The following is a 187,847-nucleotide window of genomic DNA, read 5'->3' as shown; positions in this document are numbered from 1 at the left end:
CTTTGCCAGATCGACGCCAATGATGGTAACTTCTTTCACGGATGCCTCCTTCGATTTGCTTGGTTTCAGCGCCCAAAGCTTGGCACATTGCGATGCCGTAGGGGAGGGAGGCATCCACTCCATCACCGGGACCACGCAGCAGAGGTGCGGACTTCATGGCATCGCGTTGCCGAATCACACCCCGACACACGCGATGATCATTGCAAGTCCCTCGCGTCACAAGGATTTTCTGCCACCGAATCTCACGCCCGCCGACGCAACCAGAAAGTTGCATCGCGCCGGAAGCGCGGCCCCACCTTCACGCACGCGAGGTCTTCCGCCTGGCGGAGTGACGGGTTGTCGGGTGTAAATTTTACTCGCTAGTAAAAAAATCCCCGCTTATAGTCTGCCAAGGCCCGCGCAGATCTGCCTTGGCATTGACCATAGAGGGAGCTTTCCATGACCAGAAAACCACGTCATCTGACCCGCCGCGCTCTGATCGGCACAACCGCTGCCGGGGCGATGCTGACAACGGCAATGCTGCCGGGGGCGCTGTTTGCAGACGAGCCGCTGCGCGTCGCCGGGATTTACACTGTTCCGGTCGAGCAGCAATGGGTCAGCCGCATCCATCTGGCGGCAGAAACTGCGCAGGCAAGGGGCGACATCGCCTATACCTTCACAGAGAATGTCTCGAATACCGATTATCCGCGCGTGATGCGCGAGTATGCCGAGGCTGGTGTGAAGCTGATCATCGGAGAGGTGTTCGGGGTAGAGCAGGAAGCGCGCGAAGTGGCGGCGGAATACCCCAATGTCGCCTTCCTCATGGGGTCAAGCTTCTTGGATGATGCCGCGCTGCCCAATTTCGCGGTTTTCGACAATTACATTCACGATGCGGCCTATCTGAGCGGCCTGATCGCCGGGGCCATGACGGAAAGCGCCAATATCGGCATGGTCGGCGGTTTTCCGATTCCCGAAGTAAACCGGCTCATGCATGCCTTCATGGCAGGTGCGCGCGAGGTGAACCCGGAGATCCGATTCCAGGTTGCCTTTATCGGGTCGTGGTTCGATCCGCCCCGCGCGAAGGAAACCGCCTTCGGGATGATAGAAGCAGGCGCGGATGTCATGTATGCCGAACGCTTTGGTGTCTCTGATGCCGCGCAGGAACGAGGTGTGCTGGCCATCGGCAATGTCATCGACACGCAGGCAGATTATCCTGATACCGTCGTCGCCTCTGCCATATGGCATTTCGAGCCCACACTGGACACCGCTGTGGCGGCTGTCAAAGCCGGGGACTTCAAGGCCGATAATTACGGGATCTATTCCTACATGATCCACGGTGGCTCGTCGCTGGCGCCGCTGGGCACGTTCGAAGGCCGCGTGCCGAGCAAGATCATGGACCTCGTGGCACAGCGCAGGCAGGAAATCCTGGATGGAACCTTCGAGGTCGAAATCAACGACGACGAACCCCGGTCCTCTTAAATGCCGCCGAGAGAACAGGCGCAGGGGCCTGTCCTGCGCCTTGATGGCATTACCAAGCGATTTGGCCGGCTAGTGGCGAACGACGCCATCAGCTTGAGCCTGCATGGCGGAGAGGTCATAGCCCTTCTGGGCGAGAACGGCGCCGGCAAGACGACGCTGATGAATATCCTGTTCGGCCATTATACGGCCGATTCCGGCTCGGTCGAACTGTTTGGCCAGGCCCTGCCCCAGGGCAATCCGCGCGCGGCGCTGGCGGCTGGCGTGGGCATGGTGCACCAGCATTTCACGCTCGCGGACAATCTGTCGGTTCTGGATAACCTCGTGCTGGGCACGCAACCTCTGTGGGGCGCGCGGCTGGACATGGCGGGCGCACGCGCGAAACTGGCGCGGCTGGCACAGGATTTCGGGCTGGCGGTGGACCCCGATGCGCGGGTGGGCACGCTGAGCGTGGGCGAACGGCAACGGGTGGAAATCCTCAAGGCGCTCTATCGCGATGCGCGCATCCTGATCCTTGATGAACCGACCGCCGTGTTGACCCCACAACAGGCCGATGCGCTTTTTGCCGCGTTGCGCAAGATGGTGGCGCAGGGTTTGTCGATCATATTCATCAGCCACAAGCTACACGAGGTTATGGCGATTGCCAGCCGCGTGGTGGTTCTGCGGCATGGCAAACTGATGGGCGAGGTCGCGGTGACAGACACTGACCCGCGCGCGCTGGCCGAGATGATGGTGGGCGACAGCATCAGCCCGCCCGAGGTGCGCGCCATGACACCCGGCCCCGCACTTCTGGAGTTGCGCGCCGTCTCGACCCCAGACCGGGGCAACGTGCGGGGCTTGCACCGGGTGGATCTGAGCTTGCGGGCCGGCACGATCACCGGGCTTGCGGGCGTGTCGGGCAACGGTCAGGCCGGGCTGGCCGATCTGATCGCCGGAACGGAGCGCCCGAGCGGCGGCGAGATACGGTTGCACGGGACCGTGCATGCGCACTGGTCCGTGACCAAGGCGCTGCGGGCCGGGATCGCGCGCATCCCGGAAGACAGGCACAAGACAGGCACGATTGCCGATTTCACCCTGACCGAAAACGCTATTCTTGAGCGCTACAGAGACGCTCCTTTCGCGCGGCGCGGCTGGATGGACTGGCGCGCGGCGCGCGCTTTTGCAGAATCTGTGATCCGGTCCTATGACGTGCGCTGTCCGGGGCCGGAAACGCGGATCAGACTTCTGTCGGGGGGCAACATGCAGAAGCTGATCCTGGGTCGCGTGATGGAAACCGGCCCGCAGATCATTCTTGCGAACCAACCGGTCCGGGGGCTGGATATCGGTGCGATTACATTCGTGCAGGGCCAGCTTCTTGCCGCGCGCGACCGGGGCGCGGCCGTGCTGCTGATTTCCGAGGATCTGGACGAGATCCAGACACTGTCGGATGTGATCCATGTCATCTCGGAGGGCCGCCTCTCTCCCCCCTTTGCAAGAGGCAGCATGAGCGCAGGCGATCTGGGACGTTGGATGGTCGGCGAAGGATATGCACGCGAGAACATGGCCGGGGGGCAGGATGCGGCTTGAAGCAATTGACCGGCCATCAGCACTTCGGCTGATCGGCTTTCCGGTGGCTGCGCTGGCGCTGACCGTTGTTCTCGGGTCTTCTCTCGCGATGCTTGCCGGGGCCAATCCGTTCCAGACGCTTGGCCTGATACTCCGCGGAGCTGCCGGATCAAAGTTCGCTCTGCTGGAGACGCTCAATCGTGCGACCCCGCTCGTTTTTACCGGGCTTGCGGTCGCAGTCGCCTTTCGCGCCAGGCTGTGGAACATCGGTGCCGAAGCGCAGCTCTACGCCGGGGCGCTGATGGCGGTGCTCCTTGGTACGGGGTGGCTTGGCTGGCCGCCCGGGTTCTTGTTGCCCGCGATGGCCGGGGCCGCGATGCTGGCAGGCGCGCTGGTGCTTCTGGCGCCCGCCATCTTGAAGACGCGATTTGGCGTTGATGAAGTTGTCACCACATTGCTGTTCAATTTCATCATGCTGCTGTTCATTTCCATGCTGCTCGAGGGGCCGCTGAAAGACCCGATGGGCATGGGCTGGCCGCAATCCTCGCGCCTGATCCCTGATGCGCGTCTGCCACGGATCGTGGAGGGCTTGCGCCTGCATTGGGGCTTTGCATTCGCACTGATCGCGGCGGCGGTGGTCTGGGCGCTTCAGTCACGCACGACCTTGGGCTATGAGATGCGCGCGGTGGGGCAAAACCGGCAGGCGGCAGAGTTCGCCGGCATTCCCGTGGACCGCGTGATCCTGAAGACCGCGCTTCTGTCGGGCGGGCTTGCCGCCCTTGCAGGCTTTTCCGAAGTGGCGGGGCTGCGCGGCAACCTGACGCTCGATCTGTCGCCGGGCTTTGGCTATACGGGCATCATCGTTGCCATGCTGGCGCTTCTGAACCCCATTGGTGTGGTGGTTAGCGCGATTTTCGTCGCGGGCGTCTTTGTCGGCGCGGACAGCATGAGCCGCGCGGCGGGCGTGCCCACCTATATCGCCAATATCATGCTGGCCACGGCGCTGCTGACCATGGTGCTGGCGATTTCGCTGACGCGCTACAGGGTGCGGTGGGATTGACATGGGCGAGGTTCTTGAAATCTTCCTCTCGGCGAGTTTCTGGGCTGCGGTGATCCGCATTGCCTCGCCGCTTATCTTTGCCACGATGGGCGAATTGATCTGCGAACGTGCGGGCGTGCTGAACCTCGGGATCGAGGGGATCATGGTCGTGGGCGCCTTCGCAGGCTGGATGACCGTCTATTCCGGTGGGGGGCTGTGGACCGGCGTTGTGGTGGCCATGCTGGCGGGGATGCTGTTTGGCCTGCTGCATGGCACGCTCACCGTGCCCTTTGGGCTGAGCCAGCATGTCGTGGGGCTGGGGATCACGCTTCTGGCGACGGCCAGCGCCTATTTCGCCTATCGTCTGGCACTGCCGCGCGTCACCGCGCCGCCCCGGATCGAACCGTTCCAGCCGCTGCCCATCCCGATCCTGTCCGATATTCCGCTGATCGGACCTGCCCTGTTCTCCCAGACGCCGCTGACCTATCTGGCTTTTGGGCTGGTCGGCGTCGTTTCCTTCGTTCTGTTCCGTACGCCGCTGGGTCTGGCGCTGCGCGCGGCTGGCGAGAACCCGGCGGCTGTGGCCGCGCAGGGCCTGTCGGTCACGGGGCTGCGCATGGGGGCCGTCATCGTGGGTTCCGGTCTGATGGCGGTCGGTGGTGCCTTCCTGACCATGTCAGCCTTCAATTCCTTCTTTTTCGAGATGGTGAACGGGCGTGGTTGGATCTGCATCGCGCTGGTGGTCTTCGGCGCCTGGATGCCCGGCAAGGCGCTGTTGGGAGCGGTGCTGTTCGCCATGTTCGATGCGCTGCAGATCCGGCTGCAGCAGACCGCTATCGGGGCCGATATTCCATACCAGATATTCCTCATGATGCCATTTGTCCTGTCCATTCTGGCGCTGGTGATCATGTCGCGCCGCGCTTCGGTGCCTGCCGCGCTGATGGTGCCGTTCAACAAGGGAGAGCGTTGATGTTTGATCTGATCGTCAAAGGCGGCACCCTACCTGACGGGAGAGTTGCGGATATCGGTATCCGGGGCGACCGGATCGCGGCGGTTGACCGGCTTGACGGGGCCGAGGCGGGCCAGGTGATCCACGCAAACGGCGATCTGGTCAGCCCGCCCTTTGTCGATCCGCATTTCCATATGGACGCGACGCTGAGTTATGGCATCCCCCGCATCAACCAGTCGGGCACGCTCCTGGAAGGGATCACGTTGTGGGGCGAGTTGAAGCAGGTCACGACGATTGACGAGATGAAGGCCCGTGCACTCGCCTACTGCGACTGGGCCGTAAGCATGGGGCTGCTGGCGATCCGCAGCCATGTCGATACCTGCGACCCGGAGTTGAAGGGTGTGCAGGCCCTTCTGGACGTGCGCGAGACCGTGCGACCTTATCTCGATCTGCAACTGGTGGCCTTTCCGCAGGACGGGCTGTATCGCGACCCGCAGGCGCGCGATCAGACGCTGCGCGCGCTGGATATGGGGGTCGATGTTGTGGGCGGCATCCCGCATTTCGAGCGCACGATGGAGGAAGGCCGTGCCTCGGTCACCGATCTGTGCCGCATCGCTGCGGAACGCGGGCTGCCGATCGACCTGCATTGCGATGAAACCGATGATCCGATGTCGCGCCACATCGAGACGCTGGCGGCAGAGGTGATCCGCTACGGCTTGCAGGGCCGCGCGACCGGCTCGCACCTGACCTCCATGCATTCGATGGACAATTACTATGTCTCGAAACTTCTGCCGTTGATCGCCGAGGCAGAGATCGCGGCCCTGCCGAATCCGCTGATCAATATCGTCATTCAGGGCCGCCACGACACATTTCCCAAGCGGCGCGGGCTGACGCGTGTGAAGGAACTGCGCGCTTATGGCGTAACCGTGGGCTGGGGGCAGGATTGCGTCCTGGATCCGTGGTATCCTCTGGGCACGGCGGATATGCTCGATGTGGCATTCATGGGCCTGCATGTCGCGCAAATGACCCATCCCGATGAGATGCGCGCCTGTTTCGACATGGTAACAACCGAGAATGCACGAATCATGGGGCTGAACGGCTACGGGTTTGAACCGGGCGACATGGCCTCGCTGGTGGTGCTGGATGCAGCCCATCCGGTCGAGGCGCTTCGGCTGCGGGCGTCGCGTCTGTGGGTTATTTCAAAGGGAAACCTGGTCGCACAAAACCCGCGCGACACCGCTCGGCTGGTCTTGCCCGGACGCCCGGAACAGGTCGATCGTCGCCTGTAGCGTGCCGCATCTGTTCAGAGGCATGCCCGGGACGGGCAGTTCCAATGCAATGCGCCACGCACCCAGAACCTGATTGCAAAAGCGTTGAGTGAATTCAGCAGGCCATGACCCTGTTCGGTTTCGAAGCTGAACAGCAATCACGATGTCCTTGACTGAGCTCTGACCTTCGTCGCCTTGGCCTCGATCAGTCGGGGCAGTCCGTCCGGGTCGGAACTCGTGTTGTCGCCGGAAGGTGGCGCAACATCAAAGACGGGAATGGTGGGTGATAAGAGATTCGAACTCCTGACATCTTCGATGTGAACGAAGCGCTCTACCACTGAGCTAATCACCCGTTGACGCGGCTTTTAGCGTCACTCCGTAGGCTCTGCAACCACCTCTTTCACATCATCGCCATCTTCCCTGGCGGTGGTCTCCGCATCACCCGCGCCCTGACGGATACGGGCAATCAGGATGCGGCCGTTAGGCAGGTCGCGCATACGATTGATCCTGATCTTGCCCAGTGGCGCAAGGTTCAGATCGCGCCCCTCGGCCAGTGCCTCGCCGATGACGGCAAGCGCCGCCTCGAGCACGGGCCTAGCCGCTTTCTTCTTGATCTCCGCGCGTTTGACCACCTCTGCCAACAGTTCCTGCCGCTTCAATTCGGGTCGTGCCGGGGCGGCGGGGTTGGGCCTGTCCGCGACGAGCGATTCCGGTTTTGCGATGGTGGCGCGAGTAGCGGTTGGCTTGCGGGGCGTGCTGCGTGTGGAGGGTTTCGTCGCCATGGAATGCCTCATCTGGTGCGTGACTGTCTCACCTTTGGAAACACGCTAGCGGCATATCAATGCCAAGGCCAGCGCGTTTCGGGCAACGCGCAGACGCTTTGTCGATCACTTTGGAAGACACCGCACCAAGATGGCCCAAGGGGCAACGGTAGAAGCCCGCGCGCTGCACCAATCGGATAACGCAAAGCCAGAAAGCCCCCGGAGCGATACGCCGCGCCTTCGTCGCCATCCTCAGTCACAGCCCCCCCCGAGAGTTCCGGGCGCCGTGTCATGCCGCTCCATCCGGCTTGGCACATCCCCCCCTCGATATCCGCAAAGCGCACCTCCGACCCCACTGGCAGGAGCCGGATGCGGTCGGCGTCAATGCGGATTTCGCGGACATTGCAAACGGCCTTGAGGCAGAATGGCCCGGTCACCAGCCCAAAGAGGGAAACAAACAGGATCTTGCACTCTTAGGGCGGTCCTTCGCAAATCGACATCGCGATGCAGGGCGGCATCAGCACCAGCCAGAACCCTGCGAACCACGGCAGCAAGCGCCCCCTCACGGGAAAGATATGATCTTCACTCACGCCATGACCCGTTGAGAGAAAATGCCCCAGAGATGACCCGGGGCATCTTCAACACTCTCAATGCGCCACTGCGCCGCGCCCCTCGCCCTCGGGCTTTCGCGCCGCCTCGGCGGCGGCGGCCTCTTCGGCGGCCTCGTCCCACTCCACCGGCTCGGGCGCGCGCACCAGCGCCAGCTTGAGAACGTCCCGCACATGATCGACGGGGATGATTTTCAGCCCTTGCTTCACATTGTCCGGGATTTCGGCCAGATCCTTTTCGTTCTCGCGCGGGATGAGCACCGTCTTGATGCCGCCGCGCAGCGCCGCCAGCAGCTTTTCCTTGAGGCCACCGATGGGCAGCGCATTGCCGCGCAGCGTGACCTCGCCGGTCATGGCGATGTCCTTGCGGATGGGAATCCCCGTCAGAACCGAGACGATGGATGTCACCATCGCCAGACCCGCCGAAGGCCCGTCCTTGGGCGTCGCCCCTTCGGGGACGTGGACGTGAATGTCCCATTTCTCGAACTTCGGCGGCTTTACCCCGATTTCCGGCGCGATCGACCGGACATAGCTTGACGCCGCATCAATCGATTCCTTCATCACATCGCCCAGCTTGCCGGTGGTCTTCATCCGGCCCTTGCCGGGCAGGCGCAGCGCCTCGATATTGAGCAATTCGCCGCCCACAGAGGTATAGGCAAGCCCCGTGACCACGCCGACCTGATCGCTTTCCTCCGCCAGCCCGAACTTGAACTTGCGCACCCCGAGAAAGTCATCGAGGTTCGCGGGCGTCACGCTAACACTCTCGGCCTCCTTGCGGATGATCCGGGTCAGAGCCTTGCGTGCGATCTTGGCGATCTCGCGTTCAAGGTTCCGCACCCCCGCCTCGCGGGTGTAGTAGCGGATGATGTCGGTCAGCGCCGCGTCGGTCAGCTCGAATTCGCCCTTCTTCAGCCCGTTATTCGCCACCTGCTTCTGCAACAGATGCTGCTTGGCGATCTCGCGCTTTTCATCCTCGGTATAGCCCGCCAGCGGGATGATCTCCATCCGGTCCAAGAGCGGCCCCGGCATGTTGTAGCTGTTGGCCGTGGTCAGAAACATGACGTTCGAGAGGTCATATTCCACCTCGAGATAGTGGTCGATGAAGGTGGAGTTCTGTTCGGGATCAAGCACTTCCAGCATCGCGCTTGCCGGATCGCCCCGGAAATCCTGCCCCATCTTGTCGATCTCGTCGAGCAGGATCAGCGGATTGGTGGTCTTGGCCTTTTTCAACGCCTGAATGATCTTGCCGGGCATGGAGCCGATATAGGTCCGCCGGTGGCCGCGGATCTCGCTCTCGTCGCGCACGCCGCCAAGGGAAATGCGGATGAACTCGCGCCCCGTCGCCCGCGCGACAGACTTGCCAAGGCTGGTCTTGCCCACGCCCGGCGGGCCGACAAGGCACATGATCGGGCCTTTCAGCTTCTTGCTGCGCTGCTGCACCGCCAGATATTCGACGATCCGCTCCTTGACCTTTTCCAGCCCGTAATGATCGGCATCAAGCACCTCCTGCGCCTTGTGCAGATCCTTCTTGGTGCGGCTTGTCACACCCCAGGGGATCGACAACATCCAGTCGAGGTAATTGCGCACAACGGTGGCCTCGGCGCTCATCGGGCTCATGCTCTTGAGCTTTTTCAACTCGGCCTGCGCCTTCTCAGACGCCTCCTTGCTCAGCTTGGTCGCGGCGATGCGCTCTTCCAACTCGGCAATCTCGCCCGCGCCCTCCTCGCCATCGCCAAGCTCCTTCTGAATGGCCTTCATCTGCTCATTCAGGTAATATTCGCGCTGTGTGCGCTCCATCTGGCTCTTGACGCGGGTCTTGATCTTCTTCTCGACCTGCAAGACGCTCATCTCGCCCTGCATCAGGCCATACACCTTCTCCAGCCGCTCGCTCACGCTCAGCGTCTCCAGAAGATCCTGCTTGCGCTCCACATCAAGGCCCAGATGCCCCGACACCAGATCGGCCAGCCGCGCGGCGTCGTCAGCGTCGCTGACAGCCGAGAGCGCCTCGTCAGGGATGTTCTTGCGGATCTTGGCATAGCGCGCGAATTCCTCGCCCACAGTGCGCAAAAGCGCCTTGATCGTGGTCAGATCACCCGGCATCTCGTCAAGCGCCTCGGCGCGGGCCTCGAAAAACGCCTCGTTTTCCAGATATTCGACAATGCGCACCCGCCGCACACCCTCGACCAGCACCTTGACGGTGCCATCGGGCAGTTTCAGCAGTTGCAGCACATTGGCCAGCACGCCGACGCGATAGATTCCGTCGGTGTTCGGGTCATCGTCGGCGGGATCGATCTGGCTCGACAGCAGGATCTGCTTGTCGTCGGCCATCACCTCTTCCAGCGCGCGCACAGATTTCTCGCGCCCCACGAAGAGCGGCACGATCATGTGCGGGAACACCACGATATCGCGCAGCGGCAGCACCGGGTAAGAGGAATTAAGGGGGTCTTGCATGCTCGGTGTCCTGTTCTTGGCAAGAAGGCCCGGCCCCGGCTTCGGCAGCCCCGGCCCTCTCCGTTTCACTTGAGGCTTACTTGGGGCAACACGGGCCCCGTTTCAACTGATCCGGCGCAGAATGCCCCTCCCGCGCGGCGGGGGCAAGGGGGCAAGGGCGCACAGGCAAAGGCACCGCGCGGGTTACGACAGCCACGCGGCGCGCTTACTCGTCGTGTTCCTCCAGCCGATTGTGCATGTCGCGCAACGCATCGGTGAATGCCCCCGCCAGAATACCCGTCGGCAGCGCGATGAAACCGATCCCTATGACCGCAGTCAACGCCGCAAAGATACGCCCCAGCGGGGTAATCGGGACAGTATCGCCATATCCCACCGTGGTAAGGGTCGCCACCGACCACCACATCGCACGCGGAATCGAGCCGAAATTCTCCGGTTGCAAGCCGCGTTCAGCAAGATAGAGCGCCGTCGATGACAGCAGCATGAGCGCAAAGGCGGCGACCATGCTCACCGCCAATTCATAGCGTCGTCGCGCGACCGCCCCTGATATCGTCCGCAGCGCCAGCGAATAGCGGCCAAGCCGCGCCAGCCGCACCAGCCGTGCCACCCGGAAGAGCCGGACAAGCGACGCCTCCAGACCGATCACCGGCATCAGGTAGGACAGCACCACCACAAGATCGGTAAGTGATGCGAAGGTCAGCGCGTAGCGCCATGCCGAACCATAGCGCGGGTTCGCCCCCGCCGCGTAGAGCCGCGCGACGTATTCCGCAAGAAAAACAACGAAAAACACCAGATGCGCGGCGAGGTATACGTGCTCCAGCCCCTCGCTCAGGCGCACCTCGGTCTCGAATATGCCAAGAAGAATCGACAGGCAGATCAATCCGATGATGACCTGATTCCAGTGCGACAGCCCCGGCCCATCGTGCATTTCGGGATCAATCGCTCTGGAAACCTTCTCGCGTGTCATGGGCGGGCCTGCCGTGCTACTCATGGGCGGGCCTGCCGTGCTACAATTTGACCGGCGGGAGGGTAGCATGGCATTTCGTTTCAGAAGAACACTTAAAATCGCGCCCGGCATTCGCCTCAACCTGACGAAAAAAGGCGCAAGCATCAGGGTTGGGCCGCGCGGGGCTGGCGTGACCATGGGCACGAGCGGCACCACGGTCAGCGCTGGCATTCCGGGCACCGGGCTTCACACCAGCCAGAAACTATCCAAGGCCACGCACAAGGCCCCACCGGCCCCGCGCGCAAGTGCCGAAACACCTTCAGCCTCGACCGAAACGCCCCCAAGGGAAGCCGCGCGCCTCGGATTTTTCGGCTGGAGCGGGGTCGTCGCCTGGATCGGGATCGGCCTTTGGTTAATTGGCAGAGTTTTCGGTTGAGACAGGCCAGGAACGGGTCGAAATCAACCTCACTCGCGCCGCCGCCCGCTGTAGGCAGCCAGTTCCGCCTCCAGACGGTCGGCATAGGCGGCGCGGTCGGCCCCCGTCATGGCGGCGAAATGCGCGACAAGCACCGCCTGCCCCATCTCGAAGCGTTCGGCAAAGGCGGCGCGCTGTGCGGCAAGCCGCAAAGCGACCTTCCCGGCGTCGAATGGCTCGGCGCGCAGCTCGGCGACCAGCGCCTCCATGCTCGCGCGCATCGCGCCACGTTCTGGCCCTTGCACGCGCATATGCGCGCGCATCCCGCGCGCGATCTCACGCCGATCGGCCTCGCTCAGCGCGCGGCTCAGCGGTCCGCCCACCATGTCGAGCCGCGCCGGATGGTGACCGTGATACCCGTCGCCATGGCGCAGCCACCAGCCCGCCGCCGCGCCCGCGACCAGAAGGTTGAGTGCGACCGACACCACCAGAAACGTCCGCAGCCCGGTCGAGAGACCGCCCTTTTTCCCCTCTGCCATCAGAAATCTCCTGCCAGATCAAAGGCCAGCTCCGGCGCGACATCCACCAGATAGCCCGCCTCCGCCGCGCCAATCGTCCCTTCGGGCAGCGCAGTGCCGATCCAGACACCGGCCGCCGCCGCCGTGGCCAGCCCCGCCAGCGCGGGCCAGCCGCCAAAGGCGTCGCGCAACCGCGCCAGCAGCGGCTCTCGTCTCGGGGCCGGTTGCCCCGTCTCCGCCGCGCGCAAGACCGCCGCCATCAGCGCCGCCGACGGCTCGGGCGGGTGCGCGCGCGCCGCCTCGAAAAACAGTTCGAGCCGCGCGGCCTCATGCTTGTCATCGCTCATCGGCATAGCCCAACTCCTCTTTTCTTGTGCCGAGCGCCGCCGCCAGCGCACGCCGTCCGCGCGTGGTCAGGCTTTCGACCGCCTCGACGCTGGCCCCCATGATCATGGCGATCTCGGGATTGGCCAGCCCCTCGATATGGCGCAGCACCACCGCCTGCCGCTGCCGCTCTGGCAGTTCGTTCAGCGCCGCCTGCAACGCCTCGGCGCGGGCGTGCGTCTGCATCCGCTCGGCCGCGCCCGGCTGTGTGTCGGGCGGCTCGGGAACCGCGTCGAGCGGCACCGTGCCCCCCTTTGCGCGTCGCCGCCGGTCGATGCACAGATTGGCGGTAACGCGGTAGAGCCAGGTGCTGAGCCGCGCCTCGCCCGCGCGCCACTCGGACGCCTGCCGCCAGAGCCGCAGCATCGCCTCCTGCGCCACCTCCTCGGCTTCGGCGCGGTTGCCCAGAAGACGAAAGGCATGGGCAAGAACGCGCGGCGTCAGCCGGAATGTCAAGCGCCGCGCCGCCGCCGCATCTCCTGCGGCAAAGGCGGCAAGCAGTGTTTCGTCGGGCGTATCGTCGTGCTCGTCAAAAGGCATGGCCATCGCGCGAGACTATCCCCGGCCCCGGCCCGCCACAAGCGGGCAGGCGGGGCCGGGAGCGCATCAGCGGTTTAATAGTAGTAATGGTGGACCACCGCACCGGGCTGGCCATAATGGCCCATCCCGTGCTGGCCATGATGACCCTGATACCCTTCGTAATAACCGCTCATCCCCGCGCCGTGACGGCCCTTGCCGCCCATCCGCATCTCGCGCATCTTCGCGAATTCCTCAGGCGAGATCATGCCGTCGCCGTCGGCGTCGAGGCGGTCGAACATGCGCCCGCCCTGCGCGGTCTGCATCTCATCGAGGCTCACCATACCGTCGCCGTCGGCGTCGTGGCGCGCAATCATGCGATCGGCTTGGGCGGCAATGCGCTCGGCGGCGCGATCGGTCAGGCGCGCCACGATCTCGTCGCGGCTGAGCAGCCCGTCGCCATCGGTATCGGCCCCTTCGAAGCGCGTGGCCATGTCCTCCATGCCCTGGCCCATCATCCCCTGGCCCATCATACCTTGGCCCATCATACCCTGGCCCGTCATACCCTGGCCCGTCATACCCTGGCCCATCATGCCCTGGCCCGTCATCCCTTGGCCCGTCATCCCTTGGCCCATACCCTGCGCGCGCGCTTCGCTCGGCGCGCCAAGGCCGATGGCCAGCGCAAGTCCTGTCATGAGAACGATCTTTTTCATGGTGATCCCTCCTTCGGGGTCCGCTTTGATCCTCTGGCGACGCGGCTCTCTGGCCCCGTCTGCAAGGTAATACGCGCGCCCCCGCCCGTTCCGGCGCGAAACCCCGGCTCAGAGCGGCGCGATATCGCCCTCGGCGCGGGCGGCATGGAAATCTGCCTCCCACTTGGCAAACCGCCCCTCGGCGATGGCCGCGCGCATACCCGACATAAGCTCTTGATAATAATGAAGGTTATGCCAAGTCAGCAGCATTCCAGCGATCATCTCGCCGGCGCGATAGACATGGTGGAGATAGGCGCGGGAATACCCGCGACAGGCCGGACAGGTGCAATCCTCATCAAGCGGGCGCGGGTCTTCGGCATGGCGCGCGTTCTTTATGCTGATCGGCCCGCGCCGCGTCCATGCCTGCCCCGTCCGCCCCGAGCGCGAGGGCAGCACGCAATCCATCATGTCCACCCCACGCTTGACCGCGCCCACGATATCGTCGGGCTTGCCCACCCCCATGAGATAACGCGGGCGCTCCTCGGGCAAGAGATCGCAGGCATAATCGAGCACGCCGAACATCGCCTCTTGCCCCTCGCCCACTGCCAGCCCGCCGATGGCATAGCCGTCAAAGCCGATGGCGCGCAGCGCCGCCGCGCTCTCCTCGCGCAACTCGCGCGTGACGCCGCCCTGCATGATGCCGAACAGCGCATGGTCGGGCCGGTCGCCGAACGCCGCCTTCGAGCGTTCCGCCCAGCGCATCGAAAGCCGCATCGCGCGCGCCACCTCCGCATCCGAGGCGGGCAGCGCCGGGCACTCGTCGAAACACATCACGATATCCGACCCAAGCAGCCGCTGGATCTCCATCGAGCGTTCGGGGCTGAGCATGTGGCGCGAGCCGTCCACATGGCTCTGGAACCGCACGCCGTCCTCGCTCAGCTTGCGCAGCCCGGCAAGGCTCATCACCTGAAAACCGCCCGAATCCGTCAGGATCGGCCGCGCCCAGTTCATAAAGCGGTGCAGGCCCCCAAGCCGCGCCACCCGCTCCGCCCCCGGTCGCAGCATCAGATGATAGGTATTGCCCAGAAGGATATCCGCCCCCGTGGCCGCCACGCTCTCGGGCAGCATCCCCTTGACGGTCGCCGCCGTGCCCACGGGCATGAAGGCGGGCGTTCGGATCTGCCCTCGCGGCGTGCTGATCGCCCCCGTCCGTGCAGCCCCGTCGCGCGCCGCCACCTGAAATCCAAATCCCATCGCCCGACCCTCTTTTCGGCTTTTGCCCCCCCATAAAGCGGTTTACCCTAACGCGAAATACCCCTTTCCCATGCCGCTCAAGGGCCAGACCATGACCGAAGACCTGATTTTCGAGCTGATCTCCGCCAATATCCTGTGGATCCTCATTGCGATCTTCGGGCTGCTGATCATCACGCGCGGCCTCCAGATCGTGCCGCAATCCGAGCAATACGTGGTCGAACGCTTCGGCAAGCTGCACAAGGTGCTTGGCCCCGGCATCAACCTGATCGTGCCGTTCCTCGACAAGGTGGCGCATCGCATCTCGATCCTCGAACGCCAGTTGCCCAACGCCAGCCAGGACGCGATCACCCGCGACAACGTGCTGCTGGAGGTGGAAACTTCCGTGTTCTATCGCATCCTGCAACCGGAAAAGACCGTCTATCGCATCCGCGACGTGGACGGGGCGATTGCCACCACCGTGGCGGGCATCGTGCGCGCCGAGATCGGCAAGCTCGATCTCGACGACGTGCAATCGCACCGTTCGCAACTCATCTCGACGATCAAGGCGCTGGTGGAGGACGCGGTCGATGACTGGGGGATCGAGGTGACGCGCGCCGAGATCCTCGACGTCAATCTCGATGAGGCCACCCGGTCGGCCATGCTTCAGCAACTCAACGCCGAACGCGCCCGCCGTGCCCATGTGACCGAGGCCGAGGGCCAGAAACGCGCCGTAGAGCTGACCGCCGATGCCGAGCTTTACGCCGCCGAGCAACAGGCCAAGGCTCGCCGCATCCAAGCCGACGCAGAGGCCTATGCCACCTCGGTCGTGGCCCGCGCCATCGCCGAAAACGGGCTTGAGGCGGCGCAATACCAGGTGGCCTTGAAGCAGGTCGAGGCGCTTGACGCCATGGCCAGGGGCTCGGGCAACCAGACCATCGTGCTGCCCGCCAACGCGGTCGAAGCGTTCGGCAACGCCTTCCAGATGCTGAAAGGGCGCGGCTGATGTCCGCGCTCTGGCAGCTCTGGTGGGTCTGGGCGGCGGCGGCGCTGGTCTTTGCCATTCTCGAAACCGTGCTGCCGGGTTTCGTGCTTCTGGGCTTTGCCGCTGGCGCGGCGCTGGTGGCGCTCTTGGTGCTGCTGCCGCTCGATCTCGGCCTCTCGGCGCTTCTGGCGATTTTCGTGCTCTTCTCGCTCCTGTCGTGGATCGTGCTGCGCCGTGCGCTGCGCCGCCCTGACGACCAGACCCGCGTGATCCGCGAGGACATCAACAAATAGGACAGCCCTTGCAGCCCTGACCGCATCGCGGCTATGAGCCGCGCGCGCCCCCGGAAAGGACCAAGGCCATGACCGACGACACCGCACCCCAGCCCCTGCAATTCGGCTGGGAGGAATGGATTTCGCTGCCCGATCTGGGCGTGCCTGCGATCAAGGCCAAGGTCGATACCGGCGCGCGCACCTCCGCGCTCCATGCCTTCGACATCGAGACCTTCGGGCCGTCCACCCGCCCCAAGGTGCGCTTTACCGTCCACCCGATTCCGGGCCGCGACGATCTGGTGATCCCCTGTTCGGCCCCGATCATCGACCGCCGAGAAGTGGCGTCCTCCAATGGCGAGCGCGAATTGCGCTATGTGATCCAAAGCACGCTCTCGGTCAGCGGCAATCAATGGCCCATCGAGATCACGCTGACCAACCGATCCTCCATGACAAGCCGCATGTTGCTCGGGCGGCAGGCGCTCAAGGACCATATCTCGATCGTCGCCACCGACCGTTTCCTGCAACCCGAACTCAGCTATGACGTCTATCACACTTCGCGGATGCGCGCCGCCCAACCCAAGCGTGCGCTGCGCATCGCCGTGCTCTCGCGTGAAGACAATTATTCCACCCGCCGCCTTGTGGAAGAAGGCGAGACGCGCGGCCATTCGGTCGAGGTGATCGACACCACGCGCTGCTACATGGCGATCAACGCCCTGGCGCCGGAGGTGCATTACGACGGCAAGCGCCTGCCGCGCTATGACGCCGTGATCCCGCGCATCGGGGCCTCTGTCACCGCCTATGGCGCCGCCGTGATCCGCCAGTTCGAGACCATCGGCACCTTCTGCGTGAACCCCTCGGCAGGCATCACCGCCAGCCGCGACAAGCTTTATGCCCATCAGCTGATGGCGCGCGCGCGGGTGGGGATGCCCAACACCGCTTTCGCCGCCTCACCCAAGGATACCGGCAACCTCATCGGTCTCGTGGGCACCGCACCGCTCATCGTCAAGCTCCTCGAATCGACGCAGGGCAAGGGCGTGGTGCTCGCCGAAACGCGCAAGGCGGCCGAATCGGTGATCGACGCCTTTCGCGGGCTCAAGGCGAATTTCCTCGTTCAGGACTTCGTGAAGGAGGCAGCGGGCGAGGATATCCGCTGCCTTGTCATCGGCGGGCGCGTGGTGGCCTCGATGAAGCGCACCGGCGCCGAGGGCGATTTCCGCTCCAATCTGCATCGCGGCGGCTCTGCCAAATCCGTGCGCATCACCAAGGCCGAGCGCGAGACGGCCATCCGCGCGGCGCGCGTGTTCGATCTCAACCTCGCCGGGGTCGATCTTTTGCGCGCCGATACGGGGCCGAAGGTGCTCGAGGTGAACTCCTCTCCCGGCTTCGAGGGGATCGAGGGTGCGACCGCCAAGAACATCGCAGGCGCCCTTTACGAGATGATCGAGGCACAGGCCCGCCCCGCCCCGGTGCGGCGGCGCAAGACCCCCGGCTGAGCCTTTCACGTCGCGCACAACCCCGTAAACCGCGTGCCTCTGGACGCGGGGCCGTATAAATCTTATATCTTTGGTCGGAATAAGCGCAGGACAGACAGAATGACCGCAGCCGAACCGCTTCAGGGGACACCGCTCATCGCCCCCTCCACCACCGATCACCCGCTCTACGAGCAGGTCGTCGAGGCGTGCCGCACCGTCTATGACCCTGAAATCCCGGTGAATATCTACGATCTCGGGCTGATCTACACGATCGACATCAGCCCCGAGAACGCGGTCAACATCACCATGACGCTCACCGCGCCGGGATGTCCCGTGGCTGGCGACATGCCCGGTTGGGTCGCCGATGCCGTCGAGCCGCTTGCAGGCGTCAAGCAGGTCGATGTGCACCTGACATGGGAGCCGCAATGGGGCATGGACATGATGAGCGACGAGGCCCGGCTTGAGCTGGGTTTCATGTAGAAATCAAAGGACTGAAGGGCAAAGCTCATGTTCGGAATTCCCGGAAGACAAGCCGTCACCCTGACCCCGGCAGCGGTCGCGCAGATCTCGCGCCTTATGGACCGAGACGGGGCCAAAGGGCTGCGACTTGGCATCAAGAAGGGGGGCTGCGCGGGCATGGAATACACGATGGAGTATGTCTCCGAGGTCGATCCCCACGATGAGGTGGTCGAACAGGATGGCGCGCGCGTGCTGATAGCGCCCATGGCGCAGATGTTCCTGTTCGGCACAGAGATCGATTACCGGACCTCCCTGCTCGAATCCGGCTTTGTCTTCAACAATCCGAACGTAACCGAAGCCTGCGGCTGCGGCGAATCGATCAAATTCGCAGACATGTGAAAACCGTCTGGCAAGGCATTGAAAGGAAAAAGGAATGAAACGCAGGCTGGCCGCCGGAAATTGGAAGATGAACGGCACCATGGCAAGCCTGAGCGAGATCGCAGCGCTCGCTGTCGCCCATACCGCGCCGACCGTCGACATTCTGATCTGTCCCCCCGCCACGCTACTGGCGCGGGCAGCCTCGCTCGCCGCCGACACCCCTCTGATGATCGGCGCGCAGGATTGCCACACCGCCGCTTCGGGCGCCCATACGGGCGACATTTCCGCCCCGATGCTGGCCGATGCGGGGGCGCAGGCGATCATTGTCGGCCATTCGGAGCGGCGCGAGGATCACAAGGAAACCAGCGCCCTGATCGCGGACAAGGCCCGCGCCGCCCACGCCGTAAATCTCATCGCGGTCATCTGCCTCGGCGAGACACTGGCCGAGCGCGAAGGCGCGCAAACCCTCGCCATCATCGCCGATCAGTTCCACGCCTCGCTTCCCGACACCGCCACCGCTGCCAATACCGTCATCGCCTACGAGCCGGTCTGGGCCATAGGCACCGGCCTCACGCCCAGCACGGCGCAGATTGCCGAGGTGCATGACGTGCTCCGCGCGCTTCTCACCGACCGCCTGGGCAAGACAGAGGCCGACGGCCTGCGCCTTCTCTACGGTGGATCGGTCAAGCCCGCAAACGCCGCCGAGATCTTCGCGATTCCCAACGTGGACGGCGCGCTCGTCGGCGGCGCGAGCCTCAGGTCACAGGATTTTTCCCCGATCATAACCGCGCTCGAAGATGCCTGACCCTTCACTGTTCAAAAAATACTCCGGGGGAGTCGCGCGGATGCGCGACGGGGGCAGCGCCCCCTTTCCCCTCACAACGGTAGCATCACCGTCGATTTGATCTCTTCCATCGACAAGAGCGCGGTGACGTTGTGAATCTTCACTTCCGAAATCAGCGCCTGATAGAACACGTCATAGGCCCGCGCATTAGCGACACGCACCTTGAGAATATAGTCGATATCGCCTGCCAGCCGATGCGCCTCCTGCACTTCGGGGCGCTTCTTCAGCGATTCCAGAAACCGGGCCTGCCAGTCGGCATCATGTTCCGACGTGCGGATCAACACGAAGAAACACGCCTCGAACCCGAGCGCCTCCGGGTCGAGCAGACAGGTCTGTTGCCGGATCACACCGGCCTCGCGCATCTTGCGGATCCGGTTCCACACGGGCGTCTTGCTTGACCCCACATTGCGCGCAATATCGTCGAGCGATTGCCCTGCATCCTGCTGGAGCTGCACAAGAATTTTCCGATCGAGATCGTCTATGCGGACGGTCATTCCAACATTACTCCGATTGAGGAACGCGCGGCCCTCATTCTGACACGTACAGAACAAATGTTCTTATTCTGCGTGCTATATAGCCTTTATATGGGAATATTTCCTATATTAACAGGGAAGTCAAACAGCTCGGAATCGCTGCCGCCATGCCCGCCAGAACGCCCCTGTTCACGCCAGTCGCCTTTGTCGGCGCGGGCCCCGGAGACGCCGATCTGCTGACCTTGAAGGCACTGCGCCTCATCGCGGCGGCCGATGTGGTGATCCATGACCGACTGGTCAGCGCGGATATCCTCGCACTCGCCCGGCCGGGCGCGCAACTTGTGGCCGCCGGCAAGGAGGGGTTCGGCCCGTCCACCCCGCAAGCGGTGATCAATTCGCTCATCACCGGCCACGCGCTCGCCGGTGCGCGTGTCGTGCGCCTCAAGGGCGGCGATCCGGTCGTGTTCGGGCGGCTCGACGAGGAAATCGAGGCGATAGAGGCTGCTGGCCTCACCTTCGAGATCGTGCCCGGCATCACCGCCGCCTCCGCCGCCGCCGCCGCCATCGGCCAGAGCCTGACGAAACGCGGGCGCAACGCCGCTGTGCGCTTTCTGACCGGGCATGACATGGCCGGTTTTGCCGATCACGATTGGCGCATGCTGGCGCGCCCCGGCGAGGTGGCCGCGATCTACATGGGCAAGCGCGCCGCGCGCTTCGTGCAGGGGCGGCTGCTGATGCACGGCGCGGACCGCGCCACGTCCGTGACCGTCGTGGAAAACGCCGCCCGCCCCAACCAGCGTGTGATTGCCACCACACTCGACCGGCTGCCCGCCGATCTCGACGCCGCCGCGCTCAGCGGCCCCGCGCTCACCTTTCTCGGCCTCGCCCCCCGTGCGGCAGAGGCCAGGATTTCACAATCTCGACAGGAGTTTGCCTGACATGGCCAAAGAGTTCACCCCCAAGGTCGTGACCGCCAACGCCCTGATCGAGGGCGATGTGGTCTATCTCACCGCCGATGACCGCTGGACCCGGCATCTGTCAGAAGCCGAAGTGCTGATCGACGAGGCCGATGCCGATTATCGCCTTTTGCAGGCGCAGGCGCGCGCGGGCGAAATCGTCGGCGCCTATCTCGCCGATATGCGCCGCGGCCCGAACGGCCCCGAGCCCACCCATTTCCGCGAGGAATTTCGCCGGACGGGCCCCTCGAACCTCTTTCACGGCAAGCAATCCGAAGGACAGTCGCGCGCCTGACCCGCGACCTTCCCCCGGAAAGGACACCCAGATGTATACCTACAACGACTTCGACCGCGCCTTCCTCGCAGAGCGCAACCGCCAGTTCCGCGCACAGGTGGAGCGGCGCGTGGCGGGGGGCCTCACCGAGGATGAGTTCCGCCCGCTGCGTCTGATGAACGGGCTTTACCTGCAACTGCACGCCTACATGCTGCGTGTCGCCATTCCCTATGGCTCGCTTGACCCGGCCAAGCTGCGCCAACTGGCCTATCTGGCCGAGCGGTGGGACAAGGGTTATGGCCATTTCACCACCCGCACCAATATTCAGTATAACTGGCCGCAACTGCGCGATGTGCCCGACATGCTCGATGCGCTGGCCGAGGTGGGGATGCACGCCATCCAGACCTCCGGCAACACCATCCGCAACGTGACCTCGGATCATTTCGCCGGTGCCGCTGCGGATGAGATCGAAGACCCCCGCCCGGTGGCCGAACTGGTGCGGCAATGGTCCACCGACCACCCGGAATTCCAGTTCCTGCCGCGTAAATTCAAGATCGCCGTCATCGCCTCGGACAGCGACCGCGCCGTGATGAAGATCCATGACATCGGCCTCAAGATCATCGAGCGTGACGGGGTGCGCGGTTTCGAGGTCTGGGTTGGCGGCGGCATGGGCCGCACGCCGATGGTGGCCAAACTCTTGCGCGATTTCCTGCCCCGTGCAGACCTTTTGCCCTATCTCGAATCCGTGCTGGCGACCTATAATCGCATCGGACGGCGCGACAACAAATACAAGGCGCGAATCAAGATCACCGTGTTCGAGAACGGCCTTGATGAAATCCGCGCTCTGGTCGAAGAGGAATTTCCCCGCCGCCGCGCGGCCTTTACCGGCGTCGATCAGGACTGGCTCGCGCGGATCAACGCGGCCTTTGTCACGCCCACCCTGCCCGAGCGTGACGCCGCCCCCTATTACACCGCCCGCGATGCCGATCCGGTGTTCCGCGCCTGGGCCGATACCAATGTGACGCCGCACAAACACGCCGATCACGGCATCGTCACCATCAGCCTCAAGGCGCATGGCGAAACCCCCGGGGATGCCTCGGCGGATCAGATGCGCCTCGTCGCCGATCTGGCCGAACGCTATGGCCACAACGACATCCGCGCCAGCCACGCGCAGAACCTCGTGCTGCCGCATGTGGCCCTGGCCGACATTCCCGCCGTCCATGCCGCGCTGAAAACCATGGGCCTTGCCACCGGCAACATCGGCCTCGCCTCGGATATCATCGCCTGCCCCGGCATGGATTATTGCGCGCTGGCCACCGCCCGCTCGATCCCCGTGGCCCAAGGCATCGCCACCCGGCTTGACGCGCTCAAGATCGAGCATGAGGTCGGCCATCTCCAGATCAAGATCTCGGGCTGCATCAATGCCTGCGGGCATCACCATGTCGGCCATATCGGTATCCTTGGCCTCGACCGTGCCGGGGTGGAAAACTATCAGATCACCCTCGGCGGCGATCCGTCCGAGACCACGACCATCGGCACCCGCACCGGGCCGGGCTTTGCCTATGACGAGATCGTGCCCGCCATCGAGCGCCTGATCTTCGCCTATCTCGACCTGCGCGACGGGCCAGAAGAGACCTTTCTTGAGACCTACAACCGCCTCGGGATGGCCCCCTTCAAATCCGCGCTCTATGACCAAGAGGCCCGCGCCCATGCCGCAGAGTGACCTGAGATCACGGGTTCACGCGCTCAACGACCGATACCGCCATCATTCGGCGGTGTCAGTGCTTGAACATGCGTTGCGCGATCCACAGGCGGGCAAGCTGGCGCTTGTCTCCAGCTTTGGCGCGGAATCCGTCGTGCTTTTGCATATGGTCTCGGTCACGCGGACGGCAACGCCGGTCATTTTCATCGACACGGAGATGCTCTTTGCCGAAACGCTGGTCTATCAGCAGGAACTGGCCGAGCGGTTGGCCTTGCGCGATCTGCGCATCATCCGCGCCACCCCTGCCGACCTGCGCAGCCATGACCCCGGTGACACGCTCCACCTGCGCGATACCGACGCCTGCTGTGCGCTGCGCAAGACCGTTCCCTTGTTGCGCGCGCTGAGCGGTTTCGACGGCTGGATCACCGGGCGCAAACGCTATCAGGCCGGCACCCGCGCCGCGCTCGATTTCTTCGAGGTCGAGGAGGGCACCGGGCGCATCAAGGTCAACCCGCTGGCCCATTGGGCGCGTGAGGATATCCGCACCTATATGGAGGAAAACCGCCTGCCCCGGCATCCGCTGGTGGCGCGCGGCTATCCCTCCATCGGCTGTATGCCCTGCACCAGCCCGGTGCGCGCCGATGAAGACCCGCGCGCGGGCCGCTGGCGCAATCAGGACAAGACCGAATGTGGCATCCATTTTGTGAATGGCAAAATGGTGCGAAAAGGAGTTTCCGCATGAGCATCGTCGTCACCGATAGCGGCTTTGGCCGCGATGACTGGACCAACCCCATCACACCTCTGGCCGAGGCCGGCGCAAGCACCACCGCGCTCGATCTGCCCGAGGACACCAACCCCGCCGATCTGGCGGGGCGTCTGAAGGCTGTGCGCTTCATCCGCGTGGCCTTTCCCGGCCCCGCCGACGGGCGCGGCTTTTCCATCGCGCGGCAATTGCGGCTCATGGGCTATCGTGGGCGGCTGCGCGCCGCTGGCCATGTGATCGCCGATCAATACGCCATGGCGCGGCGCGCGGGCTTCGATGAGGTGGAAATCTCCGACGCGCTCGCCGCGCGCCAGCCCGAAGCCGACTGGCTCTTCCGCGCGAACTGGCAGTGCCACGATTATCAGGCGCGGTTGCGCGGCTGATAATCGCCTTCCCCTGACATAGGTCAAAGATTAAAAGAGGATGTCGGTTCAGATGCACCGGCAAGCGACACAATGAATGAGATAAGCCCCGTGACCCAAGCCACCGCGAAAGCGCCCAAGACCCTCACCCTGCCCGACGCGCAGGTGGTAACATCGGTCAAGCACTATACCGACCGGCTGTTCGCCTTCCGGGTGACGCGGCCCGCAAGCCTGCGGTTCCGCTCTGGCGAATTCGTGATGATCGGGCTGATGCAGACGGACGAGAAAACGGGGCTCGAAAAGCCGCTCCTGCGCGCCTATTCCATCGCCTCGCCGTCCTGGGATGACGAACTTGAATTCTACTCGATCAAGGTCCCCGACGGTCCGCTCACCTCGCGCCTCCAGAATATCCAGCCCGGCGACGAGATCATCCTGCGACCCAAGCCCGTGGGCACGCTGGTGCATGACGCGCTCTTGCCGGGCAAGCGGCTCTGGTTCTTTGCAACCGGCACGGGGATCGCACCCTTTGCCTCGCTGCTGCGCGACCCGCAGACCTACGAGGATTATGACGATATCATCCTTACCCATACCTGCCGGGAAGTGGGTGAGTTGACCTATGGGGCCGAATTGATCGAGAGCATCCGCAGCGACGAGATGCTGGAGGAGTTGATCGGCGAGGGTTTTGCCGACAAGCTGCGCTATTATCCCACGACGACGCGCGAGCAGAGTCCCAAGATGGGCCGCATCACCGATCTCCTGCGCTCTGGCGCGGTGTTCACGGATCTGGGCGTTGCCCCCCTCTCGCCCGAAACCGACCGCGCCATGGTCTGCGGCAACCTCGCCTTCAACCTTGAAATCAAGGCGTTGCTTGAAGGCTACGGGCTGCGCGAAGGCGCCAATTCCGACCCCAAGGAATATGTGGTGGAAAAGGCGTTCCTCGACTGACAGGGCCGGGCGCGGGCGCGGCGCGCTTCAGTTCAGAACGCGTGCCACCGCCCCGATCAGATCAAGCACCTCGCGCGTTTCGCGGTCCACCCGATAGACGTGATCCCCCACCCGGTAATAGGTATGTTTCGGGTCAAGCCCGTGCCGCCCCGGATGGCGAATCAGTTGACCGTCATCGATCCGCTCGCCAATGCCATAGATCTTCTTCGCCTGTCCCGGCGGCAGGCAGCCCGTGCCTTTCATGGCCAGACCAGGAGGGCACGCGCCCGGCGGATCGGCCAAAGCGGGAGCAGCCGTCAGGGCCGCTAGGGCGGCGGCAACAAGAAACGTCTGGCGCATCTTCGATCCTCCTGAAGCTGTCATTGCTGACAAGATGGGCCTTGCGACGCAAGGAGCCAACCCGCAAACCGCCCGATGCGCGAAAACCTGCCTTATCTCTTTTCAAGCGGACAGGTTCTCAGCCCAAAGATCGTGTAGAGCGGGCAGGAGGAGATCAGCCCCGTCACCAGCGGCACGACTCCGATCAGGTAAAGCCAGCTATAGGCCGCATCGCGGTTGAAGAAAAAACCTGCCAGCAACGCAACGCCAAGGATGATGCGCAGCGCGCGGTCGAGGGTGCCAACATTCTTCTTGAGCATGGGATCGCCTTTCATGGTTGATGCGGCGATCCTGTCACGCGGTGGCGCAGCGCTCTGTGACCTTGTCACCGGCTACTTGAAATTGCGGCTGTCCTTGAGCTGATCCCAGGCCCAGACGACCTGTTGCAACTGCTCTTCCTGACTGCGGTCACCACCATTGATGTCGGGGTGCAGCACCTTGATCAGCGATTTGTAGGCCTTGCGCAGGTCAGCCTTTGTCCAGTCATCGTCGGCTTCGAGGATGTCCAGCGCGCGCCGCTCGGTCGGCGGCAGCTTGCGCCCGCCGCCCTGCTTGCGGCCGGGATTACGGGTGGCGTTGTCACCCAGAACCTGATGCGGATCCTCGATGCCAAGCCGCGCCCAGGCTCGCGCCTCGGGATCGGTAAAACGGCGTGTTTCACGCTCCCAGACCTTGTCGCGCGAAAGCTGCGCGTTCAGTTCAGCCTCGGTCGTGCCCTCGAAAAAATTCCACTTCAGATTGTACTCGCGCACATGGTCCTGACAGAACCAGAGGTATTCGTCCAGCAGGTCAGGAGATTTCGGCGCGCGGTAGAGCCCCGCCTCGGTGCAACCCTCATGTTCACAAGTCCGTTTCGAGGTTTCCGACGCCCCGGACATGCCCCGTCGCCCACGCGGATTCTTGCGCTTGGCCGACGAAACGGACAGGTCAAAGCCGAAAGGATCAGTCTTGGACATCGGGACACCTCAACGAGTCAGGGCGCAGAGTGTATGCCAAAACGCGCCGAATAGAAGGGGGGCGGGACAAAAAAACCGTGACATTCTGGTGACACGGCGGTCCCTTGCCGAACCGTGACCGGCGGCAAGGGTTTCATCTCAAAGAAGAATTCAAAGGCCGTTCAGTCAGAGCGCGGCAATGGGGCCATGCCCGCCGCCACATCTTCGGGCGCAAGCGACTCGGTCACCAACGGCGGCGTGATCTCGCGCATGAAAACCAGCACCGAGCGATAGATCGTCGCCGTCGAGGTCAGACCCTGCCGCTCTTCGCTGGGCAGGATGTCGCTGCGCAGATAGGTCCAGCCCTCGCGCGCCATCTCGTTGAGCACGTCCTCCAGCCCAAGAGCAAAGCGGCCCTCCGGCGTCTTGACGCCGGGGGCCTTGCGGCCGCGCTTGGGCGCGGGAATGACGCGGTATTCGTGGCGGGGAAAAGTCACGGATGACGGTCGATCATTTCGGAGCGGGGCCGATGATCATGATCATCTGGCGGCCTTCCATCTTTGGCATGTTCTCGACCCGACCGAGTTCCTTGACATCCTCGGCGATGCGCTCGAGCAACTCTCGCCCGAGATGCTGATGCGCCATCTCGCGGCCGCGAAAGCGCAGGGTTATCTTCACCTTGTCGCCGCCTTCCAGAAAACGCAGAACGTTGCGCATCTTGACCTCGTAGTCATGCGTGTCGGTGCCGGGACGGAACTTGACCTCTTTGACCTCGATGATCTTCTGCTTCTTGCGGGCCTCGGCTTCGCGCTTTTGCTGTTCATACTTGAACTTGCCGAAATCCATGATCTTGCAGACCGGAGGTGTCGCATTGGGAGAGATTTCGACCAGGTCGAGCCCGGCTTCCTCAGCCATTTCGAGTGCGCGCTGCGGGGATACGACCCCGACATTCTCGCCATCGGCACCAATCAGTCGGATTTCATCGGCACGGATACGCTCGTTTATGCGGGGTCCGGTTTCGCGCGTGGGGGGCGCGTTGTGAGGTCTGCGGGCTATGGCTTTGGTCCTTCGATTGTTGCATTTGTCGGCTATATTTGGCGGTGCAAGGTAAACGCGGGAATAGCGGCTTTCAAGCCGCAAAATCGGCGGGAGAGAGCCTAAATCAAGCGTTCTTATCCTTGTTGCTTTTCCACGAGAGCGCCATGTGACACACGGCCTTGTGAAGGGGCCGCAACGATGTGGCAACCCGCAAGGATGTTGAGGAGCATGGTATGAGAAACCTGATCTGGATCGTTCTGGCCGTGATCGTGCTGGGGGGTGGCTACATGCTGTTTACCGGCAAATCGGTCAATGAGGTGGTCGAGACCGTGACCGGCACGACCGCCGAAGTCGAGGCCCCGACAGCGCTCGAGGAAGCGGCAACCGCAGCGGGAGAGGCGGTCGAGGCCGCGCAGGAGGCAGCGTCCGACGCCGCCACCGCCGTGACCGAGACCGCGCAAGAGGCCGTCGAGGCTGCGCAGGAGGCGGTCAGTGCTGCGCAGGAAACGATCGGTGCAACCGCAACCGAGGCGACAGAAGCGGCGAGCGAGACAGCCGCTCAAGCCACCGAAACCGGCACCGAGCCCACATCCCAAGCCATGGACCAAGGTCAGACCGCCGAGGGTCAGGCTCCCGAGGCACTGACCATCGAGGGCTTTGACATGGCGCGTGTGCGCAACCTGATCGAAGAGTCCGGGCTTGACGCAATGCAGAAGACCCTGCTTATCGAGGGGATCCGCGCCGCGCAGGACAATCCCGACCAACTGCAATCCGCGCTCGAGGCCGCGCGCACCGCGCTCGGATACTGACCCCGCCACCCGTGGGGAACCCGCGCGACGCACAGGCGTTGCGCGGGTATTTTCATGTCTGACCGACGCTGATCTCGGGTTCAGCGGCTATTCCGCCGCCACCCGACGCGCCGCGAAGATCTCCTTGAGATAGCGCCCGGTATGGCTGCGCGGCTCTTCGGCCACCTCCTCTGGCGTGCCCACGGCCACGATCTCGCCGCCGCCATCGCCGCCCTCGGGGCCGATGTCGATGATATGGTCGGCGGTCTTGATCACATCGAGGTTATGCTCGATCACCACCACCGAATTGCCCTGATCGACCAATTCATGCAGCACCTCCAAGAGCTTCTTCACATCCTCGAAATGCAGCCCCGTGGTCGGCTCGTCGAGGATGTAGAGCGTGCGCCCTGTCGCGCGCTTGCTGAGTTCCTTTGACAGCTTCACGCGCTGTGCCTCGCCGCCCGAAAGCGTGGTCGCCTGCTGACCCACCTTGATATAGCCCAGCCCCACGCGCATCAGCGCATCCATCTTCTCGCGGATGCTCGGGACCGCCTTGAAGAACGCCTGCGCGTCCTCGACTGTCATGTCGAGCACGTCGGCAATACTCTTGCCCTTGAACTTGATTTCCAGCGTCTCGCGGTTGTAGCGCGCGCCCTTGCAGGTCTCGCAGGTGACATAGACATCGGGCAGGAAATGCATCTCGATCTTGATCAGACCATCGCCCTGACAGGCCTCGCAGCGCCCGCCCTTGACGTTGAACGAAAAGCGCCCCGGCTTGTAGCCGCGCGCCTTGGCCTCGGGCAGACCGGCGAACCAGTCCCGGATCGGCGTGAACGCCCCGGTATAGGTGGCCGGGTTACTGCGCGGCGTGCGCCCGATGGGGCGTTGGTCGATGTCGATCACCTTGTCGAGATGCTCCAGCCCCTTGATGGTTTCACAGGGCGCGGGCGTCTGGCGCGCGCCGTTCAGACGCATGGAGGCGGTCTTGAACAGCGTCTCGATGGTCAGCGTCGATTTGCCGCCACCCGACACGCCCGAAACACAGACGAATTGCCCCAGCGGAAACGTGGCCGTCACCTCCTTGAGGTTGTTGCCGGTCGCCCTGACCACGGTCAGCTTCTTCTTGTTGCCCTTGCGCCGCACCTCCGGCACCGCAATCTCGCGCGCGCCCGACAGGTATTGCCCGGTCAGCGAGGCCGGATCGGCCGCCACCGCCTCGGGCGTGCCATGGCTCACCACCCGGCCGCCATGCACCCCGGCACCGGGGCCAATGTCAAAGACGTAATCGGCGGTGCGAATGGCCTCCTCGTCATGCTCGACCACGATCACCGTATTGCCCTGATCGCGCAGATTGCGCAGCGTCTGCAACAACCGCCCATTGTCGCGCTGATGCAGACCGATCGACGGCTCATCCAGCACATAAAGCACGCCGGTCAACCCGCTGCCGATCTGGCTTGCCAGCCGGATGCGCTGGCTCTCGCCGCCCGACAGCGTGCCGGCACTGCGCGAGAGCGTCAGGTAATCCAGACCCACATTGACCAGAAACCCCAGCCGCTCGCGGATTTCCTTGAGAATGGCGCGGGCGATCTCGTTTTTCTGCTTGCCCAGATGCTCCGGCACGGTCGCGCACCAGTCATGCGCCTCGCGGATCGACATCTGCACCACCTGCCCGACATGAAGCCCCGCAATCCGCACCGCCAATGCCTCGGGGCGCAGCCGGTAGCCGCCGCAGGCACCGCAGGGGCGATTGTTCTGATAGCGTTCGAATTCCTCGCGCACCCATGCCGAATCCGTCTCGCGATAGCGGCGTTCCATATTGGGAATCACACCCTCGAACACCCGACTCACCTGATAGACGCGGCCGCCCTCGTCATAGCGGAAATTGATCTCGTCCTCGCCAGAGCCATGCAAAAACACCTGTTTGACATGGGCGGGCAGGTCTTTCCATGGCGTGTTGCGGTCAAATTCGTAATGCCTGGCGATGGAATTGATCGTCTGCGTGAAATAGGGGGATTTTCCCTTGCGCCAGGGCGCAATCGCCCCATCCGCCAGCCTGAGCGCCTCGTCGGGCACCACAAGGCGCTCGTCAAAGAACAACTCCGCCCCCAGCCCGCCGCAATCGGGGCAGGCCCCGAACGGCGCGTTGAAGGAAAACAGCCGCGGCTCGATCTCGGAGATGGTGAAGCCACTGACCGGACAAGCGAATTTCTCCGAAAAGGTGATACGCTCCGGCTCGCCGTCCTTGGGCGCAGTCTCCAGCACCGCAATCCCGTCCGCCAGATCAAGCGCGGTGCGGAAACTGTCCGCAAGCCGCGTCTCCAGCCCCTCTTTGACCACCAGACGATCCACCACCACGTCGATGTCGTGGCGGAATTTCTTGTCCAGAACGGGCGGCTCGTCCAACTCGTGGAACTCACCATCCACCTTGACCCGCTGAAAGCCCTGCTTGCGCAACTCCAGAAATTCCTTGCGATACTCGCCCTTGCGGTCGCGCACGATGGGGGCCAGCAGATAGGCGCGCGTGCCTTCCTCCATCGCCATGACCCGGTCCACCATGTCCTGAACCTGTTGCGCCTCGATGGGCAGGCCGGTGGCGGGCGAATAGGGCGTGCCGACGCGGGCAAACAGCAGCCGCATGTAATCGTAGATCTCGGTGACGGTGCCCACGGTCGAGCGCGGGTTCTTCGATGTCGTCTTTTGCTCGATGGAAATGGCGGGGGACAGGCCGCTGATGTGATCCACATCCGGCTTTTCCATCATGTCGAGAAACTGCCGCGCATAGGCGCTGAGGGATTCGACATAGCGCCGCTGCCCCTCGGCATAGATCGTGTCAAAGGCAAGGCTCGACTTGCCAGACCCCGACAGGCCAGTGATCACCACCAGCTGATCGCGCGGAATATCCACGTCGATATTCTTGAGGTTATGCTCGCGCGCACCGCGCACGGAGATCGTCTTGAGTTCGGCCATGAGAGCCCCCTTGCCACCGGACATCACATAGAGGAGTGCTGCGAGTCGTCCAAGCCGAAATTGTGAACGGATAGGGAACAACAGGGCCTTCGGGGCAGGTTCATCGTTATCCCCCTTTCCCGTCATCCCCGCGAAAGCGGGGATCTCCGGGCGCCAAGAGATCCTCGGGTCAGGCCCGAGGATGACGGACCTTGGACATGCCCCCCTATTTCTGCGCGATCGCCCAGGCGCAGAGGGGAAATGCCGGGTCGTCGGTCAGATCGTCGGTTTCGGGGTCGTGGACCGGCGGCCAGATGTCTTCGAGGTTGCGCCGCGCGGCGGCGCGGTTGCCCCATTGCCGCGCGGTGATATTTGCCTCGGGAAATCCCGCCTCGACCAGCAGGTTCTTCAGCCCCCGGGCCGACCAGCGCGAGCAATCGACCGGATCGCCGTGATACGGAATGAAGAACGGCACCGCGAGCCAGAACCACCCCCCCTCGCGCAGCATCGCACGCACGTTCTGCGTCGCGGCATAGGGCCGATCGAGATGCTCCCAGACCTGATTGGCAAGGACGATGTCATATTGCACCACCGCGCCGCCCTCATCGGTGAACGCCCCCTTGCAGATGTCGTGGCGCGGATAGCGGTAGCGGGTATAGCTGCGAAACTCGAATCGCCGCCCGAACTTGCCCGAGATTTCGGCGGCATCCATCGTTGCAGGCTCCACCCCCTCAAGCCAGCGCCGCGTGGCCTTCTGCATGACGATGCGGTTGAGACTGGCCACGATGCTGCCTTTCTGTGCGGGGCGAAGGTTACAAGAACGTGCGCGGCTATTCGTCGTCCACCAGCGAAAAGAGGTGCGGCACCGCCGGACAGGGCGCAAGCGTGTTGCCTGCGACATCGCTCAGCCGGGTCTGGTGCAGGAAAACGTAGACATGCGCGCTCAGCCCCTCCCAGAGCCGGTTGGACAGCGATTGCGCGCGCGACCCGCTGGCCCCGCCAGAGGCCCCCGCCCCCTTGTGCAGCGCGTCCACCGTCTCGTCCACCGCTGCCAGCACATCGGCGACGCGGATTTCCGAGGCGGGCCGCGCCAGCCGATAGCCGCCCCCCGGCCCGCGCACCGACGCCACCAGATCGGCCCGGCGCAGCTTGACGAAAAGCTGTTCGAGATAGGGCAGCGATATATCCTGCCGCCGCGACACATCGCCCAATGTCACCACGTCGCCCTCGGGTTGAAGCGCGATATCGACTAGCGCCACCATCGCATAGCGCCCCTTGGTGCTGAGTTTCATGGCCCTCTCCCCCGCTCGTCACCGATTGACCTTGGCCGATACAGGGCTTATCTGCATTCGAGCCGGTCCGGCTCCGATCATATCCGAACCATGCCCAGGGATGCGAGAGCGAATGCGTCACACCGATCGCCCGCGCGCGCAAGAAGGACAGTAGCACATGCCCGAGGTTATCTTTCCCGGCCCGGAGGGCCGACTGGAAGGCCGTTACCATCCGCAGCGCGACCGCGACGCGCCCATTGCCATCGTCCTGCACCCGCACCCACAATTCGGCGGCACGATGAACAACAAGGTGGTGTATAACCTCCACTATGCCTTCTACAACATGGGCTTCACCGTGCTGCGCTTCAATTTCCGTGGCGTGGGCCGAAGTCAGGGCGAGTACGATCAGGGTGTGGGCGAATTGAGCGATGCGGCCTCTGCGCTCGATTACCTGCAATCCATGAACGCCAATTCCAAGCATTGCTGGGTGGCGGGTTTTTCCTTTGGCGCGTGGATCGGAATGCAGCTTCTGATGCGGCGACCCGAGGTGACGGGGTTCATCTCGGTCGCGCCCCCGGCCAACATGTATGATTTCTCGTTCCTCGCCCCCTGCCCGGCCTCCGGTCTGATCATCAACGGGACAGCAGATCGCGTTGCCCCTCCCGCCGACACGTCCTCGCTTGTTGGCAAGCTGCAGGAACAGCAAGGCATCACCATCACCCATGAACAGATCGAGGGCGCCGATCACTTCTTCCGCGAGCCGCATATGGACACGATGATCGACTCCGTGACCGGCTATGTGAAACGCCGCCTGACCGAAACCACGCGCTGAGGCCACCCGATGGGCATGATCGAGGACATGGCCGACGAACTCGCCCGCGACGTGCTCAAGGCGATCGAGGTCACCGGCGACGAAGAGTTGCTGAGCGTCATTACCAAGGTTCTCGCCGAAAGCTCTCAGACCGCCGAAGAGGCGTTTCTGACCGCCTTTCGCGTGCGTCGCGCCAACGCCAAGGCCCGCGCCCTGCTGATGGACAAACTCCAGAGGTTCAAGGCCGCGAAAGCGGGTGGGGCAACCGCCAAGCCTGACCGCGCGCCGCCCGGAACCAACGAGGCGTAGCGCCCCCAAGAAAAACGACCGGACCTGTCGCAAACCGACATGCGCGCGGCGCTCGGGCGGTCAGTCTGTCCGAAACGACCCTTGGGAGGCTGCCATGAAAACCACAACGCGCGTCTGCGTCATCGGCGGCGGCGTCGTCGGCTGTTCGGTGCTCTATCACCTGACCAAGCTGGGCTGGTCGGATGTCATGCTTCTGGAACGATCAGAATTAACGTCAGGTTCCACCTGGCACGCGGCGGGGGGGTTTCACACGCTCAACGGCGATACCAACATGGCCGCCCTTCAGGGCTATACGATCCGCCTCTACAAGGAACTCGAAGAGATCACCGGCATGTCCTGCGGGCTGCACCATGTCGGCGGCGTCACGCTGGCGGACAACCGCGACCGCTTTGACATGCTGCTGGCCGAGCGCGCCAAGCATCGCTACATGGGTCTCGACACCCATATCGTGACGCCCGAGGAAATCCGCGAGATCGCGCCGGTGACCAATATAGAGGGCATCATCGGCGGGCTATATGACCCGCTTGACGGCCATCTTGATCCCTCGGGCACCACCCACGCCTATGCACGCGCCGCCCGCATGGGCGGCGCCACCATCGAGACGCATTGCATGGTGCGCGAAACCAGGCAGCGCGCCGATGGCACATGGGACGTGGTGACCGACAAGGGCACCATTCATGCCGAACATGTGGTCAACGCGGGCGGCCTCTGGGCGCGCGAAGTGGGGGCGATGGCGGGCGTCTATCTGCCGCTGCACCCGATGGAACATCAGTATATCGTGACCGACGAGATCCCCGAGATTTACGGGCGCGACAGCGAACACCCGCATGTCATGGACCCGGCGGGCGAAAGCTATCTGAGGCAAGAGGGGCGCGGCCTCTGCATCGGCTTCTATGAGCAGCCCTGCAAACCTTGGGCGGTCGATGGCACGCCTTGGGATTTCGGCCATGAACTCTTGCCTGACAACCTTGATAAAATCGAGGCCAGCATTGAATTCGCCTACCGCCGGTTCCCCGTGCTGGAAACCGCGGGGGTCAAATCGGTCATTCACGGCCCCTTCACCTTTGCCCCCGATGGTAACCCGCTGGTCGGCCCCATTCCGGGCCTGCGCGGCTATTGGTCCGCCTGCGGCGTGATGGCGGGGTTCAGCCAGGGCGGCGGCGTCGGCCTCATGCTGGCGCAATGGATGATTCATGGGGAATGCGAGCGTGACGTCACAGCGATGGACGTGGCGCGCTTTGGCGGCTGGATCACGCCGGGCTATACCCGCCCGAAAGTCATTGAAAACTATCAGAAACGATTCTCCGTCTCCTACCCGAACGAAGAACTGCCCGCCGCGCGCCCGCTGCGGCAAACGCCGATGTATGACATCTTTGACAGCATGGGGGCGGTCTGGGGCGCGCAATTCGGGCTGGAGGTGGTCAATTACTTCGCGCAAGGCTATGGGGCCTCAAGCAGCGAAGCGGTAGGCCAACAAAAAGAGCCGCGTTTCGAGACCCCGTCCTTCCGCCGCTCCAACGCCTGGGAGGCGACCGCGCGCGAGGTCCGCGCCGTGCGCGAGGGTGTCGGCATCAACGAGGTGCAGAATTTCGGCAAGTATCTGATCACAGGCGAAAATGCGCGCGGCTGGCTCGACCGGATCATGGCGGGGCGTATCCCCGCGCCGGGGCGGCTCTCGCTCATGCCGATGCTCTCGCCCAAGGGGCGGCTCTGGGGCGATTTCACGGTGTCCTGCCTCGATGAGGCGACCTTTCAACTCACCGCCTCTTATGGCGCGCAGGCGGTCCATATGCGCTGGTTCCAGCAAAACGGGGCCGAGGGGGTCAGGGTCGAAAACATCTCCGACCGCCTCACCGGGTTTCAGATCGCCGGGCCGCGCGCGCGCGACGTGCTGGTGGCCTGCACCCGCGACGCGGTGGCCGACATGGCGTTCATGGATCTGCGCCGCGCGACCCTTGGCATGGTGGATTGCCGCGTGCAGCGCGTCAGCTACACCGGCGATCTGGGGTATGAGATCTATTGCGATCCGATGGCGCAAAGGGCGCTCTGGGAGGTGCTGTGGACCGAGGGGCAGCAACACGGGATGAAGCCTTTCGGCATGCGCGCGATGATGTCACTGCGGCTGGATCGGTTCTTCGGCTCCTGGCTCAATGAATTTTCGCCCGATTATACACCGGGCGAGACCGGGATGGACCGCTTTATCGCGTGGAAGAAGAACGCCGATTTCATCGGGCGCACCGCGGCCGAGGCCGAGCGCGCCAAGGGGGCCGCGCGGCGTCTGGTGGCCTTCGAGGTGGACGCCGCGGACGCCGATGTGAACGGATACGAGCCGGTCTGGATCGGCGGCGTGGTGCGCGGTTTTTGCACCTCGGGCGGCTATTCGCATCACACGGGCAAATCCATCGCGCTGGCGCTCATCCCGGCGGAGGTGGCGCAGGACGGGCTGGAGGTGGAAATCGAGATCCTCGGAGAGCGCCGCGCCGCACGCCTGATCACGGAACCGCTTTTTGATGCGGACGGCGCGCGGATGCGCGGCTGAGCCACCCGGCCTGACCGTCGGAAATGAGTATTTTCAGAACGGTGAGGGGGCAGGCGTGGCGCTGCCCCCGCCCGTCAGCCCATCTTGCGCAGCCGCGCCAGCAGGCTGGAGGTATCCCACCGCCCGCCGCCCATCTTCTGCACATCCTTGTAGAACTGGTCCACCAACGCCGTGACCGGCAGGCTTGCGCCCACCTCGTCGGCGGTATCGAGGCAAATGCCCAGGTCCTTGCGCATCCAGTCCACCGCAAAGCCGTGGTTCCACTTGTCATCAAGCATGGTCTGGTAACGGTTCGCCATCTGCCACGATCCGGCGGCACCCTGGCTGATCACCTCGATCACCGCGCGCCCGTCCAGCCCTGCCTTCTCGGCGAAATGCAGCGCTTCCGAGAGCGCCTGCACCAGCCCGGCAATGGCGATCTGGTTGGCCATCTTGGTCATCTGACCCGCGCCGCTCTCGCCCAGACGGCGGCAAAGCTTGGCATAGGTCGAGATCACCGGCTCGGCGGCCGTGTAATGCGCCTCGTCGCCACCGCACATGATCGAGAGCTGCCCGTTCTCGGCCCCCGCCTGCCCGCCCGAGACCGGCGCATCGACAAAACCGATGCCGGCCGATTTTGCCGCCGCGTAAAGCGCGTGCGTGACCCGGGCCGAAACCGTGGTGTGATCGACCAGGATCGTGCCCTCGTCCATGCCCGCAAAGGCACCGTCCGCACCGAGGCAGACGCTGCGCAGATCGTCGTCATTGCCGACGCAGACCATCACGAAATCAGCGCCCTCCGCCGCCTCGCGCGGGGTGGAGGCGTGGCACCCGCCATGCTGGGCCACCCATTTTTCGGCCTTCGCGGCGGTGCGGTTGTAGACACAGACCTCGTGCCCGGCTGCCTGAAGGTGTCCGGCCATCGGGTAGCCCATCACACCCAGACCCAGAAATGCCAATTTTGCCATGTCCCGTTCCTCCTGTCGCGTTACCGTTGTCTCGGGCGGGATTTCTGACTATCCGGAAAGGGGATGCAAGCAGAAACTCGGGAAGGCCCCCATGCCGGTGATCCTAAAATGGCTGTTGCGTATCGCGGGCGGGTTGGTCCTGCTGGCGGTAATCGCACTCGCGGTACTCTACATGCTGCTTGCCCGCTCGCTGCCCGACTACGGCAATCGCCTTTCCGTCACCGGGATCAACGCCCCGGTCGAGATCGTGCGCGACAATGCGAATGTGCCGCATATCTTCGGGCAAACCGACGCCGAGACCTTCTTTGGCCTCGGCTATGCCCATGCGCAGGATCGCCTCTGGCAGATGATGATGATGCGCCGCACCGTGCAGGGGCGCCTATCGGAGGTGTTCGGGCCGCGCACCGTCAGGATCGACACAACGCTGAGGCGGTTCGACCTCTATACGCTCGCGCGGGCCTCGGTGGCGGCTCAGGATGCCGAAACGCTTGCGGCGCTCAAGGCCTATTCCGACGGGGTGAACGCGCGCCTTACCGAGATCAACCGAGAGGCTCTGGGCCGCGGCGCGCCCGAGCAGTTCCTCTTCAACGCGCCGATCGCGCCCTGGCAACCCGCCGATTCCATCGCGTTGATCAAGCTGATGGCGGTGCAGTTGTCGGGCCATCTGGGGCGCGAGGTGCTGCACGCGCGCGCCGCGCTTGCGCTAGATGATCCGGAGCGGCTGAAGGATATCGTGCCGCTCGCCCCTGGTGGCGGTATCGCCGCGCTGCCCGAATATGCAAGCCTGTTTCCCGGTGTGGACTGGTCGGCGCGCCCCCGCATGGCCAAGGCCGAGGCGCATCCGCTGTCCCCCTTCCACCGGCCCGCCCTGGCCGGTGCCTCGAACGGCTGGGCCGCGGCCCCGTCGCGCTCGGCCACAGGCGGCACGTTGCTGGCCAATGATCCGCATCTGGGCTTTTCGGCGCCCGCGATCTGGTATCTGGCGCGGCTGGAACTGGAAACCGGCGGCGTCATCGGCGGCACGATCCCCGGCATCCCGGCGATCCTGACCGGGCGCAGCGCGCGGCTCGGCTGGGGGATCACCTCGTCCTATCTCGACGATCAGGACGTGTTCATCGAGGAGGTGAACCCCGACAATGCAGACGAGTACCGCACGCCCGAGGGGTGGAAGCCCTTTCGCACCACTCGCTCCATCGTCGAGGTAAAAGGGGCCGATCCGGTCACGCTGACCCTGCGCTGGACCGAGAATGGCCCGGTCCTGCCCGGTAGCCATTACGATCTGGCAGAGGTTACACCGCCGGGCCATGTGGCCGCCATTGGCTGGACAGCTCTTGCGGACCGTGACACGACGATGATGGCCGCGATGCGGCTGATGAGGGCAGGATCCGTCGCCGAGGCACTGGAAAACACCGACTTGTTCATCGCGCCCTCGCAGAATCTCATTCTGGCCGACGAGCGCGGCATCGCCCTCAAGCTGATCGGCGCCATGCCCCGACGCGACGCCCGCCACGAGAGCCAGGGCCGGATGCCCAGCCGAGGCTGGGTGGCGGAAAACCGCTGGCAGGGGTTTTTGCCCGACAGTGCCAATCCTGTCTTCATCGACCCGTCGGGCGGCATCCTCGGCAATACCAACAACAAGATCGTTGACCGTCCCTTCCCCATGCATGTCAGCCATTACTGGGGTGACACGCAACGGGTGCATCGCTGGCGTCGCCTCATGCAGGGGCGCGAGGTGCACACGCGCGACAGTTTCATCGAGGCGCAGCTCGACACGGTGAGTTTCACCGCGCGCTCTCTCCTGCCGCTCATCGGCGCGGACCTTTGGTTCACCGGCGAGGCCGCCCCGGAGGGAACGCCCGAACGGTTGCGCCAGCGCGCGCTCGGGCTTCTGGCCGACTGGAACGGCGAGATGAACGAGCACCTGCCCGAACCACTGATCTATGTCGCATGGATGCGGGCCCTGATGGACCGGCTGATCCGTGACGATCTCGGCCCTCTCGCACGAGAGTTCGACCACCCCGACCCGGTGTTCATCGAGCGCGTGTTCCGTGATGTGGACGGGGCGGCGGCCTGGTGCGACGTGAAACAGTCGGCGGCAATCGAAACCTGCACCGATATCGCGCGCATGGCACTCGACGACGCGCTGGTCTGGATCAGCGAACGTTATGGGCGTTCTCTCGAAAGCCTGAGATGGGGCGACGCGCATCAGGCGACGCATGATCATCAGACGCTCGGAACGGTGCCGCTCCTGCGCCATTTCGTGAACATCCGCCAATCCACCTCGGGGGGAGACAACACCCTTTTGCGCGGGCGAACGCGCGGCGGTGACGGGCCGGACCCGTTCCACAATGTCCACGGTGCGGGCTATCGCGGGGTCTATGATTTCGCGGATCCCGACAGCAGCGTATTCGTCATCTCCACCGGTCAATCGGGCCATTTCCTGAGTCGTCATTACGACGACATGGCGCAACTCTGGCGGCGTGGCGAATACATCCCGATGTCGCTCGACGAGGGGCTGGCACGGGCGGCAGCGGTCGGGATCACGGTGCTGGAACCGGAGCGGCCATGATGCGAAAGGGCCGCGCCCCCGGGGGGGAACAAGCGCGGCCCTCTGCCCTTGTATCCGGGCCTCAGCCCGCCGCCGCCACCGCGCGCCGTGTCATCACCGCCACAAGATGCGCACGATAATCGCCCGATCCGTGAAGGTCAGAGATCATGCCGTCACCAGAAAGGCTCAGCCCTTCCAGCGCTGCAGGCGCGAAATCCTTTGACAGCGCCGCCTCGGCCTCGGACCAGCGAAACACGCCCTCCTCGGATGCACCGGTCACGGCCACGCGCACGCCATCGGCGAACCTGGCAACGAACACTCCCACCAGCGCAAAGCGCGAGGCGGGTTGCTCGAACTTCTGATAGCTGGCCGCCTCGGGCACCGGAAAGCGCACTTCGGTGATGATCTCGCCATCCTCGAGCGTGGTGGTGAACATCCCCTCGAAGAAATCATCCGCCGCGATCTGCCGGTTGGTGGTCACCACCGTCGCACCCGATCCCAGCACCGCCGCCGGGTAACAGGCCGACGGGTCGTTATTGGCCAAGCTGCCGCCGATGGTGCCCCGATTGCGCACCGCCGGATCACCGATATTGGCAGCAAGTGCCGCAAGCGCCGGATAGGCCCCCGCGCCAGCCGCCACGTCGGCATGGGTCGTGCCGCCCCCGATGCACAGCGCGCCATCGTCGCCGGTGCAGATGCCCTTGATCTCGGCCACCCCCGACAGCGCCACCAGCCGCGCTGGCGACGCCAGCCGCTGCTTCAGCGCCGGGATCAGCGTCTGCCCGCCCCCCAGCGCCTGCGCCTCCTCTGCCCCCAGCGCCTTGACCGCATCGGCCAGGGTGTTGGGCCGGTCAATCTCGAATGCATACATCTCTCTCTCCTCCCATGGGCCAGAGCGCCTCAATGCCGCTTCTTCTGGCCGGAAATATCCCGGGGGGTCCGGGGGGCTGGCCCCCCGGTCCCGTCCTCTCGCCTCAGCCCTGCATCGCCGCCCAGACGCGGGCGGGCGTCAGCGGCATGTCGATATGGGTGATATCCCTGCCCGCCGATCGCAGCGCATCCACCACCGCGTTGACCACGGCGGGCGGGCTGCCGATGGCCCCTGCCTCGCCACAACCCTTCACACCCAGCGGATTATGGGTGCAGGGTGTCTGGCAAGAGTGATCGACGGCAAGGAACGGCAGATCATCGGCGCGCGGCATGGCGTAATCCATGAAACTGCCGGTCAGAAGCTGGCCGTTCTCGTCATAAGCGCAGCCCTCCAGCAGGGCCTGGCCAACGCCCTGCGCGATCCCGCCATGGACCTGTCCCGTGACGATCATCGGGTTGACGATGTTGCCGAAATCATCCGCCGCCGAGAACCGCTCGATGGTAACGCGGCCCGTCTCGGGATCGACCTCCACCTCGCAGGCATAGGCCCCGGAGGGATAGGTAAAGTTCGACGGGTCATAGAACGCCGTCTCCTCCAGCCCCGGCTCCAGATCCGCCAGCGGATAGTTGTGTGGCACATAGGCGGCCAGCGTGACATCGCCCCAGGCCACGGATTTATCCGTGCCCGCGACGCTGAACCGGCCATCCTTCAGCTCGATATCGCCTTCGGCGGCCTCCATCAGATGCGCCGCGATCTTGCGTGCCTTGTTGATGATCTTCTCGGTGGCGCGCACCATGGCGCTGCCGCCCACGGCCAGAGAGCGCGAGCCATAAGTGCCCATGCCCATCGGCGAATTGGCGGTGTCGCCATGCACGATCTCGACCTGATCCGCATCGATCCCGATCATCTCGGAAATCACCTGGGCAAAGCTGGTCTCATGCCCCTGCCCGTGGCTGTGGCTGCCGGTCATCACCGTGATGCCGCCGGTGGCATTGACGCGCACCGTGGCGCTCTCGTATAGCCCCGCGCGCGCGCCCAACTGCCCGACAAGGTTCGACGGCGCGATGCCGCAGGCCTCGATATAGCAGTTGACGCCAAGCCCGCGCAGCCGACCCTTGGCCTCGCTCTCCTTGCGCCGCGCGGCAAAGCCCTTGAGATCGGCGATCTCCTCCAGCTTGTCCATCGTGGCGTGATAATCGCCAGTGTCATATTCCACCGCGACCGGCGTGGCATAGGGAAACTCGGTGATGAAGTTCTGCCGCCGGAGCGCGATCGGATCGACCCCCAGCTCGCGCGCGGCCTTGTCGATCACCCGCTCGATCTGGAACGTGGCCTCGGGACGGCCCGCGCCGCGATAGGCATCGACCGGCACCGTGTTGGTGAACACCGCCTTGACGTTCACATAGATCAGCGGCGTCTTGTAGTTCCCGGCCATCAGCGTGCCATGCAGCCAGGTCGGGATCGAGGGCGCGAAGGTCGACAGATACGCGCCCATATTGGCATGGGTCTCGGTGCGGATCGCGGTGAAATTGTTCTCCGCGTCAAGCGCCAGTTCGATCTTCGTCACATGGTCGCGGCCATGGGCGTCGGACATGAACGCCTCCGACCGGCTCGATGTCCACTTGACGGGTCGGTTCAATGCCTTGGCGGCGAAGGTGCAGAACGCCTCCTCTGCATAGTGATAGATCTTCGAGCCGAACCCGCCGCCCACGTCGGGGGCCACCACGCGCAGCTTGTGCTCGGGGATGCCCAGCACGAAGGCCCCCATCAGAAGCCGGATCACATGCGGGTTCTGCGAGGTGGTATAGAGCGTGTGATCGCCTGTCGAGCGGTTGTAATCGCCCACCGCCACGCGCGGCTCCATCGGGTTGGCGATAAGGCGGTTGTTCACCAATTCCAGCGTGGTTACATGCGCGGCCTTCTGGAATGCCTCGTCCACGGCACCCTTGTTTTCCTCGACAAAGCCCCAGTCGTAGCAGAGGTTCGAGGTCAGATCGTCATGCACCTTGGTCGCGCCCTCGGCCAGCGCGGCCTTCATGTCCACGACCGCAGGCAATTCCTCGATATCGAGCACGATCGCCTCGGCGGCATCGCGCGCCTGTTCGCGTGTCTCGGCCACGATCGCCGCGATCGGATCGCCGACATGGCGCACCTTGCCATGTGCCAGCACCGGATGCTTGGGCTCCTGCATCGGCTGCCCGAACCGGTCCGTCACCAGCCAGCCGCAGGGCAGCCCGCCGATCTCGGCAAAGTCCGCGCCGGTAAAGACGCGCAGCACGCCGGGCATGGCCTCGGCGGCGCTGGTATCGACCTTGTTGAGCCGCCCGTGCGCCACGTCCGAGCGCAGGAAATGCACATAGGCCTGCCCACGCAGGTTGATGTCATCGGTATAATGGCCGTTGCCGGTCAGAAACCGCACGTCCTCGCGCCGCTTGGTGCTGGCGCCAATGCCTCCGTCTTTCGGCATGTCACGATCCTCCCTGATCTCTCGGGGTCGCCCCCAATCAAGCCCGCAGCGTCTTCACTGTTCCCCAAATACTCCGGGGGAGCGCCGCAGGCGCGGGGGCAGCGCCCCCTCTTGTCCGTCTAGTCTACTCCGCCGCGATCCGGCTCACATCCTGCCCCGAGGCGGCCAGAATCGCCTTGACGATGTTGTGGTACCCGGTGCAGCGGCAGATATTGCCTTCGAGATAGTCCCGCACCTCTGCCTCTGTCGGCGTCGGGTTCTCGGCCAGAAGGGCCGCGGCCGACATCACCATGCCCGGCGTGCAGAAGCCGCATTGCAGCCCGTGATGCTCGCGGAACGCAGCCTGAATCGGGTGCAGGGTGCCGTCGGGCTCGGCCATCCCCTCGATGGTCCTGATCTCCGCACCCTCGGCCTCGGCGGCGAACATGGTGCAGGCCTTGACGGCGCGGCCGTCCACATGCACCACGCAGGCCCCGCACTGGCTGGTATCGCAGCCCACATGCGTGCCCGTCAGGCCAAGGGTATCTCTGAGAAAATCGACAAGAAGCGTGCGGCCTTCGATCTGGCCCTTCGCTGGCTTGCCGTTCACGGTCATGCTGACCTCTGGCATTGGCTCCTCCCTGATTGTCGTGACTTGATCCGGAGAGTAGCGCCCACGCCCCGGCTGTCATCCGCGACTAAAGCATGAGAGCGGCGTTCTGAGAACCCCGTTCTTTGCCTCACTCACGCGGGGCGCGCCGGGGCTGGGGCCGGGTGGGGATCTCCTTCAAAAGCCCCCCCACCCCCATCGCCGCGATCTCCTCTGTGCCGCAGGGCAGCCCGCAGGCCACCCGCGCCAGCACCCAATCCGCGCCATGCAGCACCGGGCTGCGCGCAGACCCCGGCAGGCCGATCACAGGCTTCTCGCCGATCACGCCCAGAAACAACAGGTTGCCCGGATCGACCGGCATCCCGAATCGGATAAGCCGCCCGCCCGCCATGTCCAACGCTGCAGGCGCGGTGTCGCGCGCGTCCGATGTCGCCGAAGCGGTAAGGATAAGCACGATCTCGCCCCTGGCCGCGCCAAGGGCGCGCGCCAGGGGCGCCTCCTGATGCGGCACCGCCACCGTCTCGACGAGCGCCATGCCCAGCGCCTCGATGCGCGCTGCCACCGCCTCGGCCCCTTTTGCCCCCGGCCCGCCCGCCGTCTCGGTCAGGATGAGACTTGCCGTCGCATAGCGCGGCGGCACCAGCCGCAGCGCGCCGCGCGCCGCCGCCGCCGCGCGCGCAAGCGCCGCCTCGGCCACGCCATAGGCGATGATCTTGACCGTGGCGACCATGCCGCGCGCACGGGCCTGGTGGAAGGGCGCGACCGTGGCCAGCGTGATCATCGGATCGACCGCATTGGCCGCGTTGATCGCGTCCGTATCGAGCGTGACCACGCCCGCGCGCGCCGCAATCAGGTTCACCCGCCCGGTGAAGGGGGCCGAAAGCGTCACCCCCGCCGCGCCCTCGGCCAAGGCGCGCGCGAGGTGAAGCGCGGCGGCATCCTCGTGCACATCCCCCGCCTCAAGCCGCGCCACCGTGACAGTCTCATATCCCGCAGCCCGCAGCGCCGCGATGTCGCCCGCCCCCAGCACCGCCCCCTTGCGCAAGCGCCCGGAGGCCACGCGCTCGGAATGGGCGAGGATCGCACCCTCGGCCTCATCGAGAGGCACAGGTCCAAATCTCATGCGCCGCGCCTCAGGACCCGCGTCAACTCGGCCAGGATGCTGACCGCAATCTCCGCCGGCCCCGCCGCGCCGATGTCAAGGCCGATGGGGCCATGCACCCGCCCGATCTCCGCCTCGGAAAACCCCGCCTCGGCCAGCCGCACCACCCGCTTGCCATGGGTCCGGGTCGATCCCAGCGCACCGATATAGAACACCCCGGATCGCAGCCCCGCCATCAGCGCCGGATCGTCCAGTTTCGGATCGTGGGTCAGCAGCACCAACGCCGTCCGCGCATCGAGGCCCAAGGCCGCCACCGCCTCATCGGGCCAGTCCGAAATCAGCCGCGTGTCGGGAAAGCGAGCGGGTGTGGCAAAGCTTTCGCGCGGATCGATCACCACCGGGTCATAGCCCGCGATCCGCGCCATCGGCACAAGCGCCTGCGCGATATGCACCGCGCCCACGACGACAAGGCGCAAGGGCGGGTTATGAATGGCAACGAAGGTCTCGCCATCCTCCAAAAACCCCGAACGATCCATGCGGAACCGCTCATCATGCCCCACCCGCTCCAGCCGCCGCCGCCCCGGCCCGGTCACATAGGCCACCGCCTCGCGACGCGCCCGCGCCGCGACCAGATCGGCCAGCAGATCCTCGGGCATGACCGTGCCCACCGGCTCTACCAGCACCCGGATCGTGCCGCCACAGGCCAGCCCCACAGCAAAGGCGTCACCGTCCAAGACGCCATATTCCAGCATCACCGGCCCGCCCGCCGCCATGGCATCGAGCGCCTCGACCACCACCGCGCCCTCCACGCAGCCGCCCGAGACCGACCCCGCGATCTCGCCCTCGCCTGATATCGCCAACTGGCTCCCCACCCGGCGCGGCGCGCTGCCCCAGGTCTCGACCACCGTGGCCAGCGCGGCCCCCTTGCCCGCGCGATGCCAGCCAAGCGCGGTTTCGGGTATGTCATCGAATCGGTCCATCATCCCCCCATCGCCGCCATCAGACGCGCCTTCTCGCCGCCATCTTCCGCCCGCGACAGCGCCTCGGCAAGCGCTTCCAGCGTGGCGATCGAATGGCCCGCGCGGAACCCGTCCACATGCGGCAGCATGGCCCGGATCCCCGCCGCGCGCGGCACGAAGCCTTCCCACCGAAGCAGCGGGTTGAGCCAGATGAGCCGCCGCGCCGACAGATGCAGCCGCTCCATTTCGTGGCGCAGTTGCCCCACCTCCTCGCGGTCGAGCCCGTCGGTGATCAAGAGCACCACCGCGCCGCTACCCATCACCCGGCGCGACCAGTCGCGGTTGAACGCGTGCAGACAGGCCCCGATCCGCGTGCCGCCCTCCCAGTCCTGCGCCTGCCGCCCGGCGGCGGCCAGTGCCGCGTCCACGTCACGCGTCGCCAGATGCCGCGTGATATTGGTCAGCCGCGTGCCAAAGGTGAATGCGTGAACCCTGGACCAGCCCGCCCCCTTGGTATTGGCGACAGCATGGAGAAAGTGCAAAACCATCCGGCTGTACTGGCTCATCGAGCCGGAAATATCACAAAGCACGACGAGGTTGGGCCAACGCTCGCGTGGGGCCTTGCGGTGCAAGCGGCGCAACTCTCCGCCCCGCCGCAGCGCCGCGCGGATCGTGCCGCGCGCATCGAACCGCGCCCCGTGCGGATCGGCAATACCGCGCCGCGACGGCAGCGGGCGCACCGGTAACCTGAGCCGCGCCAGCATCCGCTTGGCCTCGGCAATCTCGGCGGTGGACATCTGCTCGAAATCGAGCCGCCGCAGCCGCTCCTCGCGCGACATGGTGGCGGTGGCATCGATCTCGATCACCGTCTCCTCGTCCGCCTGATCCCCGCCCGTCTGGGGCGGCGCGCGGTCCACTCCGTCAAGCAGCGCCTCGGCCGCGCGCTTTTCGCCCGCCTCGGCCGCGCGTTCCTCCTGCACGCCGCGAATGGCCGGCAGCATCATCGCCATCATGTGCTCCATATAGCGCGGATCGCGCCAGTAGAGACGAAATACCTGCGCAAAAACAATCAGGTGCTCTGGCCGTGTGACCAATGAGGCGCGCAGCGCATAGAAAAAATCGGCGCGACTGGTAAACCCCGCCGCCGCCACCGCGCGCACCGCGTCGATCACCCGACCGGGGCCGATGGGAAGCCCGGCGGCACGCAGAGCGCGCGCGAAATGGGTGATGTTGTGGGTGAGTTTCGGATTGTCCGGCAGATCGAGCGACGGGAATTCGGTCATGGCGCGCCACGGGGGGCTGTCTGCCCCCCGCACCCCCCGAGGATATTTGCCGCCAGAAGAAACATCAGACGGGATCGAGTGCGGCGCGCGCCTCGTCCAGTATCCGCTTGGCCTCTGACCCGTGCAAACGCGCGATGTCATCCTGATACTTGAGCACCGCGCCGAGCGTATCGGCGATCACCTCGGGCGAGAGCGAGATCACGTCGAGTGCCAGCAGGCACTTGGCCCAGTCGATGGTTTCGGCGACACCCGGTTTCTTGAACAGATCCTCGGTGCGCAGGCGCTGGACAAAGGCCACCACCTCGCGGCTGAGGGTTTCGGCAGCCTCGGGGGCCCGAGCCTGCAATATCTCGATTTCGCGGTCGAAGGTGGGATAATCCACCCAGTGATAGAGACAGCGGCGCTTGAGCGCGTCATGCACCTCACGGGTGCGGTTCGAGGTCAGGATCACGATGGGCGGTTCGGGAGCGCGGATCGTGCCAAGTTCGGGAATCGTGACCTGATAATCGCTGAGCGCCTCCAGCAGGAAGGCCTCGAACGGTTCATCGGTGCGGTCTATCTCGTCGATAAGCAGGACGGGCGCACCGCCCGGTTGCGGACGCATGGCCTGCAAAAGCGGGCGCTCGATCAGGAAATCCTCGGTGAACAGCTCGTCCTTGAGATGAGTGCGGTCCATCCCGCCCGCCGCCTCTGCCGTACGAATGGCGATCATCTGTCCGGCGAAATTCCATTCATAGACGGCAGTGGCGGCGTCGAGCCCCTCATAGCATTGCAGCCGGATCAACCGACGGCCCAAGGCCTGCGCCAGCGCCTTGGCAATCTCGGTCTTTCCGGTGCCGGCCTCTCCCTCCAGAAACAGAGGCCGGCCCAGCGTCAGCGCGAGATACGTCACCGTGCCCAACGCACGCCCGCAGACATAGCCCTGCGCGCCCAGCACCTGCTGCACGCCGTCGATGGATTCAGGTTTTTTCACCTCAGCGGCCTCCCGGTATTTCCCGGCCCAGAACTGCATGCCCGGTCCGGTCTGGTCAAGTCCGCGCATTGCGACCCTGGTCGCAAATCCCCCCGGTTTCTTCAAAGTTTCGCCCCAATCCGGCGACAGTGTCCCCAAAGCGGATGGGCACAGATCCGCACGAGGCACAAAGGGCAGCATACGCATGCAGGACAGCGGCGATATTTTCGAGACCGATCTTTCCGGGCTCGACTGGCAGGAATGGCTTGAGCGGGCAGGGGAACTGGCGGGCGAGGACGGCTATTGCCAGCCGCTCGGACCCAGGCACGCCGCGCTGCTGATCGAGCGCAAGCCAGTGCTGCTGGTGACTTTCGAGAATTTCGAACGGCTCGAGACAATCTCGGATCAGGGACAGCCCTTTGGCTGGTCGATGATCGAGGCCCTGGGCTGGTCGCATCTGTGCCTGCTGAGCGAAGGCGATACCTGGTTCCGCGATGGCCGCGTCTACGGTTATTTCGACCGGCTCATCGACGACGGATTCTTCGACGGGTTCGACGAGGTGATCTTTTACGGCGCGGGTGCCTGCGGCTATGCGGCGGCGGCCTTCTCGGTGGCCACTCCGGGTGCCAAGGTTCTTGCGCTGCGCCCGCAGGCAACGCTCGATCCGCGCGTGACGGAATGGGACGACCGTTACATCGCCATGCGCCGCACCTCGTTCACAGACCGCTACGGCTATGCGCCCGACATGCTGGATGCGGCCGAACGGGCGGTGGTGGTCTATGATCCAGAGGTCGAACTTGACGCGATGCACGCGGCGCTCTTCAACCGGGGCAACGTGCTGCGCTTCCGCACCCGTTACCTGGGCTATGAGATCGAGGAGCGGCTGGCCCGCATGGGCATCATCGCGCGCATCCTCGCGCAATTGAGCGCGGGCAAGCTGAGCACACTCAGCCTTGCCAGGCTCTGGCGCGCGCGGCGCGACGATACGCCCTATCTGTTCAACCTGCTGCGGCGGCTGATGGCCGATCAGCGCGACCTTCTGATCGTGCAGCATTGCCGCAACGTGCTGGAACGCAGGCAGGGCGGCCCGCGCTTCCGCAAGGCGCTGAGCCTTGCCGAAACCCGCCTCGAACGACACCGGGGATAGCCCTCTGGCGCAGCGCCCGGCGATTGTGTATGCGCTTTGGCCATGATCCAGAGCCTCAGCATCCGCCGCCCCGATGACTGGCACTTGCACCTGCGCGATGGTGCGATGCTGGCCGCCGTCCTGCCCCATAGCGCGCGCCACTTCGCCCGCGCCATCGTCATGCCCAACCTCGTGCCGCCGGTGGTGACGGGTGTCGATGCCCGCGCCTATCGCAACCGCATCCTGGCGGCGCTGCCCGAGGGCATGACGTTCACCCCCCTGATGACGCTCTACCTGACGGAGGAAACCGATCCCGAGGATGTGGCCGCCGCCCATGCCAATGGGCTCATCTCGGCGGTCAAGCTCTATCCCGCAGGCGCCACCACCAATTCCGCCTCCGGCGTGCGCGATTTCGACAAGGTGCGCCCTGTCCTCGAACGCATGGCCGTGATCGGCCTGCCACTCTGCGTTCATGGCGAGGTGACGGACCCCGCCGTTGACATCTTCGACCGCGAGGCGATGTTCATCGACCGCGTGCTCGATCCCCTGCGCCGCGCCACGCCGGGGCTGCGCGTGGTGATGGAACATGTCACCACCTCCGACGCGGTGGCCTATGTCTCGGCGCACGAGCGCGACCTCGCCGCCACGATCACCACGCATCATCTGGTGATCAACCGCAACCACATCCTCGCGGGCGGGATCAGGCCGCATTACTACTGCCTGCCCGTGGCCAAACGCGAGGAACACCGCCTTGCCCTGCGCCTCGCCGCCACCTCTGGCGACGCGCGGTTCTTCCTGGGCACCGACAGCGCGCCCCATACCGACCCTTTGAAGCAAGGCGCCTGTGGCTGCGCGGGCTGCTTCACCGCCCCCAACACGCTCTCGATCCTCGCCCATGTGTTCGAGGAGGAGGGTGCCCTGAACAACCTCGAAGGCTTCACCTCGCTCCATGGCCCCGCCTTCTATGGCCTGCCGCCGAACGAGACGCACATCACCCTCACCAAAGGCGCGCCCGTCGCCTACCCCGCGAAAATCAAGACCGGCGACGGCCCGGTGACGGTCTTCGATCCCGGCTTTGCGCTCCACTGGCGCGTGACCTGAGCTTCACCGTTCGCCAAATACTCCCGCCGGAGGCATCACATCTCTTCGGCGCACCGCCCCACACGAAGGACCGACCGATGATCCCCTCGACCTACCCCCCCAAGGACGAAATCGCCCGGCTGACCGCACGGATGCTGCTGGAAATCGGTGCGGTGCATTTCAATGCTGAAACGCCCTTCACACTGGCCTCCGGCCTGCCCTCCCCCACCTATATCGACTGCCGGCGCCTCATTTCCTTTCCGCGCATCCGCGCGACGCTGATGGATTTTCTCACCATCACCGTGCTGCGCGAGGCCGGGTTCGAGGCGTTCGACAATATCGCGGGCGGCGAGACGGCGGGCATCCCCTTTGCCGCGCTGGTGGCCGAACGCATGGCCTTGCCCATGACCTATGTGCGCAAGAAGCCCAAGGGCTATGGCCGCAACGCTCGCATAGAGGGCACGATGAGCGAGGGCCAGCGGGTGCTTCTGATCGAGGATCTGACCACCGATGGCGGATCGAAACTGAGCTTTGTAGACGCCATCCGCGAGACCGGGGCCACCTGCGGACATACGGCAGTGATCTTCTATTACGGCATCTTCCCCGAGACGGAAAAGACGCTGGGCGATCACGGCGTGCGGCTGCATCATCTGTGCACCTGGCGCGACGTGCTGGCCGAGGCACGCGCAGCAGGCAGCTTCGACGCCGCGACGCTGGCCGAGGTCGAATCGTTTCTCGACGATCCGCGCGGCTGGCAGGCAGCGCATCGGGGCTGAGACGCGCAGGCACACATGAAAAATGCTTGTCTGCGGCAGGGATGCAACGCGGCCGCCACCGAAACCCCAGATGTTGCGCCAAAGCCATTTCCCATGGCAAGATAAGGGATAATCGCGCGGCACGGCTTATCCACAGACATATACAATCTGCCCCCCGCGCGGGCGTGACGCTATGCCGTCGGGTCAGGGACAGAACAGGACAGAAGCCATGAACGAGATCCGCGCATTCAACCCCACCGGAGCCGAAATCGAGGCCGCCGAAACCGTGCCCCATTCGATCGAGGCCGAACAGCAGCTGCTTGGCGCGATCCTGACCAACAACGACATCTATGACCGCGTTGCCGCGATCATCGGCCCAAAGCATTTCTACGACCCGGTTCATGCCCGCATCTACGAGACCGCCGCCGCGCGCATCGCGCGCAATGCGCTGGCCTCGCCGGTCACGCTGCGCGCCTTTCTCGAGGATGACGCCGGGCTCAAGGAACTGGGCGGCCCGGCCTATCTGGTGAAACTCGCGGGCGCCGCGATCTCGACCTATGCCGCGCGCGATTACGCGCAGATGATCTATGATCTCGCGATCCGGCGAGAGTTGATCGCGCTTGGCCACGAGATTGCCGCCAAGGCCGCCCGCGTCGAGGTGGCAAGCGAGCCGAGGGATCAGATCGTCGAAGCCGAGCAGCAGCTTTACCAGCTGGCCGAACAGGGCAAGACCGACAGTGGTTTCCAGAGCTTTCTCAAGGCAGTCAAGGATGCGGTGGACGTGGCCAACGCCGCCTATCAGCGCGAGGGCGGGCTGGCGGGCGTCGCCACCGGCCTCACCGACATGGACCAGAAACTGGGAGGGTTGCACAAATCCGACCTGCTGATTCTCGCCGGTCGCCCCTCGATGGGCAAGACCTCGCTTGCCACCAACATCGCCTTCAACGTCGCCAGGGCTTACAAGCGCGGCACGCTGCCTGACGGCACCGAGGGCGCGGTGGATGGTGGCGTGGTGGGGTTCTTCTCGCTGGAAATGAGCGCCGAGCAGCTTGCCGGCCGGATCCTTGCCGAGGCCTCGGAAATCCCCTCGCACAAGATCCGCCGCGGCGACATGGACGAGGGCGAATTCCGCCGCTTTGTCGAGGCGGCGAAATCGCTCGAATCCTGCCCGCTTTTCATCGACGACACCGCCGCCATCCCGATCAGCCAGATCGCCGCGCGCGCGCGGCGGCTCAAGCGGACGCACGGGCTTGACCTGCTGATCGTGGACTATCTCCAGCTTGTGCGCGGCACCGCCGAGAACCGGGTGCAGGAAATCGGCGAGATTTCCATGGGTCTCAAGGCCATCGCCAAGGAGCTAAACATCCCCGTGATCGCCCTCTCGCAGCTTTCGCGGCAGGTGGAAAACCGCGAGGACAAGCGTCCGCAACTCTCGGACCTGCGCGAATCCGGCTCGATCGAGCAGGATGCCGACGTGGTGATGTTCGTCTTCCGCGAAGTCTATTACAAGGAACGCGAGAAGCCGGGCGAGCACGAGCTGGACAAGATGGCCGACTGGCAGGAGGCCATGGCGCGCCTGCATGGCAAGGCCGAGGTCATCATCGGCAAGCAGCGTCACGGCCCCATCGGCACGATCGAACTGAGCTTCGAGGAACAGTTCACCCGCTTCGGCAACCTCGTTAAGCCCTGGCAGCAGGATCAGGGGTTCTAGACGACCGCCACGCCCGGTTCGCCCGCCTCCATCTGCCCGATTATGGCCGCGCCATGCCCTGCGGCCTGCAAGGCGGCCAGTAACCGCGTGGCCGCTTCCGGGGCCACCGCCGCCAGCAGCCCCCCCGCCGTTTGCGGATCGTGAAGCAACACGGCGCGCGGGTCCGGGCCCGCGCCGATGACGGGCGCGGCACGACGATTGGCCTCCCAGATGGTCGAGCGGATACCCTGCGCGGCCAGTGACTCGGCCCCCGGCAAGACCGGCACCTCCGCCAGATCGAGCCGGGCCGCAAGCCCCGAGGCGCGGCAGATATTGCCAAGATGCCCGGCCAGGCCAAAGCCGGTCACGTCGGTCATGGCATGGGCCTGAGCGAGAATCGCCGCCGCGTCCCCCTGTGGCCGCGCCAGAAGCGCATAAAGCGCCGCCATGTCGTGTCCTGATGCCTGCCCCCTCATCTCGGCCGCCAGCAGCGTGCCCGACCCGATGCCGCGCGTCAGGATCAGCACATCGCCCGCCCGCGCGCCCCCGAGCGTGATCGCCGCGCGCTCCAGCAGGCCCGTGAGCGCAAAGCCGAGGCTCATCTCGGCGCCCATGCTCGAATGACCACCGACAATTGCCGCCCCCGCCCCGGCAAACACCTCGCGCGCCGCGCCCATGATCTCGGCCATGGTGCGGGCCTGCAACGTCTCGGTCATGCGCGGCAGCGTGATCGAGACAAGCGCCGCCTGCGGGCGCGCCCCCATAGCCCAGATATCGCCCAGCGCGTGCAACGCCGCGATGCGCGCCATCAGCGCCGGATCCTCGACAAAGGCGCGCAAGTGGTCGATGCTCAGCGCTTGCGCTGCGCCGCCCGTATCGATCACCGCGGCATCTTCGCCCGTCCCTGAAATCGCGTCGCGCAGCACCCCGGGCGCGACCTTGGCCCCGCAACCACCGCACATCGGATCGGGCACCTTCTCCTCCGTCAACGCCCGCTCACGCGGCAGATTTGACGCGGGCATGGCGGGCAGCGGGTCGAATTTCGCCATGAAACCGCGGTCGATCCGGTCCTTCCAACGCCACAGAAGAGGGCCGGAAAAGGCCAGCCCCAGCTTTTCCGCCAGCGCCACCTTGCCACCCAGCGAGATTAGCTTGAGATAGTCGCGCTGCGGATGAAACGGGCGCAAACGCCCCCCCGAAAGCACCGCGCGCAGGTTGTGGTACAGCACAGGTGCCGCGCGCACGGCGAACACCCCGGCCTTGGGGCGCGGCGCGTGTGAAAGATGCGCACAATCCCCGGCGGCGAAAAGCGACGCCTGCCCCTCCACCCGCAGATCGGCCCCCACGCGCAGGAACCCGCCCTCCGTCACCGGCAGGCCGGTTCGCGCAAGCCAGCCATGTGCCCGTGCCCCCGCCGCCCCGACGGTCAGGCGCGACGGCACCGCCGCGCCCCCGGCAAGGCGCAGCGCACCCTCGCACACCTCCTCGACTTCGGCACCGATCAGCATCCGCACACCATGCCCCGCCAGTGCGCGCATCAGGCGCGGACGCAGCACCGGGCCTTCAGGCGCGATCTCGGCCGCGCGCTCGATGAGGCTCACCTCCGCCCCAGCCCCCAACCGGTGCGCCATCGCCATGGCCAGTTCCACCCCGGCGATGCCGCCGCCGATCACCGCCACCTGCGGCGCTTCCTCGCCCGCCGCCACCCGCGCGACGAACCCTTCCCAACGCGCGGCAAAAGGGCCAAGGGGCTTGGCCGCCACGGCGTGTTCCGCAAATCCGGGCAGGTCGGGCATGGCCGAATGAATGCCGACATCGACCGAGGCCACATCGAATGCCACCGCGCGCGTGCCGACCATGATCCGCCCCGCGCGCGCATCGATCCCCGTGACCGCCCCCACGATCAGCCGCGCGCCGGCAAACCGCGCCAGCCGCACAAGGTCAATCTCCAGATCCGATTGCCGGTAATGGCCGGCCACCATCCCCGGCAGCATCCCCGAATAGGGCGCGACAGGGTTCGGGTCGATCACCGTCACCCGCACCCCCGCCAGCGGCCGCATCCCCCACATCCGGAGCACCAGCGCATGGGCATGCCCGCCCCCGATCAGCACCAGATCGCGGCTCAGCGGCACGGTGTGCGACAGCATGGCTGGCCCTCCCTTTTACCCACGGCATAGGCCGGATGGCGCCTGCGCGAAAGCGGTCAAAGACCGCGGCGCTTCAGAATGGAAAGAAAAGCGGGATGACCAGCACTGCCACCATCGCAAAGATCACGTTGAGCGGCAAACCCACGACGAGGAAATCGCGGAACTTGTAGCCGCCCGCGCTGTAGACGAAGGTGTTGGTCTGATAACCGATGGGGGTGGCAAAACTCGCCGAGGCCGCGAACATCACCGCCATGATGAAGGGGCGCGGATCATAGCCCAACTGCGTCGCCATCCCGATCACGATGGGGCCGAGGAGGATCGCCACGGCGTTGTTCGTGACCATCTCGGTCAGCACGCTGGTCAGAACATAGACCGCCGCCAGAATGGCAATCGGGCCGACATTCTTTACCGCGCCCACCACCGTCTCGATGATGAGCCGCGCCGTGCCCGTCTCCTGCATCCCGAGGCTCACCCCCAGCATCCCGAAGATCAGGAAAAGGATCCGCCAGTCGATCGCCTCGAACGCCTCTTCGGGGTCGACGCAGCGAGTCATCATCACCACCACCGCGCCGATCACGGCCAGCCCCGCAATCGGCATGACATTCACCGCCGCAAGACCCATGACCCCCATGATCGTCAGAATGGCAATCGGTGCCTTGGACCGGCGCATTGCCTGTTCCGAGGGCGCGGTCAGGTTGACGATACCGCCATCCTCCATCAACCGCTGGATACCCTCGGGTGGCCCCTCCAGAAGCAGTGTGTCCGCGAATTGCAGCCGCACCTCGGGCAGATCCTGACTGATATTCTGCTCCTGCCGGTGCACGGCCATCAGGTAGACGCCATATTTGCGACGCAGCTTGAGATCCTTGATGGCGCGCCCGCGCAGGTGCGAATTGGGCCCGACACTGGCCTCCATGGTGATCGTGCGATCCGCCGTCACCGGCTCGAATCCGCTGTCGTCCATGCCGCGAAACTCGATTTCGCCATTCTCCTTGAGGCCAAGGATTTCACCCGTATCGGTCTTGATCACCACCCGGTCGCCCGCCTCGAGCACGATATCCTTGAGGTGGCGGCGCATCGAGACTTCGCCACGCACCACGTCGAGGATGCGCGCGCCGGCGCGGTTGAAGGGCAGATCCTCCAGCTTCTTGCCGATATACTTCGACTCGTGCGGAATGAGCAGGCGGGCAAGGAACTTGCGCTTGCTCTCCTGCCCCAGCACGCTGGCGAGCGAGGCGCGGTCAGGCAAGAGATACCGCCCCGCAAAAATCATGTAGATCAGCCCCACGGCGGAAAAGATCAAGCCCGGCAGCGTCATCTCGAACATGGTGATCGGTGGCTGGCCCGCGTCACGCGCCACCCCGCTCATCAGGATGTTGGTCGAGGTGCCCACCAGCGTCAGCGTGCCGCCGAAAATAGCCGAGAAACTCAGCGGAATAAGCAGCTTGGATGACGACACACCCACCGAAGAGGCCACCGAGATCATCACCGGCGTGAGCAGGATCACCACCGGCGTGTTGTTCATGAACGCCGAGGCCCCCATCGCGCCCAGCATCATGAACAGGATCGTGCGCAGGAAAGAGCCCCGCGCCTGCCTGCGCAGAAAGCCCCCGATCATCTCCAGCACGCCGGTGCGCTCGAGCGCGGCGGATATGATGAACATCATGGCGATGGTGATGGGGGCGGAAGAGCCGAACACCTTGAGAAAATCGCGCGTCTCCACGATCCCCGTGGCCAGAAGAAGCGCCGACGCCCCAAGCGCCGTCACCTCCGGCGGGTAGATTTCCTTGAAGAAACCGACAAAGACCGCCACCAGCAGCAGCAGCATGAATATCTGTTCGAGCGTCATGACCTCGCCGATCCCGATTAGCACGCCTCACGTGCGCAGTAACGTCAGCCAAGTCACATTTTCAACCGCGAAATGGAATCATATTCTGGCGCGGCACAGTCGTCCGCTCGCAATGGTGCTCCGACAGGTCGGTTTCTTCTGGCCTGAAATATCCCGGGGGTGTGGGGGCTGGCCCCCACTTGACCCTGCGTGTGGGGGCTGGCCCCCACCCTATGCTCAATGCAGGGTGAATTCACCCGTCACGTTGCGCCATTCGCCCGGCGCGATCAGCTTGCGATGGGTAAAGCGCACCGAGTGCAGCGGCCCCTCGATCTCACGCTGCCAGAATTCGACGAACTCGAACAGCTTGGGGTGATCGGGCGCGATATCGTACTCCTGCCACAGATAGCTGTTGAGCACGTTGCGGTAGTCGGGCATCCGGTAGAAGAATTCCGCCGTGGTCAGCCCATAGCCCTTCAGCAAGAGTTCGGTCTCTGACATCTCCATTTTTCTGCTCCTGTCACTGCTTGACAGGACCAATGTGCCACCGAAAAATTACTTTTCAATGAAAACAGTGTGTTATCACTCGTGATCCGGGGCTGCCAGATGTGCCGCCCTAGCCCCATTGCACCCTATATCATGGAACTGTTATAGTCTGCCCAACAAGATATAGCGGCAGATCACAGGACCATAAAAACGTGAGCGATACGCCCCAACCACCTGAAATAACAGGGGAAACCCCGCCAGAGCCGCCCGCACATCACGGGCCTCACATCTCGATCACGCAGGAGATGAAGACCTCCTATCTCGATTACGCCATGAGCGTGATCGTAAGCCGCGCGATTCCCGATCTGCGCGACGGGCTCAAACCCGTGCATCGCCGCATCCTTTATGCCATGCACGAGGGCGGCAATACCCATGACAAGCCCTACCGCAAGTCGGCGCGCGCCGTGGGCGACGTCATGGGCAAATACCACCCCCATGGCGACTCTGCGATCTATGACGCGCTTGTGCGGATGGCGCAGGATTTCTCGATGTCGCTGCCCCTTCTCGACGGGCAGGGCAATTTCGGCTCGATGGATGGCGATAACGCGGCGGCCATGCGCTATACCGAGGTGCGCATGGACAAGCCGGCCGCCTATCTCTTGGCCGATATCGAGAAAGACACCGTCGATTTTCAGGACAATTACGACGGCAAGGACCGCGAACCCACGGTCCTGCCCTCCCGCTTTCCCAACATGCTGGTCAACGGCGCGGGCGGCATCGCCGTGGGCATGGCCACCAATATCCCGCCGCACAATCTGGGCGAGGTGGTGGACGCCACGCTGGCGCTGATCGACGATCCAGAGCTTGAGAGCGAAGACCTGATCCGCTACATCCCCGGCCCGGATTTTCCCACCGGTGGGCTGATGCTGGGCCGGTCCGGCGCACGCAAGGCGTATCTGGAGGGGCGCGGCAGCGTCATCATCCGTGCCAAGACCCATGTCGAGGAATTGCGCCGCGACCGCTTCGCCATCGTCATCGACGAAATCCCCTATCAGGTGAACAAGGCCACGATGATCGAGCGCATCGCCGAGGCCGCCCGCGACAAGCGCATCGAGGGCATCGCCCATGTGCAGGACGAGAGCGACCGCAACGGCGTGCGCGTCGTGGTCGAACTGAAGCGCGACGCCACCGCCGAAGTGGTGCTCAACCAGCTTTACCGCTTCACGCCGATGCAGACTTCGTTCGGCTGCAACATGCTGGCGCTGAACGGCGGCAAGCCCGAGCAACTGACGCTGCACCGCTTTCTCTCGCTTTTCATCCAGTTCCGCGAGGAAGTGGTGGCGCGGCGTACCGCCTTTGAGTTGCGCCGCGCCCGCGAGCGCGCCCATGTCCTCTGTGGTCTGGCCGTCGCGGTCTCGAACGTGGACGAGGTTGTAGCCACGATCCGTGCCTCAGCCGACGCCGCCGAGGCGCGCGTAAAGCTGATGACGCGGCGCTGGCCTGCGGGCGACATCCTGCCCTATATCGCGCTGATCGACGATCCCAGCCATCGCGCCAATGAGGATGGCACCTATAACCTGAGCGAAATTCAGGCCCGCGCCATTCTCGATCTGCGCCTGCAACGCCTCACGCAACTGGGTGTCAAGGAGGTGACGGACGAGCTTCAGGATCTCGCTGGCAAGATCAAGGAATACCTCGCCATCCTCGCCTCGCGCGAACGGATCATGGAAATCATCTCGGCCGAGTTGCGCGAGGTGCGCGAATTGTTCGCCGTCCCCCGCCGCACCGAGATCGTGGACTGGTCCGGCGACATGGAAGACGAGGACCTCATCGAGCGCGAGGAGATGGTCGTGACCGTCACCCAGGGCGGCTATATCAAGCGCACCGCGCTGGCCGATTTCCGCGCCCAGAAACGCGGCGGCAAAGGTCTCAGCAGCATGGCCACCAAGGACGAGGACGTGGTCACCTCGCTTTTCGTCGCCAATACCCACACGCCGCTTCTGGTCTTCACCACCGATGGCATGGTCTACAAGCTCAAGACATGGCGGCTGCCGCAGGGCGGACGCACGTCCAAGGGCAAGGCCATCGTCAACATCCTGCCGATACCGGCAGGCGTGTCGATCGCGGCGCTTCTGCCTGTGGACCGCGCCGAAGAGGACTGGGACGACCTGCACATCGTCTTTGCCACTTCGGCCGGCGACGTGCGGCGCAATGCGCTGTCGGATTTCGTCAACGTCAAACGCAACGGCAAGATTGCCATGGACCTCCCCGAGGGCGTGGAGATGGTCAATGCGCGCATCTGCTCGGACGAGGATGACGTGATGCTCGTGACCGATGCGGGCCGCGCGATCCGCTTTCCCGTCAGCGATGTGCGCGTGTTCAAGGGTCGCAAGTCCACCGGCGTGCGCGGCATCCGCCTGCTCAACGGCGACCGGCTGGTGTCGATGTCCGTGATCCGCCATTTCGAGGCAACGCCAGACGAGCGCGCGGCCTTCCTCAAGCGGTTCCGCAGCGAATTCGGCGCCGATCCCGAGGAAGAAACCGCCGATCCCGAGGCCATCGGCAATGCCGATGCCGCCCTGCCCGAGTCGCGCTATCAGGAGATGCTCGCCGCGCAGGATCTCATCCTCACCATCACCGCGCGCGGCACGGGCAAGCTGTCGTCCTCGCATGATTATCCGGTGCGCGGGCGCGGTGGCCAGGGCGTGACAGCAATCGAGAAGACCATGCGCGGTGGTGCGCTCGTGGCCTCGTTCCCGGTCAGCCGCGAAGATCAGATCATGCTCGCCACCTCTACCGGCCAATCAATTCGCGTTCCGGTCGAGGGCATCTCGTTCCGCTCGCGCAGTGCGGGGGGCGTACGCGTCTTCAACACCGGCGCGGGTGAAGAGGTGGTCTCGGTCGCCTGGATCGCCGAACAGGCGGACGAGACGGAAGACGCCGAAAGCTGAACACAGGGCGCGCAGACATGGGCAGAAGGTGGGCAGACACCGCCCGACCCGGCCCGCATTAACCACGAATTGGTCTGAAAACGGCCCGATTGTCAGATGATAGTCGGGCCCGTGCTTTCGCATAGGTTGTAGATGGTATCCTTGTTTTCCCCCAACAGAGAACAGGACCACCCAAGATGAAAACAGGAACCACCTCAGGCGTCGATCAGGTCGGCATCAATCTCTTGCGGATCGTGACCGGCACATTCTTCATGGCCATCGCGCTGGACCTTATTGACGGCTTCGATCCGGCCGCTCTTTTCCGACCGGTGCTTGGCACGCCCACCGGCGAGGTCATCGGCGCGGTCAGCCTGCTTGCACTCGCCATCTGGTTCATGCTCGGGGTGTCGCTGCGCCTTGGCGCGCTCAGCCTCGCGCTTTTTGTGCTTTCCTCAAGCTTCATTGCCAATTTCGTTGCCGTCCCGACCGAGAACCTGTCGGCCTTCTGGTATGACCTGACCCTGACCTGCGGCGTGCTGCTCAGCTATCTCACGCTTGATGCGCGGAACATGCGCAGGGCCTCGGTCTTTTCCCATCGTGCCAGAATGCGCCGGATCGCCGCACAACGCGCGATCAAGCCGCGACGCATCAGCCCCGATAACAAGGCGAGCCAATCCCAATCCCGGCGCCCGCGCCCGGCCCCCGCCCACGAGGACGAGAGCAACATCTTCGCCAATATCTGAGCAGCGCCCGTCCTGCCACAAACGGTCACACTATAGTGAGACCCATTGCCGCGCGCGCCGTGACACTCCTAGTGTAGCATGACAGTGCCGATGACCGGCGCGCGCGAGGACGGAGCCACCCATGCCCGGAAGCCTGCTGAACGCCCTGCGCCGCCTCGGCGGGCGCCTTGTGCCCTCCCCTGCCCAGCCCACCCCTGCCCAGTCCGCCCCTGCCCAGCCCGCCGCCATCCAGCCGGATGACACCCGCCTGCCCGTGCTCATCTACGGTGCCGGGCAGACCGGCCAGCAACTTGCCGCCGCTCTTCTGACCGATGACCAACTGCGCCCGGTGGCCTTTGTCGATGACGAACCGCGCCTGCGTGCGCTGTCCATCGTCGGGCTGCGCGTCCACGGCCCCGACGAGATCGATGCGCTGATCGCCCGCCACGGCATCGGCCGCGTCATCCTCTCCATGCCCAGCGCGACCGAGGCCACGCGCGCCCGCCTCAGCCGCCGCCTTGCCGACACCGGCTGCGAGGTGCACGCGCTGCCCTCTTTCGCTGACCTCATCACCGGCCGCGCCGTCACGCTCTATGAAAGCCGTCCCATCGATCCGGCCTCGCTTCTTGGACGCGACGCGCTGGAAAGTGAACTGCCCGGCGTCACAAGCGCCTATGCCGGGCGGCGTATCCTCGTCACCGGGGCGGGTGGCTCGATCGGGGCGGAATTGTGCCGCCAGCTTGTCACCTGCACGCCCGCCTCGCTGGTGTTGCTCGACCATGGCGAACATGCGCTGTTTCAGATCGAGCGCGAGTTGCGCGATCTCGCCCCCGAGGTCGCGATCATGCCGGTGCTCGGCTCGGTCTGCGAGGCGGCGCTTGTCAACGTGCTGATGAGCGCACGCAAGATCGACGTGGTCCTCCATGCCGCCGCGTACAAACATGTGCCGATGGTGGAACTGAACGCCATCGAGGGGATGCGCAACAACGTGATCGGCACCCGAACCGTAGCCCATGCCGCCCGCGAGGCGGGGGTGGAGCGGTTCATCCTCGTCTCGACCGACAAGGCGGTGCGGCCGACCTCGGTGATGGGGGCCTCCAAGCGCTTTGCAGAGATGATCGTGCAAGATCTTGCCACGCGCTCTCCCGGCACCCGGTTTTCCATGGTGCGCTTTGGCAATGTGCTCGGCTCGTCGGGTTCGGTCATCCCGACCTTCGCCGAACAGATCGCGCGCGGCGGACCAATCACCCTTACCCATCCCGAGGTCACGCGCTATTTCATGACCATCCCCGAAGCCGTGCGCCTCGTGCTGCTTGCCGGCACCCTGGCGCGCGGGGGGGATGTGTTCGTGCTCGACATGGGGGCACCGGTCAAGGTGCGCGACATCGCGCTGCGCATGATCGAGGCGTCAGGACTGACCTTGCGCGACGCCGAAAATCCCGACGGTGATATCGAGATCACCATCACCGGACTGCGCCCCGGCGAGAAGCTGCACGAGGAACTTCTGATCGGTTCCGACATGCTGACCACGCCGCATCCACGCATCCTGCGCGCACAGGAGGGGCACCTGTCCGAGATCGAACTGGTCAAGGCGCTGAAATCGCTCTCCGAGGCGATCGAGACGCGCGACGTGACGCTGCTGCGGCGCATCCTCGGGCAATGGATCGAGCAGACCGAACCCGAGGCCCTCCGCGAGGAAGGCTGAGACCCGCCGCCCCCTACCCCACCAGAGCGCCGAATTTCGTGTCGAGGTAATCGAGCAGCGGCGCGGCGCTGACCGGCGCGCCGCTGGCCTCGGCAATCAGATCGGCAGGCAGGTAAAGCCCACCATGGCGCTGCACCCGTTCGCGCAGCCATTCACCCGCCACGGCAGGCTCTCCGACCGCCAGACGCGCATCGAGATCGGGCAGGTCCGCCCGCAGCGCCGCGTGAAGGCAGCCCGCATAGACATTGCCGAGGCTGTAGGTCGGGAAATAGCCGAACAGGCCCACCGCCCAATGCACATCCTGCAACACGCCCTCCGAAGCGCGCCCGACGTCATGGCCGAAATCCGCAACGAAGCGGTCGCTCCACGCCACCTCCAGATCGCGCACGCCCAGATCGCCAGCAATCAACGCCCGTTCCAGATCATAGCGCAACATGATGTGAAGGTTATACTGCACCTCGTCGGCCTCGGTGCGGATATGGCCGGGATGCACGCGGTTGACGGCGCGATAGAACGCCGCCTCGTCCTTGATCCCGAAATCGCCAAAGGCATCGACCATACGCCCGTAAAGCCAGCCGCAGAACGCCCGGCTGCGCCCCAACTGGTTCTCGTAAATCCGGCTCTGGCTTTCATGCACGCCCATCGAGACCCCCTGCCCCAGCGGCGTCAGGCGATAATCCGGGTCGATCCCCTGCTCGTAACAGGCATGCCCGGTCTCGTGGATCGTGGAATAGAGGCAGTTGAACGGGTCGCTCTCACTCACCCGCGTGGTTATGCGCACATCGTCGCCCGAGCCCGACGAGAACGGATGCACCGCCAGATCGAGCCGCCCGCGCGTGAAATCATAGCCAAAGCGGCGTGCCACCTCGCGCGCAAGGCGCATCTGCGACTCATGCGGGAAATGGGCCGAGACCTGCGGCCAGTCCGCGGCCAGCGCCGCCTCGCGCAAGGCCACCAGACGCGGGCGCATCTCGGCGAAAAGCCTGTCCAGCGCCGCCGCCGTCATCCCCGGCTCGTATTCATCAAGAAGCGCGTCATAGGCGTCGCCACCGTCCGCGACCGCCGCCGCCTCCTCGCGCTTCAACTCCAGCACCTCGGCCAGCGTCGGCGCGAAGGCCGCGAAATCGTCGGCGGCGCGCGCCTCGGCCCAGACCCCCTGCGCGCGGCTTGTCAGCCGCGCCAGCGCCACGGCCAGACGCGCGGGCACGCGCGTCGCACGCTCGTAATCGCGGCGGATAAGGCGCAATTCGGCCTGCGTCTGCGCGTCCTCGGTCTCGGCCTCCTCCTCCGCCTCGGCCAGCAGATATCCGCGCGCGGGATCGGTGCGCCGCTCGTGCAGGACAGCCTGAATCGCGCCCATCTCATCTGACCGCTGATCGGCGGCGCCGCGCGGCATCATCGTCTCCTGATCCCAGCCGAGACGCCCCGCCACCTGCGCCAGCGCCGCGCTCTCGCGCTCGCGCGCCATCAGATCGTCATGGGCTGCCATGTCATCCCCCCCGGATGGACTGCGCGCGCGGATAAAGGCTCAGGAAGCGCGCGCGCAAGATGAGCACCCAGAGCACGACCGCTACAAACTGATGCGCGATCGCCAGTTGCCAGGGTGCGATATAAAGCACCGTCATGATTCCCAGCAGCATTTGCAACAGCAGAACCGCAAATATGGCGGTAAAGGCCCCGCGTGTCGCGCCATGCGCGCTGCGCCGCCCCCTCAGCCAGACAACGACGGCGAAGGCCAAGAGCAGATAACCACTCATGCGATGGATGAACTGCACCGTGCCGGGATTCTCGAATAAATTGCGCCACCAGGGCGAAAGCTCCATCATGTCGGGCGGAAGGAAGCCCGCGGCCATCAGCGGCCAGTCGGTATAGCTGCGCCCGGCGTCGATCCCCGCCACCAGCGCGCCCAGCAGGATTTGCAGGAAGGCGAAATGCATGAGACCCGTGGAGAGGCTGAAAAGCCTGGCCTCACGCCCGCGCCGCGCCTGTATCAACTCGCGTTCCTCGCGGCCAAGGGCAAAAACATACCAGGCGAGAAGGCCGAGAATGACGAAGGCAAGGCCCAGATGTGTGGCCAGCCGGTAAGAGGCCACAGCCACCATCCCCTCATTCAGGCCAGAGGCCACCATCCACCAGCCGATCGCCCCCTGCATGCCCCCAAGCGCGCCCAGAAGCAACAGCCGCCCGGCCCAGCCCTTGGGGATCTGCCGCGTGACGAGAAAGCCAAAGAAACCAAGCGCCCATACAAGGCCGATCACGCGGCCCAGCTGCCGATGGCCCCATTCCCACCAGTAAATGACCTTGAATTCGTCCAGCGACATGCCCTTGTTCATAAGTTCGTATTGCGGGATCGCGCGATACTTGTCGAATTCCACCTGCCAATGGGCCTCGGACATGGGCGGCAGCGCGCCGGTCACGGGGCGCCATTCGGTGATCGACAGGCCGCTGTCGGTAAGCCGCGTCAGCCCCCCCACTGCAATCATCACCACCACAAGCGCGAAAATCGCCATGAGCCACAGACGAATGCCCCGCCGTGCGCCGCGCCTGCCTGCGTCGATCAGCCCGGCCTGCGGCGCGGATTTCGGGGCGCGCGCGCCCACCTCCTCGAAAATGCTGCGTTTTCCGGCCATGTCCTGCCTCATTCCTGATCGCACCAGAGATTAGGCCGCGCCCCGCCCGCCTTCAACCGCGCCCCGACCAGCGGACCATCTGCCGCATCACCCCGTGCAGCATCCGCACATCGGCGCGCGTCAGCGGCATCCGGCTCCAGAGGTTGCGCAGGTTGGTCTTCATCCGCGCGACCTTGTCCTCGGGAAAGAAGAACCCAGCCGCCTCCAGCCGCTCCTCGTAGTGATCCGCCAGCCGCTCGATCTCGGCCAACTCGGCCCAGTCCGCACCGGCCATGTCCACGCGCTCGGCCACCACCTCCGCCGTCACCCGCCGCCAGTCATAGGCGCAGAGCAGCACGCATTGCGCAAGGTTGAGGCTTGGAAATTCGGGGTTCACCGGCACGGAGATGAGGGTATTGGCGCGCGCCACGTCCTCGTTTTCCAGCCCCGCGCGCTCAGGCCCGAACAGCACCGCCACGCGCTCGCCACGCGCTATGCGGGCGGCGGCCTCGGCCATGGCGTGCTGGGGGGAAAACACGGGCTTGGTCAGACCGCGCGTCCGCGCGGTCGTTGCCATCACATAGGTACAATCGGCAATCGCGCCGCCCAGATCGTCGAAAAGCCCCGCCTGATCCAGAAGCCGCCCTGCCCCGCTGGCCATCGCACCGGCCGCCGGGTTGGGCCAGCCGTCGCGTGGCGCGACAAGACGCATCCGGTCAAGACCGAAATTCCACATCGCCCGCGCCGCCGCGCCGATATTCTCGCCCATCTGCGGGCGCACGAGCACGAAGGCGGGCTGGCTTGGCGCAGGCTCGGTCATGGTGAAATCAGCTGCGTGATTTGCTCACTCGGCCGCTTCGGCGGGCCCGGCGGAAAGGTCGGGGCCGCCGCCCTCGCCATTGCCGCCGCCTTCGGGCTTGGGCCTGGGCTTGCGCGGCCTGCGGGCGGGTTTCTTCGGCGCGGGGGCGTCTGTCGGCGGAATCGTCTCGGCCTGCGGCTCTGCCCTGCTCTCGGGCGTCTCGACAAGGCCGCTGTCCTCGTCCGCGACCGGCGCCAAGACGTCGGGTTGGGGCGTCTGCGAGGGATCCAGCCGCTCGCCCTCTTCGGAACGTCCGCCTTGCGCGCGATCACGGTCACGATCACGGTCCGACTGGCGGTCACGGTTCTGGCGCTCGTGCTCCTCGCGCCGCATCTCCTGCTCGCGCTGCGCCTCGTTGAGCATGCGCTGATAATGCTCGGCATGCTGCTGGAAGTTCTCGGTCGCTACCCGGTCGCCCGAAAGCTGCGCGTCACGGGCAAGCTGATTGTACTTCTCGATGATCTGCTGCGGTGTGCCGCGCACCTTGCCCTCGGGGCCGGAACTGTCGAACACCCGATTGACGACATTGCCGACAGAGCGATTGCGGTTCGACTTGTTGCGCGAACGTGACTTCGATGGTCTCATGAGTTTGCAGTCCAGCCTTGTGGTCTGAGTGCCGCTTGATCCGGGCTGTGCGCTCTTGCGCCTTTGTCTACCGGATCGGACATGAATTGGCTTGATCCTCGCGCGGGATGCCGGTCAAGGCCTCCGCCTGCGCGATATCCTCACTAACCACGCCGCTCGCCCCCTGACAAGCGAAAAGCGCGCATATTCCGGTGCGGCGCGCGGTTTTTCGCCTCGCTCACACAATTCTGTCGGGCAAAAGCGCGCAAACCACCCGGTCGCGCCCGTCGAGATCGGGCAGAACGCTGATACCCGCCAGCCCTGCGGCGGCGAATATCTCGGCCACCGCCGCACCCTGCCTCCAGCCGATTTCGACAAGGACGCGCCCCCCCGGCACGAGATGCGTCACCGCCCCCCGCGCCAGCGCGCGATAGGCCGAAAGCCCGTCGCCTCCATCGCCAAGCGCCATGCGAGGATCGTGGCCGAGCACCTCGGGGGCAAGTCCCGCGATTTCGGCCTCGGCGATATAGGGCGGGTTCGACAGGATCAGGTCGAACCGGCCACGGGTCGCGGCGAACCAGTCGCTTTCCACCAGATCGAGCCGCCCCGCCACGCCGTGCCGCTCGGCATTGCTCCGCGCGACGCCAAGCGCGTCGGGTGACAGATCGCTCGCCACGCCGCGCGCGCCGGGCCATTCCGCCAGAAGCGTCACCGCGATACAGCCCGTGCCGGTGCCAAGGTCGATGAGGCGCGCGGGTTCCGCCCCCCTCAGCGCCGCCGCGATCAGGCATTCGGTTTCGGGGCGCGGGTCAAGCACATCGGGTGTCACGGTGAACTCCCGCCCCCAGAACAGCCGACGCCCGAGAATGCGCGCGACCGGCTCACGCGCCGCGCGCCGCGCGAGCATCGACGCCAGCCGCGCCTGTGTCCCGGCGTCCAATTCCTCATTCAGATGCAGCGTAAGCCGGTCGCGCGCCACCCCCATCGCCTCGGCCAGAAGCGCGCGCGCATCCCCGCCCGCGCCCTCGATGCCGGCAGCCACCAGCCTGCGCGCGGCTTCCCGAAGCGCATCGGCCCCGGTCATGTCATCTCGGCCAGAAGCCGCGCCTGCGCATCCGCAATCAGCGCGTCGGTCAGATCATCGAGATCGCCCTGCATCACCTGATCGAGCTTGTAGAGCGTGAGACCGATGCGGTGGTCGGTCACGCGACCTTGCGGGAAATTATAGGTGCGGATGCGCTCGGACCGATCGCCGGTGCCGACCTGCGCCGCCCGCTCCGCAGAGCGCACGCCATGCGCCTTTTGCCGCTCCATGTCGAAAAGCCGCGCGCGCAGCACCTCCATGGCGATCTCGCGGTTGCGGTGTTGGGATTTCTGGCTGCTCGTGACCACAAGGCCGGTGGGGATATGCGTGATCCGCACCGCCGAATCGGTGGTGTTCACATGCTGGCCCCCCGCGCCCGAGGACCGCATCGTGTCAATTCGCAAATCGGCGGGGTCGATCACGATATCCACCGCCTCCGCCTCGGGCAGAACCGCCACCGTTGCCGCCGAGGTGTGGATGCGTCCGCCGCTTTCGGTCTCGGGCACGCGCTGCACCCGGTGCACACCCGATTCGAACTTGAGGCGCGCGAAAACCCCCTCACCCTTGACCCGCGCCACAAGCTCGCGGATGCCGCCCAATTCGCTGGTCTGTTCCTCGATCACCTCGAAGGACCAGCCACGTGCCTCGGCGTGGCGCTGATACATGCGCATGAGGTCAGCAGCGAAAAGCGCCGCCTCCTCACCCCCCGTTCCGGGACGGATTTCGAGGATGGCGGGCCGGGCATCAGCGGCATCGCGTGGCAAGAGCACCAGTTGCAAAGCGCGCTCCATGTCGGGCAGGCGCGCTTCGATTTCGGCCACCTCGCCCTCGGCCAGTTCGCGCATTTCCGGATCGTCGAGCAACGCCCGCGCCGCATCGAGATCGTCCAGAGCCTGCCGATAGGCGCGGATTTCCTCGACCACGGGGCGCAACTCGGCATATTCGCGCCCGAGCCGCGCGATATCGCCACCGCCCGCCGCCATCTGCGCCTCGATGAACTCGAAGCGTTCGGCAATCTGCTGCAATCTGTCCAGGGGCACCATGGGTGCGATCCTGTGTCCCATACTCGGGGCTTGGTCAAGGGCGCATCCGTTGTTATATATGAGGGATGAAAGCGATCCTGCCCCTTCTTCTGATCGCGGCCACACCCGCGCTGTCTGACGCCACCATCGGCGGCAAGACGGTGGAATGCTATTGCACAGACAGCACCGGCGCGCGGGTCGAGATGGGCGAGACGATCTGCCTGCATGTCGATGGCAAGATGTTCATGGCCCAGTGTTCCATGTCGCTCAACGTGCCGATCTGGCGCAAGGTCAGCGACGGCTGCCTGTCATCGAGCCTCGGCGAGCCGCACGAGCCAGCCATCGACGCGGGCGGCGTTGACGCCCAGATCTGAGCGGCCAAAGCGCAGGCGCGCGAAAATCTCCAGCGTGTCGCCCGCCTGCCGAACGGTGGTGTAGTCGGGAAAACCCATGAGGCGCGAGCGCGTCACATAGGTGATCATCCCCTCGCTGACCGAACCTGCCAGAACCCGCGTGTGCGGCGTTGCGCGCGCGATGGCGTCGAGCGCGACCAGATCGCCCGTCACCCGGCGCATCGCGCCGCCCTCAAGATCGCGGTTGGTGATCGCGCCGGGCATCTGATGCCAGCGCAGCGGGTCCGAAGGCGCCAGCCGGATGAAGACCACAAGAGCGACGGCGCCGATCAGCAGCGCAAGCGCGACCACCCTCGCCATCGGCTCAGGAGGCCTCGGCCCGGTCGAACGTGTCGGCCAGTGCCTCGGCGCGGGCGGCGATCTCGGCCAGGGTGTCGATCACCGCATCGGGCACCACAGGCACCTCGACGCGCTGCGCCTCGGGCGCGGGCGTGCCGCGCAACTCGGCCAGGTCCGCCTCGGCCTGCGCCAGCCGGTCCTGAAGGTTGGCGGTCTTGTCCGCCAGCATCAGCCCCGCCATCAGAAGCATCCGCGCCTCCGGGATGCGCCCGATCTGCGCTGCCAGAACGGCCGCCTCCTCGTCGAGCATCTTCGCCGCGCTGTGCAGAAAGGGCTCCTCTCCCGCCTGGCAGGCCACCTCGAAAGCGCGGCCGCCGATCTCGATCTTTACCTCGGGCATTACGCGTCCTCCGTCTCGTTTGCGCTTCCGGCAACCACCCGGTCGATCTCGGCCAGCACCAGCGCCACCTCGCCCTGCTCGACCGCACGCGCGGCGCGCAAGGCTTCAAGTTCGGCCATCATCGCCTTGTTGATCAGATGCGGGTCGGCCACACCCGCCTCATGGGCCGCGCGCAGCGCCGCGTTGCTCTCGCGCAATTGCGCGTTGGCCTTGCGCAGCGATTGCAGATCGGAATCCAGACGAAGCAGCGTCCCGGCATGGTCGCCTTCGGTTGCCGCGCGCTCGGCCTCGAGGGCCTCGAGCCGCGCATGAAGCACCCTGACCCGCTCCTCGAGCTGGGCATTGGCGAGTTTTTCCTCGTCAAGCGCCTGCCGCAGCCCCTCGGCCTCGGCGCTATCCTCAGAGGTCTCGTCCGTGCCCCCCGAGCGCGCCGCCTCCGCCGCAGCAAGCCGCGCCTCGGCCTCGGCACGGGCTTCTTCCGCCGCACTCGCGCGGGCTTCGGCCTCCGATCTAGCCTCATGCATGGCGGCCAGACGCGCCTCGGCCTCGGTCCTTGCTGCCTCCGCCGCCTCAGTGCGGGCCTCGGCCTCGGCCAGCGCCGCCTCAAGCCCGCCCTCGTCGGTGCCACCCGTCGCCGCGTGCGTCTCGACGCTACGTCCGATCCGATCGAGCGCCTCCATGATCCGCGCCTGCAACTCGTCGATCTGGCTCATTTTCCCGATCCCTCGCTTTCCTGCCTTGCTTTTCTGAGGCCAAACCTGCGACGAATCAACAGGCAGTCCGGTTTTGCGCAAGTCTAGCCCGTTCATCGGCCAAATGCGCCCCCCAACGGCGGATCGGGGGGCGGCACGCTTGAACTTCCGCGCCGGGCTGGTATTGAACGGGGCAACCGCAGCCACACTCAAAGGACGCTCCCCTTGGATATCGCCGCCCTGCGCCAAGCGCACCCCGATCACTGGATGAAGGCCGCCGCCATCCGCGCGCTCACCCTAGACGCGGTCGCCGCCGCCAATTCCGGCCATTCCGGTATGCCGATGGGCATGGCCGATGCGGCCACAGTGCTGTTTGAAAAGCACCTGAAATTCGACGCGGCCAATCCCGACTGGCCGGATCGTGACCGCTTCATCCTGTCGGCGGGGCATGGCTCGATGCTGCTTTATTCGCTGCTGCACCTGACCGGCTATGCCGACATGACGATCGAGCAGATCCGCAACTTCCGCCAATGGGGCGCGAAGACGGCAGGCCACCCGGAATATGGCCATGCCAAGGGCATCGAGACCACCACCGGCCCACTCGGTCAGGGGATTTCCAACGCGGTCGGCTTTGCCATGGCCGAGGAATCCTTGCGCGCGCGTTTCGGGGCAAAGTTGATGGATCACCATACTTACGTGATCGCCGGCGACGGCTGTCTCATGGAGGGTGTGAGTCAGGAGGCGATCGGGCTGGCCGGGCGGCACAAGCTCTCACGCCTCATCGTGCTCTGGGACAACAACAACATCACAATCGACGGCACCGTTGATCTTGCGGACCGCACCGATCAGGTGGCGCGCTTCCGCGCCTCGGGCTGGGAGGTGATCGAGATCGACGGGCATGACCCCGAGGCCATCGACGACGCCCTCACGGTGGCGAAACAAAGCGATGCGCCCACGATGATCGCCTGCAAGACCCATATCGCCCTTGGCCATGCGGCGCAGGACACCTCCAAGGGGCACGGCGCGCTGACCGATGCCGCGCAGCTTCAGGCGGCCAAGGACGCCTATGGCTGGCCCTATGGTCCTTTCGAGATCCCGGCAGAGGTGAAAACCGCCTGGGAGGCCATCGGCCGCCGCGGCGCTGCGGCCCATGCAGAGTGGCAGACGCGGCTTGCCGCCTCACCCAAGAAGGCCGAGATCGCCCGCATCTTCGCCCGCGAGATTCCCACGAAGCTCTCGGCCCGAATCCGCGCGCTCAAGAAACAGATCAGCGAGGAGGCCCCCAAGGTTGCCACCCGCAAATCAAGCGAAATGGTGCTCGAAGTCGTCAACCCGATCCTGCCCGAGACCATCGGCGGCTCGGCAGACCTGTCGGGGTCGAACAACACCCGCTCGGGCGACATGACCGTCTTTGACGTCGATAACCGCAAGGGCCGCTATATCCACTGGGGCATCCGCGAACATGGCATGGCCGCCGCGATGAACGGCATGGCGCTGCATGGCGGCATCCGCCCCTATGGCGGCACCTTCATGTGCTTTACCGATTACGCCCGGCCCGCCATGCGTCTGGCAGCACTGATGAAAATCCCGACCGTGTTCGTCATGACCCATGACAGCATCGGTCTGGGCGAGGATGGCCCGACTCATCAGCCGGTTGAACATCTGGCGATTTCCCGCGCCACCCCCAACACCTGGGTGTTCCGCCCCTGCGACACGGTCGAGACCGCCGAGGCCTGGGAACTGGCGTTCAGCACCAAGGAAACCCCTTCGGTCCTGTCGCTCACGCGCCAGAACCTGCCGACGCTGCGCCGCGAGCACAAGACGAAGAACCTCACTGCGCAAGGCGCATACGTTCTTGCGGACGCGGAGGGCAAGCGGCAGGCGATTCTCATGGCCACCGGCTCGGAGGTCGAGATCGCCATGGCCGCGCGCGATCTGTTGCAGGCCGAGGGGATCGGCACGCGCGTCGTTTCCATGCCCTGCTGGGAGCTGTTCGAGGAGCAGGACGACAGCTATCGCCGCCGCGTTCTGCCCGCAGGTCCCGTGCGCGTGGCCGTCGAGGCGGGCATCCGCTTTGGCTGGGATCGCTGGCTCTATGGCGAGCGCGGCCGCCGCGAGAAGGGCGATTTCGTCGGCATGCACGATTTCGGCGCCTCCGCCCCAGCCGAGGTGCTTTACGAGAAATTCGGCATCACGGCGCAGGCCGTGGCGGCCAAGGTCAAGGCCATGCTCTGAACGACGAGGGGGCGCCGCCGCGCGCGCCCCGATAACCTTGGGCTCATTGCCCCACGCTGATCGCTTTCAACGCAAGGCGCTCGGGCCGCTCTGTATGAAATACACGACCACGCGGCCGCCATCGTCGGCATCGACGCGAACGATCTGCCGCGGAATGCGCACCACCGGGCGGCGCGCCTCGTCGCCTGCGCGCCATGGCCGTTCGGTGAGCACACAGCGCGCCTCGACACCCGCGTAATCTTGGCGGGGCGGCACCTCGGACATGAAATTCAGGCCCCGCACCAAGGCCCGACCATCGACAAAAACCGACCCGCTGCCAAGCAGACCCGGCACCACCCCGGCCGTCAGAATCGACTGGCGCGCGCTCTGCGACCAGGCACCGCACAGCAGGGTGCGGCCATCGCGCTCGCGCAGGTCAACCGCCACGTCGATGCCGCCGCCCGAGGTGTAATAGCCACCCGACACCACCGGGGACGGGCCAAGGCTGGCCAGGACGACCGGGCCAAAGGCCACGCCGCAGCCCGCAAGGGCGAGGACAGAGAAAACATGCCAGGGTTTCATCGCGAACCTCCTTCACGCCGGACCCTCGGATCATAGCATGCGCAGGCAGCCATGGCATCCCACCCGCGTTCACCGAGGCGTTACTTCGGGGCCGAATTCCACCATGTCCGCCCCCACATCCGTCGCATCCAGGTAGATCTGGACGCTTGGAAAACTTATCACCGGGCGGGCCGTGGCGTGGCGAGCCTGCCAGGGGCGCGACGTGATCTCGCAGCCCGCCAGCGCGCCCGCGTATCTCTCGGCCCCGGGCACCTTGCGCAGGAACAGCAGTCCCCGCGCCAGCACCTTTCCGTCAAGATAGATCGAGGACGCGCCCAGCACCTCCATCTTGGGGCCGCCATGGGTCAGGCCGGACTGATCGTCGCTTTCCGACCAGACGCCACAGACCATCACCCGCCCGTCATGCTCGCGCAGGTCAACCGCCACGGTGATGCCACCGCCGGTATTGTAGACGCCGCGCGCCATTACCGGATCAGGGCCAAGCAGGGCGGTCGGCGCGGGCGCGGTCAGGGCGCAGGCGCCGAGCAGCAGGGGCAGGAAAAATCGCAGGCGTTTCAAGGTGCTCTCCTCTGGTGACTGCCCCAGAGAAACCCGTATCGCCCGCGCGGCACCAGTGTTTACACACCGGAACACACAGCCGTGATCAGGCGTGAGCGGCCACTTCGGCGGTTTCCTTCAGCATTTCGGGATACCAGCGCTCCAGCGTCGGCAGGAACCCCTCGCGCAGCCGCGCCACCTGCGCGGGCGTCAGATCCTCGCGCCAGACGCCCGCCTGCCCCTTGGCAAAGAACGCTGTCATCCCGGCCGGTTTCTCGCCAAATCCAAGCGTCTCTTCCTGCTTCTTCAACGCCTCGAAACTGGTCGCCTTGATCGCGCGCGCCAGTTTCGGGCCGTCCACCTTGACGCGCAGGAACTTCTCCAGCAGCGCGCGCATTGTCTTGCCGGGATTGGCCAGCATGTCCTCGTAACGCAGCACATGATGCGGCAGGCCCGGCGCGCCGGTCCAGGCGCCGATATGATCGTCCCAGCGGCCCAGCAGATCGTAAATCCCCGAAGGCGTGCCCATGATCGTGTCGGGGTTCAGCATCCGGTCGATGGCGCTGTCGATATCGCAGGATTGATGCCGCGCGAAAGAGGGGGCCAGATCGAACGGGTTGCGCAGGATATAGACCGCCGCCGCCGTCACTTCGGCGGGGATCACGTCCTGATCGAAGACGCGAATCGGCTGGCAGTGGGTCTTGACGAAATGGTGGTCGGGCTTGGAGGCCGCGATCAGGCGCAGCGCGCGGCCGCGCACACGCATCCATTCCTCCAGATCGGCGCCGCGATAGGCCCCGCCCGCCGCCGCATCAAAGAAATCCTGCCGCGTATCGCCGGTGGTGAATTGGCGCAGGTTGTTGATATCCGGCGCCTTTCCCGGCGGCATGAAGTAATGCGCCAGCAAGCTGCGCAACCAGGTGTTGCCCGATTTCGGATAACTTGCCAGCCAGATGATGCGGCGCAGATCGCTCATTCCAGATACCCGTATCGTTTCATCGTGTCACCAAACTCCGCCACGATCCGCTCGGCCAGCGCCGGGTCGAGATCGGTTTTCCACTGATCCTTCTGGCCCTTGCCAAAGAATTTCGCGCTTTGCTCGGGTCGCTCGATGAACCCGTCGCGCGCTTCCTGCTGCGACACCTCGTCAAAGCTGGAAAACCGGATCGCGCGGGCCAGACGTTCGGGATCGACCGGCACGCCGAGATGCGCCAGCGCCTTGCCAAAGGTCTCTTCCGGCGTATCCAGCATGTCCTCATAGCGCAGCAGAAGCCGGGGCCAGGGCGCATAGGCCATCCAGCTTTTGACATGGTCCGACCAGCTGCCCAGATACTGCGCCGCAGACGTGGCGGTCGGCGCGTTGGCGTTGTCGGGATGGGTGACAAGCGTCACCGCCTCTTGCGGGTCGATACCGTAATGGCGCGCATAGGACAGCACCATGTCAAGCGGGTTGCGCAGGATATAGATGGCCGAGCGCGTGTATCGGTCGGGGATCAGCGGGACACGGTCGGGCGAGACGCGGGCGTGGTGGGTCTTGACCAGGTTGATATCGGCGTTGTTGGCCACGATGCCCTGCAACACCCGGTCGCGCAGCCGCAACACCAGCCCCAGATCGGTCAGGTCGATCTGCCGCCCTGCCACCATGTGATAGCTGCGCGCGACCGTGTCGCCCATGCCGACCTTGTGCACCTGATTGATCGACAGCGGCGCTTTCGCGTCAAGCAGGTAATTCGCCAGAAAGATCCGCAGCCAGGTATTGCCCGATTTCGGATAAGAGGCGAGCCAGACGATGCTTCGTTTCATGCGCGCTCCGGCGTCAGATCAGGATAAGGGCCGCCGCAAAAGGAAACGGCGGGGGATGGATACCCCCCGCCGCCGATAACTGCAACCGGTCGATCAGAACGACAGGTTGATCGAGGTCGCGATGACGGTGCCATCGACCTTGTCGCCGGCGACTTTGTCTTCACCTTCGGCATAGACAGCGTAAACTTGCCATGCGACGCCCTTGCCCAGCGTGCGACGCGCGCCAAGCTGATAGGCTGTGTATTCTTCCTTGCCGCCAGCGATTTTGCGCTCACCCTGGAAGGTGTCGAACGCCACGCGCCAGGGGCCGGGGATGTCATAGGCCACGCCAAGCGCCCAGCCTTCTTCATCGCCAAGGCCGCCGGCATTGCCTTCGTCGTTCTCGGCATAGTGGCCACCGATGGTCCAGCCGCTGACGCTGACGCTGGCGCCGATGCCCCAGGTGTCCGGATCGTCCTGATTAGCAATGTTGCTGTCGCCGGTGCCGTAGCGGGCCGAGAGCGAGAGATCAACGCCGTTGAACGACTGGTTATAGGCCAGACCGAAATCCCAGATGTCCTGAAGATCGATCGTGTTAAAATCGATCGGGGCGATGTTCACCGCACCGCTATTGCCAGTTCCGGTGCCACTCGTACCGTTTATGCTAACCGGAACGTTTCCGCCCGCACCGGGTGCGTAGGAGACACCGAGGGTCAGACCGTTGAAGGACGGGGTGTAGTAGGTGATGCGCTGCACGTCGTTGTTGCCGGCAACCTCGGTATAGGCCGAGATCATGGCGCGACGGAACCGCATCCCTACGGCATTCGATACCGGGATAAAGGCCGAGACGGACGGCGAGTTGATGCCAATACCGATACCGGGCGCGGTCACCATCATCTTGTAACCGGCCGAGTTCTCGGAACCGAGGTCGATACGGCCAAGCGTGTCGCTGTAGATCGACACAAACGATTCGTCGACGCGCGCGCCGCCGGTGTTCATGGCCTCAAGCTGCACTTCGGCGCCGAAGGTCAGGCCGTTGTCAAGCGTGACGGACGGACGGAAGATGATTTCGGCGTTGGTATAGATGTTCACGCCGTCGAAGTCAGCGGTCGAACCGGAGACATCATCGACATCGCTGTAGCCAACGTGGACGTTGTAGAACCCGCCCCACTTCATGTTCCATTCCTGGGCCGAAGCCGGTGCAGCCATGGCGACGCCGAGTGCGATCGCGCTGGTGCTCAGAAGATGCTTTTTCAAGGGTGTCCCTCCTCAGAAGCAAGATTTCGTAACCGCCGCACCAGTCATTGACACGGCTTGGACATGGAATGCGCCAACCCCGCCCCCTGAGTCAACGAAGCCCCCCCCGCGTCATGCCGTTCCCGTGGCGAATGTTGCGCAGATACCACACACAGGGCTCACAGGCCGCAGGCGGGCGATAAATCGCCGCTATCCAAAGGGATTATCCGGCGGCGCGCGCCGTGGTCTTGTCGAAAACCGCCTCAGCCCCACGCAGCCGCCGCCGCGCATCCCCGGCAGGACGCATCGTGTTCAACCCGCCTCGGCCAGCCGCGCCACATAGCGCGCCAGCGTGTCGATCTCCAGGTTGATCCGGTCACCCACCGCGACCGCGCCCCATGTCGTCACCGTCTGCGTATGCGGGATAAGATTGACGCCGAACGTGTCGCCCGAAACCTCGTTCACCGTCAGCGATGTGCCGTTGAGCGCGACCGACCCTTTCGGCGCGATGAACCTTGCCAGCGCCGCAGGCGCGCGAAAGGTGAGGCGCGTGCTCTCGCCCTCGTCGCGCCGCGCGATCACCTCGGCCAGCCCGTCCACATGCCCCGAGACGATATGCCCGCCCAGCTCGTCGCCAACGCGCAGCGCGCGCTCCAGATTCACCTGCCGCCCCTCGGCCCAATCCCCGAGATTGGTTTTCGACAGCGTCTCGGCCGAGATGTCCACGTCGAACCATCCCGCCCCGAGCGCCACCACCGTCAGGCACACGCCATCGCAGGCGATCGAGGCGCCGATCTCGATCCGCCCGGTATCATAGCCCGTCGCGATGCGCGCATGCATGTCGCCGCGCCGCGCAACCGAGGCGATGCGCCCGATATCGGTGATGATGCCCGTGAACATGGCCCGCCCTCCGCTGTGTCGGACATGGCCTAGCCCCGCGCAGGCACCAAGACAAGGCCCGGCCCGCAAAAGTGCTTAGTCTCGTCGGCTTTTCGGTCTAACAGGATCTGAGTTCAACAGATCGAAGCCGCTTTCCGATGATCCAGCCCCCCGCCTCCACCCGCACCTTCCTGTTCCTTCAGGGACCGCACGGGCCGTTCTTCTGGCGGCTCGGACAAATGCTGCGACGGGCGGGCGCGCGGGTGCACAGGGTGGGGTTCAACGCCGGCGACCGGGCGTTCTGGCCCGAGCGCGCAAGCTACATCCCCTTCCGCGACGCGCCCGATCTGTGGCCCGAGACGCTGCGCCGCCTCATCGCCGACCACGCCGTCACCGATCTGGTGCTTTATGGCGATACCCGCCCCGTCCACGCCGAAGCGGTGGCCATCGCCCGCGCGGCAGGGCTGAACGTGCATGTGTTCGAGGAAGGCTACATGCGCCCCTACTGGATCACCTACGAGCGCGGCGGCAGTAACGGTCATTCCCGCCTGATGGAGATGAGCGTGGCCGAGATGCGCGCCGCGCTCGCGCAGTCCGACATGGACACCGCCCTGCCACCCGCAAGCTGGGGCGACATGCGCCACCACATCTTCTATGGCGCGCTCTATCACAGCTTTGTCCTTTTCCTGAACCGGAATTACCGCCGCTTTCGCCCGCATCGCACCCTCAGCGTCGGGCAGGAATTCGCGCTCTATCTCGGGCGGCTGTGCTTCATGCCGTTTCAGTCGCTGGAACGGCGCATCGCCACCTGGCGCGTGCGCACCGGCGGCTTTCCCTATCACGTCGCGCTTTTGCAACTGGAACATGACGCCTCGTTCCGGGCCCATTCACCATTCGCGTCGATGACCGAATTTCTCGAAGTGGTGCTCGACGGCTTTGCCCGTGGCGCGCCTGCGCATCATCACCTTGTCATCAAGGACCATCCGCTCGAGGATGGGCGCGCACCCATTCGCGCGACGCTGCGCCGCCTGACCGCCGCCCATGGCCTGCGCGGCCGCGTCCACTACCTGCGCGGCGGCAAGCTGGCGCATCTGCTCAACGAGGCACGCAGCGCCGTCACCGTGAATTCCACCGCCGCGCAGCAGGTGCTGTGGCGCGGCATTCCGCTGCGGACCTTCGGCGCGGCTGTCTATGCCAAGCCCGAGTTCGTCTCGACCTTGCCCCTGCCCGCGTTCTTTGCCCGTGCCGAGCGCCCCGACCGCCGCGCCTATGCCGATTACCGTCGCTTTCTTCTCGAAACCAGCCAGCTTCCCGGCGGGTTCTATTCCACGCGCGGCCGCCGTCAGGTGCTGCGGCAGGTGGTGGACATGATGCTCGCCCCCGACGATCCCTATGACGCGCTACGATGCGGCACTGCGGCACCACGGCAACAGTTGCGCCTTGTTCCCTGATCCTCGAATCAGGAAACGCTGGATTTTTCTCTACCCCTGCGGTAGCTTGCCGGAAAAATACCCGAGGCAGAACAAGAACGGGTCGAGGAGACCGAGCAGTGACAATCCCCACAACCCGATGGGTCAGACCTGTCGCAGCATTGGTGATCCTGATGATCGTCGCGGGGTGTGGTTTGCCGCGCATGGGCCCCAACAAGCGCGAGATCTACGCCGGATCCGTGCAGAAGCAGGGCGATGCCTTCGTCGTCGCGGTCAATGACCGCGTCACCCGCGCCACCGCCGTTCAGCCCGCGCTTGGCTTTACCGACGATTTTCTCAATGCAGGGCTTCTCGGGTCGGACATCATCAGCCCTGGTGACACGCTTGGCCTGACGATCTGGGAAAACGTCGATGACGGGCTGCTGGCCGGGGCCACGTCGAACCAGACCATTCTGGAAGAAGTGCAGGTCGATGGCGCAGGCTTCATCTTCGTGCCCTATGCGGGCCGGATCAAGGCGGCGGGCAACACGCCCGAGGGCGTGCGACGGGTGATCACCGAACGCCTCGAACAGCAAACCCCCGATCCGCAGGTCGAGGTGCGCCGCGTGGCGGGCAACGGCTCCACCGTCTCGGTCAGCGGCGCGGTCGGCGGTCAGGGCGTCTATCCGATCGAGGCGCCCACGCGGCGGCTGTCGGCGATGATCTCGGCGGCGGGGGGCATCTCGATCACCCCCGAAGTGGCGCAGATCACCGTCATTCGCGGTGACAGGCAGGCCAAGGTCTGGTTCCAGGATCTGTTCAAGTATCCGCAATTCGACATCCCGCTGCGCGGCGGCGACCGCATTCTGGTGGAATCAGACACCCGCTCCTACACCGCGCTCGGCGCGACCGGCGCGCAGGCGCGCGTGACCTTTCAGACCCAGACGCTCTCTGCGCTCGAAGGTATCGCACAGGTGGGTGGCCTCAGTGTGGCGGCGGCCGATCCGACGGGCGTTTTCGTGCTGCGCAACGAACCGGCCGAGATTGCCAACATGGTGCTCGGGCGCGACGATCTCTCGGGCGCGCAGCGCATGGTCTATGTGCTTGATCTCACCCAACCCAACGGCATGTTCATGGCCCGTGATTTTTCCATTCGCGACGCCGACACGATCTATGTGACCGAGGCGCCGTTCGCACAATGGGCCAAGGTCATTGCGGCGCTGACCGGCACGCTTGGCGCGGTCGGCTCGGTCTCGACCGCCTCGGGCACCCTCTCCGGGGACTTTTGACGCCGATGCACGCAGAGGAACCCGCCGGAGACACTTCCCGGCGGGTTTTCCATTTCAACGGCGGGTTTCTTTGGCAACGCCGCTTGCGCCGCATCCTCGCGCTTGCGGGCCATGACCTGCGGCTTGGCTGGCCTGCGCCCGGGGACCTCGTCGCCGTCTGGGGCCGATCGCCCTACGCCGCGCGCGGCGAGGCGGTGGCGGCGCGCACCGGCGCGGGGCTCTTGCGGATCGAGGATGCCTTTCTGCGCTCGGTCCTGCCGGGGCGCAGCGGCGCACCGCCGCTTGGCCTGCTGATCGACCGGCAGGGCGTGCATTTCGACGCCTCTTCGCCTTCCGACCTTGAAGGGATCCTCGCCCGCCACCCGCTCGACGAAACCCCGCTTCTGGATCGCGCGCGCGGCGCCATGGCGCGGATGCGCGAGGCACATCTGTCCAAGTATTCGGGCACCGATCCCGGCCTGCCCTGCCCCGCGCCGGGCTATGTGCTGGTGATCGACCAGACGCACGGCGATGCCTCGGTGCGGTATGGCGGCGCGGATCCGGCCACCTTCCGCGACATGCTGGTGTCGGCTCAGGTCGAGCACCCGCACGCCCCCGTGCTCATCAAGACCCACCCCGAGACGGCGCAGGGCCACCGCGCGGGCCATTTCACCGCTTCAGACGCCACTGACCGTGTGCGCCTGATCACCGAGCCGGTCAGCCCATGGCACCTGCTCGAAGGGGCCATCGCGGTCTATACCGTCTCGTCGCAAATGGGCTTCGAGGCGATCCTTGCCGGGCACCGGCCCAATGTTTTCGGTCAGCCCTTCTATGTCGGCTGGGGCCTGACCGAGGATCGCCACCCCGCGCCCCTGCCCCGACGCGGGCGCGCGCTCACCCGCGCGCAGCTTTTCGCCGGTGCGATGATCCTCTACCCCAAATGGTATGACCCCTGCCGCGACCGGCTCTGCAATCTGGAAACCGCGCTCAACACCTTCGAGGCCGAGACCCGCGCCTGGCGCGAGGATCGCCACGGCTGGCGCGCGCAGGGAATGCGGCTTTGGAAACGCGCGCCGCTGCAAGACTTCTTCGGGCGCCACCGCCGCGTGATCTTCGGGCGCGACGCCCCCGACCGCCCGACGATGGTCTGGGCCTCCGCGCGCACGCCCCTCCCCGAGGGCGCGGTGCTGGCAGAGGACGGGTTCCTGCGTTCGCGGGGCCTCGGGGCCGATCTTGTGCCGCCCTTGTCGCTCGTGCTCGACGATATGGGCATCTATTATGATCCGACGCGCGAGAGCCGCCTTGAACACCTGATTGCCGCGCGCGCGCGGCTGCGCCCCGATCAGGCCGCTCGCGCCGAGGCGCTCATCGCCACGCTCACCCACCACGCCCTGAGCAAATACAACCTCGGCGCGACCGCCCCCGACCTGCCGCAGGGCTACCGCATCCTTGTGCCCGGTCAGGTCGAGGATGACGCCTCCATCCGATTGGGCGCGGGAGAGACCGCCACCAATCTGGCCCTGATCCGCAAGGTGCGCGCGGCCAATCCCGGCGCGGTAATCCTCTACAAACCCCACCCAGATGTGGAGGCGGGGCTGCGCCCCGGCGCGATCGCGCCCGAGACGCTCGCGGGGCTGGTGGATATGGCCCTGCCCGGCACCGATCCCGCACCCCTTTTGCCGCTGGTCGATGAGGTCTGGACGATGACATCGCTTCTGGGGTTCGAGGCGCTTTTGCGCGGGGTGCGCGTGACCACCACCGGCGCGCCCTTCTACGCGGGCTGGGGCCTCACCCGCGATCTGGGCGCGGTCCCCACCCGCCGCACCGCCCGCCCCACGCTCACGGGTCTTGTCCATGCCACGCTCATCGACTATCCGCGCTACCGCGATCCCGTCTCCGGCCTGCCCTGCCCGGTCGAGGTGGTGGCCGAGCGCCTCGCCCATGGGCCGCTGCCGCGCCCCGGCCGCACCAACCGGGCGCTGGCCAAACTGCAAGGCGCGCTCGCGACCCACACCCGGCTCTGGCGCTGAGCAGGTTTCATCGTTCCGCAAATACTCATTTTCCCGACCCGCCAGCCTGCGCGCCGCTCAGTTCCCGCCGCGCTCGGCCTCGATCTGCCGCCAGCGCGCGACGTTGCGGTTATGCTCGGCCAGTGTCTCGGCAAAAGCGTGCCCACCAGTGCCGTCAGCCACGAAGAACAGGTATCCCGTCTCATCGGGGTTGAGCGCCGCCTCGATGCTTGCGCGGCCCGGATTGGCGATCGGCGTGGGTGGTAGCCCGTCGATCACATAGGTGTTCCACGGTGTCTCGCGGCGCAATTCGCTCTGTCGTAGCCCGCGCCCGAGCACACCGCGCCCCTCGGTCACGCCATAGATCACCGTCGGGTCGGTCTGAAGACGCATCCCCTGCCGGAGGCGGTTGACGAACACGCTCGCCACCTGGCGCCGCTCCTCGGGCACGCCGGTTTCCTTCTCGATGATCGAGGCAAGGATCAGCGCCTCCTCGGGGCTGTTGATCGGCAGCCCGTCCATACGCTCCTCCCAGGCGGCAGTCAGGATCGCCTCCTGCGCTGCGGTCATCCGCGCCAGCACGTTTTGCCGCGTGTCGCCCGCGCGCACCTCATAACTGTCGGGCGCAAGGCTTCCCTCGGTCGGAATCTCGTCCACGTCACCGGTCAACACCTCGACGGCCTTCAGCCCCTCGACCGCCTGCCAGCTTGTCAGCCCCTCGGCAAAGCCCACGCGAAACCGCGTGTCGGCCCTTGCGCGCATGGTATCGTAGACTGCAGGGCGGGCCTCGTCCGACAGCGGGTCAAAGCGCGCGCGCTCCTCGAAACGCCCCGTTGCCGGGTCAAGCTCGCGCACGGTCACATCCGCCGCCGTCACCCCGATGCGCCAGACGATCTCGGTGCCGCAGGTGCTCGCGCCACCACGGGTAATGATGTCGGTGATCTGGGCCATGCTGGCGCGCTCGGGGATAAGCCAGCTTCCCGCCTTGAGATCATCGTTGCGGTCGGCATAATCGGCCCCGATGCGAAAGATCGCGCCGCTTGTTACCGCTCCGTCTTCCTCAAGCTGCCGCGAAACCCGCCGCATCGTGCTGCCGGGTGCTACGCGCAGGCAGATCGCCTCTTCCAGCGGGCCGGCGGCCTTGTATTGCGACTGCCCCCAGAGGATCGCCCCGCCCAGCAGGAATACCGCCACCACCAGCAGCGTCAGGACATTCGAAACGATATGGCGCCACATCAGCGCACCTTGCCAACCAGCAGCGCCGCGTTGGTGCCGCCAAAGCCGAAGCTGTTCGACAGCGCCACGTCGATCTTGCGTTCGCGCCTGACATTAGGTGCGAGGTCAAGCACCGTCTCCACCGCCGGATTGTCAAGGTTGATGGTGGGCGGGGCCACCTGATCGCGCACCGCCAGGATGGAAAAGATCGCCTCGACCGCGCCCGCCGCGCCCAGAAGATGCCCGGTCGAGGATTTGGTCGAGGACATGGTGACGCCCGCTGCCGCATCGCCCAGAAGCCGCTCGACCGCGCGCAATTCGATCACATCGGCCATGGTCGAGGTGCCATGCGCGTTGACATAGTCGATATCCGACGGCTCCAGCCCCGCGTTGCGCAGCGCCGCACGCATGGCACGCAACCCCCCGTCGCCATCCTCGGCGGGCGCGGTGATGTGATAGGCGTCGCCCGACAGGCCATAGCCGAGGATCTCGGCATAGATCTTCGCACCCCTTGCCTTGGCATGTTCATACTCTTCCAGAACAACCACGCCCGCGCCCTCGCCCATGACAAAGCCGTCGCGATCGGCGTCATAGGGACGGCTTGCCGCATGGGGGCTGTCGGCGCGCTTGCTCGAAAGCGCCTTGCAGGCGTTGAACCCGGCGATGCCCAACTCGCAGATCGACGCCTCGGCACCGCCCGCGACCATCACATCGGCATCGCCGAACATGATCAGCCGCGCGGCGTCTCCGATCGCGTGCGCGCCCGTGGCGCAGGCGGTCACGACCGAATGGTTCGGCCCCTTGAAGCCGTGCCGGATGCTGACCTGCCCCGAGATGAGATTGATCAGCGCGCCGGGAATGAAGAAGGGCGAGACCCGCCGCACGCCCTTGTCGCGCACCAGATTGGCCGTCTCCTCGATCGAGCGCAGCCCGCCGATACCGGAGCCAATGATGACGCCGGTGCGCTCGCGCGCCGCATCGTCCTCGGGCATCCAGCCCGAATCCTCGACCGCCTGCTGCGCGGCGGCGACGCCATAGAGGATGAAATCATCAACCTTGCGGCGCTCTTTCGGCTCCATGTAGCGGTCTGCCAGAAAAGTGCCGTCGCTGCCGTCGCCAAGCGGAATTTCGCAGGCATACTTCGTGACCACGTTCACGGGATCGAAACGGGTGATCGTCGCCCCGCAGGACTTGCCCGCCAGCAGACGGCTCCAGCTCAGTTCCACCCCATCGGCAAGCGGGGTCACCAGACCCAACCCCGTGACAACGACACGCCGCATGATGCTGCCCTTTCCCTGCTTCGCTTCCGCCGCTCTTACCCCTTCTTGGGGCAAAGGGGCAAGAGCGTCACGGGGCACGCATCAGAGGAACTCTGCCCGTGCCTCGGGCGCGGGCCGCGCCACCGCGAGCGCCTCGGCCAGATCGATGTCGCGCGCCATAAGCGCGCGCCCGATCATCGCGCCTGCGATGTTGGGAATATACCTCAGACGTGCCACGTCATCCACGCCGCGCACCGTGCCGCGCGCGATCACCGGATGGCGCGTCTTGGCGGCCAGACCGGAGATGAGGCCGAGGCTGCCGTCGCTCTCCTCGATATCAGCGTCGATATCGGTGATGATGATCCCCGCAAGCGGCACGCCCTCGAAGGCGGCGATGAAATCCCCGGCGGCAATCGCGCTCGGGTTCTGCCAGCCATGGGTCATGAGCTGACCGCGCCATACATCGACCGCCACCACGATCTGATCGGGGTGGTATTTCGCCAGTGCCCGCACCGTCTCGGGGTCTTGCACGGCAAGCGTGCCGACCACGATCCGCCCTGCCCCCTTGTCGATCCAGCGGGTGACGACCTCGCGCGAGCGGAACCCGCCGCCAAGCTGCACCGGGATGCCCACAGCGCGGATGATCTCCTCGATCAGCGCCGAGTTCCCATTGCCGCCACTGAGCCCGTCCATGTCGGTCAGATGCATCCACTCGGCACCGGCACGGACATGGGCACGCGCGGTCTCGACCGGGTCCACATGCCAGATCACCGGCTCGTCGAGCCGCCCGCGCGTGAGGCTCACGCATTTGCCGCCAAGAATTTCCAGGGTCGGATAGATGATCATGGACGCGCTCCCTTGAGGTTCCCGGCCTGCGAACCGGACACGCCATGCTTGCCCGCCCGCGCGCGCCGGGTCTGGTCCCAAATCGGCATGATAACAGCAAATCCCGTCGCCGTCGCGCGGGGGCGGCTTCATCCCGGCCTAAATCTTCCGGGGGAGGCGCGGCGGAGGCAGCGCCTCCAACCGCCCCAAATGCAAAAGACCCCGCCGGGTGGCGGGGCCTTCTCTCACCTCAAGGAGGCGAAACTCAGGAAGCTTCGGTGATGAATTTCACCGCGTCACCGACCGTCTGGATGGTGTCGGCGGCGTCATCGGGGATCTCGATGCCGAACTCTTCCTCGAACGCCATCACCAGTTCGACCGTATCAAGGCTGTCGGCGCCCAGATCGTCGATGAACGAGGCCTTTTCCACGACCTTGTCTTCCTCGACGCCCAGATGTTCCACCACGATCTTCTTCACGCGGTCAGCGATATCGCTCATGTCTCGTTCCTCATATTGTCGCGGGCGTCTTTGCCCAGTGGTCTGCCCCCGCCCTCGCCGGGAAGCGGCTGTGGTTGGTGCCCGTCGCGGGCGGCTTGCATCTGCCTGAACTTCTCAGGCCACCGAAGGAAACCGCGCCCCTCCGGCCAAAGCTGCCGTGGCCTATAGCACACAGAATGGCAATGGCAAATGCTTTCCCAAAGCGCGATTGCGGCGGAAATCCCCTGCCTCAGACCATCGCCATGCCGCCATTCACATGCAGCGTGGCGCCGGTGACATAAGCCGCCTCGGGACTGGAAAGATAAAGCGCGGCGGCGGCCACCTCTTCTGGCGTGCCCATGCGCCCGGCCGGGATCTTGGCGTAGAGCGTGGTTTTCTGATCCTCGGTCAGCTTGTCGGTCATCGGCGTGGCTATGAATCCGGGCGCCACCACATTGGCGGTGATGTTGCGCGAGGCGACCTCGCAGGCGATGGATTTGGTCATCCCCACCAGCCCCGCCTTGGCGGCGGCATAGTTCACCTGACCAGGATTGCCGCTTGCCCCCACAACCGAGCCGATATTGACGATGCGGCCCCAGCGGGCCTTCATCATCGGGCGCACGGCCGCGCGGCAGAGCCGCATCGCCGAGGTCAGGTTGACGTTGAGCACGTCCAGCCAGTCCTCGTCCGACATCCGCATGAACAACTGGTCGCGGGTGATCCCGGCATTGTTCACCAGAATATCAAGGCTGCCCATGGCGGCGATGGACTCCTTGGGCAGGGCCTCGACCGCCTGCGGATCGGACAGGTTGCAGGGCAGGACATGGGCGCGATCGCCCAGCTCGCCTGCCAGCGCCTCAAGCGGCGCGACCCGCGTGCCCGACAGCCCGACCGTGGCGCCAGCCCCATGCAGAGCGCGCGCGATAGCCGCGCCGATCCCCCCCGAAGCGCCGGTGATGAGCGCGGATTTTCCCGTCAGATCGAACATGTGACCCCCATTTCCTTTCTACATAGCCGCTCAGCCAAGCGAGGCGGCAGCCTCCTGAACCTCTGCCGCCGTGCCGATGGCCCGACAGGCAATTTCGCGGTCGATGCGCCGGACCATGCCCGAAAGCGCCTTTCCCGCGCCGATCTCCCAGATCTCGGTGACGCCTTGCGCGCCCATGAACTGCACCGACTCGCGCCAACGCACAGAGCCGGTGACCTGCTCGACCAGCAGCGCGCGAATGTCTGCCGGATCGCGCACCGCGCCGGCGCGAACATTGGCGACCAGCGGCACGGCGAGGGCGGTGATCTCGACCTCCGACAGCGCCTGCGCCATGACCTCTGCGGCGGGCTGCATCAGCGCGCAGTGAAAGGGTGCACTGACGGGCAGCATCACCGCCCGTTTCGCCCCGCGCGCCCTGGCGATCTCGACCGCGCGCTCCACCGCGCCCTTGTGACCAGAAACCACGACCTGACCGGGATCGTTGTCATTGGCGGCCTGGCAGACCTCGCCCTGTGCGGCCTCTTCGGCGACTTTGCGCGCGGTGTCGAAATCGAGGCCCAGAAGGGCGGCCATCGCGCCCAGGCCCACCGGCACGGCCTCCTGCATGGCACGGCCACGGATGCGCAGAAGCCGCGCGCAATCGGCCACGCTCAGGGCGCCCGCGGCGGCAAGCGCGGAATATTCTCCGAGCGAGTGACCGGCCACGAAGGCAGCCGCGTCGATGCCCACGCCCTCGGCCTGAAGCGCGCGCAACGCGGCAAGCGAGGTGGCCATGAGCGCGGGCTGTGCATTCTGCGTGAGCGTAAGCACCTCCTGCTCACCCTCCCAGACGAGCGTCGACAGGCTTTGCCCAAGCGCCTCGTCCACCTCGTCGAACACCGCCTTCGCCGCCGGATAGGCAGCGGCGAGATCCGCGCCCATGCCGATCACCTGCGCGCCCTGTCCCGGAAAAACGAATGCCCGGCTCATCTGCTCTCCTCCCGCGAAAATCGCCCCCCGATACATCGGAGCGCGTCCCAAGGCAACGTGGTTTCCGCGTGCATGCACGAGGGCTGTGCGCAAGGGGCGATTGTCGGGCGGGGCGTTACGGCTAGATTGGGCGAGACTCAAATCAGGAGCCTGCGCAATGCCGCTGACCAATGCCGCCACCACCTACGGCGCCGTCACCAAGACCTTTCACTGGCTCACCGCGCTACTGATCTTTGTCAACCTGCCGCTTGGCTTGACGGCGGCCGACCTGGCCGAACAGGCACAGCAGACGGGTTCCGATGCGGTCATCGCCCGCGCGGCGCTGATCTTCTCGATCCACAAGACGACCGGCGTCGCGGTGTTTTTCGTCGCGCTCGGGCGCATCCTGTGGGCCGTGTCGCAGCCCAAGCCCGGCCTTCTCAACGGTGATCGCGCGTTCGAGGCCTGGGCGGCGGAGACGGTGCACTGGCTACTTTACGGCTCGCTCGTTCTGGTGCCGCTCTCGGGATGGGTGCATCACGCGGCGACCACCGGCTTTGCGCCGATCTGGGGACCGTTCGGGCAGGACCTGCCCTTCGTGCCGAAATCCGAGGCGGTGTCGGAGATTGCCAGAACGCTGCACCTTCTCTTCGTTCTGGTCCTCGCGGGCGCGCTTGCCGCCCATATCGCGGGCGCACTCAAGCATCACATCATCGACGGCGATGCGACCTTGCGCCGGATGCTGCCTGGTGCCGCACCGGGCCAGCCGACCACACGACAGCCCGGCCACGTCCTGCCATTCGTGACGGCGCTCGCCCTCTGGGGCGCGGTGCTGAGCGGGGCGGCTGCGCTCGGCTGGTTCGGGACGCGCGCGGACACGGGCGGCGAGCGGCTAGCCACGGTGCAATCGGAATGGGGGGTTCGGGATGGCAGCCTGCAAATCCGCATCCGCCAACTGGGCTCGGAGGTCACCGGCAGCTTCGCCGACTGGACCGCCGATATTTCCTACGCCGAGGCACCAGATGCCGAGGGGAGGCACGGATCGGTCGAGGTGGTGGTGGCGATCCCGTCGCTATCGCTCGGGGCGGTCACGACCCAGGCCATGGGCAAGGACTTCTTCAACGCCGAAGAACACCCAACCGCAACCTTCACCGCCGATCTCATGGCTGCAGAGGATGGGCAGATCGCGCGCGGCACGCTGCACATCAAGGGAGCGAGCGTGCCGGTCGAAATGCCATTCACGCTGGCCATCGAGAACGGCACCGCGCGCGCCCAGGGCGGCCTGACCGTGGACCGGCGCGACTTCGCCATCGGCATGGGCACCCAGGACGTCGGATCGCTCGGCTTCGATGTGCGGATTTCCTTCGATCTGACGGCCACACGCGGGGGCGAGTAAGCGGTGCGGCCGGGCGTTGGCGCCCTGTGTCACTCCAACGCGCGCGCCTCATCGATCAGCATGACCGGAATCCCGTTGCGAATCGGAAAGGCAAGGCCCGCGCGGCGGCTTACCAGTTCCTGCCGCTCGGCGTCATAGTCTAGCGGGCCGTGGGTCTGCGGACAGATCAGCGCCTCGAGCATGCGGCGGTCAAAGATGGGGGCAGGTGCGTCATTCATTGCATGATGTCCTCGTTATCGCCGCCGCGCAGGGCGTATTCGATCAGCGTGACCAATGTCTCGCGCCGCGTCCGCAGAGAAGGCGCCTCGAGCAGCGCCTGCTTCTCCTCCGGGTCAAATCCCAGAAGCATCGAGAGCGAATTGATCAGCAACTCGTCCTCCGCTTCCTTGAGCGAGTCCCAGTCGGTTTGCAAGCCGCGGGTCTCGAAATACCGCGCCAGAAGCGCCATGAAGCGCAGGCGGTCAAAGCCGGGATCGGTCTCGACCGGCCCCAGATCGCGCTCGAACCCAGCCCAGCTCACGCGCGCCCGACGATAGGGGCTAAAGCCCTCCACCTCCTCGATCACGCGATAGCGCGAGAGACCCGCGAGCGTAATCATGTAGCGCCCGTCCTCGGTCTCGGAAAACTGCGTCACGCGCCCCACGCAGCCGATGGCGTAAAGCCCGTGCCCCTCGCGCCCCGGCACGCGGTTGGGCTGGATCATGCCGATCACCCGCTCGGGCGTCTTGAGCGCATCGTCGAGCATGGCAAGGTAGCGCGGCTCGAACAGGTGCAGCGGTAGCCGCGTGCGCGGCAAAAGCACCGCGCCGGGCAGCGGGAAAACCGGAATGATCTCGGGAAGATCGTGCTTGAGTGTCATGGAGCAGAGCTAGCCCGCCGCGCCACTCAGGCAAATATCATCGACGAGAGCTTGCGCCGCCCGTTCAGAAGCACCGGATCATTGGGCTTCATCGCGTCGAAAATGGTGAAAAGCTGTGCGCGTGCGGCGCCTTCGTTCCATTCCCGGTCGCGGCGGAACAGTTCCAGCAATTCGTCAACGGCCTCCTGCGCCTGTCCCTCTGCATAAAGCGCCTGTGCAAGATCGAACCGCGCCTGGTTGTTGGCCGGATCGGCCTCGACCGCGGCGCGCAATTCGGCCACGGGGCCCGCATTCTGCGCCTGCCGGGCAAGGGCGATCTGGGCGTGAACCGCCTCGATCTCGGCCTTGCCGGTGATGGTGGCGGGGGCGCCGTTAAGCACCGATTCGGCGCGATCAAGATCGCCAAGCGCGATCTGCACCCGCGCCATGCCGGCAAAGCCGCGCGCATTTTCAGGGTCTTCCTGCACCACCGCCGCATAGGTCTGCATGGCGTCCGACAGCGCACCCGCCTCCAGCATCTCGTCGGCGGCGTCAAGCGCCTCGTCAAGCCCGCCGCTTGCGTCGCCGCCTGCTGCCTGCACCACGCGCGCGACGAACGCCTCGATCTCCGAGGGGGGCAAGGCGCCCTGAAAGCCGTCGATCGGCTGGCCCTGCCAGAAGGCATAGACCGTCGGAATCGACTGCACCCTGAGTTGCCCCGCGATCATCTGGTTCTGGTCCACATCGACCTTGGCCATGCGCACCGCGCCTTTGGCCTTGATCACCGCCGCCTCAAGCGCGGGGCCAAGCGTCTTGCACGGCCCGCACCAGGGCGCCCAGAAATCGACGATCACCGGCACGCTCATCGAGGCATCGACCACCTCGGCCATGAAATCCGCCTCGGTCACGTCGCGCACCAGATCGGCGGCGGCGGGGCCGGTCGTCTTGCCCAGTTCCAGCATGTCGTCTCTCCCCTTCATCCGGTTGCCCGGTATATGTGAGCGCCGCGCGCCCTGTCAAAGATCAAAAGTTGCGAAAACCGGCGCGTGGTCGCTTGGCTGTTCCCAGCCGCGCGCAGCGCGCAGGATACGAGAATCGTGGCCCGAGGCGGCAATATCGGCGCTGGCCCAGATGTGATCGAGACGACGGCCCTTGTCGGCCTCGTCCCAGTCGCGGGCGCGGTAGCTCCACCAGCTGTAAAGCTGCCCCTCGGGGATGTCCTGACGGGTGATGTCGCACCATTTCCCCGCCTCCATCGCATCGCCGAGATGTTCGACCTCGACCGGCGTGTGACTGACGATCTTCAGAAGCTGCTTGTGCGACCACACGTCATCCTCGCGCGGGGCGATGTTGAGATCGCCTACGAGGATCGCGCGTTCGGGGCGGCTCTCGCGGAAGACATCGCGCATGTCGGTTAGGTAATCGAGCTTCTGGCCGAATTTCACATTCACATCGCGGTCCGGCACATCCCCTCCGGCTGGCACATAGAAATTGTGGATCACCACGCCGTTCTCCAGCCGCCCGGCGATATGACGCGCGTGACCCAGTTCGGCCAGATCAAGGCTGCCCGCCTCCTCGATGGGCAGGCGCGACAGGATCGCCACGCCGTTATAGCCCTTCTCGCCGCGCGCGATCATGTGCGGGTAGCCAAGGGCTGCGAAGATCTCGGTGGGGATCTTTTCGACCGGGCTCTTGCATTCCTGAAGGCACAGGATATCCGGCCCCTCTTCGCGCAGAAGCCGCGCGACAAGGCCCGCGCGCAGCCGCACAGAGTTGATGTTCCAGGTGGCAAGGGTAAAGGGCATGGGCACTCCGGGGTGTGGGGGGGCTCGGGCGCAAATGACCGCAGGGCACGGGCAAGGGCAAGCAGAAATCCGGTGAAAGCGCAGGTGTGGCCTGTCGCTGACGCTCAGCACTTGGCACCAATGCGCGGAATCAAGGCGCGGAACGCGCCGCCGCGCATCGCCGGGCCACCGCCCGGCACGGCGATGCGCGGCTCTCCTCCAACGTCGGCAACAGGCCAAATCCCGACTTGCCCTCGGCGCGCCCGAACAGAAATACCCCCTCCGGGCGGGCACCACGCCGCGCTTGAGGTTTACACCCGTCGAAGCCGGAGGCACTCTCCGGGCACACACATTTCCGAAAAGGACACCCATGACCGACACCACCAGCGTCAACCCGACCGCCACCGACCTTGCCTTTACCCGGCCCGAGACCCGCGGCACCCTTGCCGAACCCGCCTATGCCGGCGCCCTCAGCTTCATGCGTCGCCGCTATACCAAGGATCTGGGCGGGGCCGATGTGGCGGTGATGGGCGTGCCGTTCGACATGTCGGTGTCGGGGCGGTCGGGCACACGCCTTGGCCCGCGCGCGGTCCGCGCGGCGTCTGCGCATATCGCCTGGTCCGCGCCCTGGCCCTGGGCCTTTGATCCGTTCGAGCGGCTGTCCATCGTCGATTACGGCGATTGCTTTTTCGACCACGGCTATCCCGCGCAGATCCCAGAGACCATCGCGCAGGCCGCCCGCGACGTGCTGGCCACCGACACAGCACTTCTGACGCTGGGGGGCGATCACTTCATCACCTGGCCCCTGCTGAAGGCCCATGCCGAAAAACATGGCCCCCTCGCCCTTATCCAGATCGACGCGCATTCCGACACCTGGGAGGACGAGCCGGGCCGCATCGACCACGGCACGATGCTCTGGCACGCGGTGCGCGAGGGGCTGGTGATCCCGGAGGCCTCGGTGCAGGTGGGCATCCGCACCCACAACCCCGACCCCTTGGGCGTGCATGTGATCGACGCGCGCGAGGTCCACCTGAGCGGCCCCGAGGCGGTGGCGGCAAAGGTGCGCGCCATCGTGGGCGACCGGCCCTGTTACCTGACCTTCGACATCGACGCGCTTGACCCGTCGATGGCACCGGGCACCGGCACGCCGGTCATCGGCGGGCTAACCACCTTTCAGGCGCAGGAGATCCTGCGCGGGCTGGAGGGCGTAGCACTCAAGGGTATGGACGTGGTCGAGGTGGCCCCCGCCTATGACGTCTCGGAAATCACCGCGCTCGCGGCAGCGACCCTCGCCTGCGATCTGCTCGCGCTTTACGCTGCGGCAAGGTAAGCCCTTGAAAAGAAAAAGGCCCCGGGCGATGCCGGGGCCAGTCCAACAGGGAGGTTCACTATAACCGTAAGTGAACGATACCACATTAATCCTGAAACGCAGATACGACTTTGATCTTGGTCAAGCGAGCGTGACTATTAAACCACAAGGCGATAACCACCCGATTCGGTGACCAGAAGGCGAGCGTTGCCGGGATCGGGCTCGATCTTCTGGCGCAGGCGGTAGATATGGGTCTCGAGCGTGTGGGTCGTCACCCCCGCGTTATAGCCCCAGACCTCGTGCAACAGCACATCGCGCGGCACCACACCTTCTGGCGCACGATAGAGAAACTTGAGGATATTGGTTTCCTTCTCGGTCAGGCGCACCTTGCGCTCGTCCTCGGTCACCAGCATCTTCATCGCGGGCTTGAACGTGTAGGGGCCAAGCTGGAACACCGCGTCCTCGGATTGTTCGTGCTGGCGCAGTTGCGCGCGGATGCGCGCGAGCAGCACCGGAAACTTGAACGGCTTGGTGATATAGTCGTTCGCGCCCGCATCAAGCCCGAGAATCGTGTCGGCGTCGCCATCATGGCCGGTGAGCATCAGGATGGGTGACTTGACCCCCTGCTTGCGCATCAGCCGACACAACTCGCGCCCGTCGGTATCGGGCAGGCCCACATCAAGGATCACGAGATCGTAGATCATGTCCTTGATCTTGGCCATCGCGCCTGTGCCCGAGCCAGCCTCGAACACGTCGAAATCCTCGGTCATGACAAGCTGTTCGCCCAGCGCCTCGCGCAGGTCGTCGTCATCGTCTACCAGAAGTATCTTCTTGACTTGTGCCATGGTGCGTTCCTCTTCCTGCGCGTCAAGATGCGCAAGAGATATCGCGCGGGCAAGGGGCACGACATACCCTTCACGCCCACGTGTTGCCGCGCGAGCGTTTCTTTCAATTCATTACACGATACGCTAAGGGTTTGGCCATATCGCGGAGAAAACGCATGGGATTTTCCCCAGATACCACCGAAATCCTTGCCCGCGCGCGGGCCGATCTGCGCATGGGCGTGCCCGTTGTGCTCCGGGACGGGGACTGCGCGGCGCTGGTTCTGGCCGCCGAGACGCTTGACGCGCAGCGGCTCGCGGACCTTCAGGCGCTTGGCGGCGCGCCGGTCCTTGCCATCACCGCGCGGCGCGCGGCGACATTGAAGGCGCGCGCCTATGACGGCGATCTGGCGCGGGTGGCGCTTCCGCCCGACGCGCGACTCTCCTGGGTTCTCGCCGTGGCCGATCCGGCGGATGATCTGCGCGTGCCAATGAAGGGTCCGCTTACCTCGGTGCGCGAGGGGGCGGCGCATCTGCACCGGTTGGCGATCCTGTTGGCCAAAACCGCGCGCCTTCTGCCCGCGGCGCTCGTGCTTTATCTGGCCGATGGCGCGGGCTTTGCCGCCACGCATGGCCTGACGGTCATCGACGCCACCGCGGCCCTGCCCCGCCTCACCGGGACCAGCCCGCTCAACCCGGTGGTGAGCGCGCGCCTGCCGCTTGCGGTGTCCGAGGCCGGACGTCTCCATATCTTTCGCCCCGAAGATGGCGGCGAGGAACATTACGCCATCGAGATCGGCCAGCCCGATCGCACAGCCCCGGTGCTGGCGCGGCTGCATTCGGCCTGTTTCACCGGCGACCTCATGGGCTCGCTCAAATGCGATTGCGGCCCGCAACTGCGCGGCGCGCTGGCGCAGATGGGGGCAGAGGGCGCGGGCGTGCTGCTCTATCTCAATCAGGAGGGGCGCGGCATCGGCCTTGCCAACAAGATGCGCGCCTATTCGTTGCAGGATCAGGGGTTTGACACGGTCGAGGCCAATCATCGCCTTGGTTTCGAGGATGACGAGCGCGATTTCCGCATCGGTGCCGAGATCCTCAAACGGATGGGGTTTTCGGCGGTGCGCCTTCTGACCAACAATCCCGCCAAGATTGCAATGATGCAGCAGAACGGGATCACGGTGACGGAACGCGTGCCGCTGAAACTTGGCGAAACGGCACATAATCGGGCCTATCTGGCGACCAAGGCCACGAAATCCGGGCATCTTCTGTAGCGGCGCGGATCAGCGTCATGCGCGCTGGCAGCCGGCACGCCCCAGGGCGATCACCGTTCGCGGAAACAGCCCGCAAGGACACCCGTTGGCCAAGCGGCATTGAGACGAGACAATGGCGCGGGCAAGATTCCGAACGGGCAAGACACGCGACAACCCAGCACGGACACCCGGAACGCGTCCGACGGCCAACCCGCAAAATTCTGAAAACAAGGGGAAGTGGCAGCCCGTAGGGGAATCGAACCCCTCTTTCCAGGTTGAAAACCTGGCGTCCTAACCGATAGACGAACGGGCCTTGCTTGGCGTGGAGGGTGAGTATGAAAATCCGCGGCGGGGCGCAAGAGGGATTTTGCAGAATCTTCCTCGATTTTCGGCACCGGCCCGGCGGCCGTCCGATCCGCCAGCCGCAAGGGGCCGCATTCGCAGCGACAGGCGCGCGCCCTGGTGCCATCAGCGCGAACCACCGCTGTGGCCGCACCCGGCCTTGGGGCGGTGAACGGCGAATCATCGTCGCCGCCCGCACGCACAAGATCCCGTGCCCCTGCCCTGCAAAGAGAAGGGCCCGGCATGGCGGACAGGCCGGTTTGCCGCCCCGTGCCCTTCAGGGGTGCGACAAAATTCTTTGATCTGCATCAAATTCGCGCATTGCCGCCCCCCCCGGGACATTCTAAAACCCGAAAAGATCACGTGGGTGTGAGAGTCAGGTTTTCCCGCCCGTAGTCAACACCAGCAGGAGGCATCCAATGGCAGACGCAGCCATTCACGGCCACGAGCACGAAGATCAGCGCGGGTTCTTCACCCGGTGGTTCATGTCCACGAACCACAAGGATATCGGTATCCTCTACCTGATCACATCGGCGATCGTCGGTCTCATCTCGGTTCTCTTCACCGTCTACATGCGGATGGAGTTGATGGAGCCGGGCGTGCAATACATGTGCATGGAAGGCGCGCGTTTCATTGCCTCCGATGTCGCCGACTGCACCCCCAACGGGCATCTGTGGAACGTCATGATCACCTATCATGGCGTGCTGATGATGTTCTTCGTGGTGATTCCGGCGCTGTTCGGCGGATTCGGCAACTACTTCATGCCGCTCCAGATCGGCGCGCCGGACATGGCGTTTCCGCGCATGAACAACCTGTCCTACTGGCTGTTCGTGGCCGGCACCTCGCTTGGCGTGGCCTCGCTGTTGGCACCGGGTGGCAACGGGCAGCTTGGCTCGGGTGTGGGCTGGGTGCTCTATCCGCCGCTCTCCACCACCGAGGGTGGCATGTCGATGGATCTGGCGATCTTTGCCGTCCACGTCTCGGGGGCAAGCTCGATCCTGGGCGCGATCAACATGATCACGACCTTCCTCAACATGCGCGCGCCGGGCATGACGCTGTTCAAGGTGCCGCTGTTCTCGTGGTCGATTTTCGTTACCGCCTGGATGATCCTGCTGGCGCTGCCGGTTTTGGCGGGGGCGATCACCATGCTGCTCACCGACCGCAATTTCGGCACCACCTTCTTTGATCCGGCGGGTGGCGGTGATCCGATCCTCTATCAGCACATCCTGTGGTTCTTTGGCCACCCGGAAGTATATATCATCATCATCCCCGGCTTCGGCATCATCAGCCATGTGATCGCGACCTTCTCGCGCAAACCGATCTTCGGCTATCTGCCGATGGTCTGGGCGATGATCGCCATCGGGTTCCTGGGCTTCATCGTCTGGGCGCACCACATGTATACGGTCGGCATGAGCCTCACCCAGCAAAGCTATTTCATGCTGGCCACGATGGTCATCGCGGTCCCCACCGGGGTCAAGGTGTTCTCCTGGATCGCCACCATGTGGGGCGGCTCGATCGAGTTCCGCACGCCGATGCTCTGGGCCTTCGGGTTCCTGTTCCTGTTCACCGTGGGCGGCGTCACCGGCATTGTCCTCAGCCAGGCCGCCGTGGACCGCGCCTATCACGACACCTATTATGTCGTGGCGCATTTCCACTATGTGATGAGCCTGGGCGCGGTGTTCGCGATCTTTGCGGGGATCTATTTCTACTTCCCCAAGATGACCGGGCGCATGATCCCCGAATGGATGGGCAAGCTGCATTTCTGGGCGATGTTCATCGGTGCCAACCTGACCTTCTTCCCGCAGCACTTTCTGGGTCGTCAGGGCATGCCGCGCCGCTATATCGACTATCCCGAGGCCTTTGCTGTCTGGAATTACTGGTCGTCGATCGGGGCTTTCATCTCCTTCGCCAGCTTCGTGTTCTTCTTCGGCGTGGTGATCTATGCGCTGCTGCGCGGCGCGCGCGAGACGCGGCCCAACCCGTGGAACGAATATGCCGACACGCTGGAATGGACGTTGCCCTCACCGCCGCCCGAGCACACGTTCGAAACGCTCCCCAAGCGCGAGGACTGGGACAAGCAGCCCGCGCACTGAGCCACGGCTGACACGAACCACCAAAGGCCCCGGGAAAAGCCGGGGCCTTTGTGCTTCCGGCCCCTGCCGCTCGCCCGTGCCCATGGGTCGTTTTCCAGGTTTCCCGCGCCCCGCCCCCCGTGCTACCCAATGGCCCAAGACCCGCATCAGGACCGCCGCGATGAGCCACGAAATCCGTCTTGCCTTCGAGCATCCCGCCGCCCGCGCCCGCGCCACCGCGCCCGAGGGTCCGCTCGATCGCATTTCCGTGCGCGATCATGTGGTCGAGGTCGAGATCGGCGCCTTTCAGGCCGAGCGCGGGACCACGCAGCGGGTCTGCTTCAACATCGTTGTCGAGGTGCGCCCGCCCGAGGCCCCGCTTTCCGACGATGTGGACCGCATCCTGTCCTATGACCGCGTGACCGAGGCAATTGCCGCCGCGCTCGCCGAGGAACGGCTCAACCTGCTTGAGACACTCGCCGAGCGTATCGCCGAGCGCATCCTGTGGGAGCCGCAGGCCATGCGCTGTTTCGTGCGGATTGAAAAGCTCGACCGCGGCCCCGGCGCGCTTGGCGTCGAGATCGTGCGCTCGGTGGCCGATCTGGCGACCCGCGCCACGCCCCTGCCCGACACGACGCCGCGCCCGCATGTGGTGTTTCTGAGCAATGAAGCGGTTCGCTCGGCCAATCTCGGGCGCTGGCTCGATCAGCTTCAGGCGCGCGCCGAGCCGGTGATCCTCTGCGTGGGGCATCCCGATACGCCCGCGCCCCACACCGGTCACCGCATGACCCAGCGTCGGGTGGACCTGCTGGCGCTCGAACAGAACGCCTGGGTGCTGGCCGGACGCGATGACCGTTGCGTGGTCGTCGCCACAAGGACCGAGCTTGACTGGGCCATGAAGCACGGCCAGATCAGCGTCTGGGCCCCTTCCAAGATCGTGCTCGACGCGGTGGACGGACCACGCACCGGCCCCGAGAGCCCGGTCGATCTTGCCGCCTGGTTCGCGGGCTATATCGAGGCGTCTGACCTGCTTCTGATCGGTGAGGCGCCACCTGCCGCCAGCCGCGTGCCGGTATTGCTTCAGGATATCGCCCGCTCGGGTCTTTGATGCGCTACTATCGCCCCGTTCCCCGCACCGATGCCGCCCGCAGCCCCGATGCCCTGCCGCTTGCCGGCGGCTGGTGCTGGTTCGATAGTGTCGAGGTGCTGTCGCGCGACGCGCCGCCCTGCCTCCTGCCCGCGGCCGACATGCCCCCCGAGATGCTTGCCCGCCTGACCGCGCCGCGTGTGGCTCTGGCTGGTCTCGACATGGGCGCGCCGCAGATCATGGGCATTCTCAACGTGACCCCCGACAGCTTTTCCGATGGTGGCCGTCATTTCGACCCCGCGCAGGCGCTCATGCACGCCCGCGCCATGGCCGCCGCGGGGGCCGCCATTCTCGACGTGGGCGGTGAATCCACCCGCCCCGGTGCCGCCCCTGTTCCGATGAACGAGGAAATCGCGCGCACCGCGCCCGTGATAGCCGCCATTCGCGCCGAACTTGGCATTCCCATTTCCATCGACACCCGCAAGACACCCGTGGCGCGCGCAGCCACCCGCGCAGGCGCCACCCTCGTCAACGACGTGGCGGGGTTTACCTTTGATCCCGACCTCGCGCCATTCACCGCCGCGCACGCGCTGCCGGTCTGCGTCATGCACGCCCAAGGCACGCCCGAAACGATGCAGCAGGATCCGCGCTATGACGATGTGCTGCTCGATGTTTATGACTGGCTTTCAACGCGCGTCGAGGCGTTGACCGCGCTTGGAATCCCGCGCGCGCGCATCGCCGTCGATCCCGGCATCGGCTTTGGCAAGACGCAAGGCCATAACCTGCGGCTCTTGCAGAACCTTTCGCTTTTCCACGGGATCGGCTGTCCGGTGCTCCTTGGTGCCTCGCGCAAACGCTTCATCGGTGATCTGACCGGCACGCCCGTGGCCGCCGACCGCGTCCCTGGATCGCTGGCCGCCGCGGTGATGGCTATGGCGCAAGGAACGCAGATCCTGCGCGTGCATGACGTGGCCGAAACCCGTGCCGCGCGTGACATGTGGCAGGCCGTTACCTTCACCGCGCCCCGATAGTGATTGTCGTTTATCAATTTTAACGTGCATAATATCCACGGCTATGCCAGTAATGTTGTCTTTTTTCAACTTTTATGACCTTTTTCCCAAGACAACACACCCGATCATGCATCGGAATGCAAAAAGGGCACCCTGAAGGGTGCCCTTTTCTTATTGATATCAGATGGTTCAGTTCTTTTCCTGATCCACCAGCTTGCCCGCCGAGATCCAGGGCATCATGCCGCGCAGCTTCTTGCCCACTTCCTCGATCTGATGGGCGTCGTTCATCCGGCGCGTGCCCTTGAAGAAGGGCTGGCCCACGGAATTCTCCTGCATGAAATCACGTACGAAACGGCCGGTCTGGATGTCGGTGAGGATCCCCTTCATCCGCGCCTTGGTCTCGTCATAGGGCAGCACCCGCGGCCCCGAGACATATTCGCCATATTCGGCCGTGTTCGAGATCGAGTAGTTCATGTTGGCGATGCCACCCTCGTAGATCAGGTCCACGATCAGCTTCACCTCGTGCAGACACTCGAAATAGGCCATCTCGGGCGCATAGCCTGCCTCGACCAGCGTTTCGAATCCCATGCGGATCAGTTCGACGAGGCCGCCGCAAAGCACCGCCTGTTCGCCGAACAGGTCGGTTTCACATTCCTCGCGGAAATTGGTTTCGATGATGCCCGAGCGCCCGCCACCGATGGCCGAGCAATAGGAAAGGCCGATTTCCAGAGCCTTGCCCGAGGCATCGGTATCGACCGCCACGAGGCAGGGCACGCCGCCGCCCTTGACGAACTCGCCGCGCACGGTGTGGCCGGGGCCCTTGGGGGCCATCATGATCACGTCCACGCCCTCTTTCGGCTCGATCAGGCCGAAATGGATGTTGAGGCCATGGGCAAAGGCAATCGCCGCACCGGGGCGGATATTGTCATGGACGTATTTCTTGTATGTCTCGGCCTGCAATTCGTCGGGCATGGTGAACATGATCAGATCGCACCAGGCCGCCGCCTCGGCGATGCCCATGACCTTGAGGCCTTCAGCCTCGGCCTTCCTGGCCGATTTCGAGCCTTCGCGCAGCGCCACGACGACATTCTTCGCGCCCGAATCCCGCAGGTTGAGGGCATGGGCATGACCCTGGCTACCATAGCCGAGAATGGCAACCTTCTTGTCCTTGATCAGGTTGATGTCGCAGTCACGATCATAATAGACGCGCATGGCGGTCTCCTTCAGGTTGGATTGGATGGGCAGAGCCTAATCCGGTGTGCCCGGAATGGCCCGTGTTGTTTTGCATGGATTCCGGCGTATTATTGAGTATTTATTCGAACAGTGAAGCTATGGTGAGAATATCATGCTCGACGACATCGACCGGCGGCTCTTGCGCCAATACCAGCACGCGCCCGATCTTGGCCCGGCGGAGCTGGCGCTGCGTGCGGGGCTGGCCCCGGCCACCTGCGCACGGCGGCTGGAACGGCTGCGCAGCACGGGCATCATCCGCGCCAATCGCGCGGTGATCGACTGGCGCGCGCTTGGCTACGCGGTCGAGGTAAGCTTGCGCATCGCGCTCGACAAGACGCAGCCACGCGCCTTTGACGAATTCATCTCTGCCGCAAGAAACGTCCCGGAGGTCATTGAAATACAGACATTTCTTGGCCGAGTCGATCTTCGCCTCTCGATCATCGCGCGCGACATGGCGCATTATCAAGGCCTCTATCGCAGCGCCATTCTGACCCTGCCGCATATCGCCGATATCGAGGCGCTGATGCATGTGGCGCGGATCAAGTCCGACGAGGCGCTGCCGCTGTGATCGCACTCGATACCATCGACCGGCAGATCCTGCGCGCGCTCACAGAGGACGCGACCCAAAGCGCCACCGCTATCGGGCGCGCGCTTGGCCTGTCGCAGCCCGCCACCTGGCGGCGCATCCGGCGGCTGCACGAGGCGGGGGTGATCAAGGGGCAACGGCTTGATCTCAATCACGAAAAGCTGGGCTTTGGGGTGACGGTGTTCCTTGGCGTGAAACTTGCTACCAAGGGTCGCGTCAGCCTTGAGGATTTCGAGCGCGCGGTGACAGCCATTCCCGAGGTGCAGACGGTCGAGCATATCCTCGGGCTTTACGATTATCGGCTGCGCGTGGTGGCGCGCGACATCTCCGATTTCGAACGTGTGCTGCGCCGGCGGATCATGACCCTGCCCGGCGTGGGCAATGTCGAGGCCAATGTGCTTTTGTCCGAAGAACGACGCCCCGGCCCGATCGGTTGAGGCGGGCTTGCGTGGGCGCGGTTTCGGCTTATTTTCACTAGGATGGCCTTTCGACTGAAAAGATCCGACAAGTCTCTGGCTGCGGCCCTTCGCCGGATCGCGCGCGCGCAGATCGACGGTGCGCTGGTCGCTGTCGGTCGCCCCGGCGAGAACGTGCGCGGCATCCACGAGGCACGCGCCCGCTGCAAGCGGCTGCGCGGCCTCATTCGCCTCGTGCGCCCCGCCTTTGCCACCTTCGACACAGAGAACGCGGCGTTTCGCGATGCCGCCAAGGCACTTGAATCCCTGCGCGCTGGCGGGGCGGGGCTGGAGACACTGGACCGGCTGGCCGGGGCCGTGCCCGAAGGGCTGGATACGGACGCTCTGGCCGCGATCCGTGCGGTATTTACGGCCGAGGCCCTGCCCCACCTCGCCACCGACCGCGTCGCCGATATCGCCACGTTCCGCGCGACATTGACCGATGCACGCGCGCGGATCGCGGGCTGGCGGCTGACCGCCAAAGGCTTTACTCCCGCGCGCAAGGGGCTGGAAAAGACCTATGCACAGGGGCGGCGCGGGCTGGAGCGCGCACAGTCAAGCAGTGCGCCAGAGGCGTTCCACGACTGGCGCAAGCCGGTAAAGTATCACTGGTATCACGCGCAAATCCTGCGTCCGATCCGGCCCCGGCGGATCGATCCGCAACGCGATCTCGCCAAGGCCCTGGGAGAGGTGCTGGGCGATCATCACGATCTGCATGACATGCGCGCGCATCTGACAGAGGGGGATTTCCCGCCCTGGACGGTCGCGGCGATGCAGGCCCCCGTCGCGGCAGAGATGGCACGGATCGAGGCCGAGGCGCTCGCGCTCGGGGAGCGGCTCTTTGTCGAAGAGCCAAAGGCCCTTGCCCGCCGCTGGCAGAGCTGGTGGAAGGGCTGGTAAGACCAAGAGAGGCGTGGACATTGCCGCGGCCGTTGCGCAATCTGGCGGGCGACACAGCATCAGGAGTCCCCCATGCCCGCCCTTCTCGACTCGGTCGATCCCGACGGCCTTCTTGAATATTCGGTGGTCTTCACCGACCGTTCGCTCAATCACATGTCCGCGGCCTTTCAGGAGGTCATGCGCGACATTTCCGCCATGCTGAAGGAGGTCTACAAGGCCGACGCCGTGGCGGTGATCCCCGGGGGCGGATCCTACGCGATGGAATCCGTGGCGCGGCAGTTCGGGCGCGGATCGCATGCGTTGATCGTGCGCAACGGCTGGTTCTCGTTCCGCTGGAGCCAGATTTTCGATGCCGGTCAGTTCACCGCCGATACAACCGTCTGCATGGCCCGCCAGACCGGCAATGGCGCGACCACGCCCTTTGCGCCCGCCCCCATCGAGGAGGTCACGGCGAAGATCCGCGAGGCAAGACCGGATGTTGTCTTTGCCCCGCATGTCGAGACGTCCGCCGGGTTGATCCTGCCCGACGATTACGTGACCGCGCTGGCAGAGGCCGCGCATGAGGTGGGCGCGCTGATGGTGCTGGATTGCATCGCTTCCGGTTGTGCCTGGGTGGACATGCAGGCCACCGGCGTCGATGTGTTGATTTCCGCGCCGCAAAAGGGCTGGTCGGCCTCGCCCTGCGCGGGCCTCGTGATGCTCTCGGCGCGCGCCGTGGCGCGGCTGGAAGAGACCACATCGGACAGTTTCGCGCTCGATCTCAAGAAATGGCGCGCGATCATGGCAGCCTATGAGGGCGGCGGCCACGCCTATCACGCCACCATGCCCACCGATGCGCTGCGCGCCTTCCGCGACACGATGGTAGAGACGCGCGATTACGGGTTCGAGCGGCTGCGCGACGCGCAATGGGAACTGGGCAACGGCGTGCGCGCCATGCTGGCCGCGCGCGGCGTGACCTCGGTTGCCGCCGAGGGCTTTGGCGCGCCGGGCGTGGTGGTCAGCTATACGGATGACCCCGACATCCAGAACGGCAAGAAATTCGCCGCCGAAGGGATGCAGATCGCCGCCGGCGTGCCCTTGCAGGTGGGAGAGCCGGAGGGCTTTCGCACCTTCCGGCTGGGGTTGTTCGGGTTGGACAAGCTCTATGATGTAGAGAGCGCCCTCGGACGGCTGGAGACGGTGCTCGACCGGGTGTTGTGACGGCGGGGACAGGACGCGACTGGCCTGGCGCGGACGTTGGGAGCCTGGTGCCAATGCGCGGAATCAAGGCGCGGAACGCGCCGCCGCACAGTGCCCGACCGCCCCCGGTCGGGCACTGTGCGGCGGCTTCGAACGTCCGCTTCAGCCCAAAACCACCCACTCACCCCCACGCGCCAAGCCCCATCTGCATCAGCGTCTTGCGCACCGGCGCGAGCGAATAGAGCGCATTGAGCGCACTGGCACGCGCGTCGCGCAAGGGCGGTGCCGACAGCATCGAGGCGCGGTTAAGCAGGTCGATGCCGCGCACCCGCGCCGCCACCTCCCAGTGGCGCTTGCGGTGATAGGTCTCCAGCATGGCGCGCTCGCCCAGCCGCTCGGGCGCGGCCTCGGCCAGATCGGCCAGCACGCGCATGTCGGCAAGGCTCATGTTCAGCCCCTGCGCCCCGATGGGCGGCACCACATGCGCCGCCTCGGCCACGAGCGCCACGCGCTCGGCCCACATCCTGTCCGCGATCTGGCTGATGATCGGCCAGACCGTCCGCCGCGAGGCAAGCGTGAGTGGCCCGAAAAGGTGGCACGAGCGCGCGTTCATCGCCGCTTCGAACGCATCGACCGGCAATGCGGCAAGGCGCGCCACCTCCGGCCCTTCCTCCATCCAGACGATTGCCGAAGATGGCCGCCCCTCGTGATCCGGCAGCGGCACCAGCGTGAACGGGCCGCCCGAACGATGGATCTCGGTCGAGACATTTTCATGCGGGATCGGGTGGGTGACGGCGAAGGCGAGCGCCTTCTGCCCGTAGCGGATCGTTTTCACCCGGATGCCTGCGGCTTCCCGGATCGGCGAATTGCGCCCGTCGGCGGCGATCACCAACCGCGCGCGCACGCGGGAACCATCCGACAGCCCCACGCGCGCCTCCGCCTCGCGGGTAAAGAGCGTGGTAGTCGCCGTGCCGGGGCGGAAGGTGACGTTGGGCAGCCCCTCCAGATGTGCCACCATCTCGCGCCGCAAGAGCCAGTTGGGCAGGTTCCACCCGAATGGCCGCTCGGAGATGTCGGCGGCGTTGAAATCCTTGACAATGCGCGGCTCTGGCGTCTCGCCGCCAGCATCGACCACGCGCATGATCTGCAAGGGCGCGGCATGGGGGGCAAGACGCCCCCACAACCCCGCGCGCTCCAGCAGCGCCTGCGAGGGTTGCAGAAAGGCGGTGGTGCGCAGGTCCGAGCCCTCGGCATCGCGCGCAATCACAGGGGGGGTGGGATCTACGCAGAGCACGCAAAAGCCCGCGCGGCCAAAGATCGTCGCCGCTGTCAGCCCCGCCACACCGCCACCCGATATCAGGATATCGACGCTCTCGCCCGTCATGTCCCCGCCTTTCGTCACACGCTACCCGCGCGAAATGATCAGAAGCGCCGCCCAGATCACAGGGACCAAGGCCAGCGCAGGAATATAAAGCCCCGGAATCCCCCAGATCGCAACGCTTGTCGCCCAACCTGCGACAAAGACGGCCACGCTCAGCAGGATGCGCAGCACGGTCGCGGCTTCGCCCTTGGCGGAGGCGCGCGGGGCGGCGTGGGTGTTGGCAAGGCTCATCGGGGCGCTCCTTTTGCAATAGCTGAATCCGTGACTCAGGTAAGGCGCCGAACCGCGCGCTTCAAAGGGACGTTCCGCCGCAGGCTCTCAGATCAGTCGCGCGAGAAAGCGGCCCAGATCATCGGTATGGTGATGGATATGCGCGGCCGCGACCGGCGCGGGGGCGACATGGACGGTGCGCATCCCCATGGCGTGAGGTGCCGCAAGGTTGCGCGGATCGTCCTCGAACATCGCCGCACGCCCCGCCTCTGATCCGTCGCGCTCGAGCACGGCGGCAAAGGCCCCGGCCTCGGGCTTGGGGCGAAACCCCGCATGTTCCACGCCGTAGATCGCGTCAAACACGCCCGCAAGGCCGCGCGCCGCCACCACCCGCGCGGCATAGTCGCCCGAGCCGTTGGTATGGACGATCCGCCGACCCGGCAGGCGCGCAATGGACGCGCGCAAGCCCGGATCGGGCGTCAGGTGGCCAAGCGAGATATCGTGGACCTCTTGCAGATAGGGGCCCGGATCGAGGTCATGACAGCGCATCAGCCCCGCCAGCGTCGTGCCATGCTCGCGCCAGTAGTCATGGCGGATACGGTCAGCCTCGGCGGCACTCACCTTCAGAAAGCCCTGCACAAAGGCCGTCATTCGCGCCTCGATCTGATCGAAAAGACGCGCCTCGGGCGGATAAAGCGTGTTGTCGAGATCGAAAACCCATGTGGTCACATGGGCAAAATCCTGTTTCTTCATGGCCGGACCATAGGCCAGCGCGACATTGCGCGCAATCGGGTCGGGGTTGATCACCGGGCCAAAGCGCGTAAGGTCGCGCCATGACACGAAAACGGACGGACGCGCTGATGAAGCCCCCGACAACGGATGCCTACACGCTCATCCTCGAAGCGATCGACATGGGTGTGTTCAAACCCGGCGACCGCCTAGTGGAAAGCGACCTGGCCGAACGCTTCGGCGTCTCGCGCACACCCATTCGCGAGGCGCTTCAGCGGCTCGAGACCCAATCCATGCTGACGCGCGACGGCCGCAGCCTGATCGTGGCCTCGCTCGATTACAACCAGTTGGCCGAGCTTTACGTGGTGCGCGCCGAGCTTGAGGGGCTGGCGGCGCAACTTGCCGCGCGCCATGCCACACCAGAGGAAGTGCGCGTGCTGCGCGACATGGTCGAGGACGACCGCGCGCTGCTCGACCATCCGCAAGAGCTTTCGCGCGCCAACCGGCGCTTTCACAAGCAGATTCACCTCGCCTCGCACAACCGTTTTCTGGTACAGCAGCTTGACCTCGTGCATCGCTCCATGGCGCTTCTGGCCACCACGTCACTGGCTGCCGAGGGGCGCGGCGAGGATGCGTTGGCCGAACACGATGCCATTGTCAGTGCCATCGAAACGCGCGATGGCGATGCGGCAGCGCGCGCCCTGCGCGATCACATCTCAAAGGCCTTCGTGACCCGCCTCAAGCTCGACTCGGGTGAGCTCAGATCCACCGTCTGAGGCGGAGCGCCCGCGCGCCGTGTCCGAAAGGCCATGCGCCGTCTTGTCCCAGAAGAACGGCCTGAACACCAGTTCATGAACGGCCTTGTAGGCGGCGATGGCCGCGAGCGGGGCATAGAAATGCATGGTCGGCACCCAGGGCAGAAGGTGGCGATGGCTTGGAGTCGAGACGGTCACGGCATGAATGCAGATAGTCAGCGCCTCGACCGTCAGGAACAGGCCGCACACCACCGCAAGCAACGCGCCCGGCAAGAACGGCCCAAGCGGATGCGGCAGCCCCAACAGTACCAGCCAGAACGACCACAGCACCGGCGCAAGCAGAACCTGGCTGAGGGCCGAAATGAAATGCGCCTGAAACCCCCAGAACCGGCGCGGCCCGAGCTGCGCATATAGCAGCCGGGGCGCACGCATGTGCACCAGCCATGTGGTCATGTAGCCCTTGAGCCAGCGAGAGCGCTGCCTGACCCAGGCCCAGGGCCGGCAATTGGCCTCTTCTTCGGTCACGGTATCGATCATCTCGGTGCGCCAGCCGTGCCGGGCGAGGCGAAAGCCCAGATCGGCATCCTCGGTCACGTTATGCGCGTCCCAGCCGCCGAGGCTTTCGAGCACGTCGCGGCGCATGTAAAGCGTCGTGCCGCCAAGCGGCAGCGCAAGGTCCAGCCGCGCCATGCCGTGCATGATGGTGCGGAACCAGGTCGCGTATTCGATGGTAAAACACCGCGCCAGCCAGTTCTGGCGCGGGTTGTAGTAATCCAGCACCCCCTGAAGGCAACCCACATCGCGCGGCGCGGTCTGAAAACGGCGCGCCACCCGCGTGATCTGGTCGGGGTCGGGCGCGTCCTCGGCATCGAAAATGCCGATGATCTCGCCCTGGCAGAAATCGAGCGCGTAATTCATCGCGCGTGGCTTGGTGCGGGGCTGACCGTCGGGCACCACCACGGGGCGCACCCAGGGCGGCAGGTCGATGCTGGCAAGGGTGTCGCGGGTCAGATGATCCTCCTCCTCCAGCACGAGGATCACGTCGAGCAGGCATTTCGGATAGGTCAGCCGAGAAAGGCGGGCGACAAGGGCATGGGCGATCTCGGTCTCGCGAAACAGCGGAACAAGAATCGACACGCGCGGCAAGGGCGCGGTGACCGGCGCGGACGGCTCTGTGTCCCGGCCCGCCATCGCCGCGACGAAGGCCGCCACCTTCAGCCCCGCCGCCACGATCAGCGTGATCCCAGCCCAGACCGCCAGCACGCCGAACACGGCGACCGGGAACAGGACGCAGAACGTGCATACGACCAACAGCGCCGCGCAGGTCAGGCGCAGACGCCGACCAGGGCGCGCGGCCCAGGTGCGGCAGCTTTCGGCTTCGGGCGTGCGCGTCGCCGCCATGTCGCGTAGCGCGTCGCGGTGCAGCGAGGCCACCCGCGCCTGCACCGCCGCACGCGAGGCGATCACCTGCCGCGCCCGCGCCAGATCCGCAGGCAGCAGGCTGCGGAAAACGCGCAGGCTGTCGGCGCCATCGCTGGCAATGCAGGGCAGACCAGCCTCATCGCGCAGCACCAGCGCGCCGTGCTTGAGCAAAAGGCGGGGATCAAGCCCGGTCTCGATCTCCTCGGCGCTTGCAATCGCCGCGTCCTCAAGCCGCCGACTGGCAAGGCGGCGGGCATGGAGGGCAAGCAGGTCATCCTCCTGCGCCAGCCCTTCGGCCAGAAGGATACGGTCAAGCGAGGTGTCGCATTGCCGCTTCACCAGCCCCGCGCGCGCGGCATCGGCACGGCTGAGCATGCCGTGCCGGACCAGATCACGCCCGACCTTGTCGAGCCCCTCACCGCCAGCACCATGGCCGATCTGGCGCAATTCGGAAATACCCATTCCGTCGCTCCAACCTGTCCCTTCGGATAGGCTATCGGGCGGATGGTTAATGAAGTTTTAACAGGTGGTTAACGGATCGGAAGAATCCTGTGCTCAGCGCACCATCGAGGCCGCGAACCGCTCGAAAAGGTAAAAGCTGTCCTGTGGGCCTGGGCTGGCCTCGGGGTGGTGCTGCACCGAGAAAACCGGTCGATCGTTGAGGCGGATACCGCAATTCGAACCGTCGAAGAGCGACACATGCGTCTCGATCACCCCCGCGGGCAGGGTCTGGGCATCGACGGCAAAGCCGTGGTTCATCGAGGTAATCTCGACCTTGCCGGTCTCCAGATCCTTGACCGGGTGGTTCGCGCCGTGATGGCCATGGTTCATCTTGACCGTGCGGCCGCCAAGCGCCAGCGCCAGCATCTGATGACCAAGACAGATCCCGAAAAGCGGCAGGCCACGGTCGAGCACACCCCGGATCATCGGCACGGCATAGTCCCCCGTCGCCGCCGGATCGCCGGGACCGTTCGACAGGAATACCCCGTCGGGCTGATGTGCCAGCACCTCCTCGGCAGTGGCGGTGGCAGGCAGAACCGTGACCTCGCAGCCCGCGCTCGCAAGGCACCGCAGGATATTGCGCTTGGCCCCGAAATCGACCGCCACGACCTTGTGGCGCGCTTGCGTCTGGCGCGCATATCCCTCGGGCCAGGCCCATCTCATCTCGTCCCAGCGATAGGATTGCGCGCAGGTCACGCGTCGGGCAAGGTCCATCCCCTCCAGCCCCGCAAAACCACGCGCCTGCGCCACCAGTCCCGCCACGTCGAAATTACCCGAAGGATCATGCGCCAGCGCCACATGCGGCGCGCCCTGCTGGCGGATCGCCCGCGTCAGGCGCCGCGTGTCCACACCCCCGATGGCGATACGCCCGCGCCGCGCCAGCCACTGCGCCAGATGCTCCTCGGCGCGCCAGTTCGACGGCTCGGTCGGGTCCCACTTGACCACCATTCCCTCGGCCACCGGCTCGGCGGTCTCATCATCCTCGACGTTCACGCCGACATTTCCCACATGCGGGAATGTAAAGGTCACGATCTGCCCGGCATAGGACGGGTCGGTCATGATCTCCTGATAACCGGTCATCGCGGTGTTGAAGCACAGTTCCGCAACCGTTTCGCCGATCGCGCCGAACCCCTGTCCGTAAAAGAGCGAGCCATCGGCAAGGGCAAGGCAGGCGGTCGGGCGGGGTTTGGCAGCATGGGCCATCGGGCGGGTCTCCGGGCTTGGGCAAATCGGCGCATACCTAGGGCCAGCCCCCGACCGGGTCAAGCGCGATCCGCGCCGCTTGCGGACAGGTTGCCTTGGGCCTGCACATTGTCTAGTGTCGGTGCCTTGCTAACCGCCATGGGGATGGACAGATGGATTTGCGCGACCGGGTCAACCACGCCCTGAAACAGGCCATGAAGGACAAGGACCAGAACCGCCTCGCCACGCTGCGGCTGGTCAATGCGGCAATCAAGGATCAGGAGATCGCACAGCGCGGCACAGAGGATACCGCCCCCCTGGGCGATCCCGAAATCCTGGCGATTCTCGCCAAGATGACCAAGCAGCGCAACGAAAGCGTGCGCGCCTATGAAGAGGGCGGGCGACTCGATCTCGCCGAGCGCGAGCGCGACGAGATCGCGGTGATCGAGGAATTCCTGCCGCGTCAGCTCAACGAGGCACAGGTGCGCGTCGCCGTCGAAAAGGCAATTGCCGATGTGGGGGCCACGTCGATCCGCGACATGGGCAAGATCATGGGCAAGCTCAAGGAGCGCCATGCCGGGCAGATGGACTTCGGCGCCGTCGGCGGCCAGATCAAGGCGCGGCTTGGCCAGGGTCAGTAAAGCGCCGCCGCGCCAGGCGTTGTGACAGGCGGCGTCGGCAACAAGGGTGGGTCCGGTCCGGGCACGGATCACTCGGGGCCTCCTGATGTCAGGGAGCGGGCGGACAGGAGGCGACCCTCATATGCGTGCCCTGCCGGGCTGACCGTGGCGGCTTGTCTTGGCCTTGATCCTGCGATTGAAACGCCCAGACATGTCGATCCCGAGTCTTCCGGCCAGATGTGTCCCGCTTGATCTTCCCCTCCGCAGGCATCACTATGGCCTTTCGAAACAGGGCAGAAAAGCATGATACGGTTTTCGCTGAAATGCGATGCGGGCCATCGCTTTGACAGTTGGTTTCAATCCGCCGGGGCCTTTGACAAGCTCTGCGCGTCGGGGATGCTCGCCTGCGCGGTCTGCGGTTCGGGCGCGGTGGACAAGGCGCTTATGACCCCGCAGGTGCAGCACGGCCGCGCGGATACTGACGTGCAAACCACCCCCCACCCCGCCGAACAGGCGCTGGCCGAACTGCGCCGCCGGGTCGAGGAAAAGGCAGATTATGTCGGGCCCCGGTTCGCCCGCGAGGCGCGCGACATGCACGAAGGCCTTATTCCCGAACGCGCGATCTATGGCGAGGCGCGCCCTGACGAGGCGCGCCGCCTGATCGAGGATGGCGTGCCGGTGGCAAGGCTGCCCTTCACCCCCCGTCGCAGGTCGAACTGAGAGGTTCCATGCATATCGTCATCACCGGCGCGTCGCGCGGCATCGGCGCGGAACTTGCGGCGCGCTTCCGCGCAGAGGGCCACGAGGTCACCGGCACCGGGCGCAGGGGCGGCGGCGATCTTGTGGCGCTCGACGTGACGCGGCCCGAGGAATTCACGGCACTCGCCGCGCATGTCGGCGCGCGTCCGGTCGATCTGCTGATCTGCAATGCAGGCATCTATCCCGACAAGGGCCAGAGCCTCGATACCGGCTATCCGGCGGCGATGTGGGCCGAGAGCCTAGCCACCAACGTCACCGGCGTGTTCCTCACCGTGCAGACGCTCCTGCCCAACCTGCGCACGGCGGAAGCGGCGAAGATCGCCATCATTTCCAGCCAGATGGCCAGCCACACCCGGGCACCGGGCGGCAGCTACATCTACCGCGCCTCCAAGGCCGCCGCGCTCAATCTCGGGCGCAACCTTGCCGCCGATCTCGCGCCGGAGGGCATTTCAGTGGGCATCTATCACCCCGGCTGGGTGCGCACCGACATGGGCGGGGCGGCGGCCGAGATTTCGGTGACCGAGGCCGCCCACGGCCTGATCGCGCGTTTCGCCGCGCTCGGCCCCGCCTCGACAGGCTGTTTTGAGACATGGGACGGGCGCGCGCATCCCTATTGAGAGCGGGCGCACGGATGACTGCCCCCCTTGCACCCGCGCCTGCCCGAGCGTAAACCGCGCGCGAAATTCCCGCTCAGGATCGCGCCCATGCCCGTTCTCGTGATGAAATTCGGCGGCACCTCGGTTGCCAACACAGATCGCATCCGCCGCGCCGCCAAGCGCGTCGGCGTCGAGGTGGCCAAGGGCTATGATGTCATCGTCATCGTCTCGGCCATGGCGGGCAAGACCAACGAGCTTGTGGGCTGGGTGGGGGAAATCTCTCCCCTCCACGACGCGCGCGAATACGACGCGGTGGTAAGTTCGGGCGAAAACGTCACCGCCGGCCTCATGGCGCTGGTGTTGCAGGAAATGGATATCCCCGCGCGCAGCTGGCAGGGCTGGCAGGTGCCGCTGAGGACCAATTCAGCCCATTCCGCCGCCCGGATCGAGGAAATCCCCACGGACAACATCACCGCCAAGTTCGCGGAAGGCATGCGCGTGGCCGTGGTGGCAGGCTTTCAGGGCATCAGCCCCGAAGGCCGCATCACCACGCTCGGGCGTGGCGGGTCGGACACCACGGCCGTGGCCTTTGCCGCCGCCTTCGACGCCGAGCGCTGCGACATCTACACCGATGTGGACGGGGTCTATACCACCGACCCGCGCATCAGCGACAAGGCCCGCAAGCTTGACCGCATCGCCTTCGAGGAAATGCTGGAGCTGGCCTCGCTCGGGGCCAAAGTGCTCCAGACCCGATCGGTGGAACTGGCGATGCGCTATAACGTGAAACTGCGCGTGCTCAGCAGTTTCGAGGAACCATCTGATGAGGCCGGCACGCTCGTCTGCGCCGAGGAGGAAATCATGGAATCGAACGTGGTAAGCGGGATCGCCTATTCCCGCGAAGAGGCGAAGATGACGCTCGTCTCGGTCGCCGACCGCCCCGGCATCGCCGCGGCGATCTTTGGCCCGCTGGCCGAGGCAGGGGTGAATGTGGACATGATCATCCAGAACATCGCCGAAGAGGGCCGCACCGACATGACCTTTTCATGCCCCACCGATCAGGTGAAACGGGCAGAGAAGGCGCTGAGCGAGGCCAAGGCGGCGGGGCACATCAACTATCACGACCTCATCGCCGATACCGAGGTGGCCAAGGTCTCTGCCGTCGGCATCGGCATGCGCTCGCAATCGGGCGTTGCCGCGAAAATGTTCAAGACGCTCAGTGATGAAGGAATCAACATCAAGGTGATTGCAACCTCCGAGATCAAGATTTCCGTGCTGATCGACCGGAAATACATGGAACTTGCGGTGCAGGCGCTGCATGATGCCTTCGGGTTGGACAAGGCCGCCTGATCCCGGCATGGTGTCGGGTCCGGACATGTCCGCGACACGATGGATCTGGGGACAGCCGCAATGAGCGAGACGTTCAGGACCGACAGCCGCCAGATGCTCGGGCGTCTGCGCGCCATCATGGCCGAAGAGGGCGGCGGCCAGACCCGGCTTGACCGCATCACTCGGCTCATCGCCGAGGAAATGCACGCCGAGGTGTGCTCGATCTACCTTTTCCGCGACGAGAACACGCTTGAACTTTGCGCCTCCGAGGGTCTGCGCGCCGAATCCGTGCACCAGACCCGCCTGAAGCTGGGCGAGGGGCTTGTCGGTCGCGTTGCACGCTCCGGCACGGTGATCAACACCGATGATGCGCCCGCTGCGCCCGGCTTCCGCTACATGCCGGAAACCGGCGAAGAGGCATATTCCTCCTTCGTCGGCGTGCCGATCCAGCGCCTTGGCGAAAAGCTGGGCGTGCTGGTGACCCAGTCAAGGCAAAAGCGGCTCTTCTCCGACGAGGAGATATACGCGCTCGAGGTGGTTGCCATGGTTCTGGCCGAAATGGCAGAGCTTGGCGCCTTCACCGGCGAGGGCGCGGCGATGAAGGCACGCCATAGCCAGCCCGTGATGTTGCGGGGCGGCAGCGCGCAGGAAGGCGCGGCGCAAGGCCATGTCTGGCTGCACGAGCCGCGCGTCGTCATCACCAACCCGATCGCAGAGGATCCCACCCGCGAAATGGAGCGCCTGCACGAGGCGGTCGAGACGCTGCGCGTCGGCGTGGACCGGATGCTGAATTCGGCGCAGGACGGCGACAAGGAGCAGCTCGAGGTTCTCGAAGCCTACCGGATGTTCGCCAATTCCAAGGGCTGGATGCGTCGGATGCAGGCCAATATCGACAGCGGCCTGTCGGCCGAGGCCGCTGTGGAAAAGGAACAATCCGCCGCCCGCGCGCGCATGACACAGGTGACGGATGCCTATCTGCGCGAGCGGCTGCACGATCTCGACGACCTTTCCAACCGCCTGTTGCGCATTCTCACCGGTCAGGGCCAAGAGACCGGTGCCGAAATGCCCGCCGATCCCATCCTCGTGGCGCGCAACATCGGACCGGCGGAACTGCTCGATTACGGGCGGGGCTTGCGCGGGATCGTGCTCGAGGAAGGCGCGGTCGGCTCTCATGCGGCGATCGTTGCGCGCGCGCTGGCGATTCCGCTCGTCATCAATGCCGTGCGCATCACCACCGAGGCGCTCAACGGCGATTTCATCCTTGTCGATGGCGACCAGGGCATCGTGCATCTGCGCCCCGACGACGCCGTGACAGCCGCCTTCCGCGACAAGATGGCGATGCAGGCGAAGGCGCAGGAGCGATATGCCTCGATCCGCGACAAGCCGGCGCAGGCGCTTTGCGGAACACGGATCACGCTCAAGATGAACGCGGGTCTCATGGCCGACCTGCCCAGTCTCGAAAGCTCGGGGGCCGAAGGCGTGGGCCTGTTCCGCACGGAATTGCAGTTCCTCACCCGAAGCCACATGCCCAAGCGCGCCGAGTTGAGCGCGCTCTACGCCCGCGTGATGGACGCTGCAAGGGGCCGGCGCGTGATCTTTCGCACGCTCGACATCGGCTCGGACAAGGTGCTGCCCTACATGAAGCCGACGGACGAGCCCAACCCGGCCATGGGATGGCGCGCGGTGCGCGTGGCGCTGGAAAAGCCGGGCGTGATGCGGATGCAGCTTCAGGCGCTCATTCGCGCCGCCAAGGGCCGTCCGCTGAGCGTCATGTTCCCGTTCGTGGCGCAGTATGACGAGTATAGCGCAGCCCGTGCAGAGATGGACAAGGCACTCGATCGCGAACGCATCCTCGGCCACCCGCTCCCTTCGGAGATCGAGGTGGGCGCGATGCTCGAAACGCCGTCGATCGCCTTCGCGCCCGATGCCTTTTTCCAGGAGGTGGATTTCCTTTCGGTCGGCGGCAACGATCTCAAGCAGTTCTTCTTTGCCGCCGACCGCGAGAACGAGCGCGTGCGCCGCCGCTACGATACGCTCGACATGAGTTATCTCAATTTCCTGGAAGGCATCGTCTACCGCTGCGCCACCCTCGGCACCCGGCTCAGCTTTTGCGGCGAGGATGCCGGGCGCCCGATCGAGGCGGCCTGCCTTGCCGCGCTCGGGTTTCGCACGCTGTCGATGCGGCCTGCCTCCATCGGCCCGGTCAAGAGCCTTCTGCGCCACACGGATCTGGGCGAGTTGCGCACGATCCTGCACGAAGAACGCGCCCGCGGCACGCAGAACCTGCGCAAGGCCGCGACGGATTACCTGCGCTCGAAATTGTGAGTCCGCCGCGCTCGGTGCCTGTCATCATCGGGCCTGCCCCTGACGTCTGCCTGCCACGCAAGATTATCCGTTCGGGCCACACGATGCCGCCCTCCTGTGCACGCCCGCACGTCTGCTGCGCGGCACCAGGGCTACAGCACCGCCCGCCCCTGCCCTACCTTGACAGGAAAGGAGGACCATCAGCATGGGACAACTCGTCAACGGCATCTGGGAAGACACTTGGTATGACACCGGATCAACGGGCGGAAAGTTCGTCCGCTCCACGGCCAAGTTCCGCAACTGGATCACCGCCGATGGCGGCCCCGGCCCCTCGGGAGAGGGCGGTTTCAGGGCAGAGAGCGGGCGCTATCACCTCTATGTCGCACTCGCCTGTCCCTGGGCGCATCGCGCACTGATCTTTCGCGCGCTCAAGGGCCTTACGGATCACATCGGCGTCTCGGTGGTGCATCCCGACATGCTGTCCGAAGGCTGGGAGTTCCGAACCGATTACCCCGGTGCGACCGGGGACAAACTCTATGGTCTGGCTTACGCCCGCGACATCTATCTCAAGGCCGACCCGAAGATTTCAGGCCGCGTCACCGTGCCGATCCTGTGGGATACCAAGCGCGAGACCATCGTCTCCAACGAAAGCTCCGACATCATCCGCATGTTCAATTCCGCCTTTGACGGCCTCACCGGCAATACCGATGACTACTGGCCCGAGGCATTGCGCGCGGAGATCGAGCCGGTCAATGAACGCATCTACGACACGGTGAATAACGGCGTCTACAAGGCCGGCTTTGCCACAAGCCAGGCCGCCTATGACGCCGCCGTGCACCCGCTTTTCGACAGCCTAGACTGGCTGGAAGAGCGTCTCGGGCAGAACCGCTATCTGATGGGCGACCGGCTGACCGAAGCCGACTGGCGGCTGTTCACCACGCTCATCCGCTTCGATCCGGTCTATCACCTGCACTTCAAGTGCAACCGCAAGCGCATCGTCGATTACCCGAACCTCTGGGGCTATCTGCGCGAGCTTTACCAATGGCCCGGCGTGAAGGAGACGGTGAATTTCGACCAGATCGTGCGCCACTACCATTACAGCCACGAGACGGTGAACCCGCACCGGATCATCCCGATCAACCCGGTGCTGGATTACGACGCGCCACATGGGCGGGGATAAGGGGGGATCGCGTTCTGGCTACCCCCGACCATGCGGGCGACAGCAAGGTAGGTGCTCCCGGCGCATTTTGGCGATTTGACCGGATCGGGCGCTTCACCCCGCGGGGCGGGCGCGCTAAACACCTCCCATGGTTGTTCCGCTCCTGATCCTCCTTGTGTCTCTGGCAGGCATTGCCGTGGCGCTTTTGATGCCCGGTTATGGCGATCTCATTCTGCTGGCCGTGCCCTGTGCAATCGCGGCGCTCATCCTTTGGCTGCGCGCGGCCTTGTCCGGCAAGACACCGGCACCCGACTGGATTCTCATCGACGGATCGAACGTCATGCACTGGAAGGACAACACCCCACAGATCGAGACCCTGCGCGAGGTGATCGCCCTTCTCAGGGACCGCCGTCAGACGCCCGCCGTCATCTTCGACGCCAACGCAGGCTACCTTCTGGCGGGCCGATATCAAGACGATCACATTATGGCCAAGCGTCTCGGTCTGCCCGACGACCGTGTTCTGGTCGTGCCCAAGGGCACGATTGCCGATACGTATCTCCTGACCGTCGCACGCGATTTCAACGCGCCGATCGTCACCAATGACCGCTACCGGGACTGGGCTGACGACTATCCCGAGATCGCCGAGCCTGGGCGGCTGATCCGGGGCGGCTATCGCAGCGGGGCGCTCTGGCTTGAGGATGTGGAGACGCCGCGCCCGGCATTAGGATCAGGAGAAGCGTAGGGTGCGCAGTCCTGCCCACCATCCCCGTCACACCCACAAGGGCAGAAATCTTTCGCCGATATCGCGCTCACCCGACGAGATGGCCGCGTTCGTTGACAGGGATCTCCCAGCACTCATGAGGCCCTCGGGACAAGCCCGAGGGTGGCGAGGCGCAGCAGGACAGCCCCCTTACCCCCGCCGCGCGCCGACCATGCCCATGATCGCGTAGGTCTGGTCGAGGATCGGGGCGGCGATGGCGCGGGCGCGCATCGCGCCGTCGGCGAGAATGCGGTCGATCTCGGCCTGATCCTGCATCAGCCGCGCCATTTCCGCCGAGATCGGCGCAAGACGCGCCACCGCCAGATCGGCCAGCCGCGGCTTGAACTCGGAAAACGCCATGTCGCCCGCCTCGGCCATGACCTGATCCACGCTCATATCTGCAAGCGCCGCGTAGATATTGACAAGGTTGCGCGCCTCGGGTCGGTTCTCCAGTCCCCCGACTTCGGAGGGCAGCGGTTCGGGGTCGGTCTTGGCCTTGCGGATCTTTTTCGAGATCGTGTCAGCATCGTCGGTCAGGTTGATCCGGCTCATGTCCGAGGAATCGGATTTCGACATCTTCTTGGTCCCGTCGCGCAAGGACATCACCCGCGTGCCCGCGCCCTCGATCACCGGCTCGGGGACCGGAAAGAATTCCACCCCGTAATCGTGGTTGAATTTCATGGCGATGTCGCGCGTGAGCTCGATATGCTGTTTCTGGTCTTCGCCCACCGGCACATGGGTGGCGTGATAGGCTAGGATATCGGCGGCCATCAGCGCCGGATAGGCGAAGAGGCCAAGCGAGGCGTTCTGCGCGTTCTTGCCCGCCTTGTCCTTGAACTGGGTCATCCGCTGCATCCATCCCATGCGCGCGACGCAATTGAACACCCAGGCCAACTGGCTGTGCTCGGCCACCTGGCTCTGGTTGAACAGGATCGAGCGCGCGGGATCGAGCCCAGAGGCGATGAAGCCCGCAGCCAGCTCGCGCGTGGCGCGCGCAAGGTCCGCGGGCTCCTGCCAGACGGTGACGGCGTGCAGGTCCACCATGCAATAAAGCGTCTCGATGCCCTGCTCCTGCGCCTCGGCGAAACGCTTGAGCGCACCCAGGTAATTGCCCAGATGCAGGTTGCCCGAGGGCTGGATTCCCGAAAAGACGCGCGGGGTAAAGGCCGCCTCGGTCATAGGCTCACTCCGTGGTGGATTTCTCTGCCCGCCTCGCTTACCCATGCCGCCATGTCCCGTCAAGGAGAGCGGCCATGCGCGACGATCCCAGCCCCCTCAACCCCCTGCCGCCCTTTGCACTGGTGCTGTTTTTGGTCATCATCGGGGTCGAGGCGACATTTTCACTGGGAGCGCGGGGCCTTGTCGGCGGGCCGGGGGCCGTGGGCTGGCGCGCAGGCGCTATCGAGGATTACGGCTTTCACACCGAGATCCTGCGCTGGATGATCGAGACCGGGCAATATCCCGTGGAGCATGTCCGCCGCCTTGTCACCTATGCCTTCGTCCATGGCAGCTTTACCCATGCGCTGTTCGCCGGCGTGCTTCTGCTGGCACTCGGCAAGTTCCTGTCCGGGACGTTCCGGCACTGGGCGGTGCTGGTGCTTTTCGCCATTTCCACCGTGGCGGGCGCGGTCGCCTACGCCGCCCTGCCCGGCCAGCAGCCATGGCTTATCGGGGCGTTTCCCGGCGTCTACGGCCTTATTGGCGGTTTCACCTATGTGATGTGGTTGCGCCTTGGCCAGCTTGGCGCCAATCAGGCGCGGGCCTTCACCCTCATCGGCGTGCTGATGGGGCTGCAACTGGTGTTTGCGCTGCTCTTCGGCGCCGCGCCCACATGGGTCGCCGATGTGACGGGGTTTGCCGCCGGGTTTGTGGCCTCGGTGCCGCTCATCCCCGGTGGCTGGGCGCGGCTCGTCGCGCGGCTGCGGCACGAGTAATCCCGGCATTTTTCGCCTCTGATCCGGTGCCGGGGGCGAGGCGATGCGCGCCCTTCCATTCCGCCGGCCGGCGGTCGATGGTTGAGCGTCTACAATATCGGCTATTGGCTCGCCTCCTTTCCGGTGCTTCTGGGCGTCAGATTCACCGGTCGCCCATTCATCCACATCAAGCGCGAACGGCCCGTAGCCGGAGTGCGGCACATTTCGCCCGGCTGCGGCGAATTCGCCATGCGATGACTGGGGGCATCTGGCGCGGACGATTATTTTCGCGATTGCGGGCCGATGGCTGGTGGCGATCCTCAATGATGACCGCCACGCCATGGCGGGCGCAGCCCGATCGGCGACATCTCGCCCCACAGCACGGTCCACAGTGGCGGCGCGTCCCGTGGGGTTTGACCAGTCAGGCGCGCACGAGCGCCTCGTAGGCCTGCGAGACCTCGCGCGTCAGGGCGCCCACCTCAAAGGTGTAATCGCCGATCTGGCCCACGGGTGTCACCTCCGCCGCCGATCCGGTCAGCCAGCATTGTTCGAACCCTTCGAGTTCCTCGGGCATGATGTGGCGCTCGTGCACCTTGATCTGGCGATCCTTGAGCATGCCGATGACCGTCTGGCGCGTGAGACCGTTCAGGATTGCATCCGCCAGCGGCGTGTGCACCTCACCGTCCTTGACGAAAAAGATGTTGGCGCCGGTCGCCTCGGCCACATAGCCGCGATAATCGAGGAACATGGCATCCGAACAGCCCTTGGCCTCGGCGGCGTGTTTGGACATGGTGCAGATCATATAGAGACCGGCGGCCTTGGCGGCGACGGGGATCGTCTCGGGGCTGGGGCGCTTCCATTTGGCGATGTCGAGTTTCGCGCCCTTCATCTTGGCGTCGCCATAGTAATTGCCCCATTCCCAGGCGGTCACGGCCATGCGGATCGGATTGCGCGCGGCGGCGACGCCCATATCCTCGCCTGCGCCACGGAAGGCGACGACGCGCAGATAGGCATTGGTGAGGCCATTGGCCTCGAGCACCGCACGCTTGGCGGCCTCGATCTCGTCCACCGTGTAGGGGATCGGCATATCCATCAACTCACCCGATTTCAGCAGGCGTTCGGAATGGGCGCGGCTCTTGAACACCTTGCCGTCATAGCACCGCTCGCCTTCGAAGACCGAGCTTGCATAATGCAGCGCATGGGTGAGGATATGTACATTGGCATCGCGCCATTCGATGAGCTTGCCATCCATCCAGATCTTGCCGTCGCGATCGTCGTAGCTTGCCATGGTTCACCTTCTTGATCATATTTTCATTTATTGCGTATTTTATGGCCACATCGGACATAAAATTACGCAGTTTCTGAAAATTGCTACCGATTCGAACTTGGAATGTCAATAAAGCTGACGTAATATCCCCACGAGGCGCGTGAATTGTGAATGGAGTATTGGCATGGCCGAGATTCAGGGCGGCGAAAACCTTCTGTTTCTCACCGATGAGCAGTTGCGCCAAGGCATCGAGGCAATGTTCTTTGCCTATCGCGGCTTTACCGCCGATCCCGACCGCATTCTTGCCACCATGGCCTATGGCCGCGCCCATCATCGGGCGATCCATTTCATCGCCCGCAGCCCCGGCACCACCGTCAACAACCTGCTGGCCATTCTAGGCGTGACCAAGCAATCTCTCAACCGCGTTCTGCGCACGCTGATCGAGGACGGGCTGGTGGAAAGCCGGGTGGGCACGACCGACCGTCGAGAGCGTCACCTGACGCTGACCGAGGCAGGACATGCGCTGGAACGCAAGCTGTCGGATGCACAGCGCGCGCGGATGCGCGCCGCCTATCGCGCGGCGGGGCCGCAAGCGGTGGCGGGATTTCGGCAGGTGCTCGAAGCGATGATGGACCCCGAGATGCGCCGCCGTTACCATGGCATCAGGGAGTCCGACACATGAGCGAGCCGTCGCCACACCTTCTGATCGTCGATGATGACGAGCGTATTCGGGATTTGCTCCGCAAGTTCCTCATGCGGCACGGATTTTTTGTCTCGGTGGCGCGCGATGCGGCCCACGCCCGGCGTGTGCTCGCGGGGCTCGATTTCGACCTGATCGTGCTCGATGTGATGATGCCCGGTGAAAGCGGCGTCGATTTGACGCGGACCCTGCGCGAGACCCGCAACACGCCGATCTTGCTGCTGACCGCGCGCGGCGAGGCCGCCGACCGGATCGAGGGGCTTGAGGCGGGGGCCGATGACTATCTCCCCAAACCCTTCGAGCCACGCGAACTGCTGCTGCGGATCAATGCCATCCTGCGCCGGATGCCCGAGCCGGAGCCAGAAGAGGTGCAGCCGCGCGCGCTCAGGATGGGGTCGGTGCGCTATGACATTGAGCGTGCGGAACTCACGCGCGGGGGCGCCCCGATCAAGCTGACGGCGACCGAGGTGCAACTCATGCGCATCTTCGCCGAAAACCTCCGGCAAGCGATCAGCCGTGCACGTTTGGTCGAGGAACTTGGCCGCGACAACGGGCAGGCGCAGGAACGCGCCGTCGATGTGCAGATCACCCGCCTGCGCCGCAAGATCGAGGCCGATCCGAAACAACCCCGCTATCTTCAGACCGTGCGGGGCGAGGGCTATATGCTTGCACCGGACTGAAGCGACATATTCACACACGCAAATGTGAATATTGCGGGACGTTTTCCCTGTTGAGATTCGCTGCGTAGAATTGCCTTCTGCCTGAGTCCGATCCGGGCAGAAATAATTCTCAGGGAGTGACCCAACATGCCGTTCACAAAATTCCTCGGCGCCGCCGGCCTCATGCTCGTGACCGGTGCCGCACTCGCCGCACCCGTCAGCGTCACCACCGTTCTCGACCCGCAGGAACAGATCCGCTTCGAGATGGGCGACGGCACGCCGCATTTCGTCCTCGCCGTGCGCCGCGAGGGCGTGTCCGAAGGCGAGGGCGCGCTTGCCGGGGCCAAGGTCACCGAATTCGGCTGGCACGACATCAAGCCGCCCATGGGAGGCGACCCGCGCGGCTATCTTCGGTTCGAGGCCGAAAACGGCGATGTGGCCATCGTGAAGTTCACCGTGCGCGCGGTGTTCATGAAGGGCGCGGAAAAGCCCGAACTGCACGATGACGGCTTCTGGGAGTTGGTCAACGGCACCGGCCAGTTCGAGGGCAAGCGCGGCGTCGGCGTGATCAAGATCGAACCGGCAGGCGGGCCCAAGCGCCTCTTTACCCTCTCGGGCGAAATCGGCGACCGGCCCTGAAGCAGAGCCTCGGCATCGCTGCCGACGGTCTCTGGCCGAGGGCGATGTCGGGATATGCCTGGCCGTCATGACGAAATGGCCGTTTCGCGGCGATCCGCGCTCTCGGCGCTTGCTGGCGCGTGCCCTTGCCCCTACCGTCCGCGTATCGATCACCCGGACCGACGCGCCCATGCCCAGCCGCCTCATTTTCACCTTTGCCGTGCTGACGCTGGCCGCCTGTCAACCACAGACGTTCACGGCCACGGCCCCCGCCGATCTGGCCGAAACGCCGCCCGGCGCCGCCCCTGGCACCTGCTGGGGCAAGCAGGTGACGCCCGCCGTGATCGAAACCGTGACCGAACAGGTCGAGGAGACCCCCGCCGTCACCGATGCCGCTGGCCACGTGCTTTTGCCTGCCCGCTATGCTACCGAGACACGCCAGGCCATCGTCTCGGAGCGTCGCGTGACCTGGATCGAAACCCCCTGCCCCGACATCATGACCCCCACGTTCATCGCCTCGGTTCAGCGGGCCCTTGCCGCGCGCGGCATCTATCGCGGCCCCGTGACCGGCGCGCTCGATCCGCGCACCCGCGCCGCCATACGGCGCCATCAGGCCGCACACGGTCTTGACAGCGACATTCTCGCGCTCGAAACCGCGCGCGCCCTCGGTCTTGTCGCGGTGCCGCGCCCGAGGTGACACCTATTCGTTGTCGCGCAGCCATGCCGGGCGCAGAACGACAATGGTCGGCCTTTCCGGCAAGGTCCGCAGCGATACCTCGATCTCGCTAACGCCGGGGCGCAGGATCGCGAATTCTCCCTCCATGCCGCGCAGGAACCGCTCCAGCGTTGCATCGCTGAACCAGTGCATCGGCAGGATGACGCTCGCCTTCACCCGGCGCATCACGTCGATCATGCTATCCACCGCCATGGTGAACCCGCCATCGACCGGCACCATCACCACATCCATCCGGCCGATTGCGGCATATTGTTCATCGGTCGGTTCGTGATGCAGATGGCCCAGATGGGCGATGCACAGCCCCTCGGTCTCGAAAACGAAGATCGAGTTTCCGTTCGGTTCGCGCCCGGTCTCGCCCAGCCGGATGTCTGTCGGCACATTGCGCACCAGCATCGCACCCAGATCGAGATGATGTTCGACCCCCTCGCCGAACCGCCCCCAGCCGCGCAGCACATGGGGGATCGCCGGGTCGGGGTTGGGGGTGAAATGGGTGGAATGGGCGTGGTTCATGGTGACGATGTCGGGCACGAAATCCACCGTGCCGATGAACCCGGCGTAATCGGTGATCGCCGAATACCCCCCCGCCTGAATAAGAAAGCTGGAATGCGAGATATACCGCATACGGGCGGTGAAATCGGGCAGCGGATCGCGGAACCCGGCCTTGTGCAGATATTCCACCCCCGGCGTATTCTCCGCCACGGCGATGCAATGGCTCGGGCGACGCTCCTGCGCCGGCACGGGCGCGGCCAACAGGATAAGGGCAAGGGCAAGTCGGATCATGGCGCGCCTCCTCTGGTCAGAAAAGAGGATAGCACGAATTGCCATGCCGTCAGCCCGCCTCGGTCCGCCCCCGCCGGTCGGCACGCAAGGCGGCGTAAAGGACATGCGTGCGCCAGCGCCCGTTGATCTGAAGATAGCTCTGCGCCACCCCCTCATACTTGAAGCCGCAACTTTCCAGAAGCCCCCGCGAGGCATGGTTCTCCGGCAGGCAGGCCGCCTCCAACCGGCTCAGATCAAGCCGCTCATAGGCGTGATGGACCACGCCCGCGATGGCCTCGCGCATATAGCCCTGCCGGGCGTGGCGCTGCCCGATCCAGTAACCAAGCGTGCCCGCCTGCGATGGTCCGCGCCGGATATTGTCGAGCGTGATCGCCCCCAGAAGTGTGCGGTCTCCGCGTCGGATGAGGAAAAGCGGCAGCGCACTGCCGCCCGCAATCGACCTCTGCGCCCACCAGACCCGGTTGGAAAACCCCTTGCGCGAGAGGTGATCGGTGGCCCAGGCGGGCTCCCAGGGCGTCAGGAAATCCGCGCTCTCGCCACGCAGCCCGCTCCAGTCGCGGAAATCAGCCATCACCGGAGGGCGCAGGGTGAGACGCTCGGTCTCGATCCTGAGCTTGCGGCGTGGCAAAAGCAGCATCAGGCAACGCGCCTCGCGTCAAGCTGCGCCAGATCGGGCGCACTCGCGACCGGCCCGTAAAGAGCCAGCGCCGAGGGCGCGCGCGCCACCGTGGTCTCGGCAACCCGGCACACATCGGCAAGCGTCACCGCGTCGATCCGCTCCACCACCTCGCTCAGTTCCGGCACCCGGCCCCAGATCTGCAACATCCGCGCCAGCCGCTCGGCACGGCTCGACGGGCTTTCCAGCCCCATCAGCAGCCCCGCCTTCATCTGCGCGCGCGCGCGCTCGACCTCCGCCGCGCTCATGTCATCGGCGGCGCGCTTCATCTCGTCGATGGTGACATGAGCAAGCTCTGCCATCTGCTCGGCCGAGGTGCCCGCATAGATCGTCATCATCCCCGTATCCGCATAGGCACCCGCCTGCGCGAAGATCGTGTAGCAAAGGCCGCGCCGCTCACGCACCTCCTGGAAAAGCCGCGAGGACATCGAGCCACCCAGCGCCGAGGCATAGATCTGCGCCGCGTGGATATCGTCATGGGCATAATCGGGCGATTCGAACGCCAGCGCGAAATGCGCCTGCTCCAGCGCCTTCTCGCGCCGTATCTCACCGCCTTCGAACCGTGCGCGCGGCGGCACGGCGGATGGTGCCGGCACCATGTCGCCGAACATCTCCTCGGCGAGCCGCACCAGAGCGCCGTGATCCACCGCGCCTGCGGCAGACAGCACCATCTGGCCGGGCCGGTAATGGCGGTCCACGAACCCCTCCAGATCGGGCCGTGCGAAGGCGCGCACCCGCTCTTCGGGGCCAAGGATCGTGCGGCCGAGCGGGTGATCGGGATAGGCGCGCTCCTGCAACCAGTCGAAGATGATATCGTCCGGCGTATCAAGCGCCTGCCCGATCTCCTGCAGGATCACACCCCGCTCCACCTCGATCTCGCGCGCGTCAAAGGCCGGGTTGCGCAGGATATCGGCCAGCACATCAACGGCAAGCGGCACATCGTCCTTGAGAATACGCGCGTAATAGGCCGTCACCTCGCGGCTGGTATAGGCGTTGATATAACCGCCCACATCCTCGATCGCCTCGGCAATCTGCAAGGCCGAGCGCCGCGCCGTGCCCTTGAACGCCATGTGTTCGAGAAAATGCGCGATGCCGTTTTGCTGCGCCTCTTCATGGCGCGCGCCCGCCAGAACCCAGATGCCGACAGCCGCCGATTGCAGCCCCGGCATGGTCTCCGATACGATGCGGAATCCGTTGGACAGGGTAGTGAGATTGACGGTCAATGGGCGATCCGTTCCTTGATCAGGGTTTCGATGGCGGCAAGGTCATTGGCGATGCGCGTCACGCGCTCCTGCCGCTCATACAGGTCCGCCATACGCTCGGGCAAGGGGGGGTGAATACCGCTCGCCTCTTCCACCGCCGCCGGGAACTTGGCCGGATGGGCGGTGGCCAGCGTGATCATCGGCACGCCCGCGCGGCGCTCGGCCTCTGCCACATGCACCCCCACGGCACTATGCGGACAGAGCAATTCACCGCTCGCGGCCCATGTCTCCCGGATCGCGGCGCGGGTCTGATCCTCGTCACAGCGCCCGCTATCGAATGTCTCGCGCAACGCCTCCAGCGCGCCCTGGCTGACGGTAAAGCCACCGGCCTTCAACGCCTCCATCTCCTGCGCCACGGCACCGCCATCCTGCCCATAGGCATAATAGAGCGCCCGCTCGAAATTCGAGGACACCTGAATATCCATCGACGGGCTGATCGACGGGGCCACGCCATCGGGGCGATACGCGCCCGTGCTTAGACAGCGGTGCAGAATATCGTTCTGATTGGTCGCCACCACCAGCCGCTCAATCGGCAGGCCCATCCGCTTGGCGATATAGCCCGCGAACACATCGCCGAAATTGCCCGTGGGCACGGTGAAACTCACCTTGCGATCCGGCGCGCCAAGGCTCACCGCAGAGGTGAAATAATACACCACCTGCGCCAGAACCCGCGCCCAGTTGATGCTGTTGACCCCGGCCAGCCGCACCCCGTCACGGAACTCGAAATCGTTGAACATATCCTTGACGCGCGCTTGGGCATCATCGAAATGCCCGTCAATCGCCAGCGCATGCACATTGCCCTCGACCGGCGTCGTCATCTGCCGCCGCTGCACCTCTGACACGCGGCCATGCGGATAGAGGATGAACACATCCACCGCATCCAAACCCCGAAACGCCTCAATCGCTGCTGATCCGGTATCGCCGCTTGTCGCGCCCACAATGCTCACCCGTTTGCCAGAGCGTTTGAGCGAAAACTCGAACATCTGCCCGATCAACTGCATGGCGAAATCCTTGAACGCCAGCGTCGGCCCGTGGAACAGCTCCAGCAGGAAATGCCCCGGTGCCAACTGCTTGAGCGGTGCCCGCGCCGCATGGCCAAACCCCGCATAGGCCCGTTCGATGATCCCGCGAAATTCAGCGTCGGTAAAGGCATCGCCAATGAACGGCCGCATCACCCGGAACGCAGCCTCCTCATAGCTCACGCCCTCCAGCGCGCGAATATCCGCATGGCTCATCTGCGGAATGCTCTCGGGCAGGTAAAGCCCGCCATCGCGCGCCAACCCCGTCAGCATCGCCTCTTCAAAACTCAAGCTGGGCGCGCGGCCCCGTGTCGAGATGTATTTCACGTCTTGCCCCTCTCTGCCTGCCGCATGCGCCAGATGAAAACCCCCGTCATCGCGGCCCAAATCGCGGCCAGCGAAAACCATGTGATCGCGTAACTCAGGTGGTCGTTGGGAATACCGCCCGTGTTGACCGGCAGGGGCGACACCCCCACTTCCGGCACCGACAGCGCCCGCGCCACCACCAGCACCGGCTCGGTCCCCAGCACGTCAGCCATTTGCGCGATGTCGCGGGCAAACCACATATTGCCCCCCACATCGTTCTCGGGCGTCGAACTCAGCCGCTCATCAGGCCAGTGCAGATTGCCGGTCACGGTGATCTCACCCGCAGGCGGGGCCGGAATATCGGCGCTCACCTTGACGAAGCCCCGATCCAACAGCACCCGCCGACCGTCCGTTTCCAGCGCGGAAATCACCCGGTATCCCGCGCCCACCTGTTTCTGGCTGACCAGCACCCGCAGGCCCGCGTCGCCAATCCGCCCCGTCACCGCGACCGGCAGATAGCGATCCCTCTCCGGCTCTACCGCCTCGGGCAGGTCCACTGGCTCCGCGCTGATATGCGCGGCAATATCGGCCAGCACACCCTCTTTCCACGCCAGCCGCTCTACTTGCCATTTGCCCAAGCCAACCAGCACCGCCACGCCGGCGATGCCAAAAATCAAGGGGATCAGAACGCCCTGTCGCATGTCCCGCCTTCAAAAGGAAAATGCGGGGAAGGAAAACCCCCCGCATCTTCATCTTGCCAAAAATACTCGCGCCGCTGGCATCGGGCCGCTGGCGCGCCCCGGTCAGCTTCCCCAGACGTAGATCGCCGCGAAGAGGAACAGCCAGACGACATCGACGAAATGCCAGTACCACGCCGCCGCCTCGAAGCCCACATGTTGCTCGGGCGTGAAATGCCCCTTGAGTGTACGCATCAGGCAGACAAACAGGAATATCGTGCCGATGATCACATGCGCGCCGTGAAAGCCCGTCGCCATGAAGAAGTTGGCCCCGTAGATATTGCCCGAGAAGCCGAAGGCCGCGTGGCTGTATTCATAGGCCTGAAATCCGGTGAAGATCACGCCAAGCGCGATGGCAAGGATCAGACCCCACTTCATGTCCTGACGGTTGTTCTCATGCACCAGCGCATGGTGCGCCCAGGTGGCGGCACAGCCTGAACACAACAGGATCAGCGTGTTGATCAGCGGCAGGTGCCAGGGATCGAAGGTCTCGATGCCTGCGGGCGGCCAGATGCCATCGACCATGGGCGAAAGATCCCCCATCGGATACATGGCGTGCTTGAAAAAGCTCCAGAACCAGGCGGCAAAGAACATCACCTCGGACATGATGAACATGATGAAGCCATAGCGCAGCCCGATCCGCACGACGGGCGTGTGATCGCCGGTCTGCCCTTCATGGACCACATCGGCCCACCAGCCGAACATCACATAAAGCACCCCCACCAGGCCGGCGAGGAACATCCACGGGCCCTTGTCATGGAACCAGAGCACCGCCCCGAAAAGCATGACGAAGCCACCCAGCGCGCCCAGCAGCGGCCAGATGGAGGGCGGCAGGATATGGTAGTCGTGGTTCTTGGTGTGTGCCATCTTTTCAGGTTCCCTCGTCGAAGGCTCAGTTCAGCTTTGTGTTGGTTTTTGCGTCCTGCGCAAGGGCCGCATGGCTCTCGGGCAGGGCGATCTCGTGGAACGTATAGGAAAGCGTGATCGTGTGGACATATTGCCCCTCGCGGTCCGTGACGATCGCGGGGTCCACATAGAACGTAACGGGCATCTGCACCCGTTCACCCGGTTGCAGCACCTGTTCGGTGAAGCAGAAGCAGTCGATCTTGGTAAAGAAACCGCCTGCCTCATAGGGCGTCACGTTGTAGCTCGCCGATCCGGCCACGGGCCGATCGGTGGGGTTGTAGGCCTCGTAGAAGGCCAGCCCCGTTTCGCCGATGCGGATTTCCATCTGGCGCGCCATGGGCTTGAACTCCCACGGCATGCCGCGCGCGCGGCTCGCGTCAAAGCGCACCTTGATGGTCTGATCGAGCACCTCATTGCTGCCCGCCTCAGCGACGCCCGTCACTCCGCCAAAGCCGGTGACCCGGCAGAACCAGTCGTAAAAGGGCACCGAGGCCCAGGCCAGCCCCCCCATGAGCACCACAACGCCCACAAGCTGGCTCAGGGTTTTCAGGTTGCGATTCATGCCCTCAGTTCCCTCCCTGCTGCGTGGTTTGTGGCAGGGTGAAATTCTCGTTAGAGACCTTGGCGATGGTCAAGCCGAAGACCAGCGCCACGAACCCCGCCAGCACGATCCCGAGGCCCAGGTTGCGCCCGAAGCGCCGCTTGTGAAGCTCATGTTCCTCGCGAAAGCTCATGCCCATGCCACCATGCCAATGCCACGCAGCGCCGCTTCGGCGAGAATCGCGGTGAAATGCGCAAAGAGATACCACAGCGACAAGCGGAACGCCCGCTTCTCCACGCGGTAGTTGTCGGCCTCTGCCATTCTCTCGTTTCGCCGCCAGATCGCCACCGCGTCGCGCAGGAACAGCGCGTTGAACACCAGCGCCACCGCCAGATAGACCGGCCCGCCGATCTGCGTGAAACCGGCACCCACCGCCATCACCGCAAGGATCACCGTATAGGCCAGGATATGCACACGCGTGGCGCGACGGCCATGGGTGACGGTCAGCATCGGCACACCCGCCTTGTCGTAATCGCCCCGCATGAACAGCGCCAGCGCCCAGAAATGCGGCGGTGTCCAAAGGAAGATGAGAGCGAACATCAGCACCGATTCGATGCTGATCGTGCCCGTGGCAGCAGCCCAGCCGATCATCGGAGGGAACGCCCCGGCAGCACCGCCGATGACGATGTTCTGCGGCGTCCAGCGTTTCAGGCCTATGGTATAGATCACCACATAGAAGAAGATCGTGAAGGCCAGCAGCCCCGCCGCCAGGGCGTTCGTGGCCAGCCACAACATGACCACCGACATGACCGCCAGCGTGATTCCAAAGGCAAACGCCTCGTCGCGCGTGACTTTTCCGGCCGGGATGGGGCGGCGTGCGGTGCGCTTCATCACGGCGTCGATGTCGGATTCCCACCACATGTTAAGTGCACCCGATGCGCCACCGCCCACGGCGATGAACAGGATCGCGGCAAGGCCCACCACCGGATGCACGGCCACGGGCGCGGCCAGAAGCCCCACCAGCGCCGTGAACACCACAAGCGTCATTACCCGCGGTTTCAGCAGGGCAAAGAAATCACCGAACCCCGCTTCGCCGGGTTGGCTGGTGCTGGCGCTGTGAAGGCTTGCGTCGCTCATGGTCTGGGTCTTTGATCCGTTTTCTCGGGGCGGGGAAAGAGCCGGGGCGCACCCGGCCCGCCTTGTCAGTCTGCCAAAGCCACCTGACGCGCGCGCGGCGTGCCGGCATACTCCTCGATGGCCCCGTCAAGCCACTCCTGATACTCGGCCTCGCTCACCACCTTGACGGTGATGGGCATATAGGCATGGGCCTGCCCGCACAGTTCCGAGCACTGGCCGAAATAGATGCCCTCTTTCTCGGCCTTGAACCAGAGTTGCGCCAGACGCCCCGGCACCCCGTCCTGCTTAACGCCGAAGGCGGGGATGGTCCAGCTGTGGATCACATCTGCGGCGGTCACGGTCATCACCACGACCTTGTTCACTGGCACGACCACGGCGGTATCGGTGGCGAGCAGGAATTCGTCGCGGCTATAGCCTGCGTCGATCAACTGCTGCTCCACCTCTGGCGTCAGACGGTTGTCGCCGCCGGTTGCCGGCGCACCGATCATGTAGCTGTCGAACTCGAAATCGTGGTCGGTATATTCATAGCCCCAATACCACTGATAGCCCGTCACCTTGATGTTGATTTCGCCCTCGGGGATCTCCTGCTGCTTGAAAAGGATCGGCAGAGAGTTGGCGCCGATGAAGACAAGGATCAGGATCGGCACGATCGTCCAGGCGATCTCGATCGGGGTATTGTGGGTGAATTTCGCCGGGTTCGGGTTGGCGCGGCGGACATATTTGACCGCCGCATAGGCCATCAGCGCCGTCACGAAGATCACGATGGCGATGATGATCACGTTGATCACCCCATCCAGCCATTGCAGATCGCGCGCAAGCTCGGTCGCCGCGGGCTGAAATCCGATGCCGCCCTGAATCGGCGCGCCGATGATTTCCTGCGCGGCGGCGGGAAGGGCTACGAGGGCGGCCAGAGCGGCCAGAAGGCTGGGAATAAGTCGCATTGTGCACCCTGATCGTTTGAACGGTTCGTGTCTTCGCGTCGGGACCGTACGGTTGCCGTGGAATCCCGTTGTCTCGGTCCCGTTTAAAACCATACTATCACACTCATCACAAGAACGCGTGTTGCGGCAAAGGGACGCTTTTTTGATCTGGATCAAATGGCGCCCAACCCAGCCCGCCCATGACCCCAAGGAGCCGTCCCATGACCGACAGCCCGTTTCGCCCTTTCGAGACGCTGATCGACCGCGCTGCGGCGCTGGCACAACTGCGCACGGCGACGCTGGGCGCGGATGATGGCGAACTCTTCTTTGAACGCCGCCGCGCCGAGGGTCTGATGTTCGATGACGGACGCCTGAAAACCGCCTCCTACGACGCCTCCGAGGGCTTTGGCCTGCGCGCCGTGCGCGGCGAGGTGACGGGATATGCCCATTCCTCCGAGGTGACAGAGGCGGCACTCAAACGCGCCGTCGAAACCGCGCGTCTTGCCGTGGGCGCCGGCGGCGGCAGCCTGGCAGCGGGGCCCGTCCCCACCAATCGTCGCCTTTATACAGATGCCGACCCGATCGCCGGGGCGGCCTTTCCCGTCAAGATCGAGACCCTGCGCGAGATCGACGCCTTCGCCCGTGCGCTCGACCCCCGCGTAGTGCAGGTCACAGCCTCGCTCGCGGCCTCGCTACAGGAGGTGGTGATCCTGCGTCCCGATGGTCAGGAACTCAGCGACACCCGCCCCATGACGCGCGTGAATGTCTCGGTCATCGTCGAGGAGAACGGCCGCCGTGAACAGGGCAGCGCCGGGGGTGGCGGGCGCATCGGGCTTGACGGGCTGATCGCCCCCGCCGACTGGCAGGCCAGGTTGCGCGAGGCGCTGCGGGTGGCCCTCGTCAATCTCACCGCCGAGGACGCGCCCGCGGGCGTGATGGACGTGGTGCTTGGCCCCGGTTGGCCCGGCATCCTGCTGCACGAGGCCATCGGCCACGGGCTCGAGGGCGATTTCAACCGCAAGGGAAGTTCGGCCTTTGCCGGGCTCATGGGGAGCCGAATCGCCGCCCCCGGCGTCACCGTCCTCGACGACGGCACGATCCCCGACCGGCGCGGCAGCCTCACCATCGACGACGAGGGCACGCCCTCGGCCCGCAATATCCTCATTGAGGACGGCATCCTTGTGGGCTTCATGCAGGACCGCCAGAACGCCCGCCTGATGGGGGTCGCACCCACCGGCAACGGGCGGCGCGAAAGCTATGCCCACGCCCCCATGCCGCGCATGACCAATACCTACATGCTGGGCGGCGATGCCACCCCCGGCGATCTGGTGGCCGAAGTGAAGGACGGCCTCTATGCCGTAGGCTTTGGCGGCGGGCAGGTGGACATCACCAACGGCAAGTTCGTGTTCTCCTGCACCGAGGCGTATCGGGTTAAGGACGGCAAGGTGGGGCGCGCGGTCAAGGGCGCCACGTTGATCGGCGACGGGGCCACCGCGCTCCAGAAGATTCGCGGCCTCGGCAATGACATGGCGCTTGATCCCGGCATGGGAAATTGCGGCAAGCAGGGGCAATGGGTGCCGGTTGGGGTGGGCCAGCCCACGGTGCTGATCGGCGGCCTCACCGTGGGCGGCTCGGCGACATAAAAGATTCGACTTTTATCAGTGGCTTGAGATTTTTCGCCGAAAAATCTCGCCTCGGCACATTGTGGTTTACCGCTCGTTAACCAGACGCGCGCTATTCCTGTGCTTGCAAGCAGGCGAGGTCACGGATGCCCAAGGTTACACATCCTTCCACTCACCCCCCACTCCCACCCACCACGGAAGATGAGCGGGTTTCGTGGCTTCGTCTCTTGCGCTCGCGCCGGGTCGGCCCGGCGACGTTTCACCGGCTTGTGTCCGAGCATGGCTCCGTGGCGGCGGCGCTCGACGCCCTGCCCGAGGTCGCCCGCGCCGCAGGCGTGACCGATTACACACCCTGCCCCGAAGGCGTGGCCATCGCCGAGTTGCGCGCCGCGCACAAGGCCGGGGCCCGGATGCTTACCTGCGCCGATGCGGCCTATCCGGCGGCGCTACACGACCTGCCAGACGCCCCCCCTCTGCTCTGGGTCATGGGAGAAATGGCCGCGCTCACCCGCCCCATGATCGCCCTCGTCGGCGCGCGCAACGCCTCTTCTCTGGGGCTGCGCATGGCCAGATCGCTGGCGGCGGAGCTGTCAGAGACGGGCTTTGCCATCGTCTCGGGCCTTGCGCGGGGGATCGACACGGCCGCACATATGGCCAGTCTTGATGCGGGCACGCTCGCCGTCATGGCAGGCGGGATCGATGTGATCTATCCGGCTGAAAATGCGCGGCTGGCGCAGGACATGCTCGCCGCCGGCCTGCGCGTCTCGGAACAGCCCGTGGGTCTTGTCCCGCAGGCGCGCCACTTTCCGACCCGCAACCGTCTCATCAGCGGACTGGCGCGCGCGGTGATCGTTGTCGAGGCGGCGGCCAGATCCGGCTCGCTCATCACCGCGCGCACCGCGCTCGATCAGGGGCGCGAGGTGCTCGCCGTGCCGGGCCACCCGCTCGACGCGCGCGCCTCGGGCTGCAACATGCTCATTCGCGACGGGGCCGCGCTGGTGCGCAACGCAGCCGACGTGATCGAGGCGCTGCCCCGGGAAGAGGCCGCCGGTCAGGCCGGGATTCCCCTGCCCGACCTCAGGACGCCATCTCGCACCCTGCGTGAGACCACCCCGCTTCACGGCGAGATCCTTGCCCGCCTCGGCCCCTCGCCGCTGGCCGAGGATCAGCTCATCCGCGATCTCGCCACACCGGCGCAAGCGGTGGCGCCGATTCTTGTCGCGCTCGAACTGGATGGACGCATAACCCGCCATCCCGGCGGGCTGGTCTCGCTCTCGGTCTGATCCGCCGGCCGTCCCACGTCACATTGACAATTCCCCTTGCCAGCCCACATGCTGCGCCGCCATAAGCGGCCCGCAAAGCCGGAAGGAGTGTCCATGCCCGTCGTCGTTGTCGAATCGCCCGCCAAAGCCAAGACGATCAACAAGTACCTGGGCGACGGTTACACGGTTCTGGCAAGCTACGGCCATGTCCGCGACCTGCCGCCCAAGGATGGCTCGGTTGATCCCGAGAACGGTTTCGACATGACCTGGGAGGTGGGCGCCGAGAGCCGCAAGCATGTCAACGCCATCGCCGCCGCGCTCAAGGACGACAACGCGCTTATCCTCGCCACCGACCCCGACCGCGAGGGCGAGGCGATCAGCTGGCATCTTGAAGAGACGCTGCGCAAACGCAAGGCGATCCGCAAGGACACCACCGTGCGCCGCGTGGTGTTCAACGCCATCACCAAATCCGCCGTCACCGAAGCGATGAAGACCCCGCGCGACATCGACGCCCCGCTCGTCGAGGCCTATCTCGCGCGCCGTGCACTCGATTATCTGGTGGGCTTCAACCTCAGCCCCGTGCTCTGGCGCAAGCTGCCCGGCGCGCGCTCGGCGGGGCGTGTGCAATCGGTCTGCCTGCGCCTCATCGTCGAGCGCGAGATGGAGATCGAGGCGTTCAGAGCCCGCGAGTACTGGTCGGTCAAGGCGCTGCTCACCACGCCGCGCGGGCAGGACTTCGAGGCGCGGCTGGTCATGCTTGCCGGAAAGAAGCTCGACAAATACGACCTCGAGAACGCGACCCAGGCAGAACTGGCCGTGCAGGCCGTGGCCTCCCGCGCGCTTGCCGTCACGGGCGTCGAGGCCAAGCCGGCCACGCGCAATCCCTCCGCGCCCTTCATGACCTCGACCCTGCAACAGGAGGCGAGCCGCAAGTTCGGCATGGGCGCCAAGCAGTGCATGTCCGCCGCGCAACGGCTCTACGAGGCCGGGCACATCACCTATATGCGCACCGACGGCATCGACATGGCCCCGGAAGCGGTGATGGCCGCGCGCGACGAAATCCGCGACCGTTTTGGCGAGGCGTATCTTCCGAAGTCGCCGCGCATGTACAAGAACAAGGCGAAAAATGCACAAGAGGCGCATGAGTGCATCCGCCCCACCGACATGACACGCGACGCAGCAAAGCTGAAGCTCACCGATACCGACCAGCGTCGCCTCTATGACCTGATCTGGAAGCGCACACTGGCCTGCCAGATGGAGGCGGCGCGGCTGGAACGCACCACCGTCGATATCGGCAGCGCCGACGGGCAGGTGGGCTTGCGCGCCACGGGGCAGGTGATGCTGTTTGACGGTTTCCTCAAGGTCTATGAGGAGGGTCGCGACGATGTGGCCGACGAGGAGGACCGCCGCCTGCCGCAGATCATGCAGGGCGACAAGGCGGATTTCGCCAGATCCTCGCTGCGTGCCGAATTTGCCAAGGCACAGGACGGCAAGGACAGCCCCGCCGCGATGCTCTCGCAAAATGAGTCAGTGCTGGGTCTCCAACATTTCACCCAGCCGCCGCCGCGCTATACCGAGGCGACACTGGTCAAGAAAATGGAGGAGCTGGGGATCGGCCGCCCCTCCACCTATGCCAGCGTTCTGGGCACGATCCAGGACCGCGAATATGTCCGCAAGGAACAGAACCGCCTTTTCCCCGAGGACAAGGGCCGCATCGTCACGGTCTTTCTGATCAATTTCTTCCGCAAATATGTGGGTTACGAGTTCACCGCCAATCTGGAAGAGGATCTCGACCGCGTGAGCGCGGGCGAAGCCGATTACAAGGAAATTCTGGCACGGTTCTGGCGCGATTTCTCCGCCGCGATTGCCGAAACCTCGGAATTGCGCATCACCGAAGTGCTCGACGTGCTAGACGCGGCCCTTGCCCCCACGCTCTACCCCCCCCGCGAGGATGGCAGCGACCCGCGCCAATGCCCGCTCTGCGGCACCGGGCAATTGCACCTGAAAACCTCGCGCTCGGGGGGGTTCGTGGGCTGTGGCAACTACCCCGAATGCCGCTATACCCGCCCCATCGGCGGCGATGCGGGTGAGAACGGCGACCGAATCCTGGGCGAGGACGACGCGGGCAACGAGATCTCGCTGCGTTCGGGGCGCTTCGGCCCTTACGTTCAGCGCGGCGACGCCACCGAGGACAATCCCAAGCCCGACCGCGCCAGCCTGCCCAAGGGCTGGACGGCCGAGACGATGACGCTCGAGAAGGCGCTGACACTCCTGAGCCTGCCGCGCGAGGTGGGCATCCATCCCGAGGGCGGCGCGATCAAGGCCAATTTCGGCCGCTTCGGCCCTTACCTCATGCACCAGTTGCCCGACGAGGCCAAACCCGTCTATGCCAATCTCAAGGATCCGGCGGACGTGTTCGAGATCGGCATGAACCGCGCGGTGGAGATCCTTGCCGAGAAGCGCGCCAATCCCGGCGGGCGCGGGCGCGCGGCGGCCAAGGCGCTGCGCGATCTGGGCGAGCATCCCGAGGGCGGCCCGGTGCAGGTCCTGGACGGGCGCTACGGACCTTATGTGAAGTGGGGCAAGGTCAACGCGACCCTGCCAAAGGAGACCACGCCCGAGGCGCTTACCATGGAGGCGGCGCTGGAGCTCATCGCGACCAAGGCGGCCAAGGGCGGCAGAAAATCGGCCGCCCCCAAGAAGGCCGCGCCGAAAAAAACGGCCGCGAAGAAGAGCGCGGCCAAGCCCGCCGCCCGCAAGAAGGCCGGCTGAGCCGCGTGGGCCGCGCGCCTTACGTAGTAATCCGTAAACCGCGTCGATGCGGGCGCGCCTCGCGTTGACTCGCGCCCTTGCCGCGCCCATACCGGGGCCGACAGGCTTCAAAGGGAGTTTTGCAATGTCCAAGGTTTACGGCTCGGCGGCAGAGGCGCTCGACGGGCTCTTGCGCGATGATATGCTGATCGCCGCAGGCGGTTTCGGCCTCTGCGGCATCCCCGAGTTGCTGCTTGCGGCGATCCGCGATGCGGGTGTGAAGAACCTTACATTCGCCAGCAACAACGCGGGCGTCGATGACTTCGGCATCGGCATCCTGCTTCAGACCCGGCAGGTCAGAAAGATGATCTCGTCCTATGTCGGCGAGAACGCGGAATTCATGCGCCAGTATCTGAGCGGCGAGCTTGAGCTTGAGTTCAACCCGCAAGGCACATTGGCCGAGCGGATGCGTGCGGGCGGCGCGGGCATCCCGGGCTTCTACACGAAGACCGGCGTGGGCACCGTCATCGCCGAGGGCAAGGAGCACAAGGAGTTCCCCACCGGCGCGGGCGGGCAGCCCGAGACCTATATCATGGAGCGCGGCATCTTTGCCGATCTCTCCATCGTCAAGGCGTGGAAGGCCGACACCACCGGCAACGCGATCTTCCGCAAGACCGCGCGCAACTTCAACCCGCCCGCCGCCATGTGCGGCAAGCTCTGCGTGATGGAGGTGGAAGAGATCGTGGAGCCGGGCACGCTCGATCCCGATCACATCCACCTTCCGGGCATCTATGTGCACCGCCTCGTTCAGGGCGCGCACGAGAAACGGATCGAACAGCGCACGGTGAGGGCAGCATAATGGCTTGGGATCGCAATCAGATGGCGGCACGCGCCGCGCAGGAGCTTGAGGACGGCACCTATGTCAACCTTGGCATCGGCATTCCGACACTGGTGTCGAACTACATCCCCGAGGGGGTGACGGTGACGCTGCAATCGGAAAACGGGATGCTCGGCATGGGGCCCTTTCCGGTCGCGGGCGAGGAAGATGCCGACCTGATCAACGCCGGCAAGCAGACCATCACCGAACTGCCCCACACCGCCTATTTCGACAGCGCCACGTCCTTCGGCATGATCCGGGGCGGCAAGATCGCCATGGCGATCCTCGGCGCGATGGAAGTGGCCGAAAACGGCGATCTGGCCAACTGGATGATCCCCGGCAAGCTGGTCAAGGGCATGGGCGGCGCGATGGATCTGGTGGCAGGCGTGGGCCGCGTGGTGGTGGTGATGGACCACACCAACAAGCATGGTGAATCGAAGGTGCTTCGCAACTGCACCCTGCCGCTGACCGGCAAGGGGGTGGTGGATCGCATCATCACCAATCTCGGCGTGCTCGATGTGGTCGAAGGGGGTCTGCGAATCGTCGAGACCGCCGAGGGCGTGACCGAGGACGAGTTGCGCGCCGCGACCGAGGCAACGATCGTCAACTGAGCCATCGTCAACTGGCGCAGGGGGCCGGGCGCGCGTCCGGCCCTATTTCATCGCCAGATCGAAAGCACAGGCATCGGTAAGCAGTTCAGGCCGTGTCTTGCACAGGTTGCGCGCCACCTCGAAGGCCGCAAGCACCTTGGGGATATAGTCGCGCGTCTCGGCATAGGGCGGCACGCCCTCGTGTTTGTGCACGGCATTTTCGCCCGCGTTGTAGCCCGCGAGCGCGAGAATCACGTCGCCGCCAAATTCCCCGATCAGCCAGTCGAGATAGGCCACGCCGCCACGGATATTCTCGGCGGGGGCAAAGATGTCGCGCACGCCGAAGCGGTCGGCGGTGGCGGGCATAAGCTGCATGATACCTTGAGCGCCCGCATGGCTTACCGCTTCGGAGCGGCCCGAGGATTCCACCGCGATGACGGAAAGCACCAGCGCAGGCGAGACCCGCGTGCCAATGGTTGCGCGCAGGATGTCCGCACCTTGTGCACGCAAAACCGCCTGCATCGCCTCAAGTCTCGGGGCCGCCACACCCGCGCCGGCGGGGGCCTTGGACAGGCGGGCCATGGCGGTGCGCATCCGTTCGGGCCCGGCCACGGCAAGCCCCGGCGAAACTTCCTCCCAGAACCAGGCGTGGCGCGACACGATTGTGCCGGGGCCTGGCTCCGGCACGGACGCAGGTCTTGTGGACGCGCGCGGCGGCGGCCAGGTCGCCTGCGGGTCGATCTGCACCAGCGGGCCGCGCCGTTCTCCGGGTTTCGGGGCCTTTTCGTGCTTGAAGGTGAACTCGGGAAAAGGCGGGGGATCGCCGGCCCGCACGGGCGTGGCGTGGGCCTGAGTCGCAGCAAGACCCAAAACCATGAAGATTCTCTTGACGGGCACCGCTCGGCCTCTGGTTCACTTACGACAGTATGCCGACAATGGCCCGTTTTGGCCAGAACTGTGTCCATACACCGCGAAAAACCGGCACGATTTTTCCACGATTATTCCCGCAAAAGCTGTTATCCGAATGAACTTTGAATTTTCTTTTGTTATTTTTCAATGGCTTGATAACTTAATGCCGGCAAATGTCGGCGCGCCGCAAATCGCTCCAAAGCCGCCCAAATCCCGCCCGAATTCGGGGGCCATATAGGGCCACACCGAGACGGCAGCGGGCCATTAAAAATGTTGGGCCTCAAACCGAAACGGATGTGACAACTGAACCACTGATCCTTTGGAGGGACCAACCATGATCAAATTCTTCAAGAACTTCTCGAAAGACGAAGACGGCGCAGTAACGGTTGACTGGGTCGTGCTGACCGCAGCTGTCGTGGGCCTCGGCATCGCAGGCGTGGCCGCCGTGAACAACGGCGTCGTGGGTCTGGCTGGGAACATCGAAACCGCCGTTGGCGGCGCGACCGTCACCGGCCCGACCTCGCTCGGCTTCGGCAACTAATTGGCCTGATCATCACCGGTCGAGGGCACGGCGCCGCCATGATCCTCGACCGGCAAGGCACGGAAAGGCCGCGGATACCTTGCGTATCTGCGGCCTTTCTCCTGGCACGACAGGCCACGCGAAAACCCCCCGGTGTCCCTCATTTGGACACAATGGCGCGGTATCGAACGCAAGACCAGATGCCGCCCGCGCGGCCGCTTTTTGCAAAGGAATGCCCCCATGCGCTTGATCTTCGGACTCGTTCTGATCGTCGGCCTCGGCCTCGCAGGCTTTGCCACCTACATGGCCAAGAACTATATCGATCAGTATCAACAGCAACTGGCCCAGGAGCGGGCGCAGCGAGGGCCTGCGCTCGAGACGGTGAACGTGATCATCGCCAAGCGCGCCCTGAAATTCGGGGAAAAGCTGACCAAGGACGATGTCGCCATGGTCCCCTATCCCAAGGCCGCGCTGCCCGAAGGTATCTTTACCACGCCCGAATCGCTTTTTCCCGAGAACGCACGCGGGCTGCGTGAGGTTCTGCGCGCAATGGATCCGATGGAGGCTATCCTGGCCAGCAAGGTCACGGCACCGGGCGAGGCGGCGGGCATTTCCTCGCGGCTCGAGGTCGGCACGCGCGCCTTCGCCATCCAGGTTGACGCAAGCAGCGGCGTCTCGGGCTTTCTGCGGCCCGGCGACATGGTGGACGTCTACTGGACCGGCAGGATCAGCAACGCGAACCTGCGCACCGAGGGCGATTCGAGCGGCGATGTCACCAAGTTGATCGAAAGCCAGCTGCCACTGATTGCCGTGGACCAGAGCGCCGATCTGGACCGGATCGAGACGCGCGTCGCCCGCACCGTCACCGTCGCTGCGACGCCGCAACAGGTGGCCGCGCTGGCACAAGCCCAGTCCACGGGGCGACTGTCGCTGTCGCTGGTCGGGGTGACGGACACCACCGTCGCCGAAGTGATCGAGGTCGACCAGACCCGCCTTCTGGGCATTCAGGTGCGCAACGCGATCGCCCCCGAACAAGAGGCAGAGCGGTGCGTGATCCGCTCGAGGCGCGGCGCCGAGGTCGTTATCACCGAAATCCCCTGCACCAACTGAGCCGCACGACCATGTCGAAAACGACCCCGCAGACGGGTCAGGAGGTCGCCCCCCAGGGCGGCCTCTGTGGCCTTTTGGCCCCGCCCGAACCGGATTCCACATGAAAAAGACGCCGAAACGTATTGATTCCTTGCAAGATTCAGTAAAATCGCGCATGGTTCACACAATTCGGACGAAAGATCCGACCAATGAGGCGTGATCGGAGAGGCAGGTCACATGAGCATGAAGAATGTATTCCACGCGGCTGTCGTCGCTTGTCTGGCATCCGCGGCGACCGTGCCCGCTGCCGCACAAGACCAGACCGTGCGCGTTCTGCGCAACGGTGCCGCAAGCAATCTGAGCGTGTCGATGAACCGCGCCATCGTGGTCGAAAGCGACGTTCCCTTCGCCGAACTGAGCATCGCGAACCCGGCCATCGCCGATTTCTCGACGCTCTCGGACCGCACGATCTATGTGCTGGGCAAGACACCGGGGCGCACCACGCTGACGCTCTTTGATGGCGCGGGCAAGCTCATCACCAATATCGATGTTCATGTGAACACCGATGTGGCCGAGTTCAAGGAACGGCTGCGCCAGATCCTGCCCGGCGAGAACATCGAAGTGCGCACCGCCAATGACGGAATCGTGCTCTCGGGCACCGTGTCGAGCCCGGCGCGGTTGCAGCGCGCGCTCGATCTGGCGGAACGTTACGCGCCAGAGCGCGTGTCGAACCTCATGTCGGTCTCGGGCAAGCAACAGGTCATGCTCAAGGTCCGCTTTGCCGAGATGCAGCGCAGCGTGTCCAAGGCGCTTTCCACATCGCTGTCGCTCGGGGCGCTATCGAACAGAAATGGCAGCAATGTCAACCAGTTCGGCCTGGCCGGCGCAGGACTTGGACCGGGCCAGATCGGCACGGGGCGCGGCCCCGTCACGCTTGGCCCCGGGTCTATCGGCGGCGAAACGGCCGCCGGAACCGCCTTTATCGGGTTCGATATCGGTGCGACCGAAATCGGCATCCTGCTCGAAGCCCTTGAAACCAAAGGCGTCGTGCGCACCCTGGCCGAGCCGAACCTGACCGCGCTTTCGGGGCAGGAGGCATCGTTCCTCGCGGGCGGCGAATTCCCGATCCCGGTGGCGCAGGACCGCGACACGCTCACCGTCGATTTCAAGAAGTTCGGCGTCGAACTGAAATTCATCCCGAGAGTCGTCGATGACGGCATCATCAATCTCGAGCTTGCCGCCGCCGTATCCTCGGTTGATCCGTCCAACTCGATAACGAGCAGCGGCCTGACTCTGCCCGGCTTCCGGCGGCGCGACACATCGACCACGGTGGCAATGCGCGACGGCGAAAGTTTTGCGATTGCCGGTCTCTTGCAGGACGATTTCACCGACAACAACGCGCAGGTGCCCTGGCTTGGCGATCTTCCGGTGCTCGGCGCGCTCTTTCGCAGCGCCGATTTCCAGCGCAACCAGAGCGAACTGGTTATCATCGTCTCGGCGCATCTCGTCTCGCCCACGCGCGGCGATGCACTGGCGCTGCCCACCGATCGCGTGCGCCTGCCCACCGAAGCGGATCTGTTCCTCAGGGGCCGCGTGATCAAGGACGCCCCCAGGCGCGGCGCGGCGGGCGAGGTCGCACGACAGGATTTCACCGGCCCTTACGGCTATGTGATGGAATGAGCGGGGTAAGCCAATGAAACACTATCTCGCAATCACCGGCCTTGTCACCGCGATGGCCTGCACCGCCCCGGACGATGATGTCTACCGCTCTTATTTCGGCGAGGCGGGCAGCCTGGTGGACGGTGGCAGCTTCGGTCACGCCTCGATGCAGAATCATCTCGCGATGACCGGCCAGGCGGACCATGTGATCGATCTTGCCAACCGCTTTGCAAGCGAGGTTCCCAGCACGGTCAACTTTGCCTTCGATTCGGCGGCGCTCGACGAGGAAGCACGCAACGCGCTGCGCGAACAGGCGCGCTGGATCAAGCAGTTCCCCGAGGTGCGTTTCCGCGTCTACGGCCATACCGATGCAGTCGGTCCGGACGCCTACAACAAGGCCCTCGGCATGCGCCGGGCACAGGCCGTGGTGGGGTTCCTCGTGAGCCAGGGCATCAGCCGCTCACGGCTTGAGGCGGTGGCCTCGTTCGGCGCGACCCAGCCGCTTGTCGTCACGCAAGGCCGCGAACGCCGCAACCGGCGCACCGTGACCGAGGTCACGGGGTTCGTTCAGTCGCATCCCGACATCATGGACGGCAAGTATGCCGCTGTGGTCTATCGCGAATTCGTCAACAGCGCCCGCCCGGCCACCACTGTGCGACTGACAGGCGCTGTCACCGAGCTTGACAACTGACAAGGCCCGCCAGTGAGCGAACCGAAAACCCGCCGGCAACGGCGGGTTTTGTTTTTGCCATTCAAATAATGACGATCTTTTGGCCCAAATGTCGCCAAGTTTGTCGGACAGTTTGCAAAGATAACAAGGGTTCGCCCACTCATCGCGGCTGATCCTGCAGAGAAGAATGGCATGACGAGTAGCACTATGACACACCCCGCCCCAAGCCCGATCCGTGCCTGCACAATCAGTCGGGACGTTCAGAATTTCGACCTGCTCATCGAGGACATGGAAGCCGCGATGAACGACACGTGGGGCGATCTCGGCTTTGTTGAGGCGCTGGCATTTCTGGGGCAACCCGAGGCGGACGCCCTTGAATTCGTGGCTCTTGCGATGGACGCGGATGACGAGACGGATCTGCCGCTCCTGAGCGAGATCATCGCCTTTGCAAAACAGAAGGGTATCAAGTGCATTCTCATCGCCGAGGATGTCAGCCCCGCCTCGCTGCATCACCTCTTGCGCAGCGGGGCCGACGAATTTGTCCCCTATCCGCTGCCCGAGGGCGAACTGGAAGCGGCAATCGCACGGCTCAAGACCCCACCGCCCGAGCCGCTGCGCGTCGTCGAGCCGGTCGCGAAACCGGCCGAAGCCCTGCCAAAAACCGGGGCGGGGGTGGTTCTGGCGGTGCAGGGCATCGCCGGCGGAAGCGGGGCGACAACCCTTGCCACGAACCTTGCCTGGGAATTGGCCACCCTTGAAAAGACCAATCCGCCTCAGGTCTGCCTGCTGGATCTCAGCCTGCAATTCGGCTCGGTCGCGACATTTCTGGACCTGCCGCGCCGCGACGTCGTGTTCGAACTGTGGTCCGATTCCGAGCGGCTTGACGACGATGCGTTGCGCCAGGCCTTCGTCACCTTCGGGGATCGCCTGCGCGTCCTGACCGCGCCCACGGACATTCTGCCGCTCGACTTCATCGGCTCCGAGGATGTCAAGCGCGTGATCGAACTTGCGCGCAAGCATTTTGATTATGTGGTCATCGACATGCCCACGACCCTTGTGCAATGGACCGAAGCGGTTCTCAACGCCTGTCAGATCTATTTCGCCACGCTGGAACTGGACATGCGCTCGGCGCAGAACTGCCTGCGGCTCAAGCGAGCGCTGCAATCCGAGGAACTGCCTGTCGAAAAGCTCCGCTTCTGCCTCAATCGTGCCCCGAAATTCACCGACCTCACCGGCAAGGGTCGGGTGCGGCGCATGTGCGAGGGGCTAGATATCTCTCTGGACATCCAGCTTCCCGATGGCGGGCGCGCGGTGGCCCAGAGCGCGGATCACGGCCTGCCGCTTGCCATGAGTGCGGCCAAGAACCCGCTGCGCCGCGAAATCGCCAAGCTGGCGAAATCGCTCCACGATCTGGGCCGCGACGAAGTCGAAGCCGCCTGAGGAAGGACTGACCGCGATGTTTTCCCGCTACAAGAAACCCGGAGCAGCCAAGAGCCCCGCAGCCGCGCCAGCCGCGTCCCAGGCGGCGCAGGAACCTGCGCCTGCGGCGACCGTGACCAGCCTGCGCAAGCCGGCCCCCAATGCCCCGGCCAGCGCCCAACCGGTTGACAAGGAACGTCGGCGCAAGGAGCGGCTTGGTGAGATCAAGATCGAACTGCATCGCGCGCTTCTGGACAATCTCAACCTTGCCGCGCTCGATACCGCCGCCGAGGCCGACCTGCGCGCCGAGATCAACACCATTGCGGGCGAACAGCTTCAGGAAAAGGGCATCGTCCTCAATCGTGAGGACCGCGCGCAACTCACGCAGGAACTTTATGACGAGGTCAAGGGCCTGGGTCCGTTGGAGACCCTGCTCAAGGATGACACGATCAGCGATATTCTCGTCAACGGCCCCCACCAGATATTCATCGAGCGCAACGGCAAGCTTGTGGTCAGCGATGTGACGTTCAAGGACGAAAAGCACCTGCTACGCATCATCGACAAGATCGTGAGCGCCGTGGGCCGCCGCGTGGACGAATCGAACCCCTATGTGGACGCACGCCTTGCCGATGGGTCGCGCTTCAACGCTATGGTGCCGCCGATCGCGGTGGATGGCAGCCTCGTGTCGATCCGCAAATTCAAGAAGGACAAGCTGGGCATCGACGATCTGGTGCGATTTGGCGCCTTTTCCGAGGAAATGGCCGCCTATCTTCAGGCGGCGGTGGCCACGCGCCTCAACATCGTCGTGTCGGGCGGGACGGGCTCCGGCAAGACGACGACACTCAACGCATTGTCAAGCTTCATCGACAATGCGGAGCGCATTCTCACCATCGAGGACACGGCCGAATTGCAGCTTCAGCAGATCCATGTGGGCCGCATGGAAACCCGCCCGCCCAACGTCGAGGGCAAGGGCGAGGTGACGGCGCGGGACTGCATCAAGAACGCGCTGCGCATGCGCCCTGACCGCATCATCGTCGGCGAGACGCGCGGCGAAGAGGTGATCGACATGCTTCAGGCCATGAATACGGGCCATGACGGCTCGATGACCACGATCCATGCCAACAACGCCCGCGACGCTATCAGCCGTCTCGAGAACATGGTCGCCATGGCCGGGATCGAGATGCCGCTCAAGGCCGTGCGCAACCAGATCGCCAGCGCCGTCAACCTGATCGTGCAGGCCAGCCGCCTTCAGGACGGCTCGCGCCGGATGACCTCGATCACCGAGATCACCGGCATGGAGGGCGAGGTGATCTCGATGCAGGAAGTATTCCGCTTCCAGCGCGCGGGCCTGACCTCGGACAACAAGATCATCGGCCATTTCACCGCCACCGGCGTGCGCTCGAACTTCTCCGAACGCTTCCGGCTCTGGGGCTTCGATTTGCCGCCATCGATCTACGAACCCGTTGCCGCGGAGTGATGTCATGAGTCTCAGCGCCGAACCGATCATCTACGGCCTCATCTTCATCGGGGTTCTGGTGCTGGTGGAGGGGCTTTACCTTACCGTCTTCGGCCGCTCGATCCGCCTCGACAGCCGCGTCAACCGACGGCTCGAAATGCTGGACAAGACCGGCAACCGCGAAGAGGTGATGGATAAGCTGCGCAAGGAGATGGAGCAGCACCTGAAGGCGCGCCGCGTGCCGCTTTATGCGATCCTGTCGCAGAAAGCGCAGAAGGCCGCTATCGCGTTCACCCCAAAGCAGATTGTGCTGATCATGATTGCCACCGGCATTCTTGCCTTTCTCGGGCTCAGCATCGGCACCGAGACGCAGCTGCCCGTGCGGATCCTGGTCTCGGCTGCGATGGGGGTCGGCGGCGTTTACGTCTGGATCAGCATGAAGGCCTCCAAACGCATGGCGCTGATGGAAGAGCAGTTGCCCGACGCGATCGAGTTGATGGTGCGCTCACTCCGGGTGGGCCATCCGTTCTCGTCGGCCATCGGCATCGTCGCCACAGAGGTCGCCGATCCGCTTGCCACCGAGTTCGGCGTCATATCCGACGAGGCGACCTATGGCCGTGACATCGGCGAGGCGCTCAAGGACATGGCCGAGCGGCTGGACATGCAGGATTTGCGCTTTCTCGCGGTCGCCGTCGCAATCCAGCAACAGGCGGGCGGCAATCTCGCAGAGATCCTCGACGGCCTGGCCAAGGTGATCCGGGCGCGCTTTCGCCTGTTCCGCCGTGTCAAGGCGATCACCGCCGAAGCGAAATGGTCGGGCAACTTCCTGTCGGGCTTTCCGCTTTTCGCGCTCATGGGGATCCAGCTGCTGAAACCGGACTACTACGACGAGGCGATGGAAACCCCGTATTTCATCCCTGCGGCCATCATTGTCGGGGTGTTTCTCGTGCTCAACCTGGTGGTGATGCGCGCTCTTGTGAACATCAAGGTTTAAGGACCCGCCATGCCCCTCGCCGCGACGATCCAGACCTTTCTGACCAACACGCTCGGCCCGTTCGGCCCTCTGCTTGCCATCGGCGGGCTTGGGCTTGTGATGGTGCTCGGGACAGTCACGCTGATGTTCGTGCACAAGCCGGACCCGCTCGACCGTCTCAAGCAGGGCGCGAGCGGCGGCCGCGGTGCCGCCGCCGGAACAGTCGGCAAGAAGACCAGCTCTCTGCGCGCCGGAAGCAAGAACAAGAGGCTCGACAAATACGCGAGCTTTCTTGAACCGCAGGACAAGAAACAGCTCAGCGAGATCCGCCTGAAGCTGATGCAGGCGGGCTATCGCCATCGTGATGCGGTTCGCTACTTTCACGCCGCGCAGATGGGGCTTGCGCTTGGCATGCTTGCGCTTGGGCTTCTATATTTCCTGCTTTTCAAGGCCGGACAGGAGACCTCGATCAACGAAACCCTGCTCTATATCCTCGCGCCCGGCATCGTCGGCTACATGACGCCGAAATACTGGGTCACCAAGCGTCAGCAGACCCGGCAGCAGGAAATTCAGGACGGCTTTCCGGACAGTCTCGACATGATGCTGGTCTGCATCGAGGCGGGTCAGTCGCTTGATCAGGCGATCATCCGTGTCGCAAAGGAAATCCACGCCTCCTATCCCGCGCTGGCCGAGGAGTATGAAATCGTTGCGTTGCAGGTCAAGGCCGGCCGCGACAAGGCCTCGGTTCTCAACGAGATGGGCGAGCGTTGCGGCGTGCAGGACATTTCCAGCTTTGTGACCGTTCTCATCCAGTCACAGACCTTCGGCACGTCCATCGGCGAGGCGCTGCGGGTCTATGCCGGCGAGATGCGTGACAAACGTGTCATGCGCGCAGAGGAAAAGGCCAACAAGCTGCCGACCAAGATGACACTGGCCACGATGATGCTTACAGTGCCGCCGTTGTTGATCATTCTGGTCGGACCCTCGGTTCTGGGAATCATGGAGCTGATGGCCATGTCAAAATAGGTGACGGAGCGCCATGGCAGCACGATGGGCGGGGCTTTTATCGGGCATTCTGTTGCTTGCGGGCTGTTTCGGAGCACCGCCGCCTCAGGGCCCATACGCGCCCGGCCCGGTGCCTGGCGCCGAGGCGGTCGACCCGCTTATGGTCGGGCATCGCCTGATGGATGCGGGCGAATATGAACTCGCACAACGTGCCTATTCCCGCGCTGCGGCGCAACAGGGCTTGACCGGCGATGTGCTTGCCGGTTTGGGCAGCGCCAATCTCGCCCTAGGCCGTCTTGGCACCGCCGAGAAACTCCTGCGCCGCGCAATCGAGACCGAGGATGCCACGCCTGAGTTCTGGAATAATCTCGGCGTGGTGCTGATGGAAAAGGGCGAATACCTCGAAGCCGAACAGATGCTGCGCCGCGCCTATGCGCTCGACAATGGCGAAAGCGACGCGATTCGCGACAATCTTCGTTTGGCACTCGCAAAATCGGAAATTTCCGTCTATGATGACGCTGTCGAAGACGTGAACCAACAATACAAAGTGGTGCGGCGCGGCGGGGGCGAGTACCTGCTTCGCACGATACCCTGAAGAGGCAGAGACAGTAAAAGGACGCAGGCATGCGCCACCCCATCCTTGTGACCCTGTGCGTGACGGGCGCACTTGCGCTTGGCGCCTGTGCGCAATCATCCGGTGAAAAGGTCGATCGTGCGTTGCGCGATATCAACGTGGTTGACGAAACCGGCCTGAACGACGTCATGCTCAGCGCCGCCGATCCCGCCGAGGCCGTGGCCTATTTCCAGCGCGCCACCGCCGCCGCCCCTGACCGGATCGATCTGATGCGCGGGCTGGGCCAATCGCTCGTCCGCGCCAAGCGCCCGACCGAGGCCGCCGCCGCCTGGACGCACGTGACCGAACACTCCGACGCCACCAACGAGGACCGCGTGTCGCTGGCCGATGCCTTGATCCGCAACAATGACTGGACTCGCGCCAGCGAAGTTCTCAACACCATCCCCCCCACCCACGAGACCTATCGCCGCTACCGGCTCGAGGCGATGGTCGCGGACAGCAAGCAGGACTGGAAGCGCGCCGACAGCTTTTACGAGATCGCCGCGGGCCTGACCACCAAACCCGGGAGTGTGCTCAACAACTGGGGCTTTTCCAAGCTGACGCGCGGCGACCATGCCGGGGCCGAGCGCCTCTTTGCCGAGGCCGTGCGCCACGATCCCGCGCTTTTCACCGCCAAGAACAACCTCGTTCTGGCGCGCGGCGCACAGCGCAACTATGCCCTGCCCGTCCTGCCCGTCAGTCAGGAAGAGCGCGCGCAACTACTTTACACCATGGCGCTTTCGGCGGTGAAACAGGGCGACGTGGCCATCGGCAAGGGCCTGCTGCAAGAGGCGGTCGAGACCCATCCTCAGCATTTCGAGGAAGCCGCCCGCAACCTGCGCGCGCTTGAAGCGAATTCCGGCTGAGCCGAGATGAATTTCGAGTTGTCCGCGCAGGCCGCGCTTTGGTTTCTGCCTTTCGTGCTGCCCGTCTGCCTCTGGGTGGCGTGGAGCGATCTGCGCGCGATGAAGATTCCCAACAAGGCCGTTCTTGCCCTTGTCGGCATCTATCTGGTGATTGGCCCCATCGTCCTGCCCCTGCCCGATTACGGCTGGCGGCTCACCCATCTGGCGGTGCTGCTGGCGGCGGGGATCGTGGCCAATGCCGCCGGCATGATGGGCGCGGGCGACGCCAAGTTCATCGCCGCCGCCGGGCCGTTTGTCGCATTCGGCGACGCGACTGCGCTGGCGCTCATTTTCGCGGTGGTGCTGCTCGCGAGTTTCGCCACCCACCGGATTGCGCGCGCCACGCCCCTGCGCAATCTTGCCCCCGGCTGGACAAGCTGGGAGGCGGGGCGCAAGTTTCCGATGGGGCTCGCTCTTGGCCCGACGCTGGCGCTCTATCTTGCGCTGGCAAGCCTGCATGGCGCCTGATCTGCCGCGAAGCTGCCCGTCACGCACCACAATTTCTGCACCATTGACGGGCATGATCCGGTGACGGAACGTGAGGGCAAAGCCGTAACCATGAACATGCAGACACATCCCGGCGTGCAGCCGCCGCCGCCGCCAAACCGCATCGAGGAGATGCGTCTTCCCGTCGTGATGATGCGCGATATCCTACTCAAGACGATGTTCCGCAAGAATCTCGATCTGGTGGGCGATATTGCCGCGGCCATCTGCCTGCCGCGGGCGGTCACGCAGGAACTGGTCGATCTCGGCCGCAGCCAGAAGCTGATCGAGGCGACCGGCACGCTGCACGCCAATTCGGGCGGCGAGATGGGCTTTCAGTTGACCGATGCCGGCAAGAGCCGCGCGCTCGACGCGCTCAGCCAGTCGGAGTATTTCGGCGCCATGCCGGTGCCGCTCGACGTCTACCGCGAGCAGGTCAAACGCCAGTCGATCCGCAATATCCAGATCACGCGCGAGCAACTGACCTCTGCCATGGGCCATCTTGTGCTGCCACCGTCATTGCTCGATCACCTTGGCCCCGCCGTCAGCGCGGGCCGCTCGATCCTGATGTATGGCCCGCCCGGCAACGGCAAATCCTCGATCTCGAACGGCATCCGCGACGCCATGGGCGACAAGATCTTTGTGCCCCGCGCCATCGAATATGCGGGTCAGGTGATCACGGTCTATGACCCGATCGTGCATTCCGCCGCCGAGGTGGAAGAGGACGACCCCACTTCGCTGCGCCGCAGGCGCACCTTTGACGCCCGCTATGTCCGCTGCGAGCGGCCCACGGTGATCACCGGGGGTGAACTTTCGCTCGAAATGCTCGATCTGGTCTACAATCCCACCGCGCGCACCTATCAGGCGCCGCTGCAACTCAAATCCACCGGCGGTATCTTCATCGTTGACGACCTTGGTCGCCAGAAGGAACCGCCGCAATCGCTGGTCAACCGCTGGATCGTGCCACTGGAAGAATCCAAGGACATCCTCGCCCTGCAATCGGGCGAGAAATTCGAAGTGCCGTTCGATACGCTGGTGATCTTCTCCACCAACTTCCATCCCAACGAGATCTTCGACAAGGCCGCGCTGCGCCGGATCTTCTTCAAGATCAAGATCGACGGGCCAAGCCAGGCCGATTTCCTCAAGATCTTTGCCATGGTTGCCCGCAAGAAAGGCATGCCGCTCGACGAGGCGGCGCTGGTTCATCTCATCAAGACGAAGTATCCCACGATCGACAATGTCTACGCGAACTATCAGCCGGTATTCCTCATCGACCAGATGATCGCTATCTGCGAATTCGAGGGCATCCCCTATCAGATGACCCCTGACCTGATCGACCGCGCCTGGGCCAACATGTTCGTCAAGGACGAGGTGATAGTGAAGTGACGGCTGGCCAGGGTCAAGGCCCTGACCCTGCGCGCACGACATGCAAAAAAGGCGCGGCCCCCTCGGGCCGCGCCTTTTGCGTCTTGACGGCCCGTCAGGGCCGAGCGCCGCTCAGCCCTGACGGGCCTTGAACTTGCGCTGGGTCTTGTTGATCACGTAAACGCGGCCCTTGCGGCGCACGACACGGCAATCGCGGTGCCGGTTCTTCAGCGAACGCAGCGAATTGCGAACCTTCATGGTCGTCTCCTGTCTGTCGCGGCGCGCGCCGGCGCCTTTCTGGTTACGGGTGCTGCATGGCTGGCACGCAACGGGAATTCATGGTGGGCGATACAAGGTTCGAACTTGTGACCCCTTCGATGTCAACGAAGTGCTCTACCACTGAGCTAATCGCCCTGGCCTGGCCCCTGCCCCCCTTTAACAAAGAGGGGCGCGGAAATCCGCGCCGGTCTGGCGGTCTATAAAAGGAGTCGGAAAGGGGATCAAGGGCTTTTAGCACGGCGTTTTCGCTCTATGATGATGACGAGGAGTGCTGAGATGCCCAAGGCCGCCTATACCCTGAGCCATCCAGAAAGACGAACCACGTCGGTGGTCTTTGCCTCGCCCCACAGCGGGCGGGATTACCCCTGGTCCTTCCTGCGGCGCACCGCGCTCGACGAACTTGCCGTGCGCTCCTCGGAGGATGCCTTTGTAGATCAACTGTTCGACAGCGCCCCGAATGCGGGTGCGCCGTTTCTCAAGGCGGGTGCGCCACGCGCCTTCGTCGATCTGAACCGCAGCGCCGACGAGCTTGATCCGGCGCTGATCGACGGGGTCAACCGTCAGGGCCATAATCCGCGCGTGGCGTCAGGTCTGGGGGTGATCCCGCGCGTGGTGGCCAACGGCAAGGCGATCTACGCGGGCAAGATCACTCTGGCAGAGGCGCGCGAGCGCATCGACACCTATTGGCGGCCTTATCACGAGGCGTTGCAGGGTCAGCTTGACCAGGCGCACCTGATGTTCGGCCAGACCATCCTGATCGACTGCCATTCGATGCCGCATGAGGCGATGGACTCGGTCGCCCGGCGTGGCATGCGCCGCCCCGAGATCGTTCTGGGCGACCGCTTTGGCGCCGCTGCCGACTCCGCGATTGTTGACCGGATCGAGGGGGCCTTTGTCGCGGCGGGGCTTGTGGTGGCGCGCAACACCCCCTTTGCCGGTGCTTATGTCACACAGGCCTACGGTCGGCCCGGTCGTGGCCGACACGCAGTCCAGATCGAGATCGACCGCGCGCTCTACATGAACGAGCGCCTGATCCGCCCCAACGGGAATTTCGAGGCGTTCCGGCGCCTCATGCACGACGTGATCGTGGAGATTGCCGCGATCGGCCGCGCCGAGCCGATGCCCCTCGCCGCGGAGTAGCCCTATCGCAGCGCCCGCCCCTTGAGGATCGCGTCGGGGCCAAAGCGCGCGCGGATACGGTCTGCCGCGCGCTCGGCCTCGGCGCGGCGGGGGGCTTGCGGGTCAAGCAGGTCGCCAGCCCGGTCTGCCCCTGCCTCTGGCATCAGGTCCGACAACCCCACGCCGAGAAGCCGCCAGGCGGTGCCCTGCGGGGCCTGACCCATGAGCGCCCGCGCCGCGCGATAGAGCGTGTCTGCGAGCTGCGTGGGCTCGCGCAGCGCGTGTCGGCGGGTGAGCTGCCCGTGATCGGCGCGCTTGAGCTTGAGCGTGACCACGCGACCGGCAAGCGCGCGCGCCTTGGCGCGGTCGGCCACCTTTTCCGAGAGCCGCCAGAGATGCCCGTCGAGCAGGTCGGGATCGGCGATATCCTCGGCGAAGGTTGTCTCGTTCGAGATCGACTTGACCGGGGCATTGGCGCAGATGCGGCGGCGGTCCTGCCCGCGCGCGAGGTGCCAGAGCCGCTCGCCCATGGCGCCGAAGCGCGCCACGAGATCCGTGCGCTCCCACCGTAGCAGGTCGGCAAAGCTGCGGATGCCCGCGCCGTGCAGGGCCGCCAGCGTCGATTGGCCCACGCCCCAGATCAGGCTGACCGGGCGGTCGCGCAGGAAATCGGCGGTCTCGGCGCGACCGATCACCGAAAACCCGTGCGGCTTGTCGAGGTCAGAGGCGATCTTGGCCAGGAACTTGTTGTGGCTGAGGCCGATGGAGCCGGTGAGACCAAGCTCGTGCCGCATCCGCCGCACCAGCCCCGCGAGCACCACCGCAGGCGGCGCACCATGGAGCCGCGCCGTGCCCGAGAGATCGAGAAACGCCTCATCAAGCGAGAGCGGCTCGACCGCCGGAGTGAGATCGAGCATCATCGCGCGGATGGCCCGCGAGGCTTCTGCGTAAACGGCCATGCGGGGGCGGATCACCTCGGCCTCGGGACAGAGCCGCAGCGCCTGAAACATCGGCATGGCCGAGCGCACGCCCCGGATGCGCGCGATATAGCACGCGGTCGAAACCACACCGCGCCGCCCGCCGCCGATGATCACCGGGCGCGTGGCAAGCGCGGGATTGTCGCGCTTCTCGACGCTGGCATAGAAGGCGTCGCAATCCATATGCGCGATGGAAAGATCCCACAGTTCGGGATGGGCCACGATTCGCGGGCTGCCGCAGGCGGGGCAGCGCGGGGCGCGCTCGAACATGTGCAGGCAATCGCGGCAGAGGCTGGGCATGGTGGGCACAGTCTATCGCATCGCGGGCGGGCGGGGAATGGCGCGCGGTCAAATCCGCTTGCGCGAGGCGGGACGCGCGCCGATGATGCGCGCCATGGAGCACGAGGAAACAGGCGCCCGGTTGCGCATCCGCATCGTCTTTGACGGGGGCGGAATGATCGGACCGGGCAAGGCGGATCTGCTGGACCGGATTGCGCGCTGCGGCTCTATCGCCGCGGCGGGGCGCGAGATGGGCATGAGCTACAAGCGCGCCTGGGAATTGATCGGGACACTCAACGCGATGTTCCGCGCGCCGCTCGTCGAGCGCACGCGCGGCGGGCCGGGGGGCGGGGGCGCGGTGCTGACCGATATGGGGCGCAAGGTTCTGGGGCTTTATCGCGCGATCGAGGCCGAAGCCGCCGGTGCCGGGGCATCCGGCGTTACGGCGTTGCGGGCCTTGCTGAGGGATATTCCCGAGGGAAAATAACGCTTGCCCTGAGGCGTGGCGCTCTGCGATATGTTTGACGAAAAATAACCGGAGCCTCTCATGCCCATGCGCCCCGTGCTTTTCTCGGTCCTGCTCGCTCTCGCGCCTCCGAACGCGCGCGCCGAGACCGCGCTGGCCGCCGTTGCGGCCAATTTCGCCGAAGCCGCCGAGACGCTTGCCCCGCTCTTCCGCGCGGCGACGGGTCATGACGTGACGCTCACCACCGGCTCGACCGGCAAGCTCTATGCGCAGATCGGTGCGGGTGCGCCGTTCGATGTCTTTCTCTCGGCGGATGAAAAGACGCCCGCGCGGCTGCTGGAGGAGGGTAAGGCGGTGGCGGGCACCGGTTTTACCTATGCCTTTGGTCATCTGACGCTCTGGAGTGCCGATCCGGGCCGCATCGGCACGCAGGGGCCTGCGGCGCTGGAAGAACCCTCCTTGCGCTTTGTCGCCATCGCCAATCCCGACCTGGCCCCTTACGGCGTGGCCGCGCGCGAGGCGCTGGCTTCGATGGGACTGTGGGAGGCGCTGCAACCCAAGATCGTCATGGGCCAGAATATCGGGCAGACGCATTCGATGGTGGCCAGCGGGGCGGCCGAGATCGGCTTTGTCGCGCTTTCTGCCGTGCTCAGCCCGCGCAACGCGATCGAGGGCAGCCGCTGGGATGTGCCGCAGGAAATGTTGACCCCGATCCGGCAGGATGCGGTGCTGCTGACTCACGGGGCCGACAACGCGGCGGCGCGCGCCTTCCTCGATTTCCTGCGCAGCCCGGAAGTCGCCGCCATGATCGCCGGCTTCGGTTACGGCACCGATGGGTGATCCGGGCCTGCCCGATCTGGGGCCGCTCTGGCTGACGGTGCGGCTGGCGGCGGTGACGACCCTCATCCTGCTGGTGGCCGGCACACCGCTTGCGTGGTGGCTGGCGCAGACGCGCGTGAGGATCAAGCCCGTGGTCGAGGCGGTGACCGCGCTGCCGCTTGTGCTGCCGCCGACGGTACTGGGTTTCTACCTGCTGATCTTTCTCAGCCCCAATTCCACGCTCGGCGGGCTGTGGCTGTCGGCCACGGGCAGCACACTGACCTTTTCCTTTGCCGGGCTGGTCATCGCCTCCTGCCTCTACTCTCTGCCCTTCATGGTGCAACCGCTGCAAGCGGCCTTCGAGGCGATCGGGCGGGCACCGATGGAGGCGGCAGCCAGCCTGAACGCCGCGCCGTTTGACGCTTTCTTCTCCGTCGCCGCGCCCATGGCGGCGCGCGGCTTTCTGACGGCCACGGTGCTCAGCTTTGCCCATACGATCGGGGAATTCGGCGTGGTGCTCATGGTGGGGGGAAATATTCCGGGACGCACCAAGGTGGTCTCGATCCAGATCTACGAGCGGGTAGAGACGATCAACTATGCCGATGCGCATGTGCTGGCGGCAATTCTGCTGGCATTTTCCTTTGTGGTGCTGCTGGCGGTCTACACGGTCAACCGCCGCTTTCCGGTGCATGTGGGCTGATGACCCTGTCGGTCGATATCCGCGTGGCGTTCCCCGAGTTCGCGCTGTCCGTCGCGCAGGATTTCGCGGGGGCGGGGATCACGGCGGTGTTCGGCCCATCGGGCTGTGGCAAGTCCACGCTTCTGCGCGTCATCGCCGGGTTCGAGAGGGGAGCCACGGGGCGTATCAGTTTTGGCCCGGAAGTCTGGATGGAGGGGCGGCGGCAGGTTGCACCGCATCGGCGCGGGGTGGGCTATGTATTTCAGGACGCACGGCTTTTCCCGCATCTGACGGCGCGAGGCAATCTCGATTATGCTGAGCGGCGCGCGCCCGGGGGGCCGTCCGCCTACAGTTTCGACGATGTGGTGGAGGTGCTTGATCTTGCGCCGCTCTTTGGTCGGCGCGCAACGCAACTGTCGGGGGGCGAGCGGCAGCGGGTGGCCATAGGGCGCACGTTGCTGGCGCGGCCACGCCTTTTGCTGATGGACGAACCGCTCGCCGCGCTCGATACCAGACGCAAGGGCGAGATCCTGCCCTATATAGCCCGGCTCCAGAGTGCCTTTGGCCTGCCGATCCTTTATGTCACCCATGCGCTGGAGGAGGTGACGCAGCTTTGCGACCGGATCGTGGCGCTGGCGGCCGGCCGGGTGGTGGCGGCGGGGGGCGTCTCGGAGGTTCTGGAACGGCTCGATCTGGCGGATGTGCAAGGCCGGTTCGAGGCGGGGGCAATCGTTGCGGGCCGCATCGTCGCGCACGATCCCGAGTTGCATCTGAGCCGCATCGATCTGGGCAGGGCCATGCTTGAGGTGCCCGCGATCTCGTTGCCCGAGGGCAGCGAGGTGCGGCTTCGGATCCGGGCGCGCGACGTGTCGCTGGCGCTTGGGCGGCTTGAAGGTCTGAGCATCCGCAACCAGTTGTCCGCGCGGGTATTGCGCATCACCGAAGAGGCGGGCACCGCCTTTGCCGAGGTGGTGCTTAACGTGGCGGGTCAGCACCTGCGCGCGCGCCTGACCCGCGCCGCGCTGCGCGATCTGGCGCTTGCCGAAGGGCAGCCGGTGACTGCGCTGGTCAAGGCCGTGGCCTTTGACCGGCAGGCCCTGCCGCGCCCGGCGCGCGCCGGGGTTGCGGGTGACGATGCCGAGCCATAGGCTCGTGGACGCACCGAGCAAGAGGCCCGCCATGACCCATCGTTTCCCCGTCCGTGTCTATTACGAGGATACCGATATGGGCGGGATCGTCTATCACGCCAATTTCCTCAAGTTCATCGAGCGCGCCCGCAGCGCCTGGGTCCGTGACCTGGGGCTTGACCAGAACGAGATGCGCGCGCACGGCACCATCTTTGTTGTGCGCCGGGTCGAAGCGGATTTCCTTGCCCCCGCGCGGTTCGACGACATGCTCGAGGTGGTGACGGAAACCACCTCTGTCACCGCCGCACGGCTGATGATGGACCAGACCGTTCTGCGCGCGGGCGCGCCGCTCTTTCATGCCGTTGTGACCGTGGTTTGCGTCGGACAAAACGGCCAGCCGGTGCGGCTTCCGGCGAATATCCGCCAGCTTCTGCCCTGATTCCCCACAGGTTGCCGCGCAATTACGGATCATGTTGGCTTTCCCTCTGGAAATCGGCTAATTTGCGCCTTGATAAGGCCGGGAAACGGCCAGAGAGGCATAGGCAGGAAAATGGAAGCAGAAACCCTGGCATTGGCACAGGAGATGGATTTCTCCATGTGGGCGCTGTTCGCGCGCGCCACTTTAATCGTGAAACTGGTGATGCTGGTGCTGGTGCTGGCCTCTTTCTGGTCGTGGTCGATCATTATCCAGAAGCTCATCACCTATCGCCGCGCTCACACGGAAGCGGAAATCTTCGATCGCCGATTCTGGTCGGGAGAGCCTCTGGACGGGCTCTTTGACGAGATCGGCCCGGAACCGGCGGGCCAGTCCGAGCGGATTTTCGCCGCCGGGATGATGGAATGGCGGCGCAGTCATCGCAATGACGGAGAATTGATCGCAGGCGCCACGGCGCGGATCGACCGTTCGATGGATGTGGCCATCGCCAAGGAATCCGAGGGGCTGCAAAGTGGATTGCAGGTTCTGGCGACGGTCGGCTCCACCGCTCCGTTCATCGGCCTTTTCGGCACGGTCTGGGGGATCATGCACGCCTTTGTCGAGATCGCGGCGCAACAGAACACCAGCCTTGTGGTGGTGGCCCCCGGCATCGCCGAGGCACTTCTGGCCACGGCACTCGGGCTTCTGGCGGCGATCCCTGCGGTGATCTTCTACAACAAGCTGAGCGCGGACAGCGATCGGATCATGGCGGGCTATGAGGCCTTTGCCGACGAATTCGCCACCATCCTCAGCCGCCAGCTGGACAGCTAGGCCATGGGCGGGGGTGTCATCCAGAAAACCGGCGGAGGCGGGCGGCGCAGGCGAGGGCGCGGACGCTCGCGCCCCATGTCCGAGATCAACGTCACGCCGTTTGTCGATGTGATGCTGGTGCTGCTCATCATCTTCATGGTGGCGGCCCCCCTGCTGGTGGTGGGTGTGCCGGTGGAATTGCCTAAAACCGCCGCCAACGCCCTGCCGGGCGAGCAGGAAGAACCGCTGACCGTGACGGTAAGCGCCGACGGACGCGTGGCGATCCAGACTTCCGACGTGCCGCGCGAAGAGCTGATTGCGCGGTTGACGGCGATTGCGGCCGAGCGCTCTGGCTCGCGGGTGTTCCTGCGCGCCGACGGAGCGGTGCCCTATGCCGAGGTGATGCAGGTCATGGGCGCGCTCAATCGCGGCGGGTTTGCCAATATCGGCCTGGTCACGGAAACCGGCGGGCCGACGCTCGACGGGCGGGGCGGCTAGGGGCGCGCGGCGTGAACACCGGGCAGATCATATCGGGGGCGGGCCATCTGGCGTTGATTGGGTGGGCCCTTCTCGGGGGCGCGTTCCGCTCCGACCCGCCGCCCTTCGAGGTGGTGGAGGCAATGGCGATTTCGGCCGAGGATTATGCCGCTCTCGTCGCCGGGCAGAGCGCACCCGAGGCCGTCGCCAACGTCAACACGCCCGAACCGCCCGCGCCGGGAGAGAATGCGCCCGCGCTTGTCTCCGGGGCCGACAGCGCGCCCGCGCAGAACCAGCCCGAGGTCAACTCGGCCCCGCCCCCCGATCCGGCGCCAAGCCCGCCCGCGCCGGTGCCCGCCCCTGCCGAGGTGACCGACACCCCGCCCGTGATCGAAACCCCGCCCGAGGAAACGGCGGCCCTTATGCCCGAAATCTCGCCCCGCCCGCAGCCGCGCCCTGCGCCCCGCGTCGCACCCGAGCCGGTTGCCCCGGCCGAACCCGATGTGCGGGTCGATGACGTGGCCCGTCCCGAGGTTGCGCCCGATGCAGGTGCCGTGGTCGAAGAAGCCCCGCAAGAGGCAACCGCGCCCGAGGAGGCCGCGACCGAGATCGTGACCGAGGCCGAGCGACCGAGCGAGCCGGCACCGACCGCATCTCTGCGCCCGCGCGCGCGTCCCGCCGCCGCGCGCCCCGAACCTGCGCCGCCCCCTGCGCCTGCGCCCCCGACCGAGACCGCCACCCGTCCCGCGCCGATCCCGACCCCGGCCCCAACGCCGCCCGCCACCGACCGCGGCGCGGTCAGTGACGCACTGGCCGCCGCTCTGGGCCAGGGTACGCCGACACCAGAGCGGCCCGCAGGGCCGCCGCTGACTGCGGGCGAGAAGGACGCGCTGCGCGTGGCGGTGCAACGCTGCTGGAACGTGGGCAGCCTCAGCTCCGAGGCGCTCGCCACGACCGTGGTTGTCACGGTGCGCATGTTCGAGACCTCGAAACCAGACAATTCCAGCATCCGCATGCTGAGCCATTCCGGCGGGTCCGCCGCCGCCGCGCAACAGGCCTATGAGGCCGCGCGCCGCGCCATCATCCGCTGCGGCAATGACGGATTCAACCTGCCGCCCGAGAAATTCGAGCAATGGCGTGATATCGAAATGACATTCAACCCGGAGAGAATGAGGATCAAATGATGCGCTCCCTCCTGACCCTGCTTGCCGCCCTGACACTCTGGGCATTCCCCGCCACGGCCCAGCAAGGTGGCCCGCTCCGGCTGGAACTGACCGAGGGCGTGATCGAGCCGATGCCCTTTGCGGTGCCAGATTTCGTCGCGGATACCCCTGCGGCGCAGGAATTTGCGCGCAACATCGCCCGGGTCATCGCCGCCGATCTGACCGGCACAGGGCTGTTCCGGGAAATCCCCGCCGAGGCGCATATCAGTCGGATCACCAGCTTTGAAAGCCCGGTGCAATTCGCCGACTGGCGCGCGATCAACGCACAGGCCCTCGTGACCGGGGCGGTGAATGTGGATGGCTCGGGGCGCGTGGTGGTGCGCTTCCGCATCCATGACGTCTTCGCCGGGCAAGAGCTTGGCCGTGGTCAGCAGCTTGTCGGGGATCGTGACGGCTGGCGGCGTATCGCGCACAAGGTGGGCGATCAGGTCTATGCGCGCATCACCGGCGAGGGCGGTTATTTCGACAGCCGGGTGGTTTTCGTGTCGGAAAGCGGCCCCAAGGATCAGCGCGCCAAACGGCTGGCGATCATGGATTATGACGGGGCCAATGTGCAGTTCCTGACCGATGCGGCGTCCATCGTGCTTGCGCCGCGCTTTTCGCCCACGGGCGACCGCGTGCTCTATACCAGCTACGAGACCGGGTTCCCGCGCATCTATGTGCTCGACGTGGCCAATGTCGGGCGCCGCGTGCTGCCGACGCTGGACGGCACGATGGCCTTTGCTCCGCGCTTTTCGCCGGACGGGCGCACCGTGCTCTATTCGCTGACGCAGGGCGGCAATACCGACCTTTACACCATGGATATCACCAGCGGCGCGAGCACACGACTGACCACCGCGCCCTCGATCGAGACCGCCCCCAGCTACAGCCCCGATGGCAGACAGATCGTGTTCGAGAGCGACCGCTCGGGCACGCCGCAGCTTTACATCATGCCCGTCAGCGGAGGCGAGGCGCGGCGGATCAGCTTTGGCCAGGGCCGATATGGCACACCGGTTTGGTCGCCGCGTGGCGATCTGATCGCCTTTACCAAGCAATCCAAGGGCCGGTTCCATATCGGTGTCATGCGCACCGACGGCAGCGAAGAGCGGCTTCTGACCGCGTCATTCCTTGACGAGGGCCCGACATGGGCCCCCAACGGCCGCGTCGTCATGTTCACCCGCGAGACCCAAGGGGCGCAGGGTGAGGCGCGGCTTTATTCGGTCGATATCACCGGGCGCAACCTGCGTCAGGTGGTCACGCCAAGCGGCGCGAGCGATCCCTCCTGGGGGCCGCTCCAGAACTGAGCAGGACTGACAGGGCGCACGCCCTGTGCTAGAACACACCCAATCAACGGAAAACGGGGCTGACATGACCTATCTGAGCAAGACGATGATTTTCGTGGCGGGGCTGGCCTTGGCCGCCTGCACCAATCCCGACCGGTTCGAAGACCAGGCCGGTCTCGGCGGTGGCGGCTTTGGGACTGGGGCCGGGTCGGTATCCGATCCCACCTCGCCCGCCTATTTCCAGCAGGCCATAGGCGACCGGGTGCTGTTCGCGGTGGATCAGTCCACCCTCTCTCCGGCGGCGCAGGCGACGCTCGACGGACAGGCGCAATGGCTGATGACCAACCGCGACTTTACCGCCGTGATCGAAGGCCATGCCGATGAGCGCGGCACACGCGAATACAACGTCGCCCTCGGGGCGCGGCGGGCGAACGCGGTGCAGGAATATCTGGTGAGCCGGGGCGTCGCCGGCAGCCGCCTGCGGGTGGTCAGCTTTGGCAAGGAGCGCCCCATCGAGATTTGCAGTGACGAAGCCTGCTATTCCAAGAACCGCCGCGCGGTCACCGTTCTGGCCGCCGGACTGGGCAGCTAAGGGGCGATGATGCGCAGGCTTCTGGGACCGCTCGCCGCGCTGCTGCTCGTCGCCCCTCTTGGGGCCACCGGGCAGCAGGCCGAGACACTGGCAGATATCCGGCAGGAACTCGCCGTGCTCTTTGTCGAGATGCAAAAGCTCAAGCGCGAGTTGAGCACGACCAGCAGCGTCGGGCAGCTTGCGGGAGGCGGGTCGCTTCTTGACCGGGTGAACGCGATCGAGGCCGAGGTGCAGCGCCTCACCTCGAAGACCGAGGAACTGGAGTTTCGCATCGACCGGGTGGTGACCGACGGCACCAACCGCGTGGGCGATCTGGAGTTTCGGCTCTGCGAACTGGAACCGGCCTGCGACATCGCCAACCTTGAGCCGGGCAGCACGCTTGGCGGCGTGATCCCGCAGACGGGCGGCGGCGGGGCCATGCCCGCGCCCGTGCCCGACAACCCGCAACTGGCCGTGGGCGAGCGCGACGACTTCGAGCGCGCGCGCGCGACTTACGAGGCAGGCGATCACGCGGCGGCGGCAGAACAGCTTGCGGCGTTCCTCGCTGCCTATCCCGGAAGCCCGCTCAGCGGCCAGGCGGGGCTGTTGCGCGGTCGCGCGCTGGAGGCGGCGGGTCAGCAAAGCGCCGCCGCTCGCGCCTATCTCGAAGCGTTCAGTGCCGCCCCCGAAGGGCCAGAGGCGGCCGAGGCGCTCTTTAACCTCGGTCGCGCGCTGGGCGCGCTGGGCCAGAAGGACGAGGCCTGCGTCACGCTCGGGCAGGTCGCGCCGCGCTATCCCGGCGCTGCGGTGGCAACCGAGGCTGCGGCGGAAATGGCCCGGCTCGGCTGTTCGTGAGTGACGGAAACCTTGCAGGCAGGGCGGTGGCGGATCACTTCGCCCCCGCCCCGCCGTCGCATCTGGGGGTGGCCGTCTCGGGTGGCAGCGATTCACTCGCGCTTTTGCACCTGCTGAACGACTGGCGTGGCGCGGGCGGGCCGGCGTTGCGGGTGGCGACGGTCGATCATGGGCTGCGGGCGGAGGCAGAGGCAGAGGCAGAGGCGGTCGCGCAAGTCTGTGCGGCTTTGGGGCTGGCGCATGACACCTTGCGTTGGAAAACCCGCGATGCGGGCGGCAACCTGCCCGACCAGGCACGGCGCGCGCGCTACCGCCTGCTGGCGGACTGGGCGCAATCGCACGGCTTCGCCGATGTGGCCATCGGCCACACGATGGACGATCTGACCGAGACCTTTCTGATGCGGCTGGCGCGCGGCGCGGGCATCGATGGGCTTTCGGCGATGCGGGCGCGCTGGCAGGCGGAGGGTGTCACCTTTCACCGGCCCATGCTCGGGCTCGGGCGGGCGCATCTGCGTGAACTGCTGCGCATGCGCGGCGTGTCCTGGATCGACGACCCGACCAACGCGGACCCGGATTATGACCGCACGCAGGCGCGCGCGGTGCTGGCGGCGCTCGCTCCGCTCGGGCTGGACTGCGCCACGCTGGCGGGAAGCGCGCGGCGTCTGGCCGAAGCGCGCCAGGCACTCGCCCATCACGCGCGGCAGGCCGCCGAACTGCTGGCATCGGTCGAGGCGGGCGACCTGCTGCTGGAGCGGCGAGGTTTTGACTCGTTGCCCGATGAGACGGCGCGGCGGCTTTTGGTCGCGGGGCTGCGCTGGATGACCGGCCATGCCTATCCCCCCCGCGGAACCGCCATGACCGATTTTCTGAGCGCGGCGCGCGACGGGCGGCGGATGACCTTGCGCGGCTGTGTGCTGAGTGTCGAGGCGGCGCATATCCGCCTGAGCCGGGAATACAACGCCGTTACCGGCATGCGCACGGACGCAAGCACCCTTTGGGACGGGCGTTGGCATGCGACCGGCCCCGGCGCGGCGGAAATTGCCGCGCTCGGCCCCGAGGGGCTGCGTGCCTGCCCCGACTGGCACGCGGGTGGGATGCCGCATGCAAGCGCACTTGCCGCGCCCGGTCTGTGGCAAGGCGGAATTCTCATCGCCGCGCCGTTGCACGGCTGGGCGAATGGCTGGGACATGCAGCTTGCCCGCCCCCTCTCCGCCTACCTCAACACCGTAATCTGTCATTGAACCTGCTGAGGCGATGGCTATTTAAGAACAGAGCGCCCCGTGATATGGGCAACAAGACCGCATTTTGGGAGATTTCTCTTGGGCAACGCGCGCAACATCGCTTTCTGGCTGATCCTGTTCCTGCTGATCCTGGCGCTTTTCAACCTGTTCAGCGGATCGGGCAACACGCTTCAGAGCCGTTCGGTGCCCTATTCCGAATTCGTCGCCGCCGTGGATTCCGGCGCGGTCAGTCAGGTCACGCTCGATGGCGAAACCATCCGCTATCGCGGCAATGACGGGAACGATTACACCACCATCCGTCCCGAGGATGCCGAGATCACGCAACGCCTGATCGACCGAGGCATTCCGGTCAAGGCCGAAAGCCAGCAGCAATCGGGCTTTCAGTCCTTCCTCGTGTCGCTTCTGCCGTTCCTGCTGCTGATCGGCGTCTGGATCTATTTCATGAACCGGATGCAGGGCGGAGGGCGCGGCGGGGCCATGGGCTTTGGCAAGAGCCGCGCCAAGCTGCTGACCGAAAAACATGGTCGTGTCACCTTTGACGATGTGGCAGGCATCGACGAAGCCAAGGAAGAGCTTGAGGAAATCGTCGAATTCCTGCGCAATCCGCAGAAGTTTTCGCGTCTTGGCGGCAAGATCCCCAAGGGCGCGCTGCTTGTCGGCCCTCCGGGCACGGGTAAAACCCTGCTGGCGCGCGCCATCGCGGGCGAGGCGGGCGTGCCGTTCTTCACCATCTCCGGCTCTGATTTCGTGGAAATGTTCGTGGGTGTCGGGGCGTCCCGCGTGCGCGACATGTTCGAGCAGGCCAAGAAGAACGCGCCCTGCATCGTCTTCATCGACGAGATTGACGCCGTCGGTCGCCACCGTGGCGCGGGCTATGGCGGCGGCAATGACGAACGGGAACAGACACTGAACCAACTCCTTGTCGAGATGGACGGGTTCGAGGCGAATGAGGGCGTCATCATCATCGCCGCCACCAACCGCAAGGACGTGCTTGACCCCGCGCTGCTGCGCCCCGGCCGGTTCGACCGTCAGGTGACGGTGCCCAACCCCGACATCAAGGGCCGCGAGAAGATCCTTGACGTGCACGCGCGCAAGACGCCGCTTGGCCCCGATGTTGACCTGCGCCTGATCGCCCGCGGCACCCCCGGCTTTTCCGGTGCGGACCTTGCCAACCTCGTCAACGAGGCGGCGCTGATGGCCGCGCGGGTTGGGCGGCGCTTTGTCACCATGCTCGATTTCGAGAACGCCAAGGACAAGGTGATGATGGGGGCGGAACGCCGCTCGATGGTGCTGACCGACGATCAGAAGGAAAAGACCGCCTATCACGAGGCCGGACACGCGGTGGTTGGCCTTGCCCTGCCGAAGTGCGATCCGGTCTACAAGGCGACGATCATCCCGCGCGGTGGCGCGCTTGGCATGGTGGTCAGCCTGCCAGAGATCGACCGGCTGAACTGGCACAAGGCGGAATGCGAGGAAAAGCTGACCATGACCATGGCCGGCAAGGCCGCCGAGGTGTTGAAATACGGCGAGGAGAACGTCTCGAACGGGCCGGCAGGCGACATCCAGCAGGCCAGCGGGCTGGCGCGCGCCATGGTGATGCGCTGGGGCATGTCCGACAAGGTCGGCAATGTCGATTACCAGATGGCCCATGAGGGCTATATGGGCAATGGGGCGGGCGGCTTCTCTATCTCGGCCCACACCAAGGAACTGATCGAGGACGAGGTGCGCCGCCTCATCGACGAGGCCTATCAGAAAGCCCGTGCGATTCTTGATGAGCGTCATGAGGAATGGGAGCGGCTGGCACAGGGCCTCTTGGAATACGAGACGCTGACCGGCGACGAGATCAAGCGCGTGATGCGCGGCGAACCGCCCACGGCGGACGACGACAACGACGGCACACCCGAGGCGGCCAAGCCATCGCTCATCGCCATTCCCAAGACCAAGCCGAAGGCCACGCGCAATCCCGGCGATGGCGGGCTGGAGCCTGAGCCCTCGACGTGAGTCCGTCCAACGTGAAAACCGACTGGAACCCGAAAGCCTATGCGCGCTTTCACGACCAGCGGCTGCGGCCTGCGCTCGACCTCTTGAATGCGGTCGGGCAGATGGCCGCGGGCGATGTGGTCGATCTCGGCTGCGGCAATGGCGCGATGGCTGCGGCGCTGCGCGCGCGCGCGGGCGGGCGCAGCGTCATCGGGGTCGATGCCAGTCCGGCCATGCTGGAAAAGGCGCGCGCGGCGGGCTATGACGCGCTGCAACAGGCCGACATCGCCGACTGGCACCCACGCCGCGCGCCGGGGCTGATCTATTCCAATGCCGCGCTGCACTGGGTTGGCGGGCACGAGGTGCTGATGCGGCGGCTCGCGGGGATGCTGGGCAAGGGCGGCACGCTGGCGGTGCAGATGCCGCATCAGAACAAGGCGCCCTCGCACCGCGTCTGGCTGTCGCTCGCGGAAGAGCTGTTTCCGGGCCGCGCCGAAAAGATGGGCACGCCCGGTGTCATGGCGCCGGTCAGATACGAGGAATTGCTGTCCCCGCTCGGTCAATTCCGCCTCTGGGAGACGGATTATTACCAGCGTCTTACCGCCGAGCCGGGCAGCCACCCGGTGCGCCGCTTCACCGAAAGCACCTATGCGCGGCCCATCCTCGCCGCGCTTGACGAGGCAGAGCGCGCCGATCTCATCCGCCGCTACGAGGAGGTGATGCACACCGCCTATCCAGTGCGCGGCGACGGCACCGTGCTGTTTCCGTTCCGGCGGGTGTTCTTTACCCTCACCGTCTGAACGGGCGGCAGCGCAAGGCATGAGTATTTGTGGAACGATGAAACGGGGGCCGGAATGCAGGCGCTGAAACCCACGGAGTTTACCGCGCGCGTTGTCTGGCTGGGCCGGGTAGCCGATCGCGCGGCGCGGCTTGAGGCCGAGGCGCTGGCAGAGGCGGACATGACATTCGCCGGGATCGCGGGCGAGGCGCATGGCGGGGTGACGCGCCCCTCGTGCAGCCGGGTGATGGATCAGCATCCGAGGGGCACCGAAATTCGCAACGTGCGGCAATTGTCGGTTCTGTCGGCGGAAGAACTGGTGGCCGTCGCCGGGGAGATGGAGGTGGATGCGCTCTATCCCGCGTGGCTGGGCGCGTCGCTGGTGATCGAGGGGATCCCGGATTTCAGCCATGTGCCGCCGTCCTCGCGCCTGCAGGCGCCGTCGGGGGCGACGCTGGTCATCGACATGGAGAACAGGCCCTGTCAATTACCCGCCCGTGTGATCGAGGGCCACAGGCCGGGGTGCGGCAAGCTGTTCAAGCGCGCGGCCGAGGGGCGGCGCGGCGTCACCGCCTGGGTGGAGCGCGAGGGGCGCATCGCGCTTGGCGATGTGCTGCGGCTGCATGTTCCCGATCAGCCGGTCTGGTCGCAACTGGCGCGCGCGCGCGCTTGACAGGCGGCGACAGCCCGCCGCAAGTGGCGCGGGATATGTCGGAAACGCGGCGCAGCGCGCGGGGCAAAACCGCTATAGGCGAGGGGAAGACAACCCCGCAGCCGCGGCCAGAACAGGGACCGGTCATGAGCTACAAATCCGACATCGAGATCGCGCGTGAAGCGAAGAAAAAGCCCATTCAGGAGATCGGCGCCAGGCTTGGCATCCCGTCCGGGCACCTGCTGCCCTATGGTCATGACAAGGCGAAGGTGAGCCAGGCGTTCATCACCTCGGTGCAGGGCAACCGGACCGGCAAGCTGATCCTCGTGACCGCGATCAACCCCACGCCCGCGGGCGAAGGCAAGACCACGACGACGGTGGGGTTGGGCGACGGGCTGAACCGCATTGGCAAGCGGGCCACCGTCTGCATCCGCGAGGCGAGCCTCGGCCCGAATTTCGGGATGAAGGGCGGGGCTGCGGGCGGCGGCTATGCGCAGGTGGTGCCGATGGAGGACATGAACCTTCATTTCACCGGCGATTTTCATGCGATCACCAGCGCGCACAGCCTGCTGGCGGCGATGATCGACAACCACATCTACTGGGGCAACGAACTTGATATCGATACCCGCCGTGTCGTCTGGCGGCGTGTCGTGGACATGAACGACCGTGCGCTCAGGCAGATCAACGTGAGCCTGGGCGGCGTTGCCAACGGGTTCCCACGCGAGGGCGGCTTTGACATCACCGTGGCCTCTGAGGTCATGGCGATCCTGTGCCTGGCCCGCGATCTCAAAGATCTCGAAGAGCGGCTCGGCGCGATGATCGTGGCCTATCGCCGCGACCGCAGCCCGGTTTACTGCCGCGATCTCAAGGCCGAGGGCGCGATGACCGTGCTGCTCAAGGACGCGATGCAGCCCAACCTCGTGCAGACGCTGGAGAACAATCCGGCCTTTGTCCACGGCGGACCTTTTGCCAATATCGCCCATGGCTGCAACTCGGTCATCGCCACCACCACGGCGCTGCGGATCAGCGAGTATGTTGTGACCGAAGCGGGTTTTGGCGCGGACCTGGGCGCTGAAAAGTTCATGAACATCAAGTGCCGCAAGGCGGGTCTTGCCCCCGATTGCGTGGTGATCGTGGCGACGGTGCGGGCGATGAAGATGAACGGCGGCGTGGCCAAGGCCGATCTGGGGGCCGAGAATGTCGAGGCGGTGAAGAAAGGCTGTCCGAACCTTGGGCGGCATATCGAGAACGTCAAGAGCTTCGGCGTGCCGGTGGTGGTGGCGATCAACCATTTCGTCACCGATACCGAAGCCGAGATTGCCGCCGTCAAGGACTATGTGGCCGGTCACGGCGTCGAGGCGGTGCTGTCACGGCATTGGGAACTGGGCTCGGAAGGGTCCGAGCCACTGGCGCGCAAGGTGGTCGAGATAGCCGAGGCCGGGACCGGGAATTTCGCCCCGCTCTATCCCGACGAGATGCCGCTTTTCGAGAAGATCGAGACCATCGCCAAGCGTATCTACCGCGCCGACGAGGTGCTGGCCGATGCGAAGATCCGCAACCAGTTGAAAGACTGGGAGGCGCAGGGATATGGCAACCTGCCTGTGTGCATGGCCAAGACGCAATACAGTTTCTCCACCGACCCGAGCCTGCGCGGCGCGCCCACGGGCCATTCGGTGCCGGTGCGCGAGGTGCGCCTTAGCGCGGGGGCGGGGTTTGTCGTGGTGGTCTGTGGCGAGATCATGACCATGCCGGGCCTGCCGTCACGCCCGGCAGCGGAGAATATCCGCCTCAATGACGCAGGGCAGATCGAAGGCTTGTTCTGAAGGCATGGGCCGGGGCAATCCCCGGCCTTTCGCGACTATGGAAGGGAAAGACATGAGCGCAGACATCATCGACGGCAAGGCCTTTGCCGTCACGATCCGGGCCAAGGTGGCCGACCACGTTGCGCGGCTCAAGAAGGGGCACGGGATCACGCCGGGCCTTGCCGTGGTGCTGGTGGGCGAGGATCCGGCGAGCCAGGTCTATGTGCGCTCCAAGGGCAAGCAGACGGTCGAGGCGGGAATGAATTCCTATGAGCATCGCCTTGACGCAGGCACGTCCGAGGCGGACCTGCTGGCACTGATCGCGCAGTTGAACAGCGATCCGGCGGTGCATGGCATCCTCGTGCAACTGCCATTGCCCGGCCATCTCGATTCCGATCTGGTCATCAACGCCATCGACCCGGCCAAGGATGTGGACGGGTTTCATATCTCCAACGTCGGGCTACTGGGCACCGGGCAGAAGAGCATGGTGCCCTGCACGCCGCTGGGGTGCCTGATGATGCTGCGCGCGCATCTGGGGTCGCTCAGCGGGCTGGATGCGGTGGTGCTTGGGCGCTCGAACATCGTCGGCAAGCCGATGGCGCAGCTTTTGCTTGGGGATAGCTGCACGGTGACGATTGCACATTCGCGCACACGCAATCTGGCCGATGTGGTGCGGCGCGCCGATATCGTGGTGGCCGCTGTGGGCCGCCCCGAGATGGTGCCGGGGGACTGGATCAAGCCGGGGGCCACGGTGATCGACGTGGGCATCAACCGGATCGAGCGGGACGGGAAGAACCTGCTTGTGGGCGATGTGGATTTTGCCTCGGCGCGGCAAGTGGCGGGGGCGATCACCCCGGTGCCCGGCGGCGTGGGGCCAATGACGATTGCCTGCCTGCTGGCCAATACCGTCACCGCCTGCTGCCGAGCCAATGGCCTGCCCGAGCCAGAGGGGCTGACCGCGTAAGCCCCCTTGCACAAGCGCGCGGGGTGCGATTGGGTGGCGGCACTCACCGCCAACCGGAGGCCCGCGCGCATGAGCACTTCCCGCACTGTCATTGTCATCGGCGCCGGCATCTGCGGTCTTTCGACCGCGATCTGGCTCAGTCGTGCGGGCCACCGCGCAACCCTGGTGGACCGCGATCATCCCGGTGCGGGCGCCTCCTTTGGCAATGCCGGGCTGCTCGCCCAATGGGCGGTCCTGCCGGTGAACACGCCCGGTCTTCTCGGCACCGCACTCAGGTATCTGAGCGACCCCGACGCCCCGCTCTGGCTGCGCTGGCGAGACCTGCCGCGCCTTGCGCCCTGGCTCTGGCAATTCGTGCGCAACGCCAATCCCCGCGACACCGAACGCATGATCGCAGGGCTTATCCCCCTCGTCAGCGACAGCGTGGATCAGCACCGGGCACTCACCCGCGGCACGCAGGCCGAAAAATGGCTCGCCACCAGCGATCTCGCCTATGCCTATGACGACCGCGCCGCCTTTGACGCCGACGCCTACAGCTGGCAGGCCAAGCGTGCGGCGGGCTTTGTTCCCGAGGTGATCGAGGGCGACGCGGTTCGGGAGGTCGAGCCGATGCTCGGCCCCGCCATCCGCTGTCTGGCAATCCTGCGCGCGCAGGGTCATGTGCTCAACCCCGGTGCCTATATGGCCGATCTCGCGGCGGTGTTGCAGGCCGAGGGTGGGCGCTACATCCGCGCCGACGTGCGTGATATCCGGCTGAGCGGGGGCCGCGTGACAGAGGTCGACACGGATCAAGGCCCCCTGCCCTGCGATGCGGCTGTTCTGACCGCAGGGATCTGGTCGAAACCGCTGATGCGCAAACTGGGCCTCAAGGTGCCGCTCGAAGCCGAGCGCGGCTATCACCTCCACCTTGCCCAGCCGTCACAAATGCCGCGCCAGCCGCTGATGATGGCGCGCGGCAAGTTCGGGGTGACGCCGATGGCCCACGGGCTGCGCTGCGCCGGCACGGTCGAGCTTGGCGGGATCGAGGCCCCGCCCTCGCGCGCGCCCTTCGCGATGATCCGCCGCGAGATCGCCCGCGTCTTTCCCGACCTGCGTTACGAGGGGGTCGAGGAATGGATGGGTTTCCGCCCGTCCACCCCGGACAGCCTGCCGCTGATTGGCGAGATCGGCGGAACGGGGGTGTTCGCGGGTTTCGGGCACCAGCATGTCGGGCTGACAGCGGGGCCAAAGACGGGCCGACTCATCGCCGACCTGATGAGCGGACGACGACCCAATCTCGATCTCGCGCCCTACGATGCGATGCGCTTTCAGTCGTAGCTGCGCAAATCCTCGATGACCTTGCCGTCATTGGGCAGGCTGCCCGGCGGCACGATCTCGACCCGGCCCTTGAGCTTCAGTGTCTCGGCCACGCTGCCCGCGTAACAGGCGGCATCGCCGCCGGTGGCCTCGATGCGGACGGTCATCACGTCGGCTTCGCCCTCGCGGGTCGCGATGACACGGGCGCGGGCGATTTCCTGATGGCGCGCCACGAGCGCAGCCACCTGTTCGGGGCGCACGAACATGCCCTTGATCTTGGTGGTCTGGTCGGCGCGACCCATCCAGCCCTTGATGCGCATGTTGGTGCGTCCACAGGGGCTTGTGCCAGGCAGGACCGCGCTCAGATCGCCGGTCGCGAAGCGCAGCAGCGGATAATCGGGGTTGAGCGAGGTTACCACCAACTCGCCCACCTCTCCTGCTGCGACCGGCGTGCCGGTGCCGGGGGTGACGATCTCGACGATCACGCCCTCATCGACGATCATGCCGTCCTGCGCGGGGCTCTCATAGGCGATATTGCCCAGATCGGCGGTGGCATAGCATTGCAGGCAGGCGATGCCGCGCTCGGCGTATTCGGCGCGCAGGGACGGGAAAAGCGCGCCGCCGCCGACCGCCGCCTTGGTGATCCTGAGGGCAAGCCCCATCTCGTCGGCCTTGTCTAGAATGACCTTGAGGTAATCGGGCGTGCCGGCATAGGCGGTCACGCCCACGTCATGGGCTGCGCGCGCCTGCAATTCGGTCTGGCCGGTGCCGGCGGGCAGCACCCGCGCACCGACCGCCCGCGCGCCGTTCTCGAAGATCATCCCCGCAGGCACAAGGTGATAGGAAAAGCAGTTCTGCACGATATCGCCCCGCCCGATGCCGCAGGCATGCAGAAACCGCCCCATCCGCCACCAATCCGCCGTCACGCCGCCCGGCTCGTAGATCGGCCCCGGCGACTGGAACACATGGGCCACATCGCCCACGGGCAGGTTACCGAAGGGCGGCGCGTCCTTTTGGCGCGCGACCAGATCGGATTTGCGCAGCACTGGCAGGCGGGCGAGATCGGCAAGGCTGTCGAGGGGCGCATCGGCCTGCCCATACCGCGCAAGCAGCCCGTTCAGTACCGCAAGTTGCGCGGCCTCACGGGCGTCCCGGCTGCGGGTTTCCAGATCGTCGAAATGGCGGGTCATGGTCAATCCTCGGGCTGAAATGGGGGGGCGGCGGCGGCTCAGCTCAGCCAACGCTTGCGGCGGCGATAGCTGCGCACCTCGCGGAAGGATTTGCGCCCCTCGTCAGACATGCCGAGGTAGAATTCCTTGACGTCGGGATTCTCGCGCAACGCAGCGGCGGCCCCGTCCATCACCACCCGGCCCGATTCTAGGATATAGCCGTAATGGGCAAAGCGCAGCGCCACATTGGTGTTCTGCTCGGCCAGAAGGAAGGTATAGCCTTCCTGCTCGTTGAGCGACTTCACGATCTCGAAAATCTGTTCCACAAGCTGTGGCGCAAGGCCCATTGACGGCTCATCCAGAAGGATCGTCTCGGGTCGGCTCATCAGTGCGCGGCCGATGGCGCACATCTGCTGCTCGCCACCCGAAGTATAGCCCGCCTGCGATTTTCGGCGCTCCTTGAGGCGGGGGAAATATTCATAGACCTTGTCGAGGTCGGCCTCGATCTCGCCCCGGCTGGCGCGGCGGGTATAGGCCCCGGTCAGCAGGTTTTCCTCGACGGTGAGGTGTTCGAAACAGTGCCGCCCCTCCATCACCTGCACCACGCCCTTCTGCACAAGGTCCGAAGGCGCAAGATCCTGCACCCGCTCGCCGCGATAGGTGATCGTGCCTTTCGTCACCTCGCCGCGCTCGGACTTGAGCAGGTTCGACACTGCCTTGAGCGTCGTCGTCTTGCCCGCGCCGTTGCCGCCCAGAAGGGCCGTGATCCCGCCCTTGGGCACCTTGAGGCTCACGCCCTTCAGCACGAGGATGACGTGGTTGTAGATCACCTCGATATTGTTGACCTCGAGCAGGGTCTCGTCACTCGGTGCGGCGTCCAGCATCGACACTCTCCTTGGGGGCAGGCGCGCGACCGCGCCCTTCATCGTTCCAAAAATACTCAGATATCCCCGGCCGCAGCTCTGTGCCACGGCCGGGGAAAGGGTGGCATCAGCAGCGCGGGGTGATCCCGTTCTCCGCCGCGAAGGCCGCCGAATCCTCGGCCACCAGCTTGGCGATGATCTCCTGATCGGACTGGAAGTAGTCGGTGATGAGCGTGAACTCACCCGCCGCCGCGTCCCATTGCGCAACCGCGCCATAGCCGTTGCCACCGTGGTTCTCGCACGACACCTTGAACTCGGGGCCAAAGCCCGGAAGCCCGAGCGCCGCCATCTTGGCCTCGGTCATCTCGAGGTTCTCCATGCCGTCGCGCAGTTGCGCAGCGTCGATCACCGACACCCCGTGCATCTCCTGCGCAGTCTTGATGGCTTCGGCGGCCAGCATCGCGGCATACATGCCCCGGTTATAGAGCACCGAGCCCAGCTGATCGCCCGCACCGGCGGCCTTGCCTGCGTCCAGAACGTGCTTCTGGATGTCGTCATAGACCGGATAATTGCGGCCAAGGTTGTGGAAGGTCAGCGCCTTGTAGCCATTGGCGGCAGGACCGGCGGCCTTCACGTCGTTCTCGGAACCCGACCACCAGATGCCGATGAAATTCTCCATCGGAAAGCGGATGTTCACGGCCTCCTGCACGGCGACCTGGTTCATCACGCCCCAGCCCCACATCAGGACATAATCAGGCCGGTCGCGCCGGATCTGGAGCCATTGCGACTTCTGCTCCTGACCGGGGTGATCCACCGGCAGCAGGACCAGGTCAAAGCCGTGTTTCTTGCCCAGTTCTTCGAGCGTGCGGATCGGCTCCTTGCCATAGGCCGAGTTGTGATAGATCAGCGAGATCTTCTTGCCGCTGATATCGCCGCCATTCTGGTCAAGGATATGGGTGATGGCGTGGCTCGCGCCGTCCCAGTAGTTGGCCGGGTAGTTGAACACCCATTCGAACACGCCGCCATTCTTGGCCGAGGTCCGGCCATAGCCCATGGTGTGAAGCGGGATGCCGTCGGCGCTGGCCTTGGGAATGAGCTGATAGGTGATGCCGGTCGAGAGCGGCTGATAGATCAGCGCGCCATTGCCCGCCCCCTTGGTGGCCTCGTAGCACTCGACGCCTTTCTCGGTGTTGTAGCCGGTCTCACATTCGACGAGGTTGATCTTCTCGCCGCCGATGCCGCCGTCACGCTGATTAAGCAGCGTGAAGTAATCCTGATAGCCGTCCGAGAACGGGATGCCGTTGGCGGCATAAGGCCCGGTGCGATAGCTGGTGTCTATGATGGTCAGGTCGGCCAGCGCCGGTCCTGCCGCCATCAGTGCCGCGAAAGCGGCTGTCATCAGTTTCTGTTTCATCGGTTTATAATCCTCCCTTGGTTTTTCCGATGCCTCATCATGAGCGCACGATCCCGCGCTCAATTCCGCAAGGTGGGTGCCAACCCACCAATGCCCGCCCCTAATGCGGGAAGGGCCAAAGCCTCAGTTTCTCCTTGGCCACGCGCCAAAGCTGCGCCAACCCGTGCGGCTCGGCGATCAGGAAAATCACGATCAGCGCGCCGACGATGATGAATTCCAGATGCGCCGCCAGGTCCGTGGGCCAGCCAAGCCCCCCCACCAGCACATTCTTGAGCAGCACCGGCAGGAGCACAAGAAAGGCCGCCCCGGCAAAGCTGCCGAAGATGGAGCCAAGCCCGCCGATGATCACCATGAAGAGCACGAGGAAGGATTTGTTGATCCCGAACACCTCGCCCACCTCGACAGCCCCCAGATAGACCGAAAAGAACAGTGCCCCCGAGATGCCCACGAAAAACCCAGAGACAGCAAAGGCGGTCAGCTTGGCCTTCAAGGGGTTCACCCCGATGATCTCGGCGGCGATGTCCATGTCGCGGATCGCCATCCATTTGCGGCCCGCCATGCCGCGCGTCAGGTTGCGCGCAAGGATCGCGCAAATCACCGTGAAGATCAGGCAGAACAGATAGGCCGCCCATGGCGCGGTCTGCGCGCCGGTCACGGCCACGCCAAACACCGTGCGCTCGGGGGCGTTGATCTGGCCCGAGGCCGAGTAGTTGTAGAACCACCCCACCCGGTTGAAGAGCCAGACAAGGAAGAACTGCGCCGCAAGCGTCGCCACCGCAAGGTAAAAGCCCTTGATCCGCAGGGACGGCAGGCCGAAGAGCACGCAGACCGCCGCCGTGATCCCACCCGAAACGATGACATGGAAGAAGATGTTGATTTCGGGGAACGCGACCATCAGCTTGTAGCAGGCATAGGCCCCCACCGCCATGAACCCGCCGGTGCCAAGGCTCACCTGTCCGCAATAGCCCACCAGGATGTTGAGCCCGATAGCCGCGATGGTATAGATCAGGAAAGGCAGAAAGACGGCGTTTACCCAGTAATCGTTGATCAGGAACGGGATGACCGCGAAGGCCGCCACCAGCACCGCGTAATAGCGGTAACGGTCGAACCTGATCGGAAAGGTCTGGTTGTCGTCCACATAGGAGGTCTTGAAATCCCCCGCCTCACGGTAAAACATCAGATCACCTCCCCATGAATTTCGCTGTCCTCGGTGCGCTTGTCGGCCCGGTTGGGCCGCCGCGCATAGCCTTTTGCCTCGGCGTGGCGCACCAGCCAGAGAAAGGCGAGCATCCCCACAGCACCGCCGATCGCGGCAAGAAGCGCCGCCGTGACCATCTGCCCGGATTGCTCGGGCCTCGCCGAGAGGGCGAGATAACCGAAGGCCCAGAACCCGCCCCAGGCGACGACATTGGCAATGGCAATGAGTTTCTGCATCGCTGTCACACCCGCTCGATGATCTTTTCGCCGAACAGGCCCTGCGGCCGGAACACGAGGAAGATGAGTGCCAGCATGTAGGCGAACCAGTTTTCGGTCGCGCCGCCCACCAGGGGGCCGATGGCGAATTCGAACATCTTTTCGCCCACCCCGATGATCAGCCCGCCGACAATGGCACCGGGGATCGAGGTGAAGCCGCCCAGCATCAGCACCGGCAGCGCCTTCAAGGCGATGAGCGAGAGCGAGAACTGCACGCCCATCTTGGTGCCCCACATGATCCCCGCCACCAGCGCCACGAAGCCCGCGAGCGACCAGACCATGACCCAGATGAAGTTGAGCGAGATGCCGACCGAGAGCGCGGCCTGATGGTCATCGGCCACCGCGCGCATGGCGCGGCCATGCTTGGAGTATTGCGCGAACATCACCAGTCCCGTCACCAGCAGCGCCGCCACCACCGTGGCCACGAGATCGAGATTGTCGATGAAGAAACCGTAACCGAAGATGCCGAAAGTCACATCGTCGATCGCGCTGTTCATGCCCTGCGGTAGACCCACGTCGAGCTTCTTGATATCGGCCCCCCACATCACGTCGCCGAACCCTTCGAGGAAATAGGCAAGGCCAATGGTGGCCATGAACAGGATGATCGGTTCCTGCCCGACAAGGTGACGGAAGATCAGCTTGTTCACGATCCACGCCAGCGCGATCATCACCACCACGGTAAGCGCGATGGCCAGAAGCGCGGGCACCTCCCAGCCGAAATGGTGCACCTTGGTGCCGAACACCGCATTGATGAGATGCGAGAAGGGCACCTGCCCCTCCATGATCCCCACCAGCGTCAGCGCGGCAAAAAGCGCCATCACCCCCTGAGCATAGTTGAAGATGCCCGACGCCTTGTAGATCAGCACGAAGCCGAGCGCCACAAGCGCATAGAGCACCCCCGCCATGAGGCCGTTGAGAAAGACCTCCATTCCGAAAATCACGCTGTCAGGCATGGGCTGCCTCCCCCTTGATGGCGTTCTTGTGCGGTGTCTCAGGCTTCAAGGCGTGTCTCCACGATCCGAAGCGTGAGACCGTCCGCGCCGCTGTCTTTCTGCACTTCCAGTTTCGGCTCGATCCACAGATGGCTGTGCCAGCGCCCCTCGGCCACCGGCACATAGCGCCCCTCGCTCACCGCGCCCCCGATCCAGTCGTCGAACCCCGGCACCGGCGCGTTTGCGGGGTCGCGCACCGCGCAGGCGGATATACCGTCCTCGGGCGCGCGATCCACGATCAGGACGCGCCCCCCGCTGAGCGCATAGCGCGTCACGGCCCCGTCGCGCGTGCCTTGGTCCAGCCCCGCCACCACCGGCGGCACAAGATTCTCAAGCGCGCTGACACAGCGCGTCTGGAAATCGGCCCAGGCATCGGCCTGTGCCATGGCAGGAAGGAAGGACAGCAAAAGCGCCGCACACGCGACCAAGGGCCCCGGATCGCGTCCGGGGTGCTTTCGCTTTGCGAAATCAATCATGCGCCACCCCGAGATAGGCGTCGATCACGGCCTGATTGCTGCGCACCTCTTCGGGCGTGCCGTCGCCGATCTTCTTGCCGTAATCCATCACCACGACACGGTCGGAAAGGTCCATCACCACGCCCATATCGTGCTCGATAAGGGCGATCGTCGTGCCGAATTCATCGTTCACGTCGAGGATGAAGCGGCTCATGTCCTCCTTTTCCTCGACATTCATGCCGGCCATCGGCTCGTCCAGAAGCAGGATCGACGGCTCTGCGGCCAGCGCGCGCGCCAGTTCCACCCGCTTCTTGAGGCCATAGGGCAGGCGCGACACGGGCGTCTTGCGGATGTGCTGGATTTCGAGGAAATCGATGATCTTCTCCACCGCTTCGCGGTTTGCGACCTCCTCGCGCTCGGCCGTGCCCTTCCAGAGCGCCTGCGCGAAAAGTCCCGCCTTCATCTGCCGGATGCGGCCCGTCATCACGTTGTCGAGCACGCTCATCCCCTCAAAGAGCGCGATGTTCTGGAAGGTGCGCGCGATGCCCTGCTGCGCCACCTGATAGGGTTTCATCGGCGGGCGCCGCTCGCCTTTATACCAGACCTCGCCCTCCTGCGGATGGTAGAACCCGCTGATCACGTTGAGCATCGAGGACTTGCCCGCACCGTTGGGGCCGATGATCGCGCGAATCTCGCCCTCGCGGATATCGAAAGAGATATCCCTGATCGCCACCACCCCACCAAAGCGCAGGGTGATGTTCTTCATCTCCATCACCACGCCGCCGATCTTGCGGCCATCGGCGGTCACGGTGGTCTCTTGGCTCATGTCGTTCATTCCGCAGCCACCTTCGTTACGGTTTCCATGGTGACCCGTGCCTCCACGATCTTGAGCGTCGCGCTGATCGCGCCCTTGCGCCCGTCCTCATAGGTCACTTCGGTGGTGGTAAAGACCTCCTCCGACCCGTCGTAGAGCGCCGTCAGCAGGTCGTCGAATTTCTCCGAGATCACGTTGCGCCGCACCTTGCGGGTGCGGGTCATCTCGCCATCGTCGGCGTCAAGTTCCTTGTGCAGCACGAGGAAGCGATGGACCTGGCAATGCGACAGCATCGGATCATCCGCAAGGCTGCGGTTGACCTCTTCCACATGGGTGCGGATCGTTTCCAATACCTGCGGGTGTCCGGCCAGTTCCTGATAGGAGGCGTAGCCGATATTGTTGCGCTCGGCCCAGTTGCCGACAGCCGTCAGGTCAATGTTGATGAAGGCGGTGCATTTGTCGCGGCCATTGCCGAACACCACGGCCTCGAGGATGTTGGGATAGAACTTGAGCTTGTTCTCGACGTATTTGGGCGCGAACAGGCGGCCATCGGCCATCTTGCCAACATCCTTGGCGCGGTCGATGATCCGCAAATGCCCAGAACCTTCCTCGAAGAAACCCGCATCGCCGGTGGCGACCCAACCCTCGGCATCCTTGGTTGATGCGGTGCTGTCGGGGTTCTTGTAATAATACTCGAACGTGCCGGGGCTGCGATAGAACACCTCTCCGGTCTCGCTGATGCGGATCTCAACGCCCGGTGCGGGCACGCCCACGGTATCGGAGCGCACTTCGCCATCGGGTTGCAGGGTGATGAACACCGACGCCTCGGTCTGGCCGTAAAGCTGTTTGAGGTTGATGCCAAGCGAACGATAGAAATCGAAGATCTCCGGCCCGATCGCTTCGCCCGCCGTATACCCCACCCGCACCCGGCCAAGACCGAGCGTATCCTTCAACGGACCATAGACGAAAATATTGCCGAGCGCATATCTCAGCCGGTCCATCCCGCTGACCTGCTTGCCATCAAGGATCGCAGGGCCAACACGGCGTGCGTGCGCCATGAAATGATGAAACAACCATTTCTTGAAGCGGCTTGCGTCCTCCATGCGGATCATCACGCTGGTCAGTTGCGTCTCGAACACGCGCGGCGGGGCAAAGAAATAGGTCGGCCCGATCTCGCGCAGGTCGGTCTGCATCGTCTCGGGGCTTTCGGGGCAGTTGACGCAGAATCCGCACCAATAGGCCTGCCCGATGGAAAAGATGAAATCGCCCACCCATGCCATCGGCAGATAGGCCAGCACCTCTTCGTCCTTGGTCAGTTTGTCGAACTCGGACGAGGATTTCGACGCCTCGATGATGTTGCGATTGCTCAGCACCACGCCCTTGGGCTTGCCCGTGGTGCCAGAGGTATAGAGCATGACGCAGATACTGTCGTAATTCAGCTTTTCACGCCGCGCCTTGAGATCCTCGATCCATTCGTAATAGGCGGCGCGGCCCTGCTCCTGAATGTCGATGAAGCGGTGCAGCTTGTGGTGGTCGTATTTGCGCAAGCCGCGCGGATCGACATAGATGATGTGCTCAAGCTGGTGCAATTCTTCCTGCACCTCGATCAGCTTGTCCACCTGCTCCTGATCCTGAACGATGGCAAAGCGCGCGCCGCAATGCTCCATCACATAGGCCATTTCAGGCGCGGCGGCATCCTGATAGAGCGGCACGGGGATCGCCCCCACCGATTGCGCGGCGACCATCGACCAGTAGAAATAGGGCCGGTTGCGCCCGATCACGGCGACGAAATCGCCCTCGTTCACGCCCAGATTGATGAGGCCAAGCGCCAGTGCCTCGATTTCCTTTTCCGCCTCGGCCCAGGTCCAGCTTTGCCAGATACCGTATTCCTTTTCCCGATAGGCGGGACTGTTCGCAAAGCGCGTAGCGTTGCGTTGCAAAAGCGCGGGAATGGAGTCCATCCCCTCCGTCGGTTGTGACGGCTGTGCCAAATCCGTATCCTCCCTTTCGCCCGCTTCCTCCGACGGGCTGCGCCCGAGGCGCGATTCTTCTTGCCTCAAGGGTGCGCGTTAATTGCTGCCGGTCAACTTTTTCCTGAACATTTCGCAAAACTTACGAATTGTAACAGGGGCGGGAACGGTCTTTGCGCGTTACACGCACGGTGCTAGGGGAAGAGATCGGGACAACACGGGGATGGTGGATTGGCGGTGGCGTTTTGTGTTGGGCGACACACTCGGATTTTTCCCCGCGCGGAATCGAGGCGTGCTTGCACGCCGCCGCGCGAGCGCCCGACCGCCCCGCCACCCGGAGGCTATCGCAGATGAGCACCGACCGCGACGCCATGACCATGGCCGGGCTGAACCTGATTCAGCAGGCGCTGACCATCTATGACCGCGATCTGCGGCTGGCCGTGTGCAACCGCCGCTTTCAGGAAATGTTCGCACTGCCCGATGCGCTGGTGACGCCGGGGGCCGATTTCGCGGACACGATCCGCTATCTGGCCACGCGCGGCGATTATGGCGATGTCGGCGAGGTAGGGGATTTTGTCGCCGAACGGGTCGAGATCGCCCGCGCATTCGAGCCGCATTACATGGAGCGCACCCGCGCCAACGGCACCACCATCAGCGTCGAAGGCACGCCGCTGCCGCAGGGCGGCTGGGTCACGGTCTATACCGACATCACCCGCACCAAGCGGCAAGAGGCGCTGTTGCGCGCGCGCTCGGAGGAACTGTCGGATCAGCTTCTGAGCTATTCCGAGGAACTGGCCAGCGCCAACCGCGAATTGCAGGCGACAATCACCGCCCTTGAAGAGGCCAAGCGCCAGATCACCGAGGCCGAAGCGCGCACGCGGTTGACCGCCGAAATGATGCCCGCCCATATCGCCCATGTCGGGCCGGACCGCCGCTATACCTATTCCAACCGGCGGCTGACCTCGGTCATGCCCGGCTCGCGCGTTGACCTCATCGGGGTTCACGCGGCGCAGGTGCTCGGCCCCGAGACATGGGCGGTAATCGGACCGGAACTGGACAAGGCCTATGCCGGCACGCCCTCGATATTCGAGTTCACCCACGAACCAAGCTCGCGCCGGGTGCGCGTGGCGCTCACGCCCGATCCCACCAGCGGCGGGGTCTATATCCTGTCCATGGACATCACCGAAGAAAGCCAGACCCGCGCCGCGCTGCAACAGACCCGGCGGCGGGAAATGGCGGCGCAACTGACCTCCGGCCTTGCGCATGATTTCTCGAATCTGCTCACGATCATTCTGGGGATGCAGTCGCGCCTTGCCCGGATGGGCCTGACGACAGACGCGCGCGAACTGATCGACGCCACCATTGCGGCGGCGCGGCGCGGCGGGGGGCTGCTCAATCGCATCGCCGACATGACCGGCCCCCGCGAGCACGAGCCGGTGCCCACGGATATTGCCGCCTTTCTTGGCGATCTGGACACGCTGGCGCGCTCTGCCCTGCCTTCGGGCGTGGCGCTGCGGATCGAGGCCGAGGCCGACGGGCGCTATCTGCTCGATGCGGGGATGTTGCAGGATTCGCTTCTGAACCTGGTCCTCAACGCGCGCGATGCCTGTGCGCCCACGGGGGTGATCACGCTCTCGGTGCGACACTTGCAGGAGACATGGCTGGAATTCACCGTGCGCGACACCGGCCCCGGCTTCACAGAGGAGGCGCTGGTGCACGCGCTCGATCCGTTCTTCACCACCAAGGGCGGCGAGGGGTCGGGCCTTGGTCTGTCGATGGTCTATGACATGACCAAGCTGGCGGGCGGGCGAATCGCCTTGGGCAATACCGGGGCGGGCGGGCAGGTGGTGCTGCGCCTGCCGCTGCGGCCTGCGGGGGATGCGCGCCCGCCCGGCCTTGTCCTTCTGGTCGAGGACAGCCCCGATCTGCGCTCCACCCTGCGTGACATGCTGCGCAGCGCGGGCCACAGCGTGATCGAGGCGGCAAGCGTCGAGGAGGCGAGCGCCCTGCTCGCTGACCTGCCCGAGATCTCCGCCGTGCTCTCGGATGTGGTGCTTGAAGGCGCGCGCACCGGCATCGACCTTGCCACATTGCCCCGCCCCGAGGGCTGCGCGCTGGTGCTGATGACCTCGCTGCCGCCCGAGGACGCGCTCCACCGGGCCGCGGCCGCCACAGCACCGGTGCTGCGCAAACCCTTTACCGCCGCGCAGCTTGACGCGGCCCTCAATGCCGGAGGCCGCCCATGACCGCACCGCTTGTCACCATCCTCGACGACGAACCGGCGATCCGAGCCATGCTCTCGGACGCGCTGAACGAAGCCGGATTTCGCACCATGGCCTTTGGCCGCGCGACCGAGTTCGAGGCCGCGCTGCGGACCACCATGCCCGATGTCTGTCTTGTCGATCTGTCGTTGCCCGACCGCGACGGGCTGAGCCTTGTGCATCGGCTGGCGCTGGAACAGGGCGCGACAGTGATCATCATTTCGGGGCGTGCGCAGGTGCAGGACCGGGTCACGGGGCTGGAACTGGGGGCGGATGACTACATCATCAAGCCGTTCGACCCGGCGGAGGTGGTGGCGCGCATCCGCGCCCGCCTGCGGCGCGGCACACCCAGCACCCAGACCGGCGAGGTGGCGCGGTTCAACGGCTGGGTGGCGCATTTCGACCGTTATGTGCTGGAGGACGAAAGCGGCACCGAGACGCCCTTTTCCCATGCCGAGGGCGAGGTGCTGCGGCTGTTTCTGGAGCGGCCCAAGCGGCTGATTTCCCGGCAGGCGATGCAGGAGGCCCTGGGCGGCGCTGCGGGCGAGAGTTTCGACCGCGCGATGGACGTGCGGATCTCGCGGCTGCGCACCAAGTTGCGCGAGGATCCCAAGAACCCGCGCCTGATCAAGACGATCTACGGTGCGGGCTATATCTTTCTGGGGGATGTGGGCTGGGGGTGAGGGCCTCGCAAGGGGCCTGGGGCCGGGATAACCGGCCTTGAGCGGACAATTGAGTTGAGCACCCATGCCATGCGCGGAATCAAGGCGCGGAACGCGCCGCCGCGCACCGGAAACCTGCCTTGACGCCTCAGGGCGCGCGCCCCTCCATGATCTGATTGGCAAAGCCATGGTTGGTGTCGCGGTGATGCGCCTCGTCGGCGCGCACGCGGATCACCACGTCGCGCAGCCGCGCCCCCTCGGGCAGATCCCAATAATCAATCGCGATCCGCGGGGCGGGCACATTCTCCTGACGGCCGGCGTCGATCTCGGCAAGGTATTGCGTGTAGCTCGCCACCGCCTCCTCCTCGAGATAACCGACGATGCGGTGGGCGGTGCGCGGCGCGAAAAGATATGTGAAGAAGAACACGTTATAAAAGACCGCCTGCGCCCCCATGATAAGCCAGCGCTCGCCCCGCGAGGGTTGGGCGATATGGATGAAGGTCATCAGGTGCATCCGCTCGTTCTCCGCCTCATCGAGCAATTCGCGGATCCAGCCCTGATCCTCGCGGATATGGCGCAAGGATTTGAGGTGCTGCAAGAGCCCGCCCACCATGCCCGGCACGGCGGCCACGGTTTCCAGCACCACGGCGCGATGGCCATAGCGCTTGGAAAAGAACGCATCGGCAAAGACGCGCATGAATTTCACGATTCGCAGCGCGATCCGGTCATGGATATCTCGCGGGGCGTGGTGGGCGGTCAGGCCGGTCGTGTGGTCAGGATGAAAGTCGTGGCTCTGTGTCATCTCTTGCTCCCTTTCTCTCCTCCTAGATGGGAACCAAAGATGATTTTTGAATGCGGCATTTGGTGCGCCGATTGCTTCACGCGGCGCGCGCCACCGCCTCGGCCAGAACCTTCAGCCCCGCCACAAGGTCCGTCTCGGCGGTGTCCTCGGCGAAGGCGTGGCTGATCCCGTCGATGGACGGCACGAAAAGCATCGCCGTGGGCAAGAGCCGCGCCACGTTGGTCGCGTCATGCAGCGCGCCCGACGGCATCCGCCGCCAGCGGCCCGGTGCGTGGGCCTCGGCGCTCTGACAAAGCGCGTCACGCAGCCGGGCATCCATCGCCACCGGCTCCAGCCCCAGAAGATCGCCGAATGTCACGCGCAACCCCATCTCCTGCGCCACGTCCTGCGCGGTGGTGCGGATGATCGCCTCCATCCGGCCCAGCCGGTCGGCGTCCCCATCGCGCCACTGCATCGAGAAGGTGGCGCGCCCCGGCACGATGGAATGCGCATCCGGATGCAGGCGCACATGACCGATGGTCCAGACAGTCTGCGGCGTCACCACGTTGCGCAGCCGCTCGTTGAGCAGGGTATTGAACCGCGCCAGCCCCTGAAACGCGTCACGCCGCCGGTGCATGGGCGTGGTGCCCGCATGGTTCTGTTCGCCCTCCAGCGTGATGCGCATGTCGCGGATGCCGACGATATCGGTCACGACCCCCACCGCCTCGCCCGCCTCGTAAAGCCACGGGCCTTGCTCGATATGCATCTCGAAAAACCCGGTAAAGCGGGCGGAATCAACGAAATCCCCCACAAGATGCGCCATGGCCGCGCGCGCTCCGGCAAAGGTCACCCCGTCGCGGTCGGTCAGGCGGTCGGCTTCTTCAAGCGAGAGATTGCCCGCCCAGATCGCACTTCCGGTGGTGACGCCAAAGCGGCCCTCCTCATCCTGAAAGGACACGACCGAGACCGGCGGCCCGCCTGCCTCATGGCTTGCGCGGGCAATCTCCAGCCCCGCGATGACGCCAAGCGCCCCGTCAAGCCAGCCACCCTCGGGTTGGCTGTCGGAATGGCTGCCGACCAGAACCGAGCGCCCCTCCGCCAGCCCGAAAAGGCTTCCCACCGGATCGAACTGCGGGGTCAGACCGGCGGCGCGCATCTCACCCGCCAGCCAGTCGCGCGCGGCGATGTCCGCCGCGCTGAAGGCCGGGCGCACCACGCCGCGACCCACCCCCGCCGCGCCAAAGGCACGCAGCCGGTGCAGATTTTCAAGGAACCTCTCCGGGTTGACGGCAATCATCGTGCATCTCCCTTGGTCGCACACAGAGCCTAGCGGCGCGGCGCGCGGGCGCAACCGCTTTCGCTCAACCGCCCGACACGCCCGCCTCGGCGAAACTCGCCATGCCGGAATGGCACGCAAGCGCCGCCTGCACCACGCCCATGGCCAGCACCGCGCCCGACCCCTCGCCCAGACGCAGCCCGAGCGACAGGAGCGGCGCCTTGCCCAGCCGGTCCAAAAGGCGCGCGTGGCCCGGCTCGGCGCTGACATGGCCCGCAAGCGCGTGGTCGAGCGCGCCAGGGGCCTCGGCCTCCAGACAGGCGGCGGCGGCGGTGCAGATGAATCCGTCGAGCAGCACCGGGATACGGCAGGCGCGCGCCCGCGCAATGGCCCCCGCCATGGCCGCAAGCTCGCGCCCGCCAAGCGCGCAGAGCACCGCGAGCCCGCCACGCCCCGGATTGGCCGCGACCGCCTGCGCCACCACCCGCGCCTTGTGCGCAAGGGCCGCATCGTCAATCCCCGTGCCGCGCCCGGTCCAGTCCTCGGCGCGCCCGCCGAAAAGCGCAAGCGCGATGGCGGCGGCAGGCGTGGTGTTACCGATGCCCATCTCGCCCGCCACGAACAAATCGGCCTCCGGGTCCACCGCCCCCCAGCCGGTTGCCAGCGCCACCACGCAATCGGCCCCGGACATGGCAGGGCCTGTGGTGATGTCGCCCGTGGGCCGGTTGAGGGAAAGCGCGTGCACGTCGAGCCGTGCGCCCACCACGCCCGCCACCTGATTGACCGCCGCGCCGCCCGCCTTGAAATTCGCCACCATCTGCGCGGTGACCTCGGGCGGAAAGGCCGACACGCCCCGCGCCACCACCCCGTGATTGCCCGCGAAAACCGCCACTTGCGGGCGGGTGACTCGCGCGCGCGCCTCGCCGCGCCAGCCACAATACCACGCCGCCACCTCCTCGAGCCTGCCAAGCGCGCCGGGCGGCTTGGTCAGCGTCGCGTCGCGGGCGCGCGCGGCGCTGATCGTGGCGTCATCGGGTCCGGGCAGGTCGCGCAAGAGTGCGGCGAAATCGGCGAGCGTGGTGAAGGGGGCGGACATGGCGACCTCGTTGCAAGTGAGCGCGCCCTTCTGTATCGCGGGAGGCGCGCCAACCCCAGAGCAAACCGCCGCGATGACAGACAAAACCCTAATCCGACCCGTGGACCTCGCGCTTGCGCTGGGGCTACTCACGCGCCTGCCGGTGCCCGTGAGAGACACAGCGCGCGGTGCGCGCGCGGCCTGGGCCTGGCCACTGGCTGGGGCGGTGCTGGGCGGTCTGGCGGGGCTTGTCGGCTGGGCCGCTTTGGCACTTGGCCTGCCCGCGCCGGTGGCGGGGCTTTTGGCACTCGGGGCACTGGTGATGACAAGCGGCGCGCTGCACGAGGACGGTCTGGCCGATACGGCGGACGGGATCTGGGGCGGCTGGACGCGCGAGCGGCGGCTTGAGATCATGCGCGACAGCCGCATTGGCAGCTATGGGGTGATCGCGCTGACGCTGTCTCTGGCGCTGCGCGGCGTGGCGCTGACATATCTGTTCGAGGCCGGTCCCGGCGCGGCGGCGGCGGCGATTGTCACCTCGGCGATGCTGTCGCGCGCGGCGATGGCGGGGGCGATGGCCGCCCTGCCCCATGCCCGCAAGAGCGGACTGGCTCAGGCACAGGGCCGCCCGCCGGCAGCAACGGTCGGGCTGGCGGCGGGACTGGCGATGGGGGGGGCGGTCCTTTTGTGCGGCGCGTCCGGCCTTGTTGCGGCGGGGGCGGCGGCGCTGGTCGCGGCCGTCATCGCGCGGCTGGCACGCGTGAAAATCGGCGGGCAGACCGGCGATGTTCTGGGGGCGGTGCAACAGGGGGCGGAAATCGCCGTGCTGCTCTGTCTGCTGACGTGAC

General features: G+C 65.1%; 185 protein-coding genes and 3 tRNA genes. 98 read left to right on the top strand and 90 right to left on the bottom strand.

Going from position 1 to position 187,847, the window contains the following annotated elements; translation table 11 throughout:
- The first annotated feature begins 438 nt into the window (after window positions 1-438).
- From KAK09_RS04520 to KAK09_RS04500, 5 genes are read left to right on the top strand one after another with little or no spacing between them, the layout of a single operon-like run.
- Window positions 439-1,458 carry a BMP family protein gene (locus KAK09_RS04520; RefSeq protein WP_210877650.1) on the top strand — a complete coding sequence of 340 codons (1,020 nt, stop codon included), beginning with the start codon at window positions 439-441 and terminating at the stop codon, window positions 1,456-1,458.
- Complete coding sequence (locus KAK09_RS04515) at window positions 1,459-3,021, top strand: ABC transporter ATP-binding protein (protein WP_210877649.1); 1,563 nt, start codon at window positions 1,459-1,461, stop codon at window positions 3,019-3,021.
- Window positions 3,011-4,060 carry an ABC transporter permease gene (locus tag KAK09_RS04510; RefSeq protein ID WP_210877648.1) on the top strand — a complete coding sequence of 350 codons (1,050 nt, stop codon included), beginning with the start codon at window positions 3,011-3,013 and terminating at the stop codon, window positions 4,058-4,060. Before KAK09_RS04515 ends, KAK09_RS04510 begins: the two co-directional genes overlap by 11 nt.
- A 1-nt stretch (window position 4,061) precedes the next feature.
- Window positions 4,062-5,009, top strand: a complete 948-nt coding sequence (locus KAK09_RS04505; RefSeq protein WP_210877647.1) for an ABC transporter permease — start codon at window positions 4,062-4,064, stop codon at window positions 5,007-5,009.
- Window positions 5,009-6,277: an amidohydrolase family protein gene (locus tag KAK09_RS04500; RefSeq protein ID WP_210877646.1), complete on the top strand. Its 1,269-nt coding sequence runs from the start codon at window positions 5,009-5,011 to the stop codon at window positions 6,275-6,277. The genes KAK09_RS04505 and KAK09_RS04500 overlap by 1 nt, the downstream gene beginning before the upstream one ends.
- A gap of 256 nt (window positions 6,278-6,533) precedes the next feature.
- On the opposite strand, the gene KAK09_RS04495 is transcribed toward KAK09_RS04500, so the two are convergent.
- From KAK09_RS04495 to KAK09_RS04480, 4 genes are all read right to left on the bottom strand, one after another.
- Window positions 6,534-6,608, bottom strand: a tRNA-Val gene (locus tag KAK09_RS04495).
- Window positions 6,609-6,627: 19 nt separating this feature from the next.
- Window positions 6,628-7,038: an HU family DNA-binding protein gene (locus KAK09_RS04490; RefSeq protein WP_210877645.1), complete on the bottom strand. Its 411-nt coding sequence runs from the start codon at window positions 7,036-7,038 to the stop codon at window positions 6,628-6,630.
- A 626-nt stretch (window positions 7,039-7,664) separates the two neighbouring features.
- Window positions 7,665-10,076 carry an endopeptidase La gene (gene lon, locus KAK09_RS04485; protein ID WP_210877644.1) on the bottom strand — a complete coding sequence of 804 codons (2,412 nt, stop codon included), beginning with the start codon at window positions 10,074-10,076 and terminating at the stop codon, window positions 7,665-7,667.
- Between the two features lie 205 nt (window positions 10,077-10,281).
- Entirely contained in the window at window positions 10,282-11,040 is a 759-nt protein-coding gene (locus KAK09_RS04480) for an ion transporter (RefSeq protein WP_210877643.1), read from the bottom strand.
- 67 nt (window positions 11,041-11,107) lie between these two features.
- Between KAK09_RS04480 and KAK09_RS04475 the strand changes: the two genes are divergently transcribed.
- Window positions 11,108-11,455, top strand: a complete 348-nt coding sequence (locus KAK09_RS04475; protein WP_210877642.1) for a DUF4236 domain-containing protein — start codon at window positions 11,108-11,110, stop codon at window positions 11,453-11,455.
- A 29-nt stretch (window positions 11,456-11,484) separates the two neighbouring features.
- Here the strand turns inward: KAK09_RS04475 and KAK09_RS04470 are convergent, their stop codons facing one another.
- The 5 genes from KAK09_RS04470 to tgt all read right to left on the bottom strand — a co-directional run bounded on the left by KAK09_RS04470 (window position 11,485) and on the right by tgt (window position 14,798).
- Window positions 11,485-11,973 (bottom strand): periplasmic heavy metal sensor, encoded by a 489-nt coding sequence (locus tag KAK09_RS04470; RefSeq protein ID WP_210877641.1) that lies wholly within the window; start codon window positions 11,971-11,973, stop codon window positions 11,485-11,487.
- Window positions 11,973-12,305: a hypothetical protein gene (locus KAK09_RS04465; RefSeq protein WP_247651054.1), complete on the bottom strand. Its 333-nt coding sequence runs from the start codon at window positions 12,303-12,305 to the stop codon at window positions 11,973-11,975. Before KAK09_RS04465 ends, KAK09_RS04470 begins: the two co-directional genes overlap by 1 nt.
- Window positions 12,289-12,882 (bottom strand): RNA polymerase sigma factor, encoded by a 594-nt coding sequence (locus KAK09_RS04460; protein ID WP_210877640.1) that lies wholly within the window; start codon window positions 12,880-12,882, stop codon window positions 12,289-12,291. Before KAK09_RS04460 ends, KAK09_RS04465 begins: the two co-directional genes overlap by 17 nt.
- A gap of 68 nt (window positions 12,883-12,950) precedes the next feature.
- Entirely contained in the window at window positions 12,951-13,565 is a 615-nt protein-coding gene (locus tag KAK09_RS04455) for an EF-hand domain-containing protein (protein ID WP_210877639.1), read from the bottom strand.
- A 108-nt stretch (window positions 13,566-13,673) separates the two neighbouring features.
- Window positions 13,674-14,798 carry a tRNA guanosine(34) transglycosylase Tgt gene (tgt, locus tag KAK09_RS04450; protein ID WP_210877638.1) on the bottom strand — a complete coding sequence of 375 codons (1,125 nt, stop codon included), beginning with the start codon at window positions 14,796-14,798 and terminating at the stop codon, window positions 13,674-13,676.
- Window positions 14,799-14,889: 91 nt separating this feature from the next.
- Between tgt and KAK09_RS04445 the strand changes: the two genes are divergently transcribed.
- From KAK09_RS04445 to tpiA, 6 genes are all read left to right on the top strand, one after another.
- Window positions 14,890-15,780 (top strand): SPFH domain-containing protein, encoded by an 891-nt coding sequence (locus tag KAK09_RS04445; RefSeq protein ID WP_210877637.1) that lies wholly within the window; start codon window positions 14,890-14,892, stop codon window positions 15,778-15,780.
- On the top strand, window positions 15,780-16,052 hold the full coding sequence (locus KAK09_RS04440; RefSeq protein WP_210877636.1) for an NfeD family protein: 273 nt from the start codon (window positions 15,780-15,782) through the stop codon (window positions 16,050-16,052). Before KAK09_RS04445 ends, KAK09_RS04440 begins: the two co-directional genes overlap by 1 nt.
- A gap of 68 nt (window positions 16,053-16,120) precedes the next feature.
- Window positions 16,121-17,524: a 30S ribosomal protein S6--L-glutamate ligase gene (gene rimK / locus KAK09_RS04435; RefSeq protein ID WP_210877635.1), complete on the top strand. Its 1,404-nt coding sequence runs from the start codon at window positions 16,121-16,123 to the stop codon at window positions 17,522-17,524.
- Window positions 17,525-17,623: 99 nt separating this feature from the next.
- Complete coding sequence (locus tag KAK09_RS04430; protein WP_210877634.1) at window positions 17,624-17,983, top strand: SUF system Fe-S cluster assembly protein; 360 nt, start codon at window positions 17,624-17,626, stop codon at window positions 17,981-17,983.
- A gap of 27 nt (window positions 17,984-18,010) precedes the next feature.
- On the top strand, window positions 18,011-18,361 hold the full coding sequence (locus KAK09_RS04425; protein WP_210877633.1) for a HesB/IscA family protein: 351 nt from the start codon (window positions 18,011-18,013) through the stop codon (window positions 18,359-18,361).
- Window positions 18,362-18,395: 34 nt separating this feature from the next.
- The gene (gene tpiA / locus KAK09_RS04420) at window positions 18,396-19,145 is read left to right on the top strand and encodes a triose-phosphate isomerase (RefSeq protein ID WP_210877632.1); all 750 of its coding nucleotides are present in this window, start codon (window positions 18,396-18,398) and stop codon (window positions 19,143-19,145) included.
- Between the two features lie 71 nt (window positions 19,146-19,216).
- On the opposite strand, the gene KAK09_RS04415 is transcribed toward tpiA, so the two are convergent.
- On the bottom strand, window positions 19,217-19,678 hold the full coding sequence (locus KAK09_RS04415) for an Lrp/AsnC family transcriptional regulator (protein ID WP_210877631.1): 462 nt from the start codon (window positions 19,676-19,678) through the stop codon (window positions 19,217-19,219).
- A gap of 146 nt (window positions 19,679-19,824) precedes the next feature.
- Between KAK09_RS04415 and cobA the strand changes: the two genes are divergently transcribed.
- The 6 genes from cobA to KAK09_RS04385 all read left to right on the top strand — a co-directional run bounded on the left by cobA (window position 19,825) and on the right by KAK09_RS04385 (window position 24,659).
- Complete coding sequence (cobA, locus tag KAK09_RS04410) at window positions 19,825-20,595, top strand: uroporphyrinogen-III C-methyltransferase (protein ID WP_210877630.1); 771 nt, start codon at window positions 19,825-19,827, stop codon at window positions 20,593-20,595.
- A gap of 1 nt (window position 20,596) precedes the next feature.
- A complete protein-coding gene (locus tag KAK09_RS04405) occupies window positions 20,597-20,908 on the top strand; it encodes a DUF2849 domain-containing protein (RefSeq protein ID WP_210877629.1) in 312 nt (103 codons plus the stop codon).
- 31 nt (window positions 20,909-20,939) lie between these two features.
- Window positions 20,940-22,610 carry a nitrite/sulfite reductase gene (locus KAK09_RS04400; protein WP_210877628.1) on the top strand — a complete coding sequence of 557 codons (1,671 nt, stop codon included), beginning with the start codon at window positions 20,940-20,942 and terminating at the stop codon, window positions 22,608-22,610.
- Complete coding sequence (locus KAK09_RS04395) at window positions 22,597-23,331, top strand: phosphoadenylyl-sulfate reductase (RefSeq protein WP_210877627.1); 735 nt, start codon at window positions 22,597-22,599, stop codon at window positions 23,329-23,331. Before KAK09_RS04400 ends, KAK09_RS04395 begins: the two co-directional genes overlap by 14 nt.
- Window positions 23,328-23,735, top strand: coding sequence for a DUF934 domain-containing protein (locus KAK09_RS04390; protein WP_210877626.1), 408 nt, complete (start codon window positions 23,328-23,330; stop codon window positions 23,733-23,735). The genes KAK09_RS04395 and KAK09_RS04390 overlap by 4 nt, the downstream gene beginning before the upstream one ends.
- Before the next feature lie 72 nt (window positions 23,736-23,807).
- Window positions 23,808-24,659, top strand: a complete 852-nt coding sequence (locus tag KAK09_RS04385; protein ID WP_210877625.1) for a ferredoxin--NADP reductase — start codon at window positions 23,808-23,810, stop codon at window positions 24,657-24,659.
- Window positions 24,660-24,686: 27 nt separating this feature from the next.
- On the opposite strand, the gene KAK09_RS04380 is transcribed toward KAK09_RS04385, so the two are convergent.
- The 5 genes from KAK09_RS04380 to infC all read right to left on the bottom strand — a co-directional run bounded on the left by KAK09_RS04380 (window position 24,687) and on the right by infC (window position 27,112).
- Window positions 24,687-24,998, bottom strand: a complete 312-nt coding sequence (locus KAK09_RS04380) for an excinuclease ABC subunit A (RefSeq protein WP_210877624.1) — start codon at window positions 24,996-24,998, stop codon at window positions 24,687-24,689.
- 92 nt (window positions 24,999-25,090) lie between these two features.
- Window positions 25,091-25,312 (bottom strand): YgaP family membrane protein, encoded by a 222-nt coding sequence (locus tag KAK09_RS04375; RefSeq protein ID WP_418895512.1) that lies wholly within the window; start codon window positions 25,310-25,312, stop codon window positions 25,091-25,093.
- A 57-nt stretch (window positions 25,313-25,369) separates the two neighbouring features.
- A complete protein-coding gene (locus KAK09_RS04370) occupies window positions 25,370-25,993 on the bottom strand; it encodes a J domain-containing protein (protein WP_210877623.1) in 624 nt (207 codons plus the stop codon).
- 161 nt (window positions 25,994-26,154) lie between these two features.
- Window positions 26,155-26,469 (bottom strand): DUF4177 domain-containing protein, encoded by a 315-nt coding sequence (locus KAK09_RS04365; RefSeq protein WP_247651053.1) that lies wholly within the window; start codon window positions 26,467-26,469, stop codon window positions 26,155-26,157.
- 13 nt (window positions 26,470-26,482) lie between these two features.
- Window positions 26,483-27,112, bottom strand: a complete 630-nt coding sequence (gene infC, locus KAK09_RS04360; RefSeq protein ID WP_336244420.1) for a translation initiation factor IF-3 — start codon at window positions 27,110-27,112, stop codon at window positions 26,483-26,485.
- Window positions 27,113-27,243: 131 nt separating this feature from the next.
- Here infC and KAK09_RS04355 point away from each other — a divergent pair, with 131 nt between their 5' ends.
- Complete coding sequence (locus KAK09_RS04355) at window positions 27,244-27,819, top strand: translation initiation factor 3 (RefSeq protein ID WP_210877622.1); 576 nt, start codon at window positions 27,244-27,246, stop codon at window positions 27,817-27,819.
- An 87-nt stretch (window positions 27,820-27,906) separates the two neighbouring features.
- Here the strand turns inward: KAK09_RS04355 and uvrA are convergent, their stop codons facing one another.
- From uvrA to iscR, 3 genes are all read right to left on the bottom strand, one after another.
- Window positions 27,907-30,765 carry an excinuclease ABC subunit UvrA gene (uvrA, locus tag KAK09_RS04350; RefSeq protein WP_210877621.1) on the bottom strand — a complete coding sequence of 953 codons (2,859 nt, stop codon included), beginning with the start codon at window positions 30,763-30,765 and terminating at the stop codon, window positions 27,907-27,909.
- Between the two features lie 205 nt (window positions 30,766-30,970).
- Window positions 30,971-31,528, bottom strand: a complete 558-nt coding sequence (locus KAK09_RS04345; protein WP_210877620.1) for a methyltransferase — start codon at window positions 31,526-31,528, stop codon at window positions 30,971-30,973.
- A gap of 46 nt (window positions 31,529-31,574) precedes the next feature.
- Window positions 31,575-32,036, bottom strand: a complete 462-nt coding sequence (gene iscR / locus KAK09_RS04340; protein ID WP_210877619.1) for a Fe-S cluster assembly transcriptional regulator IscR — start codon at window positions 32,034-32,036, stop codon at window positions 31,575-31,577.
- 157 nt (window positions 32,037-32,193) lie between these two features.
- Between iscR and KAK09_RS04335 the strand changes: the two genes are divergently transcribed.
- From KAK09_RS04335 to KAK09_RS04325, 3 genes are all read left to right on the top strand, one after another.
- Window positions 32,194-32,847 (top strand): alpha/beta hydrolase, encoded by a 654-nt coding sequence (locus KAK09_RS04335; protein WP_210877618.1) that lies wholly within the window; start codon window positions 32,194-32,196, stop codon window positions 32,845-32,847.
- Window positions 32,848-32,856: 9 nt separating this feature from the next.
- A complete protein-coding gene (locus KAK09_RS04330; protein WP_210877617.1) occupies window positions 32,857-33,135 on the top strand; it encodes a hypothetical protein in 279 nt (92 codons plus the stop codon).
- A 94-nt stretch (window positions 33,136-33,229) separates the two neighbouring features.
- Window positions 33,230-35,674 (top strand): GcvT family protein, encoded by a 2,445-nt coding sequence (locus KAK09_RS04325; protein WP_210877616.1) that lies wholly within the window; start codon window positions 33,230-33,232, stop codon window positions 35,672-35,674.
- Window positions 35,675-35,748: 74 nt separating this feature from the next.
- Here the strand turns inward: KAK09_RS04325 and KAK09_RS04320 are convergent, their stop codons facing one another.
- Window positions 35,749-36,621 carry an NAD(P)-dependent oxidoreductase gene (locus KAK09_RS04320; protein ID WP_210877615.1) on the bottom strand — a complete coding sequence of 291 codons (873 nt, stop codon included), beginning with the start codon at window positions 36,619-36,621 and terminating at the stop codon, window positions 35,749-35,751.
- A gap of 91 nt (window positions 36,622-36,712) precedes the next feature.
- On the opposite strand from KAK09_RS04320, the gene KAK09_RS04315 reads away from it, so the two are divergent.
- Entirely contained in the window at window positions 36,713-39,190 is a 2,478-nt protein-coding gene (locus KAK09_RS04315) for a penicillin acylase family protein (protein ID WP_210877614.1), read from the top strand.
- A gap of 61 nt (window positions 39,191-39,251) precedes the next feature.
- On the opposite strand, the gene KAK09_RS04310 is transcribed toward KAK09_RS04315, so the two are convergent.
- The 7 genes from KAK09_RS04310 to KAK09_RS04280 form a co-directional block, all read right to left on the bottom strand.
- Complete coding sequence (locus tag KAK09_RS04310) at window positions 39,252-40,040, bottom strand: FAD binding domain-containing protein (RefSeq protein WP_210877613.1); 789 nt, start codon at window positions 40,038-40,040, stop codon at window positions 39,252-39,254.
- Window positions 40,041-40,143: 103 nt separating this feature from the next.
- Entirely contained in the window at window positions 40,144-42,507 is a 2,364-nt protein-coding gene (locus KAK09_RS04305; RefSeq protein ID WP_210877612.1) for a xanthine dehydrogenase family protein molybdopterin-binding subunit, read from the bottom strand.
- A 124-nt stretch (window positions 42,508-42,631) separates the two neighbouring features.
- On the bottom strand, window positions 42,632-43,117 hold the full coding sequence (locus KAK09_RS04300) for a (2Fe-2S)-binding protein (RefSeq protein ID WP_210877611.1): 486 nt from the start codon (window positions 43,115-43,117) through the stop codon (window positions 42,632-42,634).
- A gap of 109 nt (window positions 43,118-43,226) precedes the next feature.
- Window positions 43,227-44,219, bottom strand: coding sequence for a molybdopterin-binding protein (locus tag KAK09_RS04295; protein WP_210877610.1), 993 nt, complete (start codon window positions 44,217-44,219; stop codon window positions 43,227-43,229).
- A complete protein-coding gene (locus KAK09_RS04290; protein WP_210877609.1) occupies window positions 44,216-45,178 on the bottom strand; it encodes an XdhC family protein in 963 nt (320 codons plus the stop codon). The genes KAK09_RS04295 and KAK09_RS04290 overlap by 4 nt, the downstream gene beginning before the upstream one ends.
- Window positions 45,178-46,440 (bottom strand): vWA domain-containing protein, encoded by a 1,263-nt coding sequence (locus KAK09_RS04285; RefSeq protein ID WP_210877608.1) that lies wholly within the window; start codon window positions 46,438-46,440, stop codon window positions 45,178-45,180. The genes KAK09_RS04290 and KAK09_RS04285 overlap by 1 nt, the downstream gene beginning before the upstream one ends.
- A gap of 64 nt (window positions 46,441-46,504) precedes the next feature.
- A complete protein-coding gene (locus tag KAK09_RS04280) occupies window positions 46,505-47,452 on the bottom strand; it encodes an AAA family ATPase (protein WP_247651052.1) in 948 nt (315 codons plus the stop codon).
- A gap of 145 nt (window positions 47,453-47,597) precedes the next feature.
- On the opposite strand from KAK09_RS04280, the gene KAK09_RS04275 reads away from it, so the two are divergent.
- The 4 genes from KAK09_RS04275 (at window position 47,598) to KAK09_RS04260 (ending at window position 52,064) form a co-directional block, all read left to right on the top strand.
- Entirely contained in the window at window positions 47,598-48,539 is a 942-nt protein-coding gene (locus KAK09_RS04275) for a P-loop NTPase family protein (RefSeq protein ID WP_210877607.1), read from the top strand.
- 42 nt (window positions 48,540-48,581) lie between these two features.
- On the top strand, window positions 48,582-49,619 hold the full coding sequence (pyrC, locus tag KAK09_RS04270) for a dihydroorotase (RefSeq protein WP_210877606.1): 1,038 nt from the start codon (window positions 48,582-48,584) through the stop codon (window positions 49,617-49,619).
- 77 nt (window positions 49,620-49,696) lie between these two features.
- Complete coding sequence (locus KAK09_RS04265) at window positions 49,697-50,374, top strand: orotate phosphoribosyltransferase (RefSeq protein ID WP_210877605.1); 678 nt, start codon at window positions 49,697-49,699, stop codon at window positions 50,372-50,374.
- A 208-nt stretch (window positions 50,375-50,582) separates the two neighbouring features.
- On the top strand, window positions 50,583-52,064 hold the full coding sequence (locus KAK09_RS04260; RefSeq protein ID WP_210877604.1) for a replicative DNA helicase: 1,482 nt from the start codon (window positions 50,583-50,585) through the stop codon (window positions 52,062-52,064).
- Here KAK09_RS04260 and selD read toward each other — a convergent pair.
- The 3 genes from selD to KAK09_RS04245 all read right to left on the bottom strand — a co-directional run bounded on the left by selD (window position 52,061) and on the right by KAK09_RS04245 (window position 56,525).
- A complete protein-coding gene (selD, locus tag KAK09_RS04255) occupies window positions 52,061-54,190 on the bottom strand; it encodes a selenide, water dikinase SelD (protein ID WP_210877603.1) in 2,130 nt (709 codons plus the stop codon). The two genes, KAK09_RS04260 and selD, sit on opposite strands and share 4 nt — an antisense overlap.
- Before the next feature lie 73 nt (window positions 54,191-54,263).
- On the bottom strand, window positions 54,264-56,039 hold the full coding sequence (locus tag KAK09_RS04250) for an SLC13 family permease (RefSeq protein WP_210877602.1): 1,776 nt from the start codon (window positions 56,037-56,039) through the stop codon (window positions 54,264-54,266).
- A gap of 216 nt (window positions 56,040-56,255) precedes the next feature.
- The gene (locus KAK09_RS04245) at window positions 56,256-56,525 is read right to left on the bottom strand and encodes an usg protein (protein ID WP_210877601.1); all 270 of its coding nucleotides are present in this window, start codon (window positions 56,523-56,525) and stop codon (window positions 56,256-56,258) included.
- A 191-nt stretch (window positions 56,526-56,716) separates the two neighbouring features.
- On the opposite strand from KAK09_RS04245, the gene gyrA reads away from it, so the two are divergent.
- The 3 genes from gyrA to KAK09_RS04230 all read left to right on the top strand — a co-directional run bounded on the left by gyrA (window position 56,717) and on the right by KAK09_RS04230 (window position 61,861).
- Window positions 56,717-59,455 carry a DNA gyrase subunit A gene (gyrA, locus tag KAK09_RS04240; RefSeq protein WP_210877600.1) on the top strand — a complete coding sequence of 913 codons (2,739 nt, stop codon included), beginning with the start codon at window positions 56,717-56,719 and terminating at the stop codon, window positions 59,453-59,455.
- 176 nt (window positions 59,456-59,631) lie between these two features.
- The gene (locus tag KAK09_RS04235) at window positions 59,632-60,177 is read left to right on the top strand and encodes a hypothetical protein (RefSeq protein ID WP_210877599.1); all 546 of its coding nucleotides are present in this window, start codon (window positions 59,632-59,634) and stop codon (window positions 60,175-60,177) included.
- Between the two features lie 121 nt (window positions 60,178-60,298).
- The gene (locus KAK09_RS04230) at window positions 60,299-61,861 is read left to right on the top strand and encodes a polysaccharide biosynthesis protein (RefSeq protein ID WP_210877598.1); all 1,563 of its coding nucleotides are present in this window, start codon (window positions 60,299-60,301) and stop codon (window positions 61,859-61,861) included.
- A 13-nt stretch (window positions 61,862-61,874) separates the two neighbouring features.
- Here KAK09_RS04230 and KAK09_RS04225 read toward each other — a convergent pair whose 3' ends face one another.
- The 6 genes from KAK09_RS04225 to prfA form a co-directional block, all read right to left on the bottom strand.
- Window positions 61,875-63,350 (bottom strand): carboxypeptidase M32, encoded by a 1,476-nt coding sequence (locus KAK09_RS04225; protein WP_210877597.1) that lies wholly within the window; start codon window positions 63,348-63,350, stop codon window positions 61,875-61,877.
- Window position 63,351: 1 nt separating this feature from the next.
- Window positions 63,352-64,491, bottom strand: a complete 1,140-nt coding sequence (gene ctaA / locus KAK09_RS04220; protein ID WP_210877596.1) for a heme A synthase — start codon at window positions 64,489-64,491, stop codon at window positions 63,352-63,354.
- 52 nt (window positions 64,492-64,543) lie between these two features.
- Window positions 64,544-65,290: an RNA methyltransferase gene (locus KAK09_RS04215; protein ID WP_210877595.1), complete on the bottom strand. Its 747-nt coding sequence runs from the start codon at window positions 65,288-65,290 to the stop codon at window positions 64,544-64,546.
- A gap of 24 nt (window positions 65,291-65,314) precedes the next feature.
- On the bottom strand, window positions 65,315-65,914 hold the full coding sequence (locus KAK09_RS04210) for a DUF4167 domain-containing protein (RefSeq protein ID WP_210877594.1): 600 nt from the start codon (window positions 65,912-65,914) through the stop codon (window positions 65,315-65,317).
- Between the two features lie 217 nt (window positions 65,915-66,131).
- Window positions 66,132-66,977, bottom strand: coding sequence for a peptide chain release factor N(5)-glutamine methyltransferase (gene prmC, locus KAK09_RS04205; RefSeq protein WP_210877593.1), 846 nt, complete (start codon window positions 66,975-66,977; stop codon window positions 66,132-66,134).
- Complete coding sequence (gene prfA, locus KAK09_RS04200; RefSeq protein WP_210877592.1) at window positions 66,974-68,020, bottom strand: peptide chain release factor 1; 1,047 nt, start codon at window positions 68,018-68,020, stop codon at window positions 66,974-66,976. Before prfA ends, prmC begins: the two co-directional genes overlap by 4 nt.
- Window positions 68,021-68,085: 65 nt before the next feature.
- Here prfA and KAK09_RS04195 point away from each other — a divergent pair, with 65 nt between their 5' ends.
- The gene (locus KAK09_RS04195) at window positions 68,086-68,373 is read left to right on the top strand and encodes a hypothetical protein (RefSeq protein ID WP_210877591.1); all 288 of its coding nucleotides are present in this window, start codon (window positions 68,086-68,088) and stop codon (window positions 68,371-68,373) included.
- Here KAK09_RS04195 and KAK09_RS04190 read toward each other — a convergent pair.
- From KAK09_RS04190 to KAK09_RS04180, 3 genes are read right to left on the bottom strand one after another with little or no spacing between them, the layout of a single operon-like run.
- Entirely contained in the window at window positions 68,308-68,712 is a 405-nt protein-coding gene (locus tag KAK09_RS04190; protein WP_210877590.1) for a DUF1499 domain-containing protein, read from the bottom strand. The genes KAK09_RS04195 and KAK09_RS04190 overlap by 66 nt on opposite strands.
- Window positions 68,713-68,716: 4 nt before the next feature.
- Window positions 68,717-69,091: a cell division protein ZapA gene (locus tag KAK09_RS04185; RefSeq protein WP_210877589.1), complete on the bottom strand. Its 375-nt coding sequence runs from the start codon at window positions 69,089-69,091 to the stop codon at window positions 68,717-68,719.
- Window positions 69,091-69,804 carry a hypothetical protein gene (locus KAK09_RS04180; RefSeq protein ID WP_247651050.1) on the bottom strand — a complete coding sequence of 238 codons (714 nt, stop codon included), beginning with the start codon at window positions 69,802-69,804 and terminating at the stop codon, window positions 69,091-69,093. The genes KAK09_RS04185 and KAK09_RS04180 overlap by 1 nt, the downstream gene beginning before the upstream one ends.
- Window positions 69,805-70,008: 204 nt before the next feature.
- Between KAK09_RS04180 and tkt the strand changes: the two genes are divergently transcribed.
- Window positions 70,009-72,018 carry a transketolase gene (gene tkt, locus KAK09_RS04175; protein ID WP_210877588.1) on the top strand — a complete coding sequence of 670 codons (2,010 nt, stop codon included), beginning with the start codon at window positions 70,009-70,011 and terminating at the stop codon, window positions 72,016-72,018.
- Between the two features lie 66 nt (window positions 72,019-72,084).
- Here the strand turns inward: tkt and KAK09_RS04170 are convergent, their stop codons facing one another.
- The 6 genes from KAK09_RS04170 to KAK09_RS04145 all read right to left on the bottom strand — a co-directional run bounded on the left by KAK09_RS04170 (window position 72,085) and on the right by KAK09_RS04145 (window position 77,034).
- Window positions 72,085-72,579 (bottom strand): hypothetical protein, encoded by a 495-nt coding sequence (locus tag KAK09_RS04170; protein WP_210877587.1) that lies wholly within the window; start codon window positions 72,577-72,579, stop codon window positions 72,085-72,087.
- A gap of 69 nt (window positions 72,580-72,648) precedes the next feature.
- On the bottom strand, window positions 72,649-73,137 hold the full coding sequence (locus KAK09_RS04165) for a hypothetical protein (RefSeq protein WP_210877586.1): 489 nt from the start codon (window positions 73,135-73,137) through the stop codon (window positions 72,649-72,651).
- 85 nt (window positions 73,138-73,222) lie between these two features.
- On the bottom strand, window positions 73,223-74,092 hold the full coding sequence (locus tag KAK09_RS04160; RefSeq protein ID WP_210877585.1) for a sulfotransferase domain-containing protein: 870 nt from the start codon (window positions 74,090-74,092) through the stop codon (window positions 73,223-73,225).
- Window positions 74,089-74,919 (bottom strand): sulfotransferase domain-containing protein, encoded by an 831-nt coding sequence (locus KAK09_RS04155; protein ID WP_210877584.1) that lies wholly within the window; start codon window positions 74,917-74,919, stop codon window positions 74,089-74,091. Before KAK09_RS04155 ends, KAK09_RS04160 begins: the two co-directional genes overlap by 4 nt.
- 93 nt (window positions 74,920-75,012) lie before the next feature.
- A complete protein-coding gene (locus tag KAK09_RS04150) occupies window positions 75,013-76,155 on the bottom strand; it encodes a porin (protein ID WP_247651049.1) in 1,143 nt (380 codons plus the stop codon).
- A gap of 291 nt (window positions 76,156-76,446) precedes the next feature.
- The gene (locus KAK09_RS04145; RefSeq protein ID WP_210877583.1) at window positions 76,447-77,034 is read right to left on the bottom strand and encodes a riboflavin synthase; all 588 of its coding nucleotides are present in this window, start codon (window positions 77,032-77,034) and stop codon (window positions 76,447-76,449) included.
- Between the two features lie 137 nt (window positions 77,035-77,171).
- Here KAK09_RS04145 and KAK09_RS04140 point away from each other — a divergent pair, with 137 nt between their 5' ends.
- The 3 genes from KAK09_RS04140 to KAK09_RS04130 all read left to right on the top strand — a co-directional run bounded on the left by KAK09_RS04140 (window position 77,172) and on the right by KAK09_RS04130 (window position 81,720).
- Window positions 77,172-78,464: a capsule biosynthesis protein gene (locus KAK09_RS04140; protein ID WP_210877582.1), complete on the top strand. Its 1,293-nt coding sequence runs from the start codon at window positions 77,172-77,174 to the stop codon at window positions 78,462-78,464.
- A gap of 152 nt (window positions 78,465-78,616) precedes the next feature.
- Window positions 78,617-79,711, top strand: coding sequence for a polysaccharide biosynthesis/export family protein (locus KAK09_RS04135; protein ID WP_210877666.1), 1,095 nt, complete (start codon window positions 78,617-78,619; stop codon window positions 79,709-79,711).
- 5 nt (window positions 79,712-79,716) lie between these two features.
- A complete protein-coding gene (locus tag KAK09_RS04130) occupies window positions 79,717-81,720 on the top strand; it encodes a capsular polysaccharide biosynthesis protein (protein WP_210877581.1) in 2,004 nt (667 codons plus the stop codon).
- A 57-nt stretch (window positions 81,721-81,777) separates the two neighbouring features.
- Here KAK09_RS04130 and mltG read toward each other — a convergent pair whose 3' ends face one another.
- From mltG to fabD, 6 genes are all read right to left on the bottom strand, one after another.
- Window positions 81,778-82,935 carry an endolytic transglycosylase MltG gene (mltG, locus tag KAK09_RS04125; RefSeq protein WP_210877580.1) on the bottom strand — a complete coding sequence of 386 codons (1,158 nt, stop codon included), beginning with the start codon at window positions 82,933-82,935 and terminating at the stop codon, window positions 81,778-81,780.
- On the bottom strand, window positions 82,935-84,194 hold the full coding sequence (gene fabF, locus KAK09_RS04120) for a beta-ketoacyl-ACP synthase II (protein WP_210877579.1): 1,260 nt from the start codon (window positions 84,192-84,194) through the stop codon (window positions 82,935-82,937). The genes mltG and fabF overlap by 1 nt, the downstream gene beginning before the upstream one ends.
- An 81-nt stretch (window positions 84,195-84,275) precedes the next feature.
- Window positions 84,276-85,019: a 1-(5-phosphoribosyl)-5-[(5-phosphoribosylamino)methylideneamino] imidazole-4-carboxamide isomerase gene (locus tag KAK09_RS04115; RefSeq protein ID WP_210877578.1), complete on the bottom strand. Its 744-nt coding sequence runs from the start codon at window positions 85,017-85,019 to the stop codon at window positions 84,276-84,278.
- Window positions 85,020-85,263: 244 nt separating this feature from the next.
- Window positions 85,264-85,497: an acyl carrier protein gene (locus tag KAK09_RS04110; protein ID WP_210877577.1), complete on the bottom strand. Its 234-nt coding sequence runs from the start codon at window positions 85,495-85,497 to the stop codon at window positions 85,264-85,266.
- A 229-nt stretch (window positions 85,498-85,726) separates the two neighbouring features.
- Complete coding sequence (gene fabG / locus KAK09_RS04105; RefSeq protein WP_210877576.1) at window positions 85,727-86,464, bottom strand: 3-oxoacyl-[acyl-carrier-protein] reductase; 738 nt, start codon at window positions 86,462-86,464, stop codon at window positions 85,727-85,729.
- Window positions 86,465-86,494: 30 nt separating this feature from the next.
- The gene (gene fabD / locus KAK09_RS04100; protein ID WP_210877575.1) at window positions 86,495-87,433 is read right to left on the bottom strand and encodes an ACP S-malonyltransferase; all 939 of its coding nucleotides are present in this window, start codon (window positions 87,431-87,433) and stop codon (window positions 86,495-86,497) included.
- A gap of 157 nt (window positions 87,434-87,590) precedes the next feature.
- On the opposite strand from fabD, the gene KAK09_RS04095 reads away from it, so the two are divergent.
- Complete coding sequence (locus KAK09_RS04095) at window positions 87,591-88,808, top strand: cytochrome b/b6 domain-containing protein (protein WP_210877574.1); 1,218 nt, start codon at window positions 87,591-87,593, stop codon at window positions 88,806-88,808.
- A 29-nt stretch (window positions 88,809-88,837) separates the two neighbouring features.
- On the opposite strand, the gene KAK09_RS04090 is transcribed toward KAK09_RS04095, so the two are convergent.
- The 4 genes from KAK09_RS04090 to KAK09_RS04075 are packed head-to-tail and all read right to left on the bottom strand — an operon-like array spanning window position 88,838 to window position 91,451.
- On the bottom strand, window positions 88,838-89,026 hold the full coding sequence (locus tag KAK09_RS04090; RefSeq protein WP_210877573.1) for a Trm112 family protein: 189 nt from the start codon (window positions 89,024-89,026) through the stop codon (window positions 88,838-88,840).
- Window positions 89,023-89,667 carry an LON peptidase substrate-binding domain-containing protein gene (locus KAK09_RS04085; RefSeq protein WP_210877572.1) on the bottom strand — a complete coding sequence of 215 codons (645 nt, stop codon included), beginning with the start codon at window positions 89,665-89,667 and terminating at the stop codon, window positions 89,023-89,025. Before KAK09_RS04085 ends, KAK09_RS04090 begins: the two co-directional genes overlap by 4 nt.
- Window positions 89,668-89,693: 26 nt before the next feature.
- Window positions 89,694-90,608, bottom strand: a complete 915-nt coding sequence (locus KAK09_RS04080) for a thioredoxin family protein (RefSeq protein WP_210877665.1) — start codon at window positions 90,606-90,608, stop codon at window positions 89,694-89,696.
- A 54-nt stretch (window positions 90,609-90,662) separates the two neighbouring features.
- On the bottom strand, window positions 90,663-91,451 hold the full coding sequence (locus KAK09_RS04075; protein WP_210877571.1) for an exodeoxyribonuclease III: 789 nt from the start codon (window positions 91,449-91,451) through the stop codon (window positions 90,663-90,665).
- 349 nt (window positions 91,452-91,800) lie between these two features.
- On the opposite strand from KAK09_RS04075, the gene speB reads away from it, so the two are divergent.
- Window positions 91,801-92,760 carry an agmatinase gene (speB, locus tag KAK09_RS04070; RefSeq protein WP_210877570.1) on the top strand — a complete coding sequence of 320 codons (960 nt, stop codon included), beginning with the start codon at window positions 91,801-91,803 and terminating at the stop codon, window positions 92,758-92,760.
- A 137-nt stretch (window positions 92,761-92,897) separates the two neighbouring features.
- Here speB and KAK09_RS04065 read toward each other — a convergent pair whose 3' ends face one another.
- Window positions 92,898-93,584, bottom strand: a complete 687-nt coding sequence (locus KAK09_RS04065) for a response regulator transcription factor (protein WP_210877664.1) — start codon at window positions 93,582-93,584, stop codon at window positions 92,898-92,900.
- Between the two features lie 155 nt (window positions 93,585-93,739).
- Between KAK09_RS04065 and ribA the strand changes: the two genes are divergently transcribed.
- Entirely contained in the window at window positions 93,740-94,831 is a 1,092-nt protein-coding gene (gene ribA, locus KAK09_RS04060) for a GTP cyclohydrolase II (RefSeq protein WP_210877569.1), read from the top strand.
- Between the two features lie 217 nt (window positions 94,832-95,048).
- Here the strand turns inward: ribA and KAK09_RS04055 are convergent.
- Window positions 95,049-95,123 (bottom strand) — tRNA-Glu (locus tag KAK09_RS04055).
- Between the two features lie 448 nt (window positions 95,124-95,571).
- Here KAK09_RS04055 and ctaD point away from each other — a divergent pair.
- From ctaD to folP, 3 genes are all read left to right on the top strand, one after another.
- Window positions 95,572-97,245, top strand: a complete 1,674-nt coding sequence (gene ctaD, locus KAK09_RS04050) for a cytochrome c oxidase subunit I (protein WP_210877568.1) — start codon at window positions 95,572-95,574, stop codon at window positions 97,243-97,245.
- Window positions 97,246-97,405: 160 nt separating this feature from the next.
- Complete coding sequence (locus tag KAK09_RS04045; RefSeq protein WP_210877567.1) at window positions 97,406-98,332, top strand: dihydroneopterin aldolase; 927 nt, start codon at window positions 97,406-97,408, stop codon at window positions 98,330-98,332.
- Window positions 98,332-99,342, top strand: coding sequence for a dihydropteroate synthase (gene folP, locus KAK09_RS04040; protein ID WP_210877566.1), 1,011 nt, complete (start codon window positions 98,332-98,334; stop codon window positions 99,340-99,342). The genes KAK09_RS04045 and folP overlap by 1 nt, the downstream gene beginning before the upstream one ends.
- 168 nt (window positions 99,343-99,510) lie before the next feature.
- Here the strand turns inward: folP and ilvC are convergent, their stop codons facing one another.
- Entirely contained in the window at window positions 99,511-100,533 is a 1,023-nt protein-coding gene (gene ilvC, locus KAK09_RS04035) for a ketol-acid reductoisomerase (protein WP_210877565.1), read from the bottom strand.
- A gap of 133 nt (window positions 100,534-100,666) precedes the next feature.
- Between ilvC and KAK09_RS04030 the strand changes: the two genes are divergently transcribed.
- The 4 genes from KAK09_RS04030 (at window position 100,667) to KAK09_RS04015 (ending at window position 103,695) form a co-directional block, all read left to right on the top strand.
- Window positions 100,667-101,122 carry an Lrp/AsnC family transcriptional regulator gene (locus KAK09_RS04030; protein WP_210877564.1) on the top strand — a complete coding sequence of 152 codons (456 nt, stop codon included), beginning with the start codon at window positions 100,667-100,669 and terminating at the stop codon, window positions 101,120-101,122.
- On the top strand, window positions 101,119-101,577 hold the full coding sequence (locus KAK09_RS04025; RefSeq protein ID WP_210877563.1) for an Lrp/AsnC family transcriptional regulator: 459 nt from the start codon (window positions 101,119-101,121) through the stop codon (window positions 101,575-101,577). Before KAK09_RS04030 ends, KAK09_RS04025 begins: the two co-directional genes overlap by 4 nt.
- A 42-nt stretch (window positions 101,578-101,619) precedes the next feature.
- Complete coding sequence (locus KAK09_RS04020; RefSeq protein ID WP_210877562.1) at window positions 101,620-102,495, top strand: CHAD domain-containing protein; 876 nt, start codon at window positions 101,620-101,622, stop codon at window positions 102,493-102,495.
- A gap of 72 nt (window positions 102,496-102,567) precedes the next feature.
- A complete protein-coding gene (locus KAK09_RS04015) occupies window positions 102,568-103,695 on the top strand; it encodes an aminotransferase class V-fold PLP-dependent enzyme (protein WP_210877561.1) in 1,128 nt (375 codons plus the stop codon).
- 160 nt (window positions 103,696-103,855) lie between these two features.
- On the opposite strand, the gene KAK09_RS04010 is transcribed toward KAK09_RS04015, so the two are convergent.
- From KAK09_RS04010 to KAK09_RS04000, 3 genes are all read right to left on the bottom strand, one after another.
- Entirely contained in the window at window positions 103,856-105,058 is a 1,203-nt protein-coding gene (locus KAK09_RS04010) for a UbiH/UbiF family hydroxylase (RefSeq protein ID WP_210877560.1), read from the bottom strand.
- 21 nt (window positions 105,059-105,079) lie between these two features.
- Window positions 105,080-105,286 (bottom strand): hypothetical protein, encoded by a 207-nt coding sequence (locus KAK09_RS04005; protein WP_210877559.1) that lies wholly within the window; start codon window positions 105,284-105,286, stop codon window positions 105,080-105,082.
- A gap of 87 nt (window positions 105,287-105,373) precedes the next feature.
- Window positions 105,374-106,018 carry a pyrimidine 5'-nucleotidase gene (locus KAK09_RS04000; protein WP_210877663.1) on the bottom strand — a complete coding sequence of 215 codons (645 nt, stop codon included), beginning with the start codon at window positions 106,016-106,018 and terminating at the stop codon, window positions 105,374-105,376.
- A 107-nt stretch (window positions 106,019-106,125) separates the two neighbouring features.
- Between KAK09_RS04000 and KAK09_RS03995 the strand changes: the two genes are divergently transcribed.
- Window positions 106,126-106,770: a GntR family transcriptional regulator gene (locus KAK09_RS03995; protein WP_210877662.1), complete on the top strand. Its 645-nt coding sequence runs from the start codon at window positions 106,126-106,128 to the stop codon at window positions 106,768-106,770.
- On the opposite strand, the gene KAK09_RS03990 is transcribed toward KAK09_RS03995, so the two are convergent.
- Both KAK09_RS03990 and carA read right to left on the bottom strand, forming a co-directional pair.
- A complete protein-coding gene (locus KAK09_RS03990; protein ID WP_210877558.1) occupies window positions 106,711-108,633 on the bottom strand; it encodes a glycosyltransferase in 1,923 nt (640 codons plus the stop codon). The genes KAK09_RS03995 and KAK09_RS03990 overlap by 60 nt on opposite strands.
- A gap of 93 nt (window positions 108,634-108,726) precedes the next feature.
- Complete coding sequence (gene carA, locus KAK09_RS03985) at window positions 108,727-109,875, bottom strand: glutamine-hydrolyzing carbamoyl-phosphate synthase small subunit (protein WP_210877557.1); 1,149 nt, start codon at window positions 109,873-109,875, stop codon at window positions 108,727-108,729.
- A 152-nt stretch (window positions 109,876-110,027) separates the two neighbouring features.
- On the opposite strand from carA, the gene KAK09_RS03980 reads away from it, so the two are divergent.
- The 7 genes from KAK09_RS03980 to KAK09_RS03950 all read left to right on the top strand — a co-directional run bounded on the left by KAK09_RS03980 (window position 110,028) and on the right by KAK09_RS03950 (window position 117,360).
- On the top strand, window positions 110,028-110,495 hold the full coding sequence (locus tag KAK09_RS03980; RefSeq protein ID WP_210877556.1) for a GatB/YqeY domain-containing protein: 468 nt from the start codon (window positions 110,028-110,030) through the stop codon (window positions 110,493-110,495).
- Between the two features lie 282 nt (window positions 110,496-110,777).
- Complete coding sequence (locus tag KAK09_RS03975; protein ID WP_210877555.1) at window positions 110,778-111,194, top strand: DUF1178 family protein; 417 nt, start codon at window positions 110,778-110,780, stop codon at window positions 111,192-111,194.
- 8 nt (window positions 111,195-111,202) lie between these two features.
- Window positions 111,203-111,850, top strand: a complete 648-nt coding sequence (locus KAK09_RS03970; protein ID WP_210877554.1) for an SDR family NAD(P)-dependent oxidoreductase — start codon at window positions 111,203-111,205, stop codon at window positions 111,848-111,850.
- 87 nt (window positions 111,851-111,937) lie between these two features.
- Complete coding sequence (locus tag KAK09_RS03965) at window positions 111,938-113,176, top strand: aspartate kinase (RefSeq protein WP_210877553.1); 1,239 nt, start codon at window positions 111,938-111,940, stop codon at window positions 113,174-113,176.
- A 60-nt stretch (window positions 113,177-113,236) separates the two neighbouring features.
- Window positions 113,237-115,480 carry a phosphoenolpyruvate--protein phosphotransferase gene (gene ptsP, locus KAK09_RS03960; protein ID WP_210877552.1) on the top strand — a complete coding sequence of 748 codons (2,244 nt, stop codon included), beginning with the start codon at window positions 113,237-113,239 and terminating at the stop codon, window positions 115,478-115,480.
- Window positions 115,481-115,664: 184 nt separating this feature from the next.
- The gene (locus KAK09_RS03955) at window positions 115,665-116,639 is read left to right on the top strand and encodes a glutathione S-transferase family protein (protein ID WP_210877551.1); all 975 of its coding nucleotides are present in this window, start codon (window positions 115,665-115,667) and stop codon (window positions 116,637-116,639) included.
- Window positions 116,640-116,766: 127 nt separating this feature from the next.
- On the top strand, window positions 116,767-117,360 hold the full coding sequence (locus tag KAK09_RS03950) for an NYN domain-containing protein (protein ID WP_210877550.1): 594 nt from the start codon (window positions 116,767-116,769) through the stop codon (window positions 117,358-117,360).
- A gap of 168 nt (window positions 117,361-117,528) precedes the next feature.
- Here KAK09_RS03950 and trpS read toward each other — a convergent pair whose 3' ends face one another.
- Entirely contained in the window at window positions 117,529-118,557 is a 1,029-nt protein-coding gene (trpS, locus tag KAK09_RS03945) for a tryptophan--tRNA ligase (RefSeq protein ID WP_210877549.1), read from the bottom strand.
- Between the two features lie 74 nt (window positions 118,558-118,631).
- Here trpS and KAK09_RS03940 point away from each other — a divergent pair, with 74 nt between their 5' ends.
- Entirely contained in the window at window positions 118,632-119,312 is a 681-nt protein-coding gene (locus tag KAK09_RS03940) for a rhomboid family intramembrane serine protease (protein ID WP_210877548.1), read from the top strand.
- 400 nt (window positions 119,313-119,712) lie between these two features.
- Here the strand turns inward: KAK09_RS03940 and KAK09_RS03935 are convergent, their stop codons facing one another.
- Window positions 119,713-120,579: a branched-chain amino acid aminotransferase gene (locus tag KAK09_RS03935; RefSeq protein ID WP_210877547.1), complete on the bottom strand. Its 867-nt coding sequence runs from the start codon at window positions 120,577-120,579 to the stop codon at window positions 119,713-119,715.
- A 163-nt stretch (window positions 120,580-120,742) separates the two neighbouring features.
- Between KAK09_RS03935 and KAK09_RS03930 the strand changes: the two genes are divergently transcribed.
- The 4 genes from KAK09_RS03930 (at window position 120,743) to KAK09_RS03915 (ending at window position 123,232) form a co-directional block, all read left to right on the top strand.
- Entirely contained in the window at window positions 120,743-121,240 is a 498-nt protein-coding gene (locus KAK09_RS03930; RefSeq protein WP_210877546.1) for a MarR family winged helix-turn-helix transcriptional regulator, read from the top strand.
- Window positions 121,237-121,938, top strand: coding sequence for a response regulator (locus KAK09_RS03925; protein WP_210877545.1), 702 nt, complete (start codon window positions 121,237-121,239; stop codon window positions 121,936-121,938). Before KAK09_RS03930 ends, KAK09_RS03925 begins: the two co-directional genes overlap by 4 nt.
- A gap of 126 nt (window positions 121,939-122,064) precedes the next feature.
- Window positions 122,065-122,556 carry a hypothetical protein gene (locus KAK09_RS03920; RefSeq protein ID WP_210877544.1) on the top strand — a complete coding sequence of 164 codons (492 nt, stop codon included), beginning with the start codon at window positions 122,065-122,067 and terminating at the stop codon, window positions 122,554-122,556.
- A 67-nt stretch (window positions 122,557-122,623) separates the two neighbouring features.
- Window positions 122,624-123,232 (top strand): peptidoglycan-binding domain-containing protein, encoded by a 609-nt coding sequence (locus KAK09_RS03915; protein ID WP_336244418.1) that lies wholly within the window; start codon window positions 122,624-122,626, stop codon window positions 123,230-123,232.
- Between the two features lie 3 nt (window positions 123,233-123,235).
- On the opposite strand, the gene KAK09_RS03910 is transcribed toward KAK09_RS03915, so the two are convergent.
- From KAK09_RS03910 to coxB, 10 genes are all read right to left on the bottom strand, one after another.
- On the bottom strand, window positions 123,236-124,051 hold the full coding sequence (locus tag KAK09_RS03910; RefSeq protein WP_210877543.1) for an MBL fold metallo-hydrolase: 816 nt from the start codon (window positions 124,049-124,051) through the stop codon (window positions 123,236-123,238).
- A 49-nt stretch (window positions 124,052-124,100) separates the two neighbouring features.
- Window positions 124,101-124,688: a GNAT family N-acetyltransferase gene (locus tag KAK09_RS03905; protein WP_210877542.1), complete on the bottom strand. Its 588-nt coding sequence runs from the start codon at window positions 124,686-124,688 to the stop codon at window positions 124,101-124,103.
- Complete coding sequence (locus tag KAK09_RS03900) at window positions 124,688-125,950, bottom strand: M16 family metallopeptidase (RefSeq protein ID WP_210877541.1); 1,263 nt, start codon at window positions 125,948-125,950, stop codon at window positions 124,688-124,690. Before KAK09_RS03900 ends, KAK09_RS03905 begins: the two co-directional genes overlap by 1 nt.
- Window positions 125,947-127,335, bottom strand: a complete 1,389-nt coding sequence (gene thrC, locus KAK09_RS03895) for a threonine synthase (RefSeq protein WP_210877540.1) — start codon at window positions 127,333-127,335, stop codon at window positions 125,947-125,949. Before thrC ends, KAK09_RS03900 begins: the two co-directional genes overlap by 4 nt.
- Complete coding sequence (locus tag KAK09_RS03890; protein ID WP_210877539.1) at window positions 127,332-128,015, bottom strand: SURF1 family protein; 684 nt, start codon at window positions 128,013-128,015, stop codon at window positions 127,332-127,334. The genes thrC and KAK09_RS03890 overlap by 4 nt, the downstream gene beginning before the upstream one ends.
- 102 nt (window positions 128,016-128,117) lie before the next feature.
- Window positions 128,118-128,918, bottom strand: a complete 801-nt coding sequence (locus KAK09_RS03885; RefSeq protein ID WP_210877538.1) for a cytochrome c oxidase subunit 3 — start codon at window positions 128,916-128,918, stop codon at window positions 128,118-128,120.
- 25 nt (window positions 128,919-128,943) lie between these two features.
- A complete protein-coding gene (locus KAK09_RS03880) occupies window positions 128,944-129,519 on the bottom strand; it encodes a cytochrome c oxidase assembly protein (RefSeq protein ID WP_210877537.1) in 576 nt (191 codons plus the stop codon).
- A gap of 4 nt (window positions 129,520-129,523) precedes the next feature.
- The gene (locus KAK09_RS03875) at window positions 129,524-129,691 is read right to left on the bottom strand and encodes a hypothetical protein (RefSeq protein ID WP_210877536.1); all 168 of its coding nucleotides are present in this window, start codon (window positions 129,689-129,691) and stop codon (window positions 129,524-129,526) included.
- Entirely contained in the window at window positions 129,688-130,635 is a 948-nt protein-coding gene (cyoE, locus tag KAK09_RS03870; RefSeq protein WP_210877535.1) for a heme o synthase, read from the bottom strand. Before cyoE ends, KAK09_RS03875 begins: the two co-directional genes overlap by 4 nt.
- 65 nt (window positions 130,636-130,700) lie before the next feature.
- Window positions 130,701-131,576 carry a cytochrome c oxidase subunit II gene (coxB, locus tag KAK09_RS03865; protein WP_210877534.1) on the bottom strand — a complete coding sequence of 292 codons (876 nt, stop codon included), beginning with the start codon at window positions 131,574-131,576 and terminating at the stop codon, window positions 130,701-130,703.
- Between the two features lie 200 nt (window positions 131,577-131,776).
- Here coxB and tldD point away from each other — a divergent pair, with 200 nt between their 5' ends.
- The 5 genes from tldD to KAK09_RS03840 all read left to right on the top strand — a co-directional run bounded on the left by tldD (window position 131,777) and on the right by KAK09_RS03840 (window position 138,678).
- Entirely contained in the window at window positions 131,777-133,198 is a 1,422-nt protein-coding gene (tldD, locus tag KAK09_RS03860; protein ID WP_210877533.1) for a metalloprotease TldD, read from the top strand.
- 125 nt (window positions 133,199-133,323) lie between these two features.
- Window positions 133,324-134,460 carry a DNA-processing protein DprA gene (gene dprA / locus KAK09_RS03855; protein ID WP_210877532.1) on the top strand — a complete coding sequence of 379 codons (1,137 nt, stop codon included), beginning with the start codon at window positions 133,324-133,326 and terminating at the stop codon, window positions 134,458-134,460.
- A 93-nt stretch (window positions 134,461-134,553) separates the two neighbouring features.
- Window positions 134,554-137,211 (top strand): type I DNA topoisomerase, encoded by a 2,658-nt coding sequence (gene topA / locus KAK09_RS03850; RefSeq protein ID WP_210877531.1) that lies wholly within the window; start codon window positions 134,554-134,556, stop codon window positions 137,209-137,211.
- 124 nt (window positions 137,212-137,335) lie between these two features.
- Window positions 137,336-138,049 carry a CoA transferase subunit A gene (locus tag KAK09_RS03845; protein ID WP_210877530.1) on the top strand — a complete coding sequence of 238 codons (714 nt, stop codon included), beginning with the start codon at window positions 137,336-137,338 and terminating at the stop codon, window positions 138,047-138,049.
- Window positions 138,049-138,678 (top strand): 3-oxoacid CoA-transferase subunit B, encoded by a 630-nt coding sequence (locus tag KAK09_RS03840; protein ID WP_210877529.1) that lies wholly within the window; start codon window positions 138,049-138,051, stop codon window positions 138,676-138,678. Before KAK09_RS03845 ends, KAK09_RS03840 begins: the two co-directional genes overlap by 1 nt.
- Before the next feature lie 42 nt (window positions 138,679-138,720).
- Here the strand turns inward: KAK09_RS03840 and KAK09_RS03835 are convergent, their stop codons facing one another.
- Window positions 138,721-139,533 carry a lytic transglycosylase domain-containing protein gene (locus tag KAK09_RS03835; protein ID WP_210877528.1) on the bottom strand — a complete coding sequence of 271 codons (813 nt, stop codon included), beginning with the start codon at window positions 139,531-139,533 and terminating at the stop codon, window positions 138,721-138,723.
- On the opposite strand from KAK09_RS03835, the gene KAK09_RS03830 reads away from it, so the two are divergent.
- The 13 genes from KAK09_RS03830 to KAK09_RS03770 all read left to right on the top strand — a co-directional run bounded on the left by KAK09_RS03830 (window position 139,532) and on the right by KAK09_RS03770 (window position 151,744).
- Window positions 139,532-139,804, top strand: a complete 273-nt coding sequence (locus KAK09_RS03830) for a hypothetical protein (protein ID WP_210877527.1) — start codon at window positions 139,532-139,534, stop codon at window positions 139,802-139,804. The two genes, KAK09_RS03835 and KAK09_RS03830, sit on opposite strands and share 2 nt — an antisense overlap.
- A gap of 96 nt (window positions 139,805-139,900) precedes the next feature.
- On the top strand, window positions 139,901-140,107 hold the full coding sequence (locus tag KAK09_RS03825; protein ID WP_210877526.1) for a Flp family type IVb pilin: 207 nt from the start codon (window positions 139,901-139,903) through the stop codon (window positions 140,105-140,107).
- 219 nt (window positions 140,108-140,326) lie between these two features.
- On the top strand, window positions 140,327-141,196 hold the full coding sequence (cpaB, locus tag KAK09_RS03820) for a Flp pilus assembly protein CpaB (protein ID WP_210877525.1): 870 nt from the start codon (window positions 140,327-140,329) through the stop codon (window positions 141,194-141,196).
- Between the two features lie 216 nt (window positions 141,197-141,412).
- On the top strand, window positions 141,413-142,855 hold the full coding sequence (locus KAK09_RS03815; protein ID WP_418895511.1) for a type II and III secretion system protein family protein: 1,443 nt from the start codon (window positions 141,413-141,415) through the stop codon (window positions 142,853-142,855).
- A gap of 13 nt (window positions 142,856-142,868) precedes the next feature.
- Window positions 142,869-143,525, top strand: coding sequence for an OmpA family protein (locus KAK09_RS03810; protein WP_210877524.1), 657 nt, complete (start codon window positions 142,869-142,871; stop codon window positions 143,523-143,525).
- Window positions 143,526-143,696: 171 nt separating this feature from the next.
- The gene (locus KAK09_RS03805) at window positions 143,697-144,944 is read left to right on the top strand and encodes a CpaE/TadZ family protein (protein WP_210877523.1); all 1,248 of its coding nucleotides are present in this window, start codon (window positions 143,697-143,699) and stop codon (window positions 144,942-144,944) included.
- Between the two features lie 16 nt (window positions 144,945-144,960).
- Window positions 144,961-146,400, top strand: a complete 1,440-nt coding sequence (locus tag KAK09_RS03800) for a CpaF family protein (protein ID WP_210877522.1) — start codon at window positions 144,961-144,963, stop codon at window positions 146,398-146,400.
- Window positions 146,401-146,404: 4 nt separating this feature from the next.
- Entirely contained in the window at window positions 146,405-147,373 is a 969-nt protein-coding gene (locus KAK09_RS03795) for a type II secretion system F family protein (protein WP_210877521.1), read from the top strand.
- 9 nt (window positions 147,374-147,382) lie between these two features.
- A complete protein-coding gene (locus KAK09_RS03790; RefSeq protein ID WP_210877520.1) occupies window positions 147,383-148,378 on the top strand; it encodes a type II secretion system F family protein in 996 nt (331 codons plus the stop codon).
- Window positions 148,379-148,391: 13 nt separating this feature from the next.
- Complete coding sequence (locus KAK09_RS03785) at window positions 148,392-148,952, top strand: tetratricopeptide repeat protein (protein ID WP_210877519.1); 561 nt, start codon at window positions 148,392-148,394, stop codon at window positions 148,950-148,952.
- A 29-nt stretch (window positions 148,953-148,981) separates the two neighbouring features.
- The gene (locus KAK09_RS03780) at window positions 148,982-149,836 is read left to right on the top strand and encodes a tetratricopeptide repeat protein (protein ID WP_210877518.1); all 855 of its coding nucleotides are present in this window, start codon (window positions 148,982-148,984) and stop codon (window positions 149,834-149,836) included.
- Window positions 149,837-149,842: 6 nt separating this feature from the next.
- On the top strand, window positions 149,843-150,343 hold the full coding sequence (locus KAK09_RS03775) for an A24 family peptidase (protein WP_210877517.1): 501 nt from the start codon (window positions 149,843-149,845) through the stop codon (window positions 150,341-150,343).
- Between the two features lie 90 nt (window positions 150,344-150,433).
- Window positions 150,434-151,744 (top strand): ATPase, encoded by a 1,311-nt coding sequence (locus KAK09_RS03770; protein ID WP_210877516.1) that lies wholly within the window; start codon window positions 150,434-150,436, stop codon window positions 151,742-151,744.
- Window positions 151,745-151,855: 111 nt separating this feature from the next.
- Here the strand turns inward: KAK09_RS03770 and ykgO are convergent, their stop codons facing one another.
- Together ykgO and KAK09_RS03760 are read right to left on the bottom strand one after the other, a co-directional pair.
- Window positions 151,856-151,981 carry a type B 50S ribosomal protein L36 gene (gene ykgO, locus KAK09_RS03765; protein WP_068338904.1) on the bottom strand — a complete coding sequence of 42 codons (126 nt, stop codon included), beginning with the start codon at window positions 151,979-151,981 and terminating at the stop codon, window positions 151,856-151,858.
- Window positions 151,982-152,062: 81 nt separating this feature from the next.
- Window positions 152,063-152,137: transfer RNA gene (locus tag KAK09_RS03760), tRNA-Val, on the bottom strand.
- A 141-nt stretch (window positions 152,138-152,278) separates the two neighbouring features.
- On the opposite strand from KAK09_RS03760, the gene KAK09_RS03755 reads away from it, so the two are divergent.
- Entirely contained in the window at window positions 152,279-153,142 is an 864-nt protein-coding gene (locus KAK09_RS03755; protein WP_210877515.1) for an N-formylglutamate amidohydrolase, read from the top strand.
- 2 nt (window positions 153,143-153,144) lie between these two features.
- Here the strand turns inward: KAK09_RS03755 and KAK09_RS03750 are convergent, their stop codons facing one another.
- Window positions 153,145-154,398: a DNA polymerase IV gene (locus KAK09_RS03750; RefSeq protein WP_210877514.1), complete on the bottom strand. Its 1,254-nt coding sequence runs from the start codon at window positions 154,396-154,398 to the stop codon at window positions 153,145-153,147.
- Between KAK09_RS03750 and KAK09_RS03745 the strand changes: the two genes are divergently transcribed.
- The 18 genes from KAK09_RS03745 (at window position 154,397) to KAK09_RS03660 (ending at window position 171,815) form a co-directional block, all read left to right on the top strand.
- Window positions 154,397-154,864: a winged helix-turn-helix domain-containing protein gene (locus KAK09_RS03745; RefSeq protein ID WP_418895510.1), complete on the top strand. Its 468-nt coding sequence runs from the start codon at window positions 154,397-154,399 to the stop codon at window positions 154,862-154,864. The two genes, KAK09_RS03750 and KAK09_RS03745, sit on opposite strands and share 2 nt — an antisense overlap.
- A gap of 60 nt (window positions 154,865-154,924) precedes the next feature.
- Complete coding sequence (gene modA, locus KAK09_RS03740; RefSeq protein WP_210877513.1) at window positions 154,925-155,683, top strand: molybdate ABC transporter substrate-binding protein; 759 nt, start codon at window positions 154,925-154,927, stop codon at window positions 155,681-155,683.
- The gene (modB, locus tag KAK09_RS03735) at window positions 155,676-156,362 is read left to right on the top strand and encodes a molybdate ABC transporter permease subunit (protein ID WP_210877512.1); all 687 of its coding nucleotides are present in this window, start codon (window positions 155,676-155,678) and stop codon (window positions 156,360-156,362) included. Before modA ends, modB begins: the two co-directional genes overlap by 8 nt.
- Window positions 156,362-157,489: a molybdenum ABC transporter ATP-binding protein gene (modC, locus tag KAK09_RS03730; RefSeq protein WP_210877511.1), complete on the top strand. Its 1,128-nt coding sequence runs from the start codon at window positions 156,362-156,364 to the stop codon at window positions 157,487-157,489. Before modB ends, modC begins: the two co-directional genes overlap by 1 nt.
- A gap of 31 nt (window positions 157,490-157,520) precedes the next feature.
- Complete coding sequence (gene ybgC, locus KAK09_RS03725) at window positions 157,521-157,907, top strand: tol-pal system-associated acyl-CoA thioesterase (protein ID WP_210877510.1); 387 nt, start codon at window positions 157,521-157,523, stop codon at window positions 157,905-157,907.
- Between the two features lie 111 nt (window positions 157,908-158,018).
- Window positions 158,019-158,714: a protein TolQ gene (gene tolQ / locus KAK09_RS03720; RefSeq protein ID WP_210877509.1), complete on the top strand. Its 696-nt coding sequence runs from the start codon at window positions 158,019-158,021 to the stop codon at window positions 158,712-158,714.
- A 3-nt stretch (window positions 158,715-158,717) separates the two neighbouring features.
- Complete coding sequence (gene tolR / locus KAK09_RS03715; RefSeq protein ID WP_210877508.1) at window positions 158,718-159,191, top strand: protein TolR; 474 nt, start codon at window positions 158,718-158,720, stop codon at window positions 159,189-159,191.
- A gap of 11 nt (window positions 159,192-159,202) precedes the next feature.
- The gene (locus tag KAK09_RS03710) at window positions 159,203-160,354 is read left to right on the top strand and encodes an energy transducer TonB (RefSeq protein WP_210877507.1); all 1,152 of its coding nucleotides are present in this window, start codon (window positions 159,203-159,205) and stop codon (window positions 160,352-160,354) included.
- Window positions 160,351-161,676 carry a Tol-Pal system beta propeller repeat protein TolB gene (tolB, locus tag KAK09_RS03705; RefSeq protein ID WP_210877506.1) on the top strand — a complete coding sequence of 442 codons (1,326 nt, stop codon included), beginning with the start codon at window positions 160,351-160,353 and terminating at the stop codon, window positions 161,674-161,676. The genes KAK09_RS03710 and tolB overlap by 4 nt, the downstream gene beginning before the upstream one ends.
- Before the next feature lie 64 nt (window positions 161,677-161,740).
- Window positions 161,741-162,247 carry a peptidoglycan-associated lipoprotein Pal gene (gene pal, locus KAK09_RS03700; RefSeq protein ID WP_210877505.1) on the top strand — a complete coding sequence of 169 codons (507 nt, stop codon included), beginning with the start codon at window positions 161,741-161,743 and terminating at the stop codon, window positions 162,245-162,247.
- Between the two features lie 9 nt (window positions 162,248-162,256).
- Window positions 162,257-163,081, top strand: coding sequence for a tetratricopeptide repeat protein (locus KAK09_RS03695; protein WP_210877504.1), 825 nt, complete (start codon window positions 162,257-162,259; stop codon window positions 163,079-163,081).
- Window positions 163,078-164,322, top strand: a complete 1,245-nt coding sequence (gene tilS / locus KAK09_RS03690; protein ID WP_336244417.1) for a tRNA lysidine(34) synthetase TilS — start codon at window positions 163,078-163,080, stop codon at window positions 164,320-164,322. The genes KAK09_RS03695 and tilS overlap by 4 nt, the downstream gene beginning before the upstream one ends.
- Window positions 164,323-164,400: 78 nt before the next feature.
- Entirely contained in the window at window positions 164,401-166,323 is a 1,923-nt protein-coding gene (gene ftsH / locus KAK09_RS03685; protein WP_210877503.1) for an ATP-dependent zinc metalloprotease FtsH, read from the top strand.
- Between the two features lie 62 nt (window positions 166,324-166,385).
- On the top strand, window positions 166,386-167,102 hold the full coding sequence (locus tag KAK09_RS03680) for a methyltransferase domain-containing protein (protein WP_210877657.1): 717 nt from the start codon (window positions 166,386-166,388) through the stop codon (window positions 167,100-167,102).
- A 54-nt stretch (window positions 167,103-167,156) separates the two neighbouring features.
- On the top strand, window positions 167,157-167,753 hold the full coding sequence (locus KAK09_RS03675; RefSeq protein ID WP_210877502.1) for an MOSC domain-containing protein: 597 nt from the start codon (window positions 167,157-167,159) through the stop codon (window positions 167,751-167,753).
- A gap of 125 nt (window positions 167,754-167,878) precedes the next feature.
- A complete protein-coding gene (locus KAK09_RS03670) occupies window positions 167,879-169,555 on the top strand; it encodes a formate--tetrahydrofolate ligase (protein WP_210877501.1) in 1,677 nt (558 codons plus the stop codon).
- Between the two features lie 52 nt (window positions 169,556-169,607).
- A complete protein-coding gene (folD, locus tag KAK09_RS03665) occupies window positions 169,608-170,498 on the top strand; it encodes a bifunctional methylenetetrahydrofolate dehydrogenase/methenyltetrahydrofolate cyclohydrolase FolD (RefSeq protein ID WP_210877500.1) in 891 nt (296 codons plus the stop codon).
- Window positions 170,499-170,567: 69 nt separating this feature from the next.
- Window positions 170,568-171,815, top strand: a complete 1,248-nt coding sequence (locus KAK09_RS03660; RefSeq protein ID WP_210877499.1) for an NAD(P)/FAD-dependent oxidoreductase — start codon at window positions 170,568-170,570, stop codon at window positions 171,813-171,815.
- Here KAK09_RS03660 and KAK09_RS03655 read toward each other — a convergent pair.
- The 9 genes from KAK09_RS03655 to KAK09_RS03615 form a co-directional block, all read right to left on the bottom strand.
- Window positions 171,806-172,984 (bottom strand): phenylacetate--CoA ligase family protein, encoded by a 1,179-nt coding sequence (locus KAK09_RS03655; RefSeq protein WP_210877498.1) that lies wholly within the window; start codon window positions 172,982-172,984, stop codon window positions 171,806-171,808. The genes KAK09_RS03660 and KAK09_RS03655 overlap by 10 nt on opposite strands.
- Window positions 172,985-173,022: 38 nt before the next feature.
- Entirely contained in the window at window positions 173,023-173,847 is an 825-nt protein-coding gene (locus KAK09_RS03650) for an ABC transporter ATP-binding protein (RefSeq protein WP_210877497.1), read from the bottom strand.
- Between the two features lie 106 nt (window positions 173,848-173,953).
- Window positions 173,954-175,240 carry an ABC transporter substrate-binding protein gene (locus KAK09_RS03645; protein WP_210877496.1) on the bottom strand — a complete coding sequence of 429 codons (1,287 nt, stop codon included), beginning with the start codon at window positions 175,238-175,240 and terminating at the stop codon, window positions 173,954-173,956.
- A gap of 100 nt (window positions 175,241-175,340) precedes the next feature.
- A complete protein-coding gene (locus tag KAK09_RS03640; protein WP_210877495.1) occupies window positions 175,341-176,417 on the bottom strand; it encodes a branched-chain amino acid ABC transporter permease in 1,077 nt (358 codons plus the stop codon).
- Window positions 176,417-176,674: a hypothetical protein gene (locus KAK09_RS03635; protein WP_210877494.1), complete on the bottom strand. Its 258-nt coding sequence runs from the start codon at window positions 176,672-176,674 to the stop codon at window positions 176,417-176,419. The genes KAK09_RS03640 and KAK09_RS03635 overlap by 1 nt, the downstream gene beginning before the upstream one ends.
- Window positions 176,675-176,679: 5 nt before the next feature.
- Window positions 176,680-177,666, bottom strand: a complete 987-nt coding sequence (locus KAK09_RS03630) for a branched-chain amino acid ABC transporter permease (RefSeq protein ID WP_210877493.1) — start codon at window positions 177,664-177,666, stop codon at window positions 176,680-176,682.
- A 38-nt stretch (window positions 177,667-177,704) separates the two neighbouring features.
- Window positions 177,705-178,181 carry a hypothetical protein gene (locus KAK09_RS03625; RefSeq protein ID WP_210877492.1) on the bottom strand — a complete coding sequence of 159 codons (477 nt, stop codon included), beginning with the start codon at window positions 178,179-178,181 and terminating at the stop codon, window positions 177,705-177,707.
- Complete coding sequence (locus tag KAK09_RS03620; RefSeq protein WP_418895513.1) at window positions 178,174-178,986, bottom strand: ABC transporter ATP-binding protein; 813 nt, start codon at window positions 178,984-178,986, stop codon at window positions 178,174-178,176. The genes KAK09_RS03625 and KAK09_RS03620 overlap by 8 nt, the downstream gene beginning before the upstream one ends.
- Window positions 178,987-178,991: 5 nt before the next feature.
- The gene (locus tag KAK09_RS03615; RefSeq protein WP_210877490.1) at window positions 178,992-180,935 is read right to left on the bottom strand and encodes an AMP-binding protein; all 1,944 of its coding nucleotides are present in this window, start codon (window positions 180,933-180,935) and stop codon (window positions 178,992-178,994) included.
- Between the two features lie 359 nt (window positions 180,936-181,294).
- Here KAK09_RS03615 and KAK09_RS03610 point away from each other — a divergent pair, with 359 nt between their 5' ends.
- Both KAK09_RS03610 and KAK09_RS03605 read left to right on the top strand, forming a co-directional pair.
- Window positions 181,295-183,190 (top strand): PAS-domain containing protein, encoded by a 1,896-nt coding sequence (locus KAK09_RS03610; RefSeq protein ID WP_247651047.1) that lies wholly within the window; start codon window positions 181,295-181,297, stop codon window positions 183,188-183,190.
- A complete protein-coding gene (locus tag KAK09_RS03605) occupies window positions 183,187-183,888 on the top strand; it encodes a response regulator transcription factor (protein WP_210877489.1) in 702 nt (233 codons plus the stop codon). Before KAK09_RS03610 ends, KAK09_RS03605 begins: the two co-directional genes overlap by 4 nt.
- 127 nt (window positions 183,889-184,015) lie before the next feature.
- Here KAK09_RS03605 and KAK09_RS03600 read toward each other — a convergent pair whose 3' ends face one another.
- From KAK09_RS03600 to cobT, 3 genes are all read right to left on the bottom strand, one after another.
- Window positions 184,016-184,669, bottom strand: coding sequence for an alternative oxidase (locus KAK09_RS03600; protein ID WP_210877488.1), 654 nt, complete (start codon window positions 184,667-184,669; stop codon window positions 184,016-184,018).
- A gap of 76 nt (window positions 184,670-184,745) precedes the next feature.
- Window positions 184,746-185,945 carry a hydantoinase/carbamoylase family amidase gene (locus KAK09_RS03595; RefSeq protein ID WP_210877487.1) on the bottom strand — a complete coding sequence of 400 codons (1,200 nt, stop codon included), beginning with the start codon at window positions 185,943-185,945 and terminating at the stop codon, window positions 184,746-184,748.
- Between the two features lie 64 nt (window positions 185,946-186,009).
- Complete coding sequence (gene cobT, locus KAK09_RS03590) at window positions 186,010-187,020, bottom strand: nicotinate-nucleotide--dimethylbenzimidazole phosphoribosyltransferase (protein ID WP_210877486.1); 1,011 nt, start codon at window positions 187,018-187,020, stop codon at window positions 186,010-186,012.
- Window positions 187,021-187,093: 73 nt separating this feature from the next.
- Between cobT and cobS the strand changes: the two genes are divergently transcribed.
- Window positions 187,094-187,846, top strand: a complete 753-nt coding sequence (gene cobS, locus KAK09_RS03585; RefSeq protein ID WP_210877485.1) for an adenosylcobinamide-GDP ribazoletransferase — start codon at window positions 187,094-187,096, stop codon at window positions 187,844-187,846.
- Window position 187,847: the final 1 nt, after the last annotated feature.

The sequence above is a fragment of the Roseovarius autotrophicus genome (assembly GCF_018069895.1).
Taxonomy (GTDB): Bacteria; Pseudomonadota; Alphaproteobacteria; order Rhodobacterales; family Rhodobacteraceae; genus Roseovarius; species Roseovarius autotrophicus.
Note: the sequence above shows the minus strand (reverse complement) of the source record. Positions and strands in the feature narration are given on the sequence as shown.

Excerpts from the sequence above, each read along its gene's own strand:
- KAK09_RS04520 (WP_210877650.1), top strand. The coding sequence starts at position 439 with ATGACCAGAAAACCACGTCATCTGACCCGCCGCGCTCTGATCGGCACA.
- KAK09_RS04515 (WP_210877649.1), top strand. The coding sequence starts at position 1,459 with ATGCCGCCGAGAGAACAGGCGCAGGGGCCTGTCCTGCGCCTTGATGGC.
- KAK09_RS04510 (WP_210877648.1), top strand. The coding sequence starts at position 3,011 with ATGCGGCTTGAAGCAATTGACCGGCCATCAGCACTTCGGCTGATCGGC.
- KAK09_RS04505 (WP_210877647.1), top strand. The coding sequence starts at position 4,062 with ATGGGCGAGGTTCTTGAAATCTTCCTCTCGGCGAGTTTCTGGGCTGCG.
- KAK09_RS04500 (WP_210877646.1), top strand. The coding sequence starts at position 5,009 with ATGTTTGATCTGATCGTCAAAGGCGGCACCCTACCTGACGGGAGAGTT.
- KAK09_RS04490 (WP_210877645.1), bottom strand. The coding sequence starts at position 7,038 with ATGGCGACGAAACCCTCCACACGCAGCACGCCCCGCAAGCCAACCGCT.
- lon (WP_210877644.1), bottom strand. The coding sequence starts at position 10,076 with ATGCAAGACCCCCTTAATTCCTCTTACCCGGTGCTGCCGCTGCGCGAT.
- KAK09_RS04480 (WP_210877643.1), bottom strand. The coding sequence starts at position 11,040 with ATGACACGCGAGAAGGTTTCCAGAGCGATTGATCCCGAAATGCACGAT.
- KAK09_RS04475 (WP_210877642.1), top strand. The coding sequence starts at position 11,108 with ATGGCATTTCGTTTCAGAAGAACACTTAAAATCGCGCCCGGCATTCGC.
- KAK09_RS04470 (WP_210877641.1), bottom strand. The coding sequence starts at position 11,973 with ATGGCAGAGGGGAAAAAGGGCGGTCTCTCGACCGGGCTGCGGACGTTT.
- KAK09_RS04465 (WP_247651054.1), bottom strand. The coding sequence starts at position 12,305 with ATGCCGATGAGCGATGACAAGCATGAGGCCGCGCGGCTCGAACTGTTT.
- KAK09_RS04460 (WP_210877640.1), bottom strand. The coding sequence starts at position 12,882 with ATGGCCATGCCTTTTGACGAGCACGACGATACGCCCGACGAAACACTG.
- KAK09_RS04455 (WP_210877639.1), bottom strand. The coding sequence starts at position 13,565 with ATGAAAAAGATCGTTCTCATGACAGGACTTGCGCTGGCCATCGGCCTT.
- tgt (WP_210877638.1), bottom strand. The coding sequence starts at position 14,798 with ATGGGATTTGGATTTCAGGTGGCGGCGCGCGACGGGGCTGCACGGACG.
- KAK09_RS04445 (WP_210877637.1), top strand. The coding sequence starts at position 14,890 with ATGACCGAAGACCTGATTTTCGAGCTGATCTCCGCCAATATCCTGTGG.
- KAK09_RS04440 (WP_210877636.1), top strand. The coding sequence starts at position 15,780 with ATGTCCGCGCTCTGGCAGCTCTGGTGGGTCTGGGCGGCGGCGGCGCTG.
- rimK (WP_210877635.1), top strand. The coding sequence starts at position 16,121 with ATGACCGACGACACCGCACCCCAGCCCCTGCAATTCGGCTGGGAGGAA.
- KAK09_RS04430 (WP_210877634.1), top strand. The coding sequence starts at position 17,624 with ATGACCGCAGCCGAACCGCTTCAGGGGACACCGCTCATCGCCCCCTCC.
- KAK09_RS04425 (WP_210877633.1), top strand. The coding sequence starts at position 18,011 with ATGTTCGGAATTCCCGGAAGACAAGCCGTCACCCTGACCCCGGCAGCG.
- tpiA (WP_210877632.1), top strand. The coding sequence starts at position 18,396 with ATGAAACGCAGGCTGGCCGCCGGAAATTGGAAGATGAACGGCACCATG.
- KAK09_RS04415 (WP_210877631.1), bottom strand. The coding sequence starts at position 19,678 with ATGACCGTCCGCATAGACGATCTCGATCGGAAAATTCTTGTGCAGCTC.
- cobA (WP_210877630.1), top strand. The coding sequence starts at position 19,825 with ATGCCCGCCAGAACGCCCCTGTTCACGCCAGTCGCCTTTGTCGGCGCG.
- KAK09_RS04405 (WP_210877629.1), top strand. The coding sequence starts at position 20,597 with ATGGCCAAAGAGTTCACCCCCAAGGTCGTGACCGCCAACGCCCTGATC.
- KAK09_RS04400 (WP_210877628.1), top strand. The coding sequence starts at position 20,940 with ATGTATACCTACAACGACTTCGACCGCGCCTTCCTCGCAGAGCGCAAC.
- KAK09_RS04395 (WP_210877627.1), top strand. The coding sequence starts at position 22,597 with ATGCCGCAGAGTGACCTGAGATCACGGGTTCACGCGCTCAACGACCGA.
- KAK09_RS04390 (WP_210877626.1), top strand. The coding sequence starts at position 23,328 with ATGAGCATCGTCGTCACCGATAGCGGCTTTGGCCGCGATGACTGGACC.
- KAK09_RS04385 (WP_210877625.1), top strand. The coding sequence starts at position 23,808 with ATGAATGAGATAAGCCCCGTGACCCAAGCCACCGCGAAAGCGCCCAAG.
- KAK09_RS04380 (WP_210877624.1), bottom strand. The coding sequence starts at position 24,998 with ATGCGCCAGACGTTTCTTGTTGCCGCCGCCCTAGCGGCCCTGACGGCT.
- KAK09_RS04375 (WP_418895512.1), bottom strand. The coding sequence starts at position 25,312 with ATGAAAGGCGATCCCATGCTCAAGAAGAATGTTGGCACCCTCGACCGC.
- KAK09_RS04370 (WP_210877623.1), bottom strand. The coding sequence starts at position 25,993 with ATGTCCAAGACTGATCCTTTCGGCTTTGACCTGTCCGTTTCGTCGGCC.
- KAK09_RS04355 (WP_210877622.1), top strand. The coding sequence starts at position 27,244 with ATGAGAAACCTGATCTGGATCGTTCTGGCCGTGATCGTGCTGGGGGGT.
- uvrA (WP_210877621.1), bottom strand. The coding sequence starts at position 30,765 with ATGGCCGAACTCAAGACGATCTCCGTGCGCGGTGCGCGCGAGCATAAC.
- iscR (WP_210877619.1), bottom strand. The coding sequence starts at position 32,036 with ATGAAACTCAGCACCAAGGGGCGCTATGCGATGGTGGCGCTAGTCGAT.
- KAK09_RS04335 (WP_210877618.1), top strand. The coding sequence starts at position 32,194 with ATGCCCGAGGTTATCTTTCCCGGCCCGGAGGGCCGACTGGAAGGCCGT.
- KAK09_RS04330 (WP_210877617.1), top strand. The coding sequence starts at position 32,857 with ATGGGCATGATCGAGGACATGGCCGACGAACTCGCCCGCGACGTGCTC.
- KAK09_RS04325 (WP_210877616.1), top strand. The coding sequence starts at position 33,230 with ATGAAAACCACAACGCGCGTCTGCGTCATCGGCGGCGGCGTCGTCGGC.
- KAK09_RS04320 (WP_210877615.1), bottom strand. The coding sequence starts at position 36,621 with ATGGCAAAATTGGCATTTCTGGGTCTGGGTGTGATGGGCTACCCGATG.
- KAK09_RS04315 (WP_210877614.1), top strand. The coding sequence starts at position 36,713 with ATGCCGGTGATCCTAAAATGGCTGTTGCGTATCGCGGGCGGGTTGGTC.
- KAK09_RS04310 (WP_210877613.1), bottom strand. The coding sequence starts at position 40,040 with ATGTATGCATTCGAGATTGACCGGCCCAACACCCTGGCCGATGCGGTC.
- KAK09_RS04305 (WP_210877612.1), bottom strand. The coding sequence starts at position 42,507 with ATGCCGAAAGACGGAGGCATTGGCGCCAGCACCAAGCGGCGCGAGGAC.
- KAK09_RS04300 (WP_210877611.1), bottom strand. The coding sequence starts at position 43,117 with ATGCCAGAGGTCAGCATGACCGTGAACGGCAAGCCAGCGAAGGGCCAG.
- KAK09_RS04295 (WP_210877610.1), bottom strand. The coding sequence starts at position 44,219 with ATGAGATTTGGACCTGTGCCTCTCGATGAGGCCGAGGGTGCGATCCTC.
- KAK09_RS04290 (WP_210877609.1), bottom strand. The coding sequence starts at position 45,178 with ATGGACCGATTCGATGACATACCCGAAACCGCGCTTGGCTGGCATCGC.
- KAK09_RS04285 (WP_210877608.1), bottom strand. The coding sequence starts at position 46,440 with ATGACCGAATTCCCGTCGCTCGATCTGCCGGACAATCCGAAACTCACC.
- KAK09_RS04280 (WP_247651052.1), bottom strand. The coding sequence starts at position 47,452 with ATGCAGTTCTGGGCCGGGAAATACCGGGAGGCCGCTGAGGTGAAAAAA.
- KAK09_RS04275 (WP_210877607.1), top strand. The coding sequence starts at position 47,598 with ATGCAGGACAGCGGCGATATTTTCGAGACCGATCTTTCCGGGCTCGAC.
- pyrC (WP_210877606.1), top strand. The coding sequence starts at position 48,582 with ATGATCCAGAGCCTCAGCATCCGCCGCCCCGATGACTGGCACTTGCAC.
- KAK09_RS04265 (WP_210877605.1), top strand. The coding sequence starts at position 49,697 with ATGATCCCCTCGACCTACCCCCCCAAGGACGAAATCGCCCGGCTGACC.
- KAK09_RS04260 (WP_210877604.1), top strand. The coding sequence starts at position 50,583 with ATGAACGAGATCCGCGCATTCAACCCCACCGGAGCCGAAATCGAGGCC.
- selD (WP_210877603.1), bottom strand. The coding sequence starts at position 54,190 with ATGCTGTCGCACACCGTGCCGCTGAGCCGCGATCTGGTGCTGATCGGG.
- KAK09_RS04250 (WP_210877602.1), bottom strand. The coding sequence starts at position 56,039 with ATGACGCTCGAACAGATATTCATGCTGCTGCTGCTGGTGGCGGTCTTT.
- KAK09_RS04245 (WP_210877601.1), bottom strand. The coding sequence starts at position 56,525 with ATGGAGATGTCAGAGACCGAACTCTTGCTGAAGGGCTATGGGCTGACC.
- KAK09_RS04235 (WP_210877599.1), top strand. The coding sequence starts at position 59,632 with ATGAAAACAGGAACCACCTCAGGCGTCGATCAGGTCGGCATCAATCTC.
- KAK09_RS04230 (WP_210877598.1), top strand. The coding sequence starts at position 60,299 with ATGCCCGGAAGCCTGCTGAACGCCCTGCGCCGCCTCGGCGGGCGCCTT.
- KAK09_RS04225 (WP_210877597.1), bottom strand. The coding sequence starts at position 63,350 with ATGGCAGCCCATGACGATCTGATGGCGCGCGAGCGCGAGAGCGCGGCG.
- ctaA (WP_210877596.1), bottom strand. The coding sequence starts at position 64,491 with ATGGCCGGAAAACGCAGCATTTTCGAGGAGGTGGGCGCGCGCGCCCCG.
- KAK09_RS04215 (WP_210877595.1), bottom strand. The coding sequence starts at position 65,290 with ATGACCGAGCCTGCGCCAAGCCAGCCCGCCTTCGTGCTCGTGCGCCCG.
- KAK09_RS04210 (WP_210877594.1), bottom strand. The coding sequence starts at position 65,914 with ATGAGACCATCGAAGTCACGTTCGCGCAACAAGTCGAACCGCAATCGC.
- prmC (WP_210877593.1), bottom strand. The coding sequence starts at position 66,977 with ATGACCGGGGCCGATGCGCTTCGGGAAGCCGCGCGCAGGCTGGTGGCT.
- prfA (WP_210877592.1), bottom strand. The coding sequence starts at position 68,020 with ATGGTGCCCCTGGACAGATTGCAGCAGATTGCCGAACGCTTCGAGTTC.
- KAK09_RS04195 (WP_210877591.1), top strand. The coding sequence starts at position 68,086 with ATGAAAGCGATCCTGCCCCTTCTTCTGATCGCGGCCACACCCGCGCTG.
- KAK09_RS04190 (WP_210877590.1), bottom strand. The coding sequence starts at position 68,712 with ATGGCGAGGGTGGTCGCGCTTGCGCTGCTGATCGGCGCCGTCGCTCTT.
- KAK09_RS04185 (WP_210877589.1), bottom strand. The coding sequence starts at position 69,091 with ATGCCCGAGGTAAAGATCGAGATCGGCGGCCGCGCTTTCGAGGTGGCC.
- KAK09_RS04180 (WP_247651050.1), bottom strand. The coding sequence starts at position 69,804 with ATGAGCCAGATCGACGAGTTGCAGGCGCGGATCATGGAGGCGCTCGAT.
- KAK09_RS04170 (WP_210877587.1), bottom strand. The coding sequence starts at position 72,579 with ATGAAACCCTGGCATGTTTTCTCTGTCCTCGCCCTTGCGGGCTGCGGC.
- KAK09_RS04160 (WP_210877585.1), bottom strand. The coding sequence starts at position 74,092 with ATGAGCGATCTGCGCCGCATCATCTGGCTGGCAAGTTATCCGAAATCG.
- KAK09_RS04155 (WP_210877584.1), bottom strand. The coding sequence starts at position 74,919 with ATGAAACGAAGCATCGTCTGGCTCGCCTCTTATCCGAAATCGGGCAAT.
- KAK09_RS04145 (WP_210877583.1), bottom strand. The coding sequence starts at position 77,034 with ATGTTCACGGGCATCATCACCGATATCGGGCGCATCGCCTCGGTTGCG.
- KAK09_RS04140 (WP_210877582.1), top strand. The coding sequence starts at position 77,172 with ATGATCCAGCCCCCCGCCTCCACCCGCACCTTCCTGTTCCTTCAGGGA.
- KAK09_RS04135 (WP_210877666.1), top strand. The coding sequence starts at position 78,617 with ATGATCGTCGCGGGGTGTGGTTTGCCGCGCATGGGCCCCAACAAGCGC.
- KAK09_RS04130 (WP_210877581.1), top strand. The coding sequence starts at position 79,717 with ATGCACGCAGAGGAACCCGCCGGAGACACTTCCCGGCGGGTTTTCCAT.
- mltG (WP_210877580.1), bottom strand. The coding sequence starts at position 82,935 with ATGTGGCGCCATATCGTTTCGAATGTCCTGACGCTGCTGGTGGTGGCG.
- fabF (WP_210877579.1), bottom strand. The coding sequence starts at position 84,194 with ATGCGGCGTGTCGTTGTCACGGGGTTGGGTCTGGTGACCCCGCTTGCC.
- KAK09_RS04115 (WP_210877578.1), bottom strand. The coding sequence starts at position 85,019 with ATGATCATCTATCCGACCCTGGAAATTCTTGGCGGCAAATGCGTGAGC.
- KAK09_RS04110 (WP_210877577.1), bottom strand. The coding sequence starts at position 85,497 with ATGAGCGATATCGCTGACCGCGTGAAGAAGATCGTGGTGGAACATCTG.
- fabG (WP_210877576.1), bottom strand. The coding sequence starts at position 86,464 with ATGTTCGATCTGACGGGAAAATCCGCGCTCATCACCGGCGCTTCGGGG.
- fabD (WP_210877575.1), bottom strand. The coding sequence starts at position 87,433 with ATGAGCCGGGCATTCGTTTTTCCGGGACAGGGCGCGCAGGTGATCGGC.
- KAK09_RS04095 (WP_210877574.1), top strand. The coding sequence starts at position 87,591 with ATGCCGCTGACCAATGCCGCCACCACCTACGGCGCCGTCACCAAGACC.
- KAK09_RS04090 (WP_210877573.1), bottom strand. The coding sequence starts at position 89,026 with ATGAATGACGCACCTGCCCCCATCTTTGACCGCCGCATGCTCGAGGCG.
- KAK09_RS04085 (WP_210877572.1), bottom strand. The coding sequence starts at position 89,667 with ATGACACTCAAGCACGATCTTCCCGAGATCATTCCGGTTTTCCCGCTG.
- KAK09_RS04080 (WP_210877665.1), bottom strand. The coding sequence starts at position 90,608 with ATGCTGGAACTGGGCAAGACGACCGGCCCCGCCGCCGCCGATCTGGTG.
- KAK09_RS04075 (WP_210877571.1), bottom strand. The coding sequence starts at position 91,451 with ATGCCCTTTACCCTTGCCACCTGGAACATCAACTCTGTGCGGCTGCGC.
- speB (WP_210877570.1), top strand. The coding sequence starts at position 91,801 with ATGACCGACACCACCAGCGTCAACCCGACCGCCACCGACCTTGCCTTT.
- KAK09_RS04065 (WP_210877664.1), bottom strand. The coding sequence starts at position 93,584 with ATGGCACAAGTCAAGAAGATACTTCTGGTAGACGATGACGACGACCTG.
- ribA (WP_210877569.1), top strand. The coding sequence starts at position 93,740 with ATGGGATTTTCCCCAGATACCACCGAAATCCTTGCCCGCGCGCGGGCC.
- ctaD (WP_210877568.1), top strand. The coding sequence starts at position 95,572 with ATGGCAGACGCAGCCATTCACGGCCACGAGCACGAAGATCAGCGCGGG.
- KAK09_RS04045 (WP_210877567.1), top strand. The coding sequence starts at position 97,406 with ATGAGCCACGAAATCCGTCTTGCCTTCGAGCATCCCGCCGCCCGCGCC.
- folP (WP_210877566.1), top strand. The coding sequence starts at position 98,332 with ATGCGCTACTATCGCCCCGTTCCCCGCACCGATGCCGCCCGCAGCCCC.
- ilvC (WP_210877565.1), bottom strand. The coding sequence starts at position 100,533 with ATGCGCGTCTATTATGATCGTGACTGCGACATCAACCTGATCAAGGAC.
- KAK09_RS04030 (WP_210877564.1), top strand. The coding sequence starts at position 100,667 with ATGCTCGACGACATCGACCGGCGGCTCTTGCGCCAATACCAGCACGCG.
- KAK09_RS04020 (WP_210877562.1), top strand. The coding sequence starts at position 101,620 with ATGGCCTTTCGACTGAAAAGATCCGACAAGTCTCTGGCTGCGGCCCTT.
- KAK09_RS04015 (WP_210877561.1), top strand. The coding sequence starts at position 102,568 with ATGCCCGCCCTTCTCGACTCGGTCGATCCCGACGGCCTTCTTGAATAT.
- KAK09_RS04010 (WP_210877560.1), bottom strand. The coding sequence starts at position 105,058 with ATGACGGGCGAGAGCGTCGATATCCTGATATCGGGTGGCGGTGTGGCG.
- KAK09_RS04005 (WP_210877559.1), bottom strand. The coding sequence starts at position 105,286 with ATGAGCCTTGCCAACACCCACGCCGCCCCGCGCGCCTCCGCCAAGGGC.
- KAK09_RS04000 (WP_210877663.1), bottom strand. The coding sequence starts at position 106,018 with ATGAAGAAACAGGATTTTGCCCATGTGACCACATGGGTTTTCGATCTC.
- KAK09_RS03995 (WP_210877662.1), top strand. The coding sequence starts at position 106,126 with ATGAAGCCCCCGACAACGGATGCCTACACGCTCATCCTCGAAGCGATC.
- KAK09_RS03990 (WP_210877558.1), bottom strand. The coding sequence starts at position 108,633 with ATGGGTATTTCCGAATTGCGCCAGATCGGCCATGGTGCTGGCGGTGAG.
- carA (WP_210877557.1), bottom strand. The coding sequence starts at position 109,875 with ATGGCCCATGCTGCCAAACCCCGCCCGACCGCCTGCCTTGCCCTTGCC.
- KAK09_RS03980 (WP_210877556.1), top strand. The coding sequence starts at position 110,028 with ATGGATTTGCGCGACCGGGTCAACCACGCCCTGAAACAGGCCATGAAG.
- KAK09_RS03975 (WP_210877555.1), top strand. The coding sequence starts at position 110,778 with ATGATACGGTTTTCGCTGAAATGCGATGCGGGCCATCGCTTTGACAGT.
- KAK09_RS03970 (WP_210877554.1), top strand. The coding sequence starts at position 111,203 with ATGCATATCGTCATCACCGGCGCGTCGCGCGGCATCGGCGCGGAACTT.
- KAK09_RS03965 (WP_210877553.1), top strand. The coding sequence starts at position 111,938 with ATGCCCGTTCTCGTGATGAAATTCGGCGGCACCTCGGTTGCCAACACA.
- ptsP (WP_210877552.1), top strand. The coding sequence starts at position 113,237 with ATGAGCGAGACGTTCAGGACCGACAGCCGCCAGATGCTCGGGCGTCTG.
- KAK09_RS03955 (WP_210877551.1), top strand. The coding sequence starts at position 115,665 with ATGGGACAACTCGTCAACGGCATCTGGGAAGACACTTGGTATGACACC.
- KAK09_RS03950 (WP_210877550.1), top strand. The coding sequence starts at position 116,767 with ATGGTTGTTCCGCTCCTGATCCTCCTTGTGTCTCTGGCAGGCATTGCC.
- trpS (WP_210877549.1), bottom strand. The coding sequence starts at position 118,557 with ATGACCGAGGCGGCCTTTACCCCGCGCGTCTTTTCGGGAATCCAGCCC.
- KAK09_RS03940 (WP_210877548.1), top strand. The coding sequence starts at position 118,632 with ATGCGCGACGATCCCAGCCCCCTCAACCCCCTGCCGCCCTTTGCACTG.
- KAK09_RS03935 (WP_210877547.1), bottom strand. The coding sequence starts at position 120,579 with ATGGCAAGCTACGACGATCGCGACGGCAAGATCTGGATGGATGGCAAG.
- KAK09_RS03930 (WP_210877546.1), top strand. The coding sequence starts at position 120,743 with ATGGCCGAGATTCAGGGCGGCGAAAACCTTCTGTTTCTCACCGATGAG.
- KAK09_RS03925 (WP_210877545.1), top strand. The coding sequence starts at position 121,237 with ATGAGCGAGCCGTCGCCACACCTTCTGATCGTCGATGATGACGAGCGT.
- KAK09_RS03920 (WP_210877544.1), top strand. The coding sequence starts at position 122,065 with ATGCCGTTCACAAAATTCCTCGGCGCCGCCGGCCTCATGCTCGTGACC.
- KAK09_RS03915 (WP_336244418.1), top strand. The coding sequence starts at position 122,624 with ATGACGAAATGGCCGTTTCGCGGCGATCCGCGCTCTCGGCGCTTGCTG.
- KAK09_RS03910 (WP_210877543.1), bottom strand. The coding sequence starts at position 124,051 with ATGATCCGACTTGCCCTTGCCCTTATCCTGTTGGCCGCGCCCGTGCCG.
- KAK09_RS03905 (WP_210877542.1), bottom strand. The coding sequence starts at position 124,688 with ATGCTGCTTTTGCCACGCCGCAAGCTCAGGATCGAGACCGAGCGTCTC.
- KAK09_RS03890 (WP_210877539.1), bottom strand. The coding sequence starts at position 128,015 with ATGCGACAGGGCGTTCTGATCCCCTTGATTTTTGGCATCGCCGGCGTG.
- KAK09_RS03885 (WP_210877538.1), bottom strand. The coding sequence starts at position 128,918 with ATGGCACACACCAAGAACCACGACTACCATATCCTGCCGCCCTCCATC.
- KAK09_RS03880 (WP_210877537.1), bottom strand. The coding sequence starts at position 129,519 with ATGAATCGCAACCTGAAAACCCTGAGCCAGCTTGTGGGCGTTGTGGTG.
- KAK09_RS03875 (WP_210877536.1), bottom strand. The coding sequence starts at position 129,691 with ATGAGCTTTCGCGAGGAACATGAGCTTCACAAGCGGCGCTTCGGGCGC.
- cyoE (WP_210877535.1), bottom strand. The coding sequence starts at position 130,635 with ATGAGCGACGCAAGCCTTCACAGCGCCAGCACCAGCCAACCCGGCGAA.
- coxB (WP_210877534.1), bottom strand. The coding sequence starts at position 131,576 with ATGCGACTTATTCCCAGCCTTCTGGCCGCTCTGGCCGCCCTCGTAGCC.
- tldD (WP_210877533.1), top strand. The coding sequence starts at position 131,777 with ATGACCGACAGCCCGTTTCGCCCTTTCGAGACGCTGATCGACCGCGCT.
- dprA (WP_210877532.1), top strand. The coding sequence starts at position 133,324 with ATGCCCAAGGTTACACATCCTTCCACTCACCCCCCACTCCCACCCACC.
- topA (WP_210877531.1), top strand. The coding sequence starts at position 134,554 with ATGCCCGTCGTCGTTGTCGAATCGCCCGCCAAAGCCAAGACGATCAAC.
- KAK09_RS03845 (WP_210877530.1), top strand. The coding sequence starts at position 137,336 with ATGTCCAAGGTTTACGGCTCGGCGGCAGAGGCGCTCGACGGGCTCTTG.
- KAK09_RS03840 (WP_210877529.1), top strand. The coding sequence starts at position 138,049 with ATGGCTTGGGATCGCAATCAGATGGCGGCACGCGCCGCGCAGGAGCTT.
- KAK09_RS03830 (WP_210877527.1), top strand. The coding sequence starts at position 139,532 with ATGAAGATTCTCTTGACGGGCACCGCTCGGCCTCTGGTTCACTTACGA.
- KAK09_RS03835 (WP_210877528.1), bottom strand. The coding sequence starts at position 139,533 with ATGGTTTTGGGTCTTGCTGCGACTCAGGCCCACGCCACGCCCGTGCGG.
- KAK09_RS03825 (WP_210877526.1), top strand. The coding sequence starts at position 139,901 with ATGATCAAATTCTTCAAGAACTTCTCGAAAGACGAAGACGGCGCAGTA.
- cpaB (WP_210877525.1), top strand. The coding sequence starts at position 140,327 with ATGCGCTTGATCTTCGGACTCGTTCTGATCGTCGGCCTCGGCCTCGCA.
- KAK09_RS03815 (WP_418895511.1), top strand. The coding sequence starts at position 141,413 with ATGAGCATGAAGAATGTATTCCACGCGGCTGTCGTCGCTTGTCTGGCA.
- KAK09_RS03810 (WP_210877524.1), top strand. The coding sequence starts at position 142,869 with ATGAAACACTATCTCGCAATCACCGGCCTTGTCACCGCGATGGCCTGC.
- KAK09_RS03805 (WP_210877523.1), top strand. The coding sequence starts at position 143,697 with ATGACGAGTAGCACTATGACACACCCCGCCCCAAGCCCGATCCGTGCC.
- KAK09_RS03800 (WP_210877522.1), top strand. The coding sequence starts at position 144,961 with ATGTTTTCCCGCTACAAGAAACCCGGAGCAGCCAAGAGCCCCGCAGCC.
- KAK09_RS03795 (WP_210877521.1), top strand. The coding sequence starts at position 146,405 with ATGAGTCTCAGCGCCGAACCGATCATCTACGGCCTCATCTTCATCGGG.
- KAK09_RS03790 (WP_210877520.1), top strand. The coding sequence starts at position 147,383 with ATGCCCCTCGCCGCGACGATCCAGACCTTTCTGACCAACACGCTCGGC.
- KAK09_RS03785 (WP_210877519.1), top strand. The coding sequence starts at position 148,392 with ATGGCAGCACGATGGGCGGGGCTTTTATCGGGCATTCTGTTGCTTGCG.
- KAK09_RS03780 (WP_210877518.1), top strand. The coding sequence starts at position 148,982 with ATGCGCCACCCCATCCTTGTGACCCTGTGCGTGACGGGCGCACTTGCG.
- KAK09_RS03775 (WP_210877517.1), top strand. The coding sequence starts at position 149,843 with ATGAATTTCGAGTTGTCCGCGCAGGCCGCGCTTTGGTTTCTGCCTTTC.
- KAK09_RS03770 (WP_210877516.1), top strand. The coding sequence starts at position 150,434 with ATGAACATGCAGACACATCCCGGCGTGCAGCCGCCGCCGCCGCCAAAC.
- ykgO (WP_068338904.1), bottom strand. The coding sequence starts at position 151,981 with ATGAAGGTTCGCAATTCGCTGCGTTCGCTGAAGAACCGGCACCGCGAT.
- KAK09_RS03755 (WP_210877515.1), top strand. The coding sequence starts at position 152,279 with ATGCCCAAGGCCGCCTATACCCTGAGCCATCCAGAAAGACGAACCACG.
- KAK09_RS03745 (WP_418895510.1), top strand. The coding sequence starts at position 154,397 with ATGGTGGGCACAGTCTATCGCATCGCGGGCGGGCGGGGAATGGCGCGC.
- KAK09_RS03750 (WP_210877514.1), bottom strand. The coding sequence starts at position 154,398 with ATGCCCAGCCTCTGCCGCGATTGCCTGCACATGTTCGAGCGCGCCCCG.
- modA (WP_210877513.1), top strand. The coding sequence starts at position 154,925 with ATGCCCATGCGCCCCGTGCTTTTCTCGGTCCTGCTCGCTCTCGCGCCT.
- modB (WP_210877512.1), top strand. The coding sequence starts at position 155,676 with ATGGGTGATCCGGGCCTGCCCGATCTGGGGCCGCTCTGGCTGACGGTG.
- modC (WP_210877511.1), top strand. The coding sequence starts at position 156,362 with ATGACCCTGTCGGTCGATATCCGCGTGGCGTTCCCCGAGTTCGCGCTG.
- ybgC (WP_210877510.1), top strand. The coding sequence starts at position 157,521 with ATGACCCATCGTTTCCCCGTCCGTGTCTATTACGAGGATACCGATATG.
- tolQ (WP_210877509.1), top strand. The coding sequence starts at position 158,019 with ATGGAAGCAGAAACCCTGGCATTGGCACAGGAGATGGATTTCTCCATG.
- tolR (WP_210877508.1), top strand. The coding sequence starts at position 158,718 with ATGGGCGGGGGTGTCATCCAGAAAACCGGCGGAGGCGGGCGGCGCAGG.
- tolB (WP_210877506.1), top strand. The coding sequence starts at position 160,351 with ATGATGCGCTCCCTCCTGACCCTGCTTGCCGCCCTGACACTCTGGGCA.
- pal (WP_210877505.1), top strand. The coding sequence starts at position 161,741 with ATGACCTATCTGAGCAAGACGATGATTTTCGTGGCGGGGCTGGCCTTG.
- KAK09_RS03695 (WP_210877504.1), top strand. The coding sequence starts at position 162,257 with ATGCGCAGGCTTCTGGGACCGCTCGCCGCGCTGCTGCTCGTCGCCCCT.
- KAK09_RS03675 (WP_210877502.1), top strand. The coding sequence starts at position 167,157 with ATGCAGGCGCTGAAACCCACGGAGTTTACCGCGCGCGTTGTCTGGCTG.
- KAK09_RS03670 (WP_210877501.1), top strand. The coding sequence starts at position 167,879 with ATGAGCTACAAATCCGACATCGAGATCGCGCGTGAAGCGAAGAAAAAG.
- folD (WP_210877500.1), top strand. The coding sequence starts at position 169,608 with ATGAGCGCAGACATCATCGACGGCAAGGCCTTTGCCGTCACGATCCGG.
- KAK09_RS03660 (WP_210877499.1), top strand. The coding sequence starts at position 170,568 with ATGAGCACTTCCCGCACTGTCATTGTCATCGGCGCCGGCATCTGCGGT.
- KAK09_RS03655 (WP_210877498.1), bottom strand. The coding sequence starts at position 172,984 with ATGACCCGCCATTTCGACGATCTGGAAACCCGCAGCCGGGACGCCCGT.
- KAK09_RS03650 (WP_210877497.1), bottom strand. The coding sequence starts at position 173,847 with ATGCTGGACGCCGCACCGAGTGACGAGACCCTGCTCGAGGTCAACAAT.
- KAK09_RS03645 (WP_210877496.1), bottom strand. The coding sequence starts at position 175,240 with ATGAAACAGAAACTGATGACAGCCGCTTTCGCGGCACTGATGGCGGCA.
- KAK09_RS03640 (WP_210877495.1), bottom strand. The coding sequence starts at position 176,417 with ATGTTTTACCGTGAGGCGGGGGATTTCAAGACCTCCTATGTGGACGAC.
- KAK09_RS03635 (WP_210877494.1), bottom strand. The coding sequence starts at position 176,674 with ATGCAGAAACTCATTGCCATTGCCAATGTCGTCGCCTGGGGCGGGTTC.
- KAK09_RS03630 (WP_210877493.1), bottom strand. The coding sequence starts at position 177,666 with ATGCCTGACAGCGTGATTTTCGGAATGGAGGTCTTTCTCAACGGCCTC.
- KAK09_RS03625 (WP_210877492.1), bottom strand. The coding sequence starts at position 178,181 with ATGATTGATTTCGCAAAGCGAAAGCACCCCGGACGCGATCCGGGGCCC.
- KAK09_RS03620 (WP_418895513.1), bottom strand. The coding sequence starts at position 178,986 with ATGAGCCAAGAGACCACCGTGACCGCCGATGGCCGCAAGATCGGCGGC.
- KAK09_RS03615 (WP_210877490.1), bottom strand. The coding sequence starts at position 180,935 with ATGGACTCCATTCCCGCGCTTTTGCAACGCAACGCTACGCGCTTTGCG.
- KAK09_RS03610 (WP_247651047.1), top strand. The coding sequence starts at position 181,295 with ATGAGCACCGACCGCGACGCCATGACCATGGCCGGGCTGAACCTGATT.
- KAK09_RS03605 (WP_210877489.1), top strand. The coding sequence starts at position 183,187 with ATGACCGCACCGCTTGTCACCATCCTCGACGACGAACCGGCGATCCGA.
- KAK09_RS03600 (WP_210877488.1), bottom strand. The coding sequence starts at position 184,669 with ATGACACAGAGCCACGACTTTCATCCTGACCACACGACCGGCCTGACC.
- KAK09_RS03595 (WP_210877487.1), bottom strand. The coding sequence starts at position 185,945 with ATGATTGCCGTCAACCCGGAGAGGTTCCTTGAAAATCTGCACCGGCTG.
- cobT (WP_210877486.1), bottom strand. The coding sequence starts at position 187,020 with ATGTCCGCCCCCTTCACCACGCTCGCCGATTTCGCCGCACTCTTGCGC.
- cobS (WP_210877485.1), top strand. The coding sequence starts at position 187,094 with ATGACAGACAAAACCCTAATCCGACCCGTGGACCTCGCGCTTGCGCTG.